This is a genomic window from Polynucleobacter sp. 73C-SIWE (genome assembly GCF_018882465.1).
Classification (GTDB): domain Bacteria; phylum Pseudomonadota; class Gammaproteobacteria; order Burkholderiales; family Burkholderiaceae; genus Polynucleobacter.
This window is the reverse complement of the sequence record NZ_JACVOK010000001.1, coordinates 683,547-914,232: the sequence shown is the minus strand read 5'-3', so window position 1 is coordinate 914,232 and position 230,686 is coordinate 683,547. Positions and strand designations below refer to the sequence as shown.

The window sequence follows — 230,686 nt, the reverse complement described above, 5'->3', positions numbered from 1 at the left end:
ATGCGTGTAGCAGTTTCATGATCCTTATTAAAATACTCCTGAATCACCATCACCACAAATTCCATTGGCGTGTAATCGTCATTCAATAGTAAAACTTTATACATTGAGGGCGCCTTAACCTTCTCGGCCTGCTTTTCGAGAAGAATGGTGTCCTCAATATAGGGATTCATTGGTACGCCAGTAGTAGGGTTTTTTGGTGGACGGCTCATGAGAAACATTCTAAACACAGATATTCAAACTTTAATTTACTAGGGTCTTGTTGCTAAAAACCTGCAAAATTGACCTGTTAAACCCATATTGGGGCATTTTTCAGTAAAAAAAGGGGTATTTACTAGGGGGTAAGTGAATATAACTCCTTGACACCCCTACAAAAAGGGCAAACAATCGGGGGGTAGGCTTCAAAAGAGGTTCTATTTAGGCGTGTTGTGGAGCGAGACTGATTAAAAAGTATTTACCCTCATCACGGTTGTTTTAAGTTTATGTAATGGAGTTCGCATGGCGACCGGAATTGTTAAGTGGTTCAATGATGCAAAAGGTTTTGGCTTTATCAAACCTGATGATGGTGAAGAAGAGTTGTTCGCGCATTTCAGCGCAATTACTATGCCTGGGTTCAAAACCCTTAAGGAAAACCAAAAGGTAACGTTTGACATTACCCAAGGCCCTAAAGGCAAGCAAGCTACTAATATCCAAGCAGCTTAATCTGCTTTAGATCATTACTAAAACCCAGGACTTGTTCCTGGGTTTTTTTTCGTCTGAAATTTACTCACTTAAAATGCGCTACATGCATATATCAATCAATATTTTTCGCCATCTGATTCCTTGCGCCCTTTTGGTCAGTTCAAGCCTGGCCTTCGCGCAAGTAAATACTAGCTTGCCAACAGTTGAACTAAAGACCGGGATCTACCGCATTCAAGCAGAGCTAGCCGATACCCCAGAAAAAAGACAGATTGGTTTAATGAATCGCACCAGCATGCCAATGAATTCTGGAATGCTCTTTGTGTTTGAAGAAAAGGCTGGGCACTGCTTTTGGATGTTTAACACCAAGATCCCCCTCGCGATTGCATTCATTGCAGACGATGGCAAGATTGTGAATATTGAAGAGATGCAAGCCGGAACAACGAATAACCACTGTCCTAAAGCTGCAGTGCGTTACGCGCTAGAGATGAATAAACAATGGTTCTCTGAACGGGTTATTGGCCCTGGGTCTGTAATTAGCGGACTACCCAAGAAATAATAGCTACATTCTCTACCGGAAATAAAAAACGCAGACCTTGGTCTGCGTTTTACTTTAGTAGGGCGAACTATTTATTCGAAGTGACATACATAGTGCACTGGCTGCTCAGCTCTGATAATGAAGTAGCCACCCTTCTCTACTTCCCAGCTTTGACCGACTTTGAACTCTTGCTCTGGAGCACCATTAATGCTCACAAAAGCAGTGCCATCAACTACTTCCATTACTTCTCTAGTGCTGAGGTCAAAACGCAAGGTGCTTGGCAACACAACGCCAACCGACTTACGCACGCCATTGGGCAGAGTCACGGTGTGCGATACACACTTACCATCAAAAAATACATTGGCTTTTTTGCCTACTGAAACTTGATCAAATTGCATCTTGGTTCTTTCTCATCTGATTATTACGAATTACTTCTTTGCACGCTTCCGTTTTGCTGTCTCAGCAATTCGCATACGCAAGGCATTGAGTTTGATAAACCCACCAGCATCAGCCTGGTTATAGGCGCCACCATCATCATCAAAGGTCGCGATGTTTTGATCAAACAAGGTATTTGCAGAATCACGTGAGATTACGGATACAGAACCCTTATAGAGTTTTAAGCGTACAACGCCATTCACCATCTGCTGGGTATGGTCAATCAGAGTTTGCAAAGCAACACGCTCTGGTGCCCACCACAAGCCGTTGTAAATCAAGCTAGCGTAGCGTGGCATCAAGTCATCCTTTAAATGAGCCACTTCGCGATCGAGCGTAATACTTTCAATGCCACGGTGTGCTTTGAGAAGAATTGTGCCACCTGGAGTCTCATAGCAACCACGACTCTTCATGCCAACGAAACGGTTTTCTACCAAATCAAGACGGCCAATGCCATGCATGCCACCAATACGATTGAGCTCAGCCAATAACTCATGTGGCTTATAGGCTTTGCCATTAATCGCAACAGGATCACCGGCTTTAAATTCGATCTCAATAACTTCAGGAGTGTCTGGAGCCTTTTCAGGAGAAACCGTCCAACGCCACATAGACTCTTCTGCCTCTGCGTTTGGATTCTCTAAATGGCGACCTTCATAACTGATATGTAAGAGATTGGCATCCATCGAGTATGGTGAACCACCCTGCTTGTGTTTCATCTCAACTGGGATGCCATGCTTTTCTGCGTAAGCCATCAACTTCTCGCGTGAGAGGAGATCCCATTCGCGCCATGGTGCAATCACTTTAATTCCTGGCTCAAGTGCGTAGTAACCCAACTCAAAGCGTACCTGGTCATTGCCTTTGCCAGTAGCACCATGGGATACAGCATCCGCACCGGTCAAACGAGCAATTTCAATTTGACGCTTGGCAATTAATGGGCGAGCGATCGAGGTGCCTAAGAGGTATTCGCCTTCGTAAATCGTATTGGCGCGGAACATTGGAAATACAAAGTCGCGAACAAACTCTTCACGCAAGTCATCAATAAAAATATTTTCTGGCTTGATACCGAATTGCAATGCTTTTGCACGTGCTGGCTCTAGCTCTTCACCCTGGCCGAGGTCAGCAGTAAAGGTAACAATCTCACAACCATAAGTGTCTTGAAGCCATTTCAAGATCACACTAGTATCGAGTCCACCGGAATAGGCTAGTACGGCTTTTTTAATATCAGACATGATTTTTTATTCAATCAAAAATTAATTAATAAACAACGAATATAAATTACTAAAATATAGTATTAGTCCAAGCGGCCACAGAGCAAATACTCCATCAAGGCCTTCTGCACATGTAAGCGATTTTCTGCTTCTTCCCAAACAATACTTTGCGGACCATCAATCACACCCGTAGAAACCTCTTCACCACGATGCGCTGGCAAACAATGCATAAATAATGCGTCCGACTTTGCTAGTGACATTAATTCTTCATCGACCATCCAATCTTGGAAAGCATTCATGCGTGAAGTGTTTTCAGCTTCATAGCCCATGCTGGTCCAAACATCGGTAGTGACCATGTCTGCGCCCTTGCACGCATCTTTTGGGTCAGTACAAATTGTGAGGTGTTTTGCCGCTGCCTTGGTTAAACGAGATGCGTCTAACTGATAACCTTCGGGCGCTGAGAAGCGAATCTGAAAATCCAAACACTCGGCAGCCTGAATCCAGGTGTAAGCCATATTATTAGCATCTCCAACCCAAGCAACTGTCTTACCTTGGATTGAGCCGCGAGCTTCTACCAGCGTAAAGATATCTGCCAATACTTGGCAGGGATGATATTCATTGGTAAGGCCATTAATCACTGGCACTCTGGATTTGGAGGCAAAACGCTCAATGATGTCTTGGCCGAAGGTGCGAATCATAATGATGTCCGTCATCCTTGAAATCACTTGTGCCGCGTCTTCTACAGGCTCGCCACGACCTAACTGGGTATCACGGGTATTGAGGTATACGGCATGCCCGCCAAGCTGATGTATGCCCGCCTCAAAAGAAAGACGGGTACGTGTGGAATGCTTCTCAAAAATCATGGCCAATGTGCGGTCATGAAGAGGGTGCCAAGTTTCGTAACTCTTGAACTTCGACTTGAGCCATGCCGCTCTTTTCAGCAGGTAGTCATATTCTTCGCGGGTAAGGTCAGAAAACTGCAGATAGTGCTTGACCTGACCGGGCACTTGAGGCTTTGCCAGAGATGTCATAGTTGAGCTTTCTACTAAAGTTTTGGCTTGCATTTTTTTCTTAAAACATTCGACTGCACGAAAATAGAACCTAAAGTCATCTTACGGCCAACTCAGGCTGTTAAGCTAGAGGGCTTAGTAATATTGATTCCCACCACCTTCTTGACGCGAACTTGAACCACAAAAAGCTTTTCATTCAAGGCATCACCACTTCTGGCAAACCATTTCGGCCCAGTGATTGGGCGGAGCGTCTGTGCGGGGTCATGGCTAGCTTTCGCCCCCCAGGAGATTCTGGAGACCCTCGCTTCACTTATTCGCCCTATGTCAGACCAGTGCTTATTGCAAAAGTGAAATGCGTTGTTATCGATACCAGACTAGGAGATCTTGATCCAAGGGCGCTTGACTTTGTCATGAACTTTGCCAAAGACAACGACCTTCCAATCGAAGAAGCCTGTGAGTTTGAACCCAAACCACAAACCCAGTCCTAAAAACAAAAACCCGCTCTGATGAGGAGCGGGCCTAGGCCGAAATTACTTCGACCAGCCTAAAACTAATACTGTATTACGCTGCCATCGCCTTAATGGCTGCGGACAAACGTGACTTCTGACGAGCTGCAGTATTTTTATGAGCAATCTTTTTGTCAGCAATCTTGTCGATTGTTGCTTGAGTTGCTGCGAATACTTTCGCTGCAGACGCTTTATCACCAGTTTCAATAGCCTTACGAACTGCCTTGATGGAAGTGCGTAGCTTTGAACGCAAACTGGAGTTATGTTCGTTCTGTTTTACTGCCTGGCGTGCGCGCTTACGCGCTTGTGCTGTATTGGCCATCTTTAAACCTTGCCTCTATAAATTACAAAATGCGATTAGTTAAAAATCCTGCGGTCTTGCCAGATTCATAAGCAAGCTCGCCAAAACCCAAGATTTTACCTTAAAGGGGCAAAAAAGCCCAGTCGACCCATAAATAGGTGAAAATCGGCTCATGAACCTGCTTTCTGCCGCCGCCAAGGTTAGCTCCCTCACCATGCTCTCCCGCATTACGGGATTGCTCCGGGAGACCCTGATTGCCCGTAGTTTCGGGGCCTCAGAGTGGACGGATGCCTTTAATGTGGCATTCAGGATCCCCAATTTACTGCGTCGTTTATTTGCTGAAGGGGCCTTTTCTCAGGCTTTTGTACCTATTTTGGGAGAAATCTCCAAGGATGGGGACCAAAAACAGGCCCACATCCTCGTTAATGCGGTCGCCACCCTCTTATTTTGGGCTTTACTGCTCACGGTATTGCTAGGCGTCATTGGCGCACCCTTGCTCATTCTGGTGATTGCCACCGGGTTTAGTGGTGGTCCAGCCTATGAGGCTAGCGTTGTGATGACCCGCATCATGTTTCCCTATATCGGGCTGATTTCTCTCGTTTCACTATCGGCTGGAATTTTGAATACTTTCCAGCGTTTCGCGATCCCAGCATTTACGCCAGTTTTATTAAACCTGGCCTTAATTGGAAGTGCGCTATTTTTAGCGCCCCATTTGGAGCAACCAATCTACGCCTTGAGTGTTGGCGTGCTCTTAGGTGGCTTCTTGCAATTGGCAATTCAGATTCCCGCACTTTCTCGCCTAGGACTTTTGCCACGCATTGGTTTATTACCAGGCGCCGTTAAATCTGCTGTTGCCAATCCTGAAGCAAGGCGAGTTTTAAAGTTGATGGGGCCGGCAGTCTTTGCTGTATCGGTCGCACAAATATCCCTCATCATTAATACTAATATTGCCTCACGCTTACAAACTGGAAGTGTGTCCTGGCTATCCTATGCCGATCGCTTGATGGAGTTTCCAACAGCCTTATTAGGTGTGGCTTTAGGCACTGTTCTACTTCCAAGTCTGAGTAAGGCCAATGCAAAAAATGATTTAGCGCACGCCGGTGAATTATTAATCTGGGGATTGCAACTCACATTCTTATTAGCTACACCCTGTGCAATTGCGCTCTTTATTTTCGGCGAACCACTTGCGGCAGTCTTGTATCACTATGGAAAATTTAATGCACTAGATGTCCTGATGACGCAACGCGCATTAGCTGCTTATGGCGTTGGTTTGATTGGATTAATTTTGGTCAAAATTTTGGCGCCTGGTTTTTATTCACGCCAAGATATACGCACCCCAGTAAAAATTGGCCTGCTGGTTCTTGTCGTAACCCAATTAGCAAACATCATTTTTGTTCCCTGGCTAGGACATGCAGGCCTAGCCCTCTCTGTTGGTGCTGGTGCCTGCCTCAATGCCGCTCTGCTATGGGTTGGCCTGCATCAGCGTGGCGCCCTACCTAGCTCGGCTTGGGCAAAATACCTTGGGCAGCTGTTTGTTGCCTTGCTACCTTTTTCAGCCGTCCTTTTTTATGCTGCTGGAGCACATGATTGGATTGCCCTCCAGGCCGAACCCTGGACGCGCATTGGTCTGCTGGGGGCATGGCTGGCTACTGCTGCCATTGTTTACTTTAGCGCCCTAGGTCTTGTTGGAATTCGCTGGCAAAAATTCTTGCGTCATGCAAAATAGGAACTATGCCAACACAACAACTCGACTATTTCACCTCTTTAGTTGCTGAAGATGAACATTTTCCGCTGACGGAAGCGGCAATCGCCGTGGCGCAACATGCATATCCAGATTTAGATGTTCAAGGAGTACTAGATCAACTAGATCAACTCGGCAATAAGTTAAAGTCGCGAATCACTCCAGACACATCACCGATTCAGCGCCTGCAAATTCTGAAGCACTTTTTTTATACCGAGTTAGGCTTTGGCCCTAACCCGAACGATTTCTATGCGCCTGAAAATTCTTATTTGCATTATGTGCTTGAGAATCGTAGAGGCATTCCGATTTCACTAGCTATTCTCATGATTGAATTGGGAAATCAAATTGGTTTAAAGATTCGTGGCGTTTCATTTCCAAACCATTTCATGATGCGCATCTCTTTGCAACAAGGCGAGGTCATCATGGATCCACTGACCGGTGAATCACTCTCTAAAAATCAACTCCAAGAGATGTTAGATCCCTACTTGGATGCCAAGGGCTACCGTGGTGAATTAAGTCTACCCCTCAATGTCTTCCTGCGGGCCTCCAACCCACGTGAAATCTTGTCTCGCTTCCTGCGTAATCTTAAAATGATCTATTCAGAACATGAGCGTTGGGAACGCCTGCTAGGCATTCAAGAGCGTTTAGTGATTCTGCTGCCAGATTCAATCGAAGAAGTTCGTGATCGCGGACTCATCTTTGCCCAACTCGAATATTTACGCCCCGCTTTAGAGGATATGCATCGCTACCTGAGCGAATCACCAGAAGCAGAAGATGCTAGCGATATTCGTGAACATATTGCCACGCTAGAAAGCCAAGCGAAGTTTCATTAAGTCTTCGCCTGAAAGCATAAGCCTGACTATTGCTTTTGTTTGCGCTGAAATATTTTGTAAAGCGCAGCCAAGACAACTGGTATTGCCGCAGCACCAATACCAATCAAAACAATCACATTTAAGTTTTGGCGAATGATCGGAATATTTCCAAAAAAGTATCCAGCAACCACCAGGCCAAAGACCCACAGTAAGGCTCCGGTGATATTGAAAAACTGAAAACGTGAGAAGTTCATCTCGGAGACGCCCGCAATGAACGGTGCAAAGGTGCGAATGATGGGTAAGAAGCGTGCCAAGATAATCGTCTTGCCACCATGCTTCTCATAAAACGCATGGGTCTTTAATAACGCTCGCTGATCAATCCAGCGCGACTGACTACTAAAAATTCTTTGACCAATCCAGCGGCCAATGAAGTAGTTGACAGTATTGCCTGCCACTGCAGCGATAAATAAGCCAATGCATAAGGTCCAGAGATTGAAATGCTCGGTTGCGCAATAAGCCCCGGCAATAAACAAAAGCGAGTCCCCCGGCAAGAATGGTGCAATCACTAGACCAGTTTCAGCAAAGACGATCGCAAACAACAAGCCATAAGCCCAGGGACCATATTGCGCAATCACCACATCTAGATGACGGTCAATGTGTAGAAATAAATCACTGAGTTGTAAAAGGGCATCCATCCACTGGCACTCCAAATATTGGCTTGATGCGGATATTAACAGGCTCTTATAATCAGGCATGCAAACTGAACCCTACATTCAGGATCTGCATGCTCCAGAGACCATTCCAGCACTTTGTATTGTGGGTCCCACTGGTGCAGGCAAAACCCATCTCGCCATGCTGCTTGCTGAGCACGCTCAATCTATCGGCTTAACGATTGAAATCATCAGCATGGACTCTGCATTGGTCTATCGCGGTTTAGATATTGGCAGCGCAAAGCCCACAAAAGCAGAACAAGCCGCAGTAATTCATCATCTCATCGATATTCTTGAACCTACAGAGGTTTATTCAGCAGCACGCTTTGCTAAAGACGCCACTCGTCTTTGCTCAGAAATCCGCAGTAGAGGAAATATTCCTGTAGTGGTTGGTGGCACGATGCTGTATTGGCGTGCCTGGGCACACGGACTCTCCGCTCTTCCAACCGCTAACCCAGAAATTCGTGTACGCCTAGATGAAGAAGGCAAAGCCATTGGTTGGCCAGCAATGCACGCCAAACTTGCGGAAGTAGATCCAGAAACAGCAGCACGCTTAAAGCCCAATGATTCACAACGGGTACAGCGTGCGCTAGAGGTATTTGAGATCACTGGTAAGCCAATGTCTAGCTTACTAGCTGACTCACCCAGTGAAGATGGTAGAGAAGGTTCAAGCATTCCTGCATGGATTCAGTTAGTGTCTCTTGAACCCAGTGATCGCTCAAGATTGCATGCTAACCTAGAAAAACGTTTTGACGAAATGCTCGCCGCGGGATTTATAGAAGAAGTCAAAGCGCTGCGCACCAATTCCAACTTACATGCAGATCTGCCTGCCATTCGTTCGGTAGGCTACCGACAAGCATGGGAATTTCTGAACGGTGAAATTGATCTTGATCAGATGCGCTATAAAGCTCTGGCAGCCACAAGGCAGTTGGGTAAAAGACAATTGACTTGGTTACGCGCAATTGCAGGCAGAAAAACCTTCGACCCCTTCAAGCCAGAAGAACTTGCAGCAGCACTGGACTACTGCAAAAGCACTTTACAAAAATAAAACGTTTGTCACTTTAGATGACGATAGTTTGTGGCGCATCTTTGGGACGATCTACAACCTCGCCGACAGTCCAAGCCTTGAGACCTTGCGCTGTCAATGATTTGATTGCAGTATCCGCTTGGCTTGGAGAGACAATCACGACCATGCCAATACCGCAGTTAAATACGCGGACCATCTCTGCATCAGCAACGCCACCCTTCATTTGCAACCAACGGAAGAGTTCTGGCATTTGCCAGCTATCACGATGCAATACTGCTTGGGTATTTTCTGGAAGAACGCGTGGTACGTTATCCACTAAACCACCGCCAGTAATGTGCGCCATCCCCTTCACATCAATCTCAGTAATGAGCTTCAAGAGTGGTTTCACATAAATCTCAGTTGGAGCCATGACTACATCGCCGAGAGGGCGACCACCTAAATCATCGGTTGGCTTTGCACCTGCACGTTCAATAATTTTGCGGACTAATGAGTAGCCATTGGAGTGGGCACCACTCGAACCAATTGCCAAGACAACATCGCCAGGGATAATCGTATTGCCAGTAATAATTCTCGATTTCTCAACCGCACCAACTGCAAATCCAGCCAAGTCATACTCACCTGGCGGATACATACCAGGCATCTCAGCAGTTTCTCCACCGATGAGTGCACAGCCAGATAACTCACAACCTTTAGCAATACCACCAACCACAGTGGCTGCAGTATCGACAGTAAGCTTGCCGCAAGCAAAGTAATCCAAGAAGAAAAGAGGCTCTGCACCCTGGACCAAAATATCGTTGACGCTCATGGCAACCAAGTCTTGACCAATAGTGTCGTGGCGGTTCCACTCAAAAGCTAAGCGAAGCTTAGTTCCCACACCATCAGTACCCGATACCAAAACAGGCTCTTTATAGCGCTTAGGCACTTCAAAAAGGGCTCCAAAACCACCAATTCCAGCCAAGACACCTTCTCGCATAGTCTTCTTGGCTAGCGGCTTAATGCGATCAACCAAGTCATCCCCAGCGTCAATATCGACGCCAGCATCGCGGTAAGAAAGGCCTTTTGATGGGGAATTAGTAGATGAAGTCATGTCAGAGTCGGAATATTGGTGAAAAATGTCACTTGGTCAGTAGAATCACTGAATTCTAGAGGATTACTTGTAATGGCTGAAATTTTTACCCCTTTTCTGGCTGCTTTTATTCTGGCCTATATCCTAAGGCCCGCTTTTCTATGGCTAGAAGGACGTCGCATACCTGCAATTGCAGCGGCTGGACTCAGCGTCATTCTTGGATTAGGCGTGGTCATAGCGATTTTGGGCCTCTTTATTGGTCTCCTCAAAATCGAAATTCCCCTCATCAAGGAGCAATTGCCCGACTGGATTGCAAATACCCAGGCTTGGCTTGGGCCCAAATTGGCAGAGCTTAATCTGAATGTCGACTGGGGCGCTTTAAAAACAACCGCTTCTCAAAAAATTTCAACGCATATTAGCGACAACGCTGATTCACTCATGACAAGTACTTTTGAAACTGTACTCATGTCTGGTAGCTCGGTCATCGCAGCTTTTGTCAATTCTGTTTTGATTATTTTTGTGATGTTCTATTTGCTGATTGACTGGGATCACTTCTTTGGACTGATCAAAAAAATTGTGCCAGTGCGTGCTCAAGAAACAGTTCATCACCTAGCGATGCATACCGATGGCTTGCTCTCACAATATTTACGTGGAATGGTCATCGTCATTTCTATCATGTCTGCGTTTTACAGCATTGGTCTTAGCTTAATTGGTATTAAAGGGGCAGTAGCGCTCGGTGTATTTACAGCATTAATGATTGTGATTCCTTATATTGGAATTACCCTTGGCTTAACGCTTGCAGTCCTCTCTGCTATTTTACAATTTGGTATCGGTACAGAACTCTTAGCCGTGCTAATCCTCTATGGCATCGGCCAACTCCTCGAAGGTTTTTTCTTAACCCCCCGCCTAGTAGGTGAGCGTATTGGCCTGCACCCCGTTGCGGTGCTATTCGCCTTGCTGCTCTTTGGCAAACTCTTTGGGTTTTTTGGAGTACTACTTGCCTTACCGATTAGCGCTGTCAGCTTGGTATTAGTTCAATATCTTTGGTCTGTGTACACACAGAGCCCCTGGTATCAAAAATAATTTCTCAGGAATGAATACGCCTCCGCTTCCAAGACAATTTGCTTTAGATCTTAGTCACATACCCAAAGCCAGTCTCGATAATTACTTGCCTAGCAATGACAGAGCACTAATTTCTACTTTGCAAACGCTTTGCAACGCTTGGGAAAATCAATCTAGCAATCCAAATAGCAATCCACTCAATCATCGCTGGATTTATTGGTGGGGCCCAGAAGGATCTGGACGAACCCATCTCTTGGGGGCGATGACAAACGCTGCTGAGCATGCAGGAATTGAGTCTTTTTCTCTGAATCCTAGAGAACCCATTTCCTGGGTTCGTCTTGAAGAAAAAATGAGTGTTCTAGTACAAAGTGATGCGCCCTCGGTGATTACTGTTGATGATGTAGATGCATTGGATGAGCGTTTGGTTGGCGCCCTCTTTCGTATTCTGAATGGTGTTCAGGCTAGCAAGAATATTCATATATTGATGGCGGGCAAGGCTGCGCCAGCTAATTTGGACTTACGCGAAGATCTACGGACCCGCCTAGGATGGGGTTTGGTCTTTCAAACACAGCTTTTGGATGATGATGAGAAAATACAAGCTTTAGAGCAAGCTGCTAAAGCACGAGGATTGGTTTTATCACCTGACGTATTGCCTTGGTTGCTCAATCGCTTTTATCGCGATATGCCCAATTTGATGGCCTTGATTGATGCTTTGGATGCGTATTCATTAGAAACAAAACGTGCTGTAACCTTACCTCTCGTTCGCGAGCTCTTACAGCCAAAATAATTTACTTCATATTCAATTTGTGACCCAGTTAGCCCTTTTCGACTTAGACAGCACCCTCCTCCCTTGCGATAGCGATTATGAGTGGGGTCAATTTTTAGCGCGCATCGGCGTAGTCGATGGTGTCGATTACGCCAAAAAAAATGAGCGCTTTTATCAAGACTATAAAGAAGGCAAGCTCGATATTCATGCATTTCTCCGTTTTTCCTTAAAGCCACTTTCGGAACATTCCCGCTCGCAACTCAAGGAATGGCATGACGCTTTCATGAAGGAAGTAATTAATAGCCATCTCCGTCAATCAGCGATTGATTTGGTAAAGCGGCATCAAGATGCTGGGGATATTTGCTGCGTCATCACCGCTACCAATAGCTTTGTTACACGCCCAATCGTGGAAAGCTTTGGCATCGAACACCTGATTGCAACTGAACCCGCTACAGTCGGCGATAGTCCTTTAGCGAACTTCACTGGTGAAGTAAAAGGTATACCGAATTTTCGTGAAGGCAAGATTCAAAACTTACATGAATGGCTGGCAGTCCAAGAACTATCTTTTGATAAGATGCCACGAAGCTATTTCTACTCTGATTCCATCAATGACCTCCCCTTATTAGAAGAGGTTAGCAACCCTGTTGCCACTAATCCAGACGAACGTCTACGCAATGAGGCCAATAAACGCAACTGGCCCATTCTTGAGTTGTTTGCATGATTACTAAATTCATCAACCGTATCTTGCGTCGCGACCCCATGGTCAAGCATACGCAAGCTAATAATTCCGGGGCACCAAAACGCATTCCCAAAAAAGCCCATCGCATTGATCCCCATTTGCTCTCAAAGAATGCCGTCAAAGTCACTGACACTCTTCAGCAAGCTGGCTTTGAAGCCTTTATTGTTGGTGGGGCAGTACGTGATCTTGCACTGGGGATTGGTCCAAAAGATTTTGATGTGGCTACTAATGCCACTCCAGACCAAGTCCAAAGACTATTTCGTAAAGCACGTCTCATTGGCCGACGTTTTCAGATTGTGCATGTCACATTTTTTGGCAAAGGCCACCCTGAAATCATTGAAGTCTCTACCTTTAGAGCCTTACTAGATAATGCTGGCGATCATGTTGCCGAAAGCGGGCGCATATTGCGCGATAACGTGTGGGGCTCACAAGGCGAAGATGCTGCAAGACGAGACTTCACCATCAATGCCATGTATTACGATCCCTCTAGCGAAACTGTGCTGGACTATCACGGTGGCATGGCTGACATGCAAAAGAAAACTTTGCGCATGATTGGCGATCCTGCAAAACGCTATCGTGAAGATCCAGTTCGCATGCTCAGAGCCATCCGCTTTGCTGCTAAAACTGGATTTACCTTAGATGCAGCAACCCGTGCACCGATTGCCAAGCTAAGCAATCTTTTGCAAGACGTCCCATCAGCCAGATTGTTTGATGAAATCCTGAAGTTACTGATGTCAGGATATTCTTGGGCTGCAATTCAAGGCTTAAAAGATGCTGGCCTTCATCATGGTCTACTGCCATTACTCGACCATATTCTCGATAGTGGCGAGGACTCTAAGGATGCGAATGATTTCGTGAAATTAGCATTGGCCAATACCGACCAACGCATTCAATCTGGCAAAAGTGTTTCGGCAGGATTCTTATTCGCCACCCTGCTTTGGCCCGATCTGCTTAAAAATTGGAAAGCGAATATTGCCAAGGGGATATCTAACATCCCCGCACTGCATGACGCCATGGACGATACGATTGCCACCCAAAGTAGTGGGATGACGATTCAGCGTCGTTTTGAAAGTGATATGCGTGAGATCTGGTCAATGCAGCCCCGCTTTGAAAAGCGAGTTGGGCGCTATCCCTATCGTCTAATTGAATCTCCACGCTTTAGGGCGGGTTATGACTTTATGCTCCTGCGCTGCGCAACCGGTGAAAAAGATCCTGCAATTGGGCAATGGTGGACTGACTTCATTACTGCCGATCCAGCTGGTCAAGAAGCCTTAATGGCCAGCGCCAAGGCTGAACTAGGTAGTAGCGCCAGCTCTCCTGCCAAAAGGAGGCGTCGTAGAAAGCCTAAGTCTGACTCATCTCCCGAACCTGAAGCAGGCTAAGCAAACTTAGAGAAATTTCAGTAAAGTAGTTTTATCTCTAGTTTGGAATCGTATGGCACGAGCATTTATCGGATTTGGCGGCAACATTGGCGACACACGCCAGCTCATCACTGACGCCATTGTTTGTCTGGCACTGCGCTCGGAATTACAAATTCTGGCTAAAAGCTGCTTTTATCAAAGCGCACCTATTGACGCCACTGGTGGTGATTACATCAATGCTGTCATCGAAATTGAAACTGAACTCACGCCCTACGGCCTTCTGCATGTCTGCCAAGCAATCGAGCAGGAGTTTGGCAGAGAGCGCCCCTACTCAAACGCACCACGCACGCTTGATCTAGATATCCTATCTTTTGAGGGCGTGATCCAAAATGAAACTGAGCTGATATTGCCTCACCCTAGAATTATTGAACGCTCGTTTGTTCTGCTCCCCCTCCTCGAAATAGCCCCTCATTTCTTTTTGCCAGATCTAGGCGAGCTGAAGACTTATTTACCTAAAGTAGCCCACCAAAGAATTGAGAAACTACCCTGCAGGAACTGTAATTGTGGGGAAAAAGCCGTTTATAGCCAATCGGCGCATTAATTCATTAAACTCTCGCCATGGGTTACTTACAAGGCGATAAGCCAATTTCGATTACTAAACTTCTCGCTATGCATGCTGAGCGAGAGAAAATTACTATGCTGACCGCATATGACTCGACCATGTCAGCGCTACTCAATCGCTGTGGAGTCGAGGTCATTCTGGTTGGTGATTCATTAGGCAATGTGATTCAGGGTCACTCTAGTACGACGCCAGTGACTGTTGAGCAAATGGTCTATCACACCGAGTGTGTGGCACGTGCCAATACCCGTGCATTTTTGATATCTGATCTGCCCTTTGCAAGTTATGGCGATCCAATACAAGCATTAGATTCTGCAGCAGAACTCATGCGCGCTGGTGCCGATATGGTCAAGCTTGAAGGCGGAGACTGGCAAGCAGACATCATTCAATATCTCGTTGAGCGGAGTGTCCCTGTTTGTGCGCACCTTGGCTTGCTTCCACAGTCAGTACATCTTTTAGGCGGCTATAAGGTCCAAGGCAAATCCAAGGATGCTGCAAGTCATATGCTCGAGCAAGCACTTACTTGCCAAGCAGCTGGTGCGCAAATGTTAGTGCTTGAGGCGATTCCCTCTTCACTTGGAGAAAGAATTACTGAAGGGCTCCATATTCCAACCATCGGAATTGGTGCAGGGCCGGATTGCTCTGGTCAGGTATTGGTTCTGCAGGATATGTTGGGCATTAGCCCAGGTAAGCCACCCAAGTTTGTTAAAAACTTTATGGATGGTCACCAGTCGATTGAAGCAGCTATTAAAGCTTATGTTCGCGAAGTCAAATCCGGAAAATTCCCCGGACTTGAACACGGTTTTGCTGGCTGATTTCTCGCCAACTCTTAACTAAAGAAGCTCTTTACTCCATCAAACCAGCCCTTTTGCTGTGGACTGTGTTTATCGCCGCCGGATTTGAGGCTTTCATCAAACTGCTGCAGTAATTTCTTCTGTTCATCAGTCAATTTCACTGGAGTCTCCACTAAAACATGGACGAAAAGATCTCCCACTAAAGTCGAGCGCAATCCTTTAATACCTTTGTTACGTAAACGGAAGGTTTTACCAGTTTGAGTGCCTTCCGGAATCGGAAACTCAACACGACCCGATAAGGTTGGAACTTCGATTTCACCGCCAATGGTTGCAGTTGCAAATGAGATCGGCATTTGCACATGCAAATCACTACCATCACGCTCAAATACTGGGTGCGGCTTAACGCGAACTTCTACGTAGAGGTCGCCTGAAGGTCCGCCATTAATACCAGGCTCGCCATTACCAACTGAGCGAACTCGCATACCATCATCAATACCTGCTGGAATTTTGATTTCCAAAGTTTTTTGTTCTTTGTGCTTTCCGGAACCATGACAGGTTTTGCAAGGCTTCGGAATGTACTCGCCAGTGCCACGGCACTTAGGGCAGGTCTGCTGCATCGAGAAGAAGCCTTGTTGCACACGCACTTGGCCATGGCCATCACAGGTAGAACATTTTTCTGCTTTTGTACCAGGCTCAGCACCAGTACCGTGACAAGGCTTACAGTTACTCCAACTTGGTACACGAATCTGTGTGGTGTAGCCCTCAGCAGCTTGCTCAAGGCTGATATCCATGTTGTAACGCAGATCCGCGCCCTTATAGACCTGTGGACCTGATTGACGTCCACCACCTTGACCAAAAATATCGCCAAAGATATCGCCAAAAGCATCGGCAAATCCGCCGCCGCCGAAGCCACCACCGCCAAAGCCGCCGCCCATTGAGGGATCAACACCAGCATGACCATACTGATCATAAGCTGCACGCTTATTTGGATCGGAGAGTGTTTCGTAAGCTTCTTTAGCTTCTTTAAATTGAGCTTCCGCCGTTTTGCTATCAGGATTGCGATCGGGGTGATGCTTCATGGCCATTTTGCGATAAGCCTTTTTCAGGTCTTCCTCGCTGGCACCTTTTGCTACACCAAGTACTTCATAAAAATCGCGTTTACTTTTCGGCACGGCCAATTCCTCTCAACAACCTGAATGACACAAGTCGGCACGAGGCCGACTTGTTGTTTAAGCACTTCAAAACTACGTTAAATAAATGTCTGGTTAAAGAATTATTTCTTGTCATCAACCTCTTTAAAGTCAGCATCAACTACATCAGCATCTGGAGCAGCTTGTTGCGCGCCACCAGGAGCTGTGCCAGCCGCTGCACCAGCTTTAGCTTGTTCTGCAGCCATCACCTTCTCGCCCAGCTTCTGACTGGCTTTACCCAAAGCTTCAGTCTTCGCTTCAATGACGGCCTTATCGCTGCCTTTGATAGCCTCATCCAACTCTTTAAGAGCTGCCTCAATGGCTTCTTTTTCAGCAGCCTCTAAGCTAGCACCATGCTCTTCCAAAGCCTTCTTAGTAGAGTGCGCCAAAGCATCAGCAGTATTGCGCGCTGTTACCAACTCCAATGCTTTCTTATCTTCAGCAGCATTAGCTTCAGCATCTTTCACCATGCGCTGAATTTCTTCTTCAGTTAAGCCAGAGTTTGCCTTGATGGTGATCTTGTTCTCTTTGCCGGTGGTTTTGTCTTTTGCGGTTACATGCAAAATACCGTTGGCATCGATATCAAAGGTCACTTCAATCTGCGGCATACCACGTTGTGCAGGTGCAATTCCTTCGAGATTAAATTCACCGAGCAACTTGTTTGCAGCAGCCATCTCACGCTCGCCTTGGAAGCACTTGATAGTTACAGCGGGCTGGTTGTCTTCCGCAGTGGAGTAAACCTGTGAATGCTTGGTAGGAATCGTAGTGTTCTTTGGAATCATCTTGGTCATGACGCCACCAAGAGTTTCGATACCCAATGACAATGGGGTAACGTCTAAGAGCAATACGTCTTTGCGATCGCCAGACAATACAGAACCCTGAATTGCAGCACCAACAGCTACTGCCTCATCTGGATTGACGTCTTTGCGTGGCTCTTTGCCAAAGATTTCTTTTACTTTGTCTTGAACCGCAGGCATACGAGTTTGACCACCGACCAAAATCACATCATCGATATCGGCTACGTTTACGCCAGCATCTTTGATTGCAGTTAAGCAAGGGCCAGCTGTACGCTTAATTAACTCCTCTACCAAAGACTCTAACTTGGCACGGGTCAACTTTAAGTTCAAATGCTTCGGACCACTAGCATCAGCCGTCACGTAAGGCAGGTTGATTTCAGTTTGCTGTGCGGATGACAATTCGATCTTGGCTTTTTCAGCAGCGTCTTTCAAACGTTGTAATGCCAAAACGTCTTTACTCAAGTCAACGCCTTGTTCTTTCTTGAACTCAGCGATGATCCAGTCGATGATGCGTTGGTCAAAGTCTTCACCACCCAAGAAGGTATCACCGTTGGTAGAGAGCACTTCAAACTGCTTCTCACCATCCACGTTAGCAATCTCAATAATGGATACGTCGAATGTACCGCCACCCAAGTCATACACGGCGATCTTACGATCTACCTTGTCTTGCTTGTCCAGACCGAAAGCCAAAGCAGCTGCTGTTGGCTCGTTAATAATGCGCTTCACATCTAAGCCAGCAATACGGCCAGCATCTTTAGTGGCTTGACGTTGACTGTCATTAAAATAAGCAGGAACCGTAATGACTGCCTCTGTCACTTCTTCGCCGAGATAGTCTTCGGCAGTCTTTTTCATCTTGCGCAAGATTTCAGCGGAAACTTGCTGTGGTGCCATTTTCTTATCACGTGCTTCAACCCATGCATCACCGTTATCAGCAGCAATAATTGAATAAGGCATGAGGCCAATATCTTTTTGCACTTCAGGATCCGTAAATTTACGGCCCATCAGACGCTTGACTGCGTAGATTGTATTTTTAGGGTTGGTAACTGACTGACGCTTAGCTGGCGCGCCAACTAATACTTCGCCATCCTCAACGTAAGCGATGATGGATGGAGTTGTGCGAGCGCCTTCTGCGTTCTCGACAACTTTAGGTGCATTGTTTTCAACAACCGAAACGCACGAGTTAGTGGTTCCTAAGTCGATTCCGATAATCTTTCCCATAATTACTCCAAAAAATGAAATTACTGTGTTGTGCTTCTAATGTGTTTTTTGGCAACCCGAAGGACTGCCGCAAATATTCCAATACCCAATAAGTGGGGTCTAAAAAGGGGAATTCAAGGGCTGGAATAGCAAAAAAGGCAGAAATCTGCCTTTTTGATGCTTTTTTAGGGATTTAACCCCTATTTTTAGTTTATTTCGGGGCGCTGACTGTGACCAAAGCAGGTCTAAGTACCCGATCTGCCACGGTATAGCCCCGCTGGAGTACAGAAACTACGGTATTGGCCTCCTGCTCAGATGGGACCGAAGCAATCGCCTGATGGTGGTGCGGATCAAACTTATCGCCTACCGCAGGATTAATTTCGGTCATACGACCTTTTTCGAAGGCAGACAAAAGCTGCTTGAGAGTGATTTCCAGCCCTTCTTTAAAGGCCTTGGCATCGCCAGCATCCGTACTTAAAGCTGCATACAAACTATCGGTCACCGGCACTAAATGTTCTGCAAAACTTTCAATCGCAAACTTATGCGCCTTAGCAATATCTTCAACGGCGCGACGGCGAATATTTTCACCTTCTGCTTTGGCCCGTAAAAAATGATCTTGTAATTCGCCAAGCTTTTGATTGAGCTCTGCAATCTCCTCTTCAGGAGTTTTAACAGCGGCAACTTCCGGGGCCGCTTCAGCCGAACCTTCTGCTGCTGGATTTTCTTGTTCTGGGTTTTGATTTTCTTGTGTCATGGATGCTAATTCGCTTTTCTAGATTTTGCTCTACGTAAGACTAGTACTTTTCAATATTGGGGCAATCTATTCAATTTCAAGTATTAGATTTTTCAGCTAAATCAGCTCTCGTAGCACGTTGAGCCAATTCCTCTTTGGACTCGGTGCCCAGATTCCACCCCAGCAAGTGCTGATAGGCTATGTCACCTAGGGCTTCAATCCATTTCGGATTGCTGTTCAAACAAGGGATATAGCGATAATCATTGCCACCATGGTCTAAGAATATTTCTTTGGCTTCCATCGCAATCTCTTCGAGCGTCTCTAGACAGTCTGCCGGAAATCCTGGGCAAAAAATATCAAGGCGCTGGCAACCTTCTTTTGCTAACTTCTCAATGGTTGGTGCGGTATACGGCTTTAACCATTCAGCTTTGCCAAAGCGTGATTGAAAGGTGACGATGTACTGACCTGGCTCGAGACCCAAAGACTCGCCAAGCAGGCGACCCGTTTTCAAACACTCGCAGTGATAGGGATCACCCTTCATCAAATTGCGCTTAGGCAATCCATGGAAAGACATTACAAAGCGATCACCTTTTGCGAAATCTGGATAACCGTCTTTGTCCCAGGCGCTGAGCACCTGATCGCGAAGTGCGAAAATATAGGCTGGATTGTCATGGTAGTACTTCACTGAACGCAGCTCAGGCTGACTTCTCCAGGTCCTCAGAACCCGAAAGACTTCATCAAAACTAGAGGCGGTAGTAGTAGCTGAATATTGGGGATACAAAGGCAGTAGCAGCAAACGCTCCATGCCTTGCTCCTTCAAGCTCTCCAAAGCTTCTTGAGTGGATGGCTTGCCATAGCGCATCGCTAGATCAACCAAAACAGTATGGCCTTCATTGGCAAACTTCTCGCCCAGCTCTTTCGCCTGCAAACGAGAATAGTGCATCAGCGGTGATCCGAGTTGTGGCAACCAAATCGATGCGTATTTTTTTGCTGACTGACTGCTGCGAATTGGCAAAATGATGCCGTTCAAAATAAACCACCAAATAATGCGTGGAATTTCTACGACGCGCGGATCAGAGAGAAACTCTTTTAAATATGCTCTCACTGCTTTTGGCGTTGGCGCAGATGGCGTACCTAAGTTCAGCAGAAGGACTGCAGTCTTGGTGGGTCGTAGATGTGGATTTTGATTCAAAATAGTTTGTCTTTAATAAATGTTAAATACTGGTAATCAATTTTGGGAGCTTAGGGCGCCTGATAGCAACTTGGAAGTGATGTCCACAATTGGAATCACTCTGTCATAAGCCATACGAGTTGGCCCAATCACCCCGAGAGTACCAACAATCTGACCATCTACGCTGTAAGGCGCGCTAATTACTGCTAAATCCTCATAGGGCAATAAATCACTTTCACCGCCAATAAAGATTTGAATACCATCAGCATGGCTTGAGACATCGAGCAATTGCATCAGTACAGATTTTTGCTCCAACATATCAAACATCTTACGCAGCTTATCAAGATTAGAGCTTAAGTCACCGACATTTAGTAAGCGACGTTCACCTGAGAGCACCATATCACCGCGGCCCATATCGTAATCGGCAACACCACTTTGAAGCGCCAAAGCCATCAAACCAGAAATATCTGCTCTTAAGTTATCTAGATCAGACTTAAGATGCAAACGTACTTGCTCAAAACTTTTGCCAGCAAATTGTGTATTGATGTAGTTGCCAGCCTCAATTAACTGGCTTGGCGTGTAATCCTGGCTTGTTGGCAAAATCCGGTTTTGCACATCACCCTCTGGAGTGACCATGATTAATAAGATCTTGCCTTCACCTAATCGCAAAAACTCAATATGTTTAAAAACTTGGGCTCGCTTGGGAGTCATCACCACTCCAGCAAAATGACTTAAGTTAGACAAAATCTGAGCGGCAGAATTTAAAACCCGTTGCGGGGAATCTGGCAAAAGTCCTTTTTCAAGCTCGCGGGTAGCAACTTCTTCTAAGGGTCGAACCGTCACCATAGTGTCTACAAATAGGCGATAGCCTCTCGGGGTCGGAATTCGGCCTGCAGAGGTATGAGGGCTAGTCACTAGGCCCATATCCTCCAAATCCGCCATCACGTTGCGAATAGTAGCGGCAGAGAGGTCTAAACCAGAGAACCTGGATAGGGTGCGCGAGCCAACAGGCTGCCCCTCCTCGATATAACGCTCGATGAGGGTTTTGAGTAAGGCGCGGGAACGTTCATCCATGGTGGAAGGGATTTTATGCCTATGGTTTAATCGTTATATGTTAAGCCCATCCCCAAATTCTTCCAAGAAGGCATTTAGCCGGGTAGCTCTCGTCGGCAAATTGCAGGCAGATGGGGTTGAAGAGCGCTTAAATGACCTAGCCAAACTGGTTTCAGGCCTAGGTTGTGAGGTTTTTATTGAGGCTGATACTGCCGCCCACCTTGGCTTAAATAGCTATCCCACCAAAACAGCCCAAGACTTTGCAGGGGCAATTGACCTAGTAGTAGTTTTGGGCGGTGACGGAACCATGCTGGGTATCGCTCGTCAATTAGCGGGCAGCAACGTTCCGCTCGTCGGAATCAATATGGGTCGCCTAGGCTACATGACGGATATTCCAATTCAGTCTGTAAAAGATACTCTCTCGAAAATCATCGCCGGTGAATACGAGGCTGATACCAGAACATTGTTAGATGCTGTTGTACTTCGTGATGGTAAGGTCATCAATCGTGCCTTGGCACTTAACGATGTTGTCGTAAACCGCTCTGGGATTTCTGGGATGGTGGAGTTAGCAGTACGCGTCAATGGATCTTTTATGTATAACCAAAGATCCGATGGTTTGATTGTCTCGACTCCAACCGGCTCAACTGCTTACGCTCTATCTGCTGGTGGCCCCATTTTGCACCCGCATGTTGCAGGTATTTTGTTGGTACCAATTGCACCCCACTCACTTTCTAATCGGCCGATTGTGTTGCCACAAGATAGCGTTACAGTGATTGAGGTCATTAATGGCCTTGAGGTGATTGTCAATTTTGATATGCAATCGCAAACCAATTTACAGAGTGGCGATACGATCGAAGTCCGTCAATCCGACAAAACAATTGACCTTTTACACCCCAGCAATCACAGCGACTACAAAACTTTGCGTGAGAAATTGCATTGGAATGAATACCCGTCGACTTTCTAATGTCGAGTTCTTTGCTACGCTAATACATGCTTCAAACTATCTCACTTCGTGACTTCGTCATTGTTGATCAACTAGAGCTAGACTTCTCTGCTGGATTCACTGTCCTCACGGGCGAAACTGGTGCTGGCAAATCGATTCTGCTGGATGCGCTTAGCCTAGTTTTAGGAGAGCGCGCTGACAGCAGCCAAATACGGGAAGGCAGCAATCGCGCAGAAATCTCCGCCCTCTTTCGAATTGATCCAAAACTACTTCAATCATTTGGTCAATGGCTAGATGAACAAGGCTTTCCCACTGAAGATAACGGTCAAAGTCTTTTACTTAAAAGAACTGTAGAAAGTAACGGTAGAAGCCGTGCTTTTATTAATGGCAGTGTCGCCACCTTGGCACAACTGCGCGAAGCAGGCGACCAACTCGTAGACATTCATGGGCAACATGCGCACCAACTATTGCTAAAGGGTGGTGCTCAACGAGAATTACTCGATCGTCATGCTGGCTTATTACCCCTAGCCACTGAGGTAGCCCATTCATTCAGAACACTGAATGAATCTCGTCGTCGCCTAGAACAAGCAGAAAATGCAGGGCAAGATATTGAGCGTGAACGTGAGCGCTTAGAGTGGCAACTAGAAGAGCTCACTGAACTATCGCCACAAGAGGGTGAGTGGCTCAGCATTCAAAGTGAACATGCACGACTTGCCAATGGCGCAAAAATTATTGGTGGCTGCCAAGAAGCGATTGAAGCTTTAAGTGACGCTGATAACTCGATTGAATCCAGTCTCTCTAAGGTATGCGGCACTATTGGCACATTAGCCGAACATGATCCAGCTCTCAGTAATATTAGCGAGGCTCTGGAATCTGCCCAAATTCAATTGGATGAAGCCATTCATAGCCTCAATCGATACTTACAAAAAGTAGATCTAGACCCCGCACGACTTGCACAAGTTGAAGAGCGCATGCAAGTTCTTCATGGCGCTGCTAGAAAATACCGTACTGAGGCAGATGGATTACCAGCGCTACTACAAGAGACCGCTGAACGCCTAGATGCCCTGACTGCATCTCAGAATATTGAAGCCTTGCGTGAAAAAGTAAAGCAGGAAGAAGCCGCTTATCTCAAACTTGCAAAACAACTCTCGCAAAAACGCGCAGGGGCCGCAAGCGACCTAGGCAAATTGGTTACGGATGCAATGCAGGATTTATCCATGGCAGGGGGACGCCTGGAGATTGCCTTAACTCCACTAAATGAAGGTGGGTCACACGGCTTAGAGCAAGTTGAATTTTTAGTTGCAGGTCATGCTGGCAGTACGCCACGCTCTTTGGCTAAAGTTGCCTCCGGCGGCGAGCTGGCACGTATCAGTCTGGCAATAAGCGTCATTACTAGCAAAGCATCATTTACACCCACCCTCATATTTGATGAAGTTGATGCGGGGATTGGTGGTGCTGTTGCAGAAACTGTTGGCAAGCTGTTACACCAATTAGGACAATCTCATCAAATCTTGTGCGTCACCCATTTACCTCAAGTTGCAGCACAAGGTAATTACCATCTCAAAGTTAGCAAGTCACAATCAGGCGATAAAACAATCTCGCAAGTACAACCTTTAGGTAGGGTAGAACGTGTCGAAGAGGTCGCTCGCATGTTGGGTGGCGCAACAATCACTGATACCACTCGTCGCCATGCTCGCGAGTTACTAGAACATAACTAGACTTTAAGAACCTCTCTCAGCATCAGAAGGTGCCTGGAAGATTTCTAGCCAGAGTGAGGTCACAGCAGACCTAGCATCACTTAATTCAGACTCGTTATCTAGCTTAATACGGGTTTTTTCTGCCCCATCCAGACGCAGGCGATGTTGACGTGATCTTAATAGGCGATAAGCATTGCCCACTGAGTCAGCAATTTTTTTATCAATCAAACCTACCTCTCCTGCAATGCGGAGTAAGGCAATATTGCCAAGATTACCAATCAGTTGTGAGTGTTGATGTGAGTAAGCCAGAACTAAGAACTGCACGATAAATTCAATATCTACCATGCCGCCAGAGTCGTGCTTGAGGTCGAACTCACCACTTGCATTGGGATGACCTGCATGAACCTTACGACGCATCACCAGAATTTCAATCCGCAGCTGATCAATATTTCGTTGTTGGCTTAATACCTCTGAGCGCACTAGCTCAAAGTTCAAGCCTACGACTATATTACCCGCCGAGCAGCGTGCCCTTGTTAAAGCTTGATGCTCCCAAACCCAAGCAGCATTATCACCTTCACGCATTTGATACTTTTTAAATGCCTCAGCATTGGTTACCAAAAACCCAGCAGAGCCATTCGGGCGAAGCCGAGTATCGATTTCAAATAAACTGCCGGTCGATGTAAACGCAGTTAACCAATTAATCATGCGTTTAGCTAACAGTGCATAGATTTCTTGCGCAGCATAATCAGCCTCATCCGATTGGTACAAAAATACCAAGTCAAGATCAGAAGCATAGCCAAGCTCTTTACCGCCCAACTTACCATACGAAATCACTGCAAATGGCGCAAAGAAATCTTGTGATAAACCAAACTTCTGAGCTACACCAGGCCATACCCGTTCAAATGTAGTCTGCAACATCAGATCGGCTAATGCGGATAAATGATCACTCACCTTTTCAACCGATAGAGGCTCATCAACACCGATACCAAGGTCAGCTAAGAGCGTGATAAATGTCTCGGTATGGTGAGTCACGCGCAAAATATCCATCGCCTGCTCCGAACCATCACCTTCAGCCATGACGTCATCAAGACGCATGTTCAGATTGGCTTTTACTTCTCGCCAATACTCTTCAGGCTGCTCGATCAAAGCCATCTCAGTTCTTGAGTTGAGTAAGTGATCTAATAAATGTGGGTGTCTTGTCAGGTATTGAGCGCCCCATTGAGATGCTTTGAGTAAATCAAGCACATTGAATAGCGCCCTCGGGTATTCAGCCAAGATAGATAAGTAGGCACTGCGTCTTGCAATAGCCTCTAGTAAATCAAAAAATCGCAATAGGGCCTGATCACCGCCATCATGCTGCAAGCTTTCTGCAGTCTTACGCATCAAATTATCAAAGATCAGTCGACTTTTCTCAGGCAGCTGTCTTTGCTTAGGGCTGTCAACCCAGTTACTCCAGCGCGCAAGCGTTTGTGGAAAATATTGCGCATCTGGCTCCCAACTTAAATCTATAGGAGCTAGCTCTAATCGAGAACTGTCATCTAATAAGAACGCTTTTTCAAACAGACGAGCAACATTATTTTGATGACGATCTAAATCCGCCATGAAAGCTTGACTCTGACCTTCCAGGCCACCTTCTGCCATTGATGATGCTAAGCGTGAACGAGCTGACTCATCATCTGGTAGATAGTGGGTTTGTTGATCATCCCAAACTTGAATGCGATGCTCGAGGCGCCTCAAAAAAATATAAGCCGATTGCAAGGCATCGATTTCTTCTGAGGGCAAAATTCCTCGCCGGCCAATCAGACTGAGAACCTCTAAAGTAGCGCGGATCCTAAAGCGAGGGTCGGTTCCTCCTCGCATCAACTGAAACATTTGCGCTAGAAACTCAATCTCTCGAATGCCGCCGCGACCCAACTTAATATCGCGGGAGCGGCCCTGATGTCCGGACGATCGCTTATCAGCCTCATGCTGAATCTGTGCATGCAGATCCCGGATGGATGCGATCACGCCGTAATCCAAATGGCGTCGATATACAAATGGGCGAATGAGTTGATCCAACTCCTTCGCACAATACAGATGCTCAGATGAACCAGGCAACGGTGCAATCAAGCGGCCCTTAATCCAGGCATAACGCTCCCACTCTCGCCCCTGAACTAAAAGATACTCTTCTAGCATCTCTAAGCTGCATACCAATGGCCCTGAGTCACCATTAGGGCGCAAGCGCATATCTACCCGAAAGACAAAACCATTTTCATCATGCTCAGATAAAAGCCTCATTAGATGCTTACCCATACGAGAGAACCATTCGTGGTTTGAGAGGCTCTTGGGTCCGCCTAGAGTTTCACCCTCATGCTCATATAAGAAAATCAAATCGATATCAGACGAGAGGTTCAGCTCGAGGCCCCCTAATTTACCCATGCCAACAACCATCAGAGGCATCTCGGCATCATTGGGCTTGCTCCATGGAAGCCCAAATCGATTTTTTAAATCCTCGCGTATATAAGCAATAGAGTTTGCAACCGCCAACTCAGCAAAATGACTTAGGCCATGAGTAACCTCATCCAAACTTGCCATCCCATTGAGATCCCGAAATGCGATCCAAATCATTAAGCGCTGCCGAGCAAGCCGCAGATTGGCCATAAACTGCGGCTCTTCTAACCCCAACCCCTGCCGAGAGATTCCAGAAGTTTTTAGCAAATCTTGGATGCCCTGCAAATCGACCTTTGTCTGTCCGCAAGACCTCAGCCAGTCAATCCATTCGGGGTGAGCATTGAGCCAGCGCCGCGCATAGGTGGAATGCTGCTCTAGAAAAGCAATTTGTCGAGAAAATTCATCCATTCCCCCATCTTAATCCGTACCCTAATTCTGACGCTAGAAGCTTGGCGACCGACTCCAGGCTGACGGATAATAGGGGTCATGCTGCAAAACATCATCCCGCCTCGCCTCAAGAACTTGCTGGCAAAACGCCCTAAAAGTTTTGACGGGCCTTGGCGCAAACGCGCCCTCTATCTTTGTGGCTTTGTTTTGGCCTTATTTGTAATTGGCCACCTGGGTATTCGTTTCATAGTTTGGCCTCAAATTGAAAAATCCAAAGCCTCTGTAGAAAGACTCATTAGCGCTCGCTTTGGTGTTGATGTTGCGATGGATGATTTAAGGGTTTCTTGGACCGGCATCCGGCCCGAGTTTGAAGTCGATGGTCTACGCTTTAATGGCCCTGACAAATCGAAGCCTTTATTACAGATTGCAAAAATTCGTGGTGAGCTCAGCTGGAATTCGCTCTACCACCTATCACCTTATTTCCATGAGCTCTACTTTGAAGGCGCTCAAATTTATGCTGAGCGCGATAAAAAAGGCTTGATCAATATTGCCGGCATTCCAACTCACGGGAATTCAAATGATTACGGATTCGAAAATTGGCTTCTCGCGCAAAACGAGATTGAAGTTACCAATGTTGAAATATTTTGGGCTGATCAGCTCAATAAAAAATTAAGTACTTCGGTTCAAATTCAAAATCTAGCACTCAGTAATGGCATACGCAGTCATAAAGCCTCACTGCAAGCAACAACTCCGTGGGCTAATGGCCCCATACAAGTTGAGGCAAACTTCGTTCACCACCTTGGTGGCGAGGCTGGCAATTGGCGTAACTGGATTGGTAATATCTCCTGGGATGTGGCCGATCTCAATCTCAGTCAAATTGCAAAAGAATTTACTCTTCCACTCCATGCTTTAGAGGGAAAACTGAGCTCTAAGGGAAAATTAAAAATTGATAACGGCCAACCCGATGGTGGAGCAACCTTTATAGCAGCAGATAACCTTGTGATTCAGCTCGCCAAAAATGAAGATGGTATTGCTCTGGGTAGATTAGAAACCAATCTCACCCAAGAAAATGATGGGGGCTTAATTTCTGTTACTACCAAAACATTTGCCTGGCGAGATATCGATAGTTCCAAGACTGCACCATTAGAAAACTTAAGCCCGATGACTTTTGCCTGGAGCCCTCCAGGTTCCGATGGTGAAATTAAAGAATTTAGATTCTCTTCCCCTAAAATTTTGGTTGAAGATGTAGCCCTATTCGCATTGAACTTACCGCTATCTAAAAAAGTTCATCAATGGATTAAGGCTTCTCGTGCGGATGGTGAATTACAAAATCTCGATATCCGCTGGTCTGAGAGTAAATCCTCCCTATCGGCATTAAATATTCCTGGAGGATGGTTTAAATCAAACAAACTGGATTTTTCTATTAGCGCCAAGCTTGTTAATCTGGGCTTTATTGGCATCGACAAATCCATGCCATCGGTTTCAAACCTATCTGGGTTTATTAGTGCCGATCAAAATCAAGGAAGTTTTTCTATTAATTCCAGCGACCTCGAGATTGAGATCAATGATTTATTAGTTGATCCCAAAATTCAATTAGATCGTGCCAGTGGACAGGTTACCTGGTCAAAGAAAAAAGGGAATTGGGCTGTTAATGCAAAACAGCTGGCCCTCAGTAACCCGGAAATAGATACAACACTGAATATCAATTACGTGATTGGCGCTGCTAAGAAGCCGGATTTCATGACTCTGGATATGGACTTTGCAAGAGCCGATCTAGCTACCGCATACCGCTACCTACCTCTTGGCATGGGCAAAGAGGCCAGACAGTACTTGAGCAAAGCATTTACTGCAGGCACCATACAAAAAGGTAGCCTACATATTAAAGGCGATCCCAATGGCGTCCCTTTCCCAAATAGTGGCGATGGTGAATTCACCCTCAATCTCCCAATCGTAGGGGCTACGTTCTACCCAGTCCCATTATTGCCAAGCAACTTAGGAGTTTGGTCTGCATTTAGCAAAGTAAATGGTGTACTTGCAATGCAAAACTCAAGCTTGAAGGTGGATATTTCTAAGGCTAACTTCAAAGATGTACAGCTCAATCAATTCCATGCAGAAATTCCGAATGTCAGTGCAAAGCAATTAATGCTATCCGTAAATGGTAATGCTCAGGGCGATGCTCCACAGATGCTAGAGTATTTATTCGCCTCTCCATTTGCTAAAAAGCAAAATAAGCTAGAAAAGAATCTACGGGTAAGTGGGCCAATTAACCTTGACCTAGGGCTAAAGATCCCTCTCTCGACTAACGATGACACTGGCGTTGATATCAAGCTGGATCTAGCTGGTAACAAAGCACAGTGGGCAAATTTACCGCCACTGGAGAATCTCAAAGGAAAAATTCGGATTACCGAGGTGAATCCTGAATTTGAAAATGTCACAGCAACCTTCTTAGGCGGGTCTTTAAACATTAGTAGCTCACCCTCAGCACCAGGCAAACAAAACTTTAATATTACGGGCGCTATTACTGCAAACTTTATTAAAGACTATCTTGTAAAAACACTTAAAAATGAGGCCTCTCCAATTCTGGAGGCAATGAGTGGATCTGCTAGATACGAAGGCACTCTCAGCTTTAATAAAACTGGTAGCGAAACCAATCTCAAATTTGATTTGCGTAATTGGGCAAGTGCCGCTCCAATGCCAGCCAAGAAGCAGATGGGTACACCCATGACCGGTCAAGTGATCTTTAAAACTGCCACCAGTAATGAATCTGGCTCAAATCGCTTTAGCTGGACTGGAAAGTTTGGAGACCTATACACAGTTCAAGGAGACTTGAATAGCAATGATGAAATGCGCTATGCCCTTGGCATAGGTACACCGGCCAATTTATCCCAGGCTGGATTCCAAATGAATCTAGCTAGCAATGAGCTCGATATGGATGCTTGGTTAGATTTCTTTGGGAAACAAAAACAACAAAGTAATACCCCCCAAACAACTAGCTCTGAAACCACTAACGTTAATTTAACTGCGCAGGTGAAGAAGCTCATTTTGTTTGACCGCATCTGGCAAGACTTCAATTTATCGGCAAGCAATAAAATGAATGCTTGGCAGTTGCGACTTAACTCACCTCTCATTGCAGGTCAAATACAGTATCAGGAACCCAATAATGCCAATCCCAGCGGCCTAGTGAGCGGAAATTTAAGTCGACTCAAGGTTCCAAGTGAGTTCACCCCAGTAACAGAAACAGCTAAGGTCGCACAAAAGAATAATGTTGTTGTGAAGAGCAAGCTTTCGCCCAATTCAATTCCAAGTCTGGATGTATCCATCGATGACTTGAATTGGTCAAAGGCCCATCTTGGACAAACTAAACTCAAAACAAAGACTAGCAACAATCTATTAACAATAGAATCAATTCAATTTAATAATCCCCAAGGCAATTCAGTCACCACTGGGCAATGGATTGGTGCCACACCAAACCAAACTGAGCATAGCAGTATGAATATAGATTTGGATGTGAAAGATGCTGGGCGCATTATTACCAATTGGAGTTCACAAAAATCGGTTGAGGGTGGCCAAGGCAAGCTGACTGCCAATGCAGAATGGGATGGTTCACCCTTTAGCCCCAAATACGAAACTCTTGCTGGTAAGGTAAACCTCAATCTAGAAAAAGGACGTTTATTAGAAGTCGATACTAGCGGCGCTCAAATCCTGGATGTACTGAGCCTTCAAAGTCTATTCAGATTTGCGACCTTAGATCTGCAAGGTAGCCTAGGTAATATTGTTAGCAAGGGAACACCCTTCAACAATATCAATGCAAGCTTCGACCTTAGTAATGGACTGGCCCAAACCAAGCAATTCACCATGAGCCTAGATCAGGCTAGAGTAGCGATGGTAGGACAAATCAATATCCCCAAACAAACACAGGATCTGCGCGTAACTATCTTCCCAACCATTGACGCTACTGCTGGCTCCTTAGCTGCTTTTGCGATCAACCCTATTGTGGGATTGGGCGCACTCGTTGGGCAATACCTCATTACCAATCAAATTAATCGAAATCTACAATCTGACTATTTAATTCAAGGCTCTTGGGATAAGCCGGAAGTGATTCCGCTAGATCAAAAAGGTCAGCCGATTGATAATAAAACTTTAAATACGATACGTAGCAAAGACTTACTTAAAGAACAAAGTAAACCTAACCCAAGCAACGCACCAACCCCAAAACCGCAAACCCAGGCTTTATGAGCGAATCCAACTCTGTAGAACTCAAAATTGCCGCGATTCAGATGGTGTCAAGCGCATCACTTCAAGCAAATCTAGAGACGGCTAGCAGGCTGATCCAAGCAGCAGCTCAGGATGAAGCTCAGGTTGTCGTTCTTCCGGAATACTTTTGCATCATGGGACTGAAAGACACTGATAAGGTCGACATCCGAGAAACTTTTGGTAGTGGGCCAATTCAAGCAGAACTTGCAGAGCTGGCTAAGGCCAATAGTATTTATTTAATTGCCGGGACCATTCCCCTCGAAGCAAAAGATCCAAACAAAGTATTAAATACAACCCTCGTCTTTGGCCCAGATGGGCAGAGAGTAGCGCGCTATGACAAGATTCATTTATTTGGTTTTCAGACCAATACTGAACGCTACCAAGAGTCTGAAACGATAGAGGCTGGTGAGATACCTGGTATCGTCAAAATTACAGCCAACGACACTGAGTGGACTCTTGGACTGAGCATTTGTTATGACTTGCGCTTTCCAGAGCTGTACCGCACGCTTGGGCAAGTAGATTGCCACATCATTCCTGCTGCCTTTACATATACAACTGGCAAAGACCATTGGGAAATCCTCTTGCGGGCTCGTGCTATTGAAAACCAATGCTACGTCTTAGCATCTGCGCAAGGCGGAATACACCAAAACCAAAGGCGCACTTGGGGCAATACCATGCTGATCGACCCTTGGGGTAGCATCCTAAGCACCCTTACCGAAGGAGAGGGGTTTATTTCTGGGGTTTTAAGCAAAGAAAAATTAAACGAGGTACGCTCTAAGTTACCTGCACTTGCACACCGTAAGCTTTAAAGAAAGATTTGCTGAATCACATGAATGCACCTGAAGCACTATTTCCCGCGAATTGGACCAAAGCCAAAAAGCAGGCAGATCTTCTTAAATTAGCTAAGTCCATTCTGCTTGAGCCAACTGGACTCTCAGAGCAAGATCTCCATAAGACATTTGGCAGTATGTTCACCCATCGCCTTGATGATGCTGATTTGTACTTCCAACATACTCGCAGTGAAAGTTGGAGTCTTGAGGAAGGAATTGTCAAATCTGGTAGCTTCAATATTGACCAAGGTGTGGGAGTACGAGCTATTTATGGTGATAAGACTGCCTTTGCTTACTCTGACGAAATTAATCTAGAAGCGCTGACTAAAGCTGCTAAAGCTACCCGCGTGATTGGCCCACAAGGCGGTAAGCAGGCCGTTGCTAGCAAGCTATTCAATCCTATATCTAATAAGCTTTACTCCGATATGAATCCTTTGGACTCATTACAGCCTAAAGAAAAAATTGCCCTCCTAGAAAGTATTGAACGTCGCGCAAAAGCACGTGATCCTCGGATTATTCAGGTGATGGCAAGTCTTGCTGGTGAATTTGATGTTGTTCTGGTGGTACGTGCAGACGGCTTGCTTGCTGCAGACGTAAGACCACTAGTGCGCGTTTCAGTTCATGTGATTGCCGAGCAAAATGGTCGTCGTGAGTCTGGGTCTTCAGGTGGTGGCGCGCGCCATGACTATCATTATTTTGACGCTGCTCTGATCAATCAATACGTAGATGAAGCGGTTGATGGCGCGCTCGTCAATCTGGAATCTCGTCCTGCACCTGCGGGCCCAATGACGGTTGTTATGGGCCCAGGTTGGCCGGGCGTTCTGCTACACGAAGCAGTAGGTCACGGTCTTGAAGGTGACTTCAACCGCAAGGGTTCCTCAGCATTTGCTGGTCGTATTGGGCAACGAGTAGCAGCTAAAGGTGTCACTGTGGTTGATGATGGCACCCTCTCTGGCCGCAGAGGATCATTGAACATTGATGATGAAGGCACGCCTACTCAATGCACCACCTTAATTGAAGATGGAATTTTGAAGGGTTATATTCAGGATAGCTTGAATGCGCGACTGATGAAAATGCCACTGACAGGTAATGGCCGCCGCGAAAGTTTTGCATCACTCCCAATGCCACGCATGACAAATACTTACATGCTAGCTGGCAAGGACGATCCCCAGGAAATCGTGGCGAGCATCAAACGTGGTCTATACGCGGTCAATTTTGGCGGTGGCCAAGTTGACATTACTAGCGGCAAATTTGTGTTCTCAGCATCTGAAGCGTATTGGGTTGAAAACGGCAAAATTCAATATCCCGTCAAAGGTGCCACGATTATTGGCAGCGGCCCAGAGTCCTTAAAACAGGTCTCCATGATTGGTAATGATCTCAAATTAGACGGTGGCATCGGGGTTTGCGGCAAAGAAGGGCAAAGCGTTCCGGTCGGCGTTGGACAGCCCACTTTACGCATCGACAGCCTAACTGTCGGTGGAACCGCCTGAAAATTCTAAATTACGGCTTAAAATAGCCGTATGAGCCAACAAAATACGAATCCCTCCAATTGGTACTCTGTCGTTGATAAAACGTCAGATACTGACGATCAACGCATTGACAAGATTTCTGTTCTGCCTCCGCCAGAACATCTAATTCGCTTCTTTCCAATTTCAGGAACTCCTACCGAAGCATTGATCAGCAAAACTCGCAAGAAAATTCGCGACATCATTCATGGTAAGGACGATCGTTTACTCGTGATTATTGGGCCTTGCTCGATTCACGATCCACGTGCGGCACTCGAATATTGTCAACGCCTTTTAACCGAGCGTGAGCGCTTTGCCGGTGAATTAGAAATTGTGATGCGCGTCTATTTTGAAAAGCCACGCACTACGGTTGGCTGGAAGGGCCTGATCAACGACCCTTACTTGGATGAAAGTTATCGCATTGAAGAAGGTCTGCGTCTTGCACGTCAAGTCCTCATGGAAATCAATCGACTGGGTATGCCGGCAGGTAGCGAATTCTTGGATGTGATCTCTCCACAATATATTGCTGACCTCATCTCATGGGGCGCTATTGGTGCGCGCACTACTGAAAGCCAAGTGCATCGTGAGCTTGCCTCTGGTTTATCTGCACCTATCGGATTTAAAAACGGCACTGATGGCAACATCAAAATTGCTACTGATGCGATTCAAGCGGCGGGCCGTCCACATCACTTCTTATCTGTTCACAAGAATGGTCAAGTATCTGTTGTAGAAACTAAAGGCAATAAAGACTGTCACGTCATTCTGCGTGGTGGAAAAGAGCCTAACTATGAAGCGCCACACGTACAAGCTGCCTGCGCTGAGCTAGCAGCTGCAAAGCTTCCAGCCAGTTTGATGGTTGACTTATCGCATGCCAACTCAAGCAAGAAACATGAGCGTCAAATCATCGTGGCAGATGATATTGCCAAGCAAATTGAATCTGGTTCACATGAGATTTTTGGTGTGATGGTAGAAAGTCACCTGAACGACGGTGCACAGAAATTTACACCCGGTAAAGATGATCCACGTAAGCTGGAGTACGGTAAGAGTATTACCGATGCCTGTATTAATTGGGATGATTCAGTAAAAGTGTTGGAGCGTTTAGCTAGCGCAGTAAAGAAACGCCGTAGCAAGAAAAAATAACGCGCGCAGTAATGAAGGCAATACTAAAGGAGGCTGATTTATTTAGTCTCTTTTTTTTCGTGCTTCCAAAGTACATCGGTACCACCAGCCGCACGATTGAGTATGCGCGAAAGTACAAATAATAAATCAGACAAACGATTGACATATTGGCGAGGAGCATCATACAAAGGCTCTGCCCAACCCAAACGCACAATCGAACGCTCAGCTCTTCTGCAGACGGTGCGACATACGTGCGCTTGCGCAGCAGCACGAGTACCACCAGGAAGAATGAATTCCGTCAATGGAGGAAGCTCTTTGTTGTACTTTTCTAGCCAAACATCCAACTGAGCTACGTGGTCAGGATTTAGTAACTTGTAATTCGGAATACAAAGCTCGCCGCCCAGATCGAATAAATCATGCTGAACCTGCATGAAAAGCGCTTTTAGTTCAGGAGCAATGCTTTCTGGGATCTCCTCAGTCATCAAAACACCGATTTCTGAGTTCAGCTCATCCACGTCGCCCATAGCGCAAATCCGCAAATGATCCTTCTCAACGCGACTTCCATCGCCTAATCCGGTCATTCCAGCATCGCCCGTTCTAGTGGCTATTTTTGATAGTCGATTTCCCATGAGCTTAATTATAGGTAAATGGCTAAAATGATTCCTATGAATATGGTGACCCCACCCCCCGATCTAGCCGCAATCAGCGCACTTCAGTCAAAACTCGTTTCGGCCTTGCGACCGATTCTTCCGGAACACGCTCTACTTTGGGAGCCTGAAGACACAATTCCCTATGAATGTGATGGTTTGGCTGCTTATAAACGCATGCCGCTGGCAGTCGCTCTGCCAGAAACAGAGGAGCAAGTCGCCAAAATCCTCAAAGCCTGCTTTGAGATGCAGGTCCCTGTGGTTCCGCGTGGATCTGGCACTGGCCTATCCGGTGGAGCAATGCCCATCTCTCAGGGGTTAGTGCTCTCCCTTGCAAAGCTCAAGAAAATTCTCAGTATTGACCCATTTACTCGCACTGCGGTAGTTCAACCTGGTGTGCGCAATCTTGCTATTTCAGAAGCTGTTGCTCACTTAGGCCTCTACTACGCACCAGATCCCTCATCTCAGATTGCTTGCTCTATTGGCGGCAACGTGAATGAAAACTCTGGTGGAGTGCACTGCCTTAAATACGGCCTCACCCTACATAACGTTCTCCGCGTACGCGGCATTTTGATGAACGGTGAGATTGTGGAGTTCGGCAGCTTAGCGCCAGATTCTCCTGGTTTAGATTTGCTCGCCATTGTTTTGGGTAGCGAAGGCATGCTCGCAGTCGTTACCGAGGTTACTGTGAAGTTAGTTGCTAAACCAAAACTGGCACGCGTCATCATGGCAAGTTTTGACGACATTGAAAAAGGTGGCAATGCTGTTGCTGCCATCATTGCTGCCGGTATTATTCCTGCTGGTTTAGAAATGATGGATCAAGCAACTACTCGAGCTGTAGAAGAATTTGTCAATGCAGGCTACGACTTAGAGGCAGCGGCTATTTTGCTTTGTGAATCTGACGGCACACCCGAAGAAGTTGCTGAAGAAATCGAGCGTATGACTAAAGTACTCGAACAATCCGGCGCTAGTGGTATTCGGATTTCTAGAGATGAGACTGAGCGCTTAAAGTTTTGGAGTGGTCGTAAAAATGCTTTCCCGGCAGCTGGACGAATCGCTGCAGATTACTACTGTATGGATGGCACTATCCCACGTAGGCATATTGCGACTCTACTGAAACGCATTCAAGGAATGGAAAAAAAGTATGGCTTAGGTTGCTTGAATGTATTTCATGCAGGTGATGGCAATATGCACCCATTGATTTTGTTTAATGGCGCTGATGAGGAAGAGTGGCATCGTGCTGAAGAATTTGGCACTGATATTCTCGAAGCCTGCGTTGAGCTTGGTGGTACGATTACTGGCGAACATGGAGTTGGCCTCGAAAAGATTAACAGCATGTGCATTCAATTTGGTGAGGGCGAGCGTGAATCTTTCTGGGGTGTGAAAAGCGCCTTTGATCCAGAAAAGCTTCTCAATCCTGATAAGGGCATTCCAACCCTGAGTCGCTGTGCTGAATATGGCCGCATGCGGATTAGTGGAGGCAAACTACCGCATCCGGAATTGGAGCGCTTTTAATGAATGCTACCAACCCCATGATTGAGGCATTTCGTGAGCAGATTCTGAATGCAGCAAGCAACAAAACGCAGCTCTCTATTGAAGGTGGAGGCACCAAATCCTGGTATGGCAACCCCAATAGCCATACAAAACTTGATACTCGTACTTACTCTGGAATCTTGGAATATCAGCCAGAAGAATTGGTGATCACTGCCTGTGCGGGTACGCCCCTGAAAGAAATTGAAGCTGCCCTCAAAGCAAAAAATCAGATGCTGGCATTTGAACCGCCACACTTTGGTGAGCAAGCAACCTTTGGTGGTGCGATTGCAGCTGGCTTGGCTGGTCCTGGTCGCATTAGCGTCGGTAATTTCCGAGATTTTGTTTTGGGTGCGCGCATTCTGGATGGCAAGGGACAGGATCTGTCTTTTGGCGGGCAAGTGATGAAAAACGTCGCAGGCTATGATATCTCTCGTTTATTACCAGGCTCCATGGGTACGCTTTCATTACTTCTTGAAGCATCCGTCAAAGTATTGCCAAGACCAGCAGCTACAGCAACACTGCGGTGCAATATCACTCAAGAGAAAGCATTGCGCACTTTAAATGAGTGGGCTGGTCAACCATTACCAATGTCAGCAAGCTGTTGGATTGGCAATGCTAGCGGCGAAGGTCAATTGACGATTCGTTTAGCGGGGGCTGCTGCTGCAATTAAAGCCGCTATTCCCCTAATGAGTTCTTTAGTAAATGCAAGTGAAGTAGATCCTCAATCTGCCGAAGCGTTTTGGCATGATTTACGCGAGCATCAGCTGCCAGCGTTTGAAAATCTCGCTGCCGATCAAACTCTCTATCGCTTAGCTTTACCTGCTGCCTGTGGACCACTCACCATTCCCGGATCAAGTAATGAAATTGTTCTGGAGTGGCATGGTCAGCAGCGCTGGATTAAAGCACCCGGGGATGAAGCTACATTTAACTTCATCAAAAAATTAGTCTTAAGTCATGGTGGGCATGTCACTCGCTTCAAACAAGGCGTAAGCGTCAACCCTGAATTCCAACGCTTTACTTTGCTGAGCGAACAAGTGCACTCCAAAGCCCTCGAGCTTGTACAAGAGCGTCTGAGATCTGCATTTGATCCTGCTGGCGTATTTGCAACTAAACGTCTTCCATAAGTATTTCTATGTACACTCAACTTGCCCCCCAATTTGCCAATACTCCAGAAGGTATTGAAGCAGCCCGCATTTTGGGTAAATGTGTTCACTGTGGTTTTTGTACTGCCACTTGTCCAACTTATCAGATACTGGGGGATGAGCTCGATGGCCCCCGTGGTCGCATCTACCTCATTAAGCAAATGGCTGAAGGTGCAGCCCCCACAGAAAAAACTCGTAATCACTTAGACCGCTGTCTCACTTGTCGTAATTGTGAAAGCACTTGCCCAAGCGGCGTGCAATACGGCAACTTAGTAGATATTGGCCGCAAGTGGGCAGAAGAAAATACGCCAGCACGGCCCCTTGGTGAGCGCTTCACTCGCTGGGCCTTAAAAGAAGGTTTAACAAAACCGACATTATTTAAATCAGCAATGACTTTAGGTCGTCTATTGCGCCCATTAATGCCAAATGGCATCAAACGCAAAATCCCGGAAGCCAGAAATAAAGCTTTGGATAGCTCAACAGATCCTTATGCAAGACCCTCCGCTTCACATGAACGCAAAATGCTGATTCTGGAGGGCTGTGTTCAACCCGGCATGTTGCCCAATATCAATTCAGCAACTGCGCGCGTTTTAGATGCATTAAAGATTCAGCTCATTAGCGCCCCAAATGCTACCTGCTGTGGCGCATTGCGCTATCACTTGAATGATCAAGTTGGGGGTCTAGAGAATGCCAAGCAAAATATTGATGCTTGGTGGCCTTTAGTTGAGAGTGGTGTGGAAGCGATTGTGATGACTGCCTCTGGTTGTGGCGTCATGGTGAAAGATTATGGTCATCTCTTTGCTGATGACTCTGCATATGCAGCCAAAGCGAAAAAGATTTCTGATCTCACGAAAGATATCTCCGAGATTTTGCCAAATTTAGAAAACGAATTAGTTCAATTACTTGGTACAGATCAAAAACCAGGCGTGGTTTATCACCCACCTTGCACCTTGCAACACGGCCAACAAATCCGCGGCAAAGTAGAAGGCTTGTTATCTAGCGTTGGCATTGGTGTTCGCCTATGTGCTGACAGCCATCTGTGCTGCGGTTCTGCAGGCACCTATTCGGTAACTCAGCCAGAGCTATCAGAGCAGCTGCGCAAGAATAAGTTGAGCCATTTGAATACGGCTTGCGAAGAATCTGGTGCAGAAGTGATTGTTTCTGGGAATATTGGCTGTATTACCCATCTCCAGCAAGATGACAAACCAGTACTGCATTGGATTGAGATCGTAGATCAACTCGTCAGCAAAGCCTCTAAGGTAAGATGAATTCCATTGTTGTTAACTTAATGCAGGTGCGGCAGCGTATTGAACTTGCTTGCTTAGCAGCGAAACGCGAGCCTGAAGAAATCGAGCTCTTAGCAGTCAGCAAAACATTCCCCGCCTCTGCTATTGAGGAGGCTATGCATGCTGGGCAATCTGCTTTCGGTGAAAATTATGTACAAGAAGCAGTTGAAAAAATTACTCAGCTCGCTAAATTACGTCCTTGGTTGGTATGGCACTTTATTGGCCCTCTTCAAAGTAATAAAACGAGAGAGGTTGCTGAACATTTTGATTGGGTACATGGTGTTGATCGCCTCAAAATTGCAGAACGTCTATCAGCTCAGCGCGGCGAATTTCCCAACCTAGCAGAATTGCAATTGTGTGTTCAAGTGAATGTGAGTGATGAGGATAGCAAAAGCGGCATACCGCTTTCTGATGCTGCAGAACTCTGTGATGCTATTGTGAAATTGCCTAATATTGTTCTTAGGGGTTTAATGGCCATTCCAGCCCCAAGCGCAGACAAGGCAGAACAACGCAAAGCCTTTGCCCAGGTTCAGGATTGCTTTAAAAAAATTCAGGCGGCTAGATCCACAGATTTTAGGTATCAATTTTTTGATACGCTATCGATGGGCATGTCCGATGATCTTGAGGCCGCCATTGCCGAGGGCAGCACCATTGTTCGGGTTGGGACCGCTATTTTTGGGAAGCGCGATAAGATTAGCAAATGAGTAAAAATCTAAATAATCAAAACAACGCCAATGTGCAAATCACTTTTATCGGTGGTGGCAATATGGGTCGCGCACTCATCAGCGGTTTACTAGCTAACGGATTTACCTCAAGCCAGATTGCTGTAGTTGAAGCAAATACAGCAACTGCACTCAAACTACAGGAAGACTTTGGTGTGCAGAGTATCGGCTCTTTGGACCAAGTAGCTTTTGATTTTTCAAAAAATAATGTCGTAGTCATGGCTATCAAGCCTCAGGACTTTAATGTGGTGGCCAAGGGCCTATCCACAAAACTCAAGCACGCTTCCCTACCTGGTCCGCTAATCCTAAGTATTGCTGCTGGTATTCGCTTAAAGGATATGAGTCGCTGGCTTGATCACTCCCGCTGTGTTCGTGCCATGCCCAATACCCCTGCATTAATCGGCAAAGGGATTACTGGCTTGTTTGCTGATGCTGCTGTAAACGCATCAGATCGCAATCTAGCCCAGACTATCTGCAATGCTGTTGGTCAAAGTATTTGGGTGTCTGAAGAAATGCTGATGGACGCTGTTACTGCCGTATCTGGTAGCGGCCCCGCCTATGTATTTGCCTTTTTGGAAGCCATGCAATCAGCTGGTGAGAAATTAGGTCTAGACACAGTAAGTGCTCGCAAATTGGCATATGCAACTCTTGAGGGGGCAAGCCAACTCGCACATAACTCTGATGAACACGCTGGTGTACTACGTGAACGTGTCACCTCCAAAGGGGGTACTACAGCAGCTGCGCTTGAAGTGATGAAACAAGAGGGTTGGAACGAGATTCTAGAAAAAGCGATTGCTGCAGCAAGTCAACGTGGCAAAGCAATGGGTGATGAGTTAAGTAAGAACTAATTACCTAGGGAACTCTTAGCTCAGGCTAAGCCCAAGCACAATTCCCAGAAATAAAAATCCACCTAGCCAGTTATTGTGGCGAAAAGCCGCAAAGCATTCCTCACGCTGACGCGTAGAAATCAGTTTCAGGTGATAAATAGCGCAAGCTAGAGCTATAAACCACCCGACTAAAAAGTAATTACTTAAGTTGGCTAATTGCGCAACCCAAATTTGACTAATAAATAAGATGGCATAACTAATAGCGATTGCCAGAACATCATATTGTCCAAAAGTGATTGCTGAAGTACGTAAGCCTAAGCGCAGATCATCCTCCCGATCGACCATGGCATAGGCAGTGTCGTAAGCTATCGCCCAAAAAATATTTCCCACAAATAAGATCCATGCTTCTAATGGAATCATATTCAAGATGGCGGCATATGCCATGGGGATACCAAAGCCAAACGCAATACCCAGAATAGCTTGCGGTATTGCAAAGAAGCGTTTAGTAAAGGGATAAATGAACGCTACCACTAATGCAAAAACGGAAAGCTTCTTGGTGTAATCATTGAGCGGCTGAATGAGGAGGAATGCAATCAAGGCCAATAATGCAGCAATCAATACAGCCTCTTTTCCAGAAATCTTGCCGCTGGTCACTGGACGCCCTTGCGTTCTCTGAACATGAAGATCAAAGTTGCGATCCGCGTAATCATTTATTGCACATCCTGCGCTACGCATCAAAAAAGTACCCACTACGAATATCAATAAGATTTTGGGATCGGGCATTCCACTACTAGCCAGCCATAAGGCCCATAGCGTTGGCCATAAAAGCAATAAGGTGCCAATTGGCTTATCCAATCGAATGAGATAAGCATAAGAGATAAGGCGATCATTTAAAGACATGAGGTAATTATCACGCCTTTAAAAATTCAGCGCGGGATCCTAGCCAGCGCTCCAGATGACGCTCCACTAGATCTGCATGCTCTGCTAGCAAGCGCTCAGCTGCCTGTTGAGCCAATTCAATTAACCAAGCATCGCGCTGTAAATCGACAAACCGCAACATGGCATCACCAGATTGCTTAGCTCCAAGCAGTTCACCAGGGCCACGCAGGGAAAGGTCGCGCTCTGCAATGACAAAGCCATCCGATACTTCACGCAAGGTTTGCAAGCGCTCTTTAGCCGCCATTGATAAGGGCTCCGCATACATCAAGATGCAAACTGAATCGGCTGAGCCGCGACCTACACGTCCACGCAATTGATGAATTTGAGCATAGCCAAAGCGTTCAGCATGCTCGATCACCATTAATGCTGCATTGGGAACATCCACACCAACCTCAATGACTGTAGTGGCAACCAATAACTGAATTTCATTGGCTTTAAATGCGGCCATCACCGCTGCTTTTTCTTCTGCCTTTAGACGACCATGCACTAGGCCCACTTTAAAATTTGGTAAAGCCTGTGTTAACTGCTCAAAACTCTCAACGGCAGTTTGCAATTGCAAAACCTCAGATTCTTCTATCAAAGGGCAAACCCAATAGGCTTGTAGGCCTTTGGATAGCCAGCTTTGTAAACCGCCAATCACCTCATCACGACGAGTTGCCTTGACCACCTTAGTATTAATTGGTTTGCGGCCTGGAGGTAGCTCATCAATGACAGATACATCGAGATCAGCATAATAGGTCATAGCCAAGGTACGAGGAATTGGCGTTGCTGACATCATCAATTGATGACAATAGAACAATTCTGATCCAAGTCTTTGCTGTATTTCTAAGCGCTGCCTAACTCCAAAGCGATGTTGCTCATCAATCACTGCTAAGCCTAACTTGGAAAAGCTAACACTCTCCTGAATTAGTGCATGAGTGCCAATAACGAGTTGAGCTTGTCCACTCTCAATCATTTCCTGAGCCAACCTTTTTTCTTTTGCCTTCAAACTACCAGACAGCCAAGCAATGCGTACCCCTAATGGTTCAAACCACTCTTTCATTTTTAAGTAATGCTGCTCCGCCAAGATTTCAGTAGGCGCCATGACCGCAGCTTGATAGCCATGATCCATCACGCGTGCCGCTGCTAAGGCAGCGACTACCGTCTTGCCGCTACCTACGTCCCCTTGCAAGAGACGGTTCATTGGAAATGAGTTCTCTAGATCCTTAGCAATCTCTAACCACACGCGGTCTTGGGCTCCAGTTAATTGAAAAGGAAGCGCCTTAAGTAAGCCAGTCTCCAGACTTGGCTCTTTTAATGGCTTTGCAAAGCTTGGGGCATGCCGCTCTCTTCGAGTCGCATGAGCACGTTTCAAAGAAATTTGTTGCGCGAGCAATTCTTCGAACTGCACGCGGCGCCATGCAGGATCTGTGCGCTCTAACAAGGCTTGAGTATCAGCATCAGCAGGCGGCTGATGTAAATAGGTAATAGCGGCTTGTAGGCTTGGCCAATCATTACTTGGAAGCAGTTCTGTCATTAACTGCTTGGGTAAGAACTCAGCCAGACTATCTCGCAAGCTTGGATCACGCAAGGCCTGTCCAACTGCTTTGCGAATGATTGTTTGAGAAACGCCGGCACTTGCTGGATAGACTGGGGTCAGACTCATTGGCAAGGGAGCATCTGCTGCTATAGCCTTAACGGTGGGATGGACCATTTCTGGGCCCTGAAATCCTTCACGCACATCACCGCGTACTCGAATATGCGCGCCCACTGCCATTTGCTTTTGCTGGCTTGGGTAGAAATTGAGGAAACGTAGCTGCAAAGTTGCGGTGTCATCTTCAATGGTGACCAACATCTGTCTTCTAGGTCTAAATAAGACCTGATTTCGGATCACGACCCCCTGGGTTTGGGCTGAACTAAACCTGCCCTGATTTAAGGCCTCTTCAATCGTGAATAGCTCAGTCTCATCTTCATAGCGGGATGGAAGATGCAAAGCAAGAGCCATTGGGCTGTCTAAACCCATTTTCTGGAGTGTGCTTGGCGCTTGTTTGGTAGTCATCGTTAAAATCTAATACCTGATGGTAATGCTATGCAACTCTCTGACTTCAATTACGAACTTCCTGCCGACCTAATTGCCCAACACCCTTTGGCAAATAGAACCGATAGCCGCCTCCTAGAGGTCAAGGCCGATGGGGGTAGTCACGTCCAAGTAATTGATCGTCAGTTTAAGGACATTCTTAGCATTATCAAGCCAGGCGATTTATTGGTATTTAATGACACCAAAGTAATCCCAGCAAGATTACACGGCAAAAAAGAGACTGGCGGCAATGTCGAGCTTCTCATCGAGCGTATTAGCGGTGATAGACAAGCTTGGGTTCAGATCAGAGCATCGAAGGTACCTAAGACTGGCTCGATTGTTCAGATTCACAATCAGGCAGGAGAAACTTTTCCAGTGGAGATGCTTGGATACGATGGGCGCTTTTATGAGGTCCGTTTTCCAGAAAATGTTTTTGAGCTACTCGAACGTTTTGGTGAATTACCGCTACCACCTTATATCGAACACCAACCCGATAGTGAAGATGCGCAGCGCTACCAAACTGTTGTAGCAAAAAATCCAGGTGCAGTAGCAGCGCCAACTGCAGGACTTCATTTTGATGAGACTATTCTGAAGCAATTAAATAATTTAGGAATCAATCAAGCAACAATTACCCTGCATGTAGGAGCGGGTACCTTTACCCCAGTTCGTGAAGAGGATCTAACAAAACACAAGATGCATCATGAGTGGTTCTCGATTCCAGCAGAAACTTTGCAGGTGATTGAGGAAACTAAACAAAAAGGTGGACGGGTTATTGCTGTAGGCACCACCAGCCTGAGAGCCCTTGAGAGCCAAGCCATTAGCCAGCAAAGCAGTGGCGAAACTAATCTTTTCATCACACCGGGATTTGAGTTCAAAACAGTAGATTGTTTGCTGACCAACTTTCATCTGCCAAAATCCACCCTATTGATGCTGGTGAGTGCTTTTGCGGGAATAGATAATATCCGTGCCGCCTACCAACATGCCATAGCTCAGAAGTATCGTTTCTTTAGTTACGGAGATGCGATGTTTTTATGCCGACTTGAGAATACAAAATCATGACCAAACCTGTTCACTTCAATATATTGGCACGCGACTCACAAAGTCCTGCTCGTCTTGGTCAACTTGATCTTCCGCATGGCAGTGTCCAGACGCCTATTTTTATGCCCGTTGGTACATATGGCACCGTGAAGGCAATGACCCCGCGGGATTTGAATGAAGCAAAAGCACAAATTATTTTAGGCAATACCTTTCATCTTTGGTTGCGTCCTGGTTTAGACGTCATCAAAAAACATGGTGGCTTACATCGCTTCATGGCTTGGGACAAACCGATCCTAACTGATTCCGGTGGCTTTCAGGTATTTAGTCTAGGGGCATTGCGCAAGATCTCTGAAGAAGGTGTGACCTTTGCATCGCCCATTAATGGTGACAAACTATTTATGTCACCAGAAGTATCGATGGAAATTCAGGCAGTCTTGAACAGTGATATCGCCATGCAGTTCGATGAATGCACCCCTTACGAAATCAAGGGACAACCCACTTCAGAAAAAACAGCGCGGTCATCACTAGAGATGTCACTTCGCTGGGGCGATCGTTCACTCAGACGATTTAGAGAGCTTAATACTGGTAACGGCCTATTTGGCATCGTCCAAGGCGGCATGTTCGAAAATCTACGGGAATTCTCATTAGATGCGGTCAGCCAACAAGGCTTTGATGGGATTGCGATTGGAGGCCTCTCCGTTGGTGAGCCCAAACCCGAGTTCGAGCGTATCTTGAATTTCACGGCGCCTAAACTACCAGAACATATGCCTCACTATTTGATGGGTGTTGGCACCCCCGAAGATCTCATGTTAGGTGTTAGCCTAGGCATTGATATGTTTGATTGCGTGATGCCTACCCGCAATGCTCGTAATGGCTGGCTATTTACCCGCTTTGGCGACCTCAAATTGCGCAATTCCGGCTACAAGGACGATGATCGGCCGCTGGACCCTACCTGCACCTGCTATACCTGCCAAAACTTCACTAGATCCTACTTAAATCACCTCCAAAAGGCGAATGAGATTCTAGGATCCCAACTCAATACCATCCACAATCTATCCTATTACCTCCAGCTCATGACTGAGGTGAGAGAGGCCTTAAGCAAAGACCGTTTTAGCGCCTACCGAGAAGAATTCCACCAGAATCGCCAGCGTGGGGTTGAGCCCGGCCAGGATTAATAACCCTACGGAGGCCTATCCCCCTCCAAATCACCTCCAAAGCCCCGCACAGTTTAGAATTGCGGGTTTACGGCTTTACTTAAAAGCCTAAAACTGAAACAGTTTCCAAATAGTCTTTAACGGAGGTTTTGTATGTGGATTAGTAACGCTTTTGCCCAAGCCCCAGCTGCGGGTCCAGATTCTGGTGGCTTAATGAGTTTCCTGCCATTGGTTTTGATGTTTGCAGTTTTGTACTTCATCATGATTCGCCCACAAATGAAGCGTCAAAAAGAAACTAAAGCCATGCTTGAAGCATTAGCAGTTGGCGATGAAGTGGTAACAGTCGGCGGCATCATGGGCAAAGTAACAGCACTCAAAGATGCAGTGGTAACTGTTGAGATTTCAGCCGGCACTGAAGTGCAATTACAAAAAGGTGCTATCACCAATGTATTGCCTAAAGGCACATTAAAGTCTGCTTAATAGCTTTGTTTAAAAGTATCTCAATATGAATCGCTACCCTCTCTGGAAATATCTAGTTATCGTCGTTGCCTTACTCATTGGCGGACTATATTCAATCCCGAATTTCTACGGTGAGGCTCCAGCGGTTCAGATCTCTTCCGCCAAACCAACCATCAAGGTTGATTTGGCGACACAAGCTCGTGTTGAAAAGATTTTGTCTGATGCCGATATCAGTAACACTGGCATCTTCTTTGAAAATGCCAACAATGTTGGCTCTATCAAGATTCGCTTCAACAATACCGATATTCAATTACGTGCACGCGATCTATTGCAGCAAAAGATTAACGTCGATCAGAGCGACCCGAATTTCACGGTTGCTTTAAACCTTTTATCGAATACGCCAGATTGGTTAAATTCCATTAACGCCCTACCGATGCCTTTGGGCCTTGACTTGCGAGGTGGTGTTTACTTCCTGCTGCAGGTCGACATGAAAGGCGCGGTTCAAAAGAAGGTTACTTCTTTGGCAACTGATATTCGTTCGCAATTACGCGATAAAAATATTCGCCACCAAGGTATTGAGCGTGGCACAGATAGCATCACAATTAATTTTGGCAGTACAGCTGATGCTGATGCAGCTCGTGCAGTTTTACAATCAGCTCAACCAGAACTCACTTGGCAAGTCAAGCCAACAGGCCTATCACCAAAATTAGTTGGTGAATTTAAACCAACCGCATTAAAAGAGATTCAAGATAACGCTGTTAAACAAAACATCATCACCCTAAATAAGCGTGTGAATGAGTTGGCAGTTAAAGAGCCAGTGATTCAACAACAAGGTGCTGAACGTATCGTGGTGCAGTTACCAGGTGTTCAAGATACTGCACGTGCCAAAGATATTATTGGTCGAACAGCGACCTTAGAGTCTCGCTTAGCTGATCCACTCGTTTCCACAATTGGGATTGGCGAGACGCCACCTCCAGGCATGGATACCTTCCGTTTTGGTGAAAACCGTTTAGGCGTATTTAAGAAGTCGGTCATCTTCAGTGGCGATCGCATTACGGATGCAAGTGCTGGCTTTGATCAAAATCAACGCCCCGCTGTAAACATCTCCCTCGATGCTGCGGGTGGCCGCGTCATGCAAGAAGTGACACGCGAGAATATTGGCAAGCCTATGGGCATGATTTTGTTTGAAAAAGGCAAGGGTGAAGTGTTGACCATTGCTACTATTCAAAGCGAATTTGGGTCTAAGTTTCAGATTACAGGCCAGCCCACTACCGCTAGCGCTAATGACTTAGCTCTCTTACTACGCGCAGGTTCTTTGGCTGCCCCAATGGAAATTATTGAAGAGCGCACCATTGGACCAAGCTTAGGTGCGGAGAATATTGAGAAGGGCTTCAAGTCACTCTTGATTGGCTTTGGCGCAATTGCCATTTTCATGATGGCTTACTACTTATTATTTGGCACATTCTCAGTCATTGCGTTGGCAGTGAACTTACTCCTGCTGATTTCTATACTGTCGATGTTACAAGCCACCCTCACTTTGCCAGGCATCGCCGCGATGGCCTTAGCACTCGGTATGGCGATTGACTCTAACGTATTGATTAATGAACGTATTCGTGAAGAGCTACGCAACGGCGCAGCGCCGCAAACTGCAATTGCAGTTGGCTTTGATAAAGCTTGGGCAACAATTTTGGACTCGAACGTGACAACCTTAATTGCTGGTCTAGCGCTCCTGGCATTTGGCTCAGGCCCGATCAAAGGCTTTGCAGTGGTTCACTGCTTAGGTATTTTGACTTCAATGTTCTCGGCTGTCTTCTTCTCGCGCGGTCTTGTCAACCTCTGGTACGGCAGACACAAGAAGGTTCAAAAACTCGCTATTGGCCAAGTTTGGCGACCACAGGAGAAATAAGCCATGGAATTTTTCCGGATCAAAAAAGATATCCCCTTTATGCGCCATGCATTGGCGCTCAATGCGATTTCTTTAATCACCTTTTTAGCTGCAGTCTTCTTTTTATGGCACAACGGCCTACACCTCTCGATTGAGTTCACCGGCGGTACGGTAATGGAGGTTAGCTATCCTCAAGCTGCGCCACTAGATTCCATTCGCGCAAAGGTTGAGAAACTAGGTTACGCAGATACACAGATACAGAACTTTGGTAGCTCACGCGACATCATGATTCGCCTGCCTTTGCAAAAAGATACTGAAGGCAAACTCATTTCTTCTGCAGACCAAAGCGCAGCGGTAATGCAAGCGCTTGAGCCTGCTACCAGCGGTGCCAAACTGCAACGCGTAGAGTTTGTTGGTCCTCAGGTGGGTGAAGAGCTTGCTTTGGATGGCTTAAAGGCCTTAATTTTTGTGATTATCGGTATTGTGATTTACCTCTCTTTCCGCTTTGAGTGGAAATTTGCTCTGGCGGGCATTATTGCTAACTTGCACGACATCGTGATCATCTTAGGTTTCTTTGCTTTCTTCCAATGGGAGTTCTCACTCTCAGTCTTAGCAGCAGTCTTGGCGGTACTGGGTTACTCTGTAAACGAATCCGTGGTGATCTTTGACCGTATTCGCGAAAATTTCCGCAAGTACCGCAAGATGAATACCCGCGAAATTATTGACAATGCAATTACCAGCACAATCAGCCGCACTGTGATTACTCACGGTAGCACTGAGATGATGGTTTTAGCTATGCTGATTTTTGGTGGCCCAACCCTCTTCTACTTTGCGCTAGCACTCACTATTGGTATTTTGTTTGGCATCTACTCTTCAGTATTCGTAGCTGCCGCTTTGGCTATGTGGCTTGGAGTAACGCGTGAAGATTTGGCAAAGAGCGACAAAAAGCCAGATGACAATGCCCGTAATGATGACCCTAATTTTGGGGCGCGTGTTTAAGTCAAGCAGACCTAATTTAACGAGAAGTTTTGTTGATCAAGGGTGGCTAGTATTCGCCTAGTTGCACCTTGATGATCAATTGAGTAAGTCTTAGCTGCCTGACTCATACTGGCAAGTTCGGCATCATTCAAAAGTAAGGCCTTCAAAGCTTGCATCAAGGCGATTGACTCAGTCAGCAATAGATCGCCCTCGATACGCTTAGCGGCGCCAGTCTGAATGGCATCCAAGGCAGCTTGTTGGAAGTTGTAAGTATGCTCACCTAAGAGCACTGGACATCCCGCAGCACAGGCTTCAATGAGATTTTGACCGCCAAATGCCAAAAGACTACCGCCCATTACCACCAAATCAGCAGCGCTGTAATACATAGGCATTTCACCCATGGAGTCGCCCAAGACTACATCTAAGCCACTGCAATCTCTTGGAATTCCTGTCCATTCAGTACGACGGCGGAACTTTAATCCAGCCGAACGAATAGCATCCGCGACTTCTGCAAATCTTTCGGGGTGGCGGGGCACCAAGCAAAGTAATGGCGCTGTCTCAAAAGCATTGCTCAGCAGTAAATCTTTCCAAGCCTTCAGAATGATGGTCTCTTCACCATCGCGAGTACTGGCCGCACAGACCATCAAACGATGACTTTCATGTAACTCTTTTTTCCAAAGCTTGCCTTGTTCTACTGGTAGCGGATCGAGTGGCACATCGAATTTGAGATTGCCAACGATGCTGATATTTTTCACACCAAGGCTTCGATAGCGCTGTGCATCAAAATCAGTTTGTGCCAAGATTCCTGCAAATGCTTGAAATAATGCGCGCCCAGCTTTGCCAAATCGATTAACACGACGCGCACTTCTCTCGGAAAGGCGAGCATTCACCAGAAATAAAGGTAGGCCAATTTCTGCGCAACGAAAAACAACCGTTGGCCACGCCTCGGTCTCCATAAAGAGACCAAGCTTTGGCTTAAAGGTCTTCAGAAAATGTTCAACAGACCAGCAAAGGTCATAAGGCAAGTAAACCTGGCATATCTGCCCAGAAGCAATTTCCTTAGCAAATAACTGTTTACCTGTACGACGGCCATTTAAAGTCATATGCGTAAGCAAAATAGTTTCGCCACGAGCAAGATAAGTCTCAATTAATGGCTGAGCAGCACGGGTCTCGCCTACGGAGACTGCATGAATCCAAATTGAACCTTGTTTAATCGGCTTGTCATATCCAAAACCAAGACGCTCTGGAATGTGATGCATATAGGCAAAGGAGTGTCGTGCACGCCAAGCTAGACGAATAAATGCCAGCGGCAATAAAAGATGCCATAGCAATTGATAAGCAGCAAACCAGACTCGGGGACGCGCCCCGTATTCTGAAGCGGAGCTCACACTCACTTTTTGAGACGTTCGGTCAGTTCGACCGCCTTACCAAGATAAGAGGATGGTGTCATTTCCAGTAAACGTGCTTTTGCATCTTCTGGAATCTTTAAGCCGCGAATGAAGGTTTGTAAATCAGCTTGATTAATCCCCTTGCCACGAGTCAATTCTTTTAACTGCTCGTAGGGATTCTCAATGCCGTAGCGACGCATCACGGTTTGTACTGGCTCAGCCAATACTTCCCAACACGAATCTAAATCTGCGGCAATCGCCGCATGATTTACTTCTAACTTACCAAGGCCACGTAAAGCGCTGTCATAAGCCAATACGCTATGACCAAATGCGGGACCTAAATTACGCAAAACAGTTGAATCAGTGAGATCACGCTGCCAACGAGAGATTGGTAACTTTTCTGCAAGGTGGCGCAGTAATGCATTGGCAACTCCCAAGTTACCCTCAGAGTTTTCAAAATCAATAGGGTTCACTTTGTGCGGCATGGTTGATGAACCAATCTCACCAGCTTTAGTACGCTGCTTGAAATAACCAACAGAGATATAAGCCCAGAAGTCGCGATCCATATCCAAAAGAATGGTGTTGGCACGGGCAATCGCATCGAATAACTGCGCCATACCATCATGCGGCTCAATCTGAATGGTGTAAGGATTGAAAGTGAGGCCAAGGCGCTTCTCAACTACATTCTTGGAAAAATTTTCCCAATCAAAATCTGGAAAGGCAGATAAATGCGCGTTGTAGTTACCTACTGCACCATTCATCTTGCCAAGCAATGGCGCTGCAGCAATTGATTCAATTGCACGCTCTAAACGTTTTGCGATATTGGCAATTTCTTTACCAAGCGTACTTGGTGAAGCAGGCTGACCATGAGTGCGAGATAACAACGGCACCTTAGCGTGCTCAAGAGCAAGTTCGGTCAGTACAGAGAGTACTTTTCTAAGTTGCGGCAGGAGTACTTCATCGCGTGCGCCACGTAACATCAAACCATGTGAAGTGTTATTAATATCTTCCGATGTACAGGCAAAGTGAATAAATTCGCTCGCCTTAAATAGATCTGGCCTGCCTGCCACTTTTTCTTTTAAGAAATATTCAACCGCTTTGACATCATGATTAGTAACCGCTTCAATATCTTTAATACGCTGAGCATCAGCATCCGAGAAATTCTGTGGTAGCGATAGTAAGAACGCTTCATCGGCTGCATTAATTTTTGGTACATCGGGAAGTCCAGTGGCTGCTAGGGCCAACAACCAATGAATTTCTACGAACACACGCTGGCGCATAAAAGCAGCTTCAGAAAGCCATGGACGCAAGGCATCTAACTTCCCGGCATATCGGCCGTCCAAAGGAGAAAGGGCATTGAGGGTAGAAAGCGGCTGACTCACGAATATTGCCTTTGCATTGAATATGTCAATAAAACCTGATTTTAATGCGTTCTGGGGTTAAGCAGGCCTCCATTAGGATGGCTATACTGTCCCCTATGAAACTTATCGGATCCCTCACTAGCCCCTATGTTCGTAAGGTACGTATCGTTTTTTCAGAGAAAAAGGTCGATGTTGACCTGCAATTAGAGAATGTCTGGGCTGCAGACACCAAAATCGCCATTTCTAACCCCTTGGGGAAGGTTCCCTGCCTCATTCTGGAAGATGGTGAGTCTCTCTATGACTCTCGCGTTATCGCGGAATACGCTGATGCCCTCAGCCCAGTGAGCAAGCTCATACCCGCTGACAGCCGGGAGCGCGCGAGCGTGAAGACTTGGGAGGCCCTGGCTGATGGAATCACGGATGCTGGCATTTTGGCCCGCCTCGAGCGCACATGGCGCCCTGCTGAAGAGCAAAGCTCAGCTTGGGTTGATCGCCAAATGGGCAAGATTCAAAACTCACTTCGTCAAATGTCTGAGATCTTGGGTGAGAATGCCTGGTGCCACGGCAACCAGATGACGCTTGCTGATATTGCATCAGGCTGTGCACTTGGTTGGTTATTGCTCCGTTTTCCAGATGTGAAATGGCAGACGCAATATCCAAACTTAGATCGTCTCTATCAAAAGTTATTGCAGCGACCTTCATTTATAGAAACTGAACCGCCAGCAGCCTAATACGGATTTAAAAGAATTGATTTGGGCTAAGCAGAAATAATTCCTCCGCCCAAACAAATATCACCGTCGTATAAAACGGCTGATTGCCCTGGCGTTACTGCCCATTGCGCATCCGGAAATCCTAACACAAACGTAAGATCGCCTGCGCTTGCAGTTAAAGTGCATGCAGAGTCTGCTTGACGATAACGAGTCTTCGCAGAATAGTTCCCAGAGGCTGGCGAGCTACCAGCAATCCAACTCGCATCAATAGCCTCTAGGCCCTTAGCCAGCAGCCACGGGTGTTCATGGCCCTGAGCCACATACAGCGTGTTATTCGCCATATCCTTGCGTGCCACATACCAAGCATCACCATTACCATCCTGGCTACCACCCAAACCGATTCCCTTACGCTGTCCCAAAGTGAAAAAGGCTAAGCCCATATGCTCGCCGACAGTCTTGCCATCAGGAGTTTTAATGGGTCCTGGTGTGCGGGGTAGATAACGATTCAAGAATTCTCTAAAGGGACGTTCGCCAATAAAACAAATTCCGGTGCTATCTTTTTTCCGTGCATTGTGTAAACCAATTTTTTCAGCAATGGTGCGCACTTCCGTTTTCGGAATCTCTCCCAGCGGAAATAAAACATTAGCTAATTGCTGTTGCGTTAAGCGGTGCAAAAAATAACTCTGGTCTTTACTAGAATCCAGCGCTTTTAATAATTGCACTTTTCCACCCTCATGGCGGACCCTGGCATAGTGCCCAGTAGCAATTGCATCAGCACCCAAACTCATGGCGTGATCCAAGAAGGCTTTGAACTTAATCTCAGCATTGCAGAGAACATCGGGATTTGGGGTTCGCCCTGCAGCGTATTCACGCAAAAACTCAGCAAATACGCGTTCGCGGTATTCAGCAGCAAAATTGACTGCCTCAACGTCAATACCTATCAGATCAGCTACGGAGACCACATCAAGCCAATCCTGGCGGGCTGAGCAATACTCATCGTTATCGTCATCCTCCCAATTCTTCATAAAAAGACCGATAACTTCATAACCCTGCTCTTTGAGCATCCAGGCGGCTACGGACGAATCTACCCCTCCAGACATGCCGATAACGACTTTTCTGGGCTTTTTAAGGGGGGGTACCGAACAATTAGGCTGACTCATTAAAAAAATGCGAGAATACTCTATAGACAGATAAACCCCATTGTAGAAGTCTCAACCAGACTTCGCATGATTTTAGGCAAAACCATAGCCGGCAGACCTTGGGGCTCAGTAAATAGGTAAAACCTAGCCTGTTTATCTTTAAAATAGACTTTTAAAATTTTTGCTTTTGGAGACATGCCATGCGCATAGGAGTGCCGCTGGAAACAAGGCCTGGGGAAACTCGAGTAGCCGCCACACCAGAAACCGTAAAAAAACTGATTAGCCAAGGTCATAGCGTTGTCATTCAAAAAGACGCCGGCGTCCACGCAAGTCAACCAGACTCCGCATACAAAGCTGTAGGTGCTTCCGTTGGTAGCGCAGCTGATGCATTTGGTGCCGAGATTGTGCTCAAGGTGCGAGCGCCTGAGGCAGCTGAACTCAAACAAATTAAATCTGGCAGCGTACTCATCGGCATGCTTGATCCATTTGATAACGATAATATTGCTGCAATGGCAGCGCAAGGCGTAACAGCATTCTCATTAGAAGCTGCTCCTCGCACAACTCGCGCCCAAAGCATGGATGTACTGTCTTCACAAGCAAACATTGCCGGCTACAAAGCTGTCATGATTGCTGCAAATGAGTATCAGCGCTTTATGCCAATGCTCATGACTGCAGCAGGAACTGTCAAAGCAGCTCGCGTACTCATCTTGGGTGCCGGTGTTGCAGGCTTACAAGCTATTGCTACCGCCAAGCGCTTAGGCGCTGTGATTGAAGCATCTGACGTTCGCCCAGCCGCTAAAGAGCAAATCGAATCTTTGGGTGCTAAGTTTGTTGATGTTCCCTACGAAACTGATGAAGAACGCGAAATCGCTCAAGGCGTTGGTGGCTATGCAAGACCGATGCCAGAGGCTTGGATGAAGCGTCAAGCAGCCTTAGTTGCTGAACGCGCTCAGCAAGCTGACATTGTCATTACCACTGCTTTGATTCCAGGCCGCAAGCCACCAGTCTTATTGCATAGTGACACTGTTACTAATATGAAACCTGGCTCTATCGTGATTGATATTGCGGCTGGTCGTGGTGATAACGGCTCTGGTAACTGCCCACTGACTCAAGCTGACAAGATTACTGAAGTTAATGGCGTCAAGATTGTGGGCTACACCAACCTTGCTAGCATGGTTGCAGCAGATGCGTCAGCACTTTATTCACGTAACTTGATCGACTTTATGAAACTCATTGTTGATAAAGATGCGAAATTGCTTATCCCTACTGATGACGATATCGTTACTGCCTGCTTAATGTGTCGTGATGGTCAAGCCGTCCGCAAAAACTCATAGAACAAATTTAGACTAAGGAAATATCATGGATCTCGCTGCTTTTCAAAGCATCCTCACAGTCCAAAACATCACTGTGTTTGTGTTGGCCATTTTTGTTGGCTACCACGTGGTTTGGAACGTTACTCCAGCATTGCATACCCCTCTGATGGCGGTTACTAATGCCATCTCCGGCATCATCATTGTTGGCGCACTCTTGCAAACCGAAGTTATTGGCGGCGATGAGATCACTCTCACCAGCATTATTGGTGCTGTTGCAGTATTCCTAGCTTCCATCAATATTTTTGGTGGTTTTATGGTCACCCGTCGCATGCTGGAGATGTTCAAGAAGAAGGCTCCTAAAGCAGATGCGGCTGGAACTAAATAAAACGAGAACAAGATCCTCATAGAGATTTAAAGAGACCAAATAATGTCAAACATAACTGCAATTTCCTATCTCATTTCATCGGTGTTGTTCATCCTCGCTTTGCGTGGACTTTCTTCACCAACTACTTCACGCCAAGGTAATACTTTTGGCATGATTGGTATGCTCCTAGCGGTCATTACCACTTTCTTGATTCCTGACTTCAAGCCAGTCTTTTCGCTGATCATTGCTGCAATTGTTGGCGGCGCAATTATCGGTACGATTGCTGCTAAACGTGTGCAGATGACTAAGATGCCAGAGCTTGTTGCTTTGATGCACTCGTTTGTTGGTTTATCAGCAGTATTAATTGCGATTGCTGCAGTATTTAATCCTGCACAAGCCCATACTGGCGCCCAAAAGATTGAACTCTTTATTGGCGCATTTATTGGTGCAATTACCTTTACTGCTTCTGTGATTGCATTCGGCAAATTGTCTGGCAAGGTCAGCGGTAAGCCAGTTACCTTCTCTGGTCAGCATTTACTGAACTTGATCTTAGCGATTTCGATGGTTGGTGCAGGCATTGCCTATTACATGGGCGATAGCCACGCAGCCTTCTTGGCCATGTGTGCAATTGCTTTGGTATTAGGTATTACTTTGATCATCCCTATTGGTGGCGCTGATATGCCAGTTGTGGTTTCTATGCTCAACAGTTACTCCGGTTGGGCTGCAGCAGGTATTGGTTTCACATTGAATAACCCTGTATTAATTATTGCTGGCGCTTGCGTGGGCTCTTCAGGCGCGATTCTTTCTTACATCATGTGTAAGGCTATGAATCGCTCCATCGTTGCAGTATTGCTTGGTGGATTCGGTGCTGAAGCTGCTGCTGGTGGTGCTGATGATGGCGCTCCTAAGAACTACAAAACTGGCTCCCCAGAAGACGCTGCCTTCCTCATGGAAAACGCAGATACAGTCATCATTGTTCCTGGTTACGGATTAGCAGTTGCCCGTGCACAGCATGCTTTGAAAGAGTTAACTGAAAAACTGACTCACCATGGTGTCACTGTAAAGTATGCGATTCACCCAGTTGCAGGTCGTATGCCTGGTCACATGAACGTACTCTTGGCTGAAGCTGAAGTTCCTTACGATCAAGTGTTTGAGATGGAAGACATCAACAGCGACTTTGGTCAGGCTGACGTAGTGTTAGTGCTTGGCGCAAACGACGTGGTAAACCCAGCAGCACGCACACCAGGTAGCCCAATCTTTGGCATGCCGATCCTGGAAGCATTCAAAGCCAAAACGATCATCGTTAACAAGCGCTCCATGGCTGCAGGTTATGCCGGCCTTGATAATGAACTCTTCTACATGGATAAAACCATGATGGTCTTCGGTGATGCGAAGAAAGTAGTTGAGGATATGGTTAAGGCTGTTGAATAAGTAGGCCTGTATTGAAAAACATAAAAAGGCTGCCAATGGCAGCCTTTTTATTTCTCAGTGCTTAGTGCAATAAAAAACGCCTGGTCTTTTGAACCAGGCGTTTTAGTTTCTTCAGCGAGAAGCTGGAGAGAGGCTATTACATCATGCCGCCCATACCACCCATGCCGCCCATACCACCCATATCAGGCATACCGCCACCAGCAGACTCATCCTTTGGCGCTTCGCAGATTGCGCAATCGGTAGTCAACAACAAGGCTGCCACAGAAGCTGCATTTACTAATGCAGTTTTAGTTACCTTAGTTGGGTCGATCACACCTTGAGCTACGAGGTCACCATACTCACCAGTTGCAGCGTTGTAACCGTTATTGCCCTTGCTAGCCAATACCGCGTTTACAACAACGCTTGCTTCGTCACCAGCGTTAGAAACGATGATGCGAAGTGGCTCTTCCATAGCGCGCAATACGATGCTAATACCAGCATCTTGATCGGCGTTATCGCCTTTCAGGCCCTTGATACCTTGCATTGCACGTATCAACGCTACGCCACCGCCAGGAACAATACCTTCTTCAACAGCAGCACGAGTTGCGTGTAATGCGTCGTCAACGCGAGCCTTCTTCTCTTTCATTTCTACTTCAGTAGCAGCGCCAACACGAATCACTGCAACACCGCCTGCCAACTTGGCAACGCGCTCTTGCAATTTTTCTTTATCGTAGTCGCTAGTAGCTTCGTCGATCTGAACACGAATGTTTTTCACGCGCGCTTCGATTGCTTTAGCATCGCCAGCACCGTCAATGATGATGGTGTTTTCTTTACCAACTTCAATGCGCTTTGCTTGACCTAAGTGCTCAAGAGTTGTTTTCTCGAGTGTGAGGCCAATCTCTTCTGCAATCACTGTACCGCCAGTCAAAATCGCGATGTCTTCTAACATTGCTTTACGACGATCGCCAAAACCTGGAGCCTTAACAGCGCAAGTTTTGATAATGCCGCGGATGTTGTTCACAACCAATGTTGCCAAAGCTTCACCTTCAACATCTTCTGCAATGATGAGCAATGGACGACCAGATTTAGCTACTTGCTCAAGCACTGGGAGCAAATCACGAATGTTGCTAACCTTCTTGTCAAACAAGAGAACGTATGGTGACTCCAATACAGCAACTTGTTTTTCAGGCTGGTTGATGAAATAGGGGGAGAGGTAGCCACGATCAAACTGCATACCTTCAACTACTTCAAGCTCATCCTCTAAAGACTTGCCATCTTCAACAGTAATAACACCTTCTTTGCCCACTTTTTCCATCGCTTCAGCAATACGCTGACCAATGCTGTGATCACTGTTAGCTGAAATTGAGCCAACTTGTGCGATTTCTTTAGTGGTTGTGCAAGGCTTGCTGATTTTTTTGAGCTCTTCGAGAGCAGCAGTTACTGCCTTATCAATACCGCGCTTGAGATCCATTGGATTATGGCCTGAAACAACATATTTCATACCTTCACGCACGATAGACTGAGCCAACACAGTGGCGGTAGTTGTACCGTCACCAGCGATATCAGCAGTTTTGGAAGCAACTTCCTTTACCATCTGCGCACCCATATTTTGAAGCTTATCTTTGAGCTCGATTTCTTTTGCAACGGATACACCGTCTTTAGTCACAGTAGGGCCGCCGAATGAGCGCTCCATTACAACGTTACGACCCTTTGGTCCCAAAGTAGTTTTTACTGCGTTCGCGAGAATGTTTACGCCTTCCACCATCTTGGTGCGGGCGCTATCTCCAAATACAACGTCTTTTGCTGCCATGATTAAATCCTCTCTTAAGTACCGAAATTACTTCTGTACAACAGCCATGATGTCTTCTTCGCGCATCACGAGAAGTTCATCGCCGTCGACCTTAACTGTTTGACCAGCATATTTGCCAAATAACACGCGATCGCCAACTTTGACGTCAGGTGCATTTAATTTGCCGCTGTCATCGCGCTTGCCTGGGCCTACTGCCAATACTTCACCTTGATCAGGTTTTTCTGCAGCAGCGTCAGGAATGATGATTCCGGAAGCAGTTTTTGATTCTTGATCTAAACGCTTGATGATTACGCGATCATGTAAGGGACGCAAATTCATCTCTTCTCCTATGTTAGTAAGTGTTAACTATTTAAATATCTATATAAATCAATGCTTTATAATCTCTTCACGTGAAAACTAAAGGCTATTTACTACTAAATCAAGCTTTTTAGCACTCGCGTGTAGGGAGTGCTGATTATATAGGTCTGATTCCTGAGATTTCAAGGGCGGGAGCATAAATTCCTAGGGAATAGGCCCTTATTTATAATAGGGACAGGTTGGTAGGTCGATTCCTACAGATAAATCAGCCCAAAGCCCTTACCGCTCCAATCCGTCCTGCCTAGACTGGACAGTCACCGATTGGAGAATGCTGATGAGCCCGAAATCCCGGCTGTACACGCTTGTAAAGGCATGGAAGAACAAACCCTTCCAAGAAGTCCGCGACGCCTGTGGCGCGCCCTGGCTTGGCATGAGTAGCCAAGCCTTCGAAGAACACCAATCCTGGTCCAAGCGACAAGCGATTAGCCATGAACCCATTTTTAACTGCAAGGGAACAAAACTGACCGGCTCACTATTTAGACCTCTGCTAACGGCCTCCGATATGCAATTACTGCGTTTATTCATGGAGGGCTTGGATTCAATTTCCTACTGGTATCGGAGTGGTCGTTTTATTCCTGGCATTTTGCCAATGCCAACCCATGCCATCGCCTCTAGTGGCTACATCGATGCCATGAGTGATCTGATTCTGAACTCACGACTACCAGTGGGGTTGATTGCATTAGGAATCCCCTCGTTGCCTGAACCAGATATTGCTGATGCGTACAAAGAGGGTGTGCTACGCATGCGCCGACTAGGTGTCTTGCTGCATTTCATGAATTTCACGGGGACGGTAGAGCAACTGCACTGGATCAATGAGATGCAAATAGAGGGGATTCATATTGATATGGGCCAGTTTCGTGACGAAGCTCTATCAAAAAATGTGATCGCACAATTAAAGCAATCACCCTTTTCACCCACACAAATTTACGCAAGCAATATCAACCTTGTCAAAGACTTAGAGAATATATCTGCGATGCAAATCGATCATGGCTACGGCGGCCTTATGTTGTCTCCAGTCAGTCGCCATCAGATGCTCCATATCAATGATAGCCGGATCGCTAAAGCTATTTTTTCGCTGCACCCTCATCCACAACCAAACCAAAATGGAGACCAGTAATGAGAAAACGCGTGATGTTAGTAGATGACCATCCAGCCATGCTGATGGCTTTAAAAAGTATGTTGCAAGACCAGCTGTTATTTGAAATCGCAGGCCAAGCTCAGAATGGCGAGGAATGCCTTCGATCTATCAAAGAGATGAATCCTAATATGGTGATTCTGGATCTTGATATGCCCAAGAACGATGGGTTTGATGTCATTCGGCGTATTGGCTTGATGTATCCCGATGTGCGAGTGCTGGTTCTATCTAGCATGGATGAAGCGGTTTATGGCGGCAGAGTTCGATCACTTGGTGGGCATGGCTTTGTCAATAAAACTGCAGGGGCTGACGTGATCCTGGCAGCCTGTGTAGCGATCTCACAAGGGTATAACTTTTTCACTCATGGAAAGAATGGCAACAGCTCATTAAGTGATAACGATAAATTAGCGCTGATTTCTGATCGTGAGTTACAAGTCATGAAGTATCTCGGGAAGGGGAATACCAATCAGCAGATTTCAGATATGTTGCATATCAGTAATAAAACGGTAGCTACTTATAAGACCAGAGTTTTTGACAAACTTGGTATTAACAACATTGCCGACTTAATCTTGTTCTGCCGTATGAACAAGATCATTGAAAGCTAAAAGCAATATGTATCGATTCATCGTCTGTACATCACTGCTAATTTGCCCGCTACTGAATCAGGCAAGTGGGGTGGCTCACGCACAAACTGTGAGCCCAGCAGAACAGCGATGGATCGACCAGCATCCCGTAGTTCACTTCAGCATTCATGAAAAATATGCGCCCTATTTAAAAAATGATGCTAAAAATTCTGGTGTCTTTCATGAGTTATTGAAAAAACTAGGTAAATTTACTGGACAAGAATTTTCACCCAAGTGGAGAAAAACTGATCATGAGGGATTAAAGCAATTAGCTACCGGTGAAGTAGATTTTATGATCGACCCACCCAGCCTCAATGATGAATATCTCCGATTTGGCTCTTTATCAGAGGCAATCTTTTGGGGGCATGATGCTGTGCTAACGGCGAGTCCAACAAGCATTGAAACAATTGCTCCTGCCAATATTGCTTACTTTGATCGCGGATACGAAAACCAACCCTTACCAAGACACCCGCAAGCAAAAATTTCTAATAATGTTCAGAAACTGGTTTTAGACTTACTGAAAAATGATATTGAGGCCTTAGTACTGCCTATTCGACTCGCACATCAGCTAGTTCAGGATCTCAATAGATCAGAGCTTCGTGTAGATGGACTGTACCAGCGAGAGCCTTTTGAATATCGCTGGCTTATTGCAAACCAAAGCAGCGCTTTACATAATCTGCTCAATAGCTTCCTAAACGACTTAGATCCCATTGAATCAAGTCAATTATTTGCGCTTGGAAATCCGAGTGTTGCAAACAGCCAGAGTCATTATTGGGCAAAACTACCTTGGCTGTTCACCCTCACTTTAATCACGCTAGGAGGTATCATATTTTGGCGTCTACAAAAGAGGCAGCATCTGCAGGAGCAAGCAGCGGAAGATTTGATGGTCTCTAAAGATCTGGCTGAAAAAGCAAATGCAGCAAAATCTGCTTTTCTGGCGACGATGAGTCATGAAATCCGCACTCCGATGAATGCAATCTTGGGGGTGCAGGAATTATTACTGAGCAGTCGGCAGTTTCCCGATAATGAAAAATCGCTACTGAAGAGTGCGCACTCTTCGGCTGAATCATTGCTGGGTATTTTGAATCAAGTATTAGATCTTGCAAAAATTGAGGCTGGCAAGCTCACTCTCAATTTAGAGCCCTGTTGTCTCAATACACTCATTGATGATATTCATTCAGCATTCTCAACTGTGGCACATAAGCAAGGCCTTATCTTGCATACCTCCAAAGATCCACGAATTGCCGCTGTCTTAATGGTTGATACTTTGCGACTTCGTCAAATTTTGCAGAACCTATTAAGTAATGCGATTAAATTTACCGATCGAGGTGAGGTTTATTTCTCCATCAGCGTGCTGGCGGATGATCATGCTGGGCAGTTAATTGAGTTCAGAATTATTGATACCGGCATTGGTATGGGTGCCGAGGAAATCAAGATAGCCCTTCAAGCCTTTGAGCAAGTACCTGGTAAAGCAGATCAGCAAAATGGTACTGGTTTGGGCCTCACCATTACCAACCATTTGGTCAACTCGATGAGTGGTCAACTCAATTTTGAGAGCGCTCCGGGCTTCGGGAGCAATATTCATTTCTGCGTGGCACTTCCTCGCACCAGCATTGCCGCATCGAGAAACTCTCTTGCCGATAGAAGTTGGGCCTCTAGAAAACTATTTTCTAGAAATATCCAAAATCAAGATAGGTCACTCCAAGCCCTAGTGGTTGAAGATCATCCTGCTAGTAGGCAAATCATATCCTTGCAACTACAGGCCTTAGGTATTGAGGTGACCGTTTGCGAAAGTGCAAACGAAGCTCTTGAATTAATATCCCAACAATATTTCGACCTCTTGCTTACAGATCAATCTATTCCTGGAATGCAAGGTTCAGAGTTAGCAAAACGTGTACGCTCCCTAGGTCATCGTGAGATCGTAATCATTGGCATCACTGCAGATATCTATGCTTTAGATGCTCGGCACGAATTTCTTGCTGCCGGCATGAATGGGGTTCTCATTAAGCCGCTGAGCTTAATGACCTTGGAAAATGAATTAGCTCGGTACTTCAACACTCAAGACATTTCAGAGAAAAGTGAGGGGCCAGATGCCTCTCAAGCATACTCATTCGAACTCTTTTCTAATCTCTTGAAAAAAAGCCCAAGCCATATCGTTCTCATATTGGATGAGATTAAAAAGGTACATGACGATACCCTTGCCATACTGAAAGTCGAATCTGTAGATGAAGCTACTTTGGCAAGCATGATTCATAAAATTAAAGGTGGCGCTCAACTATTAAGTGCCCAGCGCTTTATTGCCAGCTGTGAAGCCCTTGAAATATCGGGCTCCATCCCCGAAAGAGTGGGCGCATTGATTCAATTACTAGAAGATCAAAACCAAATAATTGAATGCTATAGGGCAAAGTACGCCAGTCATTAATTAAGGCATACCTTTGCCTTCTGGCGCCCTAGGTTTATCCTATTGGGAATGCCGCAATCTATACGACATCTTTTTTCTTTTGCCCTCACCATCCTGTTGACTGGGTTATGCCTTTTTGCATTTACAGCAAAGGCTGAGGAAGCGCTGGTAACAATGCCATCTGCAGTTGCAATGAGCTTAGCGCGCAATCAAATTCCAAAGGACTCCGTCAGTATTTCAGTAATAGAAATTGACTCTGCTCGTCCAGGTAAGCATATCGCTAAAAACATTCTCAATTGGCGGTCCACCGAGGCTATGAATCCTGCCTCAACCATGAAGCTCTTAACAACACTGGCAAGTTTAGATATCTTAGGGCCGCAGTATCGCTGGCGTACCAATATCTATACCGATGGTGCAATTCGCCAAGGAACTCTGAGGGGAAATCTTTACCTACAAGGCACTGGAGATCCAAAGTTAATCCCTGAAGAGTTAGCCAAGCTGATGAAATCCTTACAAGCGCTCGGCATTCAAAAGATTGATGGCAACTTATTCTTTGATCGAAGTGCATATGCTTCAAACGTAATGGAACACAACACTATCGATGGTGAGGCCTTGCGTGCCTACAATGTGCCACCTGATCCCTTGCTCTATTCCTTCAGAACCCTCTCATTTCAGCTAGGCAAATCCCGTACAGCTGACTTTATTGATATTACCTATACGCCGGCACTCTCGAAACTGAAGATTGACAATCAAATGCAGCTAGTTGATCTCCCCTGTGATAACTGGAAAAGCAATATTCGGTTTAACTTGGATTCCGAAGGCGCAACAAAAACAGATCAACCTCTAGTAGCGCAGTTTTCAGGGGCATTTCCGAGTGCCTGTAAAGGAGTGAATTACAACGTGGTTGCCCTTGATGCAAATACCTTTCTGACACAAGGCTTTGCGGCTGCCTGGGAGCAATCAGGCGGGACATGGGCCCGTACCCCTATCGGAAAAAATGGCAATGTACCGCTTGCCGCAAGACTCCTTGTCCAGTTTGAAGGAATTGGTCTGAGTGATGATGTTCTGGACATTAATAAGTATTCAAATAATGTCATGGCACGCCAACTACTTTTAACTCTAGCCTTGGAAAAAATAGGAAAGCCAGCAACAACTGCTAATGGCGAGTTAGTGATTCAGAGTTGGCTAAAACAAAATGGTTTAGATTTTCCGGGTCTAGTGATTGAGAATGGCTCAGGCTTATCACGCAATGAAGCGATTACTGCTGAGCAATTGAACCAACTCTTACTCGCTGCACGTAACCTGTCGGTAGGCGATATTTTCTATAACAGTCTTCCAATTGCTGGAACTGATGGCACGATGAGAAATCGTCTCATGACACAACTCCGTAAATTTTTACACCTGAAGAAAAAGCCTGAAGCCAGAATTAAAACGGGCTCACTAGCAGACGTGCGATCCATCTCTGGCTATGTCATGAGTAAATCAGGAAAGCTATATGCAGTTACTTCCTTCATTAACCACCCCAATGCTTGGAGAGGCCTAGAGGCACATGATCAATTACTATCGTGGCTACTGGAAGATGGCCCAGAACCAAAGCATGCACGCTGAAGTCGATCTCTAACACCATCCCATTCCTCGCCGCTAGGCGGCTCAGGAAAGAGAATCAAATCCCAGCCCTGCTGGTCCAAATCTCGTAATGAACGATATAAGCGACTAGCAAATACTCCGCTATCGCTCGGTACTTCAATCTCCTCAAAATGAACAGATGGATGACCGTCTTCACCTAAAGAAGATTCAGAATCCCAGACCGCTACAGCAACACGTGACTTTGTATCCGGAAATTCGCTGAGCGCATCCAAAACCCTTCCAGGTGAATACAAGCGTAAAGGTGTTGTTGGTGCGTAATGTGCACGCAGACTACCAGAGACTCTTGGAGTGGACTCTGCATTCTCGGTAGTAGCGAGGTTTAACTCGCCGGGCTGAAATACCTTAACACCAGTCTTAGTAAAAATTTCTTTGGGCGTAATGACGCCAGGACGGAGTAAAACAGCTTGATCACCAGAAGACATATCAATGATAGTTGATTCAATGCCTACCTCACAATCGCCGCCATCCAAAATCATCAGATCAAGAGTGTCTTCAAATTCATTGCGAACATCCGCTGCGCTGGTGGGCGATACCTTGCCAAAACGATTGGCAGATGGCGCGACTACACCGCCCTTAAATTTGCGCAATAACTCTTGTGCCATCGGGTGCGCGGGGGCACGTATTGCTACTGTATCCTGTCCTCCAGTTAAATCATTGAGAACACTTTTATCCTTTTTAAAGACTAATGTTAGAGGACCGGGCCAGAAGGCATTGATTAACTTCAAAGCATCTTCAGAGATGTGTCTTGCCCATGGAGCCAAAACCGCTACCCAATCGACTTGGGCCTGGTCAAACTTATCCGGCGCTGCTAAATGCACAATCAATGGATGATTAGCGGGGCGGCCTTTAGTGCTAAATACTTTTTTGATCGCCGCTGGATTCTTTGCATCTGCACCAAGGCCATAAACAGTCTCCGTCGGAAATGCAACCAAACCGCCATCGCGTAGAGTCTGCACTGCTTCGTTGATCACTGCTGAAGATTGCAGCAGCTTACTATCCGTCGACATTTTTAGGGCTCGATACCTAATTCAATTGCTACAGCAGCGCAATTTTGGCGAGCTTCATTTAATGCTTCACCTAGACAATTAATGTGACCCATCTTTCTGCCAATACGTGGAGCTGATTTGCCGTAGAGATGTAGCTTTGCATCTGGATGAGCAAGAACTTTATTCCAAGCAGGTTCTTTAGCTTTATCTTCGCTACCTTCAAACCAGAGATCGCCCAGTAAATTGAGCATAGAAACTGGTGCTAATTGGCGCGTATCACCCAAAGGTAGACGTGCCATTGCTCTCACTTGCTGCTCAAATTGACCAGTCACACAAGCATCCATGGTGTAGTGACCAGAGTTATGAGGACGAGGGGCAATTTCGTTCGCAACGATATCACCATTCTTGAGCACAAAAAACTCAACGCAAAGAACGCCAACATATTCGATCTTACGAATCAGCGCCTTTGCTGCATCAACAATCTTTTTCTCTTGAGCAGGCTTCAACGATGGAGCCGGTACGGTAGAGGTATGCAAAATTCCGTCACGATGGATATTTTGCGACACAGGATAAGCCACAACCGCATCATCATACCCTCGTACCACTAAAGCAGAAACCTCAAAATCGAGCTCCATACGCTTTTCTAAGACACAGGGTACGCGCCCGAATTCATTCCAGGCGGTCGCTAATTCTTCCGGACTATAAACGGTGGCCTGGCCTTTACCGTCATAACCCATGCGGGCGGTCTTTAATATTCCAGGAAGGAGCTCTGCCGGAACATGTGCAATATCAGCATCATGCTCGATCACAAAATAAGGCGCAGGGCCAATATTGGTTTCAGATTTCCAAGTGGCCAAGAATTTTTTCTCAGCAATGCGATTTTGCGCTAGAGACACACAGCTACTCCGCGGCGCCACAAAAACACCCAAGGCCTCAAGCTCATCTAAAGCTTGTGCAGGAACATTCTCAAATTCGGTACTGACGGATGAGCATAAAGCTGCCATTTCTTTTAAGGCGGCAGAGTCGATGTAATCAGCTTGAATAAATTTTTCTGCAATAGAGCCAGCAGGGCTATCAGCACCAGGATCTAAAACGCACACTTTATATCCCATGGCTTGGGCTGCCTGGGTAAACATACGTCCCAATTGACCACCGCCTAATATTCCTAAATATGAACCCGGCAAAATGGGCTCCATACGATCTGCCATGTAATTAATATCCCGGCAAATTCATAGAGCGCGCAGTATCAGACTGCTTGGCACGAAACTCACCAAGACGCTTCGCTAGATCGGCATCATGTAGGGCAAGACCTGCAATCACATGCAGGGCAGCATTGGCTGCACCAGCTTCACCAATTGCAAAAGTGGCGACTGGAATACCTTTAGGCATTTGAACGATTGAATACAAAGAATCCTCACCGCGCAAATATTTACTTGCCACAGGAACACCGTATACCGGAATAATTGTTTTGGAGGCCAGCATGCCTGGCAAGTGAGCTGCGCCACCTGCGCCAGCAATAATAGCTTGCAAGCCATTCACTTGCGCATTTTCTGCATAGTGGAACATATCATCAGGCATACGATGTGCAGAAAGTACTTTAGCCTCGTGAGCAATGCCAAATTGCTCGAGCATTAGAGCGGCATGCTGCATGGTGTCCCAATCTGAATTGGAGCCCATCACGATTCCGACTATTGGCTTCTTACTCATTTACCTCTCCACATGCCCTAAATATTGTCTAAGGGCTCTATTATCCCTGAGTTAGGCGATTCAGGGCTTCGCGGTACTTTTCAGCGGTCTTTTCAATCACCTCAGTAGGTAATTGGGGTGCAGGAGCGGTCTTAGGCCATAACTTGCCATTTACTTGAGCAGTTTCCAACCAATCACGCACAAATTGCTTGTCATATGAGGGTGGGTTTGAACCGACATAATAGGTTTCTGCTGGCCAGAAGCGAGAAGAATCTGCAGTGAGAATCTCATCCATCAAAACCAATTGACCGGCATCATCCAAACCAAACTCAAACTTGGTATCAGCAATGATGATTCCACGAGTAGCGGCATAGTCAGAAGCTTGTTGATAGAGGCGAATACTGACTTCACGAATTTGATTAGCTAATTTCTCACCAATCAACTCCACCACCTTCTCAAAAGAAATATTTTCATCATGCTGACCAAACTCAGCTTTAGCAGCGGGAGTAAAAATAGGTTCAGGTAATTTTTGGGCATTCTCAAGACCAACCGGCAATGAAATTCCACAAACCTTACCCGTATCTTTATAGTCTTTCCAACCGCTCCCAGCTAAATAACCACGCACAACTGCCTCTACCAAAATAGGCTTTAAGCGCTTAGCAACGACTGCGCGACCTTTCACTTGAGAAACCTCATCAGGTACAACTACTGTAGCTGGATCAATTCCAGTCAAATGATTGGGAATTACTCCAGCTAACTTATCAAACCAAAAATTGGCCATCTGATTTAGTACAACACCCTTCTCTGGAATAGGTTCACCCATCACGACATCAAATGCAGACAAGCGATCAGTAGTGATCATCAAGAGTTTGTCATCGCCCAAAGCGTAGACATCACGTACCTTACCTTTAGATATCAAAGGCAAAGACTTTATGGAGGTGGCGTACAAAGAGGGCATATTTAATTCACTTCACGATCTGAGTTAGTTTGCCGCTCTTATAGAGTTCAGCCATTTTTTCCAAGGGAATAGGTTTGATTTTGGATGCTTGGCCAGCAGACCCAAATGCCTGAAAGCGCGCAATACAGACCTTCTTAGCCGCCTCACGTGCTGGTTTCAGGTAATCACGCGGGTCAAACTTACTTGGGTTCTCAATGAAATAGCGACGAATTGCACCAGTCATCGCTAAACGAATATCGGTATCAATATTGATCTTACGGACACCATTTTTAATGCCCTCTTGAATTTCCTCCACTGGCACGCCGTAAGTCTCTTTCATATCACCACCAAATTGACGAATCTCAGCAAGTAGTTCTTGAGGAACACTGGAAGAGCCATGCATGACTAAATGCGTATTCGGAATACGGGTATGAATTTCTCTAATGCGATCAATTGCCAAAATATCGCCAGTCGGCTTTTTGGTGAACTTGTATGCGCCATGACTAGTACCAATCGCAATTGCCAAGGCATCACACTGAGTAGCCTTTACAAAGTCAGCAGCTTGCTCAACATCTGTTAATAACTGCTCACGAGTCATCTTGCCATCAGCCCCATGACCATCCTCCTTGTCGCCCTGCATCGTCTCTAGAGAGCCCAATACGCCAAGCTCGGCTTCTACAGTAACCCCAATGGAATGCGAGAACTTCACGACCTCCTTAGAAACATCGATGTTGTACTCGTAGCTTGCAACTGTTTTACCATCAGCCTCGAGCGAGCCATCCATCATCACACTGGTAAAGCCACTCTTAATTGCCGCCATACAGACCGCTGGGCTTTGGCCATGATCTTGATGCATTACCACTGGAATATGAGGATAGGCTTCTACTGCTGCAGAAATTAAATGACGTAAGAAGGCTTCACCAGCATATTTACGTGCGCCTGCTGATGCTTGCATGATGACTGGGGAGTCAGCTTCATTGGCTGCTTCCATAATCGCAGTCACCTGCTCTAAGTTATTCACATTAAATGCTGGCAAGCCATAACCGTTTTCTGCTGCATGATCCAAGAGTTGTCGTAAAGATACTAAAGCCATGGTGTTCTCTTAATAGATATAGATAAAAAGTTAATCGATGTACAAATTACTTCACGTGAATAATTTTGAGATTATTGGTGCCGCCGGGTTCACCCATTGGCTCACCTGATGTCAATACCACAGCGTCGCCTTTTTTAACGGCGCCAGCTTTTTTCAAACAAGCTTCTACTTCTTGCAAAGCAGTATCCCGGTCCTTGGTGTAATCCAGGCCAATTGGTGTGACATTGCGATAGGTACTCAATGCTCTTTGGGTCGCAATCTTTGAAGTTAAAGCAAAGATAGGCACATGAATGTTATGGCGACTCATCCAAATTGCAGTTGATCCAGAGTCCGTGAGAGCGGCAATGGCATTTGCATGCAAATGATGCGCAGTAAATAAAGCGCCTAAAGCAATCGTTTGATCAATGCGAGTAAAGGTTTGATCTAAAAAGTCTGTGTCTAATTTCACAGGATCTGATTTCTCGGCCTCAACACAAATCTCTGCCATCGCTTTAATCGTTTGCACTGGATAGGAACCTGCTGCAGATTCCGCTGAAAGCATTACCGCATCTGTACCGTCCAATACAGCATTCGCTACGTCACTGACTTCAGCGCGCGTAGGCACTGGAGCATTGATCATGGACTCCATCATTTGCGTTGCAGTAATCGTAAATTTATCTGCCTCACGCGCCCAAGCGATCATCCGTTTTTGTAATGCTGGCACTGCGGCATTGCCAACCTCAATTGCAAGGTCGCCACGAGCAACCATAATGCCGTCACTTTGAGCAATGATGCTTTTGAGCGCTTCAGGCTCAATTGCTTCCGCGCGCTCAACTTTAGCGATGGTTCTTACCTTGCCAACGCCATATTTAGCACTAGCAGCATCAGCCAGTTTTCGGGCATACGCCATATCAGCCCCATCTTTTGGAAAACTAATCGCCAAGAAATCAACGCCCATGGCGATTGCGGCATCCAAATCGGAAATGTCTTTTTCGGTGAGAGCGGGTGCAGTCAGGCCACCGCCAGCACGATTAATGCCCTTGTTATTAGAGAGTGGGCCGCCCTGCTCAACGAGTGTAAAAATTTCACCGCCCTTGACACTCTCAACCCGAAGAACAACCAATCCATCATTCAATAAGAGGCGATCGCCAGGCTTCACATCACTAGGCAACTCTTTGTAATCGAGTCCTACACGGCCTTGATCACCAAGCTCACAAGCGACGTCCAGAATAAATTTTTCACCTTCTTTGAGAAGAATTTTGCTCTCTACAAATTTACCTACACGTATTTTGGGTCCTTGCAGGTCAGCCATGATGCCAACCTCTTTACCCACCTCGGCAGATATGCTCCTGACTAAATCATGACGCGCCTTGTGATCTGCAACTGTACCGTGCGAGAAGTTCATGCGTACGACATCAACGCCTGCGCGAATCATCTCGCGCAATACTTCAGGCTTCTCAGATGCAGGTCCCAGTGTTGCAATAATTTTTGTAGCTCGTAACATATTTACCCTTTCGCTCTTTCGGCAAGTACTGCAAAGGCTGGCAAAGTTTTACCCTCGAGGAATTCCAAGAAAGCGCCTCCGCCAGTTGAGATGTAATCCACTTGATTTTCAATACCGTATTTAGCAATAGCTGCTAATGTATCGCCGCCGCCAGCAATTGAGAACGCCGGTGAATGCGCAATCGCTGCGGCCAGCATTTTTGTGCCGCCGCCAAATTGATCAATTTCAAATACGCCCAATGGGCCATTCCACACAATCGTGCCAGCATGTGCAAGCATTGTGGAAAGGCGCGCGGCAGTCTTGGGGCCAATGTCCAAAATCATGTCATCTTCCGCTACCTGGTCTGAGGCTACCCGGTTTGCGCGCGCCAAGGGGGAGAGCTCATTAGCAACTACAACATCTTCAGGAATAGGAACGTGTGCGCCACGCTTTTCCATTAGATCCATAATTTCTCTAGCCTCATTTACTAAATCTGGCTCGGCAAGCGATTTACCAATTGGTAAACCTTTGGCAAGCATGAAGGTATTGGCAATGCCACCGCCAACAATTAATTCATCGACTTTCTCAGAGAGTGCTTTCAGAATGGTGAGCTTAGAGGATACCTTAGAGCCAGCAACTATGGCTACTAACGGACGCTTTGGACTTGCTAGCGCACGACTTAATGCATCTAACTCAGCAGCCATCAAAGGCCCAGCACAAGCAACTGGTGCAAACTTTGCAACACCATGAGTAGTTGCCTCAGCACGATGCGCAGTACCAAATGCATCGTTCACATATACATCACATAGAGCAGCAATCTTTTTTGCTAGCTCATCATTATTCTTTTTCTCACCCACATTGAGACGGCAGTTTTCTAGAAGGACCATTTCACCTGGATTAACTTCAAATCCGCCATCTACCCAATTACTAATCAATGGAACCTTGCGATGAAGCAAATTAGCAATGCGGTCAGCTACTGGAGCCAAGCTATCTTCAGATTTAAATTGGCCCTCAGTTGGACGACCAAGGTGCGAAGTCACCATCACAGCGGCACCAGCATCTAGACACATCTGCACCGCAGGCATCGAAGCCCGAATACGAGTGTCTTCAGTAATATTGCCCGCTTCATCCTGAGGCACATTGAGGTCGGCACGAATCAGAACCCGCTTTCCCTTTAATTGGCCTGATTGAGCTAATTCACTTAGACGTTTAACTTGAAATAAGGATTCCGGCATGAGATTGGGCAAATGAGGTGGTTTAAGGGGAATACACCATTCTAAATCGTCTAGCCCAACTACCCCGAAGGATCTAAGCCACATAAGGCCCTGCCTGCTCTACAATAGGGGCTTGGACGCATTTTGGGTCTGGGGCCATAAACCCTCCCTCGGCGACCCGATTAACCAGATACAAAAAGGTAGAGAAAATGTCGATGTCTGACCGCGATGGCTTTATTTGGTCCGATGGGAAGCTTATTCCCTGGCGTGAGGCTAATATTCATGTCCTAACCCATAGTCTGCACTACGGTATGGGCGTTTTTGAAGGCATTCGCGCCTACAAAACCCCCCAAGGCACAGCCATTTTCCGCCTCCCAGAACACGTAAAACGCCTCTTTAATGGCACCAAGATTTTCCAAATGAATATGCCTTATAGCCATGAGGTGATTTCTAAGGCAATTATTGAAGTGGTTAACAGCAACAAGCTCGAAGCTTGCTATATCCGCCCAATCATTTTTATTGGCTCCCAAAAGCTGGGCATCTCTCCTAAGGGCAACAGTATTCATACTGCAATTGCTGCCTGGGAATGGGGTGCTTATTTAGGTGAAGATGGTCTGAACAAGGGTATTCGAGTGAAGACTTCCTCATTTACCCGCCACTTTGTGAACTCATCACTCGTGCGCGCCAAAGCTTCTGGCTACTACATCAACTCCATTTTGGCTAATCAGGAAGTCACTGCCAACGGATATGACGAAGCGCTATTGCTAGATACCGAAGGTTATGTTTCCGAAGGTTCTGGCGAGAACCTGTTCATGATTCGTAATGGCATTGTGTACACCCCTGACTTAGCATCTTGCTTAGATGGCATCACTCGTGACTCCGTGATTCAAATTGCCAAAGATCTGGGCTATGAAGTTCGTGAAAAACGATTGACACGTGATGAAGTTTATTCTGCAGATGAAGCTTTCTTCACTGGCACCGCAGCCGAAGTAACTCCAATTCGCGAATTAGATGATCGCTCTATTGGTGATGGCAAGCGTGGTCCGATTACTGAACAAATCCAAAAAACTTATTTTGATGCGGTATATGGCAGAAATGATCAATACAAATCTTGGCTCACCTACGTTAAGTAATCAGGAATAGAAATATGACTCAAGCTCAAGTTGTTATGGTGAATGGCAAAGACTTACCATTGCATTGCCCCACCAATCAAACTCCAGCCTGGAACTCGCACCCCCGAGTTTTTTTGGACATCACCAAAACTGGTGAAGCCAAGTGCCCATACTGTGGCGCTGATTACAAATTGATTCCTGGCACTGAGCCACACGGACATTAATCCTTATCAGCGCCTCTTCATGAGGCGCTGAGTCGGGATACAACACATGCACAGTATTCTGATCATCGCCCCTAACTGGATTGGGGATGCGGTAACCACTCAACCCTTGCTGGCCAATCTCAAAGCTCTTTATCCAGAAGCCAAAATTGATGTGCTTGCCAGTAATTGGGTGGCTCCGATCTATCGTGCCTGCGCAGAAGTACATCAAGTGATTGAAGCAAAATTTGAGCACCGAAAACTGCAATGGGACTTACGCAAGCAATTAGCTCAAGAGATTAAAGCTAAAAATTATCAAGCCTGTTTTGTATTACCGAATAGTTTCAAGTCTGCACTCATTCCTTGGCTTGCTAATATCCCTTTTCGGATTGGCTATCGCGGAGAATTTCGTTTTGGCCCCATTAATCTAGCGCTGGATAATCCAAGCAAAATTAACCGTCCACCAATGGTAGAGCACTATTCGGCGCTCAGCGAACTTCTCAAAGATGGTGAGTCGATTCCGCCGACTCAGTTAGCTCCTAAGCTCAAGGTTTCCAGTACAGCAAAACAGTCTGTTCAAAATAAATTACAAAACGCCAACATCAGTAGTGACTTCATTTATGTAATGTGCCCAGGCGCGGAATATGGACCCACGAAACGTTGGCCTACTGAGCACTTCGCGACACTTGCTCAGAAGCTCATCGCAGAAAATCCAAATATTCAGATAGTGCTTTTGGGCAGTAAAAGTGATCATGCCCTTGGCCAAGAAATTACCTCCCAGGCAAAACTAAATAGCAATATTCATAACTGGTGTGGCAATACCTCCCTAGATGAGGCAATGGCCCTAATTGGTATGAGCAAAGTAGTGATCAGCAACGATTCAGGCTTGATGCACATTGCAGCCGCGCTCAATACCCCCCAGGTTGCCATCTTTGGCTCTAGCGACCCTGCCCATACGCCCCCTTTATCCGATAAGGCTCAGGTTATTTGGCTGAATATGCCTTGCAGCCCATGCCATAAACGAGAGTGCCCATTAGGTCACTTACGGTGCCTAAAAGACATACTGCCGGAACAAGTTTTAGCTACACTCAATACGTTGAAATAATGACTCGGAAAAGTAAGTGATGACCAAACTTGCAAGACTCTTTCACAATGCTGATGAAGTTGTAGATGCCTGGCGAGATGCATTGCGCCATCGCGATGTCAAAGGCGCCCTGGATATCTGGCTTGATGATGATTCGATCACTTGTGTGTTGCCAGAGGGTCATCGGCTAAGTGGTCACGTAGAAATTCGTAAGGGCTTAGAGAGACTTTTATCCAAGCAGCCATTATTTTTAGAGCCGATTGCCTGCATTAGCCACTCTATTCCAGGAGCCGCTATTTATGACACCACTGAAGCAGTCCATCTCAGAGCTGATCAGGTAGAAGCTGAATTTTTCTTAAACATCACTCTCGTGCTCTTACAGGACAGTCAGGGCTGGCGCATCGCACACCTGCATGCCAGCCGCTCTACTGAAGATACTTTTGACGCACCCTCTACGCCCCACGGCCTGCATTAAAAATCAAAATGGATGAGCAAGTATTACGATCGCTCATTAAGTGGCCTAATGTACCGGATTGCTTTGGTTGGCTCGCCCTAGATCGGCGAGGACAGTGGCGCATGCGTGATGAATTCGCGCAGCAAAATCAATTACCTGGCCAAGTAATTACTCATACAGCTTTAAATGAATTTATCTCCAGAAACTATGCTTGCGATAGCTTGGGAAGGTATTTTTTTCAGAATGGTCCGCAACGTGTATTTGTCACACTCGACGCTACGCCCTGGATTGTGCGCATCACACCAAGCGAGAGTGGCTTGGAGCTGCTTACACAATGCAATACCGCAATAGAAGCAAACGGTGCCTTCAGTGATGAGAGCGGCAATATCTACATCCTTGGAAAACTGAAACGACTCACTTACAAAGAGAGAAATGTAGATCAGTTTTGTACAGAAGATCGCGAGACGGTAGCGCTTTTACATGATCACGACTTAGACCATTTTTCTCGGCTAGCGACACTGCATGAAGAAGCTTGTAGCTTTGGTGGATCTTGGTATTGGCAGGGCAAACAATTGCCCTTAGATCCAATCCATTCAGAAGAACTTGCCACTCGCTTTCAATTCATTGCAAAGCCAGTCAATCAGGAATTCTAACCCGGAATTTTGCCCTGCTCCTTGAGCTCATCTTGATACTGTCTTTGCATTTCTCGTAAGCGAGCATCAATACTGGATCCTTGATAGTAGTCAGAGCCGCCTGATGAACGAGCAATCTTTAACTGTTCAATGGCTGATGGCCAAGCTCCTTCAAGCGCATATTTTTCCCCAAGCGCGAAATGACGCATTGGTACATTCTTGGCCTGATCGTAAGCTTTTGATAACAAACTCCACCAGACAATCTCATTTGGTTGAACACGAGTCCTGGCTTTGAGCCAGGTAATCGCATCATTGGTTCGACCAAGGGCTAAATTGGCATTAATCATGGCGGCCCCAGCAGCATAGGACTGAGGATAAGCGCGCAAAGTATCTTGTGCTATCTGCAAAGCTTCTGTGCCCTTGCCTTTAGCCAAAGCCAATTCAGATGCAGTGATATCCAAGGATAAGCTTTGCCTTTGAATCGGTGAACCTGGGGCGCTAGAGGCCTGGGCCAAATTACGGGCTTGCTGCAAATACCCTTCTGCTTGATCTATCTTACCTTGACGTTGTGCAATAAGAGCTAAACCATAAAAGCCCTCCATTTGTTTACCGGCTTGAGATTGCTTACTCAAGCTTTCAAAGGTATTTTTAAGGTCGTACATACCGCTAGAAGTGCCCGACTGCTCCATACGCGCTCTTGCTTTAATGAAATAAAACTCTACTGCTGTCGGTACATTACGTGTAGAGACCCGCCGTGCTCGATCTTGCATATCAGCAATACGATCGGTTGTTAAGGGGTGGGTTCGTACGTAAGCTGGAACACCTTTATCCATCACGCCAGTTGCTCTTTGTAAGCGCTGAAAAAAGCCCGGGGCACCGTTTACATCGTATCCACTAGCCTCCAAAATCTGAAAGCCAACACGGTCCGCCTCACGCTCAGCATCTCTGGAATAAGAAAGTTGATTATCGACAGCTATTGCCTGTCCGCCCTGCATCAGGCCTGCAGCAGCTGAGGGGTTGCGAGACATCGCCAATGCTCCAAGCACCATACCTGCAATCGCGATCATCGTATTGGTAGATTGCTTATCCATTTGGCGTGCGAGGTGACGTTGTAATACATGCCCCGTTTCATGGCCCATGACAGATGCCACTTCTGAATCTGTTTCTGCACTCACTAACAAACCCGTGTGAAATCCAATGAAGCCACCGGGCAAAGCAAACGCATTGATGCTGCTGTCTTTGACTGCGAATACTTCAAAGTTATAAGCGCCACTACCTTGCTCATTTGCGCCACCAAGCTGCAATTGTTTAGCAGCCTGCAATAAACGACGCTCCATTGCATTTAAAAAATCATAGATGGGTAGGTCATTAGAAAAATCAGGATCAGGGCGAATCTGGCGCATGATCATTTCGCCATATTTACGTTCGTCAATTCGGCTGAGGGAATCTCCTCCAGGATCACCCATATCGGGCAAGATAATATTAGGTTGTGACTTTAAAGTATTGCGAGCTGGCAGCTTAGAGGACTGGGCACTCGGCGATTGCATCGCTCGACCAATATTTTCGATAGCCGCAGAATTACCATCTACAGAAACATCTCCAACAGGTGTGGCAGCGGAAGCGGACATAACGCCCGAGCATGACAAAGCTAGCGCCAATTGAATAGCTAAAAGGCGCTGCCAAAATGAGGTTTTTCTAAGGAACTTTATATCCTGCATGCCTATATGGTAAAACTTATCCCATGAACAAACTAACTCATTTTGATGAAAGCGGCCAAGCACATATGGTAAATGTGGGTGATAAAGCCCCTACCCACAGAATCGCCATTGCCACAGGCAAGATCAGTATGCTTCCCGAGACCTTTAAAATGGTTGAAGCGGGAAGCCACAAAAAGGGGGATGTATTGGGTATCGCCAGAATTGCAGGCATTCAGGCATCAAAGAAGACCTCGGATCTTATTCCTCTCTGTCATCCACTGGCACTCACCCACGTGAGCCTGGAATTTCAAACCAACCCAAATGACAACAGCATCACTTGCCAAGTAAAAGCAGAAACTACTGGACCTACCGGCGTAGAAATGGAAGCCCTCACCGCAGTCCAAGTCGCCCTACTCACAATCTACGATATGTGCAAAGCAGTAGACCGAGGCATGGTGATGGGTGATGTGAAGCTACTTGAGAAGAGTGGTGGTAAATCTGGGAAGTGGAATGCGACCTAGCGGTCACTAACTAGTGAAGCAAAAGATAGGACCCAATTCTGTCACACTGAGGAGCAGAAACCGTGGCAACACTTCACAAAAGATGTAAAGGGCACTTGTAAAGACAAAGCCACTCCTTCGGGGTACACCCAGTTAAACCTCTCAGACCCAGAACAATTAGCTCTTGCGATACTAAAAACACTGGAGAGTAGAAAACTAAGTCAAACTAGGTAGCGCCTAATTCGCATACAAAATAAGAGTAGTGTGGCCAGTACAGACAATAAAACTATCCCAAAATAGTTCCCCATCTACGTCAATGGGATTTTGAAATTCTATTTAGCCAAAAATTCTCTAGGCTCTTATGGAAGTTTTCGGGGCTAAATTCATTTGCCGATTTGATTGCGGCAACTGATATTGCATTCTCTGCTCCAAATTTTTTAAATAATTCAATTGCATCAGCAATTTTACGGGAATATAGAATCAATTCATCAGCCCTAACCCAAAATCCATTTTCCGTGTTTGCATATTCAGAGCCCCCACCACCATGGTCGCCAACAACAATGCAACCACACTTCATTGCCTCAAGCGTTGATAAGCCCAAAGATTCAAGATTTGAGAAAGATGCATATATTGCCGATTCAGAGAGTAATTTTGCTACATTTTCCCTATCCATATTTTCAATTGCGACCCACTCAATATCTAAATAATTTGGGAACATAGAGCGAAATGTTGTGAGTAATGCCCTGCTCTGAATAGGCAGCTTTCTGGGAGAAAATGCGATGGTTAATTTCTTTTTTGATGGTGAAAAATATGATGGTACATATGGCTTTATTACGGCAACCTCACCACGATAACCTGCATCAACTAGCATCTTAGCGCTTATATCAGACGGGCAGATGATAGTATTAAAGCGCTTATTTTCCAAACCTAAAACAGAATTAACAGCATTAAAAAAATAATAGTTATTTTGATTGTGAATAATTAATTTTGATTTTAGGCTGTACGCAAATTCTAATAGTTGGTAATCATTCTCCGGAACAATAAAATAATCATCTTCTCGAAAATTTATTGATTGAATAGGCCGAGAGTTCTGAGGTAATTTACTACTCATTGGGTGACTGCCATCGTAGATAATTTTCGCAGAGAAACCAAGTTTGTTTAAAACCAAAACGTGATCTATGTTTACAAAATCACCCCCAGTGGTAGGTGTTGGATAGCCAAAGTAATAGATGTTGCCCATAAATTTTAGAGTCCCAAACAATGAATGCCTCCACTATACATAAACTTGCATTACTCAAGACTAGCAATTGTTCACATTTCAGCCAAACTGCAACCGGCTCGACTTGTCGCAACACTTTTAATTTATCCATTCGGGAATTCACATAATATATTTTTCTTGCTGGGATGATATGGTCTTGTACCGCCTGCCACTAAACATGGAGAGTAAAAATCGACATTAATTCAAAAAATACCTAGTTGGCCGTGCAAAACAGCGTGCAAAGGTAGATGGATGGGACCTTTTTAAAAAATGGGGGGGGTGTGGCATAGCGTTCAGCTTCTGGAAATCGCAAAGGGGCGCCCCACCTTATCCAGCATGCTGATGGATTCGGTCTCGTGCGTCTCTTGTGCTATTGTTTTTTTGTGGCCCAATTCTGTCCCACTTAGGAGCAGAAACCGTGGCAACACTACACAAAAGAAGTAAAGGGCGCCTGTAAAGACAAAGCTAACTTCTTCGGGGTATAGCCAGTTAAACCTCTCAGACCCAGAACAATTAGCTCTTGCGATACTAAAAACTTTCACTAATTAATAGATATATGCTCTGGCTCTAAATCAGCTTGATACCGCTCATACATTTTGATGTAAGCAGCCTCAAGATTTTTAGTGAAAAGCGGGGTATCAAATAAGGGAGTAGTCAATCGGTTTTTGGCTAGCTTCAATTTAATATCTATAAGCTTTTGGGGGTTTATCGCTAATTCAATTGCCAAAGCCTCATATTGTTCCTTGTTGGAGGTAATAAGTTCAGTTAATCCTAGGGCACTTAGAAGACTAGCAGCAACCCTACCCGGGAAAGTGCTCCCCATTAGAGTCAGCACAGGTAATCCTGCCCATAAAGCATCGCTACAGGTTGTGTGTGCGTTATAAGGCAAAGTGTCAAGAAACAGGTCTGCTAACCGTTGACGCGCCAGATGATCCTCAATTCTAAGGCGATCAGAAAAAACTAATTTAGACGAATCGACACCTCTACAGGCCGCCTGTTTAATTAGATTCTCTTTAGCGGTTGGATTATCCTCCAAAAGCCACAAAACGCTTCCCGGAACATTACTTAAAATTCTCATCCACGAATCAAAAGTAGAGGGAGTTATTTTGTAGTTGTTATTAAAGCAAGCAAAAACAAAAACATCCTCTGGAAGACCTAGTTGCGCTCTAGAAAATTGTCCATCAGAGATTTTTCTTAGGTCATCATTTGCTTGATAGCTATTTGGTAGATATACAAGCTTTTCAATGTAATGTATTTTTGACTCTTCCGGTATCACCACTTTATCGGCAATAATATAATCCATGTATTTTGCGCCGATAGTTCCGGGAAAGCCAAGATAGTTCACTTGAATTGGGGCAGGTTTATAAGAAAATACACCCTGCCTTGCGAGCCCAAAAAAACCGTTTAAGTTTACAAGAATGTCAATCTCATTAGATCGAATTAATTTAGCCGCCTCTACATCAGATAATTTAGATATATCGAATATCTTACTGAATGCTTGATTAATTCTATGGCGATAGCCTGAACCGTCATCCCAGCCATTATCAAAAGCAAAAATTTCAAACTTAGATTTGTCGTGCAACTCCCAAACACGGGTCATTAACATTGAGGTTGCCTGATTCCTAAATTCACCGCACAAATATCCAATACGAATTTTATGATGTTGATACTTTGAAAATTCAGACAAATTACCAAGCGCAGGAAACCTATCATTTGAATAAAATTCAGCACACTTTTTTAATAATTCCTCTGAGCATGAAATGCCCTGGAAACCGAATGGCTCAGCCCCCTTTCTTCCCTCGCTAACTAAATGAGCGATTTTATCAATACTCTTTTCATAATTAGTCCAATCGCACGCTAACATCATTTGATGATGAAATTGACCTAATAAAAAAGAGTCTTCCGTCTTAAGCTCTAAAGATTTTAGGTAACATTTTGCTGAATCAGAATGCCTCTTAAGGAGATTCAGGATCATCCCCTTATTAGCCCAACCCTCTGCATAGTCAGGCTTTAGGCCTAGTGCCTTATCGTAGTGTGCAATTGCCTCGTCATACCGCTTGAGTTCATGCAAAGCATTACCTTTATTAGACCAACCCTCTGCATAGTCAGGCTTTAGGCCTAGTGCCTTATCGTAGTGTGCAATTGCCTCGTCATACCGCTTGAGCTCATGCAAAGCATTACCTTTATTAGACCAACCCTCTGCATAGTCAGACTTTAGGCCTAGTGCCTTATCGTAGTGCGCAATTGCCTCGTCATACCGCTTGAGCTCATGCAAAATATTGCCCTTATGGTTCCAAGCATCATGATCGTGAGGCTTTAGGCTAAGTACTTTATCGTAGTACACGATTGCCTCGTCATACCGCTTAAGCTCATACAAAGTATTACCCTTATTAGCCCAACCCTCTGCATAGTCAGGGTTAAGGCTTAGCGCCTTATCATATTGCGCAATTGCCTCTTCATAGCGTTTGAGTTCATACAAAGCATTACCCTTATTGGCCCAACCCTCTGCATAGTCAGGGTTAAGGCTTAGCGCCTTATCATATTGCGCAATTGCCTCTTCATAGCGTTTGAGTTCTTTTAAGGCAACCCCTTTATTCAACAAAGCTTCAGCCAGATTAGGATTTATTGCCAAGGCCTGCTCAGCGAAAGCTATAGCTTCTTCATATCTTTTAAGCTCTTTAAAAGTTGCGCCTTTGTTCAAAGCCGCCTCTGCATAGTCAGGCTTCAAACTTAGCGCATTGCCATACCAAACTAAGGCCTCCTCATAACGACCCAAATTAGAGGCACTTTTTCCATAGCTAAGCCAAGCTTCTGGATTATTTGGAGCTAGGACAACTGATTTTTTGTAATGAATAAGAGCATCTTTATCATTTCCAGAGTCTGCAAGAGCTTTTGCCAAGTTGTACTGTATTGAAGCATCATTAGGATGGATACGAGCGGCCCTAGTTAAATAATCAACCGCCTCTCTGTAATTGGTCTGCATCACCTTTATTAAGCCAAGCACATGTAAGGCTGGGAGATTTTTGGCGTCAACCTGTAAAACTCTTTTTAAAATTAAGTCAGCACTATCAAAATTTCCATCCTGAAAGGCTTGGATGGCTTGCTGAAGCATTGATTGAAGTTGAGGATTCATGGCATTATTTTATAGCGACAACTCACAATTTTAAGATAATGTCAAAAATTAAGATTAGTCCAAAAATAACTACTGTGATGTGCAAAGCATTCTGCTGGAGGCTTGCACTCCAAAAGCCAACCGCAACATATACACAAAACCATTTGTAATGGCTTGCCATTGAGACCGCTATGCGAAGGGGAGAGATTTTGAGCCCTTGCTGGGAGGACATCAATTAGCAAACAAGTACAGCCCACATATCACTTACCAAGAACGGTTAATCTAGAAGAGTCGCAATCTACGAGAGTGATGGAGACTCTCCTGAGATTGATAAGTCACCATACAAGCGACAGTGTGTCTTGCCGACCAAAGTAGGTTTTTGGCAAAGACTTTCAGATCTTGTTTCAGTATTACACAGCATACCTAAATTTAAATACTGAATAATTTTCGGTATAGACTTATCAGTACTTTAGAGATATTCCTCTGCCCTCATTTTTTCTAATAATCTTTCCGCCATAGACATGGGCGAATGGTTTTTCAGTACCCAGTCCCTAGCATTTTTTCCAATATTCTCAAAAAACATTGGGTCATCATTCAGTGAAGTCACAATCCTAGATACTGTTTCGTCTATTCTGGCAAAATCTATTGGAATATATTCTTTCCATGGAGTAGGATTTGCCGAATTATCTAATCCATATCTCTCAAAATCAAGAGAGATTGGACATGCCCCAAACAATGCTGCCTCATAGTATCTCCAGCTATCAAATCTCAATATGGCAGGCTCAGTAGGCAACTCTTTAAACTCAAGGTCCTTATTGCCCAAAAAATAAGGATTTAAAAGAAGATCCCTATAGAGGCTGCCCCCATAAGCTAATACTGCCTTGTAGGCTAGCAAGTCAGAGAGATATTGATTTTGAGCTGAAATATTCTGATTAATATTGAAATGAGTCTTCAATTTTGGGACCAAAATTAGGTCTAGAGAATCTCTAACAGACTGGTTACTTGAGGGGCGAAAGTTTCTTAAAATACCGCCATCCCTCTTGCAGATTTGATAATTTTTAGAGGCATCAACTGCTTCTTGAGAAACTCCAAATCCAATAGGCTGGAATTTTCCTTTTCTAATGGCAAATTTATTAGAGTGGGCCCTAAAGACAAGGAAATTCTCGTCATAGTCACGAAAATTACATACATCATTCATATCCACAAGGACAATTTTATTGTTTTTTGCGGACTCTATTAAAGGCTCTGAATATTTACCTAAACCATTAAAAGCATCAACAATTAAATGCCCTCTAGACATATCAGAGGTAATTTCAATTTTATCTGCAAATAAACCAGAAAATGGCAGGCATATCCCATTTGATCTAAACTCTTTTACTGGAACATTAGAATAGATTTTATGTCCCAGAAGATGTAAGCCCTGCATTAAACAACCTAAAAGGTGTGTACCTCCACGATCATTTGTTGGAAAGAAAAAACTAAATTCCACTATTGCCTCCAAAATATTGCATGATGTATAAAAATATTATTAATAAGCCATTCTAATGTCCAAAACACTGCGCAAGAAAGATGTGGGACTCCTAAGCCTACTTTAGGGGAGTACGGTGAGGTCTAGATTCTAGAAATTCAATTGGGGCACCCGTATGGCTTATGCTAACCTTTATCCAAATGTTGTCCAAGTAAACCCAAAGATTTGGTCAAGATTGAAGTTACAAAGCGTTGAAATGGAAGCCCTCACCGCAGTCCAAGTAGCCCTACTCACAATCTACGATATGTGCAAAGCAGTAAACCGTGGCATGGTGATGTCAAACTACTAGAGAAGAGTGATAGTAAATCTGGAGAGTGGAAGGCGACCTAGTAGTCACCAACTAGTTTCGCTCAGTTAGGCCTAAGCGTGCAAAAACAAGTAGCTATTGCAACACTGAAAATACCGCCTAAGCAATAGATATGTGTTCTGGCTCTAAATCGGCTTGGTATCGCTCATACATTGCGATGTAGGCTGCTTCAAGATTTTTAGTAAAGAGTGGTGTATCAAATAAAGGGGCAGTTAGACGATTGTTAGCTAACCTCAATTTTATATCTGCCAGTTTCTGGTGATTCAAGGCTAACTCAATTGCTAAAGACTCATATTCCTCTTGGGTATTGGTAATGAGCTCAGGCAAACCAATAGCATTTAAGAGACTAGCTGCCACACGACTAGCAAATGATCCTCCCATCAGGGTGAGGACTGGGACCCCAGCTTTAAGAGCATCTAACGTCGTTGTATGCGCATTGTAGGGGTAGGTATCCAAAAATAAATCCGCCAAAGCATATCTAGTCAAATGGTCGGCCATCGACTCCACTCTTTGAGCAAAGATAACCCTATTAGAGCTAATGCCTCGCCTTTCAAATTCAAATTTTATATTGGCACTGAAGCGTTCATTATTTTCTGGAATCCATAACACGCTATTTTTTGCTGCCCACAAAATTCTCGACCAACTATCTAGAACTTGAGGATTAAATTTATAGTCATTATTAAAGCAACAGAAGATAAATGTATTTTTTGGTAACCCACACTCTTTTTTTGTAAATTCTCTAGAAGAAGGAATCCGCTTGGAGTCATCAACTATATAGGTGTCAGGAAGAGTTACTACTTTTTCAGAATAAAACTGCTGGGACTGGTCTGGAATAATAGTTTTATCAGCCACAATATAATCAATAAAATTAGCGCCGATTGTTCCTGCATAGCCCAACCAATTTACTTGAATAGGTGCAGCTCGATAAGAAAAAATTCTAGTTCTAGAGTATTGAGTTGGTCCAGCCAAATCAATGGCAATATCTAACTCCAACTCTCGGGCTAATTGGGCAATTTCTTGGTCTGACATATTATCGACATCTACAAATCTGTCAAAGGCCTTTCTGAGGCGAATATTTATCTCATCGTCAATGGGTACTTTTTGTAGCGAAAAAGCGAATACTTCAAACTTACTTCTATCATGAATTTCAAAGAGCTCAGAAGTTAGAAAAGATACTGGATGGCTTCGAAAATCAGGAGAGAAATAAGCAATACGAATTTTCTCTTTTTTTGATAACTTAGGAATAGAGCCTAAGGTTAAATTTGATGGATATCTATTTTGAGCATAAATCTCAGAACATTGCTTATGTAAAGAAGCATCATCACTTAAAGCAAGCAAAGGGAAAGGTTGTGCAGCTTTCTCGCCTGCCATCACTTTTCTACAAATAATGTCTAATAAATCTACCAAACCAGACCAACTGCATATTTTCATCTTTGTATAGACTAAATCTCCATATACCCAATCAGCATCAGGTTTAAGACTCAATGCCTTTTCATAGTGCACAATGGCCTCTTCATAGCGTTTCAGCTCATGCAAGGTCACCCCTTTATTACTCCAACCCTCGGGGTAGTCTGGCCTCAAACTCAATGCCCTTTCATAGTGAGCAATGGCCTCTTCATAGCATTTCAACTCATGCAGAGACATCCCTTTACTAGACCAAGCCACGTGATTATCTGGTTTTAGACTTAGCGCCTTATCGCAATGAGTAATAGCTTCTTCATATCGCTTAAGTTTGTACAGAGTTGCACCCTTATTGATCCAAGCCTCGTGGTCATCGGGCTTTAGGCTAAGCGCTTTATCGTATTGAGTAATGGCCTCATCATATCGCTTAAGTTCGTGCAGAGTTGCACCCTTATTGATCCGAGCCTCGTGGTCATCGGGCTTTAGGCTAAGCGCTTTATCGTATTGAGTAATGGCCTCATCATATCGCTTAAGTTCGTGCAGAGTTGCACCCTTGTTTGAGTAAGCTTCATAATAATTTTCAGATAAATTTATTGCGCGATCCAAAACCTCTAATGCCAATGCATAATCTTTCATCTCGTTATGGATTGCACCTTTATTAATCAATGCCTCCACGTAGTCAGGCTGAAGCTTAAGAGTTAAATCGTACGCCACCAATGCCAGCTCGTACTTACCTTCCAGCGAATGAATGATGCCCATGTTATATGGAATCCTTGCATCGCTATTCTTATAAGACTTTAAACAATAAAAAATGGTCAGCGCTTCAGCAAATTTATTAGCTTCTGCATAAGCAATCCCAAGGTCAAAAATAGCCTCCGAACTAGATACATCAACTTGTAGACTCTTATTTAAAGTTGAGCTAGCTAAATCAAAATTATCGCCCTGAAAAGCTTGAATAACTTGTTGAAGCATTAGTTGAAATTTGGGATTCATGGATTCATTTTATTGCAAAGGAGCAGGCCTATAAAGCAAGCCGCCACATGTCTTTTAGCGATCTTTTCTACCCACTTAATAGCTACGTTTAACCTAATTTTAAAGTACGGCAACAGAAGCACTCACCGTAGTCCAAGTCGCCCTACTTAATATCTACCATATGTCCAAAGCAGTAGATCTGGCATGGTGACGAGTGAAGTGAAACTGCTTGAGAAGAGTTCGAATAGAAAGCTATACGAATTAGCCACCCTAGGGTGGCTAATGGTTGGGCAAGCTTCTTGCTAAATCCTTACTTATTAATTCTGCACTCAGATGGTAGGAGCTGGGGAAGTAGATTTGTTTCAGTCGATCTACAAGACCAACCACCTGCCCATGTTGCGCCCTCTGGTTTTGAGAGGTCAATCGGCTTTGGCACATTTGCATCTGGATTATTTGTCGGAATGAGGTGTAGCGTGTTCTTACCTTCTGGCGCAACACTGACTTGATAGTCAATAGCAATGGCTCCTGATGGCGTGATTTCGATCAACTTTACACTACGAGTAGGTCCAAAGGTAAATGAACCGCTGGTAGCCTCATCCATGGTTACAGTCCCGCGACTTGCAAAGGCTTCTGTCACAGCAAGCTTTGCACTGGAGGATAAATTCATCCCTTCAACAACCCGACTACGTGCAATGTAATCTTGATATTGAGGAACAGCTACCGCTACCAAAATACCAATGATGGCAACAACCACCATCACTTCGATTAATGTAAATCCTGATTCCTGATTTCTACTTTGCATATCTTCTAGCTCCTGAGGTGAAATGCCTCATCATCCAGTCTATACCTGTTCTACACAAGAAATCTAGGCGTTAAAAAAGCCGGCTTTAGAGGCCGGCTTTTCTGATTCATTTGAAATCCGATTAATGCTCTGCTTTTCCAGCATTCCGTTTTTTCATATACGTGCCCACCAAAATAACAATGGCTACACCGATAACTTCAAAGGCAAGCTTAGCATCTCCTAAGGCCTCCTGAATGCTATCTTTAATTGCTGGATCATCCACTAACATACCGCCCGCTAGCAAGCCCAATAAGCCTGCGCCCAAAGTAATGATGATTGGGAAACGCTCCATCACTTTCAACAGCATTGCGCTACCAAAAATGATTAAAGGAATAGACATTGCTAAGCCGATAATCAAGAGCAAGAGACGAGTTTCTTCTGGGCCTTTTTGTGCAGCAGCAGCCACAGCCAAGACGTTGTCCAAACTCATTACTAAGTCAGCAATCAAGATCGTACGAATCGCTGCCCAGATGCTGGTTTTAGCTTCCATATGCTCTTCACCACCGCTATCAGATAACAACTGAATACCGATATAGAGAAGTAACAAGCCGCCAACAATTTTGAGATATGGCAATGTTAGTAAGGCAACCGCAGTAATGGTGAGCACTACGCGCAAAATAATTGCAGCAGCACTACCCCAGAAAATGGCTTTCTTTTGCTGCTCAGGCGGCAGGTTGCGTGATGCTAATGCAATCACAACTGCGTTATCGCCCGATAACAAGATATTAGCTACGATGATTGATAGAAGTGCCGCCCAGAAGGTAGCATCAGAAAAAGCTGAAAAATCCATTTTGTCTCCCTACGTTTTTTATGTTTTAACTACTTTTTTAAACTACAAATTACTACAAAAAAGATACTGCTAAACACTATCGAGATAGCAGTATCTTTTAATTTTTCGCTATTACAACATGGCTTTCAATAAAGCTGCCATTTCTGATGGGTTCTTTGTTACTTTGAAGCCACATTCTTCCATGACGGCAAGTTTGGCATCAGCAGTATCCGCTCCACCAGAAATCAATGCGCCGGCGTGGCCCATACGCTTTCCAGGGGGCGCTGTAACACCAGCAATGAAGCCAACTACTGGCTTTTTCATATTGTCCTTGCACCAGCGAGCTGCTTCAGCCTCATCTGGGCCGCCGATTTCACCAATCATGATGACCGCATCCGTTTCTGGATCTTCGTTGAACATTCTCATGATATCGATGTGCTTCAAGCCATTGATTGGATCACCACCAATACCAACCGCAGTAGATTGACCCAAGCCAATCGCTGTTAACTGACCAACTGCTTCATAGGTCAAGGTACCGGAACGGCTCACAACACCAATGCGGCCCTTCTTATGAATATGGCCAGGCATGATGCCGATCTTAATTTCATCAGGAGTGATGATGCCCGGGCAGTTAGGGCCAAGTAATAAGGTTTTCTTACCGCCAGCAGCTTCTTTAGCATGCATTTTATTACGCACTTCAAGCATGTCGCGCACAGGGATACCTTCAGTGATACAGATCACAAAATCAAGATCAGCTTCAACTGCTTCCCAGATCGCTGCAGCAGCACCCGGAGGGGGAACATAAATTACAGAAGTGGTAGCGCCAGTTTGGGCAGCAGCCTCTTTCACAGTCGCATAAATTGGAATGTTAAAAATAGACTCACCGGCTTTTTTAGGATTCACACCAGCAACAAAACAATTTTTGCCGTTTGCGTATTCTTGACACTTTTCAGTATGGAACTGACCCGTCTTACCAGTAATACCTTGTGTAATGACTTTGGTGTTTTTATTGATCAAAATAGACATATTGGAATTCCTGGATTATTTGTTTTTGGCAACAGCAGCAACTACCTTGGTAGCAGCTTCAGCCATTGAATCGGCGCTGATAATTGGCAAACCAGAGTCGGCAAGAATCTTCTTACCCAGATCTTCGTTTGTGCCCTTCATACGTACAACCAAAGGTACCGTGAGGTTTACCGCTTTACATGCTGTAACTACGCCATCAGCGATCACGTCACAACGCATAATGCCGCCGAAGATGTTAACCAAAATTGCTTCAACGCTCTTATTCTTGAGCATGATCTTGAATGCTTCAGTCACTTTTTCTGCTGTAGCACCACCGCCAACGTCCAAGAAGTTTGCTGGCTCACCACCGAATAGCTTGATAGTATCCATGGTTGCCATAGCCAAACCAGCACCATTGACTAAACAACCAATATTGCCATCTAAAGAGATGTAAGCAAGGTCAAACTTAGAGGCCTCAATCTCAGCAGCATCTTCTTCATCGATATCACGGTAAGCAACGATCTCTGGGTGACGGAACAATGCATTTGGATCAAAGTTGAACTTCGCATCCAAAGCCTTGATCTTGCCATTACCTTCAAGAATCAATGGATTGATCTCCACCAATGAAGCATCGGTGTCCCAATACGTTTTATACAAGCTCTTAAATACATCGCGAGCCATTGGAATAGAAGCTTCAGGCACGCCAATACCTTTAGCAATGATGTCGCAATCAGCATCTGTCAAACCAATTAATGGATCAACAAATACTTTGATAATTTTTTCTGGATGAGATTCTGCAACCTCTTCAATATCCATACCACCTTCGCTTGAAGCCATGATCACATTCTTTTGCGTGCCACGGTCTGTAACAATACTGAAGTAGTACTCTTTTTTGATATCTGCGCCATCTTCAATTAAGAGACGATTGACTTTTTGACCTTCTGGTCCTGTTTGATGAGTCTTAAGCTGCATGCCCAAAATTTCAGATGCGTATTTCTTCACATCGTCCATGCTTCTTGCCAACTTCACGCCGCCGCCTTTGCCGCGTCCACCAGCATGAATTTGAGCCTTAACAACCCATACTGGGCCGCCTAGTTTTTCAGCAGCTTTCACTGCCTCATCAACGCTAAACGCAGGGATGCCGTTTGGAACAGGCACATTAAATTGGCGAAGCAGTTCTTTGCCTTGGTACTCGTGAATTTTCATAATTACTCCGAAACGGTATCTTTTTTAGCAAGCAATGAGGATTAATTAAACCGATGTTGCCTTCATCCCATACTTACTCGAGATATAGCTAAATTAGCTAAATTTGAATAAATGCGAACGGCTTGACCGACCCCGTAAGTCTATCATGCTGCAACGCCGCAATTGTCTATTTCCGATCCGTAATTGCCCTAATCGGGCTGCTGGCCGCCAATCACCTTTACCACGACTTCAGAACTAAAACCCTTTGAGGCCAAGAAGCGGTATTGCCTAGCCCGTTCCTTCTGATCTGGAGCCGCTACACCGTATTTTCGAGTCCAGAGCTCATAAGCACGCTGATATTCCGTTTCCTTGAGCCCCGCCAGAAGTTTCGCAGATTGCTTGGAATCTACTCCAGCACTCTCAAGTTCACCCTGAATTTTTCGCATCCCATAACGTTCACTGCGCCTGCGCACTAATGCCTCAGCAAAACGCTCGTCCGATAGCCAGCCCCTAGCCTCAAAATCATCTAGCACGGCCTCAATACTTAAGCGTCTAGTGTCTGACGCCTCTTGAGCTTGATCTCCACCTAGCTTTGCCCACCTTGCTTCTGACTCTGCAAGTTTTGCAGCTAAACCTTTGCGACTATATTCTCGGAGCGACAAAAGACGCAAAGCCCGAGCTTTGAGACTCGGGCTTTGTTTGGTTCTTTCTTTGCTTTTACTGTCTAGCTCTGACATCGAACTATTCGACTTCCTCTTCTTCGCTCAGCACATCAGTGACTACTGCTGAGCCAGATTTAACGCCTAACTTCTCACGAATCTTGGCTTCAATATCTTTAGCGATCGCTGGATTCTCTTTTAAGAAGTCACGCACATTATCTTTACCTTGACCAATACGATCGCCGTTGTAGCTATACCAAGAACCTGATTTTTCAACGAGGTCGGCCTCAACGCCCATATCAATGATTTCGCCTTCTCTTGAAATACCAGCGCCATACATAATGTCAAAGATCGCCTCACGGAATGGCGGCGAAACCTTGTTCTTAACCACCTTCACGCGGGTTTCATTGCCAACCACTTCATCACCCTTTTTAATACTGCCGATGCGGCGAATATCCAAGCGCATAGAAGCATAGAACTTCAATGCATTACCGCCAGTAGTGGTCTCAGGTGAACCAAACATCACACCAATCTTCATACGAATTTGGTTAATGAAAATCACGGTTGTATTGGTACGCTTAATTGCGCCGGTCAACTTACGTAGAGCTTGACTCATGAGGCGCGCTTGTAAACCTGGTAATGAATCGCCCATATCGCCTTCAATCTCAGCCTTAGGAACCAAAGCTGCTACTGAGTCAATCACAATTAAATCAATCGAACCAGAACGCACTAATGCATCGGCAATTTCTAAAGCTTGCTCGCCTGTATCTGGCTGAGAGATCAATAAATTATTTACATCCACGCCAAGGCGTGATGCGTACTGAACATCTAATGCATGCTCAGCATCGATAAACGCACAAGTACCACCAAGCTTTTGCATTTCTGCAATCGCATGCAAAGTTAATGTTGTTTTCCCGGAAGATTCTGGTCCGTAAATCTCAATCACGCGACCACGTGCCAGTCCGCCAACTCCAAGAGCAATATCAAGACCGAGTGAGCCGCTTGATACCACCTGAATATCTTGACTGATTTCAGCATCGCCCAATCTCATGATTGAGCCCTTGCCAAATTGTTTCTCAATTTGCGCTAAGGCTGCTGTTAGTGCTTTTTGCTTGTCTCCGCTCATTCCCTCAAATTCTGAGGAGGCTGATTTTCTTTTGTCATCCAAGGCCATTTTTGATTCCTTTTCGCTTTGTATTGGGCTTTTTCCCGAAGTTTTATCTACTGTTTCACAACTTAGAAGTTACTGTATATAAAAACAGTAGTATTTGCAAGTGACTTTTTAAAGGAATTTACGTATTTTTTGCTAGGGCAGGCCTGGTAATAGGTCCAACCCAATAGAAAAAGAGGGGCATTGCTACAGCCCAGACCACGCTAATGAGCCCTAAAGCAAGGATATGGGACCCAGAACCCCAGTTTGCAGCTCCCATTCGAATACCAGCCTCATAAGATAGTGGGCCGCTAATTGCCCCTAAAACCATCCCTAGCACAGGCTTACCATTGAGCCAAGATAGGGAGCTATTGAGAGTGCTGGCCACTAAAAGCCAGAGAGCCCACATCCATGCTGGTGATAAATAAGGAGAGGGCCATGTGCCCTTAAAGTCGAGAATCCCCAAATACATGAGAAGGCTATCGGTCAGGATCCCAAAAGATAGAACCTTTAGCAGCAAGGTGAGTTCTAGCTTTGGGGTTTGGGAGCGCCAGAGATAAATAGCAATATAGGCCAGGGTTCCGATTACCGCCCAGAGCTCATGCTGATAAGCAGCGCCCAAAATGCAAGCAAACCAGCCCACTTGAAAAAAGACAAAGTTCCAAAATTTAGCCATAAGACGATTCTAGTCAGCTTAAGAAAAAAGGCCACTGCCGGTGGGCAATGGCCTTTAAATTGGTGGCGAATCAGGGATTTGAACCCCGGACCTGCGGATTATGATTCCGTCGCTCTAACCAGCTGAGCTAATTCGCCGAATCTGAGATTTTAGCTTATTTGCTCCAAATGCTCAATTTGCCGACTTTAGATCGCCCAATACTGCAAATCAGACAATCTTGATGACTAAATCAGGCAAATTATCAATACTGCAACGAACAACATCTCCTCGCACAACTGGCCCCACATTCTCAGGCGTTCCGGAGTAAATGATGTCCCCAGGGAATAGTTCGTTAGCTTCTGATAGCTTAGCGATTTGTTCCGCTACAGACCAAATCATCTGATCCAAATTCGCTTTTTGCTTTACTACTCCGTTCACGGAAAGCGAGATGGCGCCCTTCGTAAAGTGCCCCACTTGCGCAACAGGAAAGATTGGCCCAATCGGTGCCGAATAATCAAAAGATTTTCCAATTTCCCACGGCTTTTTTTGATCTCCCATAAAGCGCTGCAAATCACGACGCGTCATATCAAGACCTAAGGCATAACCATAAACATGATCCAGGGCATTTTGTGGAGAAATATTTTTCCCACCAGTTTTCAATGCTGCCACTAACTCTACTTCGTAATGATAATTTTTCGTTAGTGATGGATAAGGGTGATCCACTATCTTATTGGGAGCTACAAACTGAATAGCATCCGTTGGCTTTTGAAAAAAGAATGGTGGCTCGCGCGTAGGATCAGACCCCATCTCGCGGGCGTGCGCTGCATAATTTCTGCCAATGCAGTAAATGCGGCGCACAGGAAATTCAGCATTGCCACCTGCAATCGGTATGAAGGTTTGCGCTACAACAAATGGGGTCTTCACTACGTCATCAGTCTTATGCGCCTGAACTCCAGCAACCAAGCCCGCGGAGGACAGTGAGGCAACGCCTAGCTTGATAGCATTTCGCCGACTTAGCACATCATTATTGTGATCTGACATTGTTTCACTCCTTTTAACAAATTTATTTCACCAGAAAAGTACTTACCTCTTGTTCTCGGCCATAACGCACATCCAGTTCAATTTTCTTAGCCAAGAAAAGTTTTTTGAGGACCTCATCTTTATTGTCGAAAACAATCGCTGTCTGCTCGGGGTGTCGTGAAAAGGGGTCGCTCGTAACATCTACAGGTACTCCATCGATCTTAATTTGCCTAATAGTGCGTTTATGAAGGCGATCAGGGCGGATAAAAATCAGACGCTTTACATATTTATCTAAAACCAATTTCTGCCCCTGCTCATTGGTCTTGAAGTAATAAACTAACTCATCTTTACCGTTCGTAGTGACATCGCGCTCTTCATCCCATTTAGCGTGAGCCCCTTGACTCAGGAATACGCTAAAAAATATGATGGTGACTACCCTATATAGGTGCATCATTTACTCTCTTTAATTTATCGTTTGATCTTATCAGGCATTTTTACTTATGCGTCTTCTATCGATTTCTAGTGGCAAAGTATTGCCCCTCTTTGGTAATCACCATCCGGATTACAAAACCGTTGCGTCAGCAATTCACAAAAAGAGCGTGAGTAATTTGCAAAACCCAAGCCCGGTTGAAATTACCACTCTTGGAGTGCAGGGTGATGAGCAAGCAGACTTAAGTGTGCATGGTGGTGTTGAGAAAGCGATCTATGTATATCCAGCGGAACACTACGCTTTTTGGAACGAGCTACTAACTCGCGAAACTAAAAAGCCGACTACGCTTGCGCATGGCGCCATTGGTGAGAACTTTACGATCGAAGGCCTACTCGAAACCGAGGTCTTTGTTGGAGATAAATTATTGATCGGTGATCTCGAATTTGTCGTCGTCAAATTGCGTGAGCCCTGCTTCAAATTCAACGCTGCTATGCGCTACAAAGGCGCTTCCAAGGCGATGTTGCAATCTGGCTTTAGCGGCTGGTACCTTCGGGTCATCAAGACTGGTGCCTTGACTGCGGGGGCGCAGATTACCGTGGTGCCTGGAGCAAGAGATATTTCCATTGCTCAGCAAAATCAAAAGCTACTGAACAATCGCAATCAAAAAGATTTATGGGAATAAAAAAAGCCCGATCATTGTGTGATCGGGCTTTTTGATACTGCAGACTGAAGATGTTTTACATCTAATTAGTCACGTGCATAGATATCTACGTCTTTGGTTTCTTTGATAAAGAGTGTACCGATTACCAACGTTATCGTAGCGATGATAATTGGGTACCAGAGACCATAGTAAATATTACCGTTTTGCGCAACCAAGGCGAAGGCGATTGTTGGCATCAAGCCACCAAACCAACCGTTACCAATGTGGTATGGCAAGGACATAGAGGTGTAACGAATGCGGGTTGGGAACATCTCAACCAACATCGCAGCAATTGGACCATAAACCATGGTTACCAAGATCACCAAAATTACCAAGATACCCAAAATCGCAGCATGATTGATCGCAGCAGGATCAGCCTTTGCAGGATAACCAGCAGCATTCAATGCATCACGAATTGCTTTCTTGAACTCAGCATCTTTTGCTTTCGCATCAGCTGGAGCCATACCCTTAGCAGAGTAACCTTGAATCTCTGTATCGCCAATCTTCACAACTGCAGTTCCACCAGCTGGGCCGGCGATAGTTGTGTAGCTAGCAGAGTTAGAAGCCATCACCTGCTTTGCAATATCGCAAGAGCTAGTGAACTTCGCAGTACCTGTTGGGTTGAACTGGAAAGTACATTCGTTCACATCAGCAGTAATACTTGCTGGTGCACTTGCCATCGCTTTTTCTAACGCTGGGTTAGCAAAGTGAGTTAAGCCGTTAAACAAGGACACTGGTGTGTTCGGGATGTACAGGATGATAGCAATTAACAAACCACCCATGATGATGACCTTACGGCCGATCTTATCTGACAGAGTACCGAAGATCACAAAGAATGGTGTACCGATTACCAATGAAGCAGCAATCAATAAGTTTGCAGTCTTAGGATCTACCTTCAATACTTGAGTAAGGTAGAACAAAGCATAGAACTGACCTGTATACCAAACCACCGCTTGACCTGCAACCAGACCAAACAATGCCAAGATAACAATCTTCAAGTTCTTCCATTGACCAAATGATTCTGTCAAAGGCGCTTTGGAGAGTTTGCCCTCTTCCTTCATCTTCTTAAATGCTGGGGATTCGTTCATCGATAAACGGATGTAAACAGAAACGGCCAACAAAATAATTGAGAGAAGGAATGGAACACGCCAGCCCCAAACATCAAAGTCTGGACCAGTGAATTCACGTGTGAACAAAATCACGAGCAAGGAGAGGAACAAGCCAAGAGTAGCTGTTGTCTGAATCCAAGCTGTGTATGCACCGCGCTTACCGTTAGGAGCATGTTCTGCAACGTAGGTAGCAGCACCACCGTACTCACCACCCAAAGCCAAACCTTGAAGCATACGCAATGCAATCAAGATCACTGGAGCGGCAACACCAATAGTTGCATAGTTAGGCAGAATACCCACGATGAAGGTTGCGCCACCCATTAAGAGGATGGTGACCAAGAAGGTGTATTTACGGCCAATCAAATCGCCTAAGCGACCGAACACCAATGCGCCGAATGGACGCACGATGAAACCAGCCGCGAATGCTAGCAAAGCGAAAATGAAGGCAGAGCCAGCATCTAAGCCTGAGAAAAACTGCTTGGCCATAATGGCAGCCAATGAACCGTAAAGATAAAAGTCGTACCACTCAAAAACCGTACCTAATGAGGAAGCAAAAATAACTTTGCGCTCTTCAGCGGTCATTGGGGCTGCTTTGTGTGCTGTAGACATCAGTAGCTCCTAACTATTTTTATTAAATAAAAAAACAACCCGCCGATTATGCTTTGAAAAAAATCAAAGAAATCTATTACTTAGGGTAATTCCTCATGAATTTGACTCGGGGTTTTCCCGAGAAATGTGGATTTACTGCAACGCCCCCATAAACCACGAAGTTAATAGGGATTAGCCCACTTTTATGGCAGTATGCACAAAGAGGGTGCGCATTTGTGCATCTGGGTGCAAACTACATTAAGAAATAAAACCCCAATTCGTTTTAATAGTCTCAGAAGTGAATAAAAAGGCATTACTAAAATGCCGCCCTATAAATATCCAACAAGGAGCAATTCAAATGAAAAGACGTGACTTTTTAGGTAAAACCGCACTTGGCGCAGCTGCAGGTGTATTAGCTGCACCGGCGATTGCCCAATCTATGCCAGAAGTGAAATGGCGCTGTGCTTCTAGCTTTCCAAAGAGCTTAGACACTATTTATGGTGGTGGCGAGTTCATCTCCAAGCGGGTTGCCGCTTTGACTGATGGCAAATTCCAAATTCGTATTTTCGGCGCGGGCGAAATCGTTCCAGCCTTCGGTACCGTTGATGCGGTACAGCAAGGCACTGTTGAGTGCACCCACACTGCCGGCTATTACTTTGTAGGTAAAAACAAAACTTTTGCTTTTGATACTACTGTTCCTTTTGGTATGAACCAGCGCCAGCAAAATGCCTGGATGTATTGGGGTGGTGGCTTAAAGCTCCAACGCGAGTTCTTGCGCGACTACAACATTATTTCTTTCCCAGCAGGCAACACCGGCACTCAAATGGGTGGCTGGTTCAAAAAGCCAGTCAAGACTGTTGCTGACCTTAAAGGCCTGAAGATGCGTATCGCTGGTCTCGGTGGCGAAGTCATGTCCCGTTTAGGAGCAATTCCACAACAAATTGCCGGCGGTGATATTTATCCAGCGCTTGAAAAAGGTGTGATTGATGCGGCTGAGTGGGTTGGCCCTTACGACGATGAAAAACTCGGCTTCTACAAAATTGCTCCTTACTACTACTACCCAGGATGGTGGGAAGCTTGCTCGATGTACTCCATGTACGTCAACATAAAGGAATGGGAAAAGTTGCCTAAGCAATACCAAGAAGCTTTAGCTTCAGCGTGTGCAGAGTGCAACATCGACATGATGGCCGAGTACGACTATAAAAACCCAATCGCCTTGCAAAGCTTAATTAAGAACGGTGTGAAGCTACAGTCTTATTCAACAGAAATTATGAAAGCAGCATCAAATGCAGCCTTCGAAATGTATGAAGAAGAAGCAGCTAAAAATCCATCGTTCAAGAAGATTTACGAGCCTTGGAAAAAATTCCGCAACGATCAAATGTTGTGGAACAAAGTTGCTGAGCAAACTCTCATGAGCTTCATGTTGACTAATCCAGTCAAATAAAACTTTATTGAGAATCTGATATGCCAAAACAATTTTTAGTTTTTGCAAGTTTCGTTGATCGTTTAAATGACCGTTTTGGTGTATTAGCGAGTTGGATGGTATTGATAGCCGTACTGGTCAGCACAGCAAATGCGCTGATTCGGTATGGCTTCAATGTCAGCTCCAACGGTTGGCTAGAAGCGCAGTGGTATCTATTCGCCGGCATGGTGATGTTTGGTGCTGCAACCACTTTCCGCCTCAATGAACATGTGCGAGTAGACGTACTTTATGCAATGTACCCCAACAAACTCCGACTCTGGTTGGACTTTTGGGGTGGCATTGTTTTCTTCTTACCAGTAACAATCATCATCGGTTACTACTCCTGGGAATTTTTTGTTACTTCGGTAATTCAAAATGAAACTTCGAGTAATCCAGGTGGCCTGATTCGTTGGCCAGTTCGTGGCGCGATTACTTTGGGATTTTTCTTATTAACACTCCAAGGTATTTCAGAAATCATCAAACGCTATGCTGCCATTATCGGCATGATTCAAATCGATCCTAAGTACGAAAGACCTCTGCAATGATTAGCCATGATTTGATGGCCCCCATCATGTTTGGGGGCTTAATTATATTTTTATTGCTTGGATATCCAGCCGCCTTTTCTCTTGGCGCTGTTGGCCTATTCTTTGCATTTATCGGTATCGAAATGGGCATGTTTCAGCCCACTTTCTTACAAGCGCTGCCAGACCGAGTATTCGGTATTCTCTCGAATGACTTGCTACTCTCCATTCCCTTCTTCACCTTCATGGGTGCGATTCTGGAGAAATGTGGATTAGCAGAAGACATGCTCGAAGGCTTGGGTCAGTTGTTTGGCCCAGTCCGTGGTGGCTTAGCTTATGCAGTCATTATTGTTGGCGCGATTCTCGGTGCGATTACTGGAACCGTGGCCGCATCTGTGATTGCAATGGGATTAATTTCCCTACCAATCATGTTGCGCTATGGCTATAACCCACGTGTAGCTACCGGAGTGATTGCTGCATCAGGAACCATCACCCAATTGATTCCACCATCACTCGTATTAATTGTGTTGGCTGACCAGTTAGGTAAATCTGTTGGTGATATGTACGCTGGCGCTATTGGGCCATCGATTATTCAAGTGGCACTGTTCTGTTTATTCATTTTCTTCTTGTCGATCTTTAGACCACAAGATGTGCCGGCACTTCCACCGGAAGCTCGTCCAAAAATTGATTGGAAGTTATTTAAGAAAATCCTCTGGGGTATTGTTCCTTCAATTGCACTGATTTTCTTAGTGCTGGGAACGATCTTAATGGGCCTAGCCACACCAACTGAAGGTGGCGCCATGGGTTCTGTAGGAGCATTAGTTCTCGCAGCAATGAACAAGCGTCTACAAAAAACTTTAGTCTGGGAAGCAATGACCTCCACCATGCGCATCAATGCCATGGTGATCTTCATTCTGATTGGCTCTACGGTATTTGGTTTGACCTTCCGCGGAGTAGATGGGGACCTTTGGATTGAGGAGCTCTTAACAGGCCTACCAGGCGGACAAATCGGCTTCTTGATTGTGGTGAACTTATTTGTCTTCTTCTTAGCCTTCTTCTTAGACTATTTTGAAATTGCATTCATCATTATTCCACTGCTAGCGCCTGTTGCAGATAAGTTAGGTATTGATCTGATCTGGTTTGGCGTGCTACTTGGTGCCAATATGCAGACCTCATTCATGCATCCACCATTTGGATTTGCCTTGTTTTACTTGCGAGGGGTGGCCGATAAAACCGTTAAAAGCTCTGATATTTACTATGGAGCCCTTCCGTGGGTTGGTCTGCAACTGATTTTGGTAGCGATCATCATCTTCATCCCAGAAACAGTGACCTACTTTGTTGATAAGCCGACTGCTGCCTTTGATGCCAGCGGGCCCTCCGTTGATCCACTTGCTGGAGTTGAGCAAAATGAGATCACCGTAGACTCTAGTGCGGATATCGAGCGACAATTGCGAGACAATAAATAATATAAAAATAGTTGTGCAAAAAAATAGAGGGGTTTTGCAATGCAAGCAAAGTGGGGTATTCAAGGGATGGCGGTCGCACCGCATTCCCTTGCTTCTGAATCAGCATTAGCAGTTCTGAGAGAAGGTGGTAACGCATTAGAAGCAATGGTGGCTGCTGCAGCTACCATTGCTGTCGTTTATCCCCATATGAATTCAATCGGTGGCGACTCATTCTGGGTGATCCATTCACCTGGTAAAGCAATGGGTGGTATTGATGCTTGTGGCGCTGCTGCTGGTTTAGCTAGCAAGCAATGGTATGCAGAGCGCGGTATTACTAAAGCGATTCCATTTCGTGGACCAGTTGCAGCCAATACCGTAGCCGGCACAATCTCTGGCTGGGGCGCCGCACACAAGCTTTCCAAACAAGGTCTTGGCGGCAAGATTCCTTTATCGCGTTTATTAGCTGATGCTATTCATTACGCTGAAGCCGGTGTGCCAGTTACTCATAGTCAATCAAGCTTAACCGCTAAGAAGCGTGAGGAACTCAGCTCTATCCCTGGTTTCTCTAAGACGTTCTTAGTAAACGGTAAAGCACCAGCAGTTGGCAGTATCTTTAAGCAAGAGCGTCTTGCTAAAACATTGTGTCAAATTGCAAGCAAAGGTACGGATGATTTTTATCGTGGTGATCTTGCTGATTTATTGGCAAAAGAACTGACTGATATTGGCAGTCCCTTACGCTTAAGCGATCTGCATCGTCACCATGCAAAACTCATTGATCCACTTGAGCTCAAGCATAGTACCGGTAAGGTATACAACATGATTCCGCCTACGCAAGGCGTGGTGTCATTGATGATCATTGGCATCTTGGATCAATTGAACTTAAAACGCTTCAAGGTAGATAGTACAGAGTATGTGCATCACTGCGTTGAAGCAACCAAACAAGCATTTAAGATTCGGGATCAATTTGTAACTGATCCGGCTTACATGACAAAGAATGCGCAAGCATTTTTATCTCCCGCATTCTTGAAAACACTTGCTAAGAACATCAACCCTAAAAAAGCTTTACCTTGGGGTCAAGGCAAAGGCCCTGCAGATACGATCTGGATGGGCGTGATTGATGGCGATGGTAACTGCGTCTCTTTCATTCAAAGTATCTATCACGAGTTTGGGGCTGGTATTGTTCTACCAAAGTCTGGCGTGAATTGGCAGAACCGTGGCTGCAGCTTCTCTCTCGATCCCAAGGTGCTAAATCATCTTGAGCCTTATCGCAAACCTTTCCACACGCTCAATCCAGCGATGGCTTTATTTAAAGATGGTCGCTCAATGGTCTACGGCACCATGGGTGGTGATGGTCAACCGCAAACACAATGCGCTGTCTTTACTCGCACCGCTACTTATGGACTTGATCCACAAGATGCGATTAGTCGCCCACGCTGGTTGCTCGGTCGCACTTGGGGCCAAACAAGCGATAGTCTGAAATTAGAATCTCGCTTTAGTCCATGGGTTGCAAAAGAATTGCATGCCATGGGTCATGACATTGAGATGTTAGATTCTTTTGATGAGACGGTTGGTCATGCTGGTTGCATCATTCGCGATCCCTCGGGTACCCTGCGTGGTGGCTGGGACCCACGTAGTGACGGAGCAGTTAGCGCGTTTTAGTAATAAACATCTTTGGTACGCGCAGATCCCAATAAATAGCGGCTGCGCGTAGTCCAAAGATCCCCAACATGCACAGTACTGAACCCTCAATCGCATATTGAGGAATAAAGTTCAACACCAGTACATAAGCACAGCATCCCAGCGTTACCGGAATGGCATATAACTCATGCGACATTAATAGTGTTTTGCGTCCAGCCAAAATATCTCGTAGTAAACCTCCGCCAATGGCTGTAATGACTCCCAAGATCACGGGCGCAACTGGCAAGCCAAAATCCATATTCCAAGCTTTATCTGCCCCCTGAATCGCAAATAGTGCAGCACCAAAACCATCGATGTATAACATCCACCGATATATCTGCGGTTGAGTAAAAAAAGATTCAGCAAAGAAAGTGAGTACGCTAGCACCTAGCGCAAGCCACACATAAATCTGGTTCTCAGCCCAAAAGGGAGGAGCCTCTAAGATAATGTCTCGAATGGTTCCCCCGCCGATTGCGGTGATCAAGCCCAGCACTAAAACACCAAAAATATCCACTCCACGATCTGCAATAGCTAAAACACCAGTAACGGCAAATGCCATAGTTGCGATGATGCCAATCCAAAAATTAATATCTTCCATAGCAAGCAGTCTAAAGCAATTGAAAAGCCCTTCTCTCAAATTTGCTTCATCAATATACTGTGAGCAACGAGTCAAACGAAAGTATTCACATGAAACCCCAGCTCTATAGCTATTGGCGTAGCTCAGCAGCCTTCCGTGTTCGCATTGCACTAAACCTCAAGGGTATGGATTACGAAGTCATTCCAGTTCACCTCACTAAAAATGGTGGCGAACAAATGTCTGAGGGTTATGTGAATAAAAATCCAAACCGTCTAGTGCCATTATTGGATGATGGAAAAAATAGCATTCATCAATCGCTGGCCATTATTGAATACTTAGAAGAGATTCAGGCTCAACCAGCTTTGCTACCAAGTTCACCAATCGATCGTGCTTGGGTGCGTTCATTAGCGATGGATATTGCGATTGATATTCACCCTATTAGCAACTTACGGGTGTTACGCTACTTAATCAAGCAAGTGGGAGCCAATAATGAGGTGAAAGATGCCTGGTATCAGCATTGGATCAAAATAGGTCTTGATAGTATGGAAAAGCAATTAAGTGGCGACCCGCGTGTCGGTCGTTTTGCTTTCGGAGATCAGCCTGGCCTCATTGATATTTGCCTAGTGCCACAAGTCTTTAATGCCTTAAGCATCAAGATGGATATCAACCCCTATCCTACCCTCATGAAAATCTTTCATGAATGCATGAAACTACCTGCATTTATAGATGCCTCTTGGGAAAAGCAAATTGATGCAGAAGGATCAAACCCCTCTATTTGATTTGCGATTCTAACATCTTGACTAAGGCATGAACAGATTCGTTATAGGGGGTAGGAATTCCGTATCGCTTACCCAACTCCACGATATAGCCGTTTAAGAAATCAATCTCTGTCATTTTTCCTCTGGCCAGATCCTGGGCAGTAGAAGAAACTTGGGTGACCATCGTGGTCGCTATAGAGGCATTGATTGCAACAGCTTCAGACATCGTGATATTGACATCTTCAAGTGCAGCAATCGCTAGAAACTCTTTAGTAATTTCCTCAATCAACTTAACAATCTCGGGAGACTTCACCATTTCTCCATAAGGAATCTGACCAATTCCTGAAATGGCATTAAAAGAACAGTTCACTAAAAACTTTAGCCACATATCTCTCTTAATCTGTGACGCGATTGTGCAAGGCACACCTGCCCCCTCAAATAAGGCGCAAATCCCTTGAAGATGCTGATCATCCCGAGCATTAGCTTGTGACGGATTGCCAATCAGCAACTCGCCTCTGCCGTGATGCTTCATCGTTCTTTGACCAACCATCCCTGCAGCAACATAAACCACTGCCGCATAAATTGGATTGGCAACCACCTTGGAGGCAACGTCAATATTGGCTACGCCATTTTGCAGACTCAGAATCACTGCCTTGCTTGGCAGAATAGATTGAACTTGTGCAAGCGTCCGTTCAGTATCGAGCGACTTCACGCTCAGCAACACTAAATCGGCATCACTCAAAATCGAGAGCTCAGCGCTTGCCTTGACTGCAATCGTTTCATGAAATGCCTTGCAATCCATCTCTAAGCCAGACTCATTGAGAGCCTTAGTACGCTCAGACCTAGCAATAAAAGTGACATCATGATGCGCGCGGGCTAACATGCCGCCGAAGTAGCAACCAACAGCACCCGCACCTAAGACGTATATTTTGTAATTACTTTGTTTTTTATAAATCAAGGACTAATGTTCCACTTCTGATATGCGAGATACAAGGAGTTAAGTACTCCTGATGTTCGTCATCACTCAAAATGCAGTCGCCATGCTCTATATCGCCACTGATATATCTGGTCTTACAGGTACCGCACAAGCCGGATTGGCATGAAGTAGGTATATCAATACCGGATCTTGCCAAAGCATCGATGATGGATTCGGCTCTCGTGATACTTATTTTTTGGCCGGTACTTTGAACCTCAATCATTAGCTCTTCAGAGTCTGCGCTGGAAATGTTATTCACTTTTTGTCTCGCTCCACATAAAGAATGGGCTGCAATCGCAGCCCATCTCTTCTGATCTATAGATTAATGCTTAAATTGTGCTTTTGCAGTTTGCTCAAGCTCTTCCATTTTTTGCTTCACGAAGGCCTCACGCTCTTTGCCTTTGTACTGCTCGCTCTCTGTGAGAATAGAAATTACACTCTTAGCAACGAAGCGCCTTTGTGCAACTTCTTCTTCAGTCGTAGCGCCAATTGGTAGCTCAAACACGTTACCAGAGCAATAACTATTTGGAGCGCCATTAATTTCTTTTAACCACTCAGAGAATGCTTCTGCGCTAGCTGCTGGATTAGAGCCACGAACTGCATCACGTAACAGCTTTCTGAATAAATATGGGCCCGCATCAAACTTGGTCGGATTTTCTAGTGCATGAATCGCAATTGGTCTCTGGCTAATGATGGCTTCGTAATCGCCAGGTGCATATTGCGCCATTTTGTAATTTGAACGTGCCCTGTGATCTGATGGGATATCCACGATGTCATTAATCGTATGCTTGCCAAAACGCTCAGCCCTTCTCAAGGCAACTTGACCATCTAAAAAGTCAATTGACTCGTAGCCAACCAACTCTTTTTGTCCGATACCGCGAGTATCAATACCAGGACCCATCACTCGCCAACCAATCATCTTGCTATTAAAGTCATCGACTGGAACTGTCCAGCGAATAATATGAAAGCGGCTGAATAATTTCTTATTAGAACCATCTTCAGAGGTGTAGGCATGCAAACTAAGGTTTGGTAGCACTTGATGCTGAACACGAATAAACAATTTATCGTTGTTAACACGGCGTGCGCCAGAGCAAGCTAAGCCTCTACCGCCATGGATTGGTACAAACTGCATATCTGGATGGACTTCCATGGTTGGAGCGCCCACCTCATCAAATGTTGTGCCTTGAAAATGACCGCCCACAACGTTTTTAGCAGCATGCAATTCTGCAGTGTGGAAATTATCAGCAGCATTATCTTGAACTTGCAACCAATTGCAGTGCTGGAAATTACTGTAAGGCACTAGTTCATCACTAGGTGCTACCGTGAAGTCAGACTCCCACTCTGGGAATGGCGGTTCTTTATCAGGAGGCCCCATGTATGCAAATACCAAACCATTTCTTTCGAACGCTTTGTATGCGCCTTGCTGAATTGAGCAGGCATATTTTTCCGCTTCAGCTTCTTCACCTTTAGGGAAAGGTGCATTTAAACAGGTGCCATCGACATCAAATACCATACCGTGATAGCAACACTTAATACCGTGTTCTTGAATCAAACCATATTCAAGTGATGCGCCGCGATGCACACAGTGTGCATGCAATACACCAACCCTGCCGCTACCATCACGAAACGTAACCAATTCTTCGCCCAAGATGGTTAAAAATTTTGGAGTGTCTGTTAACTCTAGTGACATACATACGGGATGCCAAAATCCACGCATGTATTCACCCATTGGCGTGCCGGGACCAACTTCTGTCAGCTCTGGATCATGACCAGGAACTTTATTAGTGTAGTAACCACCATAGGGAACCAATTTCTGTGGCTTTGCACTTGTTCCAGCAGAAGCGCCTATCTTCTTTTCCGCCTGTTCCTGTTTGCTTGTCATTACTAAAGTCTCCTGTGAATTGACTAGTTTTCCATACTTTGTATACTGTATACAGAGTATATAATATTTTTTACAGGGGCGCAGGCCCAAAACACGCATTTCAGGCCCCCAGAACACGAAAAAGATGCTTTCTCAACTCAATAAACTCCCAGCCAGAACCGATTACGTCCAAGCGGTATACAAGGCTTTGCTTGATGCCATTAGTGATGGTTCGTTGCAGCCCGGCACCCGGATTACCCAGGAAGAGATTGCTGAGCAGATGAATGTTTCTCGCCTACCCGTCCTTCAAGCCCTGCGTCAGCTAAAAATGGATGGCTTTGTAGAGGACGCTCCCGGTAGAGGCTTACAAGTCACCGCTTTAAATATCGAGTGGATCGATAAGCTCTATGAAGTACGTGGTGCATTGGATTCTTTAGCTGCAAAACTCGCAGCTAGTAAAAAGTGTGTACTTGATCCCGCCCTCATCAAACATGGTCGTGCTGTTTCTGAAAAAGGGGATGTCAGAGCATTAATCGATGCTGATATTGCTTTTCATAGTGCAATCTATGAAGCCTCCGAAAACCTACTCATTGCGAAGAGCGCTCACCTACATTGGGCTCATTTACGTCGAGTCATGGGCGCAGTCTTGCAATCGACTCAACGCTCGGCCATTTGGGATGAGCATCAAGCAATTGCAGATGCAATTAAAAATGGTGATGAGAAAAAAGCGGCCGAGCTCTCTGAGTTACATGCAACCCGTGCTAGAAAAAGTCTCATCCTTCAACTCGAGCAAGTTCTCTCAAGCAATTAAAAAATCCCAGCATTGCTGGGATTTTTCTTTGAGCGTAAATCTTCTAAATCACGCAAACATATCTGGCTGGTTTTCTTTTAAATAACCCCAGATTGGCTGGAAATGTAACCAGCCAATGTACTCACTACCGACGTGCTCACGACTGTAGCGCGCCACTTCTGGAGGTAACAATATAGGCTTAATGCCTGTGGCTTCAACCATCATCTGCTGCTTGCAACAACGCTCTAAGGCGATGAACCAAAACGCTGCTGCTTCAATGCTATGACGACTTACTGTCAATAAACCATGATTACGGTGAATGATTGCTTTCACTTTCTTCAATGATCCTGCTACTTGATAGCCAGCGTTATCTTCAACGGCCACTTGACCAGCCTGCTCTGCTAACACCATGTGATCTTCAAAGAATGCAGCGGCATCTTGTGAGATTGGATCTAACGGCTTACCAAGCGATGCAAATGCGGTTCCATAAACGGTGTGGGCATGGCACATCGCAACAATGTCAGGATGCTTTTCATGAACGGCTGCGTGTAATACAAAGCCGGCACGATTTAATGCATGCTTGCCTTCTATGACATTACCTTCATGATCCGCCAAAATTAAGTTAGACACCTTCACTTGATCAAAATGCACAGCCATTGGATTTGTCCAATAGCGATTTGGAAACTCTGGATCACGAACGGTTAAGTGTCCTGCAAAACCATAATCAAACTTTTCTAAAGCGAATGCTCTGCAAGCAGCAACTAACCGCTCCTTGAGATGCTGACGTTCCTCAGCAAAATTTTTGAATTTTGGTTGATAAGGATAAATTTGGGTTTTATCTTCTGGTTGATAGATGGACTCTCTACCACCCAAATCCAATTTGCGTTCTTTTTCCACTACTTCGGCCATATACATTCCTCTTTCTTACAAGCAGATCAATATCGGGTGATTTATTTAGATTCAAACCTGAACTTGAGGCCAATCATGAAGGCTGCAACAGATTTTGACAAACGATAACTATTCATAGATAGATGAATATAAATCATGTATATTTCATTTACATGAGAAAAATGCCAAATTATGTGCTCCTGCGAGCTTTTGAGGCTGCTGCCCGCCTCGAAAGCTTCACCTTAGCTGCTAAGGAGCTACACCTCACTCAATCAGCCATTAGTCATCAGATTCGAGAGCTCGAAGACTATTTTGGTAAGGTGCTCTTTTTACGAAAGAATCGCAAAGTAGAGCCAACAGCCGAAGGTCGGCGTTTATTAGATTCACTCTCAAGAGTATTTGATGTCATTGAAGCAGCATGCAGTGAAGTGACCCTCGCTCCCAGCTCACAAGTTCTTGCCTTGCACTGCTCACCGAGTTTTGCCGCCAAGTGGCTGAGCCCAAGATTGCCAGAGTTCATCAAAAATAATCCTGATATCACTATTCGACTGACTTCTGGAGCTGAGCCAATTGATCTCTTGCGTAATCAAGAAGTTGATATTGCGATCTCCTATCAATCTATTCATGAAGGCCCCGGGATTACCTCCCTATCCTTAGGTGAAGAAAAAATTATGCCGCTATGCTCGCCAGAATTAATTGATCCCAATATTCCAGTAGAAGAGTTAATGAGTAAGCTAACCCTGATTGAGTCCTCACTCAATCATCATACATGGGAGCAATGGTTTGAGATTAATGGACTCAAAAATCCATCAAGTCGAAAAATGTCATTTGACCGTGCAGCCCTTTCAGTATCTGCCGCTGTGGACGGTATAGGCGCCGTATTAGAGAGCGTACGCTTTGCTGAAAGAGAAATCTCACGTGGTGAGTTAGTTGAATTAGGCAAGGGAACATTTTTACCTGCTACCGATAGAACCCATTTTTTATCCTATCGCTCGAATACAAAGAATAGTCAAAAAATTAAGCTCTTTAACGAATGGATATGCGCTAAGGCAGGAGTTTCTGTAGAGTGAAATCACCGATTTTTCTTTTCATTCTGAGTGGAATCTGCTTTTCTACTGTAGATGCAATGGCCAAGATTCTGGTTCAAGATACCAATCTCATCGCTGTAGTTTGGTCTCGTTTTTTTGGTCAACTATTACTTGCGGCCCCGATAGCCTGGTACTTTCTGGGAAAAAATTTCTGGCGTACTCAAAATTTACGCCTGCAACTTTTTCGCTCTTGCTTACTTGTTGCAACGGCAGCCTTATTTTTTGCAGGGCTCAATTGGCTACCCCTAGCTGAGGCATCATCAATTACATTCACCGCTCCAATTTGGGTGGCAATTTTATCGGGACCTATTTTAGGGGAGCGAGTTGGATTAAAAGATTGGCTTGTTGCCGCAGTAGGATTCCTGGGCATTCTCTTTATTGCCAGACCAGGCTCAGCAATTTTTCATATAGCGGCGCTACTACTGGTTCTGATGGCATTTCTGAATGCCATCTTTCAGCTCTCCACTAGAAAACTGGTTGATGACTCGGAGTACACCACTTTCTTTTACAGCGGTATCGTTGGGCTCGTGATCTCTACCTTATTACTACCGCTTTCAGCGCCACTTCCCGACTTGCCTGCATATGAGTATGTCATATTTGGCTTGATAGGTTTATTTGGTGGATTTGCCCATCTATTAGTTGTGCTGGCCTTCTACAAAATGCGGCCTTACAAACTAACCCCTTTGGTTTTCTTGCAGCTGATCTGGGCTGTTGGCTATGGCTATCTCATCTTTGGTGAGCTACCCGATGGCTTAAGCGTCGTAGGCATGATCCTAATTGCTTCTTCAGGCATCTGGTTGATCTGGAACCATCGCACCATATCCACCTAAACTCTAAGCAAACACTTTTTCCATTTCACGTCGAAATTGAATTGACTGCTGAGTGGCATCGTAATCCACATCACTCCAAGACACTGGCTTCCCAGCTGGAATATCTTTATTCAGAATCATGTTGTGCGCCAAGCCAATTGGTAAGGCACCAAGTTTGAGTGAATCTGCAGCAGTCATCAGCTTTCCATACACAGTGAAGCCGCCTTCTCCATCTAATTTCTCACCAGCTTTTAGAGCGCGCTTAGCAGTAGCAACAACGTCACCCCTCCAATCACCAGTCGCCCCAGTAGCCTCTCCTCGGACTGCAATACTTGCAACGGAAATACCTAGCTCTAAACCTATCAAGTGATAAGGCTTATACATCGCTGCATATTTACCAGTGCTATCTGTTTTTAAACCGTACTGTGAGAAGCAATCGATGACATATTGACTGGGTGCCTCAAACACTGCAAAAACACCCCAACGTAAATCTCTAAATACCGGGCGCCCATCTCTCTCAACTGAAGACACCACTTCAACAGTTCCTTTTTGTTTCAGAATGCCGCCTTCAGAAATGGGTCGGAAGATATGTGGCAAGTCATCCACCCCACAAGGTGGAAACTCCAAGCCATTACTCGGAGGAGTTAAATCACAGGCGTTCGATACTGCAGCCATTTCCAGGGCAGATTTTGTGCCATCCAGAAATGAATTGAACATTTGTGCATTAAAGTCGCCACCAGCAACTTGTTCCTCAGAAAATCCATAATGACCCCAAACAGTTTCGGGAGTGGACTGATGGTAGATGGGTAAATATTTAGTGCCCTTACCTGCACACACTACTTCTAAGCCAATTGTTCTTGCCCAATCTACTAATTCTGCGATGAGTGCTGGCTGATCTCCAGAAGCCATGGAATAAATCACACCAGCCTCTGCTGCCTTACGGGCAAGCAATGGTCCAGCTAATACATCTGCTTCTACGTTGACCATAATAATGTGCTTACGATGATCAAAACAAAGCAGAGCATGACGAATACCAGCCGCCGGATTACCAGTAGAGTCGATCACAATATCAATGTGCTCACTAGCAATCATTTTTTCTGCATCGTCTGTCACGAAGGTAGCGCCTGTCTTAGCGGCGTCCTGCAATGAGGTAGCGCTATAGCGAGGGGCATCCCATCCTACGCGAGCAAGCGATTCTTTTGCACGAGCGGGTGATAAATCAGCAACTGCAACTAAATGAATGCCTGGAGTACGTGGCGCTTGCGAAAGATACATAGAGCCGAACTTACCGGCGCCAATAATGCCCACACGCACGGGATTATTGTTAGCTGCGCGTGCTTTGAGCTTTTGAATAAGGGACATCTATTAATCTCCAGAAAATTCGGTAATAACCAACAATAAAGTGATCATAAGGCATCAAGTGAAAGATTATTTTTTTAATGATTCTTTGGCTACCTTATAGATACTGTTCGCATTCACGCCGAAATACTCACGTAATGCCGCTCTGGTATCACTCCTACCGAAACCATCGGTGCCAAGAGTTATATATCCTCTGCCCTCAGGAATATATGCGCGAATACTTTCTGGTAGCGCATGTACATAGTCAGTAGCAGCCACAATCGGACCCCGACCTTGAGCTAATACCTCTGAGATATATGCTTGCGCATCACTAGTGCTACCAGAGAGTCGAGCTTGCTCCTGCAATTTGCCATCTCGAGATAACTCACTCCAACTGGTCACGCTAAACATATCAACATTGATACCATCATTGGCAAGCATGTCTGCTGCCTTGAGAACCTCAGTCATGATGGCGCCAGATCCGAGCAAACTCACACAAGACTTGCCATCACCGTTAGCGGCCTTAATAGTCTTAAATTTATAACAACCCCGAATCACGCCCTCAGCTGCATTCTTAGGTAAATCAGGCTGAGCATAGTTTTCATTCATGAGGGTGATGTAATAGAACAAATCTTTTTGATCTACCAACATGTCACGCATCCCTTGATCCACAATCACTGCTAGCTCACCGGCAAAGGCGGGATCATATGCTTTGCAATTAGGAATAGTTGCAGCAACGAGCTGACTACTACCATCTTGATGTTGCAAACCCTCACCACCTAATGTTGTTCTACCTGAGGTAGCGCCCAATAAAAATCCTCTGGCACGTTGATCGGCTGCAGCCCAAATGGCATCACCAATTCTCTGAAAACCAAACATGGAGTAATAGATATAAAAAGGTAGCATTGCAATCCCGTGAACGCTATAACTGGTTGCTGCAGCAGTCCAACTGGCAATTGCCCCTGCCTCACTAATACCCTCCTCCAGAATTTGTCCATCCAAGGCCTCGCGATAGCTCAGTACTGAACCAATATCTTCTGGCTCATAGCTCTGACCTACACTCGAGTAAATGCCAACCTGTTTAAACAAATTGGCCATACCAAAGGTACGCGCTTCATCCGCAACGATCGGTACAACACGAGGTCCTAGCTCTTTATCTTTGAGCAAATTTCCAAGCATGCGCACAAAAGCCATTGTGGTAGACATCTCTTTGTCTTCGGCTTTAATCGCAAACGCTGCATATGAATGGATATCTGGGATATTTAATTTGTCACATTCTGAATAGCGCTTAGGTAATTGTCCACCAAGCTTATTGCGCTGTTCTTTTAGATATTGCAGTTCTTCACTATTCTCATCAGGCCTAAAGAAAGTCAGGCTAGTTGCCTGCTCATCAGTCAACGGCAAATTGAAACGATTGCGATACTCAATTAATGCCTCATCATCTAGCTTCTTCTGGCTATGTGTTGTCATCTTTCCTTGGCCAGCATTACCCATGCCGTAGCCCTTCTTGGTGTGCGCCAAGATCACTGTTGGCTGACCAACATGGTTCGCTGCAGCTTGATATGCCGCATGAATTTTCACTAAATCATGACCACCCCTTTTCAGTCGATCAATTTGCTCATCAGTCATGCCCTGAGCAAGACGAGCTAATTCCTCATTTTGGCCAAAGAAATTCTTACGATTAAAGCTGCCATCTTTGGCGGCAAAGGTTTGCATTTGACCATCAACGGTTTGAGCAAAGGCTTTTACTAGCGCACCCGTGGTATCTCTAGCAAACAGTCCGTCCCAATCACTACCCCAAACTAATTTAATGACGTTCCAACCAGAGCCCCTAAACAGCTTTTCCAACTCATCAATGATTCTGCCGTTACCACGCACCGGTCCATCTAGGCGTTGTAGATTGCAATTGACAACCCAAACTAGGTTATCCAGCTTTTCTCTAGAGGCTAATGTCAACGCGCTCATGCTTTCTGGTTCATCCATCTCACCATCACCAAACACACCCCATACTTTTCTGGTTGAGCAGTCTAATAATTTGCGATCACTGAGATAGCGCATAAAGCGTGCGTGATAAATCGAACTGATTGGGCCGATGCCCATGGAGCCTGTTGGGAACTGCCAAAAATCAGGCATTAACCAAGGATGTGGATAACTAGATAAACCCCTTGCACCTGACTCGGGTGCAGTAATCTCGCGGCGGTAATGCGCAAGATCATTTTCAGTCAGCCTTCCCTCTAAATAGGCTCGAGCATATACGCCTGGGGCACTATGCGGCTGGAAGAAAACCAAGTCTCCACGCTCTTTAGCATCTCCACCCTCAGTTCTTGCACGGAAAAAATGATTGAACCCAACCTCAAATAAATCTGCAGCACTGGCGTAGCTAGCAATGTGACCGCCCAGCTCACCATAAGCTTCATTTGCCTTTGCCACCATCGCTAGAGCATTCCACCTCATCAGCGAGGCTAGCTTTTCTTCGATCGCCAAATCTCCTGGAAATGGAGGTTGTTCATCTACTGGTATTGAGTTGATATAAGGCGTGACTAGATCGGGCACCCAATTAATCTGATTTTTATTAGCAAGCTTTACCAAGTTATCCAAGATAAACCTGGCGCGCGCACTATCGCCTGAAGCGAGTAAATCCATAAACGCCTCATTCCACTCTGCAGTTTCTGCAGGGTCGGTATCGATATGCTCGAGATTTAAGTATTTTTTAATGTCAGGAGCGTTCATGAAAAATTCCTCTGTAGCTTTTTATCTTTGAAATTCATAACATCACCTTACGAAAATCACCTAATAACTGAGTAAGGTGCGTAGTGAAGTGGGTTGCTAAAGCGCCATCAATAACGCGATGATCGGCAGTCATAGAAAGCGGGCAAATCAAGCGCGGAACAAATTGCTTTCCATCCCATACAGGCTTCATGGCAGACTTATTTACCGCCAGAATTGCCACTTCAGGTGCATTCACAATCGGGGCGCAATAAGTGCCGCCGATGCCACCCAATGAAGAGATCGTAAAGGAAGCACCCTGCATCTGATCAGGCTTGAGCTTTCCTTCTCGGGCCAGTATCGCCAGGCTAGCTGTCTCTTTTGCAATCTCTTGAATACCTTTTTGATCCGCATTACGAATGACTGGAACAACTAAACCGCCTACGGTATCAACTGCAAATCCAATATGAAAATATTTTTTCAAAATGAGATCCTCACCATCCAGCGAAGAATTTAATATTGGATATTGCTTAAGAGCAGCTACTACAGCCTTGATCAGAAATGCCAATAAAGTAATCTTAGGCTCATCTTTCTGATTCTCTTTGTTTAATGCTGCACGAAACTCTTCAAGATCAGTAATATCAGCATCATCGTGATAAGTGACTGCCGGGATCATGACCCAATTACGTGCGAGGTTAGCAGCCGATACTTTTTGAATGCGGCTACGAGCTTGACGCTCTATTTCTCCAAACTTAGTAAAGTCGACTTTAGGCCAAGGCAAAAGATCAAAACCTGCAATACCCTGAGTTGTCCTTGTAGGCGCGCGCTCTCTTGCCAACATGGAGTGCTTAATAAATTGCTGAATATCTTCTTTGGTAATTCGACCACGTAGACCACTACCCCGAACCTGCTGGATATCGACACCAAATTCACGGGCGAATTTTCTTGTTGAAGGGCCAGCCCAAAACTCAAGCCCAGTTCTGACTTGATCCCTTTGGACTTCTGGAAACGCAATTTCAATACTCACAACCCCTCCAAAGACTTACACCCGTATCTAAGGCTTTATTTTGTTGGATTACAAGCAAAATAGGATGCTAATTATTGGTCATAGATCATCATTTTCAGCTTAATATGCTTATAAAAGTAATTTTTAAGGAATTTTATGAAGCTAGATCCCATAGATATCAGAATTTTGAATGAACTTCAAAATGACAGCTCCCACAGTAATGTGGAGCTCGCTAAGCGGGTTCACCTATCCCCCTCCCCATGCCTCATGCGCGTCAAAGCGCTGAAAGATAAAGGTGTCATCAGGAATTATGTTGCACTGGCAGATCCTAAGGTCTTAGGACTTGGCTTAAACGTCTTTATCTCCATTAGCCTTAAAGAGCAGTCAAAAGCAGCGCTAGGAGAATTTGAACAACGTATCTCAGAACATGATGAGGTGATGGAGTGCTATCTCATGACTGGTGATAGCGATTACCTCATTCGTGTGGCAGTGGCTGATATGGGTGCTCTAGAAAAATTTATCCTAGAGCAATTAACGCCAATTCCAGGAATTGAAAAAATTCGTTCTAGCTTTGCCTTAAAGCAAGTACGCTATAAAACTGCTTTACCATTACCCAAGTAAATGTAGAGCAATATAGAATTCATCAGAGACATTCATTAGAAAGAAAGTAATGCCACAAAATAATAAAGTAGCACTCGTCACTGGCGCTGGGGTAGGCATTGGAAGGGCTGCAGCTAAAGCTCTCCTGAAAGGCGGTTATCAAGTTGTACTGACTGGACGTAATTTAGAGAAATTAGAAAAAGCAATTATCACTATTGGCGGCACCAGTGAAAACTGTCTTGCAGTTACTTGCGATGTTGGTCAGCCAGATCAAGTCAAGAAATTATTTGTAGCGCTCAAAGAACGCTTTGGGCGTATTGATGTACTTTTCAATAATGCCGGTATTGGTGCGCCAGCGATTCCGATGGAAGAGCTGACATACGAGCAATGGATGAATGTTGTGAACTCCAATCTCTGCGGCGCATTCTTATGTTCTCAAGAAGCGATTCGCATGATGAAGGCGCAATCCCCTCAAGGCGGCAGAATTATTAATAACGGCTCAATCTCTGCGCATGCTCCAAGACCAATGTCAGCTCCTTACACTGCCACCAAGCATGCGATCAGTGGATTGACTAAAACCATTTCATTGGATGGACGTCCCTTCAATATTGCTTGTGGTCAAATTGACATCGGTAATGCCGCAACAGAGATGACTGAGCGGATGGCCGCAGGCATTATGCAGGCCGATCAATCCATTAAGGTCGAGCCACGTATGGATGTGGATCATGTAGGTGAGGCAGTACTGCATATGGCTCAACTTCCACTAGAGAGCAATATTCTTTCAATGACGATCATGGCAACTAATATGCCGTTTGTCGGCAGAGGCTAATTGACAAGAGTTTGGTGGGATATTCACACTAAGCGTGTAGATATCCCACCAAACTCTTAAACAATCTTTTTGAGTGTCTTAATGTAACGCTGCGCATTCTTGACATAGCGATCTGCAATATCTTCAATGCCAGCGATCTGCTCGGGGCTTAGTGTCTTTACTGCTTTTGCAGGCGAGCCAATGATCATTGAGCCATCTGGAAACTCTTTACCTTCGGTCACGAGAGCCCCAGCACCCACCAAACAATGCTTACCAATCTTTGCACCGTTCAAGATGACAGCGCCAATGCCGATAAGACTTCCATCGCCGATATGACATCCATGCAGCATGACTTGATGACCTACCGTAGCATGCTTACCAATGATGAGTGGGTAACCGGGATCGGTATGTAAAACAGATGCGTCTTGCACATTACTGCCTTCACCGATTTGGATGAGATCGTTATCACCACGGATAACCACCTTAGGCCAGATGCTCGCATTTTTATGGAGTTCTACCTTGCCGATTACCTCAGCACTCTCGGCAACCCAGGCGCCCTCAGATAACTGAGGAGCATTTCCGTCTAGTTCAAATATAGCCATGACTCATTATAGGTATGAATCAGGCTATCAATAAAGACTCTCAAACTACCAGTTAGGCTCGCGGTCTGGAGTAGAAGAAATACGGTGCACGCTTAAATCAGCGCCTTCATATTCTTCCTCTTGCGACATCCGAATACCGAGCAACACCTTGAGCGCTCCGTAAACCACAATGCCGCCGATCAGAGCAACGCCCACGCCGATAGCACTGCCAATCAATTGGCCCATAAAGGTAACGCCACCGATACCACCCAGCGCTTTGGTTCCAAAAATACCAGCGGCCAAACCGCCCCAAAGTCCACATAAACCATGCAGTGGCCATACGCCCAGAACATCATCAATCTTCCAGCGGTTTTGTACCAAGGTAAACATGTAAACAAATAATGCGCCTGCGACCAGGCCAACAACCAATGCTCCAACTGGATGCATTAAATCAGAGCCAGCACAAACAGCAACTAAGCCTGCAAGAGGGCCGTTATAGGTAAAGCCTGGATCGTTGCGGCCAACTATCCAAGCTGCGAGTGTGCCACCAACCATTGCCATTAATGAGTTCATAGCAACTAAGCCACTGATCTTATCAATCGTCTGTGCACTCATCACATTGAAACCAAACCAACCCACTGCCAAAATCCATGCGCCCAAAGCTAAGAATGGAATGCTTGAAGGTGGATGCGCAGAAATTTGACCCTCTTTGGTATAGCGTCCACGACGCGCGCCCAAGAGAATCACTGCAGGCAAGGCAATCCAACCGCCAACTGCATGCACTACTACTGAGCCAGCAAAGTCATGAAACTCTTCACCAGTCAAACCTTTAATCCAAGCCTGAATACCATAATGCTGGTTCCATGCAATACCTTCAAAGAATGGATAAACAAAACCGACCAATATAAATGTTGCAATCAGTTGAGGATTGAATTTGGCGCGCTCTGCAATACCGCCAGAAATAATTGCAGGTATAGCAGCAGCAAAAGTCAGTAAGAAGAAAAACTTCACTAACTCATAACCATTTTTCTCGGCCAGCAATTCTGCGCCAGAGAAAAAGTTCACACCATAAGCAATGCTGTATCCGATGAAGAAGTACGCAATTGTCGAAACCGCAAAGTCCACCAAGATTTTGACGAGTGCATTGACTTGGTTCTTTTTACGAACAGTTCCTAATTCTAAGAACGCAAAACCTGCGTGCATGGCAAGAACCATGATGGCACCGAGCAAAATGAATAAAGCATCGCTACCTGTTTTTAAAATTTCCATGAAATTACCCCTCTGATTTTTTGCATCATTATGGGGAAAAAATAATCCCAAACAAGTGCAATATGCACCCATTTAGTGCGTTAATTAGCCCAATATATGGTTTATGATGAAATTTAATACACCCAAGGGAGAACCCATGAAGAAAGTCCTCGTTGTTTTGGCTGCTCTAGCGGCATTTTCTGGCCTAGCTCAGGCCCAAGAAACCATCAAAGTATTAAGCACCCAAGAATTAGTCAATGTTTGCAAATTCCCTGCTAGCCCAGAATCTCGCAGCTTCTGCATCGGGTTTACTACTGCCGTGTATGAAACTTATTTAGCAACTCGTCATCCGCAACGTGCCAAACCGTTTATTTGCGTTAACCAACCTGCTCCAGCGCGCGACGATGTCATTAGTGACTTTGTAAAGTTTGCACAATCAAATCAACAAGTAGCTGATAAGCCAGCTGCAGGTGTGTTCTTAGGATTTATGGCTGGACGCTTTCCTTGTGGCAAAAAGTAATTCACAGTACTTAGCGAACTCAAAATACATTTAAAGGATCAGTTGATATGAAAAAAATTATTGTGATTACAGCAGCAACCCTTGCTATCGCTGGTTGTTCAAATATGAGCAACACAGAGCAACGCACGCTTTCAGGCGCGAGTATTGGCGCTGCTGCTGGTGCTGTTGGTACAGCCATTTTCCACGGCAACCCTATTTGGGGCGCAGTTGGTGGCGCGGCCGTTGGTGCGGCTTCTGGTTACGTATACGACGCCTACAAAAAAGAGCAGGCATCTGAATACAACTCTGGCTACAAAGCTGGAAAAAATAATCAGCCAGCTAAAGCTCCCAACTAAAACTCGCTTTACTTTAAAAAACTACCCAGCTTGTATTAACTTACAGGCTGGGTTTTTATTTGGATCTGCCCCGCCAAAGCTTTATGGATAGGGCACTTATCAGCAATTTCCATTAAGCGTTCTTTTTCTTCGGCACTTAAATTACCAATTAACTGAATATCGCGCGTAAATTTTTCGATGTCATCGCTGCGCTCAATATCAACAGTAACGATTGCGTTCTCTAGATTCATTGCCTTGCGACTGGCATACATTTTTAATGTCATGCTTGTACAGGCTGCCAGAGCAGCACCCAAATATTCATGTGGACTTGGTCCAGTCCCGCCACCACCCTTAATGACTTCCGCATCCGATAAAAAATGCAAATCACCTGTACTTAATTTTTGCTGAAGCGGTCTTTCGCCAAACTGCGACTCTACTTTTCTCATAATTTCCTCAAATAAATTGAATAGTGCTGATTATTTAGCTAATTACAGATCTATGCCGAATGGGGTTTGCTTGCTTTATCTACTGTAGGTAGCTGAGCTTTCTTCCAGGCACTAAAGCCACCCTCCAGATGCGAGACTCTCGGTACTCCCATTTTCTGCAGTGTCTCGGTAGCCAATGCAGAGCGCCATGCAGAAGCACAGTAGAGAACCAGGCGCTTACCTTCGCCAAAAATCGGCTTGTAGTACGGGCTTTCTGGATCCACCCAAAATTCCAACATACCTCTTGGAGCGTGCATGGCATTGGGAATCATGCCCTCGCGCTCTAATTCTCGAATATCACGAATATCAACAAATATGGTATCGGAGTCACCTAGCAAGTCTTGAGCTTTTTCTAGCGAAACCGTCTCGATTTCGACCATCGCGCGGGCAATAAGCTCTTCATAGCCAACTTTTAATTTCACTAAAATCTCCTAAAGTAACAATGTCATAAAGCAGGGCATCACCTGCTACCATTCTGCTATGAACTTTAACCCTACAGAGCTTGGTGCAAGTATTATTTTTGCCATTGCAGTTTTACATACTTTTTGCACTGGATATTTTGAGACGCTAGCCAAAAAATCACGCTCCCATTCTGGACTGTGGCATCTGCTGGGCGAAGTTGAAATTGTTTTTGGCTTCTGGGCGGCCATCCTCATCATCTTCATCTGCTTTATTGATGATTTAAATACTGCAAGAATATTTTTAGACCAGCGCAACTTTACGGAACCTTTATTTGTCTTTGCCATCATGATCGTGGCAGCAAGTAAACCGATTTTATTTGTCTCTACAGAAATTTTGCACCTACTTGCGAAAATTCTGATGCTGGTTCTGCGCATTAGAAGTGCACCTGCTTTATATTTTCTGACGCTAGCAATCACTCCCTTACTTGGCTCATTGATTACTGAGGCCGCCGCTATGACATTAGCTGCTTTTCTATTGCGTGACTTGGTATACCGACATAAATGTTCAATGGGATTGCTATTTGGAACACTAGGCGTTCTTTTTGTAAATATCTCTATTGGCGGAACCCTCACGAACTTTGCGGCGCCACCAGTACTGATGGTGGCTTCAACCTGGGGGTGGACCTCAGCATTTATGTTTGCCAACTTTGGCATTGAATCTTGCATTGCAATTTTTATCAATGCGCTTGGAGCAACACTACTATTTCATAAAGAGCTTATCGAGCCAAGCAATACTGCAAAGCAAAGCAAAATTCCACTAGCTGTGATTGCGATGCACTTACTGTTTTTACTGGGCGTTGTCGTATTTGCTCATGACCCCATCATTTTTATGTGGATACTACTGTTCTTTATTGGATACACCACTGCTTATCCGAAACATCAAAACCCACTCATCGTGAAAGAAGCATTACTGGTTGGATTCTTCTTGGCCGGTTTGGTTGTTCTAGGCGCATTACAAGGTTGGTGGCTACAACCCATTTTGGAAAAGATGAGCCCTACAGAAGTGTTTTATGGCAGCCTTGCACTCACAGCAATTACTGACAATGCGGCACTGACTTATTTGGGATCACTAGTAACGGGAACCACTTTAGAGTTCAAGCTAGCCTTAGTGGGCGGTGCGGTTGCGGGTGGCGGGTTGACTGTTATAGCTAATGCGCCCAATCCAGCCGGAATTGCCATCTTGCGCCAATACTTTCCAAATGGGGCTGTATCGGCACTCTATCTACTAATAGCAGCATTGCCACCCACGCTAGTAGCAATTCTGGCCTATCGACTCCTATAGACAGTAAAATCTGAGCTTCGCCCCCAGTTATAAACCTGAGAACGGCATATGAAAAAGCTCTATATCAAAACCTTTGGCTGTCAAATGAACGAGTACGACTCGGGTAAGATGGCCGACCTATTGCATGCCGATGAAGGCATGGTCATGACCGATACACCAGAAGACGCCGATGTTGTTCTTCTCAATACTTGCTCTATTCGAGAAAAAGCGGAAGATAAGGTGTTCTCTGATTTAGGACGTTTACGCGAGCTTAAAAAAACGAAACCCAATTTATTAATTGGTGTTGGTGGTTGCGTAGCTAGTCAAGAGGGTCAGCAAATTGTGAGTCGTGCACCCTATGTTGATGTGGTCTTTGGGCCGCAAACATTGCACCGCTTATCAGATCTACTGGCACAACGCCGCAAGACTGGCATCTCTCAAGTAGATATTTCTTTTCCTGAAATTGAAAAGTTTGATCATCTTCCTGCATCACGCCAAACTCGTGGCTCTGCCTACGTATCCATTATGGAAGGCTGCTCCAAATACTGTAGCTACTGCGTAGTTCCCTACACGCGCGGCGAAGAAGTATCGAGACCATTTGATGATGTGCTTACCGAGGTTGCTGGACTGGCTAGCCAAGGCGTGAAAGAAATTGTTTTGCTTGGTCAAAATGTCAATGCCTACCTTGGGAAAATGGGTGGCACTGAAGAGATCGCGGACTTTGCTTTACTCATTGAATATATTGCCGACATTCCTGGGGTTGAGCGGATTCGTTTTACTACAAGCCACCCCAAAGAATTCACCCAACGCCTTATTGATGTCTATGCCAAAGTTCCCAAGCTGGTAAGTCATTTGCATCTACCAGTTCAACATGGATCTGACTCGGTACTGTCTGCCATGAAACGCGGCTATACCGCTCTGGAATATAAGAGCATTATTCGCAAGATGCGTGCTGTGCGGCCTAACCTGACTTTATCAAGCGATTTCATTGTGGGCTTTCCGGGTGAGACTGACGCAGACTTTGAGAAACTCTTAAAGATGGCACGAGAGCTCGAGTTTGACAACAGCTTTTGCTTCATCTTTAGCCCGCGTCCAGGAACACCAGCAGCAAATCTGGCTGATAACACTCCCTATGAAACTAAACTCAAGCGCCTTCAAACACTGTTGGCGCTAGTTGAAGAACAGGCAAATCAAATCAGTCAAAAAATGCTGGGTAATACTGAAAGGGTTTTGATTGAAGGTCTGGCCAAGGATGGCATCAACCTACAAGGTCGGGCTGAGAATAATCGTGTTGTGCATTTCGCGGTCCCTAATCAAGAAATTGAATCACTGATTGGACAAATGGTTGATATTCGGATTACCGAGGTTCTCAATTACACCCTCAGAGGCGAATTGGTTGAAGCCCATGCCAACTAAACTCACGATTGATATTCAGTATGCAAGTCCGACTATTGAAGCGGCCTTATCTAAAATTGCTTCGGCTGCATTAATCAAAAAATGGGCTAGGGCTGCCACTCACTATGATGGATTGTTGACACTTCGCTTTGTGAATGTAGCAGAGAGCAAAAAATTAAACTCTAATTTTCGTAAAAAAGATTACGCCACCAATGTATTAACTTTTCCGTATGAGTTTTCTAAAACTGCATTGGCAGCAGATATTATTTTTTGCCTACCTGTCATTCAAAAAGAAGCAAAAGAGCAAAACAAACCCCTCAAAGCCCATTTGGCTCACTTAACCGTGCACGGCTGCCTGCATGCGCAAGCTTACGATCATGAAAATCCAAAGGATGCCAAAAAGATGGAGGCGCTTGAGGTCAAAATCTTGCGTCAGCTGGGCTTTACAAACCCATATCTAGCCCAGTAAAAAATTATCCCCGCTACTTTTATTGATTTAACATATTTCTACGCTATTCTTGCAACATGCCTGACCCCAACAAATCCCTTTTAGATCGCTTGGCTGATTTTTTAACGCCGCAGCCAACGAGCCCTAACGAACGCCGTCAAGAATTAATTGCCACCTTACGTGAGGCGCAAATCGAGGGCTTAATTGATGCTGATGCGCTCTCTATGATTGAGGGTGTCTTTCAAGTTGGTCAGTTATGTGCACGCGATATCCTGGTGCCACGCGCCCAAATCGATTGGATTGATATCAACCTGCCTCTTGCGGATCTGATCAAAACTGTCATCGAAGCAGCACACTCCCGTTTTCCAGTATTTGAAGGTAGTCGCGATAACGTTATTGGCATCTTATTGGCCAAAGATTTACTGCGTCACGCAACAGAAAAAGATTTTCAGGTTCGGGACTGGTTACGTCCAGCAGTCTTTATTCCTGAATCAAAGCGTTTGAGCGTTTTATTGCGAGACTTTAAAGACAACCGCAATCATTTAGCTGTTGTGGTTGATGAATACAGTGGCATAGCCGGCATTATTACTATTGAAGATGTGCTTGAACAAATCGTCGGCGATATTGAAGATGAGCATGATATCGATGAAGAGGCTGACAATATCATCTCTCTAGATAATGGTGACATTCGGGTAAAAGGTATCACCGAACTGGAGCAATTCAATGAAGCACTCGGCACTCAATTTGCAGAAGAAGATATTGAAACCGTAGCCGGTCTTGTTGTTCAGCATCTAGGTCGCGTTCCAAAAATTGGTGAACTGATTGCTATTGATGGCATCGAGTTTGAAGTGCTACGCGCTGACCCGCGGCAAGTTCATATTTTGCTGGCACGCCAAACACCTAAAACTACTGATTGAGAATTACCTTGGTTGATCTGTATTCAGGTAAGACCCATCAAAAATTGAATGTAGTAGCACTCCTTGCGCTTTTTACATTAGGCTCTCTAATGGCTGTTGCCGCCGAGCTTCCCTATGGCGGTTGGATTCAGATCCCCCTTCTAAGCATTATTTGGTGGCGACTTAGCCTGCTAAAAGATTGCTCAACAACACAGTTTTTTTTCTCTAGCCTGATATTTGGGATTGGCTACTTTATTGTGGGGCTTTGGTGGCTGTACATTAGCCTGCACGATATCGGTGGCATGAATGCCCTGCTCTCCTGTGTAGCTGTTTTTTTGTTATCCGCCTATGTCTCCCTCTACTTCTCAATCGCCTGTTTATCGATTCGCATCTTTAAAAGCTCTTCGATATCTGGTTTATTTTTAGCTGCGAGCTGGGCAGTGGGTGAATATCTTCGCGGGGAAATTTTTACTGGATTTCCTTGGATGGGTTTTGCGGAAGCACAAGTAAATGGGCCATTTGCAACCATCGCTCCTTATTTTGGCGGTTTGGCTTGTACTTTTTTAGTGGTGTATGCATCCTGGCAAATCTTTCAACTGAATAAGCATCCACGTTATTGCATCTCGACGCTGGTACTCGTTTGCTTAATCACTATTGGCTCAAGCTTCTGGAGTTTTACCAAACCAATTGGCGAACCCCTCAAGATTGAACTGGTACAAGGTAATTTTCCACAAAGCATGTTCACCAACCCCGAGGGGGTTCTAAAGCAAATTCATTTTTATAGCAACGCCATGATGCAATCTCGCGCTGAGCTTGTGATCTCACCAGAAACTGCTTTTGCTTGGCCCACAACTAATCTTCCAGCTGGGCTTATAGAAAATCTTCAAAGTCTTTCTAATAACACTCAAACCAACTTACTCTTTGGCGTCATTGGGCGCCACACAAATCCAGATAATGGAAGAGAATTTTCTAACCGAGCTCTAGGTCTTTCTCCCGCTCAAGGCGCATATCAATACGACAAGAATCACCTAGTACCTTTTGGTGAATTTATTCCACCCGGTTTTCGTTGGTTCGTTAATGCTTTTAGTGTTCCCTTAAGTGATTTTGCAAGGGGTGGGGATGCGCAAGATAACTTCATCATCAGAAGACAGAAGGAAGACCCGCTCTATGCAGCGATCACGATTTGTTATGAGGATGTTTTTGGTGGCGAGCTTGCTAGTCGTATTCGGAACAATCCCCAACCAACGAATTTACTCATCAATTTAACGAACCTGGCTTGGTTTGGTAAATCACAAGCACCTACCCAACAATTACGACTCTCTCAATTACGCTCACTCGAAACCGGCCTACCGGCCCTTCGAGCTACCAATACTGGCATCAGCGCTGTGTTGGGCCCTGATGGCAAAGTTCTTGCAGAACTCCCTGAATTTACCCAAGTAAGCTTAAGTACGGAAGTTCAGGCCTATGAGGGTAAAACGCCTTATGTCTTTTGGGGCAATTTCCCAATTTTGAGCTTTTCTTGCCTCTTGTTGATCTGGGGCCTGATTCGTCATCGACGTTTTTAGTCATTTTTGACTGCATCCCCTGCTAGCCATGTAAAATCAATGGCTTAGCCAGGTTAATCATGCTTACTTTTCAGCAAATCATTCTCAAACTTCAGGATTATTGGGACCAACAAGGTTGCGCCCTATTGCAACCTATTGACCTCGAAGTCGGCGCAGGCACATCCCACACAGCAACTTTCCTGCGCGCCATTGGTCCAGAGCCTTGGAAAGCAGCTTATGTTCAGCCATCTCGGCGACCTAAGGATGGTCGGTATGGCGAGAATCCAAATCGCTTACAGCACTATTATCAATATCAAGTTGTTCTCAAGCCAGCCCCTGAAAATATTCTCGAGCTCTATCTGGGATCACTAGCGGCATTAGGACTTGATCTCAAAGAGAATGATGTCCGTTTTGTTGAAGATGATTGGGAAAATCCTACGCTTGGAGCATGGGGCCTAGGCTGGGAAGTATGGTTAAACGGTATGGAAGTAACTCAGTTCACTTATTTCCAACAAGTAGGTGGCTTGGATTGCAAACCTGTTCTGGGCGAAATTACTTATGGCATCGAACGCTTGGCGATGTACATTCAAAATTGCTCAAATGTTTATGACCTCGTTTGGGCAGATGGTATTTCTTATGGTGACGTGTATCACCAAAACGAAGTGGAGCAATCTTGCTATAACTTTGAACACTCCAATACTGATTTGCTATTTGCAAACTTTACAAATTATGAAGGCGAAGCAAAACGCTTGATGGAAGTGCCGCTCGCTCTTCCCGCTTATGAAATGGTTCTCAAGGCGGCACATACCTTTAATCTCCTCGATGCACGTGGCGCTATTTCAGTAACCGAACGTGCAGCCTATATCGGCCGTATCCGTAATCTTTCTCGCTCAGTCGCTCAAGCTTATTTTGAATCTCGTGAAAAACTCGGCTTCCCAATGTGTCAACGCCAGGCTAAGGCTTAGGCATCAAGATTGAAGTAATCTATTTATGAGTACAAGCAATTCACCTACACAGTCCGCTACTTTATTAATTGAAGTATTCACTGAAGAATTACCCCCTAAATCCTTGCGTCGCTTAGGCGATGCTTTTAGTGAGGGAATCTTTACAGTCTTAAAGACTTCTGGCTTAGCCACTGAGGCATCGAAGGTAGCTGGCTTTGCTACACCTCGTCGCCTAGCAGTTCAAATCAGCAATGTTCTTGATCAAGCGCCCGACTACCCCGTTCGTGAAAAACTATTGCCAACGAGCATTGCCTTTAATGCTCAAGGAAAAGCGACTCCGCCTTTACTAAAAAAATTAGGTGCACTTGGTTATGGTGATATTGATATTGCCACCCTTGAAAAAGCGGGTGAAGGTAAAAATGAAGCGCTTTATCTGAATGTGATCGCTAAAGGTGCTGCACTAGAACATACCGCGCAAACTGCGCTTGAGCAAACGCTGAATAAATTACCAATTGCCAAAATGATGCACTATCAAGTACTTCAGAAAAATGGTCAATTAGCAGATGTGCAATTTGCTCGTCCAGCCCATCGCATTATTGCTTTACATGGTAATCAGGTTCTCAAGATCAGCAGTCTGGGAATTGATGCTGGCAACCAAACTGAAGGGCATCGCTTCCTAGCGCCAGGTAATGTGACTATCGCTACTGCAGATCAATATGAAAATGATTTGCAAACTAAGGCTAAGGTAATTCCTAGCTTTAATCAACGCAGAGCTCAAATCGAGACAGCCCTTTTAAAGGCGGCTGGTGATGACTTAGTTTTAATGCCTGATAGCCTTCTAGATGAGGTGACCTCTCTGGTTGAATGGCCCGCTATTTATGAGTGTCACTTTGATCAAGAATTCTTGGAAGTTCCCCAAGAATGCTTAATTTTGACAATGCAAACCAATCAAAAGTATTTTGCATTGACTGACAAACAAGGTAAGTTGCGCAATCGCTTCTTAATTGTTTCCAATATTGAAACCACGAAGCCACAAGCCATCATCTCTGGTAACGAGCGCGTTGTGCGTCCGCGCCTTGCAGATGCACGCTTCTTCTTCAAGCAAGATCAAAAGCGCGCCTTAGCTACCCGTGTTGCTGATCTCGGCAAGGTGGTTTATCACAATCAATTGGGCAGTCAACTTGAGCGCGCTCGGCGTGTTCAGGCTCTTGCTACAGGTATTGCAAAAGAACTCAATGTCGATGAAAAGCTCGCAAGTCGTGCTGCAGAGATTGCAAAGACTGACTTACTCACTGATATGGTTGGTGAATTTCCAGAACTTCAAGGCATCATGGGTCGCTACTATGCAGTGCATGATGGCGAAAATCCTGAGGTTGCTGCCGCATGCAGCGAACACTATATGCCACGCTTTGCAGGTGATGCTCTGCCACAGACATTAACCGGAACTATTTTAGCTATTGCTGATAAGCTAGAAACGCTAGTTGGTATTTGGGGTATAGGGCTTGCGCCAACTGGTGATAAAGACCCATATGCATTACGTCGTCATGCTTTAGGTGTTTGCCGCTTACTACTAGAAAAGAATCTGTCTCTGAGTCTGCCAGCACTAATTGAATTAGCGCGTGCGCAATTTTCACCAAAAGATGTTCAAGAAAAAGCAAATGCTGCTGACATTTATGCATTCATCATCGATCGTCTGCGCGCTTACCTACGCGATCAATCGATTGCTGGCAAACCATTTACCAGCGCTGAAATCGATGCCGTTCTGAGCCAGGAGCCAGCACAAATTAATGATTTAATTCAACGCTTAACTGCTTTGCGTGAATTTAATGCCTTGGCTGAAGCTGCGCAACTTGCTGCTGCAAATAAACGGATTAGCAATATTCTGAAGAAAACAACTACTGCCATTCCTGCGGCATGCTCTACTAAGTTATTGCAAATTCCTGCAGAAACCAAGCTATATCAAGCCTTGGAAAGCATTACTCCCGCCCTCAGCGCCGCTTATGAAAAACGTCAATTTGTTGAATTATTAAGGGTACTTGTTGCCTTAAGTGCTCCTATTGATCAATTTTTTGCTGATGTGATGGTGATGGACCCTAATCCTGAGTTGCGTGATAACCGCCTAGCTCTCCTGCAACAACTCCACCAGAAAATGAATCTCGTTGCCGATCTCGGCAAATTAGCATGAGCATCAGCTCCTCTAAACTCATTATTCTCGATCGCGATGGCGTGATCAATGAAGATCGTGATGATTATGTTAAATCTGTTGATGAATGGATCCCTCTACCTAGAAGCCTAGAAGCAATAGCATTACTGAATCAAGCGGGCTATCAAATAGCAATCGCAACCAATCAGTCTGGCTTATCGAGAGGTTATTTCACGATTAATGAATTGCATGCGATGCACAACAAGCTGGATAAGCTTCTTCAGCCTTTAGGTGGGCATATCGATAGCATTTTCTTTTGCCCTCATATGGATTCACATGACTGTGATTGTCGCAAGCCCGCCCCAGGCCTGATGAAAGAAATTGCTTTGCGTTATAAAAAATCGGATAGTACTCAGCCACTCTTAGGTGTACCCATTGTGGGTGACTCATTACGAGATCTGCAAGCTGGCATCGCGCTGGGAGCCTCGCCCCATCTAGTATTGACTGGCAAAGGTCAAAAAACATTGGAAAAGGGCAACTTACCAGAGGGTACGCAGATTCATGCTGATCTCATGGCTTTCACAAACGCGCTGCTCGAAAGTAATGTGTAGAGAAAACATGGTCTATTTACGCTCTGCTCTCTTTGCTTTATTTCTACTGATCTTCACTCCAATTTGGTCAGTGCTATGCATGCTGGCATTTCCTTTTCTGAGCCCAGAAAATCGCTACAAATTCATTGGCATTTGGAACAAAGTCGTTATCTGGCTCTTGTGGCATCTTTGTGGCATCCGCTATGAAATTCGTGGCATGGAACACATGCGTGCAGTGCTTGATAAACCTGTCGTTATTCTGAGCAAACATCAGTCTGCTTATGAAACGATTGCCTATATTGCTCTCCTTCCAAAACAACTTTGCTTTGTCTTCAAACGAGAATTGCTTTGGATTCCCTTTTTTGGCTGGGCTCTAGCTTTGCTCAAGATGATTCACATTAATCGTGCAAACAAACAAACAGCAGCCCTCTCAGTTGCTAGCCAAGGTCGCAAACGTCTGGGTGAAGGTAAATGGATCATGCTATTTCCGGAGGGCACCAGAACACCTCGAGGATCAACTAAGCCCTATCGTAAGGGTGGTGCTCGCCTGGCGAGCGCTACGGGCGCATTAGTTATTCCAATTGCACACAATGCAGGTAATTTTTGGCCTAAGAACAGCCTTTTAAAGAAGCCTGGCACTGTGATCTTTTCGATTGGGCCAGCCATTTTTTCCGAAGGCAAGTCAGGAGAAGAATTACAACAAGAGGTTGAGGGTTGGATTGAATCCGAAATGCGGGTCATTGACCCCAGCGCTTATCAATAGAATATCAAGCAGCTAAAACTTTAGCCCACTCAATATAGCGCTCGACAGCAATATCCTGCGCTCTCGCTTTTAACTCAAGCTCGGTCAAACTTAATCTCTCTGCAAAAGCCTGCAAGTTAGTACGCAACATCTTTCTTCTCTGAGAAAAGGCTGCAGCAACTACCTGCTCTAAAGCGCTCCACTGAGTATTGCTCAAATGAAAGTCTTGGCGCGGAATCATGCGCACTACCGCAGAGTTTACTTTTGGCTGAGGATCAAAAGCTTCGGGGGGAACCTCTAAGACCAACTCCATATCGTAGCGAGCTTGGAGCATGACAGACAATCTACTGAAATCAGAACTGCCAGCCTTTGCCACCATTCTTTCAACAACCTCGGCTTGCAACATAAATACTTGTTCATCAATTTCAGAGGCAGCAGCAACAAGATGAAATAATAATGGTGAAGAGATGTTGTAAGGCAAATTACCAACTACCTTACAAAACCCTTTTTTCTCAGAACGACTCTTTGCCCAATCCAGAAAATCAAACTTGAGAGCATCACCTTCAATGACTGTTAAGCCATTGAGATTTTTTTGATTCCAGTAGGCGACTAAGTCACGGTCAATTTCCAGAAGATCAAGCTCATCAAGATTTCTCAGCAAGGGAATTGTCAAGGCACCAAGCCCAGGACCAATCTCAATCACATGCATATCTGGGCCAGGATTAATTAAAGCAACGATGGAATAAATAATTCCATCATCTTGCAAAAAATTCTGACCAAAACGTTTACGTGCGCGATGCATTCCCTAGCTTAGCTTTCTTTGGCTCAGAGCGAGCGCATAAGCCAAACGAAGAGCCTCTAACATGCTACTGGAATCAGCAATTCCTTTTCCAGCAATATCCAAAGCAGTTCCATGATCTACTGATGTTCTGATAATCGGCAAGCCCAAAGTCACATTCACCCCACCACCAAAAGTGACAAACTTAAACGGGGCTAGCCCTTGATCGTGATACATCGCTATAAACGCATCAACATACTCGAGCGCAGAAGTATCAAACATAGTATCTCCAGGATACGGTCCAGAAACATCAATGCCTTGCTGCTTAGCAGATTCAATTGCTGGTGCAATCATCTCAATTTCTTCACGGCCTAAATAACCAGACTCACCAGCATGCGGATTTAAGCCAGCAACGCGAATCACCGGCTTGGCGATGCCAAATTTTTCACGCAAATCTGCGTTTACTATTTGAATCGTTTCAAGCAAGAGCTCATAACTTAAAGAGGTTGAGACGTCCCTCAGGGGAAGATGAGTGCTTGCCAAAGCAACTCTTAAATCTCTCTGCGATTTAATTCTCAAGAAACCAGCAGGCAACGGAGCACATAACATCATGACAACATGCTGTGTGTTGCAGCGCTGGGCCAAATATTCGGTATGTCCAGTAAAAGGAATACCAGCATTATTGATTAAGCTCTTTTGAACTGGGGCCGTAACCATCGCATCGAAATCGCCATGCAGACAAGCATCGCTAGCACGATCCAGAAGATTCAGGACGTATCGTGCATTGGCAGGATTTAATACGCCAGGGATACTAGGTGCGCCCAGTGAAATTGACTCAATCTTCAAATACTCAGGAGTGTTCAGACTTTTGCCTGAAGAATCTTTAAATAAACTTGCATCACCCAATAAAGTAATCTGGACATTAGGCTGTTCAGTCAAAAAATCTTTTGCTGCGGCCAGCGAAACTTCTGGTCCGATACCAGCAGGATCACCAGTAGTGATTACTAATTTAACGAAGTGCGGCGTCGGCTGCATCTTCTGCATTCAAGATTTTGACGGTTGCTGTATCGCGCAATTCACGAATCCAATCCTGATAAGCTTGTTCGAATTTTCTTTCACGGATAGCTGCACGCGCAAATTCTCGCTGCTTTTCTACTGTTAATTGTGCCTCGCGACGCTCTAATACCTGAATCAAGTGCCAACCAAACTCAGACTTCACTGGATTACTTATCTCACCAATTTGAAGTCGATTCATTGCCTGCTCAAATTCAGGAACTAAATCTCCGGGACCCATCCAACCCAAATTACCGCCATTTGCAGCCGAGCCATCTTCAGAGTATTTTTTAGCAAGCTCAACAAAATCAGCAGTTTTGGCGCGTACTTGATCACGATAGCCTTGCAAGCGTCTCTCTGCGTCTTGATCCGTTAATCCCGCTCTATTTTTCAACAAAATATGACGGGACATCGTTTGGGTAATCGGAATATTTTGGGGTGTTGTCGGTACAGACTCTTGGGACCCGGATTGCTGAGCGGGGGCTACGCCTATTGCGCGGCGATCCAAAACCTTGAGGATGTGATATCCCGCTGGACTCTTCACTACCGCATTAGCAACTTGTCCGCCACCAGTATTTCGAATAGCCTCATAAAAAAGTTGAGGCAAACGATCAGGACTGCGGTAACCCAAATCTTGAAATTTGATTTTAGGGTTGGCTTTTGCAGCGGCGGCACCAAGTTGTAAAAAATCCATATCACCTTTTGCATCGCGCAGTAAGGCCTCAGCCTGCTTCTTTGCTTCAGCTTGAATGCTCACACTTGCACCTGCATCTACTGCAATAAAAATCTGCGCAACATCAATTTCTTCGGGCCCACCTTTTGCGGGTGATGCAGGACGTTGATCGCCACCACCAGCCATAGCGCGCATACGCTCTGTGATGAAATTATCTATCTCTGCATCTGAAATCTTAATCTTAGCCTCTACTGCTCGCTCGCGATAACGGCTCAAGATAATATCTTCACGCAAAGTCTGTTTATAGCGCTCAAACGTCATCCCTGTACCTATGACCCTGGCTTTGAACTCGGCATAACTCAATTTATTTTTATCAGCAATATCGCCAATAATTTTTTCTAGCTCTTTGTTGGTAACCATAATGCCTTCTTGCTCGGCATTCTGTAGTTGAATTTTTTCGATAATCAGGCGCTCTAATACCAATTTTCTTAAGTTATCAGCATCAGGCAACTTCACCCCCTGTTTCTGAAGAGCTATGATGCGGTCATCGATTTCTTTTCGGGTTACATAACCCGTATTCACCACAGCAGCAACGCCATCGATATTGCGAATTTTTCTATCTGTTGTATTGCCAGTCTTCGAAGAGTCTTGAGAGTAGACAACGCCCGCAAAAGATGTGGTACCCAATACTAGGATGACGGACAAAATCTGTTTCAAAAGGTTCCTACTAAGCATTATTGATAGTTCTCATATATTGAGGGTGGAATTGGTTTTGAAGTAGGCATATATCCAGGTACATTTAACCTCATGATATCAACTGGACTACTGCCTGCGCTAGCAAAGCCCCTAAATTCTATTTGGAAGAGTATTTGGGTAGTGGTTATTTGAGAGGTATTGAGTATTTGTGAGTAGACGCTACGGAATGTCCAGCAATCTCTTGTCCACTCAAGGCCCAACAAGGTATTCAATGTTTTAGTGGTTAAGGCATCATAACCCCACCGACCTAATACAGAGACTTCGCGCGAGAGTGGCCATTGTCCTGAGATGTTGTACTGATCAGTAGTGGTTGCAGATGGAGTAAAGGATTGATTATTTTGCACCGATGCTTGTACTGGTGGTGACCAGACATTTCGATAGCCAAAATTCAGGCTTCTACCAGGAGTAGGTCTCCAGCTTCCGCCCACTGTAGTTTGCACAAAGCGATTAAGCTGGGTGTTGTACTGACCAAACATATCAGCACTGAAGTTTCCAAGTAATCGCACTGAGGCAGAACCCAAAGTATCGGAATAGGTTGAGGGATTCACAATGTTGCCGTTTAAGCCTACTTTCTGGCCAGTAAATTGTTGTTGTTGTGCCAGAGTTACGCTGGCTCGCTCGGCGCCCGTATTGGCTTCAATCATTCTGCTAGTCATACCCAGGGTTGCCGCATTTCTGTCAGCAATGCGATCGTTACCAATGAATGTATTTTCAGCAAAAATTTGAGACACGCCAAAGCCAGCATCGGCCGTATCAAAAATTGGTGTTTGCGCTTGACTTTGATATGGCGTGTAAACATAAAAAGCTCTTGGCTCCATTGTCAGCAACATATCGCGCCCAAAAAATCCTTTCAGCTCAGCTGCATCTCTCTCAAATGCCATTCCAGAGTCCAGGCTAAATGTAGGGATAGTGAAACCTTGAACTGGAGCCAATCCAACAGTATTGAATGGAGTTGCGTTATAGCTATTTGATTGGAAGCTCACCTTTGGCGTAAGGTAATAACCGGGCGTCACTTGGGGCAAAGCCATTGCACCCTTTACTACCGTTCTATCGGCCTGGCTATAGACGCCTGGTGCAGTAGCAGCTAGGTGTCCCTGAATGTTGTACGCAAAGCGAGTGAAGTCCGTAGAAAATGAAGTTGCAGGGCCAGTAGGCAAAGTTACATACTTACCGCTTACGTCTGAAGCTGTCGGAGTTAAACGATTATTATAAGTAGCAGTAACATTTGGCAACACGTTATAAGGCGACTGAACAGTGACAGCAGGATCAGGCTGAAGAGTTTGAAATGTCAATGCTCTAGCGGATACATTCCAATTACTTAAACTACCAGTAAGGCCCTTTGTTGTTCCAACTTCTTGGCGGAATTGATTGGTTACAACCCCTGCTAGACTTTGTGAAAATTGCGTAGGATATAAATTATCTGAAACTCTAGCCATATTCGCATAGCCTGTCCACGAACCAGGCAATGGCACACCACCCGGCCCAACTCCTCCGGTAAATGCTTGTCGTTGCTGCCAGTCATATTTCCATCGATCAGTACCAGTCTGCTTGTCGTATGGCAAGAACTCGCCACCAAGGGTCCCGGCATATTTTGTATCTAAGAAACGGTATTGCGCACCTAACATGACGCCCCGTTGATTCATATAACGAGGCAATAAAAGTAAATCACGGTTTGGTGCAATATTGACGTAATAAGGCTGGGTAATGTCTAAACCATTGTTCGAGTTATAGCCAGCAACTGGAGCAAGCAGTCCTGAACGACGTTGCCCGCCTGTCGGAGCCGTGAAGTAAGGAATATAGGCAATCGGTACATCAAAGAATCGCATCACTCCATGTGTGCCAACCATTTCTTTTTGCTCGTTATCGATTTCTAAACTGCCGACCGTGAAATACCAATCCATATTTTCTGGAGTACAAGTGGTGTAGGTTGCTTTATCGAAAACAAAAATATCAGGCCCTGCAATCGTTAATTTTTTTGCCTTTCCACTCCCCCTGTTATCTCGGAGCTCATAGCTAGGAGCCTGCATCGCGCCTTCACGTGCATCAACTTTAAATTGTCCTTGGGGGCCCTTAAAGACAACATTTCCTTTGGAAAGTTCTGCGTTACCAATTAAATCGGCGATATCAGTATCGGGGTCATAAGTAATTTCATCAGCCTTCAGAACTGCGCCATTGCGACGAATTTGCGCACGGCCCTTTAAATGCATATCGCGATCGACTACACCATCGATTACATCGCTAGAAGTGAATGTCAGGGCTTTGCCATCTTCAATTGGCCGGCCTACGCGCAACTGATCATCCAACTTCAATACGGTCACATTGCCACGATCGGGCAAAAGTACTGTGTTTGTAGAAGTTTGTGAGGACGGGGGTAATGGCGCAGGAGCCTGCGCCCGAATCGGCAACGCGAATTGAAGCAATATCACCCCCATGATTACGCGCGGGGTCATAGCTAAAAAAAGAGGGGCGCAAAGGCCGGCGCGACGGCGATAATGACTCATGGATCCAGACCAGCCTTATTATACGAATCGACCATGACTGACTCTCGCTTAAACACCCTCCGCAACTGGCTAAAAGCCCTGCAGCCTAGCTGGCAATTAGATCTCGCCACTTTGGCCCCAGCCTCGGCAGATGCTAGCTTTAGACGCTATTTCCGTATTGAGTCTCAAAAGCCCAATTTCGAGACCTTAATCGTGATGGATGCACCTCCAGAGCATGAACCTTTAGACGCATTTATTCGAGTGGATTTATTGCTCTCTAATGCCGGGTTAAACGTCCCAAAAATACTTGAACAAAATACTGCAGAAGGCTTTCTTTTATTGAATGATTTGGGCACTAAAACTTTTCTTTCAGGACTTAATAGCGAAACTGCAGATCACCTTTATGCAGATGCAACTCATGCTTTAGTGCAAATGCAATTAGCTAGCAAGCCAGATGTACTTCCGCAGTATGATCAAGCCCTCTTGCAACGAGAATTAGATTTATTTCCTGAATGGTATTTGAAGAAACATCTCAAGATTCAATTAAGCGATCTACAACAAACTCAACTCAAACAATCTTTTGACTTCATTATTGAAAATAATCTAGCCCAAGCAACAGTCTATGTTCATCGCGATTACCACTCGCGCAATTTAATGGTGACTGCAATAAATAATCCAGGCGTGATCGATTTTCAAGACGCTGTTTATGGGCCGATTACTTACGATGCCGCTTCTTTATGGCGAGATGCATACATAGCATGGCCTGAAGAGCGTGTGATTGACTGGGTTATTAAATTCTGGGAAGCGGGTCGTAAAGCTAAACTTCCAATGCCGGGTGATTTTGGTCAGTTCTATCGAGATTTTGAGTGGATGGGTTTGCAACGTCACCTGAAAGTTCTGGGTATTTTTGCAAGGCTCTTTCATCGTGATGGCAAGGACGGATACCTTAAAGATATTCCTCTAGTACTAGAATATGCAATCGCCACTGCTAATCGCTATATCGAACTAAAACCATTAGCGCGTATTTTGGAGTCCACCCGCCAAATCAAGAATAATTAGCAAACACGAATGAACAAGAACCGCTCTCTTCCTTGCTTTCTTCTTGCCGCTGGTAGAGGCGAGCGGATGCGACCCCTGACTGATAGTCTGCCAAAGCCTTTACTGACGATTCAAAACAAATCATTACTAGCTTGGCATCTTGAAGCTCTTGCTAAGTCAGGCATTGAAAATGTTGTCATTAATCATGCATGGCTTGGTGAACAAATCGAAGAGAGTCTAAAAGATGGTCGACAGTTTGGTCTCAGTATTCAATACTCACCCGAAGGTAACGCCCTAGAAACTGCGGGCGGCATTCGCAAGGCACTTCCCTTGCTTTTGCCAGAGGATTATTTTTTGGTGATTAACGGTGATGTATTTAGCCCTAATCTACCTGTCCAGTCACTTTTAGAGGCAGTCTCAAGCCTTCGCAGCCAGCCCAATCAATTGTTGGCACACCTGCTCATGGTTCCAAATCCAGTTCAGCACCCAGACGGGGACTTCTATCTTAAGGATGGAAAGGTTAGCGCTAAGCCCTCAGAAGGTGCAGAGAGGCTCACTTTTTCAGGGATCGGCATCTACCATCAGGACCTCTTCAAAGCATTAGAAATCGGATTTCCGGCAAAGCTAGCACCGCTACTGAGGGAGGCAATGGAGCAAAATAAAGTGTCTGGTGAAAAATATATCGGTCCATGGCACGATGTAGGGACTCCACAACGTTTACAAGAGCTCAACGCAGCTTATGAATAACAAAATTTATCAAGAACGCAGAAATGCGCTAGCAAAACAAATTCACGCTAAAACTGGTAGCGGTGTTGCAGTCATTTCGACTGCGCCTGAAGTCGCCCGTAATCGCGATAGCGAATTTCCTTATCGTCATGACAGCGATTTTTTTTACTTAACTGGCTTTGAAGAACCAGGCGCAACTTTAGTGATGGTAGTAAAAGCTAGTGGCAAAGACTATGAAGTGCAATCCCATTTATTTTGTAGACCGAAAGATCCCGAGCGAGAAATTTGGGATGGGATCCGCCTCGGACCTGAAGCTGCACCAACAGTACTTGGTGTTGAATACGCGTACAGTAATCAAGAGCTTGATCGCAAACTTGGTGAGTTATTGGCTGATCAAGATGCGGTTTATATCCGCCTAGCAGAAAGTGCAGAAGCAGATCGTCGCCTACGTCATTGGATGAAGCAAGTTCGTGGCCAAGCACGCTCTGGCATTAACCCACCTTCTGAATTTCATGATGTAGAGGCATTTATCCATGAGATGCGCTTATTCAAGGATGCGCAGGAAATTGATACGATGCGCCGTGCTGCAGCCATCTCTGCCTGCGCTCATATTCGAGCGATGCAAGTGTGCAAACCCGGAATACGTGAGTATCAGCTTGAGGCCGAATTGCTTCATGAGTTTCGTAATAGCGGTGCTCAGAGTGTTGCCTACAATAGCATCGTAGCTGGAGGTGCAAACTCATGCATCCTGCACTACCGCGCTGGATCAAGCGAATTACGCAGCGGCGACCTCTGCTTAATTGATGCTGGGTGTGAGCTTGATGGATACGCATCTGACATCACCCGTACTTTTCCAGTCAATGGAAAGTTTTCTGGTCCTCAGCGCGCACTTTATGACATTACACTCGTCGCACAAGAAGCAGCAATTGCCGTAGCTAAGCCAGGCAATACTTTTATGCAACCCCACGAAGCTGCTCTCAAAGTACTGACCCAGGGCTTGCTGGATGAAAAACTTCTCAAACTATCCGAGTTAGGCTCATTGGAGAATGCAATCGAGACTGGTGCCTATCGACGATTTTATATGCACCGTACTTCACACTGGCTAGGTATGGATGTTCATGATGTAGGCTCATATCGTGAACCAACTGAAGGCTCCTCTAAAGAAGATAAGCCTTGGCGCTCCCTCAAAGACGGCATGGTTATTACGATTGAACCAGGTTTATACATAAGACCTGCGGATGATATCGATGAAGCCTTCTGGAATATTGGCATTCGCATTGAAGATGATGCAGTCATTAATAGTTCTGGCTGTGAATTAATCTCTCGCGGGGTAGCAGTGAAGGCTGATGAAATTGAAGCCCTGATGAAGAATGCTTAAACATTAGCCATGAGTACATCTAGTTGCGACATCTTGATTCATGGAGGCGGGCCTGTTGGGCTTGCTTGTGCAGCATGGACTCTACAAAAATTTCCAGATGCAAAACTCACGCTCATAGACCGAAATCCGAAAGAGGATGCCGATCTAGCTTCGGCTGATAGCCGGGGTATTGCCCTGTCTCATGGCAGCAAGCTTCTACTTGACACAATTCATGCCTGGCCTACTGAATGCGCTGATATTCATCGCGTGCACGTTTCACAGGCGGGTCGATTTGGTCGCGCTCTGATGACACGCGAAGAGCTCAATCAAGAAGCTTTAGGCCACATCATTCGCTATCGCGATATTCACATGACACTGCGTCAAACTTTAAGAAACATTCAAACCAAGAGCCCTCATTTCAAATGGCTACACATTGGTAAAGAAGACAGCCCTGTCAGTACGAATACTAAATGCATAGTGCATGCAGAAGGTGGTTTATTTAAAACGCAGGATTGGGTTGAGTCTGGTCGAGACTATGGTCAGGCAGCCCTGGTGGGATTAGTTGAAGTAGAAAATGCAGCGCCCTATCAGGCATGGGAACGCTTTACCTCTGAAGGTCCATTAGCTGTGCTTCCAAGTCATTCTGGTCCTCATATTTTGAATCTAGTTTGGTGTGGATCTCCAGAGTCATCGCAACATCGCCTGCAATTAAGTGATGCTGACTTTCTGGAGTCGCTACAAAAAGAATTTGGTTCACGTATCGGCCGCTTTCTAAAAATCCAAGATCGTCGCTTGTATGAGTTAGGACTGAACTACCGTAAAGAAATTACTAAAGACAATGAAGTTTGGATTGGTAACGCCGCACAAACTTTGCACCCTGTTGCAGGGCAAGGATTAAATTTAGGATTACGTGATGCCTTTTTACTTGCTGAAAAATTAGTTGGGGTATTTTCAGGGGCAGTGGAAAACCAAACTCCGGTAGCAATTGAACATGCATTAGAAAGCTATGCACAAAGTCGCAAAGCAGATAGAACAACTACTATTGGCCTGACAGACTTTATGGCTCGAGTATTTACTTCTAATCTTGTCCCAATCGTGATGGCTCGTGGATTGGCTTTATCCGCCCTGCAGTGGCTTCCACCAGTCAAAACAGCCTTAGCTCGCCAGATGATGTTTGGCAGGCGCTAAAGGGCTTAAAAAGCCCTCAAAATCTAAGCATTCTTCGCTTTGCCAGAATCAAAGAATCTGCCTAAAAATTAGGCAGATTTAGCTCTCTTTGTGCTAAAGTGTCATGCTTTCCGCAAGACACTTCCCACACTAAGCCCAATAGATGAAGATCGGTCCCCACCTACTCGCAAATAGACTATTTGTGGCCCCTATGGCTGGGGTGACTGACCGCCCATTTAGACAGCTTTGCAAGAAATTGGGTGCAGGATATGCCGTATCCGAAATGGTGGCCTCTAATGCCTTGCTTTGGAAAAGTGAAAAGACCCAACGTCGTGCTAATCACGTTGGAGAATTCAAACCCATCGCCGTACAAATTGCCGGTGCAGATCCAGCAATGATGGCTGCTGCTGCAAGAATAAATGTAGATCACGGCGCACAGATTATCGACATCAATATGGGCTGCCCCGCCAAAAAGGTTTGTAATGTAGCCGCGGGTTCAGCCCTGTTGCGAGATGAACATCTAGTACAGCAAATTCTGGAAGCCGTTGTAAATGCAGTTGGTGTTGGCCCCGATGCAGTACCAGTAACTTTAAAAATTCGGACGGGCTGGGATCGCGAACATAAAAATGCCATTGAGATTGCACGCCTTGCAGAGCAATCTGGTATCTCAATGCTCACCGTTCACGGGCGAACAAGAGCGGATCTGTATCACGGTGAAGCAGAATACGAAACAATTACCGCCGTAAAAAATCATGTGCGTATTCCGGTGGTTGCTAATGGTGATATCAGTAGTCCAGAAAAGGCAGAAGCTGTTTTAAAGATTACAGGCGCTGATGCCATCATGATTGGACGCGCCGCCCAAGGTCGCCCATGGATATTCCGTGAAATCAATCATTACCTTGAGACGGGTGGCAAGCTACCAACCCCAGAAATTAACGAGATTCAGGCAATCATGAATGCCCATCTTCTTGATCATTACGAGTTTTATGGTGAGCATATTGGTTTACGTACCGCTCGCAAACATATTGGCTGGTATTGCAAAGGTTTACGTGATTCACATGCATTTCGTCAGCGTATGAATACTGCTGATGATTGCAAAACGCAATTGCAAATGGTGAATGATTATTTTGATGAGATGAAATCTCATTCAGACCGTTTACTTTTTTTAGAAGCAGCTTAGTTGCACCTTAGTTCTTTTCGTTTTTAGCATGTAGATAAATTATGACCAATAAACACCCCATTACCGAATGTATTGAAACCCAGTTACAAAGCTATTTAAATGATCTCAAGGGCACACCTCCCTCTGATATCTATCAAATGGTATTGGCTGTAGTTGAGAAGCCAGTGCTAGAACTCGTAATGCAACATGCCAAACAAAACCAATCTCTGGCAGCTCAATACCTTGGCATTAATCGCAATACCCTACATAAAAAGCTGGTCGAGCATCAAATACTCAAATAAGTAAGTCGTCGACACACTATTTAACATTAAGAACCTTCCGAAAATATGATCCGAACAGCCCTTCTCTCCGTTTCTGATAAAAATGGCATCGTGCCTTTTGCTAAAGCTCTTCACGAGCAAGGCATCAAACTGATTTCGACTGGCGGAACAGCAAAGCTTTTAGCTGAGAACAATCTACCGGTAGTTGAGGTTTCTTCCCTAACGAAGTTTCCGGAAATGTTGGATGGACGCGTAAAGACTCTTCACCCCATGGTGCATGGCGGTCTTTTAGCACGAAGAGACTTCCCTGAGCACATGGCAGCCCTTAAAGAGCATGGCATCGATACCATCGATATGTTGGTAATAAACCTTTATCCCTTCAATGAAACTGTTGCCAAAGAATCGTGTTCGTTTGAAGATGCAGTCGAGAACATTGATATTGGCGGCCCAGCCATGTTGCGTGCCGCAGCTAAAAATCATCAGGATGTCACCGTACTCATTTCTCCTGAAGATTACGCACCTGTCCTAGCTGAAATGAAAGCCAATCAGAATGTGCTTTCTTATAAGACCAACTTAGCTCTCGCTAAGAAAGTATTTGCGCATACTGCACAGTATGACGGTGCGATTGCTAACTATCTTTCTGCATTAGGTGATGACTTAGATCACAAAGCCAGATCCTCTTATCCAGAAACTTTGCACCTTGCTTTTGAAAAAGTTCAAGAGATGCGCTACGGTGAGAACCCACATCAATCAGCTGCTTTCTATAAAGATATTTACCCTATAGAAGGGGCACTTGCCAACTACAAACAATTGCAAGGTAAAGAGCTTTCTTACAACAATATCGCTGATGCGGACTCCGCTTGGGAATGCGTCAAGAGCTTTACAGGTAATACTGGTGGCGCTGCTGCCTGCGTCATCATCAAGCATGCAAACCCATGTGGTGTAGCTGTTGGCACAACGGCATTAGAGGCCTACGAAAAGGCTTTCAAAACTGATCCAAGCTCAGCCTTTGGTGGAATTATTGCTTTCAACGTTCCATGCGATGGCGCTGCGGCCCAAGCTATCTCTAAACAATTTGTGGAAGTGCTGATCGCCCCCAGTTTTAGCGACGAAGCTAAAGCGATTTTTGCTGCAAAACAAAATGTACGTCTTTTAGAGATTCCTTTGGGTGCTGCATTTAATAATTTTGATTTCAAGCGTGTTGGCGGTGGATTGCTAGTGCAATCACCCGATTCTAAAAATGTTCTGCAAAGCGAAATGCGGGTTGTGAGCCAAAGACAGCCTACTCCAAGCGAGATGAACGATATGATGTTCGCTTGGCGCGTTGCCAAATTTGTTAAATCCAATGCGATTGTGTACTGTGCCAATGGTATGACTCTCGGAATTGGGGCAGGCCAAATGAGTCGCGTGGACTCTGCGCGGATGGCAAGTATCAAAGCTGAAAATGCAGGCTTAAGCCTGAAGGGCTCAGCAGTAGCGAGTGATGCTTTCTTCCCGTTTCGTGATGGACTGGATGTTGTTGTGAACGGTGGTGCAAGTTGCGCAATTCAGCCGGGAGGCAGTATGCGTGATGATGAGATTATTGCAGCAGCCAATGAGCATGGTATTGCCATGATCTTTACTGGCACACGTCACTTCCGTCATTAAGCTAAAAATAATTCGAGCCTCTATGCGTTGGATTGGAATCGACCCAGGTTTACGTACCACCGGTTTCGGTGTTATCGATGTTGATGGCCAAAAACTCACTTACGTTGCTTCGGGAACAATCGAAAGTGGCGATCCAGCCAAAGGTCTGCCAGAACGTTTAGGTGCCCTTTATGCCGGCGTTAAAGAAGTTCTGGAGACATACCGTCCAGAGTCTGCTGCGATTGAAGAAGTCTTTCTAAACGTCAATCCACGCTCGACACTTATGCTTGGTCAGGCTAGGGGCGCAGTAATCGCTGCATTAGTGTCTGAAAAACTTCCCGTTGCTGAATACAGTGCTCTCAGAGTGAAACAAGCTATTGTGGGCACGGGCCGAGCTGCTAAACCTCAAGTGCAAGAAATGGTGAAACGTTTACTCAGATTAAGTCGCGCTCCAGGGCCAGATGCCTCAGATGCTTTAGGGGTTGCTATCTGCGCCGCGCATCATACACAAATTCCGCAAGCAATTACTACCGCCTTGGCTCCTAAAAAACGTAGTAAATAAAAATGCCTAAGCACATTACAGGTTAAGATCTTTATATGATTGGTCGCATTCAAGGAACCCTCGTTTCAGTTCATCCTCCCCGGCTCTTGGTTGATTGTCAAGGCATCGGCTATGAAGTCGATGTACCAATGAGCACTTTGTATCAATTACCTCAAGCTGGTCAAAAAATTACCCTTCTCACACACTTCCAAGTGCGCGAGGATGCGCAGCAGCTTTTTGGCTTTGCCACCGAAACTGAACGCGAGGCATTTAGACAGCTCATTAAGATCAGCGGTGTTGGGTCGAGAACCGCATTAGCCGTTCTATCTGGTATGAGTGTCAATGAATTAGCGCAGGCGATTGCCTTGCAAGAAGCTGGGCGCTTAACCCAAGTACCTGGCATTGGTAAGAAAACTGCTGAGCGCCTTTGTCTAGAGCTCAAAGGAAAGCTGGCTCCAGACTTGGGAATTACCGCCGGCCAACCGCAAGCAATAGAAGCTAGCAGCGAAGTATTGCAAGCACTCTTAGCTTTAGGCTACTCAGAAAAAGAGGCTCTCTTGGCTCTCAAGCAAATCCCTCCTGATACCTCGGTTTCTGACGGCATTCGGATGGGCTTGAAGTATCTATCTAAGCCCTAATAAGATAAACACCACTACACTTGCAGTATGGCAATTCACACTGACGACCTAAGCGCTATTCCTGAAGATCTACCGGATGGTAATGATCGCATCGTGAGCGGATCTGCGGGTAATTCTGAGGCAGTCTTTGAGAGAGCACTTCGCCCTAAACAGTTGGATGAGTACGTTGGTCAAACTAAAGCTCGTGCCCAATTAGAAATCTTTATTAGCGCGACTAGAGCACGTCAAGAGGCGCTGGATCATGTTCTACTTTTTGGACCTCCAGGGCTTGGTAAAACTACTCTAGCGCATATCATTGCTAGAGAGCTTGGGGTAAATCTACGTCAAACTAGCGGACCAGTTCTCGATAGACCCGGCGACCTTGCTGCCTTACTCACCAACTTAGAGGCAAATGATGTGCTCTTCATTGATGAGATTCATCGCCTCTCTCCAGTCGTTGAGGAGATTCTGTACCCTGCATTAGAAGACTACAGCCTAGACATCATGATTGGTGAAGGGCCCGCAGCTCGTAGCGTCAAGATTGATCTCAAACCCTTTACTTTGATCGGCGCAACGACACGCGCTGGCATGCTCACTAACCCGTTGCGCGATCGCTTTGGCATCGTGGCAAGACTTGAGTTCTACACTATAGAAGAGCTCACCAAAATCATTAACCGCTCAGCCAGCTTACTGAAGGCAAATATTGATCCAGAAGGTTCAGTAGAAATTGCAAAGCGTGCGCGCGGTACTCCACGTATTGCCAACCGCTTACTCAGAAGAGTTCGTGACTACGCAGAAGTTAAAGGTACTGGCACTATCACCAAAGCCATGGCTGACGCAGCTCTGAAAATGCTGGATGTCGATCCTAGCGGCTTTGATGTGATGGACCGAAAACTGCTCGAAGCCATCTTGCATAAATTTGATGGGGGGCCTGTTGGAATTGATAACTTGGCTGCAGCTATCGGTGAAGAACGCGACACGATTGAAGATGTTCTTGAGCCGTACTTGATTCAGCAGGGATACCTGCAAAGAACTTCACGTGGCCGAATTGCTACCCGCCAAGCTTATGAGCACTTTGGCTTAACGCCTCCAAGCAGCACTGCTAGCCTAGATATTTAAGCCAGCGTCACTTTAGCAAACTTACGTTTGCCGACTTGCACAACATAAGTTCCTGCTTCAATCTTTGCTTGCTTGTCACTAACGGTTACGCCATCAACCTTCACACCGTTTTGCTCGATGTTGCGATTAGCCTCAGAAGTTGACGGGGCTAGCCCTGCAGCCTTTAAAAGGTTAGCGATTGCCATAGGTGCCCCAGTAAGATTTACTTCTGGAATCTCATCAGGCACACCGCCTTTAGCGCGGTGATTAAAGTCCTCTAGCGCTTTTTCTGCAGCAGCTTGTGAATGAAAACGTGCGACGATTTCTTGTGCGAGAAGTACCTTGCAATCTTTTGGATTCCGTCCAGCAACCACTTCCTGTTTCATCAAATCAATTTCGGACATTGGTCTAAATGAGAGCAATGTGAAGTAATCCCACATCAAGTCATCAGAGATGCTCAAGAGTTTGCCAAACATCTCTCCAGCAGACTCACTGATGCCAATGTAATTGCCTTTAGATTTACTCATCTTCTCAACGCCATCCAAACCAACTAGGAGTGGCATCGTCAAAATACATTGTGGCTCCTGGCCATACTCGCGCTGGAGCTCACGGCCAACCAGAAGATTAAATTTTTGATCTGTACCGCCCAGCTCTAAATCACTCTTAAGTGCAACAGAGTCATAGCCCTGCATCAATGGGTATAAAAATTCATGAATAGAAATGGGTACGCCATTGCGATAACGCTTCGTAAAGTCATCGCGCTCTAGCATGCGAGCCACTGTATGTTTTGCTGCCAACTGAATCATGCCGCGCGCGCCCAAGGGATCACACCACTCACTGTTGTAACGCACTTCCGTTTTAGAGGGATCGAGCACCATGCTCGCTTGACGATAATAGGTCTCTGCATTGACTGCAATTTCTTCTGCTGTCAACGGAGGTCGAGTTGCATTACGACCGGATGGATCCCCAATCATGCTGGTGAAATCGCCAATCAAGAAAATAACGGTGTGACCTAAATCTTGTAACTGACGTAATTTGTTTAAAACAACGGTGTGCCCCAAATGAATGTCAGGCGCGGTTGGATCTAAACCCAGCTTAATCCGAAGCGGAGTCTTAGTGGCCTGACTACGAGCCAGTTTTTGCACCCAATCGGCTTCAACCAAAAGTTCATCACAGCCACGCTTAGTGACTTCAAGTGCCGCAAACACTTCAGGGGTTAAAGGATATTTTTGTTCTGGTTTTGCCGTCATACTGATTCGGATGCTGATACAGTTATTTAGTATTTAAATTGTTAAGCATAATTGTCGCATTCCTGAGAACTAGATGAACAAACCGCACTCCCTCTACATTGGCCTTATGTCCGGCACTAGCCTGGATGGGATAGATGCTGTTCTAGCCCAGATTGGGCCCAACGGGGAAACTAGTGCACTGGATGCGGTGAGTACCTCCTTCAGTCCCGAGCTTCGCAAAGCCCTTTTTGACCTTCAAAGCCCCGGTCCCAATGAGCTTCATCGGGAGAAACAGGCTGGTAATGCCCTAGCCTTAGCTTATGCAGAGGCAGTAAATCAATTACTTAAAAAAGCAAATTTGCAGCCCTCAGATATCACCGCCATTGGTGCGCATGGCCAAACCATTCGTCATCAGCCACACCTTGGAGATATGGCCTATACGCACCAAACACTGAACGCTGCCCTCCTGGCAGAAAAGACTGGTATCGATGTCGTCGCGGATTTTAGAAGTCGTGATGTCGCTGCAGGTGGTCACGGTGCACCATTGGTACCAGCCTTTCATGCGCAACAATTTCAATCACCAGAAAATTTGGCAATTTTGAATATCGGCGGCATTGCCAATCTCACGCTCCTACCCAAGGATGGTGAAGTCACCGGTTTTGATTGTGGTCCTGGAAATATGTTGATGGATGCTTGGATACATGAGCATCAAGGTAATACCTTTGATGAAAATGGTAATTGGGCGCTGCAAGGAAAAGTGAATGAAGTGCTTCTGACAAAGATGCTGTCTGATCCCTTCTTTATAAAAGCGCCACCGAAAAGTACTGGAAGAGATGATTTTCATCTTACTTGGTTGCAAGAAAAAATGGGGCAAGACAATCATCATGCTGAAGATGTACAGGCAACACTATTACATTTAACTGCACATTCCGCCTTAGAGGCCTTGCTACGTCATGCCCCGCAAACCCATACGCTAATTGTTTGTGGGGGTGGCGCTCGAAATAACGCCTTGATGAATTTACTCAAAGTCAAAGCGCAGCATGTGTTCAAAGGATCCATAGAAATTACGACAAGTGACTCTGCTGGCATTGATCCGCAACTCGTTGAAGGCCTTGCTTTTGCGTGGCTTGCTTGGGCCCATAAAGAAAAACGGCCAGCAAATTTGCCGGCCGTTACAGGAGCGAAGGGTCCTAGAATTCTAGGTGCCTGCTACCCTGCGTAGTTTCGGATTTCCTTAAGCAGAAAAAGAAGAGCCGCAACCACAAGTCGTTGTGGCATTTGGGTTCTTAATCACAAACTGTGATCCGTTGATATCTTCTTTGTAATCAATCTCAGCGCCAACTAGATATTGGAAGCTCATTGAATCTACTAGAAGGGTAACGCCATTCTTTTCAAAGAGGGTGTCATCCTCATTGACGGCATCATCAAATGTGAAGCCATACTGAAAACCTGAGCAACCGCCACCTTGTACGAATACGCGCAACTTCAACTCTGGATTACCTTCTTCAGCAATCAAGTCGGCCACTTTTGCAGCGGCACTATCCGTAAACACCAATGGGGTTGGTGGCTCAGCTAAATCTTGTGCTGTTTGCGTAGCTAATTCGGTCATGATTTACTCCTAATTCAAAAAGCGATGATTCATTTTAGGCTTTTAATTCCCAGCCTGCTGAAGGGTCTTTATGGGGAAACCGCAATCTGGGTCAGGCCTGTAGTTTCTGGCAGGCCAAACATCAAATTCATGCACTGTACGCCCTGGCCTGAAGCGCCCTTCACTAGGTTATCTTCCACCACCAAAATAACCAAAGTATCACCACCACCAGGACGATGAATTGCAATCCGGATGCCGTTGCTACCCCTAACAGAGCGTGTTTCTGGGTGGCTACCAGCCGGCATTACATCCACAAATGGCTCATCTTGATAAAAGTTTTCATAAAGCTTTTGATAATCAACATCCTTACCAGCCTCAGTTAAGCGCACATATAAAGTCGAATGAATACCTCTCACCATCGGTGTGAGATGGGGCACAAATGTCAGACCAATTTGGTCATGACCAGCAATAGCTTTTAAACCCTGCACAATCTCTGGAAGATGGCGGTGGCCCTTAACGCCATAAGCCTTAAAGTTATCACTTGCCTCAGCTAGTAATGTGCCAATCTCTGCCTTACGTCCAGCACCAGAAGTGCCTGACTTCGAATCAGAGATGATGTGGGTGCCATCAATCAAGTGTTTACCACCAGTAGATTTTGGTGATAACAAAGGTGCAAGGCCAAGTTGAACGGAAGTTGGGTAACAGCCAGCCAAACCAACCACGCGCGCCTTTTTAATTGCTTCACGATTAATTTCAGCCAAGCCATAAACAGCTTCAGCCAAAATTTCTGGGCAGCTATGTTCCATGCCGTACCACTTAGCAAACTCTTTGACATCCTTCAATCTAAAGTCTGCGGCTAGATCCAAAATCTTCACATTATTTGCCAGCAATTCTTTTGCTTGCGCCATAGCTACACCATGTGGTGTTGCAAAGAACACCACATCACACTCATTTAATTTAGCTTCATCTGGTATCGTGAATTTCAGATCAACACGGCCACGCAAGGATGGGAACATCTCAGCTACTGGCATGCCAGCTTCTGTACGAGAAGTAATAGCAACAATTTTTACATCAGGGTGTTGCGCCAACAAACGCAATAATTCAACCCCGGTATAACCTGTGCCACCAACGATGCCAACCTTAATCATGTCTTTCTCCAAAATACCGCATCCGTCATTAATCTGCCTTACGTAGATTAATACAACATTCCTACTATTTCACTTATTGTAGAAACAAAAAGGGCCGCTTGCGCGACCCTTTCAATAAAACTAAGCGACTGAAAGAAATTAGCGCTTGCTGAACTGCTTACGACGACGTGCGCCATGCAGACCAACTTTTTTACGCTCAACTTCACGAGCATCCCGAGTAACCAAACCTGCTTTAGACAGAGTTGGCTTCAAGGCATTGTCGTAGTCGATCAATGCACGAGTAACACCGTGACGAACTGCACCAGCTTGGCCAGTTTCACCGCCACCAGAAACGTTCACTTTGATATCAAAGGTCGTTAAGTGGGCTGTGAGAGCCAAAGGCTGACGAGCGATCATGCGTGATGTTTCACGAGCAAAATAAGCATCGATAGGCTTACCGTTAACAGTAATTTCGCCTTTGCCAGATTTAATGAAAACGCGCGCAACAGAACTCTTGCGGCGACCAGTACCGTAATTCCAATTTCCGTAATTAATAGCCATTTGGTTTCCTTAAATCTCTAACGCTTTAGGCTGTTGAGCCGTGTGCGGATGATTAGCGTCGCCATAAACTTTCAATTTCTTGATCATGGCATAGCCTAGTGGGCCTTTTGGCAACATACCCTTCACAGCCTTCTCCAAAGCGCGACCTGGGAAACGATCTTGCATCTTGTCGAAGTTAGTCGAGCTAATACCACCTGGGTATCCACTGTGACGGTAATAAATCTTGTTCAAGCCTTTGGTGCCAGTGACACGCAGCTTAGATGAATTGATCACGACGATAAAGTCGCCAGTGTCAACGTGTGGTGTGAATTCAGGCTTGTGCTTGCCGCGTAGACGGTGTGCCACTTCACTGGCGACACGACCGAGGACTTTGTCCGTAGCGTCAATCACGAACCATTCACGCTTTACCTCATGGGATTTTGCGGAAAAAGTTTTCATGATTTCTCAAATTGTTATTGTCAAAAAAATTACTCCAATCACACCGCGTCCACCTTGGCCCTGCTTATGTTTGCAAGCTCGCAGATTCGGCAATCTAACTGGTAAATCAACTACCGCTGACTAGTTCGGTAATTCAGTAAAGCCTTGAATTGTAACCCAAAAAAAACCCAGGAACTAGTCCTGGGTTGGAATCCACCTTTGTTTGGGTGGAGGAGACACTGGGTGGTAAGTCGCAGTCTTATACAAGACTGACTACCAATATGGTTATTGTATAGATAACGATGGTGCGATGCAAGAATATTGACCAAAATCAAGTTTTTGACGTTTTTTGACCAAAAATACCTCCTGACCAAAGTACGTCATTATTGGTAAACTATTGATAATATTGATTAATTTAGTAAGTTAGGGGTCACTAATATGGAATGTCGAGTATCTTGGTTAGGTAATAGCGGCATGGCTTTTTCTGCAGAAACAGGCAGTGGCCACCTTGTCAATATGGATGGAGCACCCGAAGCGGGCGGCAGAAACTTGGCTCCAAGACCGATGGAGCTGCTTTTGGCTGGCGCTGGGGGCTGCTCAGCATTTGATGTGGTTTTAATCCTACAAAGGGCCAGACAGGCTATTTCTGCTTGTGACGTAACCCTCCAGGCCGAAAGAGCCACTGAGGACCCCAAAGTCTTTACGAAGATCAATTTGCACTTCACAGTAAAAGGCAAAGACCTTGATCAAGCTAAAGTGGATCGTGCCGTAAAGCTTTCCCACGAAAAATACTGCTCAGCCACCACCATGCTCGCCAAAACTGCAGAACTGACTTACAGCATTGAAGTCATTTCAGAATAAGTGCAGAGTCAATCGATAAGCCGGATTCTGTCGCCTAGATTTGCATCTAGGGGCAATCATTCCTCTAGGCCGGCAGTTACCTGACGGCTCAAGCTCCCTACCCGCAGACTCAGCGGGACGCCTCATCGCCTGCTTACTTGGGATTGCTCCGGGTGGAGGTTACCGCGTTTCACCGTAACTAAATACGCTCGTCTCTGTGGCCCTATTCCTCACGTCGCCGTGGATGGCCGTTAGCCATCACCCTTCCCTATGGAGTCCGGACTTTCCTCCCCCTCAATAAAGAGGCGGCGATTGCCCAATTGACTCTGCGCCTGCAGTCTAACGCAGTCAGAGTAAATTGGCTTGTAAAAGGTAGGGGTGTATTTAAACGAGAGACCAGGCGATCGTTTCGCCAGCGCGTAGCGGAACAACTGTGTCATTGCCTAGCGGTAGCTCAGTAGGAATTTTTTGAGCCTGCTTAGCGAGGATAATTTTTTTACTATTGCGCTGCAAATGATAAAAATCTGGACCAAAGAAACTGGTAAATCCCTCTAACTTATCTAATTTTCCGGCACTCTCGAATGCCTCTGCATATAAGCCAAGAGCATTAAACGCGCTATAGCAACCAGCACAACCACAGGCTGCCTCTTTAGCGCCTTTGGCATGCGGCGCACTATCAGTGCCCAAGAAAAAACGAGGATTACCGCTAGTAGCAGCCTCTAACAATGCCACACGATGCTCTTCACGCTTAAGCACAGGCAAGCAATAATTGTGCGGACGAATCCCACCAGAAAAAATGGCATTACGGTTCATCAGTAAATGTTGTGGAGTCAAGGTAGCGGCAATGGTATTTTTTCCACCAGTCGCAGCGTCGCGAACATAGTGTGCTGCTTGTTTAGTCGTAATGTGTTCAAACACAATTTTCAGTTCAGGAAAAACTTTACGCAAAGGCTCAAGAACAGTATCAATGAACACCGCTTCACGATCAAAGATATCGATATCAGCATGAGTCACTTCACCATGAACCAAGAGCGGCATTCCGACAGCTTGCATTGCTTCCAAAGCTTTATAGCAATGCTTGATATCACTTACCCCTGAATCACTATTGGTAGTAGCACCCGCAGGGTATAGCTTGATTCCGGTAATGCCCTGTTCTTTAGCTTTACGCACTTCATCGGCAGAAGTATTGTCTGTGAGATACAGGGTCATCAATGGTGTAAAGCTAGTTACGCCCAGAGACTTCAGACTCGCTTCGATTCGCGCCCGATATGCATTTGCCAGATCTACAGTGGTAACTGGCGGCTTCAAATTCGGCATGATGATCGCACGAGCAAACTGACGTGCAGTATCAGCCAAGACATCCTTCATCACTTCGCCATCACGGATATGCAAATGCCAATCATCTGGCTGAATCAGTTCGATTTGTGTTGGGCTGTTAGGCATGTTTATTTATTGAGCAAAATGATGCGGAAATCATTCACATTGGTAAGTGTAGGACCAGTTTCCACTAAAGCATCTAATTCTGCAAAGAAGCCATAGCAATCATGGGCAGACAAGAATGACTCCGGCATCATTCCCTGATCCAAACTAGCTTTGCGAATATCACCTGTAAACCATGCACCCGCATTTTTTTCACTGCCATCAATACCATCGGTATCCGCAGCTAAGGCTGCTAGATTAGATAAATCTTTTGAGGCAGCAAAAAGTGAGAGGAGGTATTCACTACAACGACCTCCTCGACCTTTAACGCCAGCAGGGATGGTGACTGTACATTCACCACCAGAAATCAATGCCAGCGGTTTATCAGTTAGTTGAGATACATGTTCTCTAGCTAGTTGTGCCTGAGTCACGCCAACTGTTTGTGCTTCGCCAGTAATCGTGTCTCCCAGAACAATAGCTTCATAGCCTTGACTACGAACATAATCTGCTGCGGCTTCTAAACTTTTATAAGCAGTGGCAATGACATGATTAGCTACTTGGGCATTTACCAAATCAGCATCTTTTAAGGTCTCTGGTTTTTCTCCTACAAGCCCTTGCTGCAGGTGATTGAGAACGGATGCAGGAATGTCATTTTTACCTAAGCCATATTTTTCAAAGATAGCTAAGGCATCTCGGTAAGTGGAATAGTCTGCTGCACAGGGCCCACTAGCGATATCTGCTGGCGAATCACCAGTCACGTCAGATATTAGTAATGCCTCTACACGTGCGCCACGGGCTATAGCAACCCTTGCTAAATTGCCTCCCAAGATTGCAGATAAATGTTTGCGAACAATATTCATCTCTTCAATCGGGGCACCGCTTCGCAATAAAGCCTCTGTGGTCTTGCGCATGTCATCAATCGTGATGCCTTCTTGCGGCAAGGTCAATAAGCTTGAGCCACCACCAGAAACGAGGGCAATGAGTACATCGCCCGGTTCTAATTGCTGAGTTAATGCATAGATCGCTTTAGCACCATCCATCCCTGCCTGATCAGGCACCGGATGACCGGCTTCAATAATTTGAATATGACTTGTAGGTGATGCATGTCCATAACGGGTTAGCACTACGCCCTCTAGATTGACTTGAGGCCAATGTTTTTTTGCATAAGCCTCAAATGCGCTAGCCATTGAAGCACTAGCCTTGCCGGCCCCCACCACTAAGCATCTACCTTTAGGCTCCTCGCCAATCGGAAATATCTTCGCTAAATATTGTGGGACGATGACTTGAGGATCAGCCACAGCCACAGCAGCTGCAAAGGCATTTTTTAAAATGCCTTCAGTAGAAATTTGCTGGGTATTGTCTTGAGTCATCCAGATATTCTAATCAAGAGCAGCGCGTTCTTGCATTTGCCACATCTCAGCATATTTTCCCTGGGCTGCCAACAACTCTAGATGAGTGCCCCGCTCAACGATTTGCCCATGCTCCATGACCAGAATTTGATCGGCATGAATAATGGTAGATAGCCTATGTGCAATGATCAGAGTGGTGCGATTTTTAGCTAGGCCAAGCAATTCTTCCTGAAAAGCCCTTTCCGTCTTGGAATCTAAGGCAGAAGTTGCTTCATCAAAAATCAGCATTGCTGGCTTTTTCAATAAAGTACGCGCAATTGCTACACGCTGCTTTTCACCACCAGAAAGCTTCAAGCCCCTCTCGCCTACCTGGGTATCGTAGCCGTCTGGCAGGCGTTTAATAAAACTATCAATTTGTGCCGCTCTGGCAGCTTCGTGCACCTCTTCGATTGAGGCAGAAGGATTGCCATAAGCAATGTTATAGCCAATAGTGTCGTTAAATAAGACCGTATCTTGTGGCACGATGCCGATCGCTTTACGTAGGCTAGCTTGCATCACATCTTGGATATTTTGATGATCAATCAAGATCTTGCCAGACTGCACATCGTAAAAACGGAATAACAATCTCGCTAAAGTACTCTTACCTGCACCACTTTGTCCAACCACCGCAGTAATCGTTCCTGCCGGAATAGTGAAACTCACATCACGAAGAATTTCACGCTTAGCGTCATAGTGGAAAGAGACATTTTCAAAGCAAACATCTGGGCCATGACCATGATTATCAATCTGCAAAGGATGCGCGTTAGGTGAATCGGAAATTTCTTTATCAGTATTGAGTAGGGAGAACATCCGCTCCATGTCTGTCAGAGATTGTTTGATCTCGCGATAAATCACACCCAGGAAATTGAGGGGAATATACAGCTGGATCATTAAAGTATTTACCAGGACTAGGTCGCCAAGAGTCATGGTGCCATCTACTACACCGAGCGTAGCGCGCCACAAAATTAAGACTAAGCCAATAGCGATGATTGTTTGCTGGCCAAAGTTGAGGACTGCTAAAGATTTTTGCGACTTAATAGCAGCAGCTTGGTAGCGCACTAAATTTTTATCGTAACGACTAGCCTCAAAAGCCTCATTACCAAAATACTTCACAGTCTCAAAATTTAATAATGAATCAATGGCTTTCTGATTTGCCTTTGAATCCATGTCATTCATGGTCTTACGAAAATGGGTGCGCCACTCTGTTACTACTACAGTAAATACAATGTAGAAAACCAAGGCGCATAAAGTAATGGCTGCAAACCAAATATCATATGAATAAGCCAAATAGCCCAAGACCAACATGAATTCAACTAGTGTTGGCAGGATGCTATAGAGCGAATACGAAATCAGCGACTGAATGCCGCGAGTACCACGCTCAATATCCCGACTGACGCCTCCGGTTTGACGAGCCAGATGAAAGCTTAGTGCTAAGGCGTGCAAGTGCTCAAAGACCTGCAGAGCTACCTTACGGACAGCATTTTGGGTCACTCTGGCAAAGAGAAACTCACGCAACTCAGCAAACAAGGATGCAGCCATTCGGAGGAGCCCATAAGCCAGAATGAGTGCCACTGGAACTACGAGCAAGACCTGTGGAGAGTCTGCCTTGAGGTTTAAATCATCAATTAAACGCTTAAGCAAAATGGGGATGCCAAGATTGGTAACCTTAGCAGCTACTAAACAAGCGAGAGCAATTGCAACTCTAAATTTATATTCCAGTAAATAAGGAATTAAATCGCGAATAACCTTCCAATCACTTCCCTGTGTGGGCTTGGAGTATGTACTTCCATGGTGGTGTCCCGATGATGGTCTCATCGCTCTATCTTATTCCTTCTTCTCGGAAAAGAATTTAAGAATAGCGTCGCCATTGCTACGGGAAAAACATTTCTTAGCAGCCTCTTCGAAAGGCAGCCATTGAAACGCGACATGCTCTCTAGGAGAAAGCTGGATTTGAATATTTTCTGGGACTTCGAGCGCAAACCAATGCTCGATATTGCGAGTAACGCCAGGCGCATAACGAAAACGCCAATCTGGATAAATTTCATACTCAATTTGATGGTGCAAATTGCGCAAAGATCCAGCAGCAAGCTGATCTACTGCAATACCCGTTTCTTCAAAAACCTCACGAGTAGCTGCTAAGGCAAGATCTTCATCCAAAGCATCTAAGCTGCCAGTAACCGATTGCCAGAAGCCCGGACGATCTGCGCGTTCTATCAATAAAACATCCCTATTCGATTTGTAAATAACTACTAAAACCGAAATGGGGATTTTCAAGATAGGTGCTGCTTAAAATGTTTTAAGCAGCAGGAGCGGCTTGGCGTAAACGGATATGTAACTCACGTAACTGACGCTCATCTACTGGACTAGGAGCTTGAGTCAATAAGCACTGCGCACGCTGTGTCTTAGGGAAAGCAATCACATCACGAATGGATTCAGCACCGGTCATCATTGTTACGATGCGATCAAGACCAAAAGCGATACCACCATGTGGAGGAGCGCCATATTGAAGGGCATCTAACAGGAAACCAAATTTGGCTTGCGCCTCTTCAGCACCAATCTTCAAGGCACGAAATACTTGACTCTGAACAGCCTCTTGATGAATACGTACTGAGCCTCCACCAATTTCACTGCCATTGAGAACCATGTCATAAGCTTTTGCCAAGCACTTACCTGGATCAGACTCCAAATACTTCATATGCTCATCTTTGGGGCTGGTAAACGGATGGTGACAAGCTACCCAACGCGCTTCACCTTCGTCGTAATCAAACATTGGGAAATCAACGACCCACAATGGCTTCCAACCTTCAGTAAAGAGCCCATGTCCTTTACCCCAGGCAGATTGACCAATGCGTAGACGTAAATTGCCAATGGCATCATTCACTACTTTTTCTTTATCAGCACCAAAGAAAATGATGTCGCCATCTTTTGCCCCAGTGCGCTTCAGAATCCCCTCGATCGCTGCATCATGAAGATTCTTCACGATGGGGGATTGCAAACCATTGCGACCTTCAGCAATCGAATTCACCTTAATCCAGGCTAAACCTTTGGCGCCATAGATGCTGACAAACTGGGTGTAGTCATCAATTTCACTTCGGCTTATCTCTGCGCCACCCGGCACGCATAAACCTACAACACGGCCGCCTTCTTGATTAGCAGCGCCGGAGAAGACCTTGAAATCAACGTCTTTCATCAAATCAGTCAACTCGGTGAACTCAAAGTTGACCCGTAGATCTGGTTTGTCAGATCCGAAGCGCGCCATACCTTCTGAGTAAGGCATGGTTGGGAATGGGTTAGGCAGCTCGACATTCATCGTCTTCTTGAAAATATGACGGATCATGTTTTCAAAGAGCTCACGAATTTCTAATTCACTTAAGAATGCTGTTTCACAGTCAATCTGCGTAAATTCAGGCTGACGATCCGCGCGCAAGTCTTCATCGCGGAAGCATTTAGTGATTTGATAGTAACGGTCAAAGCCGGCCACCATCAATAACTGCTTAAATAATTGTGGCGACTGTGGCAATGCAAAGAATTGACCATCATGAACCCGTGAAGGAACCAAATAATCACGCGCACCTTCTGGAGTGCTCTTGGTCAACATCGGTGTTTCGATATCAATAAAACCAGCATCGTCTAAATATCGACGGCACTCCATCGCAACGTTGTAACGCAAACGCAAATTCTTTTGCATTTGTGGACGGCGTAAATCTAAGACACGATGAGTAAGCCGAGTTGTCTCGGATAAGTTTTCATCATCAATCTGAAATGGAGGGGTTACAGAAGCATTCAAAATCACAAGCTCGTGACAAAGAATTTCTACCTTTCCACTCACCAAATCAGCATTTTCTGTGCCAGCAGGACGTGCGCGCACGAGTCCTTTAATCTGGATGCAAAACTCACTGCGTACTTGCTCAGCTAAAGCAAACATCTCAGGACGATCTGGATCACACACTACCTGGACAAAGCCCTCACGGTCACGCAAGTCAATAAAAATCACGCCTCCGTGATCACGACGGCGATTAACCCATCCAGCAAGGGTGACTTCTTTACCAATCAGTGAATCGGTTACCTGTCCGCAGGTATGGCTTCGCATCGACATAACAATTTCCTATAAATCAAAAATGGCGTGGTGACTGTGGTGGAGTCAAACCACTAGAACTATTGGGTGGCACAGAGCCCATAGAAACAATATGCTTCAATGCTTCCTCTACGCTCATCTCAAGCTCAATCGTTTGTGCGCGCGGCACAATCATAAAAAAACCGGAGGTTGGGTTTGGGGTAGTCGGTAAGAATACATTGACATAATCCTCACCCAATTTCGCTGTAACTTCTCTTGCTGGCACTCCAGTTTGAAAAGCGATGACCCAAGAATCAGCGTGTGGATAGCGAATCAATAGGGCTTTACTAAAGGCCTGACCACTTCCAGAAAATAAAGTAGATGAAACTTGCTGAACGCTCGAGTAGATCGAACGCACAATTGGAATTCGGTTTACAAACTTATCCCAAATCTTTAACCACCATTGGCCAGCAAAACTAATCGCAAGCAATCCAGTGAGCATAATGACTGCAATCACAATCAAAATTCCCACACCTGGCAAGTCTCGGAAATGCTGTACGTCTAATGCCGCATCACGTGGAAGAACCACCATGATGGCATGCATGACTGACCCAAAAACACCATCGAGCAAACCCAAGCCCCACGCAATCACCCAAACGGTGATCGATAGTGGTGCCCAAACAAGGATGCCTGCTATAAAGTATTTTTTCATGTGTTCTGCCTAGCCCGCTATTTTAGCGGTTTAGAGGCCAAGCATCTAAAGACTAATAAATGCCTAGGCCGATGATCAAAATTCCGGCCAAAAAGCCCCCAGCAAAGAGCAAAGCACCCACCAGAAGACGGTGAGTACGTCTTTCCTCAGCCAAAAGTGCCTTTAAGACCTCTAACTCGCCATTTTGGTCTTTTGTCTGATTGCGACCTTGAACAAGGGCATCAGCAATCAAGCGAGGCAAAGTTGGCAAAATCTTGGCCCAGGAAGGCGCCTCTTCCTTCAAGCCATCGATCAAGCCGCGCCAGCCCAACTGCTTGCTAATCCATTTTTCCAAAATAGGCTTGGCAGTTTTCCAAAGGTCTAGATCGGGATCTAATTCGCGGGCCAGTCCCTCAACGTTCAAAAGGGTTTTTTGCAAGAGCGTTAACTGTGGCTGAATTTCTACTTTGAAGCGGCGCGATGTTTGGAATAAACGCATCAACACAATGCCTAAAGAAATTTCTTTGAGAGGACGATCAAAGTATGGCTCACAAACTGAACGTACTGCCCCCTCTAATTCTTCAACCCGAGTATTGGCGGGGACCCATCCGGATTCAATATGCAACTCCGCAACCCGACGGTAATCCCGGTTAAAGAATGCCAAGAAATTCAGTGCGAGATAATTTTTATCAGACTCGCTCAGCGCGCCCACAATACCGAAGTCCAGTGAGATAAAGCGCCCGAATGTTTCTGGCTCTAAGCTAATCATGATATTTCCAGGATGCATATCTGCATGGAAAAATCCGTGCTCAAACACTTGCGTGAAAAAAATCTCTACGCCATCGGCAGCTAGTTTTTTAAAATCTACTCCAGCTGCTCGTAACTCTGTAGTTCTGCCAATGGAGATGCCATACATCCTCTCCATCACGATGACATTGGTGTGGCACAGATCCCAATACATTTCAGGGATCATCAACTGATTCGAGCCTGTAAATTGCCGGCGCAGTTGACTGGCATTTGCTGCTTCACGCATCAGATCTAATTCATCATGCAGATAAGTATCGAACTCGGCAACGTTCTCGCGTGGTTTTAATCGACGACCATCCTCAGAACTTTTTTCAATAATCTTTGCCAAGTCATACATTAAGGCAAGATCACCTTCAATCACCGGCAGAATGCCAGGGCGCAAGACTTTGATGGCTACAGCCTTACCTTCCCACTCGGGATGTTTTTCAGTAGCGTGCAAGGTTCCGAAATGCACTTGAGCAACTGAAGCGCTCGCTACTGGCGTAGCATCAAAGCTAATGAAGACTTCTTCAATCGGCTGGCCAAGCGCTTTCTCAATTAAGCGCCGAGATTCCTCATTAGAGAACGGCGGAACCTGATCTTGTAACTTTGCTAACTCATTAGCAATATCTTCTGGCAACAAATCTCGACGTGTAGAAAGCACTTGCCCAAATTTCACGAAGATTGGTCCAAGAGCTTCTAGCGTCAAACGAATACGCTGACCTCTTGGCAAATCGCCACCAGGTGAAGTCCAGCAGATTACTGTGAGAGCACCCTTACTAACCCCGGGCTTAAGAATGTCGCGCAAGAGGGGGAGCAAGCCATAACGCCAAGCAGTAAAGAAGATAAAGAAGAGGCGAGCCATTCGACGCACGATTTATCTAGCCTTTTGCTCTAAGAATTGAATACGCTTTTCTAAGCGGTCTACTGATTCACGCAAATCATTCAATTCAGATTTATGCGCCATAAAGTCTCGTTTATTCAAAAGTACTTTTCTTTCTTCACTGACATACTCAATCACATTTTCCAGTAAATCAGAGGCAGCAGAACGAGATGCGGAGACAAACTTCTTACCTTGTCGTACAGCAAAGTTTGCTGGCGCATCACCAACCAGGCGAGCTAAATCTTCTTCGTATTCCCAGCGTAACTGACCTGCTAAGCGACCTATTAACTGAGCTAAATCTGCATCACCAGTAATTTTTACAGCTTTGAAAGCTTGCTCACGCAAACCACCCGAACTTCCTGCTAAGTCTCCTAAGGCCTTACTTGAAACCTCGAGAGTGAGAGAAGGATTATGGGCTTCCTTAAGAGTATTCAAGAAACCAGTAGGCGCAATCTCAAAGCAAAGCTCGCCGAGTGGTAATCCAAGCAATATTGTTTTGCCAGCATGCTTCGCTAATTCTGCAGATGCCCATGGCTCACTACCTAATACATGATTAATCCCTCGGCAAGCAGCGCCAGCGGCAATGGTATGGGTAGAGGATAAATGCGTGTTCATGAGTGTAAAAAACCCGCACAAGTGCGGGTTTTCCAATGGAAAGTACCTAGAGCTTAAACTAACTGCGAGATACCCGCTAGTACCCAGCCTCCAGGACCCTCAACGGGCTTACTTAAGTTCCAAATTTCAGAGAAGTCACTTGCCGGGGCGCCTGACTGCTCACGAATCATGCCGCTGAACTGAACGCTACAGTAATAATGCGCGTCGGCAGTCTCAATACCGATTAGCTGAGCGTTAATAGTAACGACATCCGTTTGATTCGTACTATCAGTCCGCCCTGCTAGGTCCTGCTGAATAGTGGCAAACATTTCAGGAGTCGTAAATTCACGCAAAGAGGCAAGATCGCCGTCATCCCAAGCTTTTTGCAAAGTAGCAAAGTATTGCTTTGCATTCTCAAGGAAAGAACGTTCGTCAAAACCTGGTGGCAGCGTCGATTGAAATGATTCTGGCTCAGCGCTCACGCCACCAAATGCATTGGCTGCTGGAGTGAATGCAGGCTCCTGTCTCGGAGTTTGCTGAGTACTGGTTCGCTGCATGCCCGTTGGCACATTAGCGTTATTCCCAGCGCCAGACATTGCTGGCAACATTTTGCGAATCACAAACATAATGGCAAAGCCAGCCAACACTGCAATGAGAAGTCCAGTAATCATGGAGGATGCAGCTTCACCAAGACCAAAATGCGACAAGAGATAGCCAATACCCAAGCCTGCTGCTAAACCACCCAAAAGACCACCCATGCCACCGAAGCGACTAGGCGCTGGAGCTTGTGGAGCGGGCGCAGGAGCAGCTGGCTGAGCTTGCTGTGCAGGTTTTTGTGCAGGAGCAGCTTGTTTTTGCATTGGTGCACTTGGTGCTTTTCCAACACTCTTACCATTACCCAAACGAGCAGCATCAACATGACCAACTGATGCAAATACCAAAGTAAGGCTTAGTAGTACTGCTTTGAAAAAATGCTTATTCATTTAATTTTGACCCCTTCTTATAACTGCTTAACTGCGTTAGTTTTTAAGAACTTAAAAACTATACAACTATCAGTATTTAATACCAATATGTAAGGCAACGATACCCCCAGTCATCCTATGGGTTTCTACTTCATCAAAACCCACGCCTAACATCATTTCTTTGAGGGTTTCTGCGTCCGGGTGCATTCGGATAGATTCGGCCAAATAGCGATAGCTTTCCGAATCTTGGGCAATCTTCTCACCCAACCAAGGCAAAACCTTGAAGGAATAAGTGTCATATACAGGCTGCAAAAAGGCATCAGGCTTCGAAAACTCAAGCACCAATACCCGACCACCAGGCTTGATCACGCGACACATTTCGCCAAGAGCAACATCTTTATGAGTCATATTGCGTAAACCAAATGCCACGGTGACAACATCAAAATGATTATTTGGAAACGGAATCTTTTCGGCATCGAACTGAACGCAAGGTAAAGCCATACCGCGATCTAACAAACGATCACGTCCAACGCCCAGCATAGATGCATTAATGTCACTCAACCAAACTTGGGCATCGGGATTACTACCCCAATCAGCCGCTTTTGCAAATGCAGCTGCGAGGTCGCCAGTACCACCAGCGATATCGAGAATCTTTTGTCCAGGACGAACATTTGCTCGGGCAATGGTGATTTTTTTCCATACACGATGTAAGCCAAAAGACATGAAGTCATTCATCACATCATATTTGCTGGCTACCGAATGAAATACCTCAGCAACCTTCCCGGCTTTTTCAGCCTCATCAACGCTTTGATAACCGAAGTGGGTTTTACTCATTAGTGACTTCCACAAGAGTGGCCAGCTTGACTCATGGGTGCATCACGATCAAGACCGGCAGCCGCTAACTTATTTAAATGCTCTTTCCATAACTCTTCTTGGTTCTCACCTAAATATTGCAAGTAGTCCCAAGAGTAAAGACCTGAATCATGGCCATCAGAAAAACTGGGCTTTAGTGCGTAATGCCCAACAGGCTCAAGACTGGCGATTAAAACATCACGTTTTCCAGTTTGCAAAGTCTCTTGCCCGGGACCATGACCTTGCACCTCTGCCGAAGGAGAGAGCACTCTCAATAATTCGAAAGGTAAACGGTAGGTAGAGCCATTCTCATAAGAAAGCTCCAGAACTTTGGACTGCTGATGAACAACAATATTAGTTGGAATCATTAAACAAGGACCCTTTCAATACCACCTTGATTTGCTTTGGTAACGTAGTCTTGCATCCAGTTGTCACCCAATAATTTTTGAGCCATTTCAACCACGATGTAATCTGCAGTGGTATCACTATCGGCATCAAAGCGACTTAAGCCTTGCAAGCAAGATGGGCAACTGGTGAGCACTTTGACAGCGCCAGTAAAGTCATCTTTACGTAGCTCATTGGCAGCTTTTTCCATTTCAATTTGCTTGCGGAAGCGTACTTGTGTAGAAATATCTGGACGAGTAACCGCTAGGGTTCCAGACTCACCGCAACAACGATCATTCTTCGGAATCGCTTTGCCATCTTCCAATTGAATTAGTTCGTTCACCGTCTTCAAAGGATCTTGTAGTTTCATTGGAGAGTGGCAAGGATCGTGATACATATACTTCACGCCCGTTACTCCAGATAGCTTGACCCCTTTTTCTGCCAAGAATTCATGAATATCAATGATGCGGCAACCCGGGAAAATCTGTTCAAACTGGTAACCAGCTAATTGGTCATAACAAGTGCCGCAAGAAACAACGACCGTCTTAATATCTAAATAGTTCAGAGTATTAGCAACGCGGTGAAACAACACGCGGTTATCCGTAATCATCTTCTCGGCCTTATCAAAATCGCCATTACCGCGCTGTGGATAGCCGCAGCATAAGTAACCTGGTGGCAATACTGTTTGTACACCCACATTCCAAAGCATTGCTTGGGTAGCTAAACCGACTTGAGAGAACAAACGCTCAGATCCACAACCAGGAAAGTAAAACACTGCTTCAGTATCTGCAGAAGTTGTTTTCGGATCACGAATAATAGGCACATAGTTTGCATCTTCAACATCCAATAATGCGCGCGCAGTCTTCTTGGGCAAATTACCTGGCATCTTCTTATTGACAAAGAAAATGACCTGCTCTTTAACGCTCGGCTTGCCTACTGTTGCAGGAGGATGCGCTGTTTGCTGTTTTGCAAACTTACGCAAAACATCGTTTCCAAGGCGCTGTAGCTTATAACCCCAACCAATCATGGTCTTACGAGCCAAACGAATAGATTCTGGGCTTGTCGCATTTAAGAAGAACATCGATGCTGCAGTACCTGGATTGAAACGCTGCTGACCCATCTTGCGCAAGAGGTTGCGCATATTCATAGTCACATCACCAAAATCAATCTTAACTGGACAAGGTGTTAAGCACTTATGACAAACAGTGCAATGCGCTGCTACGTCATCAAACATTTCCCAGTGACGAATCGAGACGCCACGACGGGTTTGTTCTTCATACAAGAAAGCTTCAATCAACAATGAAGTAGCTAAAATTTTGTCACGTGGGCTATATAAAAGGTTTGCACGTGGTACATGTGTTGCGCACACTGGCTTGCACTTGCCGCAACGCAAACAATCTTTTACGCTATCGGCAATCGCCCCAATATCACTTTGTTGCATGATGATGGACTCATGCCCCATCAAACCAAAGCTAGGCGTATAGGCCATACTCAGGTCAGCATGTGGCATCAACTTGCCTTTGTTAAAGCGACCTTCAGGATCAACGCGGTTCTTATAACTACGGAAATCTTTTAATTCAGCTTCAGTCAGATACTCAAGCTTAGTAATACCAATACCATGCTCACCAGAGATCACACCATCTAATGAGCGGGCTAATTTCATGATGCGATCTACTGCACGATGTGCGTCCTGCAACATCTCATAGTCGTCAGAGTTCACTGGAATATTGGTATGTACATTACCATCACCAGCATGCATGTGCAAAGCAACAAAGACACGCTTGCGTAGAATATTTTTATGAATTGCCTCAAGCTCAGCAAGAATAGGCTCGAATGCTAGGCCACCAAAAATAATGCGTAGCTCAGAGCGCACTTCCTCTTTCCATGAAGCACGCAAACTGTAGTTTTGTAGTTGCGGGAAACAAGTATCCATTTGCGTGAGCCAATCAGCCCAGCGGGTACGTACCCTGGAAATCAGCTCTAAGGCTTGTTGAACACGATCTCCCAAGATCTCTGCAGTTGGGATCTCATACTCAGCATCACTCTTGCCTAGTGGCAAAGCACTCTTTTTCAAGAAGGCTTCAAGGCCATCTAATACTTGTAATTTATTTTTGAGGGACAGTTCAATATTGATACGATCAATGCCATCGGTGTACTCGCCCATGCGCGGTAAGGGAATCACGACATCCTCATTGATCTTAAATGCATTAGTATGACGAGCAATAGCAGCTGTCCGTGCGCGATCTAACCAGAATTTCTTGCGCGCTTCTGCGCTGACCGCAACAAAGCCTTCGCCAACACGCAGATTTGCCATACGTACTACTTCACTAGTTGCGGCCGCAACTGCCTCTTCGTTGTCACCAGCAATATCACCAATCAACACCATTTTTGGCAGACTATTACGCTTGGATTTTGTAGAGTAGCCAACTGCGCGCAGATAACGATCGTCTAAATGCTCAAGACCAGCCAAAATCGGGCCACCTTGCTTACTTAAACCATCGAGGTAAGCTTTGATCTCGACAATACTTGGAATTGCCTCGCGCGCCTGCCCAAAGAACTCAAGACAAACAGTGCGCATGTACTTTGGCATGCGATGCAAGATCCAAGTTGCGCTGGTAATTAATCCATCGCAACCTTCTTTTTGTACGCCAGGTAATCCAGATAAAAACTTATCGGTAACGTCTTTGCCTAAACCTTCTTTACGAAAACGCTTGCCTTCAATCTCTAATAATTCTGTTTTCAGAATACGTTGGCCAGGCTCACTATTGCCATCAGACCAAGTTAATTGAAAACGTACTAATGCAGCATCATGAATCTTGCCAAGGTTATGTTCAAGACGCTCAACATCCAACCAATTACCTTGTGGATCCACCATACGCCAACTAGCAAGATTATCAAGAGCGGTGCCCCAGAGCACTGCTTTTTTACCGCCAGCATTCATGGCAATATTGCCGCCGATACAACTTGCGTCCGCAGATGTAGGATCAACCGCAAACACCAGCCCAGCATGCTCTGCAGCATCAGCTACACGACGGGTTACAACGCCCGCTCCCGTAAATATAGTAGCCACTTCATGGTCGAGGCCAGGCAGATGCTTCGTCTTCACGCCACCGATATCTTGCAACTTCTCAGTATTAATCACTGCAGACATGGCATATAGCGGAATCGCGCCACCGGTATAACCAGTACCGCCGCCACGAGGAATAATGGTGAGACCCAGTTCCACGCAGGCCTTAACCAGGCCAGGAATTTCTGATTCGTAATCAGGCTTCAGCACTACTAGTGGAAACTCAACGCGCCAGTCAGTAGCATCTGTTACGTGCGCAGCACGTGAGACGCCATCAAAACAAATGTTGTCAGCAGCAGTGTGACGGCCTAATTCTTTGCGAGCGCGTTTACGAATTTGCTCAACTTCTTTAAAGCCGTTTTGAAAACTTTCAATAGCGCGATAAGCGGCATTTAATAAAATTTCTACTTGCTCGACCGAATCGCCGCTATTTCGTTTTTTGACCTCGCCCAAACGATGCCATAAAGCATCAATTAATTGTTTCCGACGAGTCTGACTATCGAGCAAGTCATCCTGCAAAAAGGGATTGCGCTGAACCACCCAAATATCGCCCAAGATTTCAAACAACATACGCGCAGAGCGGCCGGTCCGACGGACGCCCCTCAAGTCATTCAGAACACGCCAAGACTCCTCGCCCAGCAAGCGAATAACAATCTCACGATCAGAAAAGGAGGTGTAGTTGTAGGGAATTTCACGGAGACGGGGGGAACCCGCCTCAGCATCCAACAACTGGTTCAAAGCTAATGGGGCGTTCATAGCAACATATTTGATAAATAAGCATTTTAATTGAGCGAACCTGATAGTGGCAGGAAAAGGTGAAAGCTGCTCCCCAAAGTTATAAACCCTTGCAAATTTAAGGGCTTAGGGGCCATCCGTGGTACGCTCATTAGATGGCAACGAACTATTTAAAGAAAATTTTATCGGCTCGCGTCTATGACGTAGCCAGAGAAACCGAGCTCCAGCTCGCCCCCGAACTCACCAAACGTTTGGGCAACCAAGTCCTACTGAAAAGAGAAGATAACCAGCCGGTTTTCTCCTTCAAACTGCGTGGTGCCTATAACAAAATGGCCCATTTACCAGCAGAAGCCTTAAAGCGCGGGGTTATTGCGGCCTCCGCAGGCAATCATGCGCAAGGCGTTGCCCTCTCTGCAGCCAAAATGAAATGCAAAGCCGTCATTGTGATGCCGGTGACTACCCCGAGCGTGAAAATTGATGCAGTGAAAGCAAGAGGTGGTTCTTGGGTAGAAATCATCCTGCACGGCGAGTCTTACAGTGATGCATTCAAACATTCAGAGCTCTTGGGTAAAAAACGGGGTCTGACTTTTGTTCACCCATTTGATGATCCAGATGTGATTGCCGGGCAAGGAACAATCGCCCAAGAAATTTTTGCGCAACATCAAGAACCAATCGATGCCGTATTTGTTGCTATTGGTGGTGGCGGTTTGATTGCTGGTATTGGTGAGTATGTCAAAGCAGTAAGCCCAAAGACTAAAGTGATTGGTGTCCAAGCTTCTGACTCCGATGCCATGAACCAATCTCTCAAAGCAGGTAAGCGTATCGAGATGAAAGATGTTGGTCTTTTTTCAGATGGCACTGCAGTGAAATTGGTTGGCAAAGAAACGTTTCGTATTTGTAAAACAGTGGTTGATGAAATCGTCACTGTCGATACCGATGAAATTTGTGCAGCGATTAATGATGTCTTTACTGATACTCGTAGTATCCTTGAGCCTGCTGGGGCTTTAGCTATCGCAGGCATGAAGAAGTATGTTGAAAAGAAACGCATCAAGAAGAAAACTTTAGTAGCGGTAGCTTGCGGCGCCAATATGAACTTTAGCCGTCTGCGCTTTGTGGCAGAACGTGCAGACGTTGGCGAGTTCCGTGAAGCGGTATTTGCAGTAAGCATCCCTGAGGAGCGCGGCTCCTTCAAACGATTCTGCGAGCTACTCGGCAAGCGCAACGTCACTGAATTTAACTACCGTATTGGTGATCAAAGTGAAGCTCACATCTTCGTTGGCATCAGCACACAAAAAGCGGGCGATAGCGAAGCAATTGCGAAACATTTCCGTAAAGCAAAGTTTGCAACCATTGATCTGACTCATGATGAATTAGCAAAGTCGCACTTACGTCATATGGTTGGCGGGCACTCTCCACTTGCTAAAGATGAATTGCTCTACCGCTTTGAGTTTCCAGAGCGTCCAGGTGCTTTGATGAAATTCCTCACCAGCATGGCACCTAACTGGAACATCAGCTTATTCCACTACCGCAACCATGGCGCAGACTATGGTCGCATCTTAGTTGGTATTCAGGTTCCGAAGAATGAGCAGAAAAAATTCCAGACCTTTTTAGCGAAATTGGGCTACCCCCACTGGGATGAAAGCAACAATCCCGCTTATCGTCTCTTTCTTAAATAAGATGTAACCCATCAGATGTCTTTCACACTCACCGGAAAACTTGTTGTCGCAATCTCATCGCGCGCCTTGTTTGATTTCGAGGAAGAGAATCGCATCTTCGAATCGAGTGATGACAGCGCTTACATGAAGTTACAGCTTGAGCGACTCGGTGAAGCAGCTCAAAAAGGTGTGGCGTTCCCCCTAGTCAAGAAACTCTTAGCCTTTAATGAAGAAGGTGAGCAACGCGTAGAAGTAGTCATCCTTTCTCGTAATGATCCCGTAAGTGGTTTGCGCGTATTCCGCTCTGCCGAGCACCATGGACTACATCTAGAGCGTGGTGTATTTACAAGAGGCCGCCCTCCCTACCATTACCTTCGCTCACTTCATGCCAATCTTTTCTTGTCTGCCAATGAAGATGATGTGAGAGCAACCATTGATGCGGGCTTCCCAGCTGCAAGGGTGTATCCAGAGTCTAGCAAAACTGCAGAGTCTCATCCAAACGAAATTCGCATTGCATTTGACGGAGACGCAGTTCTATTCTCTGATGAAGCAGAACAAGTCTTTCAGAAAAAAGGGCTTGAGGCTTTTGTCGATCACGAGAGTAAAAAGGTTGATATTCCATTGCCGCCCGGACCGTTTAAGCCTTTACTGGAAGCGCTCCACCGACTACAACGCTCTACTAGTGAAAACGGGATGCGCATTCGTACTGCACTAGTCACCGCACGTTCTGCACCAGCACATGAGCGTGCGATTCGAACTCTGATGGCATGGGGCATTGATGTGGATGAAGCGATGTTCTTAGGCGGCTTATCCAAGAGTGAGTTCTTACGAGAATTCGAGCCCGATTTTTTCTTTGATGATCAAACTGGTCACTGCCAATCTGCAGCTTCGGTTGCACCAACAGGCCACGTCGTATCAGGTGTATCCAATAAACCTAAAAACTAGTTACACAGCAAGCAATCTTAATGGCCACAATCCCACTCGGACAATCATCGCAATACCCAGATCAGTATGATCCAAGCTTGCTATTTCCAATTCCCAGAATGGAGAACCGCAAGAAGCTAGGGCTTAAAGAAGATCAGGCATTACCATTTGTTGGTGTTGATATTTGGAATGCCTTTGAGCTCAGTTGGCTCAATAAAAAAGGTAAGCCACAAATTGCATTGGCAGAGTTTCAGATTCCTGCAGACTCTCCAAACATGATTGAGTCTAAATCTTTCAAGCTCTATCTCAATAGCCTCAACAGCGCTCGCTTTGAGGACGAAAACGAAGTTAAAGAACGTCTCATTACAGACTTATCAGCGGTCGCTGGTAGCAAAATCACCACTCGCATCAACCCAACTGAAGTAAGCTCTAAAAAAGGTATGCAAGAAATGGGTGGCATCTTGATGGATCGCCTTGATATCGAGGTTGATCCTCACTTGCCAGCAGACCCGAGCCTCTTGGGCGTAAACGAATCCTTTGGCCCAATTGAACAATGCTTAGTGTCGCACCTGCTTAAATCAAACTGCCCTGTTACAGGACAGCCAGATTGGGCAAGCGTGCAAATTCGCTACCAAGGAAGGCCTATCCTAGAAGAAGGCTTGTTGCGCTACCTAATTGGCTTTAGACAGTTGGGCGAGTTTCATGAACATTGTGTTGAAACCATCTTTACCGATATCAAACGTCAATGCAAACCAGAGAAGTTATCGGTGTATGCGCGCTACACAAGACGTGGTGGTTTAGATATCAATCCATTTCGTACCGATCACAATTCACCTTGGCCGGATAATATTCGGCATGCGCGGCAGTAAAGAAATTCATTAAATTTAGGTAAATAAAAACCCCTTGTAGAAAACTCTAGAAGGGGTTTTTGCTATTACGGTATTACTTAGAACGGAATATCGTCGTCCATTGCGCCGAGTGATGCAGCGTTTGAAGCTGCAGGCGCGGACTGTTCAGCCGGCTTTGAGCGACTATAGCTCTCGCCACCATCACCACTTCCGCCTACTGGCTTACCACCAAGCATTTGCATTGTTTCTGCAACGATCTCTGTGGAATACTTTTCTTGGCCACTAGCGTCAGTCCATTTGCGAGTCCGCAAACGACCTTCAACATAAACCTGTGAACCTTTTTTGAGGTATTGACCAGCGATTTCTGCAAGCTTGCCAAAGAATGCAACACGATGCCATTCTGTGGTTTCTTTCATTTCACCAGTTTGCTTATCTTTGTAGCGATCAGATGTTGCTACTGAAATATTTGTAACGGCGTCGCCACTTGGCATATAACGCGTTTCTGGATCACGTCCTACATTACCTACGATGATGACTTTATTTACCGAAGCCATGTTGTCTCCCGAAGAAAAATGCTGCTGTTATTACTGCTAAAAAATTGCTTGCTTGAACTCATTAAATGAAGCTACGGCTGCGTCTTTGCTGGTAATTCGCGCATCGACCATGCAATTATAAGCCAGCACACTAAGAGCACGGCACCCGTCATAAAGACCGATAAATCACCGTGGCTATCCATCAAATAGCCTCCAACAGCAGCGCCAGCAAATAAACCGATCGATTGTGTGGTGTTGTAAACACCTAGTGCTGTTCCCTTAGATTCTTTTGCAAATCGAGACACTAAGGATGGTTGTAATGCTTCCAATAAGTTAAATCCCACAAAATAAACTAACAAAGCAATTGCAATTGAAGTAATTGAGGTGCTGTGCGTAAATAAAAATTCAGCAATGAGTAACAATGCGATTGCAACAAGCATAGTGGTGCGAAGTTGCTGCTTCTTTTCACCAAAGATCAGCAGAGGTGCCATAAAGAAAAAAGATAGCAAAACGACTGGGAGATAAATTTCCCAATGCGAAGCCAAGGGCAATCCTGCTTGCACTAGTAAACGCGGCACTACTAAGAACATCGCCACCTGGGTTGCATTCAATACGAATACACCAAGATTCAAGCGCATCAACTCAGGACGAAAAAATACTTCCTTCAAGGAAGCTTGCTGAACTTGGACTTCAGGATGAGTGCTTGGTAAGACGTAATACGTCACAACCATTGCTATCACCCCAAGAATCGCTAATACAACAAACATTCCACTTAGGCTAATTACTTTATAAATTGGCGCAGCAATCACTAAAGATAGTGCGAATGAAAGTGCAATGCTGCCTCCCACCAAAGCCATAGCCCGCGTACGCACTTGTTCACGCGTAAGATCGGCAACCCATGCAGAAACTGCGGCTGATATCGCTCCAGCTCCCATGACGCCCCGCCCAATGGCAATCCACAACAAATCATCCTTAGCAGCAGAGATCAAGGCGCCCGCAATAAACAAGGAAAGGCCCCATAAAACCACTGGTTTACGGCCAATTCGGTCAGATAAACGCCCCAGAGGGATATGAAAACAGGCCTGCACAATATTGAATATTCCGAGGGTCAAACCCACCCAAAAAGCCTGTTCGCCACCAGGTAGGCCCTGCGCATGAATACTAAAGACCGGCAAAAGCAGAAACAGGCCCAGCATACGAAGGCCAAAGATGCCTGCTAAGGCCAGAGTGGAGCGAAGTTCAGAAGGATTCATGGGAAAGAGCTATATTAACAAGTTACGCTAAAAAATCATGAATAACGAAATTAAGATCCGCGGTGCCCGCACCCACAACCTCAAAAACATCAATCTAGATATCCCTAGAGAGAAACTGGTGGTCCTGACTGGCTTATCTGGATCAGGCAAAAGCTCCCTAGCTTTTGACACCCTGTATGCAGAAGGTCAACGTCGCTATGTAGAGTCTCTTTCTGCCTATGCCCGCCAGTTTTTACAACTCATGGAAAAACCGGATGTCGATACGATCGAAGGTCTATCGCCAGCAATCTCCATCGAGCAAAAAGCAACTAGCCATAACCCACGCTCAACCGTAGGTACCGTTACTGAAATTCATGACTACTTGCGCCTCTTGTTTGCGCGCGCAGGCACACCACATTGCCCAGACCATGATCTTCCACTAGAAGCGCAAAGCGTTTCTCAAATGGTTGATACCGTGTTGTCAATGCCAGAAGATACGAAGTTGATGATTCTTGCTCCTGTCGTGAGCGAGCGCAAAGGCGAATTCGTCGATCTCTTTCAGGACCTTCAGGCACAAGGCTTTGTGCGCTTTCGGGTGCGCTCCGGCGGTGGTACCGCGAATGCCGCTAAAGCAGAAATTTTTGAAGTAGATCAACTGCCAACACTCAAGAAAAACGATAAGCATTCAATCGAAGTAGTAGTGGATCGTATTAAAGTGCGTCCCGATATTCAGCAACGTCTTGCAGAGTCATTTGAGACAGCGCTACGCCTGGCAGATGGCAAAGCCATGATTGTCGATATGGACACTGGCAAAGAAATGATTTTCTCAAGCAAATTTGCTTGCCCAGTTTGCTCATACTCCCTGCAGGAATTGGAGCCACGCCTCTTCTCATTTAACAACCCGATGGGCGCTTGCCCGTCTTGTGATGGTCTTGGACATCAATCCTTCTTTGACCCTAAGCGTATCGTTGCTCACCCTGATTTATCACTGGCCTCTGGTGCTATCAAAGGCTGGGATCGCCGTAACCAGTTCTATTTTAAATTGCTGCAAACCCTTGCAAAACATGGCGGCTTTGATGTTGAGAAGCCATTTGAAACACTTTCCAAGAAACAACAAGATCTTGTCTTATTAGGCTCTGGTGATGTGCCCATTCCTTTTGAGTACATCAATGAACGCGGCAAAAATAGTATTCGTGAACATGCTTTTGAAGGCATCGTCGCAAACTTTGAACGTCGCTATCGTGAAACTGATTCCATGACTGTGCGCGAAGAACTCTCACGCTACCAAAATGTACAGACATGTCCTGAATGTAATGGCAGTCGCTTGCGTAAAGAGGCTCGCTTTGTCAAAGTGGGTGAGAAGAAACAATCTCGCGCCATTTATGAAATTAGTGCATTGCCATTAAAAGAAGCTAAAGAATATTTTGAAGCCCTCGAACTTAAGGGTGCTAAGCGAGAAATCGCCGACAAAATTGTTAAAGAAATTAGCGCGCGCCTGCGCTTCTTGAACGATGTTGGACTTGACTACCTTTCTCTAGAGCGCAGCGCTGACACTCTTTCTGGGGGTGAGGCACAACGTATTCGCCTTGCAAGCCAGATTGGCTCTGGCTTAACTGGCGTTATGTATGTCTTAGATGAACCTTCAATTGGCCTACATCAGCGCGATAATGATCGCCTGATTGGAACACTCAAACATCTACGTGATTTAGGTAATAGCGTCTTAGTTGTTGAGCATGACGAAGACATGATCCGCGCCTCTGACTGGGTAATTGATATCGGTCCTGGTGCAGGTGTACATGGCGGTGAGATTGTTGCTCAAGGTACTCCTGCACAAGTAGAGGCAAATCCAAAGTCTTTAACTGGCGCCTATCTTGCTGGCCGTGAAGCGATTGCAGTTCCAGAGAAACGCATTCCGGTAAATGATCGATTCCTAGAAATCATTGGTGCACGTGGCAATAATTTGCAGTCAGTACACGCCAAGATTCCGGTAGGACTGCTTACTTGCGTCACAGGTGTTTCAGGTTCTGGTAAGTCCACCTTAATTAACGATACCCTGCATCATGCAGTTGCACAGCATCTCTATGGCTCTAATGCAGAGCCGGCAGCACATGACTCCATGAAAGGTCTAGAGCATTTCGACAAAGTGATTAGCGTTGATCAGTCACCGATCGGCAGAACGCCGCGCTCTAATCCAGCCACCTACACAGGTCTATTTACTCCGATTAGAGAGCTTTTTGCTGGTGTTCCGGCAGCACGTGAGAGAGGCTATGAAGCAGGTCGCTTCTCTTTTAACGTTAAGGGTGGGCGTTGCGACTCTTGTGAAGGTGATGGTGTACTCAAAGTAGAAATGCATTTCTTGCCAGATGTTTATGTACCTTGTGATGTTTGTCATGGCAAACGTTACAACCGGGAAACTTTAGATATTCGTTACAAAGGCAAGAATATTCATGAAGTACTGTCGATGACCATCGAGCAAGCTCATGAGTTCTTTGAAGCCGTTCCCGTTGTGAAGCGCAAACTGAAAACACTTCTTGATGTAGGTTTGGGCTATGTAAAACTTGGGCAAAGCGCAACCACCTTATCCGGCGGAGAAGCTCAACGCGTTAAGCTCTCTCTTGAGCTCTCCAAACGAGACACAGGCAGAACCCTTTATATCTTGGATGAGCCAACGACTGGCTTACATTTCCACGATATTCAGTTATTGCTGACTGTGATTCAAACTCTGAAGAAACAAGGTAATACGATTGTCATCATTGAGCACAACCTAGATGTCATTAAGACTGCTGACTGGATTATTGATTTAGGCCCTAAGGGTGGTGCTGGGGGAGGCCAAATTATTGCCACTGGAACTCCAGAGGATGTCGCCAAAAATGAGGCTAGCTTTACTGGTCACTACTTAGCGCCATTACTGACTCGCAAAACTGTTACCGCTAAAAAGAAAAAGTAAGCTTTTAATAGAGGTGGCTGATTGATCTCAGAGTAATTTGGCTTCTGCTAAATCAGTTGCCTCTGAATTACCTGAGATCACCAAGATATCGTTTGCCTCAAGCCTTAACTCAGGGCTTAGCGGTAATTTCACATAATCAGAATTTACCTCTTTACGACGCACAGCTTGTACGCTAACACCTTCGTTCTCAAGAGCGAGCTCACCTAAAGTTTTACCTACCGCCTGGGAGTGCGGTAGCAAAGTAATCGAATGCAAGCGCCAAGACTCATTAGACCCAAAATCATCATCACCCGAGCCTCGGAAATATCCTCTTAACAGGCTATAACGCTCTTCACGCGCAGTAGTAATTCTTCGAACGACTTTGCGCATTGGCACACCCATAATTAGCAATACATGGGAGGCAATCATCAGGCTACCCTCAATGAGCTCAGGAATCACCTCGGTAGCCCCTGCAGCCTGTAATTTTGCAATATCGGCATCATCTCTAGTGCGGACCAAAACTGTCATTCCTGGACGCAACTGTTCAACCTGTCTTAACACCCGCAAACTTGCTGCAGTATCGGCATAAGTAATCACTACGGCTTTTGCCCTGGAAAGACCTGCAGCAATCAAATAGTTCTCACGACTAGCATCGCCATACACAACGTTATCACCAGCTGCAGCGGCCTCTTTCACTCGATCGGGATCTAAGTCCAAAGCAATATAAGGAATCTTCTCTTGATCGAGCATACGAGCTAAACTTTGGCCCGAGCGCCCAAATCCGCAAATCACTACATGGTTTTCATTACGCACACTCTTAGCTGCAACACGCGTTAAAGCCAATGATTGCAATAACCATTCATTACTAGAGAAGCGCATCGCAATGCGATCACTGTACTCAATTAAGAAAGGGGCACAGAACATGGAAATGAGCATTGCTGCCAATACTGCTTGACTTAAGGTTGGATCAATTAAATCTAAACCATCAATTTGGGTGAGCAAAACAAAACTGAATTCACCCGCTTGAGCCAAACACAGTCCGGTTCTAATCGAGATGCCAGTACTTGATCCAAAGGCCTTTGAGAGTAAAGCGATTAAGCAAAATTTAAAGACTAAAGGCCCGATTAGCAATGCCAAAACAAGAAGCCACTGCTCTTGAATGACATTGAAATCAAGGAGCATGCCAATCGTTATAAAGAACAGGCCAAGCAAAACATCGCGGAATGGTTTGACGTCTTCTTCCACTTGATGACGATAAGGTGTCTCAGAAATCAACATGCCTGCTAGGAATGCACCGAGCGCTAAAGACAATCCAAAATGCTCAGTCAGTCCTGCCATGCCCAAGACAATTAACAAAAGGTTGAGCATGAATAATTCTTGGGAGCGTAACTTAGCCACCAACTTAAACCAATGACTCATCAATGATTGGCCGATAAAGAAAATCAGCACTAATGCAATCGTGATCTTGATGGATGCAGCAGTTAATGCAACAAATAAGTCTGTAGGATTTTTTCCAAGTGATGGCAGTAGGATTAACAAGAAGACGACTGCTAAATCTTGGAATAACAAAATACCAACGACATTCCGACCATGCTCTGTCTCCAGTTCTGCACGATCAGAAATCAATTTAGTCACGATCGCGGTTGAAGACATTGCCAATGCGCCACCCAAAGCAATCGCAGCATGCCACGAAATGGGGTAAATCCAATTCATGAGAAGGCTGGCTGGAACCGCTAAGAGCATGGTGAGAATCACTTGGCTGCCACCGAGGCCAAATACGATCTTGCGCATTGCCCTGAGCTTATTGAGGTTAAATTCCAGGCCAATCGAGAACATTAAGAAAACCACCCCAAATTCAGCCAAATACTTCACGGTGGCTGAATCGCTCGCTAGACCTAGGGTATGGGGGCCAATCAGGACGCCAATGGCTAAATAGCCCAAAATAGGGGGTAAGCCAAAATAGCGGAAAATAACCACTCCGGCCACACCAGAGGCTAAGAGAATGAGAGTTAACTGAAGGACTGACGGCATATACTTACTCGATGATAGCTAAGACTCGTGAACGAACCCTAAAGCTTGCGCGCGACACCCTCACTATTGAGGCTGCTGCACTGCAAACGATGCGCGACCGCCTTGAAGGAGCCAATGCTGATGCCTTAGTCCTTGCAGTCGAACTACTGCATGGCTGTAAAGGTAGAATCGTGGTTTCTGGAATTGGTAAATCCGGTCATATTGCCCGCAAAATTGCCGCGACCTTCGCGTCTACTGGTTCCCCTGCTTTTTTTGTCCACCCAGCTGAAGCCAGCCACGGTGATTTGGGAATGGTGACCAGAGATGATGTTTTTGTAGCCCTATCCAATTCGGGCGAGACTGATGAGCTGTTAACCATTGTGCCAATCGTCAAGCGCACAGGCGCAAAACTGATTGCCTTAACTGGCGCACCAAATTCCTCGCTTGCGAAGTTAGCAGATGCGCACCTCGACACTAGCGTTGAAAAAGAAGCTTGCCCACTCAATCTTGCTCCAACATCGAGCACTACTGCTGCATTAGCTATGGGCGATGCATTAGCAGTTGCCTTATTGGATGCACGAGGTTTTGAAGCGGAAGATTTCATCCGCTCACATCCGGGTGGCAGGCTTGGTCGTAAACAACTTATGCACGTGAGTGAAGTAATGCGTAGTTTTGATGACACGCCTAAGATTTCTGTTGAAGCTTCTTTACAAGCTGCCTTACTGGAGATGACTACCAAACGCATGGGTATGGTAGTTGTCTTAGATAAAGATAAAAAAGTATTTGGCATTTTGACTGATGGCGATCTCCGTCGCCTACTCGAAAAGAAAGCTAACCTGGATAGTATTACCCTAAAGGATGCGACCACACCTGGCCCGCGCACCATCCCAGCTACGCTGCTTGCAGAAGAAGCTATTGAGATGATGGAAAAACATCGCATCAATCATTTAGTGGTTACTGATAGCCATGGTCAACTATTAGGCGCACTTAACCTGCATGATTTATTTGCAGCAAAAGTTATTTAACTCTTTATCTCATTTAATTTCATGCCTAGCGCTTTTAATCCGCACAACACCAATCCTCTAACTGAGTATCCACAAGCCTGGGAACGCTCAAGCAAGGTCAAACTGTTAGTTTTAGATGTCGATGGTGTTTTAACCAATGGTCAAGTATGGATTGGAAGCGATGGCAAAGAGTCGCTCAAAGCATTTGATATTCAAGATGGCTTAGGAATTAAATTACTAGAGCAATGTGGAATACCAACTGCCATCATTACCGGCAGAAATTCAAAAATGGTTTTAGCGCGTTGCGAAGAGCTGGGTATCAAACATGTACATATGGGCGTGGAAAATAAAGCGATTGCCCTTGATCAGGTTGTTAAATCATTGGGTCTTTCCCCATCAGATTGCGCCGTCATGGGTGATGACTGGCCAGATTTACAAATGATGAAAAATGCTGGCTTCAAGATTTGTCCTGCGCAAGGCCATGAAGCGGTGAAAGAATATGCGCATTTTGTAACCAATAATCCCGGGGGGAATAGCGCTGTTCGAGAGGTATGCGATCTCATTCTGAAGGCGCAAAACCGCTACGAAGAACTGCTTAATAAAGCCCGCAATTAAGTAATGCAATTAAATCCTCAAACAATCAAGCTTGGTATTGGGCGCACGCTATTGCGACTCATGCCATTGATTCTGATGGGCGCCCTCACTCTAGCGACCTTTTGGTTGGTCCGAAAAAATACCCCACCAGAAAAATCGGCACTTGAGCGCGTAAGACTGCATGAGCCCGATTACATCATCAATGATGGTGCTCTGTCTGCATTAAATGAACTTGGTAATACTAAGTATCGAATCTTGGGTAAAAAAGTAACGCACTATGACGATGATGCTTCGATTGATATTCTGACCCCTCGCCTGCGACTCTTTCAACCGAATAAAGCGCCTGTAACTGTTAAAGCGGATACCGGCCACCTTGATGGCGATCTGACCATTTTGGATCTCATTGATAACGCATCTATTTTTCGGCCAGCACAAGCCGCAACAGCTTTCGAGCCTGCATCTCCCCGAATGCTAGCATCTTCAAGCTATTTCAAGGTGCTGATTAATGATGACATTATCGAGACCGATAGACCCATTACGCTTGAGCAAGGCATGTCTGTGATGCACTCAACTGAAGGTGGGGTTTTTAATAATATTGAGCAAAGCATGACCCTCTCTGGTCAAGTCAAAGGACGCATTGAACGAGCTCCGCGAGGAAATCAGTAAATGAACGCACGTGCTCTTTACTCAACTGTCTTGATATTTTTGCTTAGCCTAGGCCTGACGGGATTTACCCAAGCAGAAAAGGCAGATCAAGATAAACCCATCATTCTTGAAGCAGAAAAAGTCTCCGTAAATGATGTCAAGCAAATTTATGATCTCAACGGTCAGGTACTACTGATGAAAGGGAGCATGCTGGTAACTGGTGAGGATGGCCGCATTCAGGTGGACCCTGAAGGTTATGAATTTGTTGATGTCAAAGGCACTCCTGAAAAGACTGCTAGCTTTAGACAACGTCGTGAGGGACCTGCAGATGAGTTTATGCAAGGGGTTGCAACTCAGGTTATCTATAACGCTAAAACTGAAGTGCTTACCCTGACAGGCAATGCTGGTCTTAAGCGCTTACTCAATATGCAAATGCTTGATCAACTGCGGGGCTGGAAAATTGAGTACGACGATATAAAGCAGTACTATCGGGTTACACCCCCACCAGATGCAAAGCCGGAGGATCTGCCTGTAGCTAGAGCAATCCTTTCACCAAGACGAAAAGCCACATTAGAGAAATGACAACGGATTTAGCACAAACCAATAACTCAGCAACTCTGAGTGCACACCACTTACAAAAACGTTATGGCTCGCGGACGGTAGTTCGTGATGTTTCTGTAGAAGTAAAGTCCGGTGAAGTAGTTGGCTTGCTTGGACCTAATGGAGCCGGTAAAACAACTTCGTTTTACATGATTGTTGGGCTAGTGCCGCTTGATGGTGGCAATATTGTTTTGGATGGGGCAGACATCACTCATTTACCTATCCATGAACGTGCTCGTATGGGCTTGTCTTACTTGCCACAAGAAGCTTCGGTCTTCAGAAAACTGAATGTAGCTGAGAATATCCAAGCAGTGCTTGAACTTCAGGTGCAAGGTGGCAAGCCACTCACTAAAGCTGAAATTGCAAAACGCCTTGATGAACTCTTGGGCGAGTTACAAATTAGCCATCTTCGCAATAACCCAGCCCTTTCACTATCAGGTGGTGAACGCCGTAGGGTTGAGATAGCTAGAGCTCTGGCTACCCAACCTAAATTCATCTTATTAGATGAACCATTTGCTGGAGTTGACCCTATTGCTGTTGGGGAAATTCAGCGTATTGTGCGCTTTTTGAGAGACCGCCAAATCGGGGTTCTCATTACAGACCACAACGTACGAGAAACCCTTGGTATTTGTGACCACGCCTACATCATTAGCGAAGGTAGCGTTCTGGCTGAAGGTAAGCCTGACCAAATCATCCAAAATGACGCCGTACGTAGAGTCTATCTAGGCGAAAACTTCAGGATGTAAGCTGGGCGGCCTTCCGAGCCGTTTAACTAATAAAAATGTCTTCCCCTCTTGGTTTTCGGCAAATTCGCTGATACGCTGGAGGTTCATGAAGGTCCTTTCCAAAAATACTGCTCAAACGATTTCAGGGGCTTGCTGCGCACCCCAGGCATGAGCATGCGCACGCGTATATAAGAGGAGATGCTGATGAATTTGAAAATTAATAGCCGCCATCTGGAAGTAACCCCAGCCATGCGCACACACCTTGAAGCTGGAATGGCCAAAATTCGCAAGCACTTTGACCACGTAATCGATGCCTCCGCCTTTCTGATAGTGGATAACGCTAAAGAAAAGGAGCTTCGTCAGAGCGCCGAAATTACTATTCACCTTAAGGGCAAGGAATTATTTGCTGAAGCCCATAATGCCGACCTCTATCACGCCATGGACGCCGTAGTCGATAAGCTAGAGCGTCAAGTTGTCAAACACAAAGAAAAGATCCAGGATCATCATCACGAAAAGCGATTTGAGTAATTCCTTTTGTCAGGACACCTATAATCAACCTTAATGAATGCCCTGACCAATCTTTTTACCCCTGACTGCATTGCATTAGATAACCCTGCCACCAGCAGAGCTGATGCATTTGCAGCGGCTGGGGAACTCTTCTGCAAAAAAGTAGATATCGACGCAGCTTCCGTAGTGGGGTTCCTGAATGCACGTGAAGATTTAGGATCTACCGCACTTGGTGCAGGCGTTGCAATTCCACATGGCCGCGTTAAGGGTCTTAAGCAGCCATGCGCTGCTTTCATCAAACTTAAAAATCCGATTGAGTTTGCGGCGCCAGATGGTGAGCCAGTATCGACTCTCATCTTTTTGCTAGTTCCTGAAAAGGCTACTCAACAACATTTAGAGATTCTTTCTTCTATTGCACAACTGCTATCTGATACTGATGCCCGTCAATTTCTATCCTCCGCAAGTGATCCGGTAAAAGTATGTGAACTATTACAACAGTGGGATGCAACAAAATGACACAGCCTTTGCTCCTCGAGGGAGTGACTGCACAGCAGATTTTTGATGACAATGTTTCAGATCTCAAGCTTTCCTGGATCGGCGGACTTGAGGGTGCAGACCGCACCTTCCCGAGCGAAGCAGTAAAAGCAGCTGCAGCCACCTCAGACTTGGTAGGCCACTTAAATCTGATTCACCCTAGCCGTATTCAGATTTTTGGTGAGCAGGAGGTTGACTATCACGCAGCGCTAGAGCCCAAACAAAAACAAGAGCAGATTGCCAGCCTTATCTCCAAAACACCTCCTTGCGTGATCGTAGCCGACGGTAAATCTGCAGATACAGACTTACAACTTTTTTGCCAGCGCTCTTCAACCCCGTTATTTACAACTCATATTTCAGCAGCTGAGGTAATTGATCACCTGCGCACCTACCTCACCAAAATTGGCGCACCTCAAATCACTATGCATGGTGTCTTTATGGATATCTTAGGATTGGGTGTATTGCTGACCGGGGATTCAGGTTTAGGTAAAAGTGAATTGGGCTTGGAGCTGATTTCTCGTGGCCATGGTTTAGTGGCGGATGATGCCGTTGACTTCGCTCGACTGGGGCCAGACTACATTGAAGGTCGCTGCCCGGTCATCTTGCGCAACTTGCTTGAGGTCCGCGGCTTAGGCTTATTAGATATTCGTACCATCTTTGGTGAAACTGCAGTACGTCGCAAGCTAAAACTCCGCTTGATTGTTCAACTGGTTCGCAGAACTGATGGGGAGTTTGAAAGACTACCTCTAGAAACTCAACACATCGATGTATTAGGCATTCCTATTCGTACTGTAAAAATTCAAGTGGCCGCAGGACGCAACTTAGCAGTACTAGTTGAGGCTGCTGTACGCAACACGATATTGCAATTGCGTGGTATCGATACCTTAAAAGAATTTATTGAGCGTCAGCGTATGCAAATGAATGCTGAATCAGATTCCATCAAATCTCAAGGGCGCTTGCTCTAAGCTATGCAAATTAATCTGATTACCGGAATCTCTGGCTCAGGTAAATCAGTCGCCCTGAGGGCTTTTGAAGATGCAGGGTATGACTGCGTTGATAATCTGCCTGTCTCTCTCCTTGAGAGCCTCATCACTACTCTCGAAAAAGAAAATAGTGAGCGCGTAGCCGTTGCCATTGATGCACGTCGTGGTGAATCAATTGCCGAGCTACCTTCAATTCTGGAGAACTTACGTCGGAACCATCAAGTGAGGGTTGTTTTCTTAAATGCTGACACCAACACCTTAGTACAGCGCTTTTCAGAAACTCGCAGACGCCACCCCCTATCAACCAATAGCCAGCAGACTCAATCTGCCACCCTGATTGAAGCAATTGATAAAGAGCGTAGCCTACTAGAGCCACTTCGCACGCAAGCCCACAGCATTGACACCAGTAACTTACCTGCCCATGCTCTTCGCTCGTGGATACAGGATCTTCTCAAAGACAAACCGGTCGGACTAACTGTCATTTTTGAATCCTTTGGCTTCAAAAGAGGGGTTCCTAGTGAAGCAGATCTGGTATTTGATGTGCGCTGCTTGCCCAATCCACACTACGACAAAGCCCTAAGACCACTCACCGGCAAAGATAAACCTGTTCAAGAATTTTTAGAAAAAATTGCTGAAGTAATCAGCATGGAAACTGACATCATTCAGTTCATCGATAAGTGGTTACCACACTACATTGCAGACGGTCGTAGCTATCTTACGGTGGCCATTGGTTGTACCGGTGGACAACATCGCTCCGTATATTTAGTCAACAGAATTATCGACCACTTCCGGGCACAAAAAGATTTAGGCGCCCTACAGATTAATTTTTTAGATCGTCACCGCGAACTAGACTCAAGCCCTGCAGTAAAACCTTAATAGGTTGCGGTAAACCATACCTACCCAACTGAGCAAGGGGCACCCATTTCAAGTTTGGACTGAAAAACGCTAAGGCCTTTGATGTATTCGCCTCCCAAATCTGTATCCATAAACGACGATGGGTAAAGATGTGTTTAATTTGATTGCCAGACTTTAATCCCCTAATCGATTTAGCCAAGCCAGCAATATTTTCCTCTGGCAAAGTGATCGCTAGGAGTTCTTTGGAGTCTTGGACAGTGTGATAACCCTTACCAGGCCTTGGTCTCCAGGGCGATTCCGGCAAAGACCACAAACCACCCCAAATCGCCTTGCTAGGTCGCTTTTGCAATAGAACAAAGTTCCCAGATCTGATCAATAACATATCGCAATCAAACTCTGGTGATTTTGCTTTTACTGTTTTTTGGGGAAGAGCTAGAACCTGATTGCTTAAGTTTGCCTGACAATCTTTTGCAAATAGGCATTTTTTCTCTGTACTCATACATACTGGCTTACGGGCAGTACACCAAGTAGCACCAAAATCCATTAAGGCTTGTGTGTATACCGGCATATCTTTAGGTTGATTTGGTAACAACTCTTGCGCTAATTTCCAGAGACGATCATTTACTGCTTTATCTTGTACAGCACCCTCAATTGCAAATAAGCGCGCCAAAATTCTTTTGACATTTGCATCAAGTATTGGCGCCCTCTCGTGAAAAGCAAAAGCAGCAATCGCACCCGCTGTTGATCGGCCAATACCTTTTAACTGCTCAAGTAATAAAGGATCGTTCGGAAACTTTCCAGAAAAATCATGCATCACCTGTTTCGCGCAAGCATGTAAGTTTCTAGCACGAGAGTAATAGCCTAATCCCGCCCATTCAGCTAAGACCTCATCAATATCAGCTGCGGCCAATTTTTTCACCGTCGGAAAACGTTTCATAAAACGGGGATAACGCTCTAGCACTGTAGCCACCTGGGTTTGCTGCAGCATGATTTCAGAAACCCAAACTGCATATGGATCACGATTACCCTGCCAGGGCAAACCTGAGCGACCGCTAGCCCCATGCCAAGTAAGTAATTTTTTAGAAAAAGTATTGATTAGCGTTTTTGACATTGGGGGCAGAAATAAGTGGAGCGCTGCCCCTGAACAATTTGCGCAATCGGCATTTTACAAACCTTGCATGGCAAGCCCTTGCGGTCATAAACCTTAGTTTGCACCATGAAGTGGCCGGGGTCACCTTCGCTATTGACGAAATCTTTCAAACTACTTCCACCAGCAGCAATAGCTTTTTTTAAAATCAGTCTTACGGCATTTGCTAAACGAGAGCACTGTGGGCGAGTCAACTTACCAGCTGCCTTTGCAGGATGAATGCGTGCCTGAAATAAACTTTCGGAACAATAAATATTCCCGACACCGACTACAGCTTGTCCTGCCAGTAAAAATTGTTTAACGGCCACACTACGTTTACGTGAGGTTCTATAAAGAACGTCTGCCCCAAGCTCGCCCGAAAACTCTTCTGAAAACGGCTCAACACCCAATTTTTGTAGGAGTACATTTTTCTCGAGGGGGCCTTTTGTGTTCGCGTGCCATAACACTGCGCCAAATTTTCTGGGGTCGTGTAAACGTAAACTCAGCTTGCCGAATTCAAAAGTGACTCGATCATGCAATTTCAAAGGATCCGAACTTGGTAAAACCCGCAAAGTACCAGTCATGCCCAAATGGATTAGCAAGTGGCCCGTATCCATTTCCAAAAGGAGATATTTCCCGCGCCTGGCAATCGACCGAACCTTCTGCCCGGTGAGAAGCTTTGGCAAATTCTGAGGTACAGGCCAACGCAAGCGCCCATCCAGTACTTTGACGGCACTTACCTTGCGCCCCTCAAGATGGGGGGCAATTCCTAATCTCGTGATTTCTACTTCTGGAAGTTCTGGCATAAATGGATTGTAGATTCGCAGATTAGAATGTGCTCATGAGCCAATTTACGCGCAAGCCCCTTTTGCAGGGCTTATTCCTTTTAGCCCTATCGAGCGGGGCAGTCTTTTCAAGCCAAGCCCGTGCACAAACCGATGGTCTAAAGACTGGAGAAGCTGTATTTGAAGTTCTTGCCTCGGAAATTGCCCTACAAAGGGGCGAAGCAGGACTTGCTTACAACACCTACTTGGAGATGGCTCGTCAATACAAAGATCCGCGCCTAGCTCAAAGAGCAATGGAAATCGCTATCGGTGGTGGCTCGCCTGATTTGGCTCTTCAGGCTGCAAAAACTTGGGATGAATTATCACCAGCCTCTGAAACCAAGCCCAAGGAAGTGCTCATCACTCTTCTTGTTTTAAACAACCGTTGGTCAGATGCTATTAAGCCAGCCATTGCTTTACTCAAACAACAAAACCCTGCCCAGCAAGAAAATACCTTATTGCAACTGCAAGCACTTCTTGCCAAAGCTAAAGATGAGAATGAAGCCTTGCGAGCCTTCTATGAAATTGCATCCACTGTCAAAGTGCCACCAAAGGCGCCCGGTCTTCTGTACACCTATGCCATGTCGGCAGAAAAAGTGGGGCGCATGGATATCATGGAACAAACCTTACGTGAGATTTTGCGCAAATATCCTAACGATGCAAATTCTTTAAATGCGCTTGGCTATTCGCTAGCTGATCGTAATGTCAAACTTCCCGAAGCATTTGCATTAATTAGCAAAGCGCATCAGATATCACCGAAAGATAGTTTTATCTTAGATAGCTTGGGATGGGTGAACTTTAGACTTGGTAAAAATGCTTTAGCTTTAGAACAATTACAGCAAGCATTCACAATGAAACCAGAGGCTGATATTGCGGCACATACTGGCGAGGTCTTGTGGGTCATGGGCCGCCGCCCAGAGGCTGAAGAAATGTGGCGCCAAGGACAAAAATTGGATGCTAATAATGCGACCCTCAAAGAAACTTTAAAACGCTTTAAGCCTGAGTGGTCAACCCCAGATCAAGCTCCTCAGGGCACATGGGATGGTCGCTTTGCAGTAAAAGTGATTGGGCTTACCGAGTCTCAAAATCAAGGTGGCTCTGGCGGCTTTACCTTAACCCAAGATGCACTCAAAGATATCTTGGAAATTCGGAATCCAGTTGGTGGCTCCATTGCCAAGATTACGATTAACCCAGGCGAAGCAACACTAGAGCGTGATGGTCAAGTAGTCACCGCGATTGATGCAGATACATTGATTCAAAACACATTAGGACTACCGTTACCTGCACGGGGTTTATCCAACTGGTTAAGAGGTGAAGTGAGGCCTGGTAGCGAAGCTAGCGTCGATCGAAATGCTCAAGGTCAAGTCAGCAAAATTAGTCAGGATGGCTGGGACTTGGTTTACACCTGGGGCAATAAGAAGCGCCTCGATAAACTCACAATGACCCGCAGCTCCAACATTGGGTCGATTGATATTCGTTTGGTATTCGATCACCCGAATGAGTAAAGATATTTTGGTGCTGCGCTCGCCAGCAAAGCTCAATCTTTTTTTGCATATTATTGGACGTCGTCCTGATGGGTATCACCTGCTTCAATCTGTTTTTCAACTCATTGATTGGTGTGACACCGTTACCCTAAAAGCTATCCTGGAAAATGAAGTGCGTCGTGTTAACCCAATACCCGGGGTACCACCAGAACAAGATTTAGTTGTACGCGCAGCAAAGTTACTAAAAGAATTTTGCCAGTTTGATGGTGGCGTTGAAATTGAGCTACAAAAAGAAATCCCAATGGGTGCTGGTTTAGGTGGCGGATCTTCTGATGCTGCAACTACCTTGATCGGCCTGAATAGACTCTGGAATCTTCAACTCGATAAAGCAACTTTAGCCAAGTTAGGGCTCCAACTTGGCGCTGATGTGCCCTTTTTTATTCATGGACAAAATGCATTTGTAGAAGGAATTGGCGAAAAAATCCAAGGGCTTGAGCTAGAAAATCGCGATTTTTTGGTGATTTTTCCCAAGCAAGGCATCACCACCTCCAGCATTTTTCAAGACCCGGGTTTGACCCGAGATCATGCTCAGATTACAATTGATGGCTTTCTTGCATCGCCATGGTCGGATTTATCAAACGATTGTCAGGCAGTAGCGGTGCGGATTTGTCCTGAAGTGAAGCAAGCTTTGGATTGGATTAGCCAGGCAGTATCGGGCTCTGAGCCCCGCATGTCTGGTTCTGGAAGTAGCGTTTTTGCAGTCTTAGACCCTAAGACCAATACCGCGAAACTTGAGAATCTTTTACAAAATCTTCCAAAAGGATGGGTAGGTCGGATTGTCCGGGGCTTAAATAAGAATCCCGCTTACAATTTGATTTCTTCAGATTGACCTGTAGGGGAATCGCCAAGCTGGTTAAGGCACTGGATTTTGATTCCAGCATGCGAAGGTTCGAATCCTTCTTCCCCTGCCAAATACTGTAGAAATGATAAAGATAACCTTTTGACCCGACAAAGCCCTTGATCCTATGACTGCCTCTACTCACTCAGATTTACTGACCCTATTCACAGGCAACGCAAATCCTATTTTGGCTGAGGCTGTTGCCAAAGAACTTCATCTAACGATGGGAAAAGCCTTCGTAGGCCGCTTCTCAGATGGTGAGATTCAAGTAGAAATTCAAGAGAATGTCCGCGGTAAAAACGTTGTCGTCATTCAATCAACCTGTGCGCCAACAAACGATAGTTTGATGGAACTCATGATCATGATTGATGCTCTCAAGCGCGCATCGGCTGGTCGTATTACTGCAGTCATTCCGTACTTTGGTTATGCCCGCCAAGACCGTCGCCCACGTTCTGCACGTGTCGCAATCTCTGCACGTATCGTCGCCAATATGCTTCAATCCGTTGCTGGTATTGAGCGGGTTCTGACAATGGATTTACATGCAGATCAAATTCAAGGTTTCTTTGATATCCCAGTAGACAATATTTATGCCTCACCAGTTCTCTTGGCTGACTTAGAGGCCCAGAAGACTCAAAAAGATCTCATCATCGTCTCTCCAGATATTGGGGGCGTTGTACGCGCTCGCGCTATGGCTAAGCAACTTGGTACTGATTTAGCAATTATTGATAAACGTCGCCCTAAAGCAAACGTGTCTGAAGTAATGCATTTGATCGGTGAAGTGGAAGGCCGTCATTGCGTCATCATGGATGACATCATTGATACTGGTGGAACCCTCTGTAAAGCTGCTGAGGCTCTTAAAGAGCGTGGTGCTAAGGGAGTTACTGCCTACTGTACCCATGCAGTTCTATCCGGCGGCGCAGTAGCCCGTATCGCAGCCTCCGAACTAGATGAGCTCGTGGTTACTGATACCATTCCTTTGACCCCAGAAGCCACAAAAGTGGCCAAAATACGCCAATTAAGCGTAGCCCCTATCCTGGCTGAGACCCTTTCCCGCATTAGTAAGGGTGACTCGGTTATGTCGATGTTTGCTGAATAAGCCAAAAAACAGTGTTTTACCCCGTTTTTTGGCAGTTCTGAGGCGCTTTTGAAGCGTTTATAGGCAAAAATCCTCTTTCCCACGATATAATCAAAGGCTTTTCTGTTTGGTCGCGAACGGAAATTAACCTTAATTAGGGAATTTAATATGAAAGTTGTAGCCTTTGAAAGAAGCGTACAGGGAACGGGTGCGAGCCGCCGTCTGCGCAATTCCGGAAAAACTCCGGGAATCGTTTACGGTAGTAAAGATCCAGCCGCTGTTATTGAGTTAGACCACAACGCACTGTTTCATGCGCTCCGTAAAGAAGCATTTCACTCATCCATTCTGGATTTGGAAATTGGCGGAAAAACACAAAAAGTATTGTTGCGTGATTACCAAATGCATCCATTCAAGCCATTGGTATTGCACATTGACTTCCAGCGCGTATCTGCGACTGAGAAAGTTCACATGCGCGTTCCATTGCACTTCACTAACGCTGAAACTTCAGCAGCCGTGAAACTGCAAGGCGCTGTTATCAGCCACATTCTGAATGACTTGGAAATTTCTTGCTTACCAGCAGACTTGCCAGAGTTCATTGAAGTGGACTTGAGCAAAGTTGAAGTAGGTCATTCTGTTCATGCTAAAGATTTAACATTGCCAAAAGGTGTTTCCTTGGTATTACATGTTGAACAAGAAAATCCAGTACTTGCAAACGCACGTATCCCAGCTGTTAAAGCCGTTGAGACTGAAGAAGCTGCTCCTGCAGCCGCTGCAGCCCCTGCCGCCGCTCCTGCTGCTGATGCTAAAGATAAGGCTTAATTCACTTAAGCTGCATTCTTTGCAAAGAGAAGCCCGCGCAAGCGGGCTTTCTTTTTTCCTTTTTGTAGAAATGCCAGTAAGACCTTAAACTCCCATCATGACTAAATTAATTGTTGGCCTTGGTAACCCAGGAGACGAGCATGAAGAAGATCGGCATAACGCCGGATTCTGGTTTCTCGACGCCCTAGCAAAACAATTAAACGCTCGTTTTGAGTCTGAAAAACGCTTTCATGGAAAAGTTGCAAAGGCAAAATGGGAGGGGGAAGATCTTTTTCTACTCAAGCCCAGCACCTATATGAACCTTAGCGGCCAAGCAGTTGGCGCACTCTGTCGCTTTCACAAACTTACGCCAGCAGACATTCTGGTTGTTCAAGATGAGCTTGATCTCAAACCTGGAACTGCCCGAATTAAATTGGGTGGCGGCACTGGTGGCCACAATGGCTTAAAAGATATTCAAGCGCACCTAGGTACTCCAGATTACTGGCGCCTACGCTTAGGCATTGGTCATCCAAGAGATGTCGCTGGCGAGGGCCGTGTCATGGATGTCGCAGATTATGTATTGCGTAGACCGCAATTAGCGGAACAAAAACTCATTGATAGCAGTATTGAAAATAGCCTGCAAATTTTGCCCCTCTTTATGAAGGGCGACACTCAAACTGCCATGCTGGAGCTACACTCTAAGGGCTAAGCAGTATTTGCTTTTTTGCTTGCAGTAATGAGCTTGTACTTTGCCATCAACTGCTCTTGAGATTCAGTGTATTGAGGATTAAATGGAATGCAGTCTACAGGGCAGACCTGACGACATTGAGGTGCATCGTAGTGCCCCACACATTCTGTACATTTATCTGGATTGATCTCGTAAATCTCAAGCCCCATGTAAATTGCATCATTAGGGCATTCAGGTTCGCACACATCACAGTTGATGCATTCGTCTGTAATCATTAGAGCCATGATTACTCGCTAGCCTTACTTTTTAGCCTGGCTATTGCTCGCCATCTTTTTAGCCAACCACTTTTCAACAGATGGAAATACAAACTTACTAACATCGCCGCCCATAGATGCAATTTCACGAACAAAGGTGCCAGAAATAAATTGATACTGATCGGAAGGCGTTAAGAATAAAGTTTCTACATCGGGCAATAGATAACGGTTCATACCAGCCATCTGGAATTCATATTCAAAATCAGAAACTGCGCGTAGACCACGAACAATGACCCGAGCATTGTGTTCACGAGCAAAATCTTTTAACAAGCCGTCAAAGCCAACCACTTTGACATTGGAGTAATGACTGAGAACTTCAGTGGCAATATCGAGACGCTCTTCTAAGGAAAAGAAGGGGTGCTTGCTGCGGCTAGAGGCAACGCCCACAATGAGCTCATCAAAAATACTGGATGCGCGACGCACCAAATCCTCGTGACCACGAGTAAAGGGATCAAATGTTCCTGGGTATACAGCGACAGTCATAAATCTCCTAAGGCTTTATCAGCTACAGGCAAGAGTTTAGCCCCTTCCGGCCCGAAATAGACAAGCTTTTACTTGGCCCGCCTCTAAGTATTTCCCACAATGCCAGTCTGGTAATAGTGCCTCTATCTCCTCACGGGGACGATTCGATGGAAATTCGACATAAATTCCCCCTCCACGAGAGTCATCACAAATTCGGGCGGCCTCAACTACAGATCGATCGAATAAGCCCGAATCTTGAAAAGGGGGGTCGATAAAAATTAAATTGCTTGAGTGGGCTGCTTGTTCCTTTAGATACTCAAGGCTATCTCTGTGCAAAATTTCCACCTTACTAGGAACTGGTGAAGACTGTAGTAAAGAAAAATTGCTCAATAAGCTTGCATGGGCTTTTTTATCTTTTTCTAATAACACCACTGCATCAGCACCACGAGAGGCTGCTTCAAATCCCAAAGCGCCTGTGCCAGCAAATAAATCGATGCAATGTAAACCCGTTAGATCTTGGCCAAGCCAATTAAATAAAGTCTCACGAATACGGTCTGTAGTGGGGCGCAGGCCTGGCAAATCCAGGACTGTTAATAAACGACTTCTCCATACGCCCCCAATAATGCGTACCTTCTTGGGGGGTTCTGCCTTAAGAGACTGAGGCTTATTTATTTTTTGCTCCTAATACCACAATCTTCATGCGATCCATTGCAAGATATTTTTGGAAAGCTGCCGTCACTTGCTCTAAAGTAACTGCCTCTACTTGTTTAGTCCAAATCTCCATCGTATCAAGCGGTAATTCGTTCCATGCAATAGATGACACGTTGTCTAATAATTTACGATTGTTATCGATACGCAATGGATAGCCATTCACTAAGTTAGATTTAGCAGCAAGCAGTTCAGATGGCGTTGGACCATCTGCAATAAATTTTGCAATAGTTGAACTCATGACCTCGAGAGCCATTGCAGCTTGATCACTCTTGGTTTGCAGGCCAGCGCGAAAAATACCGGTATCTTTGCCAGGAATGAAGTAACTAGAAACGCTGTAGGCAAGCCCACGCTTCTCCCGCACCTCCGCCATTAAGCGGGATACAAATCCTCCGCCACCTAATACGTAATTACCCACTAAAAGCGGAAAGTAATCTGGGTTACTGCGAGTGACTGCCGTCATGCCCATTGCAATGTGCGCTTGCTGAGAATCAAAAGGAATTTGAATTTCTCTTTGCGCCAAAGGTTCTACTGGTGAGCGCTGTAATTCTGGCAACTTCGCAATCGGGGCGCTAGACTGTGGAATCTTTTGCAGCAGAGTATGCATGATTTCATTAGCTTGTGCTCGATCGACATCACCCACAATACTGACGATCATGCGATCGCTACGATAAAACTGTTTATGAAATTGCATCAAATCGTTTGTGCTTACTGCCGCAACCGTTTTGACTGTTGGAGTATTTCCAAGCGGGTAATCACCATATAGAGACTTTGTAAGACGGCGGTCTAAGACAAACTCAGGCTTTGTTTCTGCTTCAAGCAAGTTGGTAATCGTTCTCTGCTTTTCACGCTCAAGAATTTTTGCATCATAAGTAGGGGCACTCAGCATTGCTGCAGCCAATCTCACTGCTCGATCACGCAGATCTTTTCTACTTAAGCTGCGAATACGCAAAATAGCACGCTCACCACCAACCGATAAGCCAATATTGGCTCCTAAATCAGCAATCTCATCTGCAATCTGAGCCTCGCTTAAGAGGCCTTGATCACCTCTAACGCCGTAATTCATGAGGCTAGCAGTCATATCCGCTAAACCACTCTTACTAGCTGGGTCATAGCGATCACCCGCGTCAATACTGACTTCAATATCAACCATTGGAAGTGTCTTGGTTTGAACTAAATAACCTTTCGAACCTTTAAAACTATCCAGCTTCTCAATCGGCAAAATAGCATGAGCAACGCTAAAGCAACTTAAAGTCAGCAGGCAAGCTGAAATACTTTTCTTCAGGGCATTCATTATTTACCCTCCTTGCTAACTTCTTGAGATTTACGCGCTTGGGGATCAAGCACACCAATAGTTAATCCCTCATCAATTAAATATTTTTTGGCAACTGCCTGAACTTGCTCTGGAGTAATGGTTTGCATTTTCTCTAGCATGTAATCAATGTCCCGCCATGAAAATCCCGCCATCTCGGTAGTGCCAATTTCCATTGCCTGACCAAAGATGGAATCACGCTTATAAATTTGATCGGACAGGATGCGCACCTTAATACGCTTAAGCTCAGACTCTAAAATTCCTTTTTGCTTCAACTCTTCCAAAGCCTTACGAATACTTGCTTGAGCCTGGCTAACAGTCTTTCCCTTTGGCACGGCAGCACTAATGAGAAATAATTCTGGTCCGCGAGAAATCATGTCGTAGCCAACACCAACATCGTTCACCACTTTTTCTTGTTTAACCAAGGCTCTATTTAAACGAGCATTGTCATAACCATCGAGTACAGCCGTTAGCAGCTCAAGAGCATAAGGCTCGGGATCATCAAGCTTGCCAGGCTCTAGGCGTGGTACCTTCCACGCCATAGCCAATTGGGCGCTATCAGCCGGCGCTTTAACCTGCACTTGCTTCACCCCTTTTTGCGCTGGCTCAATCTGAGGCTTACGAACTGGCAATTCATGGGCTGTAATTGCGCCGTAATACTTTTCTACGACTTTGAGAATTTGCTTGGGGTCTACATCACCGCTAATAACCACGGTTGCATTATTTGGTGAATACCAACTGCGGTACCAATCACGCGCATCAGAAGGTTTCATGTTCTGCAAATCGTTCATCCAACCGATTACTGGGTGACGATAAGGTGAACTCATATAAGCAGTAGCCATCAGCGATTCATTTAAGAGACTACTAGGATTATCTTCGGTGCGTAAACGGCGCTCTTCCATTACCACCTGAATTTCTTTTAAGAACTCTGCATCATCGAAATTGAGATTAGACATGCGGTCTGCTTCAAGCCTAATCACTTCATCTAACTTCGATTTTTCAACTTGCTGAAAATAAGCTGTGTAGTCACGTGAAGTAAATGCATTCTCGCGCCCGCCAACGGCAGCAACCAATTTAGAGAACTCTCCCGCCTTCACTTTATGAGTGCCCTTAAACATCATATGTTCAAGTACATGGGCCACACCAGTCTTACCGTTGACCTCATCCATCGAGCCTGCCCGATACCAAACCATATGGGCAACAGTAGGCGCGCGATGATCCTCTCGAACAATGAGCTTTAATCCATTGTTCAGCATGAATTCATGTGTATCAGTAGAACTACTGCTGGCAGCCCAAGATAATTGAGCAAACAGAAGAAATAAAAAGGAAATTCGGAGTAAATTGGAACGCATCTGCTAAATCACCATATCCCAAGAATTAAATTGATAAGATGCAAGGTTTAAATTGTATCGATTATGTTCGGCTTACGTAAAACCCTCGGATCCCTTTTCAAATCAAGCAAAACTGATGAGGCTTGGTTTGATACTTTAGAAGAATCACTGATTCAAAGTGATGTGGGTCTACCTACGACCCAACAATTGATGAGTAAGCTTCGTAAGGCAGCTAAATCAGAAAAAGCCTCTAGTTCTGAAGAGCTACAAGCATTACTGATTGATGAAGTCGGCGAGCTTCTAAAAGCATTAGAGCCCTCCCCAAACCCCCTCTTTGAATCCAAGCAGATCAATATCCCAGAGGTATGGTTGGTAGTAGGGGTAAATGGTGCCGGTAAGACAACAACTATTGGCAAGCTTTGCAGGCTTTTTCAGTCTCAGGGCAAATCCGTTCTCCTGGGTGCAGGAGATACTTTTAGAGCTGCCGCACGCAATCAATTGCAAGAATGGGGTAGCCGCAATCAAGTCGACGTTATTACTCAAGAAGGTGGTGATGCTGCTGCCGTTGCTCATGACGCTATCCATTCAGCGATCTCTCGCAAAAGCGATATCTTGATTATTGATACCGCTGGACGTCTTGCTACTCAAGACCATCTCATGGAAGAACTCAAGAAGGTCAAACGAGTCATTGGCAAAGCTCTTCCTGGCGCACCACACCATACTTTGCTCATACTTGATGGTAATACTGGCCAGAATGGTTTAAGCCAAGTGAGAGCCTTTCATATAGCCTTAGGTCTCACCGGAATCATCGTTACTAAGCTCGATGGCACCGCTAAGGGCGGCGTTATCTGCGCCTTGGCACATACCCTCCAGGAAGGGCCAAAACCCGCCATATTGGCCCTAGGCAAAGGCGAGGGGATTGATGATTTGGCCCCATTCACAGCCAGGCAGTATTCCTCAGAATTATTCAATTAAATCATATAGTTACAGACTCTATAAACCATTAGCACTCTCTTGACAGGAGTGCTAAAATAGAGCCCTATAAACACCTCATATTTACTAAAAAATGGTTCAAAAGAAATCTGACAATCCGAATATGCAAAGACTGCCCGTCGCGCAGACTGCGGCGGCGTCTGCATTTCCAATGTTGCCATCCCTTGGGGTTGGCACTCTTGATTCGTATATTGCGTACGTGAATCGCGTACCAATGTTGAGCGCTGCAGAAGAGTTACATCTTGCGCAGGAATTTCGTCGTACTGAAAATGTGGATGCCGCTAAAACTTTAGTGCTCTCCCATTTGCGTTTGGTTGTTTCTGTTGCTCGCCAGTATCTTGGCTATGGCATTCCGCATGCTGACTTAATTCAAGAAGGCAATATTGGCTTGATGAAAGCAGTGAAGCGTTACGACCCAAATAATGGTGCACGTTTAGTGTCTTACGCAATTCACTGGATCAAAGCAGAAATTCATGAGTACATTCTCAAGAATTGGCGCTTGGTCAAAATGGCAACGACTAAAGCACAACGTAAATTGTTCTTTAACTTACGCAGCAACAAACCAACTTTAAGCGCCCTCACTCCAGGTGAAATAGCTGCCTTAGCCAAAGCGCTAGACGTTAAGGGCTCAGATGTTAAGGAAATGGAAATGCGTCTTGCTGGTGGCGATGTTGCACTAGAAGGCGATGACACTGATGAAGATGCAGCCTATGCGCCGATTCAATGGCTTGCTGATAACAGCCAAGAGCCTACACAGCGCATTGCCAGCAATGAAGCTGATGCACTCCAGGGTCCTAAGCTAGATCAAGCTTTGATGGCCTTAGACGAGCGTAGTCGCAATATCGTGCAGTCACGCTGGTTAGCAATGGATGCCGATGGTAATGGCACAAAAACACTGCATGACCTTGCCAATGAATATGGCATCTCTGCAGAACGCGTTCGTCAAATTGAGACAGCAGCTCTCAAAAAGATGCGCGGTATGTTGCAAGCTGAAGCAGCCTAAGCTTCTTCAGCCTCCGCACACTCTATTACTTTAAAAGTTCTTTCAAGTCATGCGCCAAGGTCTCAGGACCTTGAGCATGCTTGATATATAAACGCAGGCGCCCTTGTGGATCAAACGCATAACTACCGGCCGTGTGATCCATCGTATACGAACCGGGGCTTGTGCCTGGTACCTTCTTGTAATAAATCTTAAAGTCCTTAGCGACCTTCTCTAAGGCAGCATCATCAACTGGGCGAAGGCCCAAGAAACGTGGATCAAATGCCGGTACATACTGCTTCAAAATAGCAGCAGTATCTCGCTCAGGATCAACGGTCACAAAAAGCACCTGCACCTTATCGGATTGAGGCCCCATTAGCGCCATGACTTGCTGCATTTCCGTCAAAGTGGTTGGGCAGACATCAGGACACTGGGTATAGCCAAAGAACATCACTACAACCTTGCCCTTAAAGTCAGCCAGTGTTCTCACCTTACCATCGGGATCTACTAAGCTAAAGTCCTTACCAAAAGCAGTGCTGCCAGTGATATCGATATTTTTAAACTCGGGCTTTGGGCTACAAGCAGTTAATGCAATGAGCAGGGTAGCAATACAGCAGTGACGCAAAAAAGTGATGTTCATTTCAGAGGAAGTAGTGATCTATCAGCAGCGCTCCAAAGAGCAAGGACAAATAGCTAATTGAAAAACGGAAAGTTTTCTTAGCCAAAGCATCGCTATAAGAAATAAACAAAGCAATAGCGTAAGCCAAGAAGATTAAGCCAAGAATAATCGCAGAAACTAAATACACTATGCCACTCATTCCATAGATATAAGGCAGCATAGTCGCTGCAATCAAGATCAAGGTGTACAAGAGAATATTGAGCAAGGTAAAACGCTCGCCATGAGTTACTGGCAACATTGGTAAACCAGATTGCACATAGTCATCACGACGATATAAAGCTAACGCCCAAAAGTGTGGGGGCGTCCAGACAAAAATAATCAAGACTAAGAGCCATGCTTCAGCAGATAGTGTGTTGGTGACTGCAGCCCAGCCTAGTGCTGGAGGCATGGCTCCAGAGAGTCCACCAATCACAATATTTTGTGGGGTAGCTGGTTTTAATAACCAGGTGTAAATCACTGCATAGCCCACAAAAGTTGCCAAAGTCAGCCACATTGTTAAAGGGTTGCAAAAGTTCCAAAGAATAATCATCCCGAGCGCGCCCAGAATGATGGAGAAAACAATAATATGAAACGGTGTCACCTCTCCAGTAGCAGATGGGCGCCAAGAAGTGCGCTTCATCTTGGCATCTACTGCCTGCTCAATTAAACAGTTCACAGCAAACGCAGCACTTGCTAATAACCAAATTCCGACAACTCCACCGAATAGAACGGGATAAGGAACCATGCCCGGCGTAGCTAGGAACATCCCAATCAAGGCGCAAAAAACGGCGAGTTGAGTCACCCTGGGTTTAGTTAAAACCCAGTACTGACGCCAACGTGGCATTGCCACTGATCTAGATGTTTGAGGTGTACTCATCGCTTTGTCATCTTCTTTTGAAGAGATGGGCTCCAAGATGCCCAAGAACTCATTCTGACTAAACAGAATACTAGAGCTGCGGAACCGGCAGTGTGCAGTAAAGCAGCCAATAGTGGCCACTGGAAGATAACGTTTGATATGCCAGTGATCACTTGCAATAGGAGCAAGGCAAGCAACAGTTTGGCAAAGCGACTTAGACCAGATAACACTGGGGTTGCCAACTGCAAAGCTTTCAAACTCAGAACACTCAAGACAATCAAGACTGTTACAGCAAATAAGCGATGAGCCCAATGAATGGTTTGTAGCGCAATTGGAGAAATAAATTCACCTTGAGCATTAAGGCCCAATTGACGCCAAAGAGTAAAGCCCTCGCCCCAATTGGTTTCTGGCCACGCCGCTCCCAGACAAGTAGGAAAATCGGGGCAAGCCAAGACAGCATAATTAGTGCTGACCCAAGCACCCAAAAAGATTTGGATAGTGAGAACTATAAAAGCAACAAGTAGTAATTGAGCTGGCAAAGGACGTATGCGCAGAGTATGAATTGACGAAGTACTTTGCTCCCAGGCTTGCTGAGCATAAACGGTCAAGCAAGCCAATAAAACTAAAGCTAGCATCAGATGGATGGTCACAATGATGGGTTGTAATTTAAGCGTTACAGTCCAAGCGCCAAAAGCGCCCTGAACACATACCAAGAAGAACAATCCTAGGCTTGCCCAAAAAGGCATCTTCCCTAAAGTCTTTATTTTGCTAAAGGCAGTAGCAACCTGAATCAAAATTAAGGCACCCACCGTCATTGCTAAGTAGCGATGAATCATTTCGATCCAAGCCTTAATCACTGTGACAGGCCCACTGGGCATAGCAGCTTCCGCTTGTTGAATTTCACCAAGAGCATGAAAGGGGTTGGAGACTCCGTAACACCCCGGCCAATCAGGACAACCAAGCCCAGAATCAGTCAAACGGGTAAACGCACCAAACACAATCAGATCAAAAGTCATAAAGACTAAAACCCAATTGAGTTTTTGAAAAAAACTATAGCCCGGTCTTGTCCAAAGATAAGCCAATGGCAATCCTGCGAATACGATCGCAATAGCAGCCAATTCTAAGAACAAAACAAAAGTAGGCATTACAAATTTTCACCCTTGCGATTCAACTTCAAGAGTTTTTCTAAATCTTTTTTGATGCTGGTAAATTCTTTAGGTGAATTTGTTACTGGGAAATACATCATCTTGGCTGGGCTTGGATCAATTAACTGAATCTGCTGTCCGGCACCTTCTTTATTGAGCCAAGTCTCAAACTCCGCCCTTAACTTGGGATCTGTTGGGACCGCAACAACCTTCAATCCAGCGGCCTGCTCGTCATAAGCCTTCGCAACTTCAGGGTCTACAGTCTTACCATCGGTATTGACCCATAGCAACTGAACGCGTTTACTTTCTCTACCCACAGCAACTCTGACCTGACGCATCAAAAATAAAGCTTCGAGACACTTTTCATCTTTAATTTGGCATTCACCAGCAGGGCGTGCGATGAGTAAAGTCCATTTGCCTTGCAGTGGCACATTGAACCACGCAGGATTTAATTCTTGTGCTGGATAGACCAAAGTTCCGAAATTGGTTTTTCCACCCTCAGGCTTAATCACGTAATACGCCAAATAAGAGGCAATCACTGGCGCAGCACATGCAAGTAATAACAAGAGCATTTGAATTCGGCCACGGCGAGTCCGTGCATTGATTGCCGACGAATCCATTTGTGAAGCCGGTATTAATAACTCTGTATCACTCACACTTGATCCCCATTCATACCCTGCCGCCGATATTGCCGCAGGCCAGTAATCAGCCAAAATAAGAAGCCGCAAGCAGCCAAAGCAAACCACTGGAATGCATAAGCATAATGGCGATCGACTCCGGTCGTCAGAGGAGCCCACTCACGCAGTAAGCCATCATCAATACCAGCATCAATCTCCCGCAAAATATAAGGGCTTTGCACCCAGCTGCGCAGCTTGCCCTCGCTAGCTAAATCAAAATTCTGCTCAATGCGGGGCCTATCAATATCTATAGGGGCTTTACTTTTACCAAGTGCATAGACCCTGCCAGGATGAGCAAACACAATACCCTCAATATTGACTACATTGACCGGCGTTTTAACCGGTGGCAAAGACTCACGATTTTCATTGTTGCGCGGCGCCCAGCCCCGATTGATCCAAAGTACCTCATCGCGCCCCTCCAATTGCATGGGCATGAGAAGATAAAAACCGGACTGTGAGGTATTGCTACCAACAGGAGGAATCGGTCTCGGTCGGTTATCCAACCAAATGGCTGCCTGGGGAAGATATTGGCCTCGCGCAATCATGCGGCGCTCACTTGCATCTTCTAGGGTAAAGGAGCCTTCATTCGCACTCAAAATTGGCATCTGTTGGCGAGCCACTAAATGCGCCGCCAAGGCTATCTTAGTGTCAGCCCTACTCAGCTGCCAAATGCCCGCAGCACAGCCAATTGCGATGACCAGCAAGGCTGATACAGTAGCAACTATGCGCTTAGCAATGAGGGCAGTAAAAAGATTATTCAAGAGATTTAAAAGATAAGGATTTGAGATGAAGTGGATTATTCCAATTGTCCTACTAATGATTGTTGGCAGCTTAGGATCAGCCCTGTATTACATGATGAAAGATCGTGGCAATAGCTCCAGAATGGTTCACTCACTCATGCTGCGTATCGGCCTATCAGTCGCCCTATTCATTGGAATCCTACTAGCCCATTATTTTGGACTGATTGAGGCTACCGGCATCAAGGTCGGCACAAACTAAAAGCAACCACCTCAGAAGAGAACACCTAAAAATCAATCGGGGCTTAACGCCCCGATTTTTTATTCTACTTACATCCAGTAAACAGCGATGTAAAGACCAAGCCAAACAACGTCAACGAAGTGCCAGTACCAAGCAGCGCCTTCGAATGCAAAGTGGTGCTTAGCAGTGAAATCTCCACGAATCATGCGGCGTAAAACAATTGCCAACATCGTGCCACCTAGGAACACGTGGAAGCCGTGGAAACCAGTCAACATAAAGAAGGTTGAACCGTAGATACCAGATGTCAATTTCAAATTGAGCTCATGGTAAGCATGGTAGTACTCATAAACCTGGAAGCCCAAGAAGATTACACCCAAACCAACCGTAGCAGCCAAGCCAATAATGGCTTTCTTCATGTGGTTCTCAACCAATGCGTGGTGGGCAATAGTGATAGTCACACCAGAGCTCAACAAGAGCAGGGTATTAATCGTTGGAATTGGCCATGGACCCATGGTGGTAAATTTCTCAACCAAACCAGCAGGACCATCATTTGGCCAAACCGCTTGGAAGTTAGGCCAGAGCAGTTTGCTCTCTACATCACCCATCCAAGGCATCGCAATATTGCGCGCATAGAAGAGTGCAGAAAAGAATGCCGCAAAGAACATAATCTCGGAGAAGATGAACCAAGCCATTGACCAACGATAAGAAATATCTACGTTGACACCATTCATGCCAGCATTTGACTCAGCAATGGTATCGCCGAACCAGTTATAGAGCACATAGATAACCCATGCTACGCCTGCAAGGGTTAGCGGACCACCCCAAGAAGCCTGATTGACCCAACCAGAGATACCAAAAGCAAAGGCGATCAAACCAAGAGCCGCCATGGCTGGGTGTCTAGATAGTCCAGGGACGTAATAGTATGGGGTTGAATTGGATGACATCTTATTCTCTCTATTCAATCAAAAAATAATCAATTGGACACAACTGCTTTCACTATCAAGAGCAGCACACCCATAAAAATCAGGGCGCCTACAACACCTGCAATGATAATGTGCACAAAACTTAGTGAAGCTACATCTTCCTGCAAACCGGATTTTTTACGCACCCCCAAGAAGCCCCACATCACGGCTTTCATAGACTGCATAAAACTACTTTTCTTCTTCATGAAGATACCCTCGATTTAGGAGCGGGCGGAGTGCCGCCCAATCCCAACTCAAAGAAGGTATACGACAAGGTGATTGTTTTGACATCATCAGGCAAGCCCGAATCAATTACAAATATCACCGGCATCTTCTTTGTTTCATTTGCTGCCAGTGTTTGTTCTTGAAAACAAAAACACTCTAATTTGGTAAAAAACTCCGTTGCGCTTTTAGGCGCATAACTTGGTATTGCCTGCGCACGCACCGGATGACCCAAATTGTTTGTTACTTCATACACAATCTCCGTCATCTCACCTGGATGAACTTCCAAGAAGTTCTTCACTGGCTTAAACGTAAATGGTCCACGACTATTGGAATCAAACTCGATTGTCACCGTACGAGAATAATTAACCTGGGTGTTACCAACCCGGTTAGGGCTAAAGGCACGAACACCATAATCATTCTTACTAGTAACTACGTTAATTCCAGTGACCTCACATAAGGCCTTATACATCGGGACTAACGCATAGCCAAAACCAAACATCATTACTGCTGCAACCAAGAGCTTTAACAAAATCTGACGATTAAGTGATTGAGTAGTAACCATCGCAATATGCGGGATTAACCCAACAAGCTCCGTTTAATCAAAATACCAATAAAAAAAGTTAATACAACACTCAAAAGAACAAACCCTAATCTGCGATTATTGGCAGCTAAGGTTTGCTTTCTTGAAGAATTAAATTCCTGCTTCACGCAACTGCTCCGCATTAGGAGGAGTTTCAAATGTATGGTGTGGTGCTGGTGAAGGCAAAATCCACTCTAAACCTTTGGCGCCATCCCATGGCTTCATCGGAGCTTTTTCGCCTTGGCCACGATACGCTGGCATCACGACGAAGAGCAAGAAATAAACCTGTGCCAAACCAAAACCCAAAGCTCCAATGGATGCAATCGAATTGAAGTCGGCGAACTGAGTTGGATAGTCAGCATAACGACGTGGCATACCAGCCAAGCCCAAGAAGTGCATTGGGAAGAAGGTTAAGTTAAAGAAGAACATGGAAGCCCAGAAGTGGATCTTGCCGCGTGTTTCATTAGCCATATAACCGGTCCACTTTGGACACCAGTAGTAAAAACCGGCAAACATTGCAAACAGGGAACCTGCAACTAATACATAGTGGAAGTGAGCAACTACGTAGTAAGTATCTTGAAGACCAATATCAATTGGTGCCATTGCCAGGATCAAACCAGTAAAGCCACCCATCGTAAATACGAAAATAAAACCGATAGCCCACAACATTGGTGTTTCAAAAGTCATTGAACCTTGCCACATTGTTGCAACCCAGTTAAAAATCTTCACGCCCGTTGGAACAGCAATCAACATTGTTGCGTACATGAAGAACAATTGACCAGTAACAGGCATACCAGTTGCAAACATGTGGTGAGCCCAAACGATGAATGACAAGATCGCGATAGACGATGTTGCATAAACCATGGAGCTATAACCGAACAATGTTTTTCTGGAGAATGCTGGAACGATTTCACTCACGATACCGAATGCAGGCAGAATCATGATGTAAACCTCTGGGTGACCGAAGAACCAGAAAATGTGCTGGAACATGATTGGGTCACCACCGCCAACAGCGGAGAAGAAGGAAGTACCAAAGTGACGGTCAGTTAACACCATGGTGATTGCGCCAGCCAACACAGGCATTACAGCGATCAACAAGTAAGCAGTAATTAACCAAGTCCAGCAGAACATTGGCATCTTCATCAAAGTCATGCCAGGAGCGCGCATATTCAAAATGGTGACAATGATGTTGATCGAACCCATAATGGAAGAAGCACCCAACAAGTGGAGGGCAAAAATCGCCATATCCATGCCAGGACCCATTTGTGAAGTCAATGGAGCATAGATTGTCCAGCCGCCTGATGGAGCACCACCAGGAACCAAGAATGAGCTCAATAGCAATGTTGCAGCAACTGGCAGAATCCAGAAGCTGAAGTTATTCATACGAGCGAACGCCATATCAGATGCGCCAATTTGCAAAGGCACCATCCAGTTAGCGAAACCAACGAATGCCGGCATGATCGCACCGAACACCATCACCAAGCCGTGCATAGTAGTTAGTTGGTTAAAGAACTCAGGACGTAAAAATTGCAAACCAGGCTGGAATAATTCCAAACGAATTCCCAAAGCCATCACGCCGCCAGCTAACAAGCTGACAAACGAGAAGATCAAATACATCGTACCGATGTCTTTGTGATTGGTTGCAAACAACCAACGACGCCAACCATGTGGCGTGTGATCGTCGTGTGCGTGATCGTGTGCGTGATCGTGTGCGTGATCGTGGGTAGTAGAGACTGTGCTCATGGATTACTCCGGTTTCGTTTTATCTGTATTAGTTAATCTGAATTACTTGCCGCCGCGTGCAGTAATAATGTCCTGGGTCTGAATGACTTCACCCGTCTTATTACCCCATGCGTTACGTGTATAAGTCATGACTGCAGCGATATCGCCATCAGGAATCACACCAGCCCATTTCGGCATTGCACCCTTACCATTAATCAGGATGTTGTATTGAGCTGCTTTAGGTCCTAAAACCATTTTGCTGCCATCCAAGGCTGGGAATGCGCCCGCACCCTTGCCATTAGCCTGATGGCAAGCAGCGCAGTTTGATGCATAAACTTTTGCACCGCGCTCTTTTTGCTCATCCAAGGTGTAGACCTTTGAAGGATCATCACCGCCTGCGCCCATTTCTTTCTTCTTTTCAGCAACCCAAGCTGTGTAGTCCTCTTGTGAAACTACTCTCACAACGATAGGCATAAAGGCATGCTCAGCACCGCACAACTCTGAACACTGGCCGCGGAATGTGCCAATAGTTTCAGCTCTAAACCAGGTATCACGAACAAATCCAGGAATCGCATCTTGCTTAACGCCGAATGCTGGAATAGTCCAAGCGTGAATAACGTCATTAGCAGTAGTAATCAAACGAATCTTCTTGCCAACAGGCACAACCATTTCGTTATCAACTTCCATCAAATAAGTATTTGATTTTGGTGCGAGGTTATTAATTGCCTCACGTGAAGTTGACAAGGTAGACAAGAAGCTAATACCTTCGCCCTCACCTTTGATGTAATCGTATCCCCACTTCCACTGATAACCAGTAGTCTTGATGGTGATATCCGAATTAGTAGTGTCTTTCATTGCTACAACTGTTTTAGTAGCAGGCAATGCCATGCCGATCACGATCAACAGAGGAATAACTGTCCAAATAATTTCTACGGTTGTGCTCTCGTGGAAAGATGCTGATTTGTGACCTAATGATTTGCGGTGTTTCAAGATGGAATAGAACATGACTCCAAACACGCCGATAAAGATCACTGCGCAAATCACTAACATCATCCAATGGAGCCAATGGATTTCTTGCATGATTTTGGTTGCAGGTGCCGCAAAATTCAGCTGATTAACAGCAGGGCCGCCCGGCATATTTTCTGATGCCTGTGCAAAAGCAGTGCCAAAGGCTGCTACTAAATAGAGCGAAGCCCTAGTGACTTTTCCAAATAAATTCATCTTATTCTCTGTTTATTGTCGTGAGCAAAGTGTCTAAAGCGCCACCCAATGCCCAAAAAGCGGTATCAAGCCAATACATCCAGCCGTGATTATAGGGTTAATTGTGCGCAACAACAAACAGGGATAACACGGGCTAATCCAATCTTGGCAAAGCTTAAAATGATAGTAAGCACTTACACTTAAGCAGAATCTGACCTAGTCTTGTGCCCAATTTGATTTACATCGATATAGGCGACATTGTCACGAGCCTTCACAAGGCCCTTTCCTAAAGCCCAGGCATGGCCATACACAATCTCCAATGTCATTTTTTTAGGTAATAGACCTTGTTTAGAGGCTTCCTTGGTGGTGTTTTGAAGTAATTTCAGTGCCCCTGCATCAACAAGCAAAAGTGCATCCGACTGGTAATCGAGGCTGATAAATTCCATATCCATTACAGGATCGGAAAAACGCTCTCCCAGCAGAGCATCGCCCATATCGTGCATATCCCAGGGACTTAGTAAATTCTTTAATCTAAGACCGCTGGAATCGACTGCGCGCAATTCTTTTCCAGTATCCGGCCCTAAATAGCTAAAAGTGATCAAACCTCCCTCTCTCAAAACACGCCAACATTCCTGTAAAAAAAGCTTTGGATCGGGTAAGTCTTGTAATAAGAGATCGCTAAATACCAAATCAACAGAATTGTCGGGAAGATCGAATTTGCCCTTTGATAGGTAGTTAGCTATGGGCTCTGTATTTCCTCGAAACATAGAGCGCCAATGAGATAAGGCTTTTGAGCGCCACATTGCAAAACCAGAAATTCCATCCTCCGTAAGACTATGAATCTTTACATTCGGATAGCGCTTTGCAAATACTGCTAAATGCTTTCCAGGAAAATCTGGAACGATTAACGCATCTCTGACATCGAGTTTAACGATGTCGAGTTTTTGCAGCATACGGTCTGCAATTTCATCTTGTAACCATCTGATTGGGTGGGTCATTCGCTCAGTATACTCAGCGCCCCATGCAATTTCTAGAGAAGATTTTTCAATCTATCAGTCAACAGCTTCTACCCAGCGCTTGTGTCGTGTGCGAACGCTATCAACAAAATAGTATTTGCGAACCGTGTTTGCAATCTCTAAAAGCAGATGGCTTATTCAATTACGAATGCTGCTATCAATGTGGCATCAGCTTAGATAAATCAGAGCTAGTAGACCAACACTGCAAACAGTGCAAGATTGATCCTCCCCATTTTGATGAAACATACTGTCTAGATCGGTATGAAGGGATACTACAAAATGCGATTCATCAACTTAAATATCATCGGCGCCTAGCCTATGCGCATGGACTTGCTAGAGCATGGAATCAAACTTTTTTAACACAGCTAAAAAATATCCATGCGCATTATCTTTTACCTGTACCACTCAGCACCCAAAAATTATCTGCACGTGGATTTAATCAAAGCTGGGAAATAGCTCGCAGGATTGACTGTAAATCTACTGCTCAAAAATTACCGTATGCACTCAAGCGTGAACACCGTGAGCATCAGCAAGTAGGGGGTGGACTTTCTACAAGGCGGCTAGCCATTCAGGGTATTTTTTATATTGAGGCTGGCTTCGCCGAAATTCTTCGAGGGCAAAGAGTGATCGTTTTTGATGACGTAATGACGAGCGGCGCTACTCTTAATGAAATTGCCCGCGTTCTGAAGGACAATGGTGTATCACACGTCATTAACTGGGTTGTACTCAGAACGGCTAAAGTACCGCATGTTTAATATTGTTTTATTCGAACCTGAAATCCCGCCAAACACAGGCAATATCATTCGACTTTGCGCCAATACTGGAGCAAATCTGCATTTGATTGAGCCCCTAGGCTTTCCAATGGAAGATGCCAAGCTGCGTAGAGCAGGACTTGACTATCACGAGTTTGCCAAAGTCAAAGTTCATTCCAATTGGGCACAATTTCTGAAAAATGAACAGCCAAATCCTCAACATCTTTTTGCCTTAACAACAAAAGGCAATGGCAAATTTCATGAGGGCAAATATGCGCCCAATGATTACTTTGTTTTTGGCTCTGAAACCAAGGGGATTACTGATGAAGTACGCAACTCTATTCCAGAAAATAATCGCATGCGCCTAGCAATGCAAGATAGTAGCCGTAGCTTGAACTTATCGAATACGGTAGCAATTGTGGTCTATGAAGCCTGGCGTCAGAATGGTCTTGCGGGCGGCAAGTAAAAGCTGAAGTAAAGCGGGGTGTACTAAGCTTCTATTTTTGGGTCTCGACCCATCAATTTCTTTACCGCTTCTTGTGGTGAAAGTCTGCCAGCCAATACTTCGCCCATCATTGCAGTAATTGGCATCTCTACACCCAAGCGATTTGCTAAATCTCCAACGGCAGCAGCACACAACACACCTTCTGCAACATGGCCCAAGCCAGACAATATCTCAGGCAATGGTTTACCAGCAGCAAGCTCAAGGCCAACGCGTCGGTTACGAGAGAGGTCTCCTGTAGCTGTCAATATCAAATCACCAACGCCAGTCAGACCCATACAGGTTTCTGATCTTCCGCCGGCAGCTTTCACCAGTCGCATCATCTCGGCCAAGCCACGCGTCAGTACGGCAGCTCGAGCATTTAAACCCAAATTCAAGCCATCCCCAATACCAGCAGCAATAGCTAAAACATTTTTAACGGCTCCGCCTAATTCCACGCCCACCAAATCATCACTTGAGTAAACACGCATATTGCCATGATGAAACGCAGCTTGGGCTACCGCACACAAGTCACCAGAAGCACTCGCAACTGTTAGCGCGCATGGCATTCCAGCGCCCACCTCAGATGCAAAGCTAGGGCCAGATAAGGCACCGTAAGAATGTTGAATGCCGCGACTATGTAATTTGTCTTCACGCTCAACCACTTGATGCGGTAGTAGTGCGGTAGTTGGCTCTAAACCTTTACATAGCCAAATGATATTTAAAGGGTGCTCTGCAATTTTCAACACTTGAGTAATTGTTTCAGAGAGTCCCGCCATTGGCGTTGCAATTACCAATAGATCTTCAGTAGAGAGTCTCTTGATTGCAGCTAAGAAGTTACTTTCAAAGACAATATTTTTTGGTAACTGAATGCCGGGCAGATAGGAATGGTTTTCACCGCTCCGCTCGATTTCAGCTAATTGATCTTTACTGCGAGACCACAATGAAACATCACCATCCTTAAGGTGGCGAGCCGCTTGTGCAGCCATCGCTGTTCCCCAGGCTCCAGCACCAATCAGGGTCACTTTCATGATCTGTGGGCTCGCTGTTTTAGCCTAATGGGGAAGAATTATTTTGCTCTCATCAGTGGCGCCACTCTCTTTGCCAGCTGCCTCTTGAGCCTGCATGAGACGGTGCTCATACATGCCATGGAAATTGATCTCATTCAAATGAATTGGCTGGAAGCCTGCGCGACTAATGATGTCAGCAATGTTTGAACGAAGATATGGATACAAAATAGTTGGGCAAGCAATGCCTAACATTGGATCAACTTGCTCGACTGGAATATTGCTAAATTCAAAAATACCGGCTTGCTTAGCCTCAACTAAGAATAATACTTTTGAGTCTACTTTTGCAGTGACAGTAGCGCTCAAGGCCACTTCAAAAATTTCACCGCTCAAAGATGAGACAGAAATATCCACTTCTACCTCTACTTGAGGCTCAGCAGCAACTAACAAAATTTGTGGCGCATTAGGCTGCTCTAAGGAGAGGTCCTTGAGATAAATGCGCTGAATCCGAAATCCAGGTTCTTTTGATTTATCAGCCTCTGCTTGAGGTGCGGAAGATTGTTCAGTCATTGCTATCTTTCTTGACGAATTAATACATTAAACCAATAGAGGATCGAGCTTGCCTGCACGATCTAAAGCCACCAAATCATCGTAACCACCAACGTGCGTATCGCCAATATAAATTTGCGGAACAGTCCGACGACCAGTCCGAGTCATCATGACCTCACGCTGAGCAGGATCACGATCAATCAAAATCTTTTCTAAATTACTCACACCTTTTTTGTGCAAGAGCTTTTCAGCCATTACACAATATGGACAAACTTGGGTGCTATACATTGTTACGGATGGCATAAATCTCTTACTTTACCAATGGGAGGGCGGCTTCTTTCCAAGCTTGTACGCCACCATCTAGAGTTGCGACTTCAGCAAAACCCAGACTTTTAACCTCAGCTATTGCCTTACGGGAATGCGCGCCGGTTTCACACACCAGCACTACTGGATTATTGCGATCCAACTTGAGTTTCTCGATTGCAGTAGTAATCTCAGATGTTTTAATGAATTTAGCCCCTGGGAGTCTGCCTGCTTTATATGCTTCTTCAGGGCGTAAATCGAAAACATAGGCCTTGCGCCGATTAATCCAAATAGTAGCTTCGGTGGGCGACAAGCCTTTTCCACCAATAAGCGTAGATAATGTGGGAAGGAAAAGCGCAGAGCCCGAAACCAAAAGGAGGGCAATAAGCGCTAAATTATCAATTTGAGTGAGAAAGTTCATCACCAGATTATAGAATGGCTCTATGAAACAACTTGTCCTTATTCGTCATGGCGAGTCCGCCTGGAACCTCGAAAACCGCTTCACAGGCTGGGCGGACGTTGACTTAACCCCAAAAGGGGTAGAACAAGCCTTGGCTGCGGGTGAAAACCTCAAAAAAGCCGGTTATGAATTTGATGTAGCCTACACCTCAGTTTTAAAGCGCGCTATCAGAACACTTTGGCATGTTCAAGATGCCATGGATTTAATGTGGCTTCCAGTAGTCCATAGCTGGAGATTGAATGAACGTCATTATGGCGCCCTCACCGGTCTTAATAAAGCTGAAACCGCATCCAAATATGGTGACGAACAAGTACACATCTGGCGTCGTTCTTATGATGTTCGCCCCCCACTGCTAGAGCATGATGATGAGCGCAATCCTAAAAATGACCAGCGCTATTCCAAATTATCTACTTCTGATATTCCTTTAGGTGAGTGCCTTAAGGACAATGTCGATCGAGTGCTTCCCCTGTGGAATGAATCCATTGCACCCGCACTAAAAGCGGGTAAACGCGTACTATTAGTAGCGCATGGCAATAGCATCCGCTCTTTAATTAAATACTTGGACCAAATGTCTAACGAAGCCATTATGGAAGTGAACGTCCCCAATGGCGTACCGCTTGTCTATGAGCTTGACGACAATCTCAAGCCCATTCAACACTTTTATCTAGACTAAGGTCAAAAAGAAATATGCGTCAATTTCTGAAGAATTTCGCTCTCATTGCCGTTGGTTTAATTGCTGGAATAGCAGCAACGATTCAACTTTCGGCAACCGCCCAGCAAGCTGCTCAGCTGCCACTAGATGAACTACGCACGCTCTCCAATGTCTTTGCACAAATCAAGCGCGAGTATGTTGAGCCCATCGAAGATAAGCAACTCTTAACTGATGCCGTCAAAGGAATGGTCAGCAGCCTAGATCCTCATTCAACCTTTTTAGACAAAAAAGATTTTGCAGAAATGCAAGAAGCAACCTCAGGTAAATTTGCTGGTCTTGGAATTGAAATCACCTCCGAAGATGGCGTTGTAAAAGTACTAAATCCAATTGAAGATAGCCCTGCAGCGCGTGCTGGATTGCAAGCAGGTGATTTAATTACTCGCTTAGATGACAAGCCAGTCCGTGGTATGTCTCTTGATAAAGCAGTTCGTACGATGCGTGGCACACCTGGTACCAAAATTACACTGACTGTATATCGCAAGAGTGAAGAGCGTAGCTTTCCGGTAACAATTACTCGTGCAGAAATTAAAGTGCAATCCGTTAAAGCCAAAATTCTGGATAACGATATTGCATGGGTTCGAGTAACAAGCTTTCAAGAGCGTACCGTTCCAGATCTTGCTAAAAAATTAACGGATCTTGCTAATCAAAACCCAAAACTCAAGGGGGTCATTCTTGACCTAAGAAATAATGGTGGCGGCCTCCTACAAGGTGCGGTTGGCGTGGCTGCTGCCTTCTTGCCTGCTGATGTAGTAGTGGTATCAACCAAAGGCCAAGCGCCTGATTCCAAACAAGTATTTAATGCAAGCCCAGCTATGTATCGTCTGAGCGAACCAGGAGACCCCTTAGCCGGCGTTCCCGAGATCTTTAAAAAAATGCCGATGGTAGTTTTAGTTAACGCCTATTCAGCTTCTGCTTCTGAGATTGTTGCTGGTGCATTACAAGATTACAAACGCGCAACCATTATTGGTAAGACAACTTTTGGTAAGGGCTCTGTTCAAACAGTGCGCCCACTAACCAATGATTCTGCTCTGAAAATCACAACTGCTTACTACTACACGCCAAGTGGCAAATCAATCCAAGCATTTGGCGTTAAACCCGATATTCCAGTTGATCAAAATAAGGATGGCGATCCAGATGATGTATTAATCACCCGTGAAATCGATAGTGAAAAACATCTGCGTAATAAGCAATCTGCCGAAGATAAGTTGATCAAGGATCGGGAACGGCGTCGCCTTGAAGAGTTGCAGCGCATTGAAGAAAAGAACGCCAAGAAAACTCCTGAAGAAAAAGAAAAGGATAAAAATAAGAAGCCACCTGAGCTTGGTAGCGCTGACGATTTCATGCTTTCTCAAGCAGTTGCCTTTATTAACGGCCAGCCGGTGAAGCGCTCTTCATCTAAGCTCGAATAAAATTTATTTTTAGGCCTGCACATGAATGATGAGCAGTTACTTCGGTACTCAAGGCATTTACTCCTTGAAGAAATCGATGTTGCAGGTCAAGAAAAACTTCTAAGGTCGCACGCTCTGGTTATTGGGGCTGGTGGCCTAGGTAGTGCTGCAGCCCCCTACTTGGCAGCTGCTGGTATTGGTCATATCACCTTGGTAGATCATGATCGTGTTGAACTAACTAATCTGCAACGCCAAATCATGCACACTGAAAAAAGTGTTAGTAAAAGTAAAGTCAATTCCGGAAAAGAATTTTTACAACAACTGAATTCTGGCATTCAGATTGAAACTATTGAAGCCAAAGTAATAGTCGCGCTTCTTGATGAATTACTTCCAAGCGTTGATGTAGTTTTAGATTGCACTGATAACTTTGCAACCCGTCATTTAATTAATGCCAGTTGTGTTCAGCATTCAATTCCATTAGTTTCCGGATCGGCAATCCGCTTTGATGGTCAGATCAGTGTTTTTGATCCACGTAATACTGCCTCACCCTGTTATGCCTGCATCTTCTCACCCGATGAAAGTTTTGAAGAAGTCAGCTGCTCTGCGATGGGAATCTTTTCACCGCTAGTAGGCATTATTGGCGCTATGCAAGCCGCCCAAGCAATACAGGTGTTAATAGGTTTTGGTGAAGTTTTAGTGGGTCGTATGCTGATGTGGAATGCTCGTACTACCCAGATAGATGAATTCAAAATCTCTCGCAATCCCGAGTGCTCGGTTTGCGGTAAGGCCCACTAGGCCATTAAACGCTCTAGAGCCTTAGCTTGATCTTCAGGCTCGTAGGCTTTGAGAACTCTTGGAACACGGGCCTTTAATAAGCCCACATTTGCTTTGAGGATCTCACGCTTGACCAGCAATAGCTGGCTAAAGTGCATCGAGAAGTCGGTCAGCCCCAAGGCAAGTAAGAGTCTCGTTAAGGAGGGGTCGCCAGCCATCTCACCACATACCGCAATCGGTACATTAGCGCGTTTAGCTTGTTCAATAATATTTGCCAGCAAATGCAAAATCGCCGGATGCAATGGATCATAGAGATGGGCTACAGCATGATCAGCACGATCAATTGCCAGAGTGTACTGAATTAAGTCGTTCGTACCAATCGATAAAAAATCAAAGCGATTGATAAACAGCGGCAATACTAAAGCAGCAGCCGGGATTTCAATCATGGCGCCTACTTGAATATTCGGATTAAATGCTTGGCCACGTTGATGCAACTGTTGCTTTGCTTTTTCTATTAAACGGAAAGTTTCATCAATCTCTTTAGCATGCGCCAACATCGGAATCATGATACGTGCCTGGCCATATGCAGATGCCCGCAAAATAGCTCGCAACTGGGTTAAAAATATTTCAGGTTCAGTTAAGGACCAACGAATCGCCCGCAAACCTAATGGGGATGTACCAGTTTGAGACACATCATTTCCAGCTGCGCCCAACGCCTTATCGGCACCAACGTCAATCGTTCTGATATTGACAGGCAAGCCATGCATTAAATCCACTACGCGGCGATACTCTAAAAATTGATGCTCTTCATCTGGCAGCGCTTGCTTACGATCCATAAACAAAAACTCGGACCGAAATAAGCCAACGCCGACCGCTCCTAATTTAACGGCCTGCACAGCATCTTCTGGTAACTCAATATTGGCAAACAATTCGATTGCAACACGATCGGCTGTTTCGGTTTTGGCATGCTTAAGTTGTTGTAGCTTACGGGCTTCTTTGATGGCCTGAGTTTGCAACTTGCGGTATTCCTCAAGCAACTTCTCATCTGGAGCGACGACCACAACACCTTGCTCGCCATCTAAGACCAACCAATCGCCATGGCGAATCATTTCACTCGCATGACGCACACCCACTACCGCAGGAATTTCCATGCTGCGCGCAACAATAGCTGTATGGGAGGTCTTACCACCGAGGTCTGTTACAAACCCTGTAAAAGCAGACTCCTTGAAGCGCAACATGTCATGCGGAGCGATATCGTGAGCTACGATAATGGAGTCAACACCTAGCTCGCCTGGCGACATGATGTCAGCGCTATCGAGCGAATCTTTTTTCTGAGCATTTAAGGCTTTAATCACGCGCTCAGCTACTTGACGAATATCGTTAGCACGCTCTTTTAGATAGGGGTCTTCGATTTCAGAAAACTGCTCTAACAAATCATTTAATTCGGTCGTTAAGGCCCAGGCAGCATTCATCCGCTGGGAGCGAATTAACATCATTGGTTTTTCAGCAAGCGCTGGATCGGCAAGAATCATGCCATGGACATCTAAAAAAGCAGCCATCTCTTGTGGCGCATCTTTAGGTAAGCCTTGGCGCAATTGGCTTAACTCTTGGCGCACCTGATCAAAGGCATCTAACAGCTTTTGCGCCTCAGCCTCTTCCTTCCCTGGCTCAACTAAATAGTGGCTAACTTCTAATGCCGCACGCGAAATCAGTACCGCCTTGCCAATGGCAATGCCTTTCGATACCGGAATTCCGTGCAAAGCAAAAGTCATACTTACTCGCCCTCTCCAAAGCGATCATTAATTAGTGCTGTCAGAGCTTGCATTGCCTCATCAGCTTGATCGCCGACAGTCTCGAGTGTTACGGTGCTGCCGATGCCGGCAGCTAACATCATGACGCCCATAATGCTCTTAGCATTAATTTGACGCCCATTGCGTGACAAGAATATTTCACAAGGAAACTGAGCCGCCAATTGAGAAAGCTTGGCAGATGCACGAGCATGCAGACCTAATTTATTGATGATTTCAATTTCAGCGACTGGCATTACGCGTGAACTCCTTGATCATTATTCTTTCACTTTTGCACCAAGGCGCAAGATTCCATTCTGACCACCAGCAAGTGCCTTTTTAGCCAATTCCTCTAAATTCTCAGCGCGATGATTGATGCAGCGCATGAGCATTGGTAGATTTAATCCAGCGAGCACTACTACCGGGGCATTTAGTCCAGATAAGGGGCCAAGGGCCTCTAACTTTGATGCTACGTTTGCCGGGGTTGCCCCCATCACATCCGTCAAAATCAAAACACCATTTCCGGTATTCACTCCATAGGCAGCTTTTAATACTCGATCAAAGCTCACTTTAGTATCTTCATAAGGCGGTATGTCAACCGCCCTCACACGCTCTGGCACTACACCAAAAGTATGCTCGGCAAATCCGAGCATTGCGCTAGCAAGGGGTGTATGAGCAACAATTACGATTCCAGCCATGTTATGACAATGCTTTCTCAAGCGCTTTCAAGAAAAACTGTGAGACATCAAACCCACTTTGTTCGGTAATTTCAACAAAACAAGTGGGGCTAGTAACATTTATCTCTGTAAGGTAACCGCCAATTAAATCGAGCCCTACCAAGAATAAACCGCGCTGATACAAAATAGGCGCCAAGCGTTCTGCAATTTTTTTCTCAGCATCGGTGAGGGGCATCGCAACACCCTTGCCACCAGCTGCTAAATTTCCACGAATCTCACTACCTTGAGGAATACGCGCCAAACTAAATGGCACTACCTCTCCGCCGATTAGCAAAACTCTTTTGTCGCCTTGGGCTATCTCTGGCAAGAAACGCTGCACCATCAGGGTTCTGGCCCCATTCTCACCAAGTGTTTCTACGATGCTGGCCAGATTTAAGCCATCCGGCCCAACACGAAACACGCCCATCCCCCCCATACCATCTAAAGGTTTAATGACGATATCGCGATGTTGCTGATGAAACTCTTCTACAGCACTGAATTCACGAGTAACTAATGTCGGCGGAATGAGCTCTAGAAATTCAGTAATCGACAGCTTTTCTGAATGCTCACGCACAGCCGCAGGATCATTAAATACTTTTGCGCCCTGACGAGCTGCCGCAGACAACAGCCAAGTTGTATTGAGATATTCAATATCAAATGGTGGATCAGTCCGCATCAAAACCGCAGCAAATGATTTAAGAGATCGTGACTCTATTCCACCAAGCTCAAACCAAGAGGTAGAGCTTGGCCTAACCACCAGAGTTTGACAATCTGCAACGACGAGATCATCTTTCCACAAAACATTACTGCTTTGACAAAACCATAAACGATGGCCGGCTGCTTGAGCAGCACGCATCATCGCCAACGTTGAATCTTTTTTTACCTTAAAGGACTCGAGTGGATCGGCGATGAATAGAAAGTCCATAGTCTTCTAAATTATTAGGCCGCTTCAGAATCAGGGTCGGTGCGCTCAAGCTCCAACGAAGCAGCTAGTAAAGCTAAGCGTGCAACAACACCATACAAATAGAAACGATTTGGCGCTGCACTGCCAGGCTTAGCACTCATATCTGGCATCGAGTTTTGCTCAAATGCTAGCGGTACAAAATGCATGCCAGGGGCATTTAGATTTTCATCGGGGCCACGATCGGTATGAACACGATAGAAGCCACCAATCACGTAACGGTCAATCATATATACGACCGGCTCCGCCACAGCCTCATTGACTTTCTCAAAGGTATAGACACCCTCTTGAATCAATACATCGCTTACCTCTAAACCTTCTTTAACCACGCTCATCTTGTTGCGGTCTTTACGGTTTAAGTCTTTAAGCTGCGCGGGGTCATTCACCACCATAATGCCCATGCCATAGGTACCAGCATCCGCCTTTACAACAACATATGGCTTTTCTTTAATTCCGTACTCACGATATTTCTTAGCTGTCTTTTTTAAGACCTGCTCTACTGCTGTTTGCAATTCGTCTTCACCTTTACGCTCATGAAAATTAATATTTGAGCAACTAGTGAAGTAAGGATTAATCATCCAAGGATCAATATCAACCACTTTGGCAAACTTCTTTGCCACCTCTTCATAGGCAGCAAAGTGATTTGACTTGCGGCGCACATGCCAACCAGCATGTAAGCCTGGCAACAAATATTGTTCATGCAGGTTTTCTAAAATCGGTGGAATACCAGCAGACAAATCGTTATTCAGCAAAATAGAGCAAGGATCAAAGTCTTTTAACCCGAGACGTTGCTTTTTCAAGCCCAAACGGGAGAGCGGCTCCATCAAAAGGCGATTACCATCAGGCAGATCAATCCAAGTTGGTTTTTTAATCTCTTCTGAAAAAGTACCTAAGCGAACATTCAATCCGGCTTGGCGCAAGATGGAAGATAAACGCGCAATATTTTGCAAATAGAAAGTATTGCGGGTGTGGCGCTCCGGAATTAATAATAAATTTTTGGCTTCTGGACAAATCTTCTCAATTGCAGCCATTGCTGCCTGCACAGCCAAAGGCAGCATCTGTGTAGAAAGATTATTAAATCCGCCAGGAAAGAGGTTGGTATCAACAGGAGCCAACTTAAAACCTGAATTTCGTAAATCAACCGAGCAGTAGAATGGCGGGGTATGTTCTTGCCATTCCAGCCTGAACCAACGCTCAATGGTTGGGGTCGCTTCTAAAACCTTTGACTCTAATTCGAGCAAAGGACCGGTTAAGGCTGTAATGAGATGTGGAACCATTCCACCATTGTAAGATTATTAAAAGAAAGACGCGGGATCCCAGGATCCCGCGCTTAAAACTAGGTAGCCAAGCTAGGCCGCCCAGTGAGGGGTAAATCTACAGATTAAGACTCGTAGGCAGCTTCACCATGTGAGCTGATATCCAAGCCTTCGCGCTCTTCCTCTTCCTTCACACGCAAACCAATCACCATATCGATCAATTTGAATGCGATGAAAGAAACTACGCCGGACCAGATCAAGGTAGTAATTACGCCTTGAGCCTGAATCCACAATTGGCTAGCAATAGAGTAATCAGGGGCCACAGCATTCGCTACGTAATCCCAGATACCAGAACCGCCTAATGCTGGATCAGCAAATACGCCGGTCAACAATGCGCCAGTAATACCACCTACGCCGTGTACGCCAAATACGTCTAAGCTGTCATCTGAACCCAAGATTTTCTTGAGGCCAGTAACACCCCAGAGGCAAACAACACCAGCGATCAAACCGATGATGATTGAACCCATTGGGCCAGCAAAACCAGCAGCAGGAGTAATGGCAACCAAACCGGCTACGCAACCAGAAGCAGCACCCAACATGGATGGCTTACCTTTGAGAACCCACTCAGCAACAGACCAACCCAATACAGCAGCGGCAGTAGCCAAATAGGTATTCACGAAAGCCAATGCTGCGCTACCGTTTGCTTCGAGTGCTGAACCAGCATTGAAACCAAACCAACCGAACCACAAGAGTGCAGCACCAGTCATTACATAAACTAAGTTATGTGGTTTCATTGCTTCTTTACCGTAGCCAACACGTTTGCCGATAACGAAGGAACCTACCAAGCCAGCAATAGCGGCATTGATGTGAACAACGGTACCGCCAGCAAAGTCGAGAACACCTTTTTGCCACAACCAACCAGCACGAGCAGTAATAGCCTCGAGGGATGCAGCATCTTTGATGTCATCAGGACCAGGCCAGAACCAAACCATATGAGCAATTGGCAAGTAGCTGAATGTGAACCAAATGATCATGAAGATCAAGATTGCAGAGAACTTAGCGCGCTCAGCAAATGAACCGATGATCAAGCAGCAAGTAATAGTTGCGAACACTGCTTGGAAAGCCATGAATATAAACTCAGGAATTACAACGCCTTTACTAAAGGTAGCTGCAACTGAGTCTGGAGTCATGCCGCCCAAGAACAAGCGATCAAGTCCGCCTATAAATGCCCCGCCCTCAGTGAATGCAAAGCTATAGCCGTAAATAGCCCAGAGCACGGTGATCAAAGAGAACACCATAAAACATTGCATACAAATCGACAGAATGTTTTTGCTACGTGTTAAACCACCGTAGAACAAAGCTAAACCAGGAAGTGTCATTAACAGCACTAGTGCTGTACATACCATCATCCATACAACGTCGGCTTTATTGCACTTTTCGGAGCAAAGAACAGGCGCTGGTTCTGCAGCAGCAGGAGTCGCGGCAGGAGCAGTCACTGCTGGTTTTTTTACTTCATCAGCATGCGCTGGCGAAGTAACCATTACACCAGTAGCACCAATGGCCAAGGCCATCGCACCGCCAGCTAGGAGTTTTTTCATCCAAGTTAACATTTTGAACCTCTCTTTAAAGTGCTGACGCGCCGGTTTCACCGGTACGAATGCGAATGACGTGCTCAACTGGAGAGACAAAAATCTTGCCATCTCCAATCTTGCCTGTACGTGCAGATTTTTCAATTGCTTCAATCGCGCGCTCCAAGATGCCATCTTCAACAGCAGCTTCAATTTTTACCTTCGGCAAAAAGTCCACTACATACTCAGCACCGCGATACAACTCAGTGTGGCCTTTTTGGCGACCAAAGCCTTTGACTTCAGTGACGGTGATGCCCGAAACTCCGACTTCCGAGAGAGCTTCGCGCACTTCGTCAAGCTTGAAGGGCTTGATGATTGCGGTAATTAATTTCATATGTTTCTCCGTTCAGAGGTGAAAATTAGAAAGTCTTGGTTAAGGAAACAATGCCTGTTGAGCCGCCCAGATTCTTTCCGGTTGGCGAAACATAGTTATAAGTACCTGCGGAATTTCTTCCTACATCAGTGCCTATGTAAGCAGCAGATAGAGACAAGCCTCCTCCAAAATCCTTAGTTACACCTAATTTCCAATCGGTATAGGAATACAAAGAGCTATTGGTTACGTTAGGCGCACTACCTTGAACATTACCCGCCACATACTGGTAACCAACGTGAGCATTAAGCGCTAAGCCCCAAACGCCTGTATCGTAATTCATCGTCAGGTCTGGATAGTAGGAACCAGTACTATTTGCAAAACCGAAAATTGGACTAACAGAGTATGAAAACTTTACAAATCCAGTTAAAGGACCATAAGTAAAGTTTTGCGCTGCATAGAGCTCTGTAGTATTTGGATTAGCTTGAGTGCCTGAAACATTTAACCCTGATGTAGGATAGTAGTACTGTAAAACACCAAAGTCAGATGCAAAACCTGCACCAATGAATTCTTTCTTGATACCGCCGTAGAAATCCATCTCAATTGGTGCTGTAACTCTTGTGTTTGCAGTAGCTGGAGCTGCATCAGAAATCCAACTGATTGAGCTATTCCAGTTTCCGATATAGAGACCGCTTTCATGCGCGTAATCAAAGCCACCTTGAATCGCTGGCTTGAAGTTTGACTGGCTGATACCGCGGTAACGATAGTCGCTGGTTACAGTTACGTTTGCTGTAATTGGGCTTGCTTCTGGAGCCTCTGCTGCAGGGGCTGTTTGAGCAAAAGCGGCAGTAGCCAACAAGCTTGATGCGGCTAGCGCGAGAGCTGATTTTTGCAAAGTTTTCATGTGTTACTCCTTACTGGTTGTCATAAAAAATGGGTTGAATGCTTAATGCATGAAGCGATATTGATGGTTTGGGCATTCATGGATTTGTCACAAATCCCCCAATTAAGGCATTTGCACTTTTTTAGTGCTTAAGATTGCACCATGGGCGTGAATTTAGGGCTTTTTGGCTTATTTTTAACCCTTTTGCCCATTTTTGGTCACCCAACATAAAATAACAATGTGTGTCTTTTATGCAACTTTTATAGAACTGCGAAACCCCATCATGCAAAAACCCGGTGAAATCCTCGAGCAAATTCAACGCATCGCGAGTGATATGCAAAACAAGGTGGGGGATGCCATTCGAAATTCACCAGCACAAGAGATTGAAAAGAATGTGCGCGCGATGATGAACCAGGGTTTTCAAAAAATGGATTTAGTTACTCGCGAAGAGTTTGAGTTACAAGCTAAAGTTCTTGCCAAGACTAGAGAAAAGTTAGAGGCACTTGAAGCCAAGGTTGCCGCTTTAGAAAAAACTTAGTCAGTTTTTATTCTGGGTAAAACTCATTAAAGAAGTTTGCATACTCTTCTTTAGATAGAAATGTTCTCACATCATCAGTATTAGCATTTGCATGCAATACTGACACCTGATAAATCCAAGCATCCCCATTGCTCGCTTGCCGCGTTATCCAGCGTACCCGCATTTGCTGTTGCTCTTTTGCATTTGGCTTGAAAACAATAAAGTAATCTGTAGTTCCCAGTTTCTGACGATTAGTCGTCTGATAAGTTGCCACCTCTTCAACTACCCTCCCACCCGAAGCATTTGCTCTTTCAAGTAAACTATTTTTTAGCTGCGTGATAATTTTTTCTGTTGCTGCAGCTTGTATTGCTGGCACCTGTGTCGAGCTAACTGAGTAAATATCGTCATCAATTTTGACTGCCTCAAGTGTTTGCTGTAACTCTTGGTCTTGGAATGGAATACGGCGCTCTAATTTATCCGGCTTGCCCGGAAATAAAGCGGTGTAGCGCTCTTGTGGAGATTGCACTTTACGCCAATCTAGCCTCGGGCTACAGGCTACTAGAAGAATGATTGCTGCGAGTAATGCGCCAGCCTTAAAGCTTCTAAACAATACCGGCTCCATGCGCTTGCTGATCAGCATGGTAGCTAGAGCGAACCATTGCACCAACCGCTGCATGGGAGAAGCCCATAGCGTAGGCCCTCTCCTCAAACATCTTGAAAACATCAGGGTGCACATAGCGACGCACTGGCAGGTGATGACCTGATGGTGCAAGATACTGGCCAATTGTGAGCATGTCAATATTGTGCTCACGCATATCGCGCATCACTTCTAGAATTTCTTCATCGGTCTCACCAAGACCAACCATTAATCCGCTCTTTGTTGGGATATGAGGAAAGCGCTCCTTGAAATCCTTCAATAATTTTAAGGAGTGCAAGTAATCAGCGCCTGGCCTTGCTTCTTTATACAAGCGTGGCACGGTTTCTAAATTATGGTTCATCACATCTGGCAAACCATTCGGCGCATGCTCAGCAAAAATATCTAGGGCTTTATCTAAGCGGCCGCGGAAGTCTGGCACAAGAACTTCAATCCGAGTACTCGGTGATAGCCCACGTGATTGCGAAATGCAATCAACATAGTGCATGGCACCACCATCGCGCAAATCATCACGATCCACGCTGGTAATTACTACGTAATTTAATTTCAGTGCTGCAATGGTACGAGCCAGGTTAGCAGGCTCTTTTTGATCTAATGGATCTGGTCGACCATGGCCTACATCACAGAATGGGCAACGACGAGTGCATTTATCCCCCATGATCATGAAGGTAGCAGTGCCTTTACCAAAACACTCACCGATATTGGGGCAGCTTGCTTCTTCACAAACAGTCACTAATTCGTTCTCGCGAAGAATCTTTTTAATTTCATTGAACCGAGAATTGCCAGAGGCTGCTTTTACCCGAATCCAATCTGGTTTTTTCAAGACCTCTGCTAGCGGGACAATCTTAATGGGAATACGCGCAGTTTTCTCGCTCGACTTTTGCTTACGAGATGCGTCGTAATTGAGATCTTGACGAGACTCAACAGTTATCTTGGTATCGGTCTTATTTATGGTCATGTGACATCAGTTGCTTTTGCAAATGCTCCAAAAGCTTTTGGCTAATAGTGTCTATATTGTCCTTGATCCCAAGGGTTTGCATGTCGACCGTCTTTAAGCCCTCATAACCACAAGGGTGGATACGTCCAAAAGCCTCAAGATCCGTAGCCACATTCAGCGCTACACCATGATATGAGCAGCTTTTAGAGACCTTAAGACCCAATGCAGCCACCTTGGCTCCAATCCACTCCACCGGTAGTCCAGACTGCTTGGAAATGTAAATACCAGGTGCTCCTGGATGTCTTTCTGCTGCAATACCAAAATCTGCCAAGGTATCGATTACCGCTTGCTCGATACGGGAGACCAATTCTTTAACAAAGATGCCTAAGCGTTTGAGATCAAGCAAAAGGTAAACGACGATCTGACCAGGACCGTGATAGGTAATCTCACCACCACGATCAACTTGTACTAACGGAATTTGATTGCTCGGTGAATGCAAATTACTGGAATCACCCGCAAGACCCAACGTAAAAACTGGGGGGTGCTCTAAAACCCAAATCTCATCGGGCGTTGCACTATTTCGCTCTTTAGTAAATACGCGCATCCTCTCATAGGTCGAGACGTAATCAGCTACGCCGAGATGTTTTACTAAAACAGACATCAAATCAATTACAGAACAATGCTAACTAATGGATGTGTAGACAAAGTTCTATACAACTCATCAAGCTGCTCGCGACTTGTCGCTGTAATCGGCAAAGTAATGCCTAAGTAATTGCCATCTTTGGAAGGTCGTTGTTCAACCTTGCTCTCATCAAATGTGGGATCAAATTGTTTTGCAATATGAATAATTGCTGGAAGATACTCTGGAGTGGCTTTACCCATCACCTTAATCGGAAATTGAGAAGGGTATTCGATGAGTGATTTTTCTTCGGCCATATTGATCTCTTAGTTTTCTGATGATGTGCGATGGTCTGGCATACCCAACCAGGCACCAGTGATGATGTTACGAATGCAATGTAATCTACGATGGAAAAAGTGATCGGCTCCTGGAACTACTTGCACAGTCAGCTCTTGCGGACGTGCCCAATCCAACACATCACCCAAAGGAATAGTTTCATCTAGTTCGCCATGGATCAAGATGGTATCTGCAGGCACTGGAGCTAGGGTCCACTTGCCTGCAGCACTGCCCACCATTACTAAGCGCTCTGCAGGGCGGCCCAGATCGGCAAGTCTTTGAACCAAATGGCTGCCGACAAAGCTACCGAATGAGAATCCCGAAACAACTAGAGGCAACATATTTGAACTGGCAACCCAAGCTTGATTAGCAGTGACATCAAATTGTGACCAGCTTGATGGTGTGCGCATCCAATCAGTAATGTGCAAGAGATCTTCTAGCTCGCCAACACCATCATCATGGACGCCGGCGGTTCCACCTACGCCACGAAAATTAGGGCGTACGCTGACATAGCCCAATTGATTAAAAGAGCGCGCGATTGTCTGTGCCACCTTGTTATCCATCGTGCCACCCATCAGTGGATGAGGGTGTGCAACTAAGGCTAAGCCGCGCACCACAAAAGCAGGATTGGTTTTTAATTCATCCGGCAGATCAATGGACATTTCCATTGCGCCGACAAGACCTTCAATATGAATCACTTTTGTACGGCTATTCATGAAAAAACTTTCAACTGAACTATGGCAACTGTAGGCGCTCAACTGGGCGCCCAGAAATTAAATGGGATTGGATGATTTCTTCAACGTCATCTTTATCGATAAAGGTATACCAAACACCCTCTGGATAAACCACCATTACAGGACCATCAGCACAGCGGTCCAAGCAACCGGCTTTGTTTACACGGATTTTTCCAGGACCCGCGAGGCCTAGCTCTTTGACTCTACTTTTGGCGTACTCAAATAGTGCAAATGCGTTATGCCGATCACAGCAATCTTCGCCATTGCTACGCTGGTTCAAACAAAAAAACAGGTGGTGTGAAAAGCTCATAAAAAAATTATATTCGTCAATGCTTCGGTTTAAGTTGAAGGGCGTTATAAATCATCCAAACTAATGCAATAGGTAACCATACCACCGATACCCATCGCATTAACTCATTAAAGTGCAATAGGCGCCCCTGATGCCAATGGCGCAAATTCAGAATGAAATACGGATTATCGGGCAATATATTGATAGCGATAGTGCCGCTCACTAAACAAAGTAAGGCCAGGTTAAATCTTGTTTTTTGATTGAGCCGTAAAGTCCGCCAAAGTAATAGGCTTGCTAAGACCATTCCCCATAAAGCCCCAGCCGTTAGCCATATCAAGCTGAAGTCACTGCCAAATTGAAGGGCAGTGAAAAAGGTTTTCATGACTACAGTTAAACAAAGTAGCCCCATTAAGATTCGCCATTGTGGGGCTTTGGTACGTAAACCCGATGAAAGTAAGAGTGCAACGCCAAGCCAACAGAGCGCCGTAATCACAGTTTCTTGAACAACTTGATTGATGACTATTGTTCCCCAGTCAATCGAACCAAATATTGCATGACCCCAAACTCCTGTACCCAGCCATGAACTTTGAGGATAAATTTGCGACCAAGGAAATAATAGAAAGAGAGCGCATGCCGCCCAGTTAAGGCCAAACCATTGATCAAAACGACGACGTATTACGCTGCCCGATAACCATTGCGGCCCCAAGGGGATAGCCAATAAGCCGCCCAATAGACCGCCGAATATATTCGCCCACCAATCCATCAAACTGGGAATGCGGGTCGGGAGCCAAGTCTGTAAAGTTTCCACGCTCAATGCAAGTAGCGCACTCAGGCCCAGGGCCATGCTCAAGGCCACAAAGTTGCGCCAGCGAGGATAAGCAGCAAAAACTAATAAAAATCCAAATGGGATGTATGCGAGGATATTGATGGAAACGTCGAACAAAGTAATAAACCTGGGGAGTGGCGCATCTACCCAAGCCCAAGCCTCAATACCATTGCGGAAATCAAAATCGAAGGGGTTTAGGCTCACGTAAACAATCAATAGCGCATAGCTAAGGCTCATTGCTCTAGCTAAGGGCATAGCCTGTAGAGGCCATACCAATTTATAGGGACGCTGATCTTTTTGATCCATTCCACAATTCTAGGTCAGACCTTTCTACAATGGCGAAATGACTGCTAATTGCATCCTTGAACGTGTTGCCGAAACCCAATCAACGAATGATGACCTTTTGGAGCGCTGGCGTGCCGGTGAGTTAATTGACCCAATCGCCCGTATTGCCCTTAAACAAACTGCTGGCAAAGGCAGAGCTGGGCGCGCTTGGCTGGCCAATCCAGAAGATTCCATCAGTTTTTCCTTAGCCTTTCCATTTAAGAGAAAGTCAGCTGAACTCACGGGGCTAAGTCTTTTGGTGGGATTAGCAGTGATTTCTGGAATTGCGCAAGCATATGATTTAAGCGAAGCCGCACTACACCAAGCGGGCCTGCGACTCAAATGGCCAAATGATTTACTACTGAACAACGCAAAACTTGGCGGCATCTTAATAGAAGGTGGTCAAGCAAAATCTGGCGATCCAACTTGGATGATTATTGGTATCGGTATGAACTTACGGAATGCGGATGCAATTGCAGCAAGCTTAGGAAATCAAGCTGGCTTAAAAATTGGTGCTCTAAATCAACTACTGCCATCGCAAGCAACGTCACCTGATGTGGAATATCTTTGGCTAAAACTCCTTGCATCTCTTGAGTATCATCTCGGCGAATTTGATCAGCAGGGCTTTGGCATATATCAAGAGTCATGGAAAAGATGGGATGCTTATCTAGATCAGGCAGTATGTATATCTGGCGCAGGTCAAGCGCCTATTTATGGCATTGCGCAAGGCATAGATAAAGCAGGCGCATTACTATTGCAACAAGACAATAAAACAATCGCTATTCATGCAGGCGATGTTTCTTTAAGAGTACAGCTATGAGTCTTTACTTACTATTTGATGTTGGTAATACGCGCCTCAAATGGGCCGCAGTTGAATCAACACAACAACCATCTGATCGACAAAAAAAATTATGGGCTTACTCTGGCTCAATCAGCAGTAAATCTTTGGCTTCACCTGAACATAGAGCAGAGTTAGCGGATTACATTGCCAAGACCTTGCCTAAACCAGATGCAATTGGGTTTACTTGTGTAGCTGGAAAAGAGGCCATTCAAAATCTTCAATCGCTATTTCCACAATGGAGTGATATCACCTGGAAACAACTTGTAGGTAATAGTCTCTTTTCTGGTGTACGCAGCCTCTATCAAGACCCAAGCCAGCTGGGGTCGGACCGCTGGGCTGCTATCCTCGGCGCACGCGCCCTGTCTAATGCCAACACGCTCATTATTAATGCTGGTACAGCTACAACGATTGATTTGCTTGGCGCCAATGGCGTTCACTATGGTGGATGGATATTGCCAGGTCTTGAGTTAATGCAAAAAAGTTTAGAAAGTAATACCGCTCAGTTGCCACTTGCAGTGCGTAATGAATCTACTAATAGTTTTGGTTTATCTACTAACAACGCCATCATTGGCGGATGCGATGCAGCTCAACTCGGCGCAATTCAATACGCAATTCAATTAGCAAAAGAAGTGAATCATCCCGTTGAAAAAGTTTGGATTGATGGTGGTAATGCCAAGATTTTGGCAGCCGAAATGAGTAAATCTAAAACGCAATCCTCATTATCAATTGAGGTAACCGAAGGTTTGGTTCTACGTGGTGTTTGGGCTTGGCTACTACAGAATCTTTAAGAACGGATTCTGCCTAACAGGCTAGTAGTAGAACGATCATATAGAAATGGAATGGCAATTGCTTTGCCACCCCAGGTTTTTACTAAATGGGTTTCTGCAAGAGTATCAATTTCATAATCGCCGCCCTTGACGTAAATATCTGGACGAATCTTTTCAATTAGGTTCACTGGCGTTTGCTCAGTAAAAAGTACAGCCATATCTACACTCTCCAGCGCCGCTAACAAAGCTTGACGATCTGCTTCAGAATTAATTGGCCGATCATCACCCTTGCCTAACATCTTGACTGAAGCATCTGCATTAATGCCCACCACTAAGCTAGCTCCTAAAGCGCGAGCCTGCGCTAAGTAACTAGCATGTCCACGATGCAAAATATCGAATACCCCATTAGTAAAAACTAGTGGTCTAGGAAGTTTTGCTATACGGGCGCTTAGTTGATCCAAGGGACAAATCTTGGACTCAAAAGAAGGTGGCGGCAAAGAAGTCATAACGCAATATTAAAGGTATTGGCCCGTGGCCAGCGATATCAGCCATAATGTCTTAGACTTGAGGATCGAAGATCCAATAAAAGAAGACACTTGATGGCCCCCAAGAAGCACCACTTATTCCGCTTGATTTTTACCTGGATTATTACCCTGCTTGCCTCTTTATCAGGCGCTCAAGTCGTAAATGCTGCGCCTAACTGCAGCCCCCTGTTATCTCAGACCTTCCCACGCCTGCAGGATGAGGCGCCGCAAAATCTCTGTCAGTACCAGGGCAAAGTCATTCTGGTCGTCAATACTGCCAGCTTTTGTGGCTTTACAAGCCAATATGAAGGCCTAGAAAAGGTCTATGCTAAATACAAAGATCGGGGCCTCGTCGTATTAGGGTTTCCGTCCAATGACTTCGGTCAGCAAGAGCCGGGAAGCAATAAAGAGATTGCTGACTTTTGCAAAAATACTTATGACGTGAAATTTCCGATGTTTGCAAAAAGCGCAGTGTCGGGAAGTAATCCCAACCCTCTCTTCAAAATGTTGATTGCCAAAACTGGTACAACACCTAAATGGAACTTCTACAAATACTTAATCGATCGCAATGGCAATGTGGTGGAGTCTTATGGCAGCATGACTAAGCCCACCAGTAGCAGCGTCACCGCTGAGATTGAAAAACTCTTAGGAGAAAAAGCTCGGTGATGAAAAAAAGAATTGCCATTATTGGCGCCGGTATCTCCGGCCTTGGTTGTGCTTATGCGCTGCGACAACATTCTGAATTTGATCTGACCTTGTACGAGGCTGGCGATCATATTGGAGGCCATAGCAACACTGTCGACTTTAAATGCACCATTGATGGAGAAGAAATCTCTCATGGTGTAGATACTGGGTTCTTGGTCTTTAATCGCAAGACTTATCCGCGCTTAGTACGACTCTTTGAGGAAATTAAGGCGCCAGTAGCGCCCTCTGAAATGTCCTTCTCAGTATCGATTGATACATCCGATAAAAAACATGCTCATCGCAATATTGAATGGGCAGGCAATGATCTCAATTCTTTTTTTGGACAAAGATCAAATCTTTTATCCCCCTCATTTTGGAGGATGGCTTATGACATCTTGCGCTTTAATCGTCTAGCCACAAGGCTAGCGCATCAGCAAATTGAAGCAGGCCATCTTTACAAAGAGCCTGATGAAAGCATTGCTACTTTTTTAGATCACAATCGCTTTAGCCAAAGTTTCAGAGAGAATTATTTTCTCCCAATGATTGGTGCTATCTGGTCATGTTCTGTTGAGCAGATGCTCGAGTTTCCCATTCAAACAATGGTACGTTTTTGTCATAACCATGGTTTGCTACAGATTCAGAATCGGCCGCAGTGGTTAACTATCAAAGGCGGCTCTAGGGAGTACGTGAAACGGATTTTGGCTGCCCTTGAAGAATCTAACGTCAAGATTGTGCGCGAAGGCGTGACCCGTGTAAGTGCTAATCAAGATGGCACAAGTCAAGTTGAAGTTATCAGCCAATCCGGCTCAGCTTTTTATGATGAAGTTGTCATAGCCTGCCATAGTGACCAAGCTCTTAATCTAGTTCACGGCATACCACAGCAGGCCAAAAATATTTTGGCTGCTATTCCATATCAAAAAAATCGAGCCCTTCTCCATACGGACATCCGTTTTTTACCTGAAGCAAAACGGTGTTGGGCCGCCTGGAACTACACCGCGAAATCTGGCATGGCGATTTCGTCAAAACAGCATGTGAGTGTCAACTATCTGATTAATCGCTTGCAGCCACTTCCTGCAAAACTCAATAACACGCAGATCATTGTCAGCCTCAACCCTTTGTCAGAGCCTGATCCAAAATTGATACATCAAGAAATTCATTACTCGCATCCAGTATTCGATATGAGCGCGATCCAAGCACAAAAAGAGCTGCCGCTCATTCAAGGCACATCATCAATCTGGTATTGCGGTGCGTGGACTGGGTTTGGATTTCATGAAGATGGTTTGCGCTCTGGCGAACTAGTGGCAGAAGCCTTAATCGAAAGCACTCACTCGCCCCTTCGAGCCCATCCCAAGCAAGATGCACAATAGATGAATCAACCAAAGATTAACTTTGGAGTTGTAAAGCATCAGCGGCTCAGACCGGCCAAGAATGCATTTGGCTATGGTGTATTCACATTATCAATTCCCATGAGAGCCAGGAAGCAAAAATCAGATCTTCTTAGTCAACATGGCCTCAACGATAATCGCCTAGGTTTATTTTCATTCTTTGATAAAGACCATGGCCTTGGAAATGCCGATAGTCTTCAGTGGATTGAAAATATTCTGCAAGAAAACCAAATACCAAATATTGATGGCGAAATCTGGTTGCAAACCTTTCCTAGGGTCTTGGGCTACGTCTTTAATCCTGTCAGCTTTTGGATATGCACCCGCGCGAACGGCCAAGTACAAGCTGTCTTAGCTGAGGTGAACAATACCTTTGGTGAACGTCATTGCTATCTACTATATAAAAATTCTGGTGAGGTATTGCGCTCTGGTGAGACTCTAAGAAGTCAAAAAGTATTTCATGTATCGCCATTTTGCGCAGTGCGTGGTGACTATCATTTTCGCTTTCTCTTCCCTCAAGATAGCAATAGCGGTATGAACTCTGTCTGCCGTATTGAGCTTCATGAGGATGGCCTGCCCCTGATCAATACCAGCATTAGTGGAAGTAGTCGCCTCTTAAGTCAATCCAATCTTTGGCTAGCCTTTTTGCGTTACCCACTCATGAGCCTGGGCGTTATTTTCCGGATTCATTGGCAAGCATTGAAATTATGGATAAAAGGTGTACCCTTTCATTCAAAGCCCAAACCACCTGAATTCGAAGTCAGCAAATGAATCGTCCTGGACAATCTTTACTCTCACGCCTGAATTTTTCAAGGTCGCAAAGACGCACTCAAGCGAATACATCACGCTTAGGTACAGAGACACTATTAAGTCTATTGTCCCAACTCAGTAGTGGTCACTTAAAAATGGTTTTACCTGATGGCAACATCAGAGAGTTTGGTAATAAATCTGATGCCTTACATGCTGAGCTTCAAATTCTGGATTGGTCAGTCTTTAAGCAGGTGTTATCTCATGGCGATATTGGTTTCGCTGAAAGCTATATCCGCGGGGAATGGAATACGCCAGACCTCAAAGCTATTCTAGAGCTCGCAATTCGTAATCGCACAATTCTAGAAAAAGCAATTTACGGTAGTTGGTATGGGTCAA

General features: G+C 45.4%; 226 protein-coding genes, 2 tRNA genes, 1 other RNA gene and 2 pseudogenes (2 of these 231 only partly in view). 111 read left to right on the top strand and 120 right to left on the bottom strand.

Annotation, left to right across the window (positions count from 1 at the left end; all coding sequences use genetic code 11):
- A protein-coding gene (gene clpS / locus ICN17_RS04740) for an ATP-dependent Clp protease adapter ClpS (RefSeq protein ID WP_370625959.1) crosses the window boundary here: on the bottom strand, positions 1-170 show its 5' portion. The gene continues 139 nt to the left of window position 1, outside the view; the window shows 170 of its 309 coding nt (coding positions 1-170); its start codon is at positions 168-170; its stop codon lies beyond the left edge, outside the window.
- 325 nt (positions 171-495) lie between these two features.
- On the opposite strand from clpS, the gene ICN17_RS04735 reads away from it, so the two are divergent.
- Both ICN17_RS04735 and ICN17_RS04730 read left to right on the top strand, forming a co-directional pair.
- Positions 496-699, top strand: a complete 204-nt coding sequence (locus ICN17_RS04735) for a cold-shock protein (RefSeq protein ID WP_011903586.1) — start codon at positions 496-498, stop codon at positions 697-699.
- 82 nt (positions 700-781) lie between these two features.
- Positions 782-1,234, top strand: coding sequence for a DUF192 domain-containing protein (locus ICN17_RS04730; RefSeq protein WP_216236348.1), 453 nt, complete (start codon positions 782-784; stop codon positions 1,232-1,234).
- Between the two features lie 71 nt (positions 1,235-1,305).
- On the opposite strand, the gene ICN17_RS04725 is transcribed toward ICN17_RS04730, so the two are convergent.
- From ICN17_RS04725 to argF, 3 genes are all read right to left on the bottom strand, one after another.
- On the bottom strand, positions 1,306-1,611 hold the full coding sequence (locus ICN17_RS04725; RefSeq protein WP_216236347.1) for a pyrimidine/purine nucleoside phosphorylase: 306 nt from the start codon (positions 1,609-1,611) through the stop codon (positions 1,306-1,308).
- 30 nt (positions 1,612-1,641) lie between these two features.
- On the bottom strand, positions 1,642-2,874 hold the full coding sequence (locus ICN17_RS04720; protein WP_216236346.1) for an argininosuccinate synthase: 1,233 nt from the start codon (positions 2,872-2,874) through the stop codon (positions 1,642-1,644).
- A gap of 62 nt (positions 2,875-2,936) precedes the next feature.
- Positions 2,937-3,884, bottom strand: coding sequence for an ornithine carbamoyltransferase (gene argF, locus ICN17_RS04715; RefSeq protein WP_216236345.1), 948 nt, complete (start codon positions 3,882-3,884; stop codon positions 2,937-2,939).
- A 152-nt stretch (positions 3,885-4,036) separates the two neighbouring features.
- On the opposite strand from argF, the gene ICN17_RS04710 reads away from it, so the two are divergent.
- The gene (locus tag ICN17_RS04710; protein ID WP_087909448.1) at positions 4,037-4,351 is read left to right on the top strand and encodes a DUF3579 domain-containing protein; all 315 of its coding nucleotides are present in this window, start codon (positions 4,037-4,039) and stop codon (positions 4,349-4,351) included.
- A 73-nt stretch (positions 4,352-4,424) separates the two neighbouring features.
- Here the strand turns inward: ICN17_RS04710 and rpsT are convergent, their stop codons facing one another.
- On the bottom strand, positions 4,425-4,691 hold the full coding sequence (gene rpsT / locus ICN17_RS04705; RefSeq protein ID WP_071466054.1) for a 30S ribosomal protein S20: 267 nt from the start codon (positions 4,689-4,691) through the stop codon (positions 4,425-4,427).
- A 151-nt stretch (positions 4,692-4,842) separates the two neighbouring features.
- Between rpsT and murJ the strand changes: the two genes are divergently transcribed.
- Together murJ and ICN17_RS04695 are read left to right on the top strand one after the other, a co-directional pair.
- Positions 4,843-6,396, top strand: a complete 1,554-nt coding sequence (murJ, locus tag ICN17_RS04700) for a murein biosynthesis integral membrane protein MurJ (protein ID WP_216236344.1) — start codon at positions 4,843-4,845, stop codon at positions 6,394-6,396.
- 5 nt (positions 6,397-6,401) lie between these two features.
- Positions 6,402-7,244 carry a SirB1 family protein gene (locus ICN17_RS04695; protein ID WP_087909450.1) on the top strand — a complete coding sequence of 281 codons (843 nt, stop codon included), beginning with the start codon at positions 6,402-6,404 and terminating at the stop codon, positions 7,242-7,244.
- Positions 7,245-7,270: 26 nt separating this feature from the next.
- On the opposite strand, the gene ICN17_RS04690 is transcribed toward ICN17_RS04695, so the two are convergent.
- Positions 7,271-7,918, bottom strand: coding sequence for a VTT domain-containing protein (locus ICN17_RS04690; protein ID WP_216236343.1), 648 nt, complete (start codon positions 7,916-7,918; stop codon positions 7,271-7,273).
- Between the two features lie 58 nt (positions 7,919-7,976).
- Between ICN17_RS04690 and miaA the strand changes: the two genes are divergently transcribed.
- Complete coding sequence (gene miaA / locus ICN17_RS04685; RefSeq protein ID WP_216236342.1) at positions 7,977-8,981, top strand: tRNA (adenosine(37)-N6)-dimethylallyltransferase MiaA; 1,005 nt, start codon at positions 7,977-7,979, stop codon at positions 8,979-8,981.
- Between the two features lie 13 nt (positions 8,982-8,994).
- Here miaA and purM read toward each other — a convergent pair whose 3' ends face one another.
- On the bottom strand, positions 8,995-10,047 hold the full coding sequence (purM, locus tag ICN17_RS04680; RefSeq protein ID WP_216236341.1) for a phosphoribosylformylglycinamidine cyclo-ligase: 1,053 nt from the start codon (positions 10,045-10,047) through the stop codon (positions 8,995-8,997).
- A gap of 72 nt (positions 10,048-10,119) precedes the next feature.
- On the opposite strand from purM, the gene ICN17_RS04675 reads away from it, so the two are divergent.
- The 6 genes from ICN17_RS04675 to panB are packed head-to-tail and all read left to right on the top strand — an operon-like array spanning position 10,120 to position 15,388.
- On the top strand, positions 10,120-11,109 hold the full coding sequence (locus ICN17_RS04675; RefSeq protein ID WP_216236340.1) for an AI-2E family transporter: 990 nt from the start codon (positions 10,120-10,122) through the stop codon (positions 11,107-11,109).
- Positions 11,110-11,119: 10 nt separating this feature from the next.
- A complete protein-coding gene (hda, locus tag ICN17_RS04670; protein WP_216236339.1) occupies positions 11,120-11,875 on the top strand; it encodes a DnaA regulatory inactivator Hda in 756 nt (251 codons plus the stop codon).
- A gap of 19 nt (positions 11,876-11,894) precedes the next feature.
- Positions 11,895-12,575, top strand: a complete 681-nt coding sequence (locus ICN17_RS04665; RefSeq protein WP_216236338.1) for an HAD-IB family hydrolase — start codon at positions 11,895-11,897, stop codon at positions 12,573-12,575.
- Positions 12,572-13,975, top strand: coding sequence for a polynucleotide adenylyltransferase PcnB (gene pcnB / locus ICN17_RS04660; protein WP_216236337.1), 1,404 nt, complete (start codon positions 12,572-12,574; stop codon positions 13,973-13,975). Before ICN17_RS04665 ends, pcnB begins: the two co-directional genes overlap by 4 nt.
- A 52-nt stretch (positions 13,976-14,027) precedes the next feature.
- On the top strand, positions 14,028-14,555 hold the full coding sequence (gene folK / locus ICN17_RS04655; protein WP_216236336.1) for a 2-amino-4-hydroxy-6-hydroxymethyldihydropteridine diphosphokinase: 528 nt from the start codon (positions 14,028-14,030) through the stop codon (positions 14,553-14,555).
- A 17-nt stretch (positions 14,556-14,572) separates the two neighbouring features.
- On the top strand, positions 14,573-15,388 hold the full coding sequence (gene panB, locus ICN17_RS04650) for a 3-methyl-2-oxobutanoate hydroxymethyltransferase (protein WP_216236335.1): 816 nt from the start codon (positions 14,573-14,575) through the stop codon (positions 15,386-15,388).
- 14 nt (positions 15,389-15,402) lie between these two features.
- Here the strand turns inward: panB and dnaJ are convergent, their stop codons facing one another.
- The 5 genes from dnaJ to hrcA all read right to left on the bottom strand — a co-directional run bounded on the left by dnaJ (position 15,403) and on the right by hrcA (position 21,529).
- Entirely contained in the window at positions 15,403-16,539 is a 1,137-nt protein-coding gene (gene dnaJ / locus ICN17_RS04645; protein ID WP_216236334.1) for a molecular chaperone DnaJ, read from the bottom strand.
- A gap of 101 nt (positions 16,540-16,640) precedes the next feature.
- Positions 16,641-18,572, bottom strand: a complete 1,932-nt coding sequence (gene dnaK, locus ICN17_RS04640) for a molecular chaperone DnaK (RefSeq protein WP_216236333.1) — start codon at positions 18,570-18,572, stop codon at positions 16,641-16,643.
- Positions 18,573-18,762: 190 nt separating this feature from the next.
- The gene (grpE, locus tag ICN17_RS04635; protein WP_216236332.1) at positions 18,763-19,305 is read right to left on the bottom strand and encodes a nucleotide exchange factor GrpE; all 543 of its coding nucleotides are present in this window, start codon (positions 19,303-19,305) and stop codon (positions 18,763-18,765) included.
- Between the two features lie 76 nt (positions 19,306-19,381).
- On the bottom strand, positions 19,382-20,476 hold the full coding sequence (hemH, locus tag ICN17_RS04630) for a ferrochelatase (protein WP_216236331.1): 1,095 nt from the start codon (positions 20,474-20,476) through the stop codon (positions 19,382-19,384).
- A 36-nt stretch (positions 20,477-20,512) separates the two neighbouring features.
- The gene (gene hrcA / locus ICN17_RS04625) at positions 20,513-21,529 is read right to left on the bottom strand and encodes a heat-inducible transcriptional repressor HrcA (protein WP_216236330.1); all 1,017 of its coding nucleotides are present in this window, start codon (positions 21,527-21,529) and stop codon (positions 20,513-20,515) included.
- 37 nt (positions 21,530-21,566) lie between these two features.
- Between hrcA and ICN17_RS04620 the strand changes: the two genes are divergently transcribed.
- Entirely contained in the window at positions 21,567-22,472 is a 906-nt protein-coding gene (locus ICN17_RS04620; RefSeq protein ID WP_087910287.1) for an NAD kinase, read from the top strand.
- Positions 22,473-22,498: 26 nt separating this feature from the next.
- Positions 22,499-24,169 (top strand): DNA repair protein RecN, encoded by a 1,671-nt coding sequence (recN, locus tag ICN17_RS04615; RefSeq protein ID WP_216236329.1) that lies wholly within the window; start codon positions 22,499-22,501, stop codon positions 24,167-24,169.
- Positions 24,170-24,172: 3 nt separating this feature from the next.
- Here recN and glnE read toward each other — a convergent pair whose 3' ends face one another.
- Positions 24,173-26,986 (bottom strand): bifunctional [glutamate--ammonia ligase]-adenylyl-L-tyrosine phosphorylase/[glutamate--ammonia-ligase] adenylyltransferase, encoded by a 2,814-nt coding sequence (glnE, locus tag ICN17_RS04610; RefSeq protein ID WP_216236328.1) that lies wholly within the window; start codon positions 26,984-26,986, stop codon positions 24,173-24,175.
- Between the two features lie 78 nt (positions 26,987-27,064).
- On the opposite strand from glnE, the gene ICN17_RS04605 reads away from it, so the two are divergent.
- The 4 genes from ICN17_RS04605 to ICN17_RS04590 are packed head-to-tail and all read left to right on the top strand — an operon-like array spanning position 27,065 to position 34,694.
- Positions 27,065-31,201, top strand: coding sequence for a YhdP family protein (locus tag ICN17_RS04605; protein ID WP_216236327.1), 4,137 nt, complete (start codon positions 27,065-27,067; stop codon positions 31,199-31,201).
- Entirely contained in the window at positions 31,198-32,028 is an 831-nt protein-coding gene (locus ICN17_RS04600; protein ID WP_216236326.1) for a carbon-nitrogen hydrolase family protein, read from the top strand. Before ICN17_RS04605 ends, ICN17_RS04600 begins: the two co-directional genes overlap by 4 nt.
- 20 nt (positions 32,029-32,048) lie before the next feature.
- Positions 32,049-33,539 carry a metalloprotease TldD gene (tldD, locus tag ICN17_RS04595; protein ID WP_255538289.1) on the top strand — a complete coding sequence of 497 codons (1,491 nt, stop codon included), beginning with the start codon at positions 32,049-32,051 and terminating at the stop codon, positions 33,537-33,539.
- A gap of 30 nt (positions 33,540-33,569) precedes the next feature.
- On the top strand, positions 33,570-34,694 hold the full coding sequence (locus tag ICN17_RS04590; RefSeq protein WP_216236325.1) for a 3-deoxy-7-phosphoheptulonate synthase: 1,125 nt from the start codon (positions 33,570-33,572) through the stop codon (positions 34,692-34,694).
- A 38-nt stretch (positions 34,695-34,732) separates the two neighbouring features.
- Here the strand turns inward: ICN17_RS04590 and ICN17_RS04585 are convergent, their stop codons facing one another.
- Positions 34,733-35,302, bottom strand: a complete 570-nt coding sequence (locus ICN17_RS04585; protein ID WP_216236324.1) for a cob(I)yrinic acid a,c-diamide adenosyltransferase — start codon at positions 35,300-35,302, stop codon at positions 34,733-34,735.
- A gap of 27 nt (positions 35,303-35,329) precedes the next feature.
- Here ICN17_RS04585 and ICN17_RS04580 point away from each other — a divergent pair, with 27 nt between their 5' ends.
- From ICN17_RS04580 to proC, 5 genes are read left to right on the top strand one after another with little or no spacing between them, the layout of a single operon-like run.
- Positions 35,330-36,835 (top strand): FAD-linked oxidase C-terminal domain-containing protein, encoded by a 1,506-nt coding sequence (locus ICN17_RS04580; RefSeq protein WP_370625946.1) that lies wholly within the window; start codon positions 35,330-35,332, stop codon positions 36,833-36,835.
- The gene (glcE, locus tag ICN17_RS04575) at positions 36,835-37,977 is read left to right on the top strand and encodes a glycolate oxidase subunit GlcE (RefSeq protein WP_216236323.1); all 1,143 of its coding nucleotides are present in this window, start codon (positions 36,835-36,837) and stop codon (positions 37,975-37,977) included. Before ICN17_RS04580 ends, glcE begins: the two co-directional genes overlap by 1 nt.
- Positions 37,978-37,985: 8 nt before the next feature.
- Positions 37,986-39,263 (top strand): glycolate oxidase subunit GlcF, encoded by a 1,278-nt coding sequence (glcF, locus tag ICN17_RS04570; RefSeq protein ID WP_216236322.1) that lies wholly within the window; start codon positions 37,986-37,988, stop codon positions 39,261-39,263.
- Positions 39,260-39,985, top strand: coding sequence for a YggS family pyridoxal phosphate-dependent enzyme (locus tag ICN17_RS04565; RefSeq protein WP_216236321.1), 726 nt, complete (start codon positions 39,260-39,262; stop codon positions 39,983-39,985). The genes glcF and ICN17_RS04565 overlap by 4 nt, the downstream gene beginning before the upstream one ends.
- Positions 39,982-40,851: a pyrroline-5-carboxylate reductase gene (gene proC / locus ICN17_RS04560; protein ID WP_216236320.1), complete on the top strand. Its 870-nt coding sequence runs from the start codon at positions 39,982-39,984 to the stop codon at positions 40,849-40,851. Before ICN17_RS04565 ends, proC begins: the two co-directional genes overlap by 4 nt.
- A gap of 15 nt (positions 40,852-40,866) precedes the next feature.
- Here proC and ubiA read toward each other — a convergent pair whose 3' ends face one another.
- Both ubiA and recG read right to left on the bottom strand, forming a co-directional pair.
- The gene (ubiA, locus tag ICN17_RS04555) at positions 40,867-41,730 is read right to left on the bottom strand and encodes a 4-hydroxybenzoate octaprenyltransferase (protein ID WP_216236319.1); all 864 of its coding nucleotides are present in this window, start codon (positions 41,728-41,730) and stop codon (positions 40,867-40,869) included.
- A gap of 10 nt (positions 41,731-41,740) precedes the next feature.
- Positions 41,741-43,807 (bottom strand): ATP-dependent DNA helicase RecG, encoded by a 2,067-nt coding sequence (recG, locus tag ICN17_RS04550; RefSeq protein WP_216236318.1) that lies wholly within the window; start codon positions 43,805-43,807, stop codon positions 41,741-41,743.
- 30 nt (positions 43,808-43,837) lie between these two features.
- On the opposite strand from recG, the gene queA reads away from it, so the two are divergent.
- The 5 genes from queA to secF all read left to right on the top strand — a co-directional run bounded on the left by queA (position 43,838) and on the right by secF (position 49,360).
- Entirely contained in the window at positions 43,838-44,884 is a 1,047-nt protein-coding gene (queA, locus tag ICN17_RS04545) for a tRNA preQ1(34) S-adenosylmethionine ribosyltransferase-isomerase QueA (RefSeq protein WP_216236317.1), read from the top strand.
- A complete protein-coding gene (tgt, locus tag ICN17_RS04540; protein ID WP_216236316.1) occupies positions 44,881-46,038 on the top strand; it encodes a tRNA guanosine(34) transglycosylase Tgt in 1,158 nt (385 codons plus the stop codon). Before queA ends, tgt begins: the two co-directional genes overlap by 4 nt.
- A gap of 132 nt (positions 46,039-46,170) precedes the next feature.
- A complete protein-coding gene (gene yajC, locus ICN17_RS04535) occupies positions 46,171-46,497 on the top strand; it encodes a preprotein translocase subunit YajC (protein WP_087909480.1) in 327 nt (108 codons plus the stop codon).
- A 25-nt stretch (positions 46,498-46,522) separates the two neighbouring features.
- Positions 46,523-48,382 (top strand): protein translocase subunit SecD, encoded by a 1,860-nt coding sequence (gene secD / locus ICN17_RS04530; RefSeq protein WP_216236315.1) that lies wholly within the window; start codon positions 46,523-46,525, stop codon positions 48,380-48,382.
- Between the two features lie 3 nt (positions 48,383-48,385).
- Positions 48,386-49,360, top strand: coding sequence for a protein translocase subunit SecF (gene secF / locus ICN17_RS04525; protein WP_216236314.1), 975 nt, complete (start codon positions 48,386-48,388; stop codon positions 49,358-49,360).
- Positions 49,361-49,371: 11 nt separating this feature from the next.
- Here secF and ICN17_RS04520 read toward each other — a convergent pair whose 3' ends face one another.
- Both ICN17_RS04520 and purB read right to left on the bottom strand, forming a co-directional pair.
- Positions 49,372-50,727 (bottom strand): 3-deoxy-D-manno-octulosonic acid transferase, encoded by a 1,356-nt coding sequence (locus ICN17_RS04520; protein WP_370625945.1) that lies wholly within the window; start codon positions 50,725-50,727, stop codon positions 49,372-49,374.
- 2 nt (positions 50,728-50,729) lie between these two features.
- Positions 50,730-52,109 carry an adenylosuccinate lyase gene (gene purB, locus ICN17_RS04515; protein ID WP_216236312.1) on the bottom strand — a complete coding sequence of 460 codons (1,380 nt, stop codon included), beginning with the start codon at positions 52,107-52,109 and terminating at the stop codon, positions 50,730-50,732.
- 95 nt (positions 52,110-52,204) lie between these two features.
- Between purB and ICN17_RS04510 the strand changes: the two genes are divergently transcribed.
- Complete coding sequence (locus ICN17_RS04510; protein WP_216236311.1) at positions 52,205-52,819, top strand: glutathione S-transferase N-terminal domain-containing protein; 615 nt, start codon at positions 52,205-52,207, stop codon at positions 52,817-52,819.
- Positions 52,820-52,845: 26 nt separating this feature from the next.
- On the opposite strand, the gene mnmA is transcribed toward ICN17_RS04510, so the two are convergent.
- On the bottom strand, positions 52,846-53,958 hold the full coding sequence (gene mnmA, locus ICN17_RS04505; protein WP_216236310.1) for a tRNA 2-thiouridine(34) synthase MnmA: 1,113 nt from the start codon (positions 53,956-53,958) through the stop codon (positions 52,846-52,848).
- A 179-nt stretch (positions 53,959-54,137) separates the two neighbouring features.
- Here mnmA and ICN17_RS04500 point away from each other — a divergent pair, with 179 nt between their 5' ends.
- Genes ICN17_RS04500 through ICN17_RS04490 form a run of 3 tightly spaced genes read left to right on the top strand, consistent with a single transcriptional unit; the run spans position 54,138 to position 57,045 of the window.
- A complete protein-coding gene (locus tag ICN17_RS04500) occupies positions 54,138-55,271 on the top strand; it encodes a Re/Si-specific NAD(P)(+) transhydrogenase subunit alpha (RefSeq protein WP_216236309.1) in 1,134 nt (377 codons plus the stop codon).
- A 25-nt stretch (positions 55,272-55,296) separates the two neighbouring features.
- Positions 55,297-55,635, top strand: coding sequence for a proton-translocating transhydrogenase family protein (locus ICN17_RS04495; RefSeq protein ID WP_011903634.1), 339 nt, complete (start codon positions 55,297-55,299; stop codon positions 55,633-55,635).
- Positions 55,636-55,677: 42 nt separating this feature from the next.
- The gene (locus ICN17_RS04490; protein WP_087909489.1) at positions 55,678-57,045 is read left to right on the top strand and encodes an NAD(P)(+) transhydrogenase (Re/Si-specific) subunit beta; all 1,368 of its coding nucleotides are present in this window, start codon (positions 55,678-55,680) and stop codon (positions 57,043-57,045) included.
- Between the two features lie 136 nt (positions 57,046-57,181).
- On the opposite strand, the gene groL is transcribed toward ICN17_RS04490, so the two are convergent.
- Positions 57,182-58,834 (bottom strand): chaperonin GroEL, encoded by a 1,653-nt coding sequence (groL, locus tag ICN17_RS04485; protein WP_087909491.1) that lies wholly within the window; start codon positions 58,832-58,834, stop codon positions 57,182-57,184.
- A 27-nt stretch (positions 58,835-58,861) separates the two neighbouring features.
- A complete protein-coding gene (locus ICN17_RS04480; protein WP_087909492.1) occupies positions 58,862-59,152 on the bottom strand; it encodes a co-chaperone GroES in 291 nt (96 codons plus the stop codon).
- A gap of 313 nt (positions 59,153-59,465) precedes the next feature.
- Here ICN17_RS04480 and ICN17_RS04475 point away from each other — a divergent pair, with 313 nt between their 5' ends.
- The 4 genes from ICN17_RS04475 to dacB all read left to right on the top strand — a co-directional run bounded on the left by ICN17_RS04475 (position 59,466) and on the right by dacB (position 64,958).
- Positions 59,466-60,308: a diguanylate phosphodiesterase gene (locus ICN17_RS04475; protein WP_216236308.1), complete on the top strand. Its 843-nt coding sequence runs from the start codon at positions 59,466-59,468 to the stop codon at positions 60,306-60,308.
- Positions 60,308-60,931, top strand: coding sequence for a response regulator transcription factor (locus ICN17_RS04470; protein WP_216236307.1), 624 nt, complete (start codon positions 60,308-60,310; stop codon positions 60,929-60,931). The genes ICN17_RS04475 and ICN17_RS04470 overlap by 1 nt, the downstream gene beginning before the upstream one ends.
- Before the next feature lie 70 nt (positions 60,932-61,001).
- Positions 61,002-63,371, top strand: a complete 2,370-nt coding sequence (locus tag ICN17_RS04465; protein ID WP_370625944.1) for an ATP-binding protein — start codon at positions 61,002-61,004, stop codon at positions 63,369-63,371.
- Positions 63,372-63,419: 48 nt separating this feature from the next.
- Positions 63,420-64,958 (top strand): D-alanyl-D-alanine carboxypeptidase/D-alanyl-D-alanine-endopeptidase, encoded by a 1,539-nt coding sequence (dacB, locus tag ICN17_RS04460; RefSeq protein WP_216236305.1) that lies wholly within the window; start codon positions 63,420-63,422, stop codon positions 64,956-64,958.
- Here the strand turns inward: dacB and ICN17_RS04455 are convergent.
- The 7 genes from ICN17_RS04455 to ICN17_RS04425 are packed head-to-tail and all read right to left on the bottom strand — an operon-like array spanning position 64,904 to position 72,396.
- A complete protein-coding gene (locus tag ICN17_RS04455; RefSeq protein WP_216236304.1) occupies positions 64,904-66,004 on the bottom strand; it encodes an L-threonylcarbamoyladenylate synthase in 1,101 nt (366 codons plus the stop codon). The two genes, dacB and ICN17_RS04455, sit on opposite strands and share 55 nt — an antisense overlap.
- Before the next feature lie 2 nt (positions 66,005-66,006).
- Positions 66,007-67,191: a 5-(carboxyamino)imidazole ribonucleotide synthase gene (locus ICN17_RS04450; protein WP_216236303.1), complete on the bottom strand. Its 1,185-nt coding sequence runs from the start codon at positions 67,189-67,191 to the stop codon at positions 66,007-66,009.
- Positions 67,192-67,195: 4 nt separating this feature from the next.
- Complete coding sequence (gene purE / locus ICN17_RS04445) at positions 67,196-67,690, bottom strand: 5-(carboxyamino)imidazole ribonucleotide mutase (protein WP_216236302.1); 495 nt, start codon at positions 67,688-67,690, stop codon at positions 67,196-67,198.
- 40 nt (positions 67,691-67,730) lie between these two features.
- Positions 67,731-68,627 (bottom strand): phosphoribosylaminoimidazolesuccinocarboxamide synthase, encoded by an 897-nt coding sequence (locus tag ICN17_RS04440; protein WP_216236301.1) that lies wholly within the window; start codon positions 68,625-68,627, stop codon positions 67,731-67,733.
- A gap of 7 nt (positions 68,628-68,634) precedes the next feature.
- Complete coding sequence (gene fba, locus ICN17_RS04435; RefSeq protein WP_216236300.1) at positions 68,635-69,699, bottom strand: class II fructose-bisphosphate aldolase; 1,065 nt, start codon at positions 69,697-69,699, stop codon at positions 68,635-68,637.
- A gap of 46 nt (positions 69,700-69,745) precedes the next feature.
- Positions 69,746-71,182 carry a pyruvate kinase gene (gene pyk / locus ICN17_RS04430; protein ID WP_216236299.1) on the bottom strand — a complete coding sequence of 479 codons (1,437 nt, stop codon included), beginning with the start codon at positions 71,180-71,182 and terminating at the stop codon, positions 69,746-69,748.
- 2 nt (positions 71,183-71,184) lie between these two features.
- The gene (locus ICN17_RS04425; protein WP_216236298.1) at positions 71,185-72,396 is read right to left on the bottom strand and encodes a phosphoglycerate kinase; all 1,212 of its coding nucleotides are present in this window, start codon (positions 72,394-72,396) and stop codon (positions 71,185-71,187) included.
- Positions 72,397-72,584: 188 nt separating this feature from the next.
- Here ICN17_RS04425 and ICN17_RS04420 point away from each other — a divergent pair, with 188 nt between their 5' ends.
- From ICN17_RS04420 to ICN17_RS04400, 5 genes are read left to right on the top strand one after another with little or no spacing between them, the layout of a single operon-like run.
- Positions 72,585-73,508: a branched-chain amino acid transaminase gene (locus ICN17_RS04420; protein WP_216236297.1), complete on the top strand. Its 924-nt coding sequence runs from the start codon at positions 72,585-72,587 to the stop codon at positions 73,506-73,508.
- 14 nt (positions 73,509-73,522) lie between these two features.
- Complete coding sequence (locus tag ICN17_RS04415) at positions 73,523-73,711, top strand: zinc-finger domain-containing protein (protein ID WP_087909504.1); 189 nt, start codon at positions 73,523-73,525, stop codon at positions 73,709-73,711.
- 46 nt (positions 73,712-73,757) lie between these two features.
- Entirely contained in the window at positions 73,758-74,792 is a 1,035-nt protein-coding gene (gene waaF, locus ICN17_RS04410) for a lipopolysaccharide heptosyltransferase II (protein WP_216236296.1), read from the top strand.
- Between the two features lie 19 nt (positions 74,793-74,811).
- Positions 74,812-75,246, top strand: coding sequence for a nuclear transport factor 2 family protein (locus ICN17_RS04405; RefSeq protein WP_216236666.1), 435 nt, complete (start codon positions 74,812-74,814; stop codon positions 75,244-75,246).
- An 8-nt stretch (positions 75,247-75,254) separates the two neighbouring features.
- Positions 75,255-75,878, top strand: a complete 624-nt coding sequence (locus ICN17_RS04400; RefSeq protein WP_216236295.1) for a DUF2946 family protein — start codon at positions 75,255-75,257, stop codon at positions 75,876-75,878.
- Here the strand turns inward: ICN17_RS04400 and ICN17_RS04395 are convergent.
- Positions 75,875-77,485 (bottom strand): M48 family metalloprotease, encoded by a 1,611-nt coding sequence (locus ICN17_RS04395; protein ID WP_255538284.1) that lies wholly within the window; start codon positions 77,483-77,485, stop codon positions 75,875-75,877. The genes ICN17_RS04400 and ICN17_RS04395 overlap by 4 nt on opposite strands.
- Before the next feature lie 113 nt (positions 77,486-77,598).
- Here ICN17_RS04395 and moaC point away from each other — a divergent pair, with 113 nt between their 5' ends.
- Positions 77,599-78,075 (top strand): cyclic pyranopterin monophosphate synthase MoaC, encoded by a 477-nt coding sequence (gene moaC / locus ICN17_RS04390; protein ID WP_216236293.1) that lies wholly within the window; start codon positions 77,599-77,601, stop codon positions 78,073-78,075.
- 292 nt (positions 78,076-78,367) lie between these two features.
- Here the strand turns inward: moaC and ICN17_RS04385 are convergent, their stop codons facing one another.
- The 3 genes from ICN17_RS04385 to ICN17_RS04375 form a co-directional block, all read right to left on the bottom strand.
- On the bottom strand, positions 78,368-79,294 hold the full coding sequence (locus tag ICN17_RS04385) for a glycosyltransferase (protein WP_216236292.1): 927 nt from the start codon (positions 79,292-79,294) through the stop codon (positions 78,368-78,370).
- Between the two features lie 559 nt (positions 79,295-79,853).
- Positions 79,854-82,445, bottom strand: coding sequence for a tetratricopeptide repeat protein (locus ICN17_RS04380; RefSeq protein ID WP_216236291.1), 2,592 nt, complete (start codon positions 82,443-82,445; stop codon positions 79,854-79,856).
- Between the two features lie 448 nt (positions 82,446-82,893).
- On the bottom strand, positions 82,894-83,913 hold the full coding sequence (locus ICN17_RS04375; RefSeq protein ID WP_216236290.1) for a glycosyltransferase: 1,020 nt from the start codon (positions 83,911-83,913) through the stop codon (positions 82,894-82,896).
- Between the two features lie 229 nt (positions 83,914-84,142).
- Between ICN17_RS04375 and ICN17_RS04370 the strand changes: the two are divergent.
- Positions 84,143-84,282 (top strand): annotated as a pseudogene (locus ICN17_RS04370) (cyclic pyranopterin monophosphate synthase MoaC); the annotation flags it as partial.
- Between the two features lie 76 nt (positions 84,283-84,358).
- On the opposite strand, the gene ICN17_RS04365 reads toward ICN17_RS04370, so the two are convergent.
- The 11 genes from ICN17_RS04365 to ICN17_RS04310 form a co-directional block, all read right to left on the bottom strand.
- Positions 84,359-86,653 (bottom strand): tetratricopeptide repeat protein, encoded by a 2,295-nt coding sequence (locus tag ICN17_RS04365; protein WP_216236289.1) that lies wholly within the window; start codon positions 86,651-86,653, stop codon positions 84,359-84,361.
- A gap of 289 nt (positions 86,654-86,942) precedes the next feature.
- Positions 86,943-87,434 carry a pilin gene (locus ICN17_RS04355; RefSeq protein ID WP_216236288.1) on the bottom strand — a complete coding sequence of 164 codons (492 nt, stop codon included), beginning with the start codon at positions 87,432-87,434 and terminating at the stop codon, positions 86,943-86,945.
- A gap of 121 nt (positions 87,435-87,555) precedes the next feature.
- Complete coding sequence (locus ICN17_RS04350; RefSeq protein ID WP_216236287.1) at positions 87,556-88,263, bottom strand: TerC family protein; 708 nt, start codon at positions 88,261-88,263, stop codon at positions 87,556-87,558.
- A 111-nt stretch (positions 88,264-88,374) separates the two neighbouring features.
- Entirely contained in the window at positions 88,375-89,268 is an 894-nt protein-coding gene (gene sucD, locus ICN17_RS04345; protein WP_216139547.1) for a succinate--CoA ligase subunit alpha, read from the bottom strand.
- Between the two features lie 15 nt (positions 89,269-89,283).
- Positions 89,284-90,453: an ADP-forming succinate--CoA ligase subunit beta gene (sucC, locus tag ICN17_RS04340; RefSeq protein ID WP_216236286.1), complete on the bottom strand. Its 1,170-nt coding sequence runs from the start codon at positions 90,451-90,453 to the stop codon at positions 89,284-89,286.
- Between the two features lie 188 nt (positions 90,454-90,641).
- Positions 90,642-91,169: a recombination regulator RecX gene (recX, locus tag ICN17_RS04335; protein WP_216236285.1), complete on the bottom strand. Its 528-nt coding sequence runs from the start codon at positions 91,167-91,169 to the stop codon at positions 90,642-90,644.
- Positions 91,170-91,173: 4 nt separating this feature from the next.
- Positions 91,174-92,265 (bottom strand): recombinase RecA, encoded by a 1,092-nt coding sequence (gene recA / locus ICN17_RS04330; RefSeq protein WP_087909514.1) that lies wholly within the window; start codon positions 92,263-92,265, stop codon positions 91,174-91,176.
- Between the two features lie 118 nt (positions 92,266-92,383).
- Complete coding sequence (locus ICN17_RS04325; RefSeq protein ID WP_216236284.1) at positions 92,384-92,917, bottom strand: DUF2878 domain-containing protein; 534 nt, start codon at positions 92,915-92,917, stop codon at positions 92,384-92,386.
- Positions 92,918-92,977: 60 nt separating this feature from the next.
- Positions 92,978-93,054: transfer RNA gene (locus ICN17_RS04320), tRNA-Met, on the bottom strand.
- 70 nt (positions 93,055-93,124) lie between these two features.
- Positions 93,125-93,937 (bottom strand): fumarylacetoacetate hydrolase family protein, encoded by an 813-nt coding sequence (locus ICN17_RS04315; RefSeq protein ID WP_216236283.1) that lies wholly within the window; start codon positions 93,935-93,937, stop codon positions 93,125-93,127.
- A 22-nt stretch (positions 93,938-93,959) separates the two neighbouring features.
- Positions 93,960-94,370 (bottom strand): hypothetical protein, encoded by a 411-nt coding sequence (locus ICN17_RS04310; protein ID WP_216236282.1) that lies wholly within the window; start codon positions 94,368-94,370, stop codon positions 93,960-93,962.
- A 46-nt stretch (positions 94,371-94,416) separates the two neighbouring features.
- On the opposite strand from ICN17_RS04310, the gene ICN17_RS04305 reads away from it, so the two are divergent.
- Positions 94,417-95,028 (top strand): MOSC domain-containing protein, encoded by a 612-nt coding sequence (locus ICN17_RS04305; protein ID WP_216236281.1) that lies wholly within the window; start codon positions 94,417-94,419, stop codon positions 95,026-95,028.
- A gap of 65 nt (positions 95,029-95,093) precedes the next feature.
- Here ICN17_RS04305 and ICN17_RS04300 read toward each other — a convergent pair whose 3' ends face one another.
- The gene (locus ICN17_RS04300; protein ID WP_216236280.1) at positions 95,094-96,764 is read right to left on the bottom strand and encodes an MFS transporter; all 1,671 of its coding nucleotides are present in this window, start codon (positions 96,762-96,764) and stop codon (positions 95,094-95,096) included.
- 337 nt (positions 96,765-97,101) lie between these two features.
- Here ICN17_RS04300 and ICN17_RS04295 point away from each other — a divergent pair, with 337 nt between their 5' ends.
- From ICN17_RS04295 to ggt, 4 genes are read left to right on the top strand one after another with little or no spacing between them, the layout of a single operon-like run.
- Positions 97,102-98,187, top strand: coding sequence for a TRAP transporter substrate-binding protein (locus ICN17_RS04295; protein WP_087910349.1), 1,086 nt, complete (start codon positions 97,102-97,104; stop codon positions 98,185-98,187).
- 20 nt (positions 98,188-98,207) lie between these two features.
- The gene (locus tag ICN17_RS04290) at positions 98,208-98,750 is read left to right on the top strand and encodes a TRAP transporter small permease subunit (protein WP_216236279.1); all 543 of its coding nucleotides are present in this window, start codon (positions 98,208-98,210) and stop codon (positions 98,748-98,750) included.
- Positions 98,747-100,192 carry a TRAP transporter large permease subunit gene (locus ICN17_RS04285; RefSeq protein ID WP_216236278.1) on the top strand — a complete coding sequence of 482 codons (1,446 nt, stop codon included), beginning with the start codon at positions 98,747-98,749 and terminating at the stop codon, positions 100,190-100,192. The genes ICN17_RS04290 and ICN17_RS04285 overlap by 4 nt, the downstream gene beginning before the upstream one ends.
- 39 nt (positions 100,193-100,231) lie before the next feature.
- Positions 100,232-101,830, top strand: coding sequence for a gamma-glutamyltransferase (gene ggt / locus ICN17_RS04280; protein WP_216236277.1), 1,599 nt, complete (start codon positions 100,232-100,234; stop codon positions 101,828-101,830).
- On the opposite strand, the gene ICN17_RS04275 is transcribed toward ggt, so the two are convergent.
- A complete protein-coding gene (locus ICN17_RS04275; protein WP_216236276.1) occupies positions 101,817-102,446 on the bottom strand; it encodes a trimeric intracellular cation channel family protein in 630 nt (209 codons plus the stop codon). The genes ggt and ICN17_RS04275 overlap by 14 nt on opposite strands.
- Before the next feature lie 89 nt (positions 102,447-102,535).
- Between ICN17_RS04275 and maiA the strand changes: the two genes are divergently transcribed.
- A complete protein-coding gene (maiA, locus tag ICN17_RS04270) occupies positions 102,536-103,204 on the top strand; it encodes a maleylacetoacetate isomerase (RefSeq protein ID WP_216236275.1) in 669 nt (222 codons plus the stop codon).
- On the opposite strand, the gene ICN17_RS04265 is transcribed toward maiA, so the two are convergent.
- From ICN17_RS04265 to ICN17_RS04255, 3 genes are all read right to left on the bottom strand, one after another.
- Entirely contained in the window at positions 103,197-104,141 is a 945-nt protein-coding gene (locus ICN17_RS04265; RefSeq protein WP_216236274.1) for a ketopantoate reductase family protein, read from the bottom strand. The genes maiA and ICN17_RS04265 overlap by 8 nt on opposite strands.
- Positions 104,131-104,418, bottom strand: coding sequence for a 2Fe-2S iron-sulfur cluster-binding protein (locus tag ICN17_RS04260; RefSeq protein WP_370625943.1), 288 nt, complete (start codon positions 104,416-104,418; stop codon positions 104,131-104,133). The genes ICN17_RS04265 and ICN17_RS04260 overlap by 11 nt, the downstream gene beginning before the upstream one ends.
- 63 nt (positions 104,419-104,481) lie before the next feature.
- Positions 104,482-106,041 (bottom strand): Rieske 2Fe-2S domain-containing protein, encoded by a 1,560-nt coding sequence (locus ICN17_RS04255; RefSeq protein ID WP_216236273.1) that lies wholly within the window; start codon positions 106,039-106,041, stop codon positions 104,482-104,484.
- 124 nt (positions 106,042-106,165) lie between these two features.
- On the opposite strand from ICN17_RS04255, the gene ICN17_RS04250 reads away from it, so the two are divergent.
- Positions 106,166-106,831, top strand: coding sequence for a GntR family transcriptional regulator (locus ICN17_RS04250; protein WP_216236272.1), 666 nt, complete (start codon positions 106,166-106,168; stop codon positions 106,829-106,831).
- A 48-nt stretch (positions 106,832-106,879) separates the two neighbouring features.
- Here the strand turns inward: ICN17_RS04250 and ICN17_RS04245 are convergent, their stop codons facing one another.
- A complete protein-coding gene (locus tag ICN17_RS04245) occupies positions 106,880-107,719 on the bottom strand; it encodes a class II aldolase/adducin family protein (protein ID WP_216236271.1) in 840 nt (279 codons plus the stop codon).
- 122 nt (positions 107,720-107,841) lie between these two features.
- Here ICN17_RS04245 and ICN17_RS04240 point away from each other — a divergent pair, with 122 nt between their 5' ends.
- Both ICN17_RS04240 and ICN17_RS04235 read left to right on the top strand, forming a co-directional pair.
- Positions 107,842-108,768: a LysR substrate-binding domain-containing protein gene (locus ICN17_RS04240; RefSeq protein WP_216236270.1), complete on the top strand. Its 927-nt coding sequence runs from the start codon at positions 107,842-107,844 to the stop codon at positions 108,766-108,768.
- On the top strand, positions 108,765-109,616 hold the full coding sequence (locus tag ICN17_RS04235; protein ID WP_216236269.1) for a DMT family transporter: 852 nt from the start codon (positions 108,765-108,767) through the stop codon (positions 109,614-109,616). The genes ICN17_RS04240 and ICN17_RS04235 overlap by 4 nt, the downstream gene beginning before the upstream one ends.
- Positions 109,617-109,619: 3 nt before the next feature.
- On the opposite strand, the gene ICN17_RS04230 is transcribed toward ICN17_RS04235, so the two are convergent.
- From ICN17_RS04230 to ICN17_RS04220, 3 genes and pseudogenes are all read right to left on the bottom strand, one after another.
- The gene (locus tag ICN17_RS04230) at positions 109,620-110,957 is read right to left on the bottom strand and encodes an NAD(P)H-dependent oxidoreductase (protein ID WP_216236268.1); all 1,338 of its coding nucleotides are present in this window, start codon (positions 110,955-110,957) and stop codon (positions 109,620-109,622) included.
- A gap of 66 nt (positions 110,958-111,023) precedes the next feature.
- Positions 111,024-113,663 carry an alpha-ketoglutarate dehydrogenase gene (mdeB, locus tag ICN17_RS04225; protein WP_216236267.1) on the bottom strand — a complete coding sequence of 880 codons (2,640 nt, stop codon included), beginning with the start codon at positions 113,661-113,663 and terminating at the stop codon, positions 111,024-111,026.
- 34 nt (positions 113,664-113,697) lie between these two features.
- Positions 113,698-114,600 (bottom strand): annotated as a pseudogene (locus tag ICN17_RS04220) (2-oxo acid dehydrogenase subunit E2); the annotation flags it as partial.
- 201 nt (positions 114,601-114,801) lie between these two features.
- Between ICN17_RS04220 and ICN17_RS04215 the strand changes: the two are divergent.
- On the top strand, positions 114,802-115,266 hold the full coding sequence (locus ICN17_RS04215) for an Lrp/AsnC family transcriptional regulator (protein WP_216236265.1): 465 nt from the start codon (positions 114,802-114,804) through the stop codon (positions 115,264-115,266).
- Positions 115,267-115,315: 49 nt separating this feature from the next.
- Positions 115,316-116,074, top strand: coding sequence for an SDR family oxidoreductase (locus tag ICN17_RS04210; RefSeq protein ID WP_216236264.1), 759 nt, complete (start codon positions 115,316-115,318; stop codon positions 116,072-116,074).
- A 56-nt stretch (positions 116,075-116,130) separates the two neighbouring features.
- Here the strand turns inward: ICN17_RS04210 and ICN17_RS04205 are convergent, their stop codons facing one another.
- Both ICN17_RS04205 and ICN17_RS04200 read right to left on the bottom strand, forming a co-directional pair.
- Positions 116,131-116,655: a gamma carbonic anhydrase family protein gene (locus ICN17_RS04205; protein WP_087910367.1), complete on the bottom strand. Its 525-nt coding sequence runs from the start codon at positions 116,653-116,655 to the stop codon at positions 116,131-116,133.
- Between the two features lie 45 nt (positions 116,656-116,700).
- Positions 116,701-117,903, bottom strand: coding sequence for an ammonium transporter (locus ICN17_RS04200; protein WP_216236263.1), 1,203 nt, complete (start codon positions 117,901-117,903; stop codon positions 116,701-116,703).
- 136 nt (positions 117,904-118,039) lie between these two features.
- On the opposite strand from ICN17_RS04200, the gene ICN17_RS04195 reads away from it, so the two are divergent.
- Positions 118,040-118,402, top strand: a complete 363-nt coding sequence (locus tag ICN17_RS04195) for a Rap1a/Tai family immunity protein (protein ID WP_087910368.1) — start codon at positions 118,040-118,042, stop codon at positions 118,400-118,402.
- 47 nt (positions 118,403-118,449) lie between these two features.
- Positions 118,450-118,737: a glycine zipper domain-containing protein gene (locus ICN17_RS04190; RefSeq protein ID WP_216236262.1), complete on the top strand. Its 288-nt coding sequence runs from the start codon at positions 118,450-118,452 to the stop codon at positions 118,735-118,737.
- 35 nt (positions 118,738-118,772) lie between these two features.
- Here ICN17_RS04190 and ICN17_RS04185 read toward each other — a convergent pair whose 3' ends face one another.
- Both ICN17_RS04185 and ICN17_RS04180 read right to left on the bottom strand, forming a co-directional pair.
- Positions 118,773-119,162 carry an OsmC family protein gene (locus ICN17_RS04185; protein ID WP_216236261.1) on the bottom strand — a complete coding sequence of 130 codons (390 nt, stop codon included), beginning with the start codon at positions 119,160-119,162 and terminating at the stop codon, positions 118,773-118,775.
- Positions 119,163-119,212: 50 nt separating this feature from the next.
- Positions 119,213-119,623, bottom strand: coding sequence for a rhodanese-like domain-containing protein (locus ICN17_RS04180; RefSeq protein ID WP_216236260.1), 411 nt, complete (start codon positions 119,621-119,623; stop codon positions 119,213-119,215).
- 58 nt (positions 119,624-119,681) lie between these two features.
- Here ICN17_RS04180 and ICN17_RS04175 point away from each other — a divergent pair, with 58 nt between their 5' ends.
- From ICN17_RS04175 to ICN17_RS04135, 9 genes are all read left to right on the top strand, one after another.
- Entirely contained in the window at positions 119,682-120,944 is a 1,263-nt protein-coding gene (locus ICN17_RS04175) for a putative Na+/H+ antiporter (RefSeq protein WP_216236259.1), read from the top strand.
- A gap of 48 nt (positions 120,945-120,992) precedes the next feature.
- Positions 120,993-122,339, top strand: coding sequence for a tRNA (N6-isopentenyl adenosine(37)-C2)-methylthiotransferase MiaB (miaB, locus tag ICN17_RS04170; RefSeq protein ID WP_216236258.1), 1,347 nt, complete (start codon positions 120,993-120,995; stop codon positions 122,337-122,339).
- Entirely contained in the window at positions 122,329-122,787 is a 459-nt protein-coding gene (ybeY, locus tag ICN17_RS04165) for an rRNA maturation RNase YbeY (RefSeq protein WP_216236257.1), read from the top strand. The genes miaB and ybeY overlap by 11 nt, the downstream gene beginning before the upstream one ends.
- Before the next feature lie 56 nt (positions 122,788-122,843).
- Positions 122,844-123,683, top strand: coding sequence for an HlyC/CorC family transporter (locus ICN17_RS04160; protein WP_216236256.1), 840 nt, complete (start codon positions 122,844-122,846; stop codon positions 123,681-123,683).
- Positions 123,684-123,772: 89 nt separating this feature from the next.
- Positions 123,773-125,227, top strand: coding sequence for an apolipoprotein N-acyltransferase (gene lnt / locus ICN17_RS04155; protein ID WP_216236255.1), 1,455 nt, complete (start codon positions 123,773-123,775; stop codon positions 125,225-125,227).
- Between the two features lie 59 nt (positions 125,228-125,286).
- Entirely contained in the window at positions 125,287-126,171 is an 885-nt protein-coding gene (gene glyQ, locus ICN17_RS04150; protein WP_216236254.1) for a glycine--tRNA ligase subunit alpha, read from the top strand.
- A gap of 25 nt (positions 126,172-126,196) precedes the next feature.
- Positions 126,197-128,335, top strand: a complete 2,139-nt coding sequence (gene glyS / locus ICN17_RS04145) for a glycine--tRNA ligase subunit beta (protein WP_216236253.1) — start codon at positions 126,197-126,199, stop codon at positions 128,333-128,335.
- Positions 128,332-128,904, top strand: coding sequence for a D-glycero-beta-D-manno-heptose 1,7-bisphosphate 7-phosphatase (gene gmhB, locus ICN17_RS04140; protein ID WP_216236252.1), 573 nt, complete (start codon positions 128,332-128,334; stop codon positions 128,902-128,904). Before glyS ends, gmhB begins: the two co-directional genes overlap by 4 nt.
- 7 nt (positions 128,905-128,911) lie before the next feature.
- Positions 128,912-129,646, top strand: a complete 735-nt coding sequence (locus tag ICN17_RS04135; protein ID WP_216236664.1) for a 1-acyl-sn-glycerol-3-phosphate acyltransferase — start codon at positions 128,912-128,914, stop codon at positions 129,644-129,646.
- Positions 129,647-129,650: 4 nt separating this feature from the next.
- Here ICN17_RS04135 and rsmA read toward each other — a convergent pair whose 3' ends face one another.
- From rsmA to ICN17_RS04115, 4 genes are read right to left on the bottom strand one after another with little or no spacing between them, the layout of a single operon-like run.
- Complete coding sequence (rsmA, locus tag ICN17_RS04130; protein WP_216236251.1) at positions 129,651-130,427, bottom strand: 16S rRNA (adenine(1518)-N(6)/adenine(1519)-N(6))-dimethyltransferase RsmA; 777 nt, start codon at positions 130,425-130,427, stop codon at positions 129,651-129,653.
- 3 nt (positions 130,428-130,430) lie between these two features.
- Entirely contained in the window at positions 130,431-131,438 is a 1,008-nt protein-coding gene (gene pdxA, locus ICN17_RS04125) for a 4-hydroxythreonine-4-phosphate dehydrogenase PdxA (protein WP_216236250.1), read from the bottom strand.
- Positions 131,413-132,846, bottom strand: coding sequence for a peptidylprolyl isomerase (locus ICN17_RS04120; RefSeq protein ID WP_255538280.1), 1,434 nt, complete (start codon positions 132,844-132,846; stop codon positions 131,413-131,415). Before ICN17_RS04120 ends, pdxA begins: the two co-directional genes overlap by 26 nt.
- 17 nt (positions 132,847-132,863) lie before the next feature.
- Complete coding sequence (locus ICN17_RS04115; RefSeq protein ID WP_216236248.1) at positions 132,864-135,386, bottom strand: LPS-assembly protein LptD; 2,523 nt, start codon at positions 135,384-135,386, stop codon at positions 132,864-132,866.
- A gap of 33 nt (positions 135,387-135,419) precedes the next feature.
- Between ICN17_RS04115 and ICN17_RS04110 the strand changes: the two genes are divergently transcribed.
- From ICN17_RS04110 to ruvB, 10 genes are all read left to right on the top strand, one after another.
- Complete coding sequence (locus tag ICN17_RS04110; RefSeq protein WP_216236247.1) at positions 135,420-136,424, top strand: aminoglycoside phosphotransferase family protein; 1,005 nt, start codon at positions 135,420-135,422, stop codon at positions 136,422-136,424.
- A 9-nt stretch (positions 136,425-136,433) separates the two neighbouring features.
- Positions 136,434-137,150, top strand: coding sequence for an N-acetylmuramate alpha-1-phosphate uridylyltransferase MurU (gene murU, locus ICN17_RS04105; protein ID WP_216236246.1), 717 nt, complete (start codon positions 136,434-136,436; stop codon positions 137,148-137,150).
- Positions 137,143-138,507, top strand: a complete 1,365-nt coding sequence (gene pepP / locus ICN17_RS04100) for a Xaa-Pro aminopeptidase (RefSeq protein ID WP_216236245.1) — start codon at positions 137,143-137,145, stop codon at positions 138,505-138,507. The genes murU and pepP overlap by 8 nt, the downstream gene beginning before the upstream one ends.
- Before the next feature lie 9 nt (positions 138,508-138,516).
- Positions 138,517-139,674: an FAD-dependent monooxygenase gene (locus ICN17_RS04095; RefSeq protein ID WP_216236244.1), complete on the top strand. Its 1,158-nt coding sequence runs from the start codon at positions 138,517-138,519 to the stop codon at positions 139,672-139,674.
- A 142-nt stretch (positions 139,675-139,816) separates the two neighbouring features.
- Positions 139,817-140,833, top strand: a complete 1,017-nt coding sequence (gene dusB, locus ICN17_RS04090) for a tRNA dihydrouridine synthase DusB (protein ID WP_216236243.1) — start codon at positions 139,817-139,819, stop codon at positions 140,831-140,833.
- A 41-nt stretch (positions 140,834-140,874) separates the two neighbouring features.
- A complete protein-coding gene (locus tag ICN17_RS04085; RefSeq protein ID WP_087908585.1) occupies positions 140,875-141,114 on the top strand; it encodes a helix-turn-helix domain-containing protein in 240 nt (79 codons plus the stop codon).
- Positions 141,115-141,159: 45 nt separating this feature from the next.
- A complete protein-coding gene (purH, locus tag ICN17_RS04080) occupies positions 141,160-142,740 on the top strand; it encodes a bifunctional phosphoribosylaminoimidazolecarboxamide formyltransferase/IMP cyclohydrolase (RefSeq protein ID WP_216236242.1) in 1,581 nt (526 codons plus the stop codon).
- Positions 142,741-142,762: 22 nt separating this feature from the next.
- Positions 142,763-143,281 (top strand): crossover junction endodeoxyribonuclease RuvC, encoded by a 519-nt coding sequence (ruvC, locus tag ICN17_RS04075; protein ID WP_216236241.1) that lies wholly within the window; start codon positions 142,763-142,765, stop codon positions 143,279-143,281.
- A gap of 35 nt (positions 143,282-143,316) precedes the next feature.
- Complete coding sequence (gene ruvA / locus ICN17_RS04070; protein WP_087908588.1) at positions 143,317-143,898, top strand: Holliday junction branch migration protein RuvA; 582 nt, start codon at positions 143,317-143,319, stop codon at positions 143,896-143,898.
- 27 nt (positions 143,899-143,925) lie between these two features.
- On the top strand, positions 143,926-144,996 hold the full coding sequence (gene ruvB, locus ICN17_RS04065; protein ID WP_216236240.1) for a Holliday junction branch migration DNA helicase RuvB: 1,071 nt from the start codon (positions 143,926-143,928) through the stop codon (positions 144,994-144,996).
- Here ruvB and tyrS read toward each other — a convergent pair.
- On the bottom strand, positions 144,993-146,225 hold the full coding sequence (gene tyrS / locus ICN17_RS04060; protein ID WP_216236239.1) for a tyrosine--tRNA ligase: 1,233 nt from the start codon (positions 146,223-146,225) through the stop codon (positions 144,993-144,995). The two genes, ruvB and tyrS, sit on opposite strands and share 4 nt — an antisense overlap.
- 73 nt (positions 146,226-146,298) lie before the next feature.
- On the opposite strand from tyrS, the gene ICN17_RS04055 reads away from it, so the two are divergent.
- On the top strand, positions 146,299-147,426 hold the full coding sequence (locus ICN17_RS04055) for an anhydro-N-acetylmuramic acid kinase (protein WP_216236238.1): 1,128 nt from the start codon (positions 146,299-146,301) through the stop codon (positions 147,424-147,426).
- 12 nt (positions 147,427-147,438) lie between these two features.
- Here the strand turns inward: ICN17_RS04055 and erpA are convergent, their stop codons facing one another.
- From erpA to rplM, 4 genes are all read right to left on the bottom strand, one after another.
- On the bottom strand, positions 147,439-147,813 hold the full coding sequence (erpA, locus tag ICN17_RS04050; RefSeq protein WP_087908592.1) for an iron-sulfur cluster insertion protein ErpA: 375 nt from the start codon (positions 147,811-147,813) through the stop codon (positions 147,439-147,441).
- A gap of 68 nt (positions 147,814-147,881) precedes the next feature.
- The gene (gene argC, locus ICN17_RS04045) at positions 147,882-148,940 is read right to left on the bottom strand and encodes an N-acetyl-gamma-glutamyl-phosphate reductase (RefSeq protein WP_216236237.1); all 1,059 of its coding nucleotides are present in this window, start codon (positions 148,938-148,940) and stop codon (positions 147,882-147,884) included.
- A 138-nt stretch (positions 148,941-149,078) separates the two neighbouring features.
- Complete coding sequence (rpsI, locus tag ICN17_RS04040) at positions 149,079-149,480, bottom strand: 30S ribosomal protein S9 (protein ID WP_015422033.1); 402 nt, start codon at positions 149,478-149,480, stop codon at positions 149,079-149,081.
- A 9-nt stretch (positions 149,481-149,489) separates the two neighbouring features.
- The gene (gene rplM, locus ICN17_RS04035) at positions 149,490-149,918 is read right to left on the bottom strand and encodes a 50S ribosomal protein L13 (protein WP_068949468.1); all 429 of its coding nucleotides are present in this window, start codon (positions 149,916-149,918) and stop codon (positions 149,490-149,492) included.
- A 417-nt stretch (positions 149,919-150,335) separates the two neighbouring features.
- Here rplM and ICN17_RS04030 point away from each other — a divergent pair, with 417 nt between their 5' ends.
- Entirely contained in the window at positions 150,336-150,758 is a 423-nt protein-coding gene (locus ICN17_RS04030) for an OsmC family protein (RefSeq protein ID WP_216236236.1), read from the top strand.
- Here the strand turns inward: ICN17_RS04030 and rnpB are convergent.
- The 13 genes from rnpB to ICN17_RS03965 form a co-directional block, all read right to left on the bottom strand.
- An RNA gene (rnpB, locus tag ICN17_RS04025) (RNase P RNA component class A) lies at positions 150,759-151,065 on the bottom strand.
- A gap of 56 nt (positions 151,066-151,121) precedes the next feature.
- Complete coding sequence (gene pyrC, locus ICN17_RS04020; protein ID WP_216236235.1) at positions 151,122-152,180, bottom strand: dihydroorotase; 1,059 nt, start codon at positions 152,178-152,180, stop codon at positions 151,122-151,124.
- A 2-nt stretch (positions 152,181-152,182) separates the two neighbouring features.
- A complete protein-coding gene (locus tag ICN17_RS04015; RefSeq protein WP_216236234.1) occupies positions 152,183-153,526 on the bottom strand; it encodes a glycerate kinase in 1,344 nt (447 codons plus the stop codon).
- 9 nt (positions 153,527-153,535) lie between these two features.
- Positions 153,536-155,359 (bottom strand): ABC transporter ATP-binding protein/permease, encoded by a 1,824-nt coding sequence (locus tag ICN17_RS04010; RefSeq protein WP_216236233.1) that lies wholly within the window; start codon positions 155,357-155,359, stop codon positions 153,536-153,538.
- Between the two features lie 9 nt (positions 155,360-155,368).
- The gene (gene nudB / locus ICN17_RS04005) at positions 155,369-155,818 is read right to left on the bottom strand and encodes a dihydroneopterin triphosphate diphosphatase (RefSeq protein WP_216236232.1); all 450 of its coding nucleotides are present in this window, start codon (positions 155,816-155,818) and stop codon (positions 155,369-155,371) included.
- Positions 155,819-155,840: 22 nt separating this feature from the next.
- The gene (gene aspS / locus ICN17_RS04000) at positions 155,841-157,640 is read right to left on the bottom strand and encodes an aspartate--tRNA ligase (protein WP_216236231.1); all 1,800 of its coding nucleotides are present in this window, start codon (positions 157,638-157,640) and stop codon (positions 155,841-155,843) included.
- Between the two features lie 16 nt (positions 157,641-157,656).
- Complete coding sequence (locus ICN17_RS03995; RefSeq protein ID WP_216236230.1) at positions 157,657-158,310, bottom strand: DUF502 domain-containing protein; 654 nt, start codon at positions 158,308-158,310, stop codon at positions 157,657-157,659.
- Positions 158,311-158,362: 52 nt separating this feature from the next.
- Positions 158,363-159,949, bottom strand: a complete 1,587-nt coding sequence (ubiB, locus tag ICN17_RS03990; RefSeq protein WP_216236229.1) for a ubiquinone biosynthesis regulatory protein kinase UbiB — start codon at positions 159,947-159,949, stop codon at positions 158,363-158,365.
- 3 nt (positions 159,950-159,952) lie between these two features.
- Entirely contained in the window at positions 159,953-160,573 is a 621-nt protein-coding gene (locus tag ICN17_RS03985) for an SCP2 domain-containing protein (protein WP_216236228.1), read from the bottom strand.
- A gap of 53 nt (positions 160,574-160,626) precedes the next feature.
- Positions 160,627-161,535, bottom strand: coding sequence for a Tim44 domain-containing protein (locus ICN17_RS03980; RefSeq protein WP_216236227.1), 909 nt, complete (start codon positions 161,533-161,535; stop codon positions 160,627-160,629).
- Between the two features lie 69 nt (positions 161,536-161,604).
- Positions 161,605-162,348 (bottom strand): bifunctional demethylmenaquinone methyltransferase/2-methoxy-6-polyprenyl-1,4-benzoquinol methylase UbiE, encoded by a 744-nt coding sequence (ubiE, locus tag ICN17_RS03975; protein ID WP_216236226.1) that lies wholly within the window; start codon positions 162,346-162,348, stop codon positions 161,605-161,607.
- Complete coding sequence (locus ICN17_RS03970) at positions 162,348-162,734, bottom strand: gamma-butyrobetaine hydroxylase-like domain-containing protein (protein WP_216236225.1); 387 nt, start codon at positions 162,732-162,734, stop codon at positions 162,348-162,350. The genes ubiE and ICN17_RS03970 overlap by 1 nt, the downstream gene beginning before the upstream one ends.
- Positions 162,734-166,573 carry an FAD/FMN-binding oxidoreductase gene (locus tag ICN17_RS03965; protein WP_216236224.1) on the bottom strand — a complete coding sequence of 1,280 codons (3,840 nt, stop codon included), beginning with the start codon at positions 166,571-166,573 and terminating at the stop codon, positions 162,734-162,736. Before ICN17_RS03965 ends, ICN17_RS03970 begins: the two co-directional genes overlap by 1 nt.
- A 134-nt stretch (positions 166,574-166,707) precedes the next feature.
- Here ICN17_RS03965 and ilvA point away from each other — a divergent pair, with 134 nt between their 5' ends.
- From ilvA to queF, 3 genes are read left to right on the top strand one after another with little or no spacing between them, the layout of a single operon-like run.
- Positions 166,708-168,228 carry a threonine ammonia-lyase, biosynthetic gene (ilvA, locus tag ICN17_RS03960; RefSeq protein ID WP_216236223.1) on the top strand — a complete coding sequence of 507 codons (1,521 nt, stop codon included), beginning with the start codon at positions 166,708-166,710 and terminating at the stop codon, positions 168,226-168,228.
- A 15-nt stretch (positions 168,229-168,243) separates the two neighbouring features.
- Complete coding sequence (locus ICN17_RS03955) at positions 168,244-169,152, top strand: 5'-nucleotidase (RefSeq protein ID WP_087908608.1); 909 nt, start codon at positions 168,244-168,246, stop codon at positions 169,150-169,152.
- Positions 169,153-169,172: 20 nt separating this feature from the next.
- Positions 169,173-170,000 carry an NADPH-dependent 7-cyano-7-deazaguanine reductase QueF gene (gene queF, locus ICN17_RS03950; RefSeq protein ID WP_216236222.1) on the top strand — a complete coding sequence of 276 codons (828 nt, stop codon included), beginning with the start codon at positions 169,173-169,175 and terminating at the stop codon, positions 169,998-170,000.
- A 77-nt stretch (positions 170,001-170,077) separates the two neighbouring features.
- Here the strand turns inward: queF and ssb are convergent, their stop codons facing one another.
- Together ssb and ICN17_RS03940 are read right to left on the bottom strand one after the other, a co-directional pair.
- Positions 170,078-170,533 carry a single-stranded DNA-binding protein gene (gene ssb / locus ICN17_RS03945; RefSeq protein WP_068319607.1) on the bottom strand — a complete coding sequence of 152 codons (456 nt, stop codon included), beginning with the start codon at positions 170,531-170,533 and terminating at the stop codon, positions 170,078-170,080.
- Between the two features lie 71 nt (positions 170,534-170,604).
- The gene (locus tag ICN17_RS03940; protein WP_216236221.1) at positions 170,605-171,765 is read right to left on the bottom strand and encodes an MFS transporter; all 1,161 of its coding nucleotides are present in this window, start codon (positions 171,763-171,765) and stop codon (positions 170,605-170,607) included.
- Between the two features lie 37 nt (positions 171,766-171,802).
- On the opposite strand from ICN17_RS03940, the gene uvrA reads away from it, so the two are divergent.
- On the top strand, positions 171,803-174,691 hold the full coding sequence (uvrA, locus tag ICN17_RS03935; RefSeq protein WP_216236220.1) for an excinuclease ABC subunit UvrA: 2,889 nt from the start codon (positions 171,803-171,805) through the stop codon (positions 174,689-174,691).
- A 27-nt stretch (positions 174,692-174,718) separates the two neighbouring features.
- On the opposite strand, the gene ICN17_RS03930 is transcribed toward uvrA, so the two are convergent.
- Positions 174,719-176,701 (bottom strand): monovalent cation:proton antiporter family protein, encoded by a 1,983-nt coding sequence (locus ICN17_RS03930; protein WP_216236219.1) that lies wholly within the window; start codon positions 176,699-176,701, stop codon positions 174,719-174,721.
- 11 nt (positions 176,702-176,712) lie between these two features.
- Here ICN17_RS03930 and ICN17_RS03925 point away from each other — a divergent pair, with 11 nt between their 5' ends.
- From ICN17_RS03925 to rapZ, 9 genes are all read left to right on the top strand, one after another.
- Complete coding sequence (locus tag ICN17_RS03925) at positions 176,713-177,705, top strand: SIS domain-containing protein (RefSeq protein WP_216236218.1); 993 nt, start codon at positions 176,713-176,715, stop codon at positions 177,703-177,705.
- A 21-nt stretch (positions 177,706-177,726) separates the two neighbouring features.
- Complete coding sequence (locus tag ICN17_RS03920) at positions 177,727-178,299, top strand: HAD family hydrolase (protein ID WP_216236217.1); 573 nt, start codon at positions 177,727-177,729, stop codon at positions 178,297-178,299.
- Positions 178,300-178,302: 3 nt separating this feature from the next.
- Positions 178,303-178,944, top strand: a complete 642-nt coding sequence (gene lptC, locus ICN17_RS03915; RefSeq protein WP_216236216.1) for an LPS export ABC transporter periplasmic protein LptC — start codon at positions 178,303-178,305, stop codon at positions 178,942-178,944.
- Positions 178,945-179,505 carry an LptA/OstA family protein gene (locus ICN17_RS03910; RefSeq protein ID WP_216236215.1) on the top strand — a complete coding sequence of 187 codons (561 nt, stop codon included), beginning with the start codon at positions 178,945-178,947 and terminating at the stop codon, positions 179,503-179,505. It begins immediately after the preceding gene.
- Positions 179,502-180,269 carry an LPS export ABC transporter ATP-binding protein gene (gene lptB / locus ICN17_RS03905; RefSeq protein WP_087908619.1) on the top strand — a complete coding sequence of 256 codons (768 nt, stop codon included), beginning with the start codon at positions 179,502-179,504 and terminating at the stop codon, positions 180,267-180,269. The genes ICN17_RS03910 and lptB overlap by 4 nt, the downstream gene beginning before the upstream one ends.
- Before the next feature lie 183 nt (positions 180,270-180,452).
- Complete coding sequence (gene hpf / locus ICN17_RS03900) at positions 180,453-180,776, top strand: ribosome hibernation-promoting factor, HPF/YfiA family (RefSeq protein WP_216236214.1); 324 nt, start codon at positions 180,453-180,455, stop codon at positions 180,774-180,776.
- 33 nt (positions 180,777-180,809) lie between these two features.
- Positions 180,810-181,271, top strand: coding sequence for a PTS sugar transporter subunit IIA (locus ICN17_RS03895; RefSeq protein WP_216236213.1), 462 nt, complete (start codon positions 180,810-180,812; stop codon positions 181,269-181,271).
- Positions 181,272-181,279: 8 nt separating this feature from the next.
- A complete protein-coding gene (gene hprK / locus ICN17_RS03890) occupies positions 181,280-182,254 on the top strand; it encodes an HPr(Ser) kinase/phosphatase (RefSeq protein WP_216236663.1) in 975 nt (324 codons plus the stop codon).
- Positions 182,255-182,257: 3 nt separating this feature from the next.
- Positions 182,258-183,148, top strand: a complete 891-nt coding sequence (gene rapZ / locus ICN17_RS03885; RefSeq protein WP_216236212.1) for an RNase adapter RapZ — start codon at positions 182,258-182,260, stop codon at positions 183,146-183,148.
- Here rapZ and mutY read toward each other — a convergent pair.
- Positions 183,093-184,238 carry an A/G-specific adenine glycosylase gene (gene mutY / locus ICN17_RS03880; RefSeq protein WP_216236211.1) on the bottom strand — a complete coding sequence of 382 codons (1,146 nt, stop codon included), beginning with the start codon at positions 184,236-184,238 and terminating at the stop codon, positions 183,093-183,095. The genes rapZ and mutY overlap by 56 nt on opposite strands.
- Entirely contained in the window at positions 184,223-185,059 is an 837-nt protein-coding gene (gene mutM / locus ICN17_RS03875) for a bifunctional DNA-formamidopyrimidine glycosylase/DNA-(apurinic or apyrimidinic site) lyase (RefSeq protein ID WP_216236210.1), read from the bottom strand. The genes mutY and mutM overlap by 16 nt, the downstream gene beginning before the upstream one ends.
- Positions 185,060-185,094: 35 nt before the next feature.
- On the opposite strand from mutM, the gene ICN17_RS03870 reads away from it, so the two are divergent.
- From ICN17_RS03870 to pth, 6 genes are all read left to right on the top strand, one after another.
- Positions 185,095-186,582 carry a lipoprotein insertase outer membrane protein LolB gene (locus ICN17_RS03870; RefSeq protein WP_216236209.1) on the top strand — a complete coding sequence of 496 codons (1,488 nt, stop codon included), beginning with the start codon at positions 185,095-185,097 and terminating at the stop codon, positions 186,580-186,582.
- Positions 186,575-187,450 carry a 4-(cytidine 5'-diphospho)-2-C-methyl-D-erythritol kinase gene (gene ispE / locus ICN17_RS03865; protein ID WP_216236208.1) on the top strand — a complete coding sequence of 292 codons (876 nt, stop codon included), beginning with the start codon at positions 186,575-186,577 and terminating at the stop codon, positions 187,448-187,450. Before ICN17_RS03870 ends, ispE begins: the two co-directional genes overlap by 8 nt.
- 5 nt (positions 187,451-187,455) lie before the next feature.
- A tRNA-Gln gene (locus ICN17_RS03860) sits at positions 187,456-187,532 on the top strand.
- A gap of 54 nt (positions 187,533-187,586) precedes the next feature.
- The gene (locus tag ICN17_RS03855; protein WP_087908626.1) at positions 187,587-188,555 is read left to right on the top strand and encodes a ribose-phosphate pyrophosphokinase; all 969 of its coding nucleotides are present in this window, start codon (positions 187,587-187,589) and stop codon (positions 188,553-188,555) included.
- A gap of 147 nt (positions 188,556-188,702) precedes the next feature.
- Complete coding sequence (locus ICN17_RS03850) at positions 188,703-189,353, top strand: 50S ribosomal protein L25/general stress protein Ctc (protein WP_216236207.1); 651 nt, start codon at positions 188,703-188,705, stop codon at positions 189,351-189,353.
- Positions 189,354-189,450: 97 nt separating this feature from the next.
- On the top strand, positions 189,451-190,041 hold the full coding sequence (gene pth / locus ICN17_RS03845) for an aminoacyl-tRNA hydrolase (RefSeq protein ID WP_216236206.1): 591 nt from the start codon (positions 189,451-189,453) through the stop codon (positions 190,039-190,041).
- Here the strand turns inward: pth and ICN17_RS03840 are convergent.
- From ICN17_RS03840 to ICN17_RS03820, 5 genes are read right to left on the bottom strand one after another with little or no spacing between them, the layout of a single operon-like run.
- Positions 190,038-190,304 carry a YfhL family 4Fe-4S dicluster ferredoxin gene (locus ICN17_RS03840; RefSeq protein WP_087908629.1) on the bottom strand — a complete coding sequence of 89 codons (267 nt, stop codon included), beginning with the start codon at positions 190,302-190,304 and terminating at the stop codon, positions 190,038-190,040. The two genes, pth and ICN17_RS03840, sit on opposite strands and share 4 nt — an antisense overlap.
- 15 nt (positions 190,305-190,319) lie before the next feature.
- Positions 190,320-190,817 carry a pantetheine-phosphate adenylyltransferase gene (gene coaD, locus ICN17_RS03835; RefSeq protein ID WP_087908630.1) on the bottom strand — a complete coding sequence of 166 codons (498 nt, stop codon included), beginning with the start codon at positions 190,815-190,817 and terminating at the stop codon, positions 190,320-190,322.
- Positions 190,818-190,853: 36 nt separating this feature from the next.
- A complete protein-coding gene (rsmD, locus tag ICN17_RS03830; RefSeq protein WP_216236662.1) occupies positions 190,854-191,468 on the bottom strand; it encodes a 16S rRNA (guanine(966)-N(2))-methyltransferase RsmD in 615 nt (204 codons plus the stop codon).
- Positions 191,461-192,798: a pitrilysin family protein gene (locus ICN17_RS03825; protein WP_216236205.1), complete on the bottom strand. Its 1,338-nt coding sequence runs from the start codon at positions 192,796-192,798 to the stop codon at positions 191,461-191,463. The genes rsmD and ICN17_RS03825 overlap by 8 nt, the downstream gene beginning before the upstream one ends.
- Entirely contained in the window at positions 192,798-194,168 is a 1,371-nt protein-coding gene (locus ICN17_RS03820) for a pitrilysin family protein (protein WP_216236204.1), read from the bottom strand. The genes ICN17_RS03825 and ICN17_RS03820 overlap by 1 nt, the downstream gene beginning before the upstream one ends.
- A gap of 63 nt (positions 194,169-194,231) precedes the next feature.
- Here ICN17_RS03820 and ftsY point away from each other — a divergent pair, with 63 nt between their 5' ends.
- On the top strand, positions 194,232-195,122 hold the full coding sequence (gene ftsY / locus ICN17_RS03815) for a signal recognition particle-docking protein FtsY (protein ID WP_216236203.1): 891 nt from the start codon (positions 194,232-194,234) through the stop codon (positions 195,120-195,122).
- Between the two features lie 91 nt (positions 195,123-195,213).
- The gene (gene rpoH / locus ICN17_RS03810) at positions 195,214-196,143 is read left to right on the top strand and encodes an RNA polymerase sigma factor RpoH (RefSeq protein ID WP_216236202.1); all 930 of its coding nucleotides are present in this window, start codon (positions 195,214-195,216) and stop codon (positions 196,141-196,143) included.
- A gap of 25 nt (positions 196,144-196,168) precedes the next feature.
- Here the strand turns inward: rpoH and ICN17_RS03805 are convergent, their stop codons facing one another.
- The 5 genes from ICN17_RS03805 to ICN17_RS03785 are packed head-to-tail and all read right to left on the bottom strand — an operon-like array spanning position 196,169 to position 200,216.
- The gene (locus tag ICN17_RS03805) at positions 196,169-196,759 is read right to left on the bottom strand and encodes an SCO family protein (RefSeq protein ID WP_216236201.1); all 591 of its coding nucleotides are present in this window, start codon (positions 196,757-196,759) and stop codon (positions 196,169-196,171) included.
- Position 196,760: 1 nt separating this feature from the next.
- Positions 196,761-197,654 (bottom strand): heme o synthase, encoded by an 894-nt coding sequence (cyoE, locus tag ICN17_RS03800; RefSeq protein WP_216236200.1) that lies wholly within the window; start codon positions 197,652-197,654, stop codon positions 196,761-196,763.
- Positions 197,651-198,778 (bottom strand): heme A synthase, encoded by a 1,128-nt coding sequence (locus ICN17_RS03795; protein WP_216236199.1) that lies wholly within the window; start codon positions 198,776-198,778, stop codon positions 197,651-197,653. The genes cyoE and ICN17_RS03795 overlap by 4 nt, the downstream gene beginning before the upstream one ends.
- Positions 198,778-199,434 (bottom strand): hypothetical protein, encoded by a 657-nt coding sequence (locus tag ICN17_RS03790; protein WP_216236198.1) that lies wholly within the window; start codon positions 199,432-199,434, stop codon positions 198,778-198,780. The genes ICN17_RS03795 and ICN17_RS03790 overlap by 1 nt, the downstream gene beginning before the upstream one ends.
- Positions 199,431-200,216, bottom strand: a complete 786-nt coding sequence (locus ICN17_RS03785; protein ID WP_255538277.1) for an SURF1 family protein — start codon at positions 200,214-200,216, stop codon at positions 199,431-199,433. The genes ICN17_RS03790 and ICN17_RS03785 overlap by 4 nt, the downstream gene beginning before the upstream one ends.
- 25 nt (positions 200,217-200,241) lie before the next feature.
- On the opposite strand from ICN17_RS03785, the gene ICN17_RS03780 reads away from it, so the two are divergent.
- The gene (locus tag ICN17_RS03780) at positions 200,242-200,454 is read left to right on the top strand and encodes a twin transmembrane helix small protein (protein ID WP_216139672.1); all 213 of its coding nucleotides are present in this window, start codon (positions 200,242-200,244) and stop codon (positions 200,452-200,454) included.
- Positions 200,455-200,522: 68 nt separating this feature from the next.
- On the opposite strand, the gene ICN17_RS03775 is transcribed toward ICN17_RS03780, so the two are convergent.
- The 7 genes from ICN17_RS03775 to ICN17_RS03745 all read right to left on the bottom strand — a co-directional run bounded on the left by ICN17_RS03775 (position 200,523) and on the right by ICN17_RS03745 (position 206,120).
- The gene (locus ICN17_RS03775) at positions 200,523-201,377 is read right to left on the bottom strand and encodes a cytochrome c oxidase subunit 3 (RefSeq protein ID WP_216236197.1); all 855 of its coding nucleotides are present in this window, start codon (positions 201,375-201,377) and stop codon (positions 200,523-200,525) included.
- 29 nt (positions 201,378-201,406) lie between these two features.
- Complete coding sequence (locus tag ICN17_RS03770) at positions 201,407-201,580, bottom strand: DUF2970 domain-containing protein (protein ID WP_236635590.1); 174 nt, start codon at positions 201,578-201,580, stop codon at positions 201,407-201,409.
- A 17-nt stretch (positions 201,581-201,597) separates the two neighbouring features.
- Complete coding sequence (locus ICN17_RS03765; protein WP_216236196.1) at positions 201,598-202,182, bottom strand: cytochrome c oxidase assembly protein; 585 nt, start codon at positions 202,180-202,182, stop codon at positions 201,598-201,600.
- 14 nt (positions 202,183-202,196) lie between these two features.
- On the bottom strand, positions 202,197-202,343 hold the full coding sequence (locus ICN17_RS03760) for a cytochrome oxidase small assembly protein (protein WP_216236195.1): 147 nt from the start codon (positions 202,341-202,343) through the stop codon (positions 202,197-202,199).
- Positions 202,312-203,943, bottom strand: coding sequence for a cytochrome c oxidase subunit I (gene ctaD / locus ICN17_RS03755; protein ID WP_216236194.1), 1,632 nt, complete (start codon positions 203,941-203,943; stop codon positions 202,312-202,314). The genes ICN17_RS03760 and ctaD overlap by 32 nt, the downstream gene beginning before the upstream one ends.
- A gap of 42 nt (positions 203,944-203,985) precedes the next feature.
- Positions 203,986-205,143, bottom strand: coding sequence for a cytochrome c oxidase subunit II (coxB, locus tag ICN17_RS03750; protein WP_216236193.1), 1,158 nt, complete (start codon positions 205,141-205,143; stop codon positions 203,986-203,988).
- Positions 205,144-205,322: 179 nt separating this feature from the next.
- On the bottom strand, positions 205,323-206,120 hold the full coding sequence (locus ICN17_RS03745) for a methyltransferase domain-containing protein (protein ID WP_216236192.1): 798 nt from the start codon (positions 206,118-206,120) through the stop codon (positions 205,323-205,325).
- Between the two features lie 23 nt (positions 206,121-206,143).
- On the opposite strand from ICN17_RS03745, the gene ICN17_RS03740 reads away from it, so the two are divergent.
- Together ICN17_RS03740 and trmL are read left to right on the top strand one after the other, a co-directional pair.
- Complete coding sequence (locus tag ICN17_RS03740; protein WP_216236191.1) at positions 206,144-206,893, top strand: ComF family protein; 750 nt, start codon at positions 206,144-206,146, stop codon at positions 206,891-206,893.
- Positions 206,886-207,356 carry a tRNA (uridine(34)/cytosine(34)/5-carboxymethylaminomethyluridine(34)-2'-O)-methyltransferase TrmL gene (trmL, locus tag ICN17_RS03735; protein ID WP_216236190.1) on the top strand — a complete coding sequence of 157 codons (471 nt, stop codon included), beginning with the start codon at positions 206,886-206,888 and terminating at the stop codon, positions 207,354-207,356. Before ICN17_RS03740 ends, trmL begins: the two co-directional genes overlap by 8 nt.
- Positions 207,357-207,379: 23 nt before the next feature.
- On the opposite strand, the gene ICN17_RS03730 is transcribed toward trmL, so the two are convergent.
- From ICN17_RS03730 to ICN17_RS03715, 4 genes are read right to left on the bottom strand one after another with little or no spacing between them, the layout of a single operon-like run.
- The gene (locus ICN17_RS03730) at positions 207,380-208,402 is read right to left on the bottom strand and encodes an NAD(P)H-dependent glycerol-3-phosphate dehydrogenase (protein ID WP_216236189.1); all 1,023 of its coding nucleotides are present in this window, start codon (positions 208,400-208,402) and stop codon (positions 207,380-207,382) included.
- 24 nt (positions 208,403-208,426) lie between these two features.
- Entirely contained in the window at positions 208,427-208,948 is a 522-nt protein-coding gene (gene secB / locus ICN17_RS03725) for a protein-export chaperone SecB (protein ID WP_216236188.1), read from the bottom strand.
- Between the two features lie 27 nt (positions 208,949-208,975).
- Positions 208,976-209,230 carry a glutaredoxin 3 gene (gene grxC, locus ICN17_RS03720; RefSeq protein ID WP_216236187.1) on the bottom strand — a complete coding sequence of 85 codons (255 nt, stop codon included), beginning with the start codon at positions 209,228-209,230 and terminating at the stop codon, positions 208,976-208,978.
- Positions 209,231-209,237: 7 nt separating this feature from the next.
- Positions 209,238-209,651, bottom strand: coding sequence for a rhodanese-like domain-containing protein (locus ICN17_RS03715; RefSeq protein WP_216236186.1), 414 nt, complete (start codon positions 209,649-209,651; stop codon positions 209,238-209,240).
- Between the two features lie 22 nt (positions 209,652-209,673).
- Here ICN17_RS03715 and gpmA point away from each other — a divergent pair, with 22 nt between their 5' ends.
- The 3 genes from gpmA to ICN17_RS03700 are packed head-to-tail and all read left to right on the top strand — an operon-like array spanning position 209,674 to position 212,585.
- Positions 209,674-210,363, top strand: a complete 690-nt coding sequence (gpmA, locus tag ICN17_RS03710) for a 2,3-diphosphoglycerate-dependent phosphoglycerate mutase (RefSeq protein WP_216236185.1) — start codon at positions 209,674-209,676, stop codon at positions 210,361-210,363.
- A gap of 14 nt (positions 210,364-210,377) precedes the next feature.
- Positions 210,378-211,811, top strand: coding sequence for a S41 family peptidase (locus ICN17_RS03705; RefSeq protein ID WP_216236184.1), 1,434 nt, complete (start codon positions 210,378-210,380; stop codon positions 211,809-211,811).
- 21 nt (positions 211,812-211,832) lie between these two features.
- Positions 211,833-212,585 carry a HesA/MoeB/ThiF family protein gene (locus tag ICN17_RS03700; protein WP_216236183.1) on the top strand — a complete coding sequence of 251 codons (753 nt, stop codon included), beginning with the start codon at positions 211,833-211,835 and terminating at the stop codon, positions 212,583-212,585.
- Here the strand turns inward: ICN17_RS03700 and ptsP are convergent.
- The 8 genes from ptsP to ICN17_RS03660 all read right to left on the bottom strand — a co-directional run bounded on the left by ptsP (position 212,582) and on the right by ICN17_RS03660 (position 220,126).
- On the bottom strand, positions 212,582-214,336 hold the full coding sequence (gene ptsP / locus ICN17_RS03695; protein WP_216236182.1) for a phosphoenolpyruvate--protein phosphotransferase: 1,755 nt from the start codon (positions 214,334-214,336) through the stop codon (positions 212,582-212,584). The two genes, ICN17_RS03700 and ptsP, sit on opposite strands and share 4 nt — an antisense overlap.
- A 2-nt stretch (positions 214,337-214,338) precedes the next feature.
- Entirely contained in the window at positions 214,339-214,608 is a 270-nt protein-coding gene (locus tag ICN17_RS03690; RefSeq protein WP_087908656.1) for an HPr family phosphocarrier protein, read from the bottom strand.
- A gap of 21 nt (positions 214,609-214,629) precedes the next feature.
- Entirely contained in the window at positions 214,630-215,049 is a 420-nt protein-coding gene (locus ICN17_RS03685) for a PTS sugar transporter subunit IIA (RefSeq protein WP_087908657.1), read from the bottom strand.
- 1 nt (position 215,050) lies between these two features.
- Positions 215,051-215,992, bottom strand: coding sequence for a glutathione synthase (gene gshB, locus ICN17_RS03680; RefSeq protein ID WP_216236181.1), 942 nt, complete (start codon positions 215,990-215,992; stop codon positions 215,051-215,053).
- A gap of 14 nt (positions 215,993-216,006) precedes the next feature.
- A complete protein-coding gene (gshA, locus tag ICN17_RS03675) occupies positions 216,007-217,305 on the bottom strand; it encodes a glutamate--cysteine ligase (RefSeq protein ID WP_216236180.1) in 1,299 nt (432 codons plus the stop codon).
- Positions 217,306-217,409: 104 nt separating this feature from the next.
- Positions 217,410-218,894: an ammonium transporter gene (locus tag ICN17_RS03670; RefSeq protein WP_216236179.1), complete on the bottom strand. Its 1,485-nt coding sequence runs from the start codon at positions 218,892-218,894 to the stop codon at positions 217,410-217,412.
- A gap of 13 nt (positions 218,895-218,907) precedes the next feature.
- A complete protein-coding gene (locus ICN17_RS03665; RefSeq protein ID WP_011903792.1) occupies positions 218,908-219,246 on the bottom strand; it encodes a P-II family nitrogen regulator in 339 nt (112 codons plus the stop codon).
- A gap of 25 nt (positions 219,247-219,271) precedes the next feature.
- On the bottom strand, positions 219,272-220,126 hold the full coding sequence (locus ICN17_RS03660) for a TorF family putative porin (protein WP_216236178.1): 855 nt from the start codon (positions 220,124-220,126) through the stop codon (positions 219,272-219,274).
- Positions 220,127-220,388: 262 nt separating this feature from the next.
- On the opposite strand from ICN17_RS03660, the gene ICN17_RS03655 reads away from it, so the two are divergent.
- On the top strand, positions 220,389-220,643 hold the full coding sequence (locus ICN17_RS03655) for an accessory factor UbiK family protein (RefSeq protein WP_216236177.1): 255 nt from the start codon (positions 220,389-220,391) through the stop codon (positions 220,641-220,643).
- A gap of 7 nt (positions 220,644-220,650) precedes the next feature.
- Here ICN17_RS03655 and ICN17_RS03650 read toward each other — a convergent pair whose 3' ends face one another.
- The 7 genes from ICN17_RS03650 to ICN17_RS03620 are packed head-to-tail and all read right to left on the bottom strand — an operon-like array spanning position 220,651 to position 225,324.
- On the bottom strand, positions 220,651-221,262 hold the full coding sequence (locus tag ICN17_RS03650; RefSeq protein WP_255538276.1) for a hypothetical protein: 612 nt from the start codon (positions 221,260-221,262) through the stop codon (positions 220,651-220,653).
- Positions 221,225-222,235 carry a lipoyl synthase gene (gene lipA, locus ICN17_RS03645; protein WP_216236176.1) on the bottom strand — a complete coding sequence of 337 codons (1,011 nt, stop codon included), beginning with the start codon at positions 222,233-222,235 and terminating at the stop codon, positions 221,225-221,227. The genes ICN17_RS03650 and lipA overlap by 38 nt, the downstream gene beginning before the upstream one ends.
- Positions 222,222-222,878, bottom strand: a complete 657-nt coding sequence (lipB, locus tag ICN17_RS03640; protein WP_370625942.1) for a lipoyl(octanoyl) transferase LipB — start codon at positions 222,876-222,878, stop codon at positions 222,222-222,224. The genes lipA and lipB overlap by 14 nt, the downstream gene beginning before the upstream one ends.
- A 5-nt stretch (positions 222,879-222,883) precedes the next feature.
- Entirely contained in the window at positions 222,884-223,150 is a 267-nt protein-coding gene (locus ICN17_RS03635; protein WP_216236174.1) for a YbeD family protein, read from the bottom strand.
- A gap of 9 nt (positions 223,151-223,159) precedes the next feature.
- Positions 223,160-223,885, bottom strand: a complete 726-nt coding sequence (locus tag ICN17_RS03630) for an alpha/beta hydrolase (protein WP_216236173.1) — start codon at positions 223,883-223,885, stop codon at positions 223,160-223,162.
- A gap of 19 nt (positions 223,886-223,904) precedes the next feature.
- Complete coding sequence (locus ICN17_RS03625) at positions 223,905-224,213, bottom strand: ferredoxin (protein WP_216236172.1); 309 nt, start codon at positions 224,211-224,213, stop codon at positions 223,905-223,907.
- Positions 224,214-224,229: 16 nt separating this feature from the next.
- Complete coding sequence (locus ICN17_RS03620; protein WP_216236171.1) at positions 224,230-225,324, bottom strand: VanZ family protein; 1,095 nt, start codon at positions 225,322-225,324, stop codon at positions 224,230-224,232.
- A gap of 37 nt (positions 225,325-225,361) precedes the next feature.
- Between ICN17_RS03620 and ICN17_RS03615 the strand changes: the two genes are divergently transcribed.
- Positions 225,362-226,162 (top strand): biotin--[acetyl-CoA-carboxylase] ligase, encoded by an 801-nt coding sequence (locus ICN17_RS03615; protein WP_216236170.1) that lies wholly within the window; start codon positions 225,362-225,364, stop codon positions 226,160-226,162.
- Entirely contained in the window at positions 226,159-226,971 is an 813-nt protein-coding gene (locus ICN17_RS03610) for a type III pantothenate kinase (RefSeq protein ID WP_216236169.1), read from the top strand. Before ICN17_RS03615 ends, ICN17_RS03610 begins: the two co-directional genes overlap by 4 nt.
- Here the strand turns inward: ICN17_RS03610 and rfaE2 are convergent.
- Complete coding sequence (rfaE2, locus tag ICN17_RS03605; protein WP_216236168.1) at positions 226,968-227,456, bottom strand: D-glycero-beta-D-manno-heptose 1-phosphate adenylyltransferase; 489 nt, start codon at positions 227,454-227,456, stop codon at positions 226,968-226,970. The genes ICN17_RS03610 and rfaE2 overlap by 4 nt on opposite strands.
- A 93-nt stretch (positions 227,457-227,549) precedes the next feature.
- Here rfaE2 and ICN17_RS03600 point away from each other — a divergent pair, with 93 nt between their 5' ends.
- The 4 genes in view from ICN17_RS03600 to ICN17_RS03585 are tightly spaced (each overlapping or abutting the next) and all read left to right on the top strand, a layout consistent with a single transcriptional unit that may run on beyond the window.
- Positions 227,550-228,140 carry a glutathione peroxidase gene (locus ICN17_RS03600; RefSeq protein ID WP_255538275.1) on the top strand — a complete coding sequence of 197 codons (591 nt, stop codon included), beginning with the start codon at positions 227,550-227,552 and terminating at the stop codon, positions 228,138-228,140.
- Positions 228,140-229,525 carry an NAD(P)/FAD-dependent oxidoreductase gene (locus ICN17_RS03595; protein ID WP_216861790.1) on the top strand — a complete coding sequence of 462 codons (1,386 nt, stop codon included), beginning with the start codon at positions 228,140-228,142 and terminating at the stop codon, positions 229,523-229,525. Before ICN17_RS03600 ends, ICN17_RS03595 begins: the two co-directional genes overlap by 1 nt.
- Positions 229,526-230,311 (top strand): DUF1365 domain-containing protein, encoded by a 786-nt coding sequence (locus tag ICN17_RS03590; RefSeq protein WP_216236166.1) that lies wholly within the window; start codon positions 229,526-229,528, stop codon positions 230,309-230,311.
- Positions 230,308-230,686 carry the beginning of a cyclopropane-fatty-acyl-phospholipid synthase family protein gene (locus ICN17_RS03585; RefSeq protein WP_216236165.1) on the top strand. It continues 914 nt past the right edge of the window, so 379 of the gene's 1,293 nt are visible here — the first part of the coding sequence; its start codon is at positions 230,308-230,310; its stop codon lies beyond the right edge, outside the window. The genes ICN17_RS03590 and ICN17_RS03585 overlap by 4 nt, the downstream gene beginning before the upstream one ends.

Coding starts and splice junctions, on each gene's coding strand:
- ICN17_RS04295 (WP_087910349.1), top strand. CDS start 97,102: ATGAAAAGACGTGACTTTTTAGGTAAAACCGCACTTGGCGCAGCTGCA.
- ICN17_RS04500 (WP_216236309.1), top strand. CDS start 54,138: ATGCGCATAGGAGTGCCGCTGGAAACAAGGCCTGGGGAAACTCGAGTA.
- ICN17_RS04605 (WP_216236327.1), top strand. CDS start 27,065: ATGCTGCAAAACATCATCCCGCCTCGCCTCAAGAACTTGCTGGCAAAA.
- lptB (WP_087908619.1), top strand. CDS start 179,502: ATGACAACGGATTTAGCACAAACCAATAACTCAGCAACTCTGAGTGCA.
- ICN17_RS04115 (WP_216236248.1), bottom strand. CDS start 135,386: ATGAGTCATTATCGCCGTCGCGCCGGCCTTTGCGCCCCTCTTTTTTTA.
- ICN17_RS03730 (WP_216236189.1), bottom strand. CDS start 208,402: ATGAAAGTGACCCTGATTGGTGCTGGAGCCTGGGGAACAGCGATGGCT.
- recN (WP_216236329.1), top strand. CDS start 22,499: ATGCTTCAAACTATCTCACTTCGTGACTTCGTCATTGTTGATCAACTA.
- ICN17_RS04285 (WP_216236278.1), top strand. CDS start 98,747: ATGATTAGCCATGATTTGATGGCCCCCATCATGTTTGGGGGCTTAATT.
- ICN17_RS03705 (WP_216236184.1), top strand. CDS start 210,378: ATGCGTCAATTTCTGAAGAATTTCGCTCTCATTGCCGTTGGTTTAATT.
- rpsT (WP_071466054.1), bottom strand. CDS start 4,691: ATGGCCAATACAGCACAAGCGCGTAAGCGCGCACGCCAGGCAGTAAAA.
- mnmA (WP_216236310.1), bottom strand. CDS start 53,958: ATGAGTCAGCCTAATTGTTCGGTACCCCCCCTTAAAAAGCCCAGAAAA.
- ICN17_RS03980 (WP_216236227.1), bottom strand. CDS start 161,535: ATGAATAAGCATTTTTTCAAAGCAGTACTACTAAGCCTTACTTTGGTA.
- ICN17_RS04185 (WP_216236261.1), bottom strand. CDS start 119,162: ATGAGAAAAGTAGAGTCGCAGTTTGGCGAAAGACCGCTTCAGCAAAAA.
- ICN17_RS04305 (WP_216236281.1), top strand. CDS start 94,417: ATGCGTCTTCTATCGATTTCTAGTGGCAAAGTATTGCCCCTCTTTGGT.
- ICN17_RS03595 (WP_216861790.1), top strand. CDS start 228,140: ATGAAAAAAAGAATTGCCATTATTGGCGCCGGTATCTCCGGCCTTGGT.
- ICN17_RS04395 (WP_255538284.1), bottom strand. CDS start 77,485: ATGTCCGCTTCCGCTGCCACACCTGTTGGAGATGTTTCTGTAGATGGT.
- ICN17_RS04175 (WP_216236259.1), top strand. CDS start 119,682: ATGAACTTTAACCCTACAGAGCTTGGTGCAAGTATTATTTTTGCCATT.
- ICN17_RS03615 (WP_216236170.1), top strand. CDS start 225,362: ATGACTGCTAATTGCATCCTTGAACGTGTTGCCGAAACCCAATCAACG.
- ICN17_RS03700 (WP_216236183.1), top strand. CDS start 211,833: ATGAATGATGAGCAGTTACTTCGGTACTCAAGGCATTTACTCCTTGAA.
- hrcA (WP_216236330.1), bottom strand. CDS start 21,529: ATGGATGAACGTTCCCGCGCCTTACTCAAAACCCTCATCGAGCGTTAT.
- sucC (WP_216236286.1), bottom strand. CDS start 90,453: ATGAAAATTCACGAGTACCAAGGCAAAGAACTGCTTCGCCAATTTAAT.
- mdeB (WP_216236267.1), bottom strand. CDS start 113,663: ATGAACGCTCCTGACATTAAAAAATACTTAAATCTCGAGCATATCGAT.
- argC (WP_216236237.1), bottom strand. CDS start 148,940: ATGATTAAGGTTGGCATCGTTGGTGGCACAGGTTATACCGGGGTTGAA.
- ispE (WP_216236208.1), top strand. CDS start 186,575: ATGAGTAAAGATATTTTGGTGCTGCGCTCGCCAGCAAAGCTCAATCTT.
- ICN17_RS04495 (WP_011903634.1), top strand. CDS start 55,297: ATGGATCTCGCTGCTTTTCAAAGCATCCTCACAGTCCAAAACATCACT.
- ICN17_RS04455 (WP_216236304.1), bottom strand. CDS start 66,004: ATGTCGACGGATAGTAAGCTGCTGCAATCTTCAGCAGTGATCAACGAA.
- panB (WP_216236335.1), top strand. CDS start 14,573: ATGGGTTACTTACAAGGCGATAAGCCAATTTCGATTACTAAACTTCTC.
- ICN17_RS03760 (WP_216236195.1), bottom strand. CDS start 202,343: ATGCGGAGCAGTTGCGTGAAGCAGGAATTTAATTCTTCAAGAAAGCAA.
- argF (WP_216236345.1), bottom strand. CDS start 3,884: ATGACATCTCTGGCAAAGCCTCAAGTGCCCGGTCAGGTCAAGCACTAT.
- gpmA (WP_216236185.1), top strand. CDS start 209,674: ATGAAACAACTTGTCCTTATTCGTCATGGCGAGTCCGCCTGGAACCTC.
- ICN17_RS03780 (WP_216139672.1), top strand. CDS start 200,242: ATGAAGTGGATTATTCCAATTGTCCTACTAATGATTGTTGGCAGCTTA.
- pcnB (WP_216236337.1), top strand. CDS start 12,572: ATGATTACTAAATTCATCAACCGTATCTTGCGTCGCGACCCCATGGTC.
- ggt (WP_216236277.1), top strand. CDS start 100,232: ATGCAAGCAAAGTGGGGTATTCAAGGGATGGCGGTCGCACCGCATTCC.
- ICN17_RS03740 (WP_216236191.1), top strand. CDS start 206,144: ATGCAATTTCTAGAGAAGATTTTTCAATCTATCAGTCAACAGCTTCTA.
- ICN17_RS03955 (WP_087908608.1), top strand. CDS start 168,244: ATGTCTTTCACACTCACCGGAAAACTTGTTGTCGCAATCTCATCGCGC.
- glcE (WP_216236323.1), top strand. CDS start 36,835: ATGAATGCTACCAACCCCATGATTGAGGCATTTCGTGAGCAGATTCTG.
- ICN17_RS03930 (WP_216236219.1), bottom strand. CDS start 176,701: ATGCCGTCAGTCCTTCAGTTAACTCTCATTCTCTTAGCCTCTGGTGTG.
- ICN17_RS04200 (WP_216236263.1), bottom strand. CDS start 117,903: ATGGAAATTTTAAAAACAGGTAGCGATGCTTTATTCATTTTGCTCGGT.
- ICN17_RS04095 (WP_216236244.1), top strand. CDS start 138,517: ATGAGTACATCTAGTTGCGACATCTTGATTCATGGAGGCGGGCCTGTT.
- cyoE (WP_216236200.1), bottom strand. CDS start 197,654: ATGAGTACACCTCAAACATCTAGATCAGTGGCAATGCCACGTTGGCGT.
- ICN17_RS03650 (WP_255538276.1), bottom strand. CDS start 221,262: ATGCTGATCAGCAAGCGCATGGAGCCGGTATTGTTTAGAAGCTTTAAG.
- ICN17_RS04425 (WP_216236298.1), bottom strand. CDS start 72,396: ATGCCGGAATCCTTATTTCAAGTTAAACGTCTAAGTGAATTAGCTCAA.
- ICN17_RS04350 (WP_216236287.1), bottom strand. CDS start 88,263: ATGGATTTTTCAGCTTTTTCTGATGCTACCTTCTGGGCGGCACTTCTA.
- erpA (WP_087908592.1), bottom strand. CDS start 147,813: ATGACCGAATTAGCTACGCAAACAGCACAAGATTTAGCTGAGCCACCA.
- pepP (WP_216236245.1), top strand. CDS start 137,143: ATGAATAACAAAATTTATCAAGAACGCAGAAATGCGCTAGCAAAACAA.
- miaA (WP_216236342.1), top strand. CDS start 7,977: ATGCAAACTGAACCCTACATTCAGGATCTGCATGCTCCAGAGACCATT.
- ICN17_RS03660 (WP_216236178.1), bottom strand. CDS start 220,126: ATGAAAACTTTGCAAAAATCAGCTCTCGCGCTAGCCGCATCAAGCTTG.
- ICN17_RS03745 (WP_216236192.1), bottom strand. CDS start 206,120: ATGACCCACCCAATCAGATGGTTACAAGATGAAATTGCAGACCGTATG.
- ICN17_RS04275 (WP_216236276.1), bottom strand. CDS start 102,446: ATGGAAGATATTAATTTTTGGATTGGCATCATCGCAACTATGGCATTT.
- purM (WP_216236341.1), bottom strand. CDS start 10,047: ATGACTTCATCTACTAATTCCCCATCAAAAGGCCTTTCTTACCGCGAT.
- ICN17_RS04620 (WP_087910287.1), top strand. CDS start 21,567: ATGTTAAGCCCATCCCCAAATTCTTCCAAGAAGGCATTTAGCCGGGTA.
- rsmA (WP_216236251.1), bottom strand. CDS start 130,427: ATGCATCGCGCACGTAAACGTTTTGGTCAGAATTTTTTGCAAGATGAT.
- trmL (WP_216236190.1), top strand. CDS start 206,886: ATGTTTAATATTGTTTTATTCGAACCTGAAATCCCGCCAAACACAGGC.
- ICN17_RS03855 (WP_087908626.1), top strand. CDS start 187,587: ATGACTGCCTCTACTCACTCAGATTTACTGACCCTATTCACAGGCAAC.
- ICN17_RS03940 (WP_216236221.1), bottom strand. CDS start 171,765: ATGAATCCTTCTGAACTTCGCTCCACTCTGGCCTTAGCAGGCATCTTT.
- secD (WP_216236315.1), top strand. CDS start 46,523: ATGAATCGCTACCCTCTCTGGAAATATCTAGTTATCGTCGTTGCCTTA.
- uvrA (WP_216236220.1), top strand. CDS start 171,803: ATGAATAACGAAATTAAGATCCGCGGTGCCCGCACCCACAACCTCAAA.
- ICN17_RS03795 (WP_216236199.1), bottom strand. CDS start 198,778: ATGCCTACTTTTGTTTTGTTCTTAGAATTGGCTGCTATTGCGATCGTA.
- purE (WP_216236302.1), bottom strand. CDS start 67,690: ATGAGTAAGAAGCCAATAGTCGGAATCGTGATGGGCTCCAATTCAGAT.
- ICN17_RS03665 (WP_011903792.1), bottom strand. CDS start 219,246: ATGAAATTAATTACCGCAATCATCAAGCCCTTCAAGCTTGACGAAGTG.
- ICN17_RS03970 (WP_216236225.1), bottom strand. CDS start 162,734: ATGATTCCAACTAATATTGTTGTTCATCAGCAGTCCAAAGTTCTGGAG.
- ICN17_RS04205 (WP_087910367.1), bottom strand. CDS start 116,655: ATGGCTATATTTGAACTAGACGGAAATGCTCCTCAGTTATCTGAGGGC.
- glcF (WP_216236322.1), top strand. CDS start 37,986: ATGTACACTCAACTTGCCCCCCAATTTGCCAATACTCCAGAAGGTATT.
- pth (WP_216236206.1), top strand. CDS start 189,451: ATGACTAAATTAATTGTTGGCCTTGGTAACCCAGGAGACGAGCATGAA.
- ICN17_RS03765 (WP_216236196.1), bottom strand. CDS start 202,182: ATGGTTACTACTCAATCACTTAATCGTCAGATTTTGTTAAAGCTCTTG.
- ICN17_RS04725 (WP_216236347.1), bottom strand. CDS start 1,611: ATGCAATTTGATCAAGTTTCAGTAGGCAAAAAAGCCAATGTATTTTTT.
- ICN17_RS03630 (WP_216236173.1), bottom strand. CDS start 223,885: ATGAATAGCCGTACAAAAGTGATTCATATTGAAGGTCTTGTCGGCGCA.
- ICN17_RS03805 (WP_216236201.1), bottom strand. CDS start 196,759: ATGAACATCACTTTTTTGCGTCACTGCTGTATTGCTACCCTGCTCATT.
- ruvA (WP_087908588.1), top strand. CDS start 143,317: ATGATTGGTCGCATTCAAGGAACCCTCGTTTCAGTTCATCCTCCCCGG.
- ptsP (WP_216236182.1), bottom strand. CDS start 214,336: ATGACTTTTGCTTTGCACGGAATTCCGGTATCGAAAGGCATTGCCATT.
- ICN17_RS03995 (WP_216236230.1), bottom strand. CDS start 158,310: ATGAAAAAATACTTTATAGCAGGCATCCTTGTTTGGGCACCACTATCG.
- ICN17_RS04720 (WP_216236346.1), bottom strand. CDS start 2,874: ATGTCTGATATTAAAAAAGCCGTACTAGCCTATTCCGGTGGACTCGAT.
- ICN17_RS04230 (WP_216236268.1), bottom strand. CDS start 110,957: ATGTCCCTTATTCAAAAGCTCAAAGCACGCGCAGCTAACAATAATCCC.
- rapZ (WP_216236212.1), top strand. CDS start 182,258: ATGCAAATTAATCTGATTACCGGAATCTCTGGCTCAGGTAAATCAGTC.
- ICN17_RS04190 (WP_216236262.1), top strand. CDS start 118,450: ATGAAAAAAATTATTGTGATTACAGCAGCAACCCTTGCTATCGCTGGT.
- ICN17_RS04135 (WP_216236664.1), top strand. CDS start 128,912: ATGGTCTATTTACGCTCTGCTCTCTTTGCTTTATTTCTACTGATCTTC.
- ICN17_RS04695 (WP_087909450.1), top strand. CDS start 6,402: ATGCCAACACAACAACTCGACTATTTCACCTCTTTAGTTGCTGAAGAT.
- ICN17_RS04365 (WP_216236289.1), bottom strand. CDS start 86,653: ATGAATCCCAAATTTCAACTAATGCTTCAACAAGTTATTCAAGCTTTT.
- dnaK (WP_216236333.1), bottom strand. CDS start 18,572: ATGGGAAAGATTATCGGAATCGACTTAGGAACCACTAACTCGTGCGTT.
- proC (WP_216236320.1), top strand. CDS start 39,982: ATGAGTAAAAATCTAAATAATCAAAACAACGCCAATGTGCAAATCACT.
- ICN17_RS03965 (WP_216236224.1), bottom strand. CDS start 166,573: ATGAACGCCCCATTAGCTTTGAACCAGTTGTTGGATGCTGAGGCGGGT.
- ICN17_RS04380 (WP_216236291.1), bottom strand. CDS start 82,445: ATGAATCCTCAACTTCAATCAATGCTTCAGCAAGCCATCCAAGCCTTT.
- ICN17_RS04245 (WP_216236271.1), bottom strand. CDS start 107,719: ATGGCCGAAGTAGTGGAAAAAGAACGCAAATTGGATTTGGGTGGTAGA.
- gshB (WP_216236181.1), bottom strand. CDS start 215,992: ATGGACTTTCTATTCATCGCCGATCCACTCGAGTCCTTTAAGGTAAAA.
- ICN17_RS04735 (WP_011903586.1), top strand. CDS start 496: ATGGCGACCGGAATTGTTAAGTGGTTCAATGATGCAAAAGGTTTTGGC.
- ICN17_RS03895 (WP_216236213.1), top strand. CDS start 180,810: ATGAATGCCCTGACCAATCTTTTTACCCCTGACTGCATTGCATTAGAT.
- ftsY (WP_216236203.1), top strand. CDS start 194,232: ATGTTCGGCTTACGTAAAACCCTCGGATCCCTTTTCAAATCAAGCAAA.
- recX (WP_216236285.1), bottom strand. CDS start 91,169: ATGTCAGAGCTAGACAGTAAAAGCAAAGAAAGAACCAAACAAAGCCCG.
- ICN17_RS03715 (WP_216236186.1), bottom strand. CDS start 209,651: ATGAACTTTCTCACTCAAATTGATAATTTAGCGCTTATTGCCCTCCTT.
- coxB (WP_216236193.1), bottom strand. CDS start 205,143: ATGAATTTATTTGGAAAAGTCACTAGGGCTTCGCTCTATTTAGTAGCA.
- ICN17_RS04310 (WP_216236282.1), bottom strand. CDS start 94,370: ATGATGCACCTATATAGGGTAGTCACCATCATATTTTTTAGCGTATTC.
- ICN17_RS03600 (WP_255538275.1), top strand. CDS start 227,550: ATGGCCCCCAAGAAGCACCACTTATTCCGCTTGATTTTTACCTGGATT.
- ICN17_RS04420 (WP_216236297.1), top strand. CDS start 72,585: ATGTCGATGTCTGACCGCGATGGCTTTATTTGGTCCGATGGGAAGCTT.
- ICN17_RS04160 (WP_216236256.1), top strand. CDS start 122,844: ATGCCTGACCCCAACAAATCCCTTTTAGATCGCTTGGCTGATTTTTTA.
- ICN17_RS04675 (WP_216236340.1), top strand. CDS start 10,120: ATGGCTGAAATTTTTACCCCTTTTCTGGCTGCTTTTATTCTGGCCTAT.
- ICN17_RS04290 (WP_216236279.1), top strand. CDS start 98,208: ATGCCAAAACAATTTTTAGTTTTTGCAAGTTTCGTTGATCGTTTAAAT.
- rpsI (WP_015422033.1), bottom strand. CDS start 149,480: ATGGCTATTAATTACGGAAATTGGAATTACGGTACTGGTCGCCGCAAG.
- tgt (WP_216236316.1), top strand. CDS start 44,881: ATGACCAAACCTGTTCACTTCAATATATTGGCACGCGACTCACAAAGT.
- pyrC (WP_216236235.1), bottom strand. CDS start 152,180: ATGCCTAACAGCCCAACACAAATCGAACTGATTCAGCCAGATGATTGG.
- recG (WP_216236318.1), bottom strand. CDS start 43,807: ATGACTACCAAACAAGCGCCAAGCACACTCCAGAAAATGGGTTTAGAC.
- ICN17_RS04440 (WP_216236301.1), bottom strand. CDS start 68,627: ATGCCCTCTTTGTACGCCACCTCCATAAAGTCTTTGCCTTTGATATCT.
- ICN17_RS03850 (WP_216236207.1), top strand. CDS start 188,703: ATGAAAGTTGTAGCCTTTGAAAGAAGCGTACAGGGAACGGGTGCGAGC.
- ICN17_RS04490 (WP_087909489.1), top strand. CDS start 55,678: ATGTCAAACATAACTGCAATTTCCTATCTCATTTCATCGGTGTTGTTC.
- ICN17_RS04030 (WP_216236236.1), top strand. CDS start 150,336: ATGGAATGTCGAGTATCTTGGTTAGGTAATAGCGGCATGGCTTTTTCT.
- glnE (WP_216236328.1), bottom strand. CDS start 26,986: ATGGATGAATTTTCTCGACAAATTGCTTTTCTAGAGCAGCATTCCACC.
- murU (WP_216236246.1), top strand. CDS start 136,434: ATGAACAAGAACCGCTCTCTTCCTTGCTTTCTTCTTGCCGCTGGTAGA.
- ICN17_RS03925 (WP_216236218.1), top strand. CDS start 176,713: ATGATAGCTAAGACTCGTGAACGAACCCTAAAGCTTGCGCGCGACACC.
- folK (WP_216236336.1), top strand. CDS start 14,028: ATGGCACGAGCATTTATCGGATTTGGCGGCAACATTGGCGACACACGC.
- ICN17_RS04250 (WP_216236272.1), top strand. CDS start 106,166: ATGCTTTCTCAACTCAATAAACTCCCAGCCAGAACCGATTACGTCCAA.
- hpf (WP_216236214.1), top strand. CDS start 180,453: ATGAATTTGAAAATTAATAGCCGCCATCTGGAAGTAACCCCAGCCATG.
- ICN17_RS04590 (WP_216236325.1), top strand. CDS start 33,570: ATGAGCCAACAAAATACGAATCCCTCCAATTGGTACTCTGTCGTTGAT.
- ICN17_RS04300 (WP_216236280.1), bottom strand. CDS start 96,764: ATGTCTACAGCACACAAAGCAGCCCCAATGACCGCTGAAGAGCGCAAA.
- ICN17_RS04385 (WP_216236292.1), bottom strand. CDS start 79,294: ATGGGCAACATCTATTACTTTGGCTATCCAACACCTACCACTGGGGGT.
- ICN17_RS04215 (WP_216236265.1), top strand. CDS start 114,802: ATGAAGCTAGATCCCATAGATATCAGAATTTTGAATGAACTTCAAAAT.
- hda (WP_216236339.1), top strand. CDS start 11,120: ATGAATACGCCTCCGCTTCCAAGACAATTTGCTTTAGATCTTAGTCAC.
- ICN17_RS04210 (WP_216236264.1), top strand. CDS start 115,316: ATGCCACAAAATAATAAAGTAGCACTCGTCACTGGCGCTGGGGTAGGC.
- moaC (WP_216236293.1), top strand. CDS start 77,599: ATGAACAAACTAACTCATTTTGATGAAAGCGGCCAAGCACATATGGTA.
- ssb (WP_068319607.1), bottom strand. CDS start 170,533: ATGGCTTCGGTAAATAAAGTCATCATCGTAGGTAATGTAGGACGTGAT.
- yajC (WP_087909480.1), top strand. CDS start 46,171: ATGTGGATTAGTAACGCTTTTGCCCAAGCCCCAGCTGCGGGTCCAGAT.
- ICN17_RS04355 (WP_216236288.1), bottom strand. CDS start 87,434: ATGCAAAGTAGAAATCAGGAATCAGGATTTACATTAATCGAAGTGATG.
- ICN17_RS04510 (WP_216236311.1), top strand. CDS start 52,205: ATGAAACTTATCGGATCCCTCACTAGCCCCTATGTTCGTAAGGTACGT.
- gmhB (WP_216236252.1), top strand. CDS start 128,332: ATGAGCATCAGCTCCTCTAAACTCATTATTCTCGATCGCGATGGCGTG.
- ilvA (WP_216236223.1), top strand. CDS start 166,708: ATGGCAACGAACTATTTAAAGAAAATTTTATCGGCTCGCGTCTATGAC.
- ICN17_RS04400 (WP_216236295.1), top strand. CDS start 75,255: ATGGATGAGCAAGTATTACGATCGCTCATTAAGTGGCCTAATGTACCG.
- sucD (WP_216139547.1), bottom strand. CDS start 89,268: ATGTCTATTTTGATCAATAAAAACACCAAAGTCATTACACAAGGTATT.
- ruvC (WP_216236241.1), top strand. CDS start 142,763: ATGCGTTGGATTGGAATCGACCCAGGTTTACGTACCACCGGTTTCGGT.
- fba (WP_216236300.1), bottom strand. CDS start 69,699: ATGGCTTTAGTATCTTTACGACAACTCTTGGATCATGCAGCAGAAAAC.
- waaF (WP_216236296.1), top strand. CDS start 73,758: ATGCACAGTATTCTGATCATCGCCCCTAACTGGATTGGGGATGCGGTA.
- ICN17_RS03910 (WP_216236215.1), top strand. CDS start 178,945: ATGAACGCACGTGCTCTTTACTCAACTGTCTTGATATTTTTGCTTAGC.
- ICN17_RS04315 (WP_216236283.1), bottom strand. CDS start 93,937: ATGTCAGATCACAATAATGATGTGCTAAGTCGGCGAAATGCTATCAAG.
- lipA (WP_216236176.1), bottom strand. CDS start 222,235: ATGACCATAAATAAGACCGATACCAAGATAACTGTTGAGTCTCGTCAA.
- ruvB (WP_216236240.1), top strand. CDS start 143,926: ATGGCAATTCACACTGACGACCTAAGCGCTATTCCTGAAGATCTACCG.
- ICN17_RS04055 (WP_216236238.1), top strand. CDS start 146,299: ATGAACAAACCGCACTCCCTCTACATTGGCCTTATGTCCGGCACTAGC.
- ybeY (WP_216236257.1), top strand. CDS start 122,329: ATGCCAACTAAACTCACGATTGATATTCAGTATGCAAGTCCGACTATT.
- secF (WP_216236314.1), top strand. CDS start 48,386: ATGGAATTTTTCCGGATCAAAAAAGATATCCCCTTTATGCGCCATGCA.
- ICN17_RS03985 (WP_216236228.1), bottom strand. CDS start 160,573: ATGAACACGCATTTATCCTCTACCCATACCATTGCCGCTGGCGCTGCT.
- grpE (WP_216236332.1), bottom strand. CDS start 19,305: ATGACACAAGAAAATCAAAACCCAGAACAAGAAAATCCAGCAGCAGAA.
- tldD (WP_255538289.1), top strand. CDS start 32,049: ATGAATGCACCTGAAGCACTATTTCCCGCGAATTGGACCAAAGCCAAA.
- ICN17_RS04600 (WP_216236326.1), top strand. CDS start 31,198: ATGAGCGAATCCAACTCTGTAGAACTCAAAATTGCCGCGATTCAGATG.
- ICN17_RS04580 (WP_370625946.1), top strand. CDS start 35,330: ATGATTCCTATGAATATGGTGACCCCACCCCCCGATCTAGCCGCAATC.
- ICN17_RS04730 (WP_216236348.1), top strand. CDS start 782: ATGCATATATCAATCAATATTTTTCGCCATCTGATTCCTTGCGCCCTT.
- ICN17_RS04195 (WP_087910368.1), top strand. CDS start 118,040: ATGAAGAAAGTCCTCGTTGTTTTGGCTGCTCTAGCGGCATTTTCTGGC.
- ICN17_RS03625 (WP_216236172.1), bottom strand. CDS start 224,213: ATGAGCTTTTCACACCACCTGTTTTTTTGTTTGAACCAGCGTAGCAAT.
- secB (WP_216236188.1), bottom strand. CDS start 208,948: ATGACTGAACAATCTTCCGCACCTCAAGCAGAGGCTGATAAATCAAAA.
- tyrS (WP_216236239.1), bottom strand. CDS start 146,225: ATGACGGCAAAACCAGAACAAAAATATCCTTTAACCCCTGAAGTGTTT.
- ICN17_RS04255 (WP_216236273.1), bottom strand. CDS start 106,041: ATGACAAGCAAACAGGAACAGGCGGAAAAGAAGATAGGCGCTTCTGCT.
- ubiE (WP_216236226.1), bottom strand. CDS start 162,348: ATGAGTAAAACCCACTTCGGTTATCAAAGCGTTGATGAGGCTGAAAAA.
- ICN17_RS03685 (WP_087908657.1), bottom strand. CDS start 215,049: ATGGCTGGAATCGTAATTGTTGCTCATACACCCCTTGCTAGCGCAATG.
- pdxA (WP_216236250.1), bottom strand. CDS start 131,438: ATGCAGCCGACGCCGCACTTCGTTAAATTAGTAATCACTACTGGTGAT.
- ICN17_RS03870 (WP_216236209.1), top strand. CDS start 185,095: ATGAGCCAATTTACGCGCAAGCCCCTTTTGCAGGGCTTATTCCTTTTA.
- dacB (WP_216236305.1), top strand. CDS start 63,420: ATGCCGCAATCTATACGACATCTTTTTTCTTTTGCCCTCACCATCCTG.
- ICN17_RS04480 (WP_087909492.1), bottom strand. CDS start 59,152: ATGAATTTGCGTCCCTTACATGATCGCGTAATCATCAAGCGTTTAGAT.
- ctaD (WP_216236194.1), bottom strand. CDS start 203,943: ATGAGCACAGTCTCTACTACCCACGATCACGCACACGATCACGCACAC.
- murJ (WP_216236344.1), top strand. CDS start 4,843: ATGAACCTGCTTTCTGCCGCCGCCAAGGTTAGCTCCCTCACCATGCTC.
- queA (WP_216236317.1), top strand. CDS start 43,838: ATGCAACTCTCTGACTTCAATTACGAACTTCCTGCCGACCTAATTGCC.
- ICN17_RS04585 (WP_216236324.1), bottom strand. CDS start 35,302: ATGGGAAATCGACTATCAAAAATAGCCACTAGAACGGGCGATGCTGGA.
- ICN17_RS04325 (WP_216236284.1), bottom strand. CDS start 92,917: ATGGCTAAATTTTGGAACTTTGTCTTTTTTCAAGTGGGCTGGTTTGCT.
- ICN17_RS03840 (WP_087908629.1), bottom strand. CDS start 190,304: ATGGCTCTAATGATTACAGACGAATGCATCAACTGTGATGTGTGCGAA.
- rplM (WP_068949468.1), bottom strand. CDS start 149,918: ATGAAAACTTTTTCCGCAAAATCCCATGAGGTAAAGCGTGAATGGTTC.
- coaD (WP_087908630.1), bottom strand. CDS start 190,817: ATGACTGTCGCTGTATACCCAGGAACATTTGATCCCTTTACTCGTGGT.
- ICN17_RS04405 (WP_216236666.1), top strand. CDS start 74,812: ATGACCAAACTTGCAAGACTCTTTCACAATGCTGATGAAGTTGTAGAT.
- groL (WP_087909491.1), bottom strand. CDS start 58,834: ATGGCAGCAAAAGACGTTGTATTTGGAGATAGCGCCCGCACCAAGATG.
- pyk (WP_216236299.1), bottom strand. CDS start 71,182: ATGTTACGAGCTACAAAAATTATTGCAACACTGGGACCTGCATCTGAG.
- ICN17_RS03670 (WP_216236179.1), bottom strand. CDS start 218,894: ATGTTAACTTGGATGAAAAAACTCCTAGCTGGCGGTGCGATGGCCTTG.
- ICN17_RS03770 (WP_236635590.1), bottom strand. CDS start 201,580: ATGCAGTCTATGAAAGCCGTGATGTGGGGCTTCTTGGGGGTGCGTAAA.
- ICN17_RS04475 (WP_216236308.1), top strand. CDS start 59,466: ATGAGCCCGAAATCCCGGCTGTACACGCTTGTAAAGGCATGGAAGAAC.
- ICN17_RS03775 (WP_216236197.1), bottom strand. CDS start 201,377: ATGTCATCCAATTCAACCCCATACTATTACGTCCCTGGACTATCTAGA.
- lptC (WP_216236216.1), top strand. CDS start 178,303: ATGCAATTAAATCCTCAAACAATCAAGCTTGGTATTGGGCGCACGCTA.
- purH (WP_216236242.1), top strand. CDS start 141,160: ATGATCCGAACAGCCCTTCTCTCCGTTTCTGATAAAAATGGCATCGTG.
- ICN17_RS04240 (WP_216236270.1), top strand. CDS start 107,842: ATGAATATAAATCATGTATATTTCATTTACATGAGAAAAATGCCAAAT.
- gshA (WP_216236180.1), bottom strand. CDS start 217,305: ATGGTTCCACATCTCATTACAGCCTTAACCGGTCCTTTGCTCGAATTA.
- mutY (WP_216236211.1), bottom strand. CDS start 184,238: ATGTCAAAAACGCTAATCAATACTTTTTCTAAAAAATTACTTACTTGG.
- ICN17_RS04470 (WP_216236307.1), top strand. CDS start 60,308: ATGAGAAAACGCGTGATGTTAGTAGATGACCATCCAGCCATGCTGATG.
- ICN17_RS03920 (WP_216236217.1), top strand. CDS start 177,727: ATGCCTAGCGCTTTTAATCCGCACAACACCAATCCTCTAACTGAGTAT.
- mutM (WP_216236210.1), bottom strand. CDS start 185,059: ATGCCAGAACTTCCAGAAGTAGAAATCACGAGATTAGGAATTGCCCCC.
- ICN17_RS04010 (WP_216236233.1), bottom strand. CDS start 155,359: ATGAGACCATCATCGGGACACCACCATGGAAGTACATACTCCAAGCCC.
- ICN17_RS03655 (WP_216236177.1), top strand. CDS start 220,389: ATGCAAAAACCCGGTGAAATCCTCGAGCAAATTCAACGCATCGCGAGT.
- grxC (WP_216236187.1), bottom strand. CDS start 209,230: ATGCCATCCGTAACAATGTATAGCACCCAAGTTTGTCCATATTGTGTA.
- rfaE2 (WP_216236168.1), bottom strand. CDS start 227,456: ATGACTTCTTTGCCGCCACCTTCTTTTGAGTCCAAGATTTGTCCCTTG.
- ICN17_RS03610 (WP_216236169.1), top strand. CDS start 226,159: ATGAGTCTTTACTTACTATTTGATGTTGGTAATACGCGCCTCAAATGG.
- ICN17_RS04110 (WP_216236247.1), top strand. CDS start 135,420: ATGACTGACTCTCGCTTAAACACCCTCCGCAACTGGCTAAAAGCCCTG.
- ICN17_RS04450 (WP_216236303.1), bottom strand. CDS start 67,191: ATGGCAGATCGTATGGAGCCCATTTTGCCGGGTTCATATTTAGGAATA.
- ICN17_RS04690 (WP_216236343.1), bottom strand. CDS start 7,918: ATGGATGCCCTTTTACAACTCAGTGATTTATTTCTACACATTGACCGT.
- ICN17_RS04565 (WP_216236321.1), top strand. CDS start 39,260: ATGAATTCCATTGTTGTTAACTTAATGCAGGTGCGGCAGCGTATTGAA.
- dusB (WP_216236243.1), top strand. CDS start 139,817: ATGAAGATCGGTCCCCACCTACTCGCAAATAGACTATTTGTGGCCCCT.
- ICN17_RS03820 (WP_216236204.1), bottom strand. CDS start 194,168: ATGCGTTCCAATTTACTCCGAATTTCCTTTTTATTTCTTCTGTTTGCT.
- ICN17_RS03635 (WP_216236174.1), bottom strand. CDS start 223,150: ATGGCCGAAGAAAAATCACTCATCGAATACCCTTCTCAATTTCCGATT.
- queF (WP_216236222.1), top strand. CDS start 169,173: ATGGCCACAATCCCACTCGGACAATCATCGCAATACCCAGATCAGTAT.
- maiA (WP_216236275.1), top strand. CDS start 102,536: ATGAAACCCCAGCTCTATAGCTATTGGCGTAGCTCAGCAGCCTTCCGT.
- lnt (WP_216236255.1), top strand. CDS start 123,773: ATGGCTGTTGCCGCCGAGCTTCCCTATGGCGGTTGGATTCAGATCCCC.
- rpoH (WP_216236202.1), top strand. CDS start 195,214: ATGGTTCAAAAGAAATCTGACAATCCGAATATGCAAAGACTGCCCGTC.
- ubiA (WP_216236319.1), bottom strand. CDS start 41,730: ATGTCTTTAAATGATCGCCTTATCTCTTATGCTTATCTCATTCGATTG.
- glyQ (WP_216236254.1), top strand. CDS start 125,287: ATGCTTACTTTTCAGCAAATCATTCTCAAACTTCAGGATTATTGGGAC.
- glyS (WP_216236253.1), top strand. CDS start 126,197: ATGAGTACAAGCAATTCACCTACACAGTCCGCTACTTTATTAATTGAA.
- ICN17_RS03590 (WP_216236166.1), top strand. CDS start 229,526: ATGAATCAACCAAAGATTAACTTTGGAGTTGTAAAGCATCAGCGGCTC.
- ICN17_RS04015 (WP_216236234.1), bottom strand. CDS start 153,526: ATGACTCAAGACAATACCCAGCAAATTTCTACTGAAGGCATTTTAAAA.
- ICN17_RS04415 (WP_087909504.1), top strand. CDS start 73,523: ATGACTCAAGCTCAAGTTGTTATGGTGAATGGCAAAGACTTACCATTG.
- aspS (WP_216236231.1), bottom strand. CDS start 157,640: ATGTCGATGCGAAGCCATACCTGCGGACAGGTAACCGATTCACTGATT.
- ICN17_RS04085 (WP_087908585.1), top strand. CDS start 140,875: ATGACCAATAAACACCCCATTACCGAATGTATTGAAACCCAGTTACAA.
- miaB (WP_216236258.1), top strand. CDS start 120,993: ATGAAAAAGCTCTATATCAAAACCTTTGGCTGTCAAATGAACGAGTAC.
- ICN17_RS03825 (WP_216236205.1), bottom strand. CDS start 192,798: ATGAATGCCCTGAAGAAAAGTATTTCAGCTTGCCTGCTGACTTTAAGT.
- ICN17_RS03690 (WP_087908656.1), bottom strand. CDS start 214,608: ATGCCAGTCGCTGAAATTGAAATCATCAATAAATTAGGTCTGCATGCT.
- recA (WP_087909514.1), bottom strand. CDS start 92,265: ATGGCCTTGGATGACAAAAGAAAATCAGCCTCCTCAGAATTTGAGGGA.
- ICN17_RS03620 (WP_216236171.1), bottom strand. CDS start 225,324: ATGGATCAAAAAGATCAGCGTCCCTATAAATTGGTATGGCCTCTACAG.